208 protein-coding genes, 1 tRNA gene and 6 pseudogenes (2 of these 215 running past the window's edge) are annotated in these 230686 nt (G+C 59.1%); 98 read left to right on the forward strand and 117 right to left on the reverse strand.

Annotated elements, in window-relative coordinates:
• A protein-coding gene (locus ACNYC6_RS12045) for an integrase domain-containing protein (protein ID WP_419712473.1) crosses the window boundary here: on the forward strand, positions 1–240 show its end. 741 nt of this gene lie to the left of the window's left edge; only the last 240 of its 981 coding nucleotides appear in the window; its start codon lies off the left edge, out of view; the stop codon is at positions 238–240.
• Positions 237–512 (forward strand): hypothetical protein, encoded by a 276-nt coding sequence (locus ACNYC6_RS12050; RefSeq protein ID WP_419712474.1) that lies wholly within the window; start codon positions 237–239, stop codon positions 510–512. Before ACNYC6_RS12045 ends, ACNYC6_RS12050 begins: the two co-directional genes overlap by 4 nt.
• A 285-nt stretch (positions 513–797) precedes the next feature.
• Here the strand turns inward: ACNYC6_RS12050 and ACNYC6_RS12055 are convergent, their stop codons facing one another.
• A complete protein-coding gene (locus tag ACNYC6_RS12055) occupies positions 798–1844 on the reverse strand; it encodes an ATP-dependent nuclease (protein WP_419712475.1) in 1047 nt (348 codons plus the stop codon).
• Between the two features lie 38 nt (positions 1845–1882).
• On the opposite strand from ACNYC6_RS12055, the gene ACNYC6_RS12060 reads away from it, so the two are divergent.
• On the forward strand, positions 1883–2980 hold the full coding sequence (locus ACNYC6_RS12060; protein ID WP_419709546.1) for an IS630 family transposase: 1098 nt from the start codon (positions 1883–1885) through the stop codon (positions 2978–2980).
• On the opposite strand, the gene ACNYC6_RS12065 is transcribed toward ACNYC6_RS12060, so the two are convergent.
• Both ACNYC6_RS12065 and ACNYC6_RS12070 read right to left on the reverse strand, forming a co-directional pair.
• Positions 2958–3737, reverse strand: coding sequence for an AAA family ATPase (locus ACNYC6_RS12065; protein ID WP_419712476.1), 780 nt, complete (start codon positions 3735–3737; stop codon positions 2958–2960). The two genes, ACNYC6_RS12060 and ACNYC6_RS12065, sit on opposite strands and share 23 nt — an antisense overlap.
• 883 nt (positions 3738–4620) lie before the next feature.
• On the reverse strand, positions 4621–5115 hold the full coding sequence (locus tag ACNYC6_RS12070) for a hypothetical protein (protein WP_419712477.1): 495 nt from the start codon (positions 5113–5115) through the stop codon (positions 4621–4623).
• A gap of 294 nt (positions 5116–5409) precedes the next feature.
• Here ACNYC6_RS12070 and ACNYC6_RS12075 point away from each other — a divergent pair, with 294 nt between their 5' ends.
• Positions 5410–6840 (forward strand): IS1182 family transposase, encoded by a 1431-nt coding sequence (locus ACNYC6_RS12075; protein ID WP_419712478.1) that lies wholly within the window; start codon positions 5410–5412, stop codon positions 6838–6840.
• Between the two features lie 425 nt (positions 6841–7265).
• Here the strand turns inward: ACNYC6_RS12075 and ACNYC6_RS12080 are convergent, their stop codons facing one another.
• The 4 genes from ACNYC6_RS12080 to ACNYC6_RS12095 form a co-directional block, all read right to left on the reverse strand.
• Positions 7266–8264, reverse strand: a complete 999-nt coding sequence (locus tag ACNYC6_RS12080) for an NADP-dependent oxidoreductase (RefSeq protein ID WP_419712955.1) — start codon at positions 8262–8264, stop codon at positions 7266–7268.
• Between the two features lie 46 nt (positions 8265–8310).
• Positions 8311–9180 (reverse strand): alpha/beta fold hydrolase, encoded by an 870-nt coding sequence (locus ACNYC6_RS12085; protein WP_419712479.1) that lies wholly within the window; start codon positions 9178–9180, stop codon positions 8311–8313.
• Between the two features lie 82 nt (positions 9181–9262).
• Positions 9263–10051 carry an SDR family NAD(P)-dependent oxidoreductase gene (locus ACNYC6_RS12090; RefSeq protein WP_419712480.1) on the reverse strand — a complete coding sequence of 263 codons (789 nt, stop codon included), beginning with the start codon at positions 10049–10051 and terminating at the stop codon, positions 9263–9265.
• A 39-nt stretch (positions 10052–10090) separates the two neighbouring features.
• Positions 10091–11191, reverse strand: a complete 1101-nt coding sequence (locus ACNYC6_RS12095; RefSeq protein WP_419712481.1) for an alkene reductase — start codon at positions 11189–11191, stop codon at positions 10091–10093.
• Between the two features lie 149 nt (positions 11192–11340).
• On the opposite strand from ACNYC6_RS12095, the gene ACNYC6_RS12100 reads away from it, so the two are divergent.
• Positions 11341–11928: a TetR/AcrR family transcriptional regulator gene (locus ACNYC6_RS12100; RefSeq protein ID WP_419712956.1), complete on the forward strand. Its 588-nt coding sequence runs from the start codon at positions 11341–11343 to the stop codon at positions 11926–11928.
• 499 nt (positions 11929–12427) lie between these two features.
• On the opposite strand, the gene ACNYC6_RS12105 is transcribed toward ACNYC6_RS12100, so the two are convergent.
• From ACNYC6_RS12105 to ACNYC6_RS12120, 4 genes are all read right to left on the reverse strand, one after another.
• Positions 12428–13138, reverse strand: coding sequence for an SDR family NAD(P)-dependent oxidoreductase (locus ACNYC6_RS12105; RefSeq protein WP_419712482.1), 711 nt, complete (start codon positions 13136–13138; stop codon positions 12428–12430).
• A gap of 45 nt (positions 13139–13183) precedes the next feature.
• Entirely contained in the window at positions 13184–13840 is a 657-nt protein-coding gene (locus tag ACNYC6_RS12110; protein ID WP_419712483.1) for a DsbA family oxidoreductase, read from the reverse strand.
• Entirely contained in the window at positions 13837–14055 is a 219-nt protein-coding gene (locus ACNYC6_RS12115; RefSeq protein ID WP_056852134.1) for a tautomerase family protein, read from the reverse strand. The genes ACNYC6_RS12110 and ACNYC6_RS12115 overlap by 4 nt, the downstream gene beginning before the upstream one ends.
• A gap of 477 nt (positions 14056–14532) precedes the next feature.
• Positions 14533–15819, reverse strand: coding sequence for an OprD family porin (locus ACNYC6_RS12120; protein WP_419712484.1), 1287 nt, complete (start codon positions 15817–15819; stop codon positions 14533–14535).
• Positions 15820–16106: 287 nt separating this feature from the next.
• Between ACNYC6_RS12120 and ACNYC6_RS12125 the strand changes: the two are divergent.
• Positions 16107–16449, forward strand: a pseudogene (locus ACNYC6_RS12125) (TonB-dependent siderophore receptor); the annotation flags it as partial.
• Positions 16450–16525: 76 nt separating this feature from the next.
• Here the strand turns inward: ACNYC6_RS12125 and ACNYC6_RS12130 are convergent.
• The 4 genes from ACNYC6_RS12130 to ACNYC6_RS12145 all read right to left on the reverse strand — a co-directional run bounded on the left by ACNYC6_RS12130 (position 16526) and on the right by ACNYC6_RS12145 (position 22090).
• Positions 16526–16738, reverse strand: a complete 213-nt coding sequence (locus tag ACNYC6_RS12130) for a hypothetical protein (RefSeq protein WP_419712485.1) — start codon at positions 16736–16738, stop codon at positions 16526–16528.
• Positions 16739–16983: 245 nt separating this feature from the next.
• Entirely contained in the window at positions 16984–18090 is a 1107-nt protein-coding gene (aguA, locus tag ACNYC6_RS12135) for an agmatine deiminase (protein ID WP_419712486.1), read from the reverse strand.
• 5 nt (positions 18091–18095) lie between these two features.
• Entirely contained in the window at positions 18096–18974 is an 879-nt protein-coding gene (gene aguB / locus ACNYC6_RS12140) for an N-carbamoylputrescine amidase (RefSeq protein ID WP_419712487.1), read from the reverse strand.
• Positions 18975–19177: 203 nt separating this feature from the next.
• Positions 19178–22090 (reverse strand): aminotransferase, encoded by a 2913-nt coding sequence (locus ACNYC6_RS12145; RefSeq protein WP_419712488.1) that lies wholly within the window; start codon positions 22088–22090, stop codon positions 19178–19180.
• Positions 22091–22265: 175 nt separating this feature from the next.
• Here ACNYC6_RS12145 and ACNYC6_RS12150 point away from each other — a divergent pair, with 175 nt between their 5' ends.
• From ACNYC6_RS12150 to ACNYC6_RS12160, 3 genes are read left to right on the forward strand one after another with little or no spacing between them, the layout of a single operon-like run.
• Positions 22266–24074 carry a sensor histidine kinase gene (locus ACNYC6_RS12150; RefSeq protein WP_419712489.1) on the forward strand — a complete coding sequence of 603 codons (1809 nt, stop codon included), beginning with the start codon at positions 22266–22268 and terminating at the stop codon, positions 24072–24074.
• A complete protein-coding gene (locus ACNYC6_RS12155; RefSeq protein WP_419712490.1) occupies positions 24071–25465 on the forward strand; it encodes a sigma-54-dependent transcriptional regulator in 1395 nt (464 codons plus the stop codon). Before ACNYC6_RS12150 ends, ACNYC6_RS12155 begins: the two co-directional genes overlap by 4 nt.
• 40 nt (positions 25466–25505) lie before the next feature.
• The gene (locus tag ACNYC6_RS12160; protein WP_419712491.1) at positions 25506–25961 is read left to right on the forward strand and encodes a YiiD C-terminal domain-containing protein; all 456 of its coding nucleotides are present in this window, start codon (positions 25506–25508) and stop codon (positions 25959–25961) included.
• Between the two features lie 117 nt (positions 25962–26078).
• Here ACNYC6_RS12160 and cysQ read toward each other — a convergent pair whose 3' ends face one another.
• Both cysQ and nudE read right to left on the reverse strand, forming a co-directional pair.
• Entirely contained in the window at positions 26079–26906 is an 828-nt protein-coding gene (gene cysQ / locus ACNYC6_RS12165; protein ID WP_419712492.1) for a 3'(2'),5'-bisphosphate nucleotidase CysQ, read from the reverse strand.
• A complete protein-coding gene (gene nudE / locus ACNYC6_RS12170; RefSeq protein WP_077044227.1) occupies positions 26903–27469 on the reverse strand; it encodes an ADP compounds hydrolase NudE in 567 nt (188 codons plus the stop codon). Before nudE ends, cysQ begins: the two co-directional genes overlap by 4 nt.
• A 90-nt stretch (positions 27470–27559) precedes the next feature.
• Here nudE and yrfG point away from each other — a divergent pair, with 90 nt between their 5' ends.
• Positions 27560–28222: a GMP/IMP nucleotidase gene (gene yrfG, locus ACNYC6_RS12175; RefSeq protein WP_419712493.1), complete on the forward strand. Its 663-nt coding sequence runs from the start codon at positions 27560–27562 to the stop codon at positions 28220–28222.
• 43 nt (positions 28223–28265) lie between these two features.
• Here yrfG and lysM read toward each other — a convergent pair whose 3' ends face one another.
• On the reverse strand, positions 28266–28706 hold the full coding sequence (lysM, locus tag ACNYC6_RS12180) for a peptidoglycan-binding protein LysM (RefSeq protein ID WP_419712494.1): 441 nt from the start codon (positions 28704–28706) through the stop codon (positions 28266–28268).
• Between the two features lie 128 nt (positions 28707–28834).
• On the opposite strand from lysM, the gene ACNYC6_RS12185 reads away from it, so the two are divergent.
• The 4 genes from ACNYC6_RS12185 (at position 28835) to ACNYC6_RS12200 (ending at position 33834) form a co-directional block, all read left to right on the forward strand.
• Positions 28835–29722: a LysR family transcriptional regulator gene (locus ACNYC6_RS12185; protein WP_419712495.1), complete on the forward strand. Its 888-nt coding sequence runs from the start codon at positions 28835–28837 to the stop codon at positions 29720–29722.
• Between the two features lie 92 nt (positions 29723–29814).
• Positions 29815–30654 carry a formate dehydrogenase accessory sulfurtransferase FdhD gene (gene fdhD, locus ACNYC6_RS12190; RefSeq protein WP_419712496.1) on the forward strand — a complete coding sequence of 280 codons (840 nt, stop codon included), beginning with the start codon at positions 29815–29817 and terminating at the stop codon, positions 30652–30654.
• The gene (locus tag ACNYC6_RS12195) at positions 30651–32999 is read left to right on the forward strand and encodes an FdhF/YdeP family oxidoreductase (RefSeq protein WP_419712497.1); all 2349 of its coding nucleotides are present in this window, start codon (positions 30651–30653) and stop codon (positions 32997–32999) included. The genes fdhD and ACNYC6_RS12195 overlap by 4 nt, the downstream gene beginning before the upstream one ends.
• Positions 33000–33357: 358 nt before the next feature.
• The gene (locus tag ACNYC6_RS12200; RefSeq protein WP_419712498.1) at positions 33358–33834 is read left to right on the forward strand and encodes a glycine zipper domain-containing protein; all 477 of its coding nucleotides are present in this window, start codon (positions 33358–33360) and stop codon (positions 33832–33834) included.
• 65 nt (positions 33835–33899) lie between these two features.
• Here ACNYC6_RS12200 and ACNYC6_RS12205 read toward each other — a convergent pair whose 3' ends face one another.
• The 3 genes from ACNYC6_RS12205 to ACNYC6_RS12215 form a co-directional block, all read right to left on the reverse strand.
• Positions 33900–34319, reverse strand: a complete 420-nt coding sequence (locus ACNYC6_RS12205) for an acyl-CoA thioesterase (protein WP_419712499.1) — start codon at positions 34317–34319, stop codon at positions 33900–33902.
• Positions 34320–34353: 34 nt separating this feature from the next.
• On the reverse strand, positions 34354–35580 hold the full coding sequence (locus ACNYC6_RS12210) for a 3-hydroxyacyl-CoA dehydrogenase NAD-binding domain-containing protein (RefSeq protein WP_419712500.1): 1227 nt from the start codon (positions 35578–35580) through the stop codon (positions 34354–34356).
• Positions 35581–35726: 146 nt separating this feature from the next.
• Complete coding sequence (locus tag ACNYC6_RS12215) at positions 35727–37661, reverse strand: RecQ family ATP-dependent DNA helicase (protein ID WP_419712501.1); 1935 nt, start codon at positions 37659–37661, stop codon at positions 35727–35729.
• 409 nt (positions 37662–38070) lie between these two features.
• On the opposite strand from ACNYC6_RS12215, the gene ACNYC6_RS12220 reads away from it, so the two are divergent.
• From ACNYC6_RS12220 to ACNYC6_RS12245, 6 genes are all read left to right on the forward strand, one after another.
• The gene (locus ACNYC6_RS12220; RefSeq protein WP_419712502.1) at positions 38071–38361 is read left to right on the forward strand and encodes a hypothetical protein; all 291 of its coding nucleotides are present in this window, start codon (positions 38071–38073) and stop codon (positions 38359–38361) included.
• Between the two features lie 403 nt (positions 38362–38764).
• Complete coding sequence (locus ACNYC6_RS12225; protein WP_419712503.1) at positions 38765–39061, forward strand: hypothetical protein; 297 nt, start codon at positions 38765–38767, stop codon at positions 39059–39061.
• 205 nt (positions 39062–39266) lie between these two features.
• On the forward strand, positions 39267–39761 hold the full coding sequence (locus tag ACNYC6_RS12230) for a helix-turn-helix domain-containing protein (protein WP_419712504.1): 495 nt from the start codon (positions 39267–39269) through the stop codon (positions 39759–39761).
• A complete protein-coding gene (locus ACNYC6_RS12235; RefSeq protein WP_419712505.1) occupies positions 39758–41035 on the forward strand; it encodes a type II toxin-antitoxin system HipA family toxin in 1278 nt (425 codons plus the stop codon). Before ACNYC6_RS12230 ends, ACNYC6_RS12235 begins: the two co-directional genes overlap by 4 nt.
• Positions 41032–41385, forward strand: coding sequence for a DUF1493 family protein (locus ACNYC6_RS12240; RefSeq protein WP_419712506.1), 354 nt, complete (start codon positions 41032–41034; stop codon positions 41383–41385). The genes ACNYC6_RS12235 and ACNYC6_RS12240 overlap by 4 nt, the downstream gene beginning before the upstream one ends.
• Before the next feature lie 43 nt (positions 41386–41428).
• A complete protein-coding gene (locus ACNYC6_RS12245; RefSeq protein WP_419712957.1) occupies positions 41429–42283 on the forward strand; it encodes an EamA family transporter in 855 nt (284 codons plus the stop codon).
• Positions 42284–42343: 60 nt separating this feature from the next.
• Here the strand turns inward: ACNYC6_RS12245 and ACNYC6_RS12250 are convergent, their stop codons facing one another.
• The 3 genes from ACNYC6_RS12250 to ACNYC6_RS12260 all read right to left on the reverse strand — a co-directional run bounded on the left by ACNYC6_RS12250 (position 42344) and on the right by ACNYC6_RS12260 (position 45539).
• On the reverse strand, positions 42344–43885 hold the full coding sequence (locus ACNYC6_RS12250) for a phosphoenolpyruvate carboxykinase (protein ID WP_419712507.1): 1542 nt from the start codon (positions 43883–43885) through the stop codon (positions 42344–42346).
• Between the two features lie 180 nt (positions 43886–44065).
• Complete coding sequence (hslO, locus tag ACNYC6_RS12255) at positions 44066–44968, reverse strand: Hsp33 family molecular chaperone HslO (protein ID WP_419712508.1); 903 nt, start codon at positions 44966–44968, stop codon at positions 44066–44068.
• A gap of 166 nt (positions 44969–45134) precedes the next feature.
• On the reverse strand, positions 45135–45539 hold the full coding sequence (locus tag ACNYC6_RS12260) for an RNA-binding S4 domain-containing protein (protein WP_274075090.1): 405 nt from the start codon (positions 45537–45539) through the stop codon (positions 45135–45137).
• Between the two features lie 276 nt (positions 45540–45815).
• On the opposite strand from ACNYC6_RS12260, the gene ACNYC6_RS12265 reads away from it, so the two are divergent.
• Both ACNYC6_RS12265 and rimK read left to right on the forward strand, forming a co-directional pair.
• On the forward strand, positions 45816–46235 hold the full coding sequence (locus ACNYC6_RS12265) for an ATP-dependent zinc protease (RefSeq protein WP_419712958.1): 420 nt from the start codon (positions 45816–45818) through the stop codon (positions 46233–46235).
• Positions 46232–47137, forward strand: a complete 906-nt coding sequence (rimK, locus tag ACNYC6_RS12270) for a 30S ribosomal protein S6--L-glutamate ligase (protein ID WP_007972871.1) — start codon at positions 46232–46234, stop codon at positions 47135–47137. The genes ACNYC6_RS12265 and rimK overlap by 4 nt, the downstream gene beginning before the upstream one ends.
• A gap of 121 nt (positions 47138–47258) precedes the next feature.
• On the opposite strand, the gene ACNYC6_RS12275 is transcribed toward rimK, so the two are convergent.
• Together ACNYC6_RS12275 and ompR are read right to left on the reverse strand one after the other, a co-directional pair.
• The gene (locus tag ACNYC6_RS12275; protein WP_419712509.1) at positions 47259–48572 is read right to left on the reverse strand and encodes an ATP-binding protein; all 1314 of its coding nucleotides are present in this window, start codon (positions 48570–48572) and stop codon (positions 47259–47261) included.
• Between the two features lie 115 nt (positions 48573–48687).
• The gene (ompR, locus tag ACNYC6_RS12280) at positions 48688–49428 is read right to left on the reverse strand and encodes a two-component system response regulator OmpR (protein WP_020795794.1); all 741 of its coding nucleotides are present in this window, start codon (positions 49426–49428) and stop codon (positions 48688–48690) included.
• A 361-nt stretch (positions 49429–49789) separates the two neighbouring features.
• Here ompR and ACNYC6_RS12285 point away from each other — a divergent pair, with 361 nt between their 5' ends.
• From ACNYC6_RS12285 to tauD, 7 genes are all read left to right on the forward strand, one after another.
• Complete coding sequence (locus ACNYC6_RS12285) at positions 49790–52114, forward strand: Tex family protein (protein ID WP_419712510.1); 2325 nt, start codon at positions 49790–49792, stop codon at positions 52112–52114.
• Positions 52114–52497 carry a PaaI family thioesterase gene (locus tag ACNYC6_RS12290; RefSeq protein WP_419712511.1) on the forward strand — a complete coding sequence of 128 codons (384 nt, stop codon included), beginning with the start codon at positions 52114–52116 and terminating at the stop codon, positions 52495–52497. Before ACNYC6_RS12285 ends, ACNYC6_RS12290 begins: the two co-directional genes overlap by 1 nt.
• Positions 52498–52688: 191 nt before the next feature.
• Complete coding sequence (gene gshA / locus ACNYC6_RS12295) at positions 52689–54272, forward strand: glutamate--cysteine ligase (protein WP_419712512.1); 1584 nt, start codon at positions 52689–52691, stop codon at positions 54270–54272.
• Positions 54273–54505: 233 nt separating this feature from the next.
• Complete coding sequence (gene tauA, locus ACNYC6_RS12300) at positions 54506–55483, forward strand: taurine ABC transporter substrate-binding protein (RefSeq protein ID WP_419712513.1); 978 nt, start codon at positions 54506–54508, stop codon at positions 55481–55483.
• 15 nt (positions 55484–55498) lie between these two features.
• A complete protein-coding gene (gene tauB, locus ACNYC6_RS12305) occupies positions 55499–56293 on the forward strand; it encodes a taurine ABC transporter ATP-binding subunit (protein WP_419712514.1) in 795 nt (264 codons plus the stop codon).
• Positions 56290–57123: a taurine ABC transporter permease TauC gene (tauC, locus tag ACNYC6_RS12310; protein WP_419712515.1), complete on the forward strand. Its 834-nt coding sequence runs from the start codon at positions 56290–56292 to the stop codon at positions 57121–57123. The genes tauB and tauC overlap by 4 nt, the downstream gene beginning before the upstream one ends.
• A gap of 60 nt (positions 57124–57183) precedes the next feature.
• Positions 57184–58026, forward strand: coding sequence for a taurine dioxygenase (gene tauD, locus ACNYC6_RS12315; protein ID WP_419712516.1), 843 nt, complete (start codon positions 57184–57186; stop codon positions 58024–58026).
• 132 nt (positions 58027–58158) lie between these two features.
• On the opposite strand, the gene mgrA is transcribed toward tauD, so the two are convergent.
• Both mgrA and ACNYC6_RS12325 read right to left on the reverse strand, forming a co-directional pair.
• Complete coding sequence (gene mgrA / locus ACNYC6_RS12320) at positions 58159–59196, reverse strand: L-glyceraldehyde 3-phosphate reductase (RefSeq protein ID WP_419712517.1); 1038 nt, start codon at positions 59194–59196, stop codon at positions 58159–58161.
• A 171-nt stretch (positions 59197–59367) separates the two neighbouring features.
• Positions 59368–60258 (reverse strand): LysR family transcriptional regulator, encoded by an 891-nt coding sequence (locus ACNYC6_RS12325; protein ID WP_419712518.1) that lies wholly within the window; start codon positions 60256–60258, stop codon positions 59368–59370.
• A 112-nt stretch (positions 60259–60370) separates the two neighbouring features.
• On the opposite strand from ACNYC6_RS12325, the gene ACNYC6_RS12330 reads away from it, so the two are divergent.
• Positions 60371–61111, forward strand: a complete 741-nt coding sequence (locus tag ACNYC6_RS12330) for an SDR family oxidoreductase (RefSeq protein WP_419712519.1) — start codon at positions 60371–60373, stop codon at positions 61109–61111.
• A gap of 125 nt (positions 61112–61236) precedes the next feature.
• Positions 61237–61497, forward strand: a complete 261-nt coding sequence (locus ACNYC6_RS12335; RefSeq protein WP_419712520.1) for a hypothetical protein — start codon at positions 61237–61239, stop codon at positions 61495–61497.
• Positions 61498–61506: 9 nt separating this feature from the next.
• On the opposite strand, the gene betT is transcribed toward ACNYC6_RS12335, so the two are convergent.
• Together betT and epsC are read right to left on the reverse strand one after the other, a co-directional pair.
• On the reverse strand, positions 61507–63462 hold the full coding sequence (betT, locus tag ACNYC6_RS12340; RefSeq protein ID WP_419712959.1) for a choline transporter BetT: 1956 nt from the start codon (positions 63460–63462) through the stop codon (positions 61507–61509).
• A 389-nt stretch (positions 63463–63851) separates the two neighbouring features.
• Positions 63852–64778, reverse strand: coding sequence for a serine O-acetyltransferase EpsC (gene epsC / locus ACNYC6_RS12345; RefSeq protein ID WP_338584158.1), 927 nt, complete (start codon positions 64776–64778; stop codon positions 63852–63854).
• Between the two features lie 190 nt (positions 64779–64968).
• Here epsC and ACNYC6_RS12350 point away from each other — a divergent pair, with 190 nt between their 5' ends.
• The 13 genes from ACNYC6_RS12350 (at position 64969) to ACNYC6_RS12410 (ending at position 77810) form a co-directional block, all read left to right on the forward strand.
• Positions 64969–65961, forward strand: a complete 993-nt coding sequence (locus ACNYC6_RS12350; protein WP_419712521.1) for a D-cysteine desulfhydrase — start codon at positions 64969–64971, stop codon at positions 65959–65961.
• A 273-nt stretch (positions 65962–66234) separates the two neighbouring features.
• Positions 66235–67035, forward strand: a complete 801-nt coding sequence (tcyJ, locus tag ACNYC6_RS12355) for a cystine ABC transporter substrate-binding protein (RefSeq protein WP_419712522.1) — start codon at positions 66235–66237, stop codon at positions 67033–67035.
• The gene (tcyL, locus tag ACNYC6_RS12360) at positions 67035–67700 is read left to right on the forward strand and encodes a cystine ABC transporter permease (RefSeq protein WP_419712523.1); all 666 of its coding nucleotides are present in this window, start codon (positions 67035–67037) and stop codon (positions 67698–67700) included. Before tcyJ ends, tcyL begins: the two co-directional genes overlap by 1 nt.
• Before the next feature lie 4 nt (positions 67701–67704).
• Positions 67705–68460, forward strand: coding sequence for an L-cystine ABC transporter ATP-binding protein TcyN (tcyN, locus tag ACNYC6_RS12365; protein WP_419712524.1), 756 nt, complete (start codon positions 67705–67707; stop codon positions 68458–68460).
• Between the two features lie 480 nt (positions 68461–68940).
• A complete protein-coding gene (locus tag ACNYC6_RS12370; RefSeq protein WP_419712525.1) occupies positions 68941–69705 on the forward strand; it encodes a hypothetical protein in 765 nt (254 codons plus the stop codon).
• A 253-nt stretch (positions 69706–69958) separates the two neighbouring features.
• The gene (locus tag ACNYC6_RS12375) at positions 69959–71200 is read left to right on the forward strand and encodes an SfnB family sulfur acquisition oxidoreductase (protein ID WP_419712526.1); all 1242 of its coding nucleotides are present in this window, start codon (positions 69959–69961) and stop codon (positions 71198–71200) included.
• Between the two features lie 23 nt (positions 71201–71223).
• On the forward strand, positions 71224–72417 hold the full coding sequence (locus ACNYC6_RS12380; RefSeq protein WP_419712527.1) for an SfnB family sulfur acquisition oxidoreductase: 1194 nt from the start codon (positions 71224–71226) through the stop codon (positions 72415–72417).
• Positions 72417–73775: an LLM class flavin-dependent oxidoreductase gene (locus ACNYC6_RS12385; protein WP_419712528.1), complete on the forward strand. Its 1359-nt coding sequence runs from the start codon at positions 72417–72419 to the stop codon at positions 73773–73775. The genes ACNYC6_RS12380 and ACNYC6_RS12385 overlap by 1 nt, the downstream gene beginning before the upstream one ends.
• A 120-nt stretch (positions 73776–73895) precedes the next feature.
• Complete coding sequence (locus ACNYC6_RS12390; protein WP_419712529.1) at positions 73896–74705, forward strand: MetQ/NlpA family ABC transporter substrate-binding protein; 810 nt, start codon at positions 73896–73898, stop codon at positions 74703–74705.
• A 2-nt stretch (positions 74706–74707) separates the two neighbouring features.
• Positions 74708–75829, forward strand: a complete 1122-nt coding sequence (locus ACNYC6_RS12395; protein ID WP_419712530.1) for a methionine ABC transporter ATP-binding protein — start codon at positions 74708–74710, stop codon at positions 75827–75829.
• On the forward strand, positions 75819–76463 hold the full coding sequence (locus ACNYC6_RS12400) for a methionine ABC transporter permease (protein WP_338584147.1): 645 nt from the start codon (positions 75819–75821) through the stop codon (positions 76461–76463). The genes ACNYC6_RS12395 and ACNYC6_RS12400 overlap by 11 nt, the downstream gene beginning before the upstream one ends.
• Positions 76464–76860: 397 nt before the next feature.
• On the forward strand, positions 76861–77184 hold the full coding sequence (locus ACNYC6_RS12405; protein ID WP_419712531.1) for a hypothetical protein: 324 nt from the start codon (positions 76861–76863) through the stop codon (positions 77182–77184).
• Positions 77181–77810, forward strand: coding sequence for a class I SAM-dependent methyltransferase (locus ACNYC6_RS12410; protein ID WP_419712532.1), 630 nt, complete (start codon positions 77181–77183; stop codon positions 77808–77810). The genes ACNYC6_RS12405 and ACNYC6_RS12410 overlap by 4 nt, the downstream gene beginning before the upstream one ends.
• A gap of 96 nt (positions 77811–77906) precedes the next feature.
• On the opposite strand, the gene ACNYC6_RS12415 is transcribed toward ACNYC6_RS12410, so the two are convergent.
• The 8 genes from ACNYC6_RS12415 to ACNYC6_RS12450 all read right to left on the reverse strand — a co-directional run bounded on the left by ACNYC6_RS12415 (position 77907) and on the right by ACNYC6_RS12450 (position 88885).
• The gene (locus ACNYC6_RS12415; protein WP_419712533.1) at positions 77907–80957 is read right to left on the reverse strand and encodes an efflux RND transporter permease subunit; all 3051 of its coding nucleotides are present in this window, start codon (positions 80955–80957) and stop codon (positions 77907–77909) included.
• Positions 80954–82018 carry an efflux RND transporter periplasmic adaptor subunit gene (locus tag ACNYC6_RS12420; RefSeq protein ID WP_419712534.1) on the reverse strand — a complete coding sequence of 355 codons (1065 nt, stop codon included), beginning with the start codon at positions 82016–82018 and terminating at the stop codon, positions 80954–80956. The genes ACNYC6_RS12415 and ACNYC6_RS12420 overlap by 4 nt, the downstream gene beginning before the upstream one ends.
• A complete protein-coding gene (locus ACNYC6_RS12425; RefSeq protein WP_419712535.1) occupies positions 82015–83118 on the reverse strand; it encodes an efflux RND transporter periplasmic adaptor subunit in 1104 nt (367 codons plus the stop codon). Before ACNYC6_RS12425 ends, ACNYC6_RS12420 begins: the two co-directional genes overlap by 4 nt.
• A gap of 175 nt (positions 83119–83293) precedes the next feature.
• Complete coding sequence (locus ACNYC6_RS12430) at positions 83294–84424, reverse strand: RHS repeat-associated core domain-containing protein (RefSeq protein ID WP_419712536.1); 1131 nt, start codon at positions 84422–84424, stop codon at positions 83294–83296.
• A gap of 502 nt (positions 84425–84926) precedes the next feature.
• Positions 84927–85709 (reverse strand): MetQ/NlpA family ABC transporter substrate-binding protein, encoded by a 783-nt coding sequence (locus tag ACNYC6_RS12435; RefSeq protein WP_419712537.1) that lies wholly within the window; start codon positions 85707–85709, stop codon positions 84927–84929.
• Between the two features lie 161 nt (positions 85710–85870).
• Positions 85871–86803, reverse strand: a complete 933-nt coding sequence (locus tag ACNYC6_RS12440; RefSeq protein ID WP_419712538.1) for a sigma 54-interacting transcriptional regulator — start codon at positions 86801–86803, stop codon at positions 85871–85873.
• A gap of 58 nt (positions 86804–86861) precedes the next feature.
• Positions 86862–87443, reverse strand: coding sequence for an alpha/beta hydrolase (locus ACNYC6_RS12445; RefSeq protein ID WP_419712539.1), 582 nt, complete (start codon positions 87441–87443; stop codon positions 86862–86864).
• Between the two features lie 368 nt (positions 87444–87811).
• Entirely contained in the window at positions 87812–88885 is a 1074-nt protein-coding gene (locus ACNYC6_RS12450) for a fatty acid desaturase (RefSeq protein ID WP_419712540.1), read from the reverse strand.
• 100 nt (positions 88886–88985) lie between these two features.
• Here ACNYC6_RS12450 and ACNYC6_RS12455 point away from each other — a divergent pair, with 100 nt between their 5' ends.
• Positions 88986–89990, forward strand: a complete 1005-nt coding sequence (locus ACNYC6_RS12455; protein ID WP_419712541.1) for an AraC family transcriptional regulator — start codon at positions 88986–88988, stop codon at positions 89988–89990.
• 75 nt (positions 89991–90065) lie between these two features.
• Here the strand turns inward: ACNYC6_RS12455 and ACNYC6_RS12460 are convergent, their stop codons facing one another.
• Positions 90066–90752, reverse strand: coding sequence for a Crp/Fnr family transcriptional regulator (locus tag ACNYC6_RS12460; protein WP_419712542.1), 687 nt, complete (start codon positions 90750–90752; stop codon positions 90066–90068).
• Positions 90753–90836: 84 nt separating this feature from the next.
• Between ACNYC6_RS12460 and ACNYC6_RS12465 the strand changes: the two genes are divergently transcribed.
• Positions 90837–91358 carry a DUF962 domain-containing protein gene (locus ACNYC6_RS12465; protein WP_419712543.1) on the forward strand — a complete coding sequence of 174 codons (522 nt, stop codon included), beginning with the start codon at positions 90837–90839 and terminating at the stop codon, positions 91356–91358.
• A 228-nt stretch (positions 91359–91586) separates the two neighbouring features.
• Positions 91587–92534 carry an IS110 family transposase gene (locus tag ACNYC6_RS12470; RefSeq protein ID WP_419708264.1) on the forward strand — a complete coding sequence of 316 codons (948 nt, stop codon included), beginning with the start codon at positions 91587–91589 and terminating at the stop codon, positions 92532–92534.
• 104 nt (positions 92535–92638) lie between these two features.
• Here ACNYC6_RS12470 and ACNYC6_RS12475 read toward each other — a convergent pair whose 3' ends face one another.
• The 6 genes and pseudogenes from ACNYC6_RS12475 to dibA form a co-directional block, all read right to left on the reverse strand.
• Entirely contained in the window at positions 92639–93628 is a 990-nt protein-coding gene (locus ACNYC6_RS12475) for a sulfate/molybdate ABC transporter ATP-binding protein (protein ID WP_419712544.1), read from the reverse strand.
• A 3-nt stretch (positions 93629–93631) separates the two neighbouring features.
• The gene (cysW, locus tag ACNYC6_RS12480; protein WP_027922271.1) at positions 93632–94504 is read right to left on the reverse strand and encodes a sulfate ABC transporter permease subunit CysW; all 873 of its coding nucleotides are present in this window, start codon (positions 94502–94504) and stop codon (positions 93632–93634) included.
• 12 nt (positions 94505–94516) lie between these two features.
• Positions 94517–95335, reverse strand: coding sequence for a sulfate ABC transporter permease subunit CysT (cysT, locus tag ACNYC6_RS12485; protein ID WP_075948581.1), 819 nt, complete (start codon positions 95333–95335; stop codon positions 94517–94519).
• A gap of 69 nt (positions 95336–95404) precedes the next feature.
• Positions 95405–96418 carry a sulfate ABC transporter substrate-binding protein gene (locus tag ACNYC6_RS12490; RefSeq protein ID WP_419712545.1) on the reverse strand — a complete coding sequence of 338 codons (1014 nt, stop codon included), beginning with the start codon at positions 96416–96418 and terminating at the stop codon, positions 95405–95407.
• 79 nt (positions 96419–96497) lie between these two features.
• On the reverse strand, positions 96498–96680 hold the full coding sequence (gene oscA / locus ACNYC6_RS12495; protein ID WP_022643503.1) for a sulfur starvation response protein OscA: 183 nt from the start codon (positions 96678–96680) through the stop codon (positions 96498–96500).
• A gap of 218 nt (positions 96681–96898) precedes the next feature.
• A pseudogene (gene dibA / locus ACNYC6_RS12500) lies at positions 96899–98824 on the reverse strand (phosphodiesterase DibA).
• A 147-nt stretch (positions 98825–98971) separates the two neighbouring features.
• On the opposite strand from dibA, the gene desA reads away from it, so the two are divergent.
• Together desA and ACNYC6_RS12510 are read left to right on the forward strand one after the other, a co-directional pair.
• Positions 98972–100156 carry a delta-9 fatty acid desaturase DesA gene (gene desA / locus ACNYC6_RS12505; RefSeq protein WP_419712546.1) on the forward strand — a complete coding sequence of 395 codons (1185 nt, stop codon included), beginning with the start codon at positions 98972–98974 and terminating at the stop codon, positions 100154–100156.
• Between the two features lie 148 nt (positions 100157–100304).
• On the forward strand, positions 100305–101294 hold the full coding sequence (locus tag ACNYC6_RS12510; RefSeq protein ID WP_419712547.1) for a GGDEF domain-containing protein: 990 nt from the start codon (positions 100305–100307) through the stop codon (positions 101292–101294).
• Positions 101295–101327: 33 nt separating this feature from the next.
• Here ACNYC6_RS12510 and ACNYC6_RS12515 read toward each other — a convergent pair whose 3' ends face one another.
• The 3 genes from ACNYC6_RS12515 to gabD all read right to left on the reverse strand — a co-directional run bounded on the left by ACNYC6_RS12515 (position 101328) and on the right by gabD (position 105584).
• On the reverse strand, positions 101328–102542 hold the full coding sequence (locus ACNYC6_RS12515) for an HDOD domain-containing protein (protein ID WP_419712548.1): 1215 nt from the start codon (positions 102540–102542) through the stop codon (positions 101328–101330).
• Positions 102543–102678: 136 nt separating this feature from the next.
• The gene (gabT, locus tag ACNYC6_RS12520) at positions 102679–103956 is read right to left on the reverse strand and encodes a 4-aminobutyrate--2-oxoglutarate transaminase (protein WP_419712549.1); all 1278 of its coding nucleotides are present in this window, start codon (positions 103954–103956) and stop codon (positions 102679–102681) included.
• A gap of 185 nt (positions 103957–104141) precedes the next feature.
• Positions 104142–105584 (reverse strand): NADP-dependent succinate-semialdehyde dehydrogenase, encoded by a 1443-nt coding sequence (gabD, locus tag ACNYC6_RS12525; RefSeq protein ID WP_419712550.1) that lies wholly within the window; start codon positions 105582–105584, stop codon positions 104142–104144.
• Positions 105585–105933: 349 nt separating this feature from the next.
• Here gabD and ACNYC6_RS12530 point away from each other — a divergent pair.
• The 4 genes and pseudogenes from ACNYC6_RS12530 (at position 105934) to ACNYC6_RS12545 (ending at position 107708) form a co-directional block, all read left to right on the forward strand.
• Positions 105934–106010 (forward strand) — tRNA-Arg (locus tag ACNYC6_RS12530).
• Between the two features lie 110 nt (positions 106011–106120).
• Positions 106121–106480, forward strand: a pseudogene (locus tag ACNYC6_RS12535) (helix-turn-helix domain-containing protein); the annotation flags it as partial.
• A 69-nt stretch (positions 106481–106549) separates the two neighbouring features.
• A pseudogene (locus ACNYC6_RS12540) lies at positions 106550–106678 on the forward strand (YgjP-like metallopeptidase domain-containing protein); the annotation flags it as partial.
• A 178-nt stretch (positions 106679–106856) separates the two neighbouring features.
• On the forward strand, positions 106857–107708 hold the full coding sequence (locus ACNYC6_RS12545; protein WP_419712551.1) for a hypothetical protein: 852 nt from the start codon (positions 106857–106859) through the stop codon (positions 107706–107708).
• A 35-nt stretch (positions 107709–107743) separates the two neighbouring features.
• Here the strand turns inward: ACNYC6_RS12545 and ACNYC6_RS12550 are convergent, their stop codons facing one another.
• From ACNYC6_RS12550 to ACNYC6_RS12585, 8 genes are all read right to left on the reverse strand, one after another.
• A complete protein-coding gene (locus tag ACNYC6_RS12550) occupies positions 107744–108004 on the reverse strand; it encodes a hypothetical protein (protein ID WP_419712960.1) in 261 nt (86 codons plus the stop codon).
• A 20-nt stretch (positions 108005–108024) separates the two neighbouring features.
• Positions 108025–108627, reverse strand: coding sequence for a hypothetical protein (locus ACNYC6_RS12555; protein WP_419712552.1), 603 nt, complete (start codon positions 108625–108627; stop codon positions 108025–108027).
• Complete coding sequence (locus ACNYC6_RS12560; RefSeq protein WP_338584117.1) at positions 108624–109190, reverse strand: RNA polymerase sigma factor; 567 nt, start codon at positions 109188–109190, stop codon at positions 108624–108626. Before ACNYC6_RS12560 ends, ACNYC6_RS12555 begins: the two co-directional genes overlap by 4 nt.
• 1 nt (position 109191) lies before the next feature.
• The gene (locus ACNYC6_RS12565) at positions 109192–110904 is read right to left on the reverse strand and encodes a vWA domain-containing protein (protein WP_419712553.1); all 1713 of its coding nucleotides are present in this window, start codon (positions 110902–110904) and stop codon (positions 109192–109194) included.
• 87 nt (positions 110905–110991) lie between these two features.
• A complete protein-coding gene (locus tag ACNYC6_RS12570; RefSeq protein ID WP_419712554.1) occupies positions 110992–111555 on the reverse strand; it encodes a YbhB/YbcL family Raf kinase inhibitor-like protein in 564 nt (187 codons plus the stop codon).
• 145 nt (positions 111556–111700) lie between these two features.
• Complete coding sequence (locus tag ACNYC6_RS12575) at positions 111701–113206, reverse strand: YdgA family protein (protein WP_419712555.1); 1506 nt, start codon at positions 113204–113206, stop codon at positions 111701–111703.
• Between the two features lie 255 nt (positions 113207–113461).
• Positions 113462–115438 (reverse strand): methyl-accepting chemotaxis protein, encoded by a 1977-nt coding sequence (locus ACNYC6_RS12580; protein WP_419712556.1) that lies wholly within the window; start codon positions 115436–115438, stop codon positions 113462–113464.
• A 185-nt stretch (positions 115439–115623) separates the two neighbouring features.
• Positions 115624–116544, reverse strand: a complete 921-nt coding sequence (locus tag ACNYC6_RS12585; protein WP_419712557.1) for a LysR substrate-binding domain-containing protein — start codon at positions 116542–116544, stop codon at positions 115624–115626.
• Positions 116545–116702: 158 nt separating this feature from the next.
• Between ACNYC6_RS12585 and ACNYC6_RS12590 the strand changes: the two genes are divergently transcribed.
• On the forward strand, positions 116703–118100 hold the full coding sequence (locus ACNYC6_RS12590; RefSeq protein WP_419712558.1) for a NorM family multidrug efflux MATE transporter: 1398 nt from the start codon (positions 116703–116705) through the stop codon (positions 118098–118100).
• A 37-nt stretch (positions 118101–118137) separates the two neighbouring features.
• Here the strand turns inward: ACNYC6_RS12590 and ACNYC6_RS12595 are convergent, their stop codons facing one another.
• A complete protein-coding gene (locus ACNYC6_RS12595) occupies positions 118138–119808 on the reverse strand; it encodes a putative bifunctional diguanylate cyclase/phosphodiesterase (RefSeq protein ID WP_419712559.1) in 1671 nt (556 codons plus the stop codon).
• A 264-nt stretch (positions 119809–120072) separates the two neighbouring features.
• Between ACNYC6_RS12595 and rep the strand changes: the two genes are divergently transcribed.
• Together rep and ACNYC6_RS12605 are read left to right on the forward strand one after the other, a co-directional pair.
• Positions 120073–122082 (forward strand): DNA helicase Rep, encoded by a 2010-nt coding sequence (gene rep / locus ACNYC6_RS12600; RefSeq protein ID WP_419712560.1) that lies wholly within the window; start codon positions 120073–120075, stop codon positions 122080–122082.
• A 57-nt stretch (positions 122083–122139) separates the two neighbouring features.
• The gene (locus ACNYC6_RS12605) at positions 122140–122712 is read left to right on the forward strand and encodes a xanthine phosphoribosyltransferase (RefSeq protein WP_077044775.1); all 573 of its coding nucleotides are present in this window, start codon (positions 122140–122142) and stop codon (positions 122710–122712) included.
• A 65-nt stretch (positions 122713–122777) separates the two neighbouring features.
• Here the strand turns inward: ACNYC6_RS12605 and ACNYC6_RS12610 are convergent, their stop codons facing one another.
• The 7 genes from ACNYC6_RS12610 to dadA all read right to left on the reverse strand — a co-directional run bounded on the left by ACNYC6_RS12610 (position 122778) and on the right by dadA (position 130508).
• Positions 122778–124697: an acetyl-CoA hydrolase/transferase C-terminal domain-containing protein gene (locus ACNYC6_RS12610; protein ID WP_419712561.1), complete on the reverse strand. Its 1920-nt coding sequence runs from the start codon at positions 124695–124697 to the stop codon at positions 122778–122780.
• Positions 124698–124902: 205 nt separating this feature from the next.
• A complete protein-coding gene (locus ACNYC6_RS12615; protein WP_419708291.1) occupies positions 124903–126321 on the reverse strand; it encodes an IS1182 family transposase in 1419 nt (472 codons plus the stop codon).
• A gap of 113 nt (positions 126322–126434) precedes the next feature.
• Positions 126435–126848, reverse strand: coding sequence for a c-type cytochrome (locus ACNYC6_RS12620; RefSeq protein WP_416129588.1), 414 nt, complete (start codon positions 126846–126848; stop codon positions 126435–126437).
• A gap of 182 nt (positions 126849–127030) precedes the next feature.
• Positions 127031–127579 (reverse strand): cupin domain-containing protein, encoded by a 549-nt coding sequence (locus ACNYC6_RS12625; protein WP_007947433.1) that lies wholly within the window; start codon positions 127577–127579, stop codon positions 127031–127033.
• Between the two features lie 128 nt (positions 127580–127707).
• Complete coding sequence (gene alr, locus ACNYC6_RS12630) at positions 127708–128781, reverse strand: alanine racemase (protein WP_419712562.1); 1074 nt, start codon at positions 128779–128781, stop codon at positions 127708–127710.
• A gap of 97 nt (positions 128782–128878) precedes the next feature.
• Positions 128879–129232, reverse strand: coding sequence for a RidA family protein (locus ACNYC6_RS12635; RefSeq protein WP_419712563.1), 354 nt, complete (start codon positions 129230–129232; stop codon positions 128879–128881).
• On the reverse strand, positions 129204–130508 hold the full coding sequence (gene dadA / locus ACNYC6_RS12640; protein ID WP_419712564.1) for a D-amino acid dehydrogenase: 1305 nt from the start codon (positions 130506–130508) through the stop codon (positions 129204–129206). Before dadA ends, ACNYC6_RS12635 begins: the two co-directional genes overlap by 29 nt.
• A gap of 157 nt (positions 130509–130665) precedes the next feature.
• Between dadA and ACNYC6_RS12645 the strand changes: the two genes are divergently transcribed.
• Positions 130666–131154 carry an Lrp/AsnC ligand binding domain-containing protein gene (locus tag ACNYC6_RS12645; protein ID WP_095194410.1) on the forward strand — a complete coding sequence of 163 codons (489 nt, stop codon included), beginning with the start codon at positions 130666–130668 and terminating at the stop codon, positions 131152–131154.
• Positions 131155–131281: 127 nt separating this feature from the next.
• On the opposite strand, the gene ACNYC6_RS12650 is transcribed toward ACNYC6_RS12645, so the two are convergent.
• Positions 131282–131635, reverse strand: a complete 354-nt coding sequence (locus ACNYC6_RS12650) for a YkgJ family cysteine cluster protein (RefSeq protein ID WP_419712565.1) — start codon at positions 131633–131635, stop codon at positions 131282–131284.
• Positions 131636–131782: 147 nt separating this feature from the next.
• On the opposite strand from ACNYC6_RS12650, the gene ACNYC6_RS12655 reads away from it, so the two are divergent.
• Positions 131783–133075: an NAD(P)/FAD-dependent oxidoreductase gene (locus ACNYC6_RS12655; RefSeq protein WP_419712566.1), complete on the forward strand. Its 1293-nt coding sequence runs from the start codon at positions 131783–131785 to the stop codon at positions 133073–133075.
• Between the two features lie 125 nt (positions 133076–133200).
• On the opposite strand, the gene ACNYC6_RS12660 is transcribed toward ACNYC6_RS12655, so the two are convergent.
• Positions 133201–133446 carry a DUF1127 domain-containing protein gene (locus tag ACNYC6_RS12660; protein ID WP_419712567.1) on the reverse strand — a complete coding sequence of 82 codons (246 nt, stop codon included), beginning with the start codon at positions 133444–133446 and terminating at the stop codon, positions 133201–133203.
• A 179-nt stretch (positions 133447–133625) separates the two neighbouring features.
• On the opposite strand from ACNYC6_RS12660, the gene ACNYC6_RS12665 reads away from it, so the two are divergent.
• Together ACNYC6_RS12665 and ACNYC6_RS12670 are read left to right on the forward strand one after the other, a co-directional pair.
• On the forward strand, positions 133626–135059 hold the full coding sequence (locus ACNYC6_RS12665; RefSeq protein WP_419712568.1) for a PLP-dependent aminotransferase family protein: 1434 nt from the start codon (positions 133626–133628) through the stop codon (positions 135057–135059).
• A gap of 60 nt (positions 135060–135119) precedes the next feature.
• On the forward strand, positions 135120–136688 hold the full coding sequence (locus tag ACNYC6_RS12670; protein WP_419712569.1) for a phospholipase D family protein: 1569 nt from the start codon (positions 135120–135122) through the stop codon (positions 136686–136688).
• On the opposite strand, the gene ACNYC6_RS12675 is transcribed toward ACNYC6_RS12670, so the two are convergent.
• Positions 136685–137830, reverse strand: a complete 1146-nt coding sequence (locus ACNYC6_RS12675; protein WP_419712570.1) for an MFS transporter — start codon at positions 137828–137830, stop codon at positions 136685–136687. The two genes, ACNYC6_RS12670 and ACNYC6_RS12675, sit on opposite strands and share 4 nt — an antisense overlap.
• A 183-nt stretch (positions 137831–138013) precedes the next feature.
• Positions 138014–139507 (reverse strand): aldehyde dehydrogenase, encoded by a 1494-nt coding sequence (locus tag ACNYC6_RS12680; protein WP_419712571.1) that lies wholly within the window; start codon positions 139505–139507, stop codon positions 138014–138016.
• Between the two features lie 234 nt (positions 139508–139741).
• On the opposite strand from ACNYC6_RS12680, the gene ACNYC6_RS12685 reads away from it, so the two are divergent.
• The 3 genes from ACNYC6_RS12685 to ACNYC6_RS12695 all read left to right on the forward strand — a co-directional run bounded on the left by ACNYC6_RS12685 (position 139742) and on the right by ACNYC6_RS12695 (position 140811).
• Positions 139742–140104 carry a cupin domain-containing protein gene (locus tag ACNYC6_RS12685; RefSeq protein WP_419712572.1) on the forward strand — a complete coding sequence of 121 codons (363 nt, stop codon included), beginning with the start codon at positions 139742–139744 and terminating at the stop codon, positions 140102–140104.
• A gap of 169 nt (positions 140105–140273) precedes the next feature.
• Positions 140274–140492, forward strand: coding sequence for a peptidase inhibitor (locus ACNYC6_RS12690; RefSeq protein WP_419712573.1), 219 nt, complete (start codon positions 140274–140276; stop codon positions 140490–140492).
• A 97-nt stretch (positions 140493–140589) separates the two neighbouring features.
• Entirely contained in the window at positions 140590–140811 is a 222-nt protein-coding gene (locus ACNYC6_RS12695) for a hypothetical protein (protein ID WP_419712574.1), read from the forward strand.
• Positions 140812–140895: 84 nt separating this feature from the next.
• On the opposite strand, the gene rpmG is transcribed toward ACNYC6_RS12695, so the two are convergent.
• Positions 140896–141051 (reverse strand): 50S ribosomal protein L33, encoded by a 156-nt coding sequence (gene rpmG / locus ACNYC6_RS12700; protein ID WP_007894709.1) that lies wholly within the window; start codon positions 141049–141051, stop codon positions 140896–140898.
• An 11-nt stretch (positions 141052–141062) separates the two neighbouring features.
• The gene (gene rpmB / locus ACNYC6_RS12705; RefSeq protein WP_034147715.1) at positions 141063–141296 is read right to left on the reverse strand and encodes a 50S ribosomal protein L28; all 234 of its coding nucleotides are present in this window, start codon (positions 141294–141296) and stop codon (positions 141063–141065) included.
• 445 nt (positions 141297–141741) lie between these two features.
• Between rpmB and ACNYC6_RS12710 the strand changes: the two genes are divergently transcribed.
• On the forward strand, positions 141742–143328 hold the full coding sequence (locus ACNYC6_RS12710) for an ABC transporter substrate-binding protein (RefSeq protein ID WP_419712575.1): 1587 nt from the start codon (positions 141742–141744) through the stop codon (positions 143326–143328).
• 138 nt (positions 143329–143466) lie between these two features.
• On the opposite strand, the gene radC is transcribed toward ACNYC6_RS12710, so the two are convergent.
• Positions 143467–144141, reverse strand: coding sequence for a RadC family protein (radC, locus tag ACNYC6_RS12715; protein WP_419712576.1), 675 nt, complete (start codon positions 144139–144141; stop codon positions 143467–143469).
• A 135-nt stretch (positions 144142–144276) separates the two neighbouring features.
• Between radC and coaBC the strand changes: the two genes are divergently transcribed.
• From coaBC to ACNYC6_RS12750, 7 genes and pseudogenes are all read left to right on the forward strand, one after another.
• A complete protein-coding gene (gene coaBC / locus ACNYC6_RS12720) occupies positions 144277–145485 on the forward strand; it encodes a bifunctional phosphopantothenoylcysteine decarboxylase/phosphopantothenate--cysteine ligase CoaBC (protein ID WP_419712577.1) in 1209 nt (402 codons plus the stop codon).
• Positions 145486–145490: 5 nt separating this feature from the next.
• On the forward strand, positions 145491–145946 hold the full coding sequence (gene dut, locus ACNYC6_RS12725) for a dUTP diphosphatase (RefSeq protein WP_338583876.1): 456 nt from the start codon (positions 145491–145493) through the stop codon (positions 145944–145946).
• Between the two features lie 240 nt (positions 145947–146186).
• A pseudogene (locus ACNYC6_RS12730) lies at positions 146187–147590 on the forward strand (phosphomannomutase/phosphoglucomutase); the annotation flags it as partial.
• Positions 147591–147629: 39 nt separating this feature from the next.
• On the forward strand, positions 147630–148535 hold the full coding sequence (argB, locus tag ACNYC6_RS12735) for an acetylglutamate kinase (RefSeq protein ID WP_053163877.1): 906 nt from the start codon (positions 147630–147632) through the stop codon (positions 148533–148535).
• 190 nt (positions 148536–148725) lie between these two features.
• Positions 148726–148938 carry a hypothetical protein gene (locus ACNYC6_RS12740; protein WP_419712578.1) on the forward strand — a complete coding sequence of 71 codons (213 nt, stop codon included), beginning with the start codon at positions 148726–148728 and terminating at the stop codon, positions 148936–148938.
• Positions 148939–148955: 17 nt separating this feature from the next.
• Complete coding sequence (locus ACNYC6_RS12745) at positions 148956–149528, forward strand: hypothetical protein (protein WP_419712579.1); 573 nt, start codon at positions 148956–148958, stop codon at positions 149526–149528.
• Complete coding sequence (locus ACNYC6_RS12750; RefSeq protein ID WP_419712580.1) at positions 149515–149898, forward strand: hypothetical protein; 384 nt, start codon at positions 149515–149517, stop codon at positions 149896–149898. The genes ACNYC6_RS12745 and ACNYC6_RS12750 overlap by 14 nt, the downstream gene beginning before the upstream one ends.
• A 52-nt stretch (positions 149899–149950) precedes the next feature.
• On the opposite strand, the gene pyrE is transcribed toward ACNYC6_RS12750, so the two are convergent.
• Positions 149951–150595, reverse strand: a complete 645-nt coding sequence (pyrE, locus tag ACNYC6_RS12755; RefSeq protein WP_034147724.1) for an orotate phosphoribosyltransferase — start codon at positions 150593–150595, stop codon at positions 149951–149953.
• An 83-nt stretch (positions 150596–150678) separates the two neighbouring features.
• Between pyrE and ACNYC6_RS12760 the strand changes: the two genes are divergently transcribed.
• Entirely contained in the window at positions 150679–151458 is a 780-nt protein-coding gene (locus tag ACNYC6_RS12760) for an exodeoxyribonuclease III (protein WP_008062840.1), read from the forward strand.
• Between the two features lie 76 nt (positions 151459–151534).
• On the opposite strand, the gene gltS is transcribed toward ACNYC6_RS12760, so the two are convergent.
• From gltS to rph, 3 genes are all read right to left on the reverse strand, one after another.
• Positions 151535–152743 (reverse strand): sodium/glutamate symporter, encoded by a 1209-nt coding sequence (gltS, locus tag ACNYC6_RS12765; RefSeq protein ID WP_419712581.1) that lies wholly within the window; start codon positions 152741–152743, stop codon positions 151535–151537.
• 324 nt (positions 152744–153067) lie between these two features.
• A complete protein-coding gene (locus ACNYC6_RS12770) occupies positions 153068–153436 on the reverse strand; it encodes a DUF4870 domain-containing protein (protein WP_419712582.1) in 369 nt (122 codons plus the stop codon).
• A 28-nt stretch (positions 153437–153464) separates the two neighbouring features.
• Positions 153465–154187 carry a ribonuclease PH gene (gene rph, locus ACNYC6_RS12775; RefSeq protein WP_419712583.1) on the reverse strand — a complete coding sequence of 241 codons (723 nt, stop codon included), beginning with the start codon at positions 154185–154187 and terminating at the stop codon, positions 153465–153467.
• A gap of 267 nt (positions 154188–154454) precedes the next feature.
• Here rph and ACNYC6_RS12780 point away from each other — a divergent pair, with 267 nt between their 5' ends.
• The 6 genes from ACNYC6_RS12780 (at position 154455) to ACNYC6_RS12805 (ending at position 159758) form a co-directional block, all read left to right on the forward strand.
• Positions 154455–155318, forward strand: a complete 864-nt coding sequence (locus ACNYC6_RS12780; RefSeq protein ID WP_419712584.1) for a YicC/YloC family endoribonuclease — start codon at positions 154455–154457, stop codon at positions 155316–155318.
• A 12-nt stretch (positions 155319–155330) separates the two neighbouring features.
• Positions 155331–155951 carry a guanylate kinase gene (gene gmk / locus ACNYC6_RS12785; protein ID WP_419712585.1) on the forward strand — a complete coding sequence of 207 codons (621 nt, stop codon included), beginning with the start codon at positions 155331–155333 and terminating at the stop codon, positions 155949–155951.
• 167 nt (positions 155952–156118) lie between these two features.
• Positions 156119–156382, forward strand: a complete 264-nt coding sequence (gene rpoZ, locus ACNYC6_RS12790; RefSeq protein WP_007921129.1) for a DNA-directed RNA polymerase subunit omega — start codon at positions 156119–156121, stop codon at positions 156380–156382.
• A 57-nt stretch (positions 156383–156439) separates the two neighbouring features.
• Positions 156440–158545 carry a bifunctional GTP diphosphokinase/guanosine-3',5'-bis pyrophosphate 3'-pyrophosphohydrolase gene (spoT, locus tag ACNYC6_RS12795; RefSeq protein WP_416129484.1) on the forward strand — a complete coding sequence of 702 codons (2106 nt, stop codon included), beginning with the start codon at positions 156440–156442 and terminating at the stop codon, positions 158543–158545.
• Positions 158546–158569: 24 nt separating this feature from the next.
• The gene (locus ACNYC6_RS12800) at positions 158570–158950 is read left to right on the forward strand and encodes a RidA family protein (RefSeq protein WP_003229509.1); all 381 of its coding nucleotides are present in this window, start codon (positions 158570–158572) and stop codon (positions 158948–158950) included.
• Positions 158951–159017: 67 nt separating this feature from the next.
• The gene (locus ACNYC6_RS12805) at positions 159018–159758 is read left to right on the forward strand and encodes a hypothetical protein (protein WP_419712586.1); all 741 of its coding nucleotides are present in this window, start codon (positions 159018–159020) and stop codon (positions 159756–159758) included.
• A 65-nt stretch (positions 159759–159823) separates the two neighbouring features.
• On the opposite strand, the gene ACNYC6_RS12810 is transcribed toward ACNYC6_RS12805, so the two are convergent.
• Complete coding sequence (locus ACNYC6_RS12810; RefSeq protein WP_419712587.1) at positions 159824–160681, reverse strand: SDR family oxidoreductase; 858 nt, start codon at positions 160679–160681, stop codon at positions 159824–159826.
• A 189-nt stretch (positions 160682–160870) separates the two neighbouring features.
• Here ACNYC6_RS12810 and exbB point away from each other — a divergent pair, with 189 nt between their 5' ends.
• From exbB to ACNYC6_RS12840, 6 genes are all read left to right on the forward strand, one after another.
• A complete protein-coding gene (gene exbB, locus ACNYC6_RS12815; protein WP_419712588.1) occupies positions 160871–161842 on the forward strand; it encodes a tonB-system energizer ExbB in 972 nt (323 codons plus the stop codon).
• 6 nt (positions 161843–161848) lie between these two features.
• Positions 161849–162277, forward strand: a complete 429-nt coding sequence (exbD, locus tag ACNYC6_RS12820; RefSeq protein ID WP_085716199.1) for a TonB system transport protein ExbD — start codon at positions 161849–161851, stop codon at positions 162275–162277.
• Positions 162274–163023: a TonB family protein gene (locus ACNYC6_RS12825; protein WP_419712589.1), complete on the forward strand. Its 750-nt coding sequence runs from the start codon at positions 162274–162276 to the stop codon at positions 163021–163023. The genes exbD and ACNYC6_RS12825 overlap by 4 nt, the downstream gene beginning before the upstream one ends.
• Positions 163024–163182: 159 nt before the next feature.
• On the forward strand, positions 163183–164112 hold the full coding sequence (locus ACNYC6_RS12830) for a hydrogen peroxide-inducible genes activator (RefSeq protein WP_338583894.1): 930 nt from the start codon (positions 163183–163185) through the stop codon (positions 164110–164112).
• Positions 164113–164121: 9 nt separating this feature from the next.
• Complete coding sequence (gene recG / locus ACNYC6_RS12835) at positions 164122–166197, forward strand: ATP-dependent DNA helicase RecG (protein WP_419712590.1); 2076 nt, start codon at positions 164122–164124, stop codon at positions 166195–166197.
• Between the two features lie 79 nt (positions 166198–166276).
• A complete protein-coding gene (locus tag ACNYC6_RS12840) occupies positions 166277–167677 on the forward strand; it encodes an aminoacyl-tRNA deacylase and HDOD domain-containing protein (protein ID WP_419712591.1) in 1401 nt (466 codons plus the stop codon).
• 63 nt (positions 167678–167740) lie between these two features.
• Here ACNYC6_RS12840 and ACNYC6_RS12845 read toward each other — a convergent pair whose 3' ends face one another.
• The 18 genes from ACNYC6_RS12845 to tssA all read right to left on the reverse strand — a co-directional run bounded on the left by ACNYC6_RS12845 (position 167741) and on the right by tssA (position 189719).
• Entirely contained in the window at positions 167741–168688 is a 948-nt protein-coding gene (locus tag ACNYC6_RS12845; RefSeq protein ID WP_419708264.1) for an IS110 family transposase, read from the reverse strand.
• Positions 168689–168938: 250 nt separating this feature from the next.
• Positions 168939–169322: a helicase gene (locus ACNYC6_RS12850; RefSeq protein WP_419712592.1), complete on the reverse strand. Its 384-nt coding sequence runs from the start codon at positions 169320–169322 to the stop codon at positions 168939–168941.
• 136 nt (positions 169323–169458) lie between these two features.
• Positions 169459–170469, reverse strand: coding sequence for a serine/threonine-protein kinase (locus ACNYC6_RS12855; protein WP_419712593.1), 1011 nt, complete (start codon positions 170467–170469; stop codon positions 169459–169461).
• Positions 170466–171194 carry a PP2C family protein-serine/threonine phosphatase gene (locus ACNYC6_RS12860; RefSeq protein ID WP_419712594.1) on the reverse strand — a complete coding sequence of 243 codons (729 nt, stop codon included), beginning with the start codon at positions 171192–171194 and terminating at the stop codon, positions 170466–170468. The genes ACNYC6_RS12855 and ACNYC6_RS12860 overlap by 4 nt, the downstream gene beginning before the upstream one ends.
• The gene (gene tssM, locus ACNYC6_RS12865) at positions 171194–174628 is read right to left on the reverse strand and encodes a type VI secretion system membrane subunit TssM (protein ID WP_419712595.1); all 3435 of its coding nucleotides are present in this window, start codon (positions 174626–174628) and stop codon (positions 171194–171196) included. The genes ACNYC6_RS12860 and tssM overlap by 1 nt, the downstream gene beginning before the upstream one ends.
• A complete protein-coding gene (gene icmH, locus ACNYC6_RS12870; protein ID WP_419712596.1) occupies positions 174628–175512 on the reverse strand; it encodes a type IVB secretion system protein IcmH/DotU in 885 nt (294 codons plus the stop codon). The genes tssM and icmH overlap by 1 nt, the downstream gene beginning before the upstream one ends.
• 5 nt (positions 175513–175517) lie before the next feature.
• Complete coding sequence (tssK, locus tag ACNYC6_RS12875; RefSeq protein WP_419712597.1) at positions 175518–176849, reverse strand: type VI secretion system baseplate subunit TssK; 1332 nt, start codon at positions 176847–176849, stop codon at positions 175518–175520.
• Between the two features lie 2 nt (positions 176850–176851).
• Positions 176852–177349: a type VI secretion system lipoprotein TssJ gene (gene tssJ, locus ACNYC6_RS12880; protein WP_419712598.1), complete on the reverse strand. Its 498-nt coding sequence runs from the start codon at positions 177347–177349 to the stop codon at positions 176852–176854.
• A complete protein-coding gene (gene tagH, locus ACNYC6_RS12885) occupies positions 177346–178536 on the reverse strand; it encodes a type VI secretion system-associated FHA domain protein TagH (RefSeq protein ID WP_419712599.1) in 1191 nt (396 codons plus the stop codon). Before tagH ends, tssJ begins: the two co-directional genes overlap by 4 nt.
• A 17-nt stretch (positions 178537–178553) precedes the next feature.
• A complete protein-coding gene (locus tag ACNYC6_RS12890) occupies positions 178554–178694 on the reverse strand; it encodes a type VI secretion protein (protein ID WP_419712600.1) in 141 nt (46 codons plus the stop codon).
• A gap of 86 nt (positions 178695–178780) precedes the next feature.
• Positions 178781–180298 carry a sigma-54 interaction domain-containing protein gene (locus tag ACNYC6_RS12895; RefSeq protein WP_419712601.1) on the reverse strand — a complete coding sequence of 506 codons (1518 nt, stop codon included), beginning with the start codon at positions 180296–180298 and terminating at the stop codon, positions 178781–178783.
• A gap of 10 nt (positions 180299–180308) precedes the next feature.
• On the reverse strand, positions 180309–182915 hold the full coding sequence (gene tssH, locus ACNYC6_RS12900) for a type VI secretion system ATPase TssH (RefSeq protein ID WP_419712602.1): 2607 nt from the start codon (positions 182913–182915) through the stop codon (positions 180309–180311).
• 3 nt (positions 182916–182918) lie between these two features.
• Positions 182919–183935, reverse strand: coding sequence for a type VI secretion system baseplate subunit TssG (tssG, locus tag ACNYC6_RS12905; RefSeq protein ID WP_419712603.1), 1017 nt, complete (start codon positions 183933–183935; stop codon positions 182919–182921).
• The gene (gene tssF, locus ACNYC6_RS12910) at positions 183899–185686 is read right to left on the reverse strand and encodes a type VI secretion system baseplate subunit TssF (RefSeq protein WP_419712604.1); all 1788 of its coding nucleotides are present in this window, start codon (positions 185684–185686) and stop codon (positions 183899–183901) included. Before tssF ends, tssG begins: the two co-directional genes overlap by 37 nt.
• Before the next feature lie 15 nt (positions 185687–185701).
• The gene (tssE, locus tag ACNYC6_RS12915; RefSeq protein ID WP_419712605.1) at positions 185702–186112 is read right to left on the reverse strand and encodes a type VI secretion system baseplate subunit TssE; all 411 of its coding nucleotides are present in this window, start codon (positions 186110–186112) and stop codon (positions 185702–185704) included.
• 13 nt (positions 186113–186125) lie between these two features.
• On the reverse strand, positions 186126–187601 hold the full coding sequence (tssC, locus tag ACNYC6_RS12920) for a type VI secretion system contractile sheath large subunit (RefSeq protein ID WP_419712606.1): 1476 nt from the start codon (positions 187599–187601) through the stop codon (positions 186126–186128).
• A gap of 25 nt (positions 187602–187626) precedes the next feature.
• Positions 187627–188130, reverse strand: coding sequence for a type VI secretion system contractile sheath small subunit (gene tssB, locus ACNYC6_RS12925; RefSeq protein ID WP_419712607.1), 504 nt, complete (start codon positions 188128–188130; stop codon positions 187627–187629).
• Positions 188131–188162: 32 nt separating this feature from the next.
• Complete coding sequence (gene tssA / locus ACNYC6_RS12930) at positions 188163–189719, reverse strand: type VI secretion system protein TssA (RefSeq protein ID WP_419712608.1); 1557 nt, start codon at positions 189717–189719, stop codon at positions 188163–188165.
• 408 nt (positions 189720–190127) lie between these two features.
• On the opposite strand from tssA, the pseudogene ACNYC6_RS12935 reads away from it, so the two are divergent.
• Positions 190128–190334 (forward strand): annotated as a pseudogene (locus ACNYC6_RS12935) (type VI secretion system tip protein VgrG); the annotation flags it as partial.
• A gap of 345 nt (positions 190335–190679) precedes the next feature.
• Here the strand turns inward: ACNYC6_RS12935 and ACNYC6_RS12940 are convergent.
• From ACNYC6_RS12940 to ACNYC6_RS12970, 7 genes are all read right to left on the reverse strand, one after another.
• A complete protein-coding gene (locus ACNYC6_RS12940; RefSeq protein WP_419712609.1) occupies positions 190680–191597 on the reverse strand; it encodes a response regulator in 918 nt (305 codons plus the stop codon).
• A gap of 168 nt (positions 191598–191765) precedes the next feature.
• A complete protein-coding gene (gene phoU / locus ACNYC6_RS12945; RefSeq protein ID WP_008150055.1) occupies positions 191766–192527 on the reverse strand; it encodes a phosphate signaling complex protein PhoU in 762 nt (253 codons plus the stop codon).
• A 71-nt stretch (positions 192528–192598) separates the two neighbouring features.
• Positions 192599–193432, reverse strand: a complete 834-nt coding sequence (gene pstB, locus ACNYC6_RS12950) for a phosphate ABC transporter ATP-binding protein PstB (RefSeq protein ID WP_338584028.1) — start codon at positions 193430–193432, stop codon at positions 192599–192601.
• Between the two features lie 87 nt (positions 193433–193519).
• Positions 193520–195190 (reverse strand): phosphate ABC transporter permease PstA, encoded by a 1671-nt coding sequence (gene pstA / locus ACNYC6_RS12955; RefSeq protein WP_419712610.1) that lies wholly within the window; start codon positions 195188–195190, stop codon positions 193520–193522.
• Positions 195191–195205: 15 nt separating this feature from the next.
• Complete coding sequence (locus ACNYC6_RS12960) at positions 195206–197239, reverse strand: ABC transporter permease subunit (protein WP_419712961.1); 2034 nt, start codon at positions 197237–197239, stop codon at positions 195206–195208.
• Positions 197240–197651: 412 nt separating this feature from the next.
• Positions 197652–198653, reverse strand: coding sequence for a phosphate ABC transporter substrate-binding protein PstS (locus tag ACNYC6_RS12965; protein ID WP_419712611.1), 1002 nt, complete (start codon positions 198651–198653; stop codon positions 197652–197654).
• 233 nt (positions 198654–198886) lie between these two features.
• Positions 198887–200185 carry an MFS transporter gene (locus ACNYC6_RS12970; RefSeq protein ID WP_419712612.1) on the reverse strand — a complete coding sequence of 433 codons (1299 nt, stop codon included), beginning with the start codon at positions 200183–200185 and terminating at the stop codon, positions 198887–198889.
• A gap of 363 nt (positions 200186–200548) precedes the next feature.
• Between ACNYC6_RS12970 and ACNYC6_RS12975 the strand changes: the two genes are divergently transcribed.
• Positions 200549–200953, forward strand: a complete 405-nt coding sequence (locus tag ACNYC6_RS12975) for an acyl-CoA thioesterase (RefSeq protein ID WP_007896491.1) — start codon at positions 200549–200551, stop codon at positions 200951–200953.
• 72 nt (positions 200954–201025) lie between these two features.
• Entirely contained in the window at positions 201026–201925 is a 900-nt protein-coding gene (locus ACNYC6_RS12980) for a D-hexose-6-phosphate mutarotase (protein WP_419712613.1), read from the forward strand.
• Positions 201926–202009: 84 nt separating this feature from the next.
• On the opposite strand, the gene ACNYC6_RS12985 is transcribed toward ACNYC6_RS12980, so the two are convergent.
• The 5 genes from ACNYC6_RS12985 to ACNYC6_RS13005 form a co-directional block, all read right to left on the reverse strand.
• Entirely contained in the window at positions 202010–202546 is a 537-nt protein-coding gene (locus ACNYC6_RS12985) for a DUF3299 domain-containing protein (protein ID WP_419712614.1), read from the reverse strand.
• An 82-nt stretch (positions 202547–202628) separates the two neighbouring features.
• Positions 202629–202874 carry a GlsB/YeaQ/YmgE family stress response membrane protein gene (locus ACNYC6_RS12990; RefSeq protein ID WP_008030708.1) on the reverse strand — a complete coding sequence of 82 codons (246 nt, stop codon included), beginning with the start codon at positions 202872–202874 and terminating at the stop codon, positions 202629–202631.
• A 112-nt stretch (positions 202875–202986) separates the two neighbouring features.
• On the reverse strand, positions 202987–204069 hold the full coding sequence (locus tag ACNYC6_RS12995) for a 5-(carboxyamino)imidazole ribonucleotide synthase (protein ID WP_419712615.1): 1083 nt from the start codon (positions 204067–204069) through the stop codon (positions 202987–202989).
• An 11-nt stretch (positions 204070–204080) separates the two neighbouring features.
• Positions 204081–204572, reverse strand: coding sequence for a 5-(carboxyamino)imidazole ribonucleotide mutase (purE, locus tag ACNYC6_RS13000; RefSeq protein WP_007971731.1), 492 nt, complete (start codon positions 204570–204572; stop codon positions 204081–204083).
• Between the two features lie 234 nt (positions 204573–204806).
• The gene (locus ACNYC6_RS13005; protein WP_419712616.1) at positions 204807–205715 is read right to left on the reverse strand and encodes a LysR substrate-binding domain-containing protein; all 909 of its coding nucleotides are present in this window, start codon (positions 205713–205715) and stop codon (positions 204807–204809) included.
• Between the two features lie 180 nt (positions 205716–205895).
• Here ACNYC6_RS13005 and aspA point away from each other — a divergent pair, with 180 nt between their 5' ends.
• The gene (gene aspA / locus ACNYC6_RS13010; protein WP_020797941.1) at positions 205896–207320 is read left to right on the forward strand and encodes an aspartate ammonia-lyase; all 1425 of its coding nucleotides are present in this window, start codon (positions 205896–205898) and stop codon (positions 207318–207320) included.
• Between the two features lie 171 nt (positions 207321–207491).
• Here the strand turns inward: aspA and ltrA are convergent, their stop codons facing one another.
• The 4 genes from ltrA to ACNYC6_RS13030 all read right to left on the reverse strand — a co-directional run bounded on the left by ltrA (position 207492) and on the right by ACNYC6_RS13030 (position 211904).
• The gene (gene ltrA, locus ACNYC6_RS13015; protein ID WP_419709160.1) at positions 207492–208913 is read right to left on the reverse strand and encodes a group II intron reverse transcriptase/maturase; all 1422 of its coding nucleotides are present in this window, start codon (positions 208911–208913) and stop codon (positions 207492–207494) included.
• Positions 208914–209388: 475 nt separating this feature from the next.
• Positions 209389–210162, reverse strand: a complete 774-nt coding sequence (locus ACNYC6_RS13020; RefSeq protein WP_419712617.1) for a MetQ/NlpA family ABC transporter substrate-binding protein — start codon at positions 210160–210162, stop codon at positions 209389–209391.
• Positions 210163–210222: 60 nt separating this feature from the next.
• On the reverse strand, positions 210223–210897 hold the full coding sequence (locus tag ACNYC6_RS13025) for a methionine ABC transporter permease (RefSeq protein WP_419712618.1): 675 nt from the start codon (positions 210895–210897) through the stop codon (positions 210223–210225).
• Complete coding sequence (locus tag ACNYC6_RS13030) at positions 210897–211904, reverse strand: methionine ABC transporter ATP-binding protein (protein WP_419712619.1); 1008 nt, start codon at positions 211902–211904, stop codon at positions 210897–210899. Before ACNYC6_RS13030 ends, ACNYC6_RS13025 begins: the two co-directional genes overlap by 1 nt.
• Positions 211905–212113: 209 nt before the next feature.
• Between ACNYC6_RS13030 and katE the strand changes: the two genes are divergently transcribed.
• Positions 212114–214252, forward strand: a complete 2139-nt coding sequence (katE, locus tag ACNYC6_RS13035) for a catalase HPII (RefSeq protein WP_419712620.1) — start codon at positions 212114–212116, stop codon at positions 214250–214252.
• A gap of 84 nt (positions 214253–214336) precedes the next feature.
• Here katE and ACNYC6_RS13040 read toward each other — a convergent pair whose 3' ends face one another.
• Genes ACNYC6_RS13040 through zur form a run of 4 tightly spaced genes read right to left on the reverse strand, consistent with a single transcriptional unit; the run spans position 214337 to position 217139 of the window.
• Entirely contained in the window at positions 214337–215053 is a 717-nt protein-coding gene (locus ACNYC6_RS13040; protein WP_419712621.1) for a PA5502 family lipoprotein, read from the reverse strand.
• 37 nt (positions 215054–215090) lie between these two features.
• Positions 215091–215879 (reverse strand): zinc ABC transporter permease subunit ZnuB, encoded by a 789-nt coding sequence (gene znuB / locus ACNYC6_RS13045; protein WP_090327107.1) that lies wholly within the window; start codon positions 215877–215879, stop codon positions 215091–215093.
• Positions 215872–216657: a zinc ABC transporter ATP-binding protein ZnuC gene (gene znuC, locus ACNYC6_RS13050; protein WP_008064713.1), complete on the reverse strand. Its 786-nt coding sequence runs from the start codon at positions 216655–216657 to the stop codon at positions 215872–215874. Before znuC ends, znuB begins: the two co-directional genes overlap by 8 nt.
• Positions 216657–217139, reverse strand: a complete 483-nt coding sequence (zur, locus tag ACNYC6_RS13055) for a zinc uptake transcriptional repressor Zur (RefSeq protein WP_419712622.1) — start codon at positions 217137–217139, stop codon at positions 216657–216659. The genes znuC and zur overlap by 1 nt, the downstream gene beginning before the upstream one ends.
• A 66-nt stretch (positions 217140–217205) precedes the next feature.
• Here zur and ACNYC6_RS13060 point away from each other — a divergent pair, with 66 nt between their 5' ends.
• A complete protein-coding gene (locus ACNYC6_RS13060) occupies positions 217206–218126 on the forward strand; it encodes a zinc ABC transporter substrate-binding protein (protein ID WP_419712623.1) in 921 nt (306 codons plus the stop codon).
• A gap of 80 nt (positions 218127–218206) precedes the next feature.
• Here the strand turns inward: ACNYC6_RS13060 and ACNYC6_RS13065 are convergent, their stop codons facing one another.
• The gene (locus ACNYC6_RS13065) at positions 218207–219160 is read right to left on the reverse strand and encodes a homoserine kinase (protein ID WP_419712624.1); all 954 of its coding nucleotides are present in this window, start codon (positions 219158–219160) and stop codon (positions 218207–218209) included.
• A gap of 57 nt (positions 219161–219217) precedes the next feature.
• Positions 219218–219508 (reverse strand): DUF2782 domain-containing protein, encoded by a 291-nt coding sequence (locus tag ACNYC6_RS13070; RefSeq protein ID WP_419712625.1) that lies wholly within the window; start codon positions 219506–219508, stop codon positions 219218–219220.
• Positions 219509–219582: 74 nt separating this feature from the next.
• Here ACNYC6_RS13070 and polA point away from each other — a divergent pair, with 74 nt between their 5' ends.
• The gene (gene polA, locus ACNYC6_RS13075; RefSeq protein ID WP_419712626.1) at positions 219583–222387 is read left to right on the forward strand and encodes a DNA polymerase I; all 2805 of its coding nucleotides are present in this window, start codon (positions 219583–219585) and stop codon (positions 222385–222387) included.
• A gap of 317 nt (positions 222388–222704) precedes the next feature.
• On the opposite strand, the gene yihA is transcribed toward polA, so the two are convergent.
• Positions 222705–223349 carry a ribosome biogenesis GTP-binding protein YihA/YsxC gene (gene yihA, locus ACNYC6_RS13080; RefSeq protein ID WP_419712627.1) on the reverse strand — a complete coding sequence of 215 codons (645 nt, stop codon included), beginning with the start codon at positions 223347–223349 and terminating at the stop codon, positions 222705–222707.
• A 191-nt stretch (positions 223350–223540) separates the two neighbouring features.
• On the opposite strand from yihA, the gene ACNYC6_RS13085 reads away from it, so the two are divergent.
• The 7 genes from ACNYC6_RS13085 to ACNYC6_RS13115 all read left to right on the forward strand — a co-directional run.
• Positions 223541–223831 (forward strand): c-type cytochrome, encoded by a 291-nt coding sequence (locus ACNYC6_RS13085; RefSeq protein ID WP_338584009.1) that lies wholly within the window; start codon positions 223541–223543, stop codon positions 223829–223831.
• A 46-nt stretch (positions 223832–223877) separates the two neighbouring features.
• Complete coding sequence (locus tag ACNYC6_RS13090; protein ID WP_419712628.1) at positions 223878–224507, forward strand: c-type cytochrome; 630 nt, start codon at positions 223878–223880, stop codon at positions 224505–224507.
• Between the two features lie 200 nt (positions 224508–224707).
• Complete coding sequence (locus tag ACNYC6_RS13095; RefSeq protein WP_416128738.1) at positions 224708–225349, forward strand: thiol:disulfide interchange protein DsbA/DsbL; 642 nt, start codon at positions 224708–224710, stop codon at positions 225347–225349.
• Between the two features lie 14 nt (positions 225350–225363).
• Positions 225364–226242 carry an endonuclease/exonuclease/phosphatase family protein gene (locus ACNYC6_RS13100; protein ID WP_419712629.1) on the forward strand — a complete coding sequence of 293 codons (879 nt, stop codon included), beginning with the start codon at positions 225364–225366 and terminating at the stop codon, positions 226240–226242.
• Complete coding sequence (locus ACNYC6_RS13105; protein WP_419712630.1) at positions 226239–228287, forward strand: diguanylate cyclase; 2049 nt, start codon at positions 226239–226241, stop codon at positions 228285–228287. Before ACNYC6_RS13100 ends, ACNYC6_RS13105 begins: the two co-directional genes overlap by 4 nt.
• Positions 228288–228389: 102 nt before the next feature.
• Complete coding sequence (locus ACNYC6_RS13110; RefSeq protein WP_419712631.1) at positions 228390–229169, forward strand: N-acetylmuramoyl-L-alanine amidase; 780 nt, start codon at positions 228390–228392, stop codon at positions 229167–229169.
• Positions 229170–229246: 77 nt separating this feature from the next.
• Positions 229247–230686 carry the 5' portion of an EAL domain-containing protein gene (locus ACNYC6_RS13115; RefSeq protein WP_419712632.1) on the forward strand. It continues 174 nt past the right edge of the window, so the window shows 1440 of its 1614 coding nt (coding positions 1–1440); its start codon is at positions 229247–229249; its stop codon lies off the right edge, out of view.

The following is a 230686-nucleotide window of genomic DNA, read 5'->3' on the forward strand; positions in this document are numbered from 1 at the left end:
ACCGTCCGCCCCGCACGGGACATCATCCATAAGCACGACCTCAAAGGCTTCCACGAATTACGGGCAGCCTATGCGTGCGAACGCTATGAACAAATCACCCACCATCCCGCCCCCATCAACGGTGGCCATTGCTATCAACTCGACCGACGCCTAGATCAGGATGCCCGAGTACAAATCAGCTATGAGCTGGGGCACGGCCGTATCGTCGTGGTGGCCGCTTACATTGGCGGTCAAGCATGAGCACGGCATTCGATATGAATCTGTTCCTGGCGGGCGTCCTGACCGGGTCGCATACCACGCGCCAACGCCACCTGCGTCAGGCAAAGGCTATCCAATCAGTAATCGCTGAGCGCTGGCAACGCGACAATCCATGGACTTGGCAGAGAAAACACCTTGCGTGGTTTTTGAATCACCACCTAAACCAGCACACGGAATCGACGCGCTATTACTATTTGCTGACCATGCAATTACTCACTCATCGCTTAGGAAAACCCTGGCAGTTCAACCGCTAAACGAAGGTCAGAAAACGGCCGATTCTGTTGAAAAAGTCGGTTTACCCAAAACGCTCGAATATTGATGGGTAAAAACACCTCTTTTGCACGCTGCTACGTGAAATCCGAGTCCTGAACCTTCTGCCTAAAACTCAGATTTCAATCTCAGGCGCGTATTTTTCTGCCGTGGAATTCGAAGCCGACTTTTTCAACAGAATCGGCCAAAAGCAGTCATCGAGTGTCTTGCAAGAAAAAGGTGCATGCCAAATTCTCAAAAAAACATGGGCTGAGTTTTCGCTTCGAGCGTTAGCTTTTGCGAAACGCATCCAAGTTGATAATTAACTCTCGCAAATCATCTGGAACTTCATCTTCCTTAAACTCATCTATGATCTGAACATCAGTCATATTAACATTGTAATCAGTTTGTATGGCGTCCCTCAGCAGTCGCAATGTGGTTTTTCCAGGCACCACCTGCATTCGTGAATTTATATCTGCCCACATTTTTTCAAAAGTTTCGATTGCTGCCCTACTGATGGTGCTTGTATCCTCCTTCCTCCCTTGATAATAACCAAGCCGCCTTCCTATGTATTGAGATTGAGCATCAATTTTTAAACCCGCAGTAATCTCTTCAAGATAATCAACGACTCCCTTATCTAGGACAACTGCTTCCCCAGCCCTTCGACTTCTTGAGTGCACTCTCTTCTCCAGCACTCGCTGGAGCACTGGTATTACAAGAAGATAATTCTCCATTTCCTTTCGGCCGTGAATGTGTGCAGCAGTTAACTCCGACCTCAACCCACATAAAATAGATTCGATCTCTTCTTGGCAGTAGTAATCTCGATCGTAGACGGCGAAGAGTTTCATGGTTGCATCGATAGTATTCTTAATCCCCCAGGCGAAAGCTTTTATTTTCTCCCAAGAAGAAAAACCGCCCGATTCGAAAGCTGTTAAATCATTACCCGATGCAAGATCACTAAATCCAAGATTTTTTGCAAATCGACGAATCGTTTTGTAATCACTCATGCCCTCTACAAACAATATTTTTTTTGTTCTAGCAAGATGGCTTAAAGTGATATTTTGCGCTGATCCAAGCTCTTCTACTGCTAACTGAACGCCTTCAATATCTCTGAGGCGTCTGGCAAGCTTCGAGCCTTTGCTGACCAATAGGATTTCCGATGGGTCTGCTTCACCCATAATTTCAACAGAGTGAGTAGCCAGTAACACGTCAGAATCCAAAGCTCTAAGAATGCTAAGTAGCTGACGCTGGATATCTGGATGAAGGTAAATCTCAGGCTCATCAATTACGACGATGCTAGTGTGCTGTTCGCGAAATAAATTTCTCCATGCTTGCACTACACTTCAGGTGCCATTCCTACCTTGGAGAGTTCCTGGTGAGCGCTCTGGACATTACGCTTAGCCCTGAAGAATTTGCCGAACTGAGCCGCCGCGTACGTTCCGCCACCATCAGTCAGCGCGATGGCCGTCGAGCCCGCGTCATCTTGCTGGCAGCGCAAGGATCAATGCGAGAAGAAATTGTACGATTGACAGGTTTCTCTCGCCCTACGGTCACCGACTGGTGCCAGCGTTTTCAGGCGCTCAGATTGGAAGGCCTGCTCGACAAGCCTGGCCGAGGACGCAAATCCCCTCTGCCTGCCGACACGATCCGCCGCGTGCTCGAACAGGTCACTCAACCTCGTATCGGCGAGCCCCGCTGGAGCTGCCGAAGCATGGCCCGTGCCGCCGGCATATCAGCGACCACCGTGCATAAACTGTGGGCGGCCAATGACTTAAAGCCTCATCTGACACGTACCTTCAAACTGTCGAACGACCCGCAGTTCGAGGAGAAATTCTGGGATGTCATCGGCCTGTACCTGGCCCCGCCAGACAAGGCGTTGGTGCTCTGCTGCGACGAGAAAAGTCAGGTGCAAGCCTTGGAACGCACACAGCCTGGGCTGCCTCTGGGGATCGGTCATATCCAAACAAAATCCCATGATTACACTCGCCACGGCACGGTCACGCTGTTCGCAGCGCTGGATTATCTCCAAGGCAAACTGATCAGTAGCATCGAGCGCCAGCACCGCCATCAGGAGTGGTTGGCTTTCCTCAAGAAAATCGACAAGGAAACCCCCAAGCACCTCCAGCTGCATCTGATCGTGGATAACTATGCGACACACAAGCACGCCAAGGTGAAGGCTTGGCTAGCGAAACATCCGCGCTTCCATGTGCATTTCACGCCGACCTCCAGCTCGTGGATGAACATGGTCGAGCGGTTTTTCAGGGACATTACCGTGTTCTTGCGCGACGGCAGCTTCGGCTCCGTACGTGAGTTGGAAAGCTCGATTACCACCTTCCTGGCATTACGGAACGCACGACCGACCCGGTACGTTTGGAACGCGAAAGGCGAGGAAATTTTGAGCAAGATCCGGCGGGCACGTGAAGCGATGGAGACGCAGATGGAAGGGCAAGTTATTTCGAAAACAGCACACTAGCTTCATCCGCCCTAGAAAGGTGGGTAAGCAATTGACACCAAATTTGAAACCCAAAACCCGCCCAGTAAACCTCTCGATCAATCCTTTCCTCAGCAACGAACATACGCAATTTCTTGTTGCCGACATCTAGTTCTGGCTTGCTCATGGCCATACTTGGCCAAGTTGCAGTTATCATCGTAGAAAATTTGTCCCAGTCCTCTTTAAAATAGTACCAATAATTACGAAAGTGCCTGCATGCTCTGTGCGTATTCAAGGCGTTCTTAACCGTATCCTCTGAAACGTAGGCCTCTTCATGCTCTAGCGGACCAAGCACGGGAACGATTTGAATGACTATAGGAAAAGCACTTTTAAATCTCAATGTCGTCGTGACAAGAGGTCCTTCGCTTTCCCAATGCAATATGCAACCACCATCGCTAGGAAAAAATAAAAACAACTTATTTTTATTGGTTAATCTAAACTCAATCCTACTATCTTCACCGTTATAATTTGTCGCCACATTTTCTAAGGATACGCTTATCTGTTGTTCTGGAATACGATGACCGAGACCAAATTTCCCGTCAGGCAATGGAACTCGTTCAGCTTTGAGACGCCTAGCTCTTCGTAGAGCAACATCCAATATTCTGAAGGCACTAATAACGGTGGATTTTCCAGCATTATTCGCCCCAACTAAAATATTGGTCTCAGCTAAACTTACGGAATAATCACTAAGAGCCTTAAAATTTTTAAATTTAACGGAGCTAATCCTTACTTCCGACAATTTCTTCTCCTATTAGGCCCAATCATGGCACTGTTTTGCGTCGTTTCTCGACGCTACCGATTCGCCATCATTCTGTCTAGTGACAACGCCTCGTGCTTAATGTTGATGTCAGAAAGCGCGTAACCGCCGACATCCTCCATCGCAGAGGGCAACCCACTTTTTGCAAAGCTTAAATGGACTCCTATGGCGATGCCTGCGCCATTACAGGTTGCAACCTACCCGCTGTGCTCGAGGCCGCACACGTCACACGCAGGCACTAACGATCATGACCCCATTTGGCCGGTTTTGCCGCTGGTCACAGGCAACTATGGGTCGTCTGCTACCTGTCGCCACGGCAGCTTTTGGCGGATTCCTACCTATTCTCGACGGAGGGGATGATCAACAACGTTCGAATTCGGGAGGTTTACCATTCCGTATGCGGCTCTGAATTACTTGCAGTCCGACAAAGTGCTGACATCTAAAAAATCCCGAGTTCGATTCCACCGAACGCCATAACTAGCTGATTTATTTATAGTTACTTGTTGGGGTACGCCGAATTTTCCAACGAACTCCAGATGTCCGAAAAACCTAGCCCCGCCGAAACATACCGTTCGTCTGGTGCCGCACCACATAGATCAACAACTTAGGCTCACCGAAAGGTGGGCCTTTTTTGTTTTCTGGGTTTAGTTCCTGATTTGGTCACAGCTTTGGTCACAGCTTTGGTCACAGCTTCTCAGTTTATTGTAGCTGACGGGAGCCGTGGATTCGAAAGGCCATCGGTGGTTGCACGCGGGTTATGCAGCGACTCCAACAGCATCTGAACACAGGCAAATCAAATGGGTGGGGCGGAGGAATTGCCTGGAAGAGCCTTTCAGACAGGGCTAAAGGGCTTTGCTTCAGGTATTTAAACCTCAGGCTTGAGGCCACTTTTCTTAGCAAAGAAAACCACCAGCACTTCGATGATCTTCGCCTCAATGGCATTGAAGATCACTTCTTGCCCCTTGCTGGCCAGCTTCAACTTGTGGCGAAGACGAAGGATAACGCCGGTTAGAGCAACACCAGCCAAGCCAGCCAAGCCGACTCCAACCGGGTACATAATCGGAGTTGCAGAAATGATGCCTGCAGACATCAACCAACCAGTGATGCCAGTAGCGCCTACAGTGGTACCGAAATAGCCGGCGCTACCGATGATCGCTGTCGCTATGCCAGAAGCAGACAAGGCGCCAACGCCCAAAAGAGCTCCCGATCCGAGCAGCAACGACGAGATAGCGGCGGAGCTCAGATAGGTACCACCAACGTATCCGCCCGCGCTGGAGACGATTAGGCCACCAGCCGCATGGGGCACAAGGGAGCCGCCTGCTGCCAGGGCGGAGATGATCGGAATTAATGGTAAAGCCATACTTCGAAGCCTCTACTCTGGTACCCAATTATCACCGAATGATAGCAAGAGGATGGCCCTTGCAATTTATTACAGAGCTTCACCGCGCAGTTGGTGTCGACAACCGCCACTTCGTAAGAGCCAGCAATTGGGCGTAAGCACTCATTACGAAACGTCTGCTCAAGACCGCTTTCTGCCCAGCGCGATAGGCAGAAATCGGCCAATTGCTGCCGCCCGCAAATGGCCCAGAGTGTGTAAAAACGCCCGGACAAACCCTTGCTATGATTTCTGAGAATCTCATCGCAGGGGGAACCCATGAAACGGTTTATCCAGGGTGAACACCGAGGTCAAAGTACCTTACTTCCCGAAAGCCTCGACGACTACGTCAGCGAAACCAATCCGGTGCGCGTGGTCGATGTCTTCGTCGATGAACTCGACCTAGCCAAACTGGGTTTCGATAGCGTCATTCCAGCCGAAACCGGCAGACCTGCTTATCACCCTGCGATCCTGCTGAAGATCTATATCTACGGCTACCTAAACCGTATTCAATCGAGTCGACGTCTTGAGCGAGAAGCTCAGCGTAACGTCGAGTTGATGTGGTTAACCGGGCGCCTGATGCCCGACTTCAAGACCATCGCCAACTTCCGAAAAGACAACAGCAAATCCATTCGCGGTGTCTGCCGCCAGTTCGTTTTGCTCTGCCAGCAGTTGGGGTTGTTTAGCGAAAACCTGATTGCCATCGACGGCAGTAAATTCAAGGCGGTGAACAACCGCGACCGCAACTTCACCAGCGCCAAACTGAAGCGGCGCATGGAAGAAATCGAGGCGAGCATCAGCCGTTATTTGGCCGCGCTCGATGCGGCTGATCGACAGATCCCTAGCGCCTCCAAGCCAGACACGGTGAGCTTGGAAGATAAAATCGCCAAGCTCAAAGCACAGATGAAAGAGCTTCAGGGGATTGAGTCTCAGCTCAACGAATCGCCAGATAAACAAGTTTCGCTGACCGACCCGGATGCCCGTTCGATGATGACGCGCGGCAGCGGGATCGTTGGCTACAACGTGCAGACGGCTGTCGATACGCAGCACCATTTAATCGTTGCTCACGAGGTCACCAACAGAGGTTCTGACCGTGACCAACTCAGTTCAATGGCGAAGCAGGCTCGTGAAGCCATCGGCGTAGAAACGCTGTCGGTAGTTGCCGACCGAGGCTACTTCAAAGGCGAAGAAATCCTGGCCTGTCACGACGCAAGCATCACCGCCTACGTGCCGAAGCCGATGACTTCAAGCGCCAAAGCTGATGGCCGATTCAACAAAGATGCCTTCGTGTATAACGCGACGAAAAACGAATACACCTGCCCGGCGGGAGAGGCACTGATCTGGCGATTCTCCAGCGTTGAGAAAGGCTTGTATATGCACTGCTACTGGAGTTCAAAGTGCCAGAGTTGCACGCTGAAAACCCAGTGCACGCCAAGCACAAATCGTCGAGTAAGGCGTTGGGAACATGAAGCTGTGCTGGAGGAAATGCAGCGTCGGTTGAACCAAGCACCAGAGATGATGAAGGTTCGAAAACGGACAGTTGAGCATCCCTTCGGGACGCTCAAGCAATGGATGGGGGCAACGCACTTCCTGACTCGAAAACTGAACGGGGTGAGTGCGGAGATGAGCTTGAATGTGCTCGCCTATAACTTGAAGCGGGTTATGAAAATCATCGGTACAGAAGGCTTGCTGAAGGCGATGGCGGCGTAAAAGCCGCAGCTTTTACTGCTGCAAGTGGTGCCAAAGCGCTTCATAAACGCTCTGACGCGCTATCGGCGCCGATCTTGGCAAATGTTCGGGAAATCGCCTCGCCCAAGAGCGCTGGGCTTAGGCATCCAACATACTGAAAGTGTTTTTACACACTCTGGGCCGCTTTCGGCCAGAACCATTCACCCGATACTTTCCCATCTCAGATAGCGCACTGGCGTTAGCGATATTCGGAGCTAGCCATACCTGTCTACTGCTCAAGCATTAAACTGCGCCATAGGATCACTGTTGGTGCAACAGGTGAGAGGTCTGTTTGCTGCAGTACCTGTTTTGGCAACTCAATTGCAGTCAACTCGCTCAGGCCGGATGAGGAGTCTGGTGTGCTAAAAGTTGCTCGGGCACTTCGGTAGTCATCGATGGGCGGGTAGTCATTTGATCGTAACCACGACCTTGCCTTTGGCTCGTCCCTGTTCGACGTATTTCAGCGCCTCTGCCGTTGATTCAAAGGGAAACGTTCGATCAATCACCGGATTGATGATACCCGCCTCAACCAGCGCGCTGATTTGGTGCAGTTGGGCGCCGTTGGCGCGCATGAACACGAACGTGTACCTAATGCCCTGCTTACGTGTCTTGCGCCGAATGCCGAGGCTCAGCAGACGCATTACCTGCCGCAATGGCCAGGATAATCCTTGCTCCTGTGCGAATAGCGCAGTGGGCGGCCCTGAGATGGAAATCAGCTGACCGCCGGGCTTGAGGACCTTGAGTGACTTTTTCAGGACATCGGTGCCAAGGCTGTTCAACACCACGTCGTAGCCGTGCAAGACATCTTCGAAATTCTGCTTTTTGTAGTCGATGACCACGTCAGCCCCCAGCGCCTTGACCCATTCGACATTCGCGGTGCTGGTGGTTGTGGCGACAAAGGCACCCAGGTATTTGGCAAGCTGGATGGCAACGTTGCCGACGCCGCCGGAGCCAGCATGAATCAACACCTTCTGGCCCGGTTGCAGGCGGGCGGTGTCGACCAGCACTTGCCAGGCCGTCAGTGCCACCAAGGGCAGGGACGCGGCTTGCGCCATGCTGGTATTGGCCGGTTTCAGGGCGATCGCGTTCTCGTCCACGGCAATCCTTTCGGCGAACGTGCCGATCCGTGCTTCCGGCGGGCGAGCGTAAACCTCGTCACCCGGTTTGAAGCGTGTCACTTTAGAGCCGACCGTCACCACGACGCCCGCCAGGTCGTTGCCCAGAATCAGCGGAAACGAGTAGGGCAGGATCAGCTTGAATTCGCCTGTGCTGATCTTCGAGTCCAGCGCGTTGACACTGCTGGCATGGACCTCGATCAAGACGTCGCGGCCCCCCACTTCAGGGGCTGGCGCTTCGCCGAGGCGTCCGGGTTGCTTGCCGTAGCGATCAATCAGAAAGGCTTTCATCGAGGTGCGGCTCTTGTCGGTTGTAGGGAGGGTAGCCGGGGCGTGGTCAGGCATCGAGGAACGCCTGCGCCTTGGCGACAAAATCAACGTGGTGCTGGAAAATCCCGCCGTGTCCGGCATCCTGATAAATCACCAGTTCTGCGTTGGGGATTCGCTTGGCCAGTTCAAACGAATTGACGCTGAGCACCATGATGTCGGTGTCGCCGTTGACGACCAGCGTCGGTGACTGCAAGCGCCCAAGGTCTTGCGGCGGCTGTTTGCCCCACGCGGTGATCGCTTTCAACTGGCGCAGGAAAGCGCGGGGCGTCGGGCCTTGGTCGCGATTGTTTTTGCGAGTTTGCAGGCGCTGCAAATACTGCGAGGCAGATCGACGCCCGTTGGCCGTAGACGTGAAGAACAGATAGAACTTCGGATCGCGCAGGGTCAGCAGGCCTTTGAGGATCAATGGCCACGTCACCGCGCCAACCTTGTCGATATCGCTGCCGCCGGCAGGCCCGGTGCCGGTCAGAATCAACCGCCGCACCAGTTCAGGCGCCTTCAGAGCGATGTCCTGAGCGACGAAACCGCCGAGGGAGAAGCCGAGCACATCAACGGTGTCCAGCCCCAGCGCGCGGATCAACTGGATGGCATCGTCAGCCATCTCGCCGACGGTCAGTGGCGCGGTTCCACCCGAGCCGCCGATGCCGCGATAGTCGGTGGTGATGACGCGTCGGGTTTGCGCCAGGCCATCGATGATCGCGGGGTCGAAGTTGTCCAGCACCGCCCCCCAATGGTTGAACAGTACGAGGGGTACACCGGCAGTGGGGCCGATATTGCGGTAGGCGAATGGAATACCGTTTACGGTAATCGACTGGTTCGCCGCGTGGATGAACGACGTCGGCGAACCCGAAGGCGGATTTGTTTGTGCTGAATTCATGACTACTCCGGATTGCAGGACGGATTCGGTTCAGCGCCTTGCGCCTGCAGCGAATCCGCCGCACATGCTCGCTATCTGAAAATCACTCTGGAGTCTGGTAACGCTGAGCAACCGCAGACTGACGGATTTGGCCGATCAGACCCAGACGTGCGCCCTGCAGGACATCCCAGCGCTCCGCCTCGTGCAGCGGCGGAATGGTCACGGGTTCGCGACGATCGAAGCCCACGAGAGCGGCATCCACCAGATCGCCCACTTCCATGATTTCGCTCAGGGTGTTGATGTCGACGCCGGAGCGATCCCAGATTTCTGTGCGCGTGGCCGCCGGCAGCACGGCCTGCACGTAGACGCCCTGAGGCGACAACTCCAGGCTCAAACCTTGGGACAGGAACAGCACAAAGGCCTTGGTCGCGCCGTAGACCGTCATGCCGAATTCCGGCGCGAGGCCTACCACCGAACCGATGTTGATGATCGCACCGTCACCGGTCTTGACCAGACGTGGAGCGACGGCGCTGGCCAGCCGCACCAGCGCGGTGGTGTTGAGGGCGACAAGTTGCGCCACTTTGTCGGTGCTTTGCTCGACGAAATGGCCGGACAGCGCGGCACCGGCGTTATTGACGAGGATGCCGATGCGGGCGTCGTCGCGCAGACGGTTTTCAACGACGGTCAGATCGCCGGATTGAGTCAGGTCTGCCGGGATCACATCGACGGCGACTTCATGTTCACCGCGCAAGCCTGCGGCCAGTGCGTCCAGGCGCGCCTGATCGCGAGCGACCAGCACCAGATCGTGGCCGCGTTGCGCAAAGCGTTCGGCGTAGACGGCGCCAATGCCGGTGGAGGCGCCAGTGATCAGAACAGTAGGGCGAGTGCTCATGGGGTATCTCTCTTTGAGGAGGTGAGAAACAGAACGCGCTTAGCTTGCGCTGACGCTCGATTCAGCCAGTGTCGGGTAGTCGATGTAGCCTGCCGCGCCGCCGCCATAGAGGGTGGCAGGATTGAACGCGGACAACGGCGCGCCACGTTTCAGGCGTTCCACCAGATCCGGATTGCCAATGAACGGGCGACCGAAGGCGATCAGGTCGGCCTGGTCTTCAGCGAGCCGCGAGGTGGCCAGATCGAGGTCATAGCCGTTGTTGGCGATGTAGGTGTTTTTGAAGCGCTGGCGCAGGGCGGCGAAATTGAAGGGCGCCACGTCACGCGGACCGCCGGTAGCGCCTTCGACCACATGTAGGTAAACCACGCCACGGGCGTCGAGTTGTTCGACGAGGTAATCGAATTGCGCCTGCGGATCACTGCTGGATACGCCATTGGCCGGCGACACCGGCGACAGGCGAACACCGGTGCGGTCTGCACCGATTTCACTGACTACAGCCGCCGTCACTTCGAGCAACAGACGCGCGCGATTTTCAATCGAGCCGCCGTAAGCATCGGTGCGCAGATTGGTGTTGTCCTTGAGGAATTGATCGAGCAGGTAGCCGTTGGCACCGTGAATTTCCACGCCATCGAAGCCAGCGGCGATCGCGTTGGCCGCCGCCTGGCGGAAGTCGTTGACGATGCCCGGCAGTTCACTGATGTCCAGTGCGCGCGGCTCAGATACGTCTTCGAAGTGGTTGTTGACGAACACTTTAGTGGCGGCGCGCAGCGCAGAAGGGGCCACCGGGGCGGCGCCGTTTTCTTGCAGGTCGACGTGCGAGACGCGGCCGACATGCCACAGTTGCAGGAAGATTATTCCGCCCTTGGCATGCACAGCGTCGGTCACGCCGCGCCAGCCGTCGATCTGTGCCGGTGTATAGATCCCCGGGGTGTCCTGATAACCCTGGCCCTGTCGGGAGATTTGCGTGGCTTCGCTGATCAGCAAACCGGCGCTGGCGCGCTGGCTGTAATAGGTCGCCGCGAATTCGCTGGGGACGAAACCTTGACCGGCGCGGTTGCGTGTCAGCGGCGCGAGAACGACGCGGTTCGACAGAGTGAGATTGCCCAGCGTGCAAGGGGAGAACAGGGTTTGCTCGGTCATCTGATGTTTCTTCCGTGGCCGTTGATGAAGGTCGATGGGGCGAGCAATTAGGATGATGATCGAAATCTAAACTGTCAACGGTTTTGATTATGGACAACATCTATGTATTATCGGGCGCAGGATTTCCCCGGAAACACGAGGTATTGCACGTGAGAGTGACCAAGGCCCAGGCGCAGGCCAATCGAGAGCACATCGTTGAAACGGCCTCAGAGCTGTTCCGTGAGCGCGGCTTTGACGGCGTCGGCGTGGCCGATCTCATGGCTGCCGCCGGTTTTACCCATGGCGGTTTCTACAAACACTTCGGGTCGAAGGCCGACCTAATGGCCGAAGCCTCGGCGTGCAGTCTGGCCAAATCGCTGACCGGCGCTCAGGCACTGGATGTCCCGGGCTTCATCAAGGTCTACGTGAACAGAGAGCATCGCGACGGACGTGGTGACGGTTGCACCATGGCCGCGTTGGGCGGCGACGCGGCGCGCCAGTCAGATGAGGTGAAAGCGACATTTGCCCAAGGCATTGAGCACACCCTGCAAACCCTGGGCGAGAAGTACCCGACAGGGCCGGAGGCCGAGGCGGGTGAGGGGCGCAAGAAGATGATCGACCTGCTGTCGCGGGCCGTCGGCGCTATTATCCTGTCGCGTGCCTGCCCGGATGATTGCGCACTTGCTGATGAAATTCTTGAGGTGTGCCGGGCAGAAATGGTTGCTTCATTGCCGGTCGATGACGTGAAAACGGTGTAGAGACGCATTCATTGAAAGCCCAGATTCCGTAGAATTGCGATGTTGATTCTCGGAGCATATGGGCATTTTGACCAAAACCATGGGGCGCGAATGACGGCTTTTGGCCGTTCTCTGCCCGTCGCGAGAGGCAGAAAGCGGCCGTCTGTTGCCTGTTGCCATGGCAGCTTTTCGCGGATTCCTGCCTATTCTCTACGGAAGGGATGATCGACAACGTTTGAATTCAGGAGGTGTACCATTCGTATGCGGCTCTGAATTACTTGCAGACTGACAACGTGCTGACCTCTAAAAAATCCCGAGCTTGATTCCACCGAACGCCATAACTAGCTGATTTATTTATAGTTACTAGTTGGGGTACGCCGAATTTTCCAGCGAACTCCAGACGCCCGAAAAACCTAGTCTCGCCGAAACATACCGTTCGTCTGGTGCCGCACCATACAAAACAAAGCCCTCGTAGCAATACGAGGGCTTTGTTGTTTCTGCCGTTTAAAAAAACCGGCTCTTAGTGACCCGCGCTTTGCCCACCATCGACGTGCAGGATTTCGCCAGTGACGAACTTGGCGTTGTCCAGGTACACGACCGCTTGTGCGATGTCTTCAATCTCGCCCATGCGCCCGACCGGGTGCAGTGCGCCGAGTGCGGCGTGGGTTTCTTCGCCGTGCATCGGGGTTTTGATGATGCCCGGGCTCACCGCGTTTACACGGATGCCGCGCTTGGCGTACTCGATGGCCAGGGAGCGGGTTGCCGCGTTCAGGCCACCTTTGGTCAGCGAGGCCAGTACCGACGGTACGCCGTCGATCGCGTGGTCCACCAGGCTGGTGGTGATGTTGACGATGTGGCCGCTGCCGTGTTTTTCCATCTCGTTGATGGCCAGTTGAGTGATGTAGAAGAAGCCGTTGAGGTTCACCGACAACACGTTGGCGTAGTCTTCGGCGGTGTACGCGGTGAACGGTTTGGCGATGAAGATGCCGGCATTGTTGACCAGGGTGTCGATACGGCCGAAACGGGCAATCGCTTCACGGATGACGCGCTGGGCGGTTTCCGGTTCGCCGATGTCGCCGGCCACGGTGAGGATGTCCGGATCGGTGGACGGTTTGATCGAACGCGACGTGGCGACGATCTGGTAACCGAGTTCACGGAAGGCCTTGACCATGCCATCGCCGAGACCTTGGGATGCGCCAGTGATGACAACGACTTTTTTCGAATTGCTCATGATGAAATCCTCAGACAATAAAAAGTGGGGTAGAACATTTGTGAGTCAGGCTTCGGCGGAGGCCTGGGCCATTTGTCGCAACATCTGTTCGTAGTACTCGATCGATTGCGAACCGGACACCAGGTGACGGCCGTTCAGCACCATGGCCGGGACAGAGTTAATGCCGTGCTGCCGGTAAAACGCCTCAAGTTCACGTACCTCGTCGGCAAACGCGCCCGACGCCAACACCTCGCGTGCACGGTCCTCGTCCAACCCGGCTTCTCCTGCCAGCCGCACCAGCGTCTGCTGATCACTCGGGTTCTGGCCTTCGCTGAAGTAAGCGCGAAGCAGGATCTTCTTCAGCGCCACCTGACGCCCTTCCTCCAATGCCCAAAGCAACAAACGGTGAGCGTCGAAGGTGTTGTAGAAGTGGGTGCGCTTCTCCAGGTCGAACTTGAAGCCGATGGCATTGCCGCGTTCGATCTGCATCGCTTTGCCATTGGCGACGTCCTGGGCGGTACGTCCGTATTTGCGCATCAAGTGCTCGACGGCTTTCTCGCCTTCGGCCGGCATGCTCGGGTTCAGCTCGAAAGGCTTGTAGGTCAGCTCAACCGAAACCTCACCGGCCACGTTCTCGATCGCCCGTTCCAGCGCCGCTGCTCCCAGTGCGCACCAAGGGCACACCACATCGGAGACGAAATCGATGGTCACCGACGGCGTCATGACTGCCCCTCTTCCGCCAGTTGCTTGCGGTATTGGGTGGTGGTGATCCCGGCGTAGCCCCAGTTATCGGTGTCGACTTCCTCGATCACGATGTGGGTCAGGTCAGGGCGTTTGTTGAGCACGCGCTCCAGTGTTTCAGTGATCTCGGCAATCACCTGAGCTTTCTGCTCAGTGGTAACGCCATCGCGGGTGATGCGCACGCTTACGAAAGGCATGAGGGAAACTCCAGTGACCTTCCCGTCGGGATGATGGGAGAGGCGTTGGAGCTCAATGTATGGCGTTAGCTGGAGGGGATAAAGGTGGGGGCGGGAACTACATTCGTTACGTGGTGTAATGAGTTATTCAGCGACTTGAGCCGGCACAAAAAATCAGGCGGGTCTTCTTCCTGCCTCGGATACTTCCGACAATCTTGCAGGGCATCGTCTTTCAAAAAATCCTGTAGCGATTTCTTTCAGGCGTAAAAAAACCCCGAACCAGTCGTAATCTTGTTCACTTAACCGATAGAGCAAACAACCGAAAACCTGTGGCGAGGGAGCTTGCTCCCGCTGGACTGCGCAGCAGTCCCATTTTCAGGGCCGCTTCGCGCCCCAACGGGAGCAAGCTCCCTCGCCACAGATTCAGTGTTCGTCCTTAAGTGAACAGCATTGCGAACCAGTCGGGGTTTCAATCGAGCTGGATAACTCAACCCATCATCAGAAAATATTGATCGGGTAATCCACGAACACACGCACTTCGTTGCCGCTGACGTTGTACTCGCTCGACTTCTGCGACACGCGCAGGATCGAGCTGCGCAGTTTCACGCTCAGGTCTTTGGCCGGGCCGCTTTGTACGACGTACTTGAACTGGTTGAAAATTTCGCGCTCGGTGCCGCCTTCGCTGGTGGAAGTGGTGATGTTGTCACCGCGTACGTAGGCGAAGTTGTAGCTCAGGCCTGGTACACCGAAGGTGCTGAAGTCCAGGCCGTAGCCCAGTTGCCAGCTGCGTTCGTCTTCAGCGTTGAAGTCGGACCAGTAGGAGTTGGCCAGGTAGATGGTGTTGCCACCGTCGCCAACGCGGTTCTGGTCTTTCTGGTAGCCGCCGTAGGCGTAGCCCAGGTTGCTGTCGCCGGTGCTGCGCTGGTGCGCGAGCGTGAACGAGTGCGGACCAGTGGCGTAGATGGCTGCCAGGCTCCAGATTTTGTTGTCGTCGCCGGTAGCGCCGACATCGCTGACGTAGGAGTCGTCCAGCTTGGTACGGTAGCCGTTGAAGTCCAGGGTCAGGGACTGATCCTTGGCCAGCGGGAACACGTAGTTGGCGTTCACGTATTGCTTCTTCAGCACATCTTCGACGTCGGAGGCGTACAGGGAAGCCTTGAACTGTTCGGTGAACTGGTAGCTACCGCCCAATACGTTGATCGACTTCAAGCCACCACTGTCACGGCCTTCAGCGCTTTTACGCGATTCTGCAGTGAAGCGACCGGCATTCAGCTCCAGACCCTTGATCTCCTTGGAGGTGATCAGAGTACCGGTGTAGCTTTCCGGCAGCAGACGCGAGTTGTCGTAGCTCAATACCGGCAAGGCCGGCATTTGGTCACCGTAGGTCAGTGTGGTGCTGGACAGGCGGAATTTGACCGCCGCGCCGCCCTTGGACAGGTCGTCCGCTGCGTTGCCGCTGTCGCCTTGTTTGAAGAAGTCGATACCGCCGGCGCCGCTTTTGCCTTTGCCGCCGTCCAGACGCAGTGCGTACAGACCGAAGGCATCCACACCCACACCGATGGTGCCTTGGGTGAAACCAGACGAGAACGTACCGATGGCCGCTTGGCCCCACTCGGCTTTGTCGTCGTTGCCGTCTTTGTAATCACGGTTCATGTAGGCATTGCGCAGCAGCACTTTGAGGCTGCTGTCTTCAACAAATCCCTTGGATTCGGCCTGGTCATTAGCCATGGCCTGTGTAGCGCTCAAAATCCCCAGAGCGATCAGGCTGATTCGCTTGTTCAACATGTTGTTTTCCTTATTACGGGTTGAAACGCGCTGTGTCGAACGGCTGAAACGGCACTATCGCGCTCTTTTTTCGTTCCACAATCAAAAAGGCCCGCACACGAGTTCTCGTGGCGGGCCTTTTTCTTATTTTTTGGACATGGCGGTTTGCCACAGGCGTTGGGCCGAATCGTAGCTGCGGTGCTCACCCTGTGTCAATTTCATGAATCGTCTAGAAATAGGCGAAAATCATCTAAGAATCTGCTTTACGTAGCAGAAAATTCAACCTGGCTGCGTTTTAACAGGCAATTTCAGTGCAGCTATTCCCACTGGAACTCTACCACCGTCGCACCGACGATCCGAACAACCCGACCATTTCCTTACTCACCGGGCCTGCAATGCTCCCGCAACCGCAGCCTGTTCCTGACCTGGAAAGCGGAAATGGGCTGGTATGCCGACAACCTCAACACCACCGTGCTTCCGGGTTATGGCCGCTGGGACGCGCTGGCTGGCTTGCGCCAGAAGGATTGGGACTTGCGCGCGGAGCTGAACAACATCAGCGACAAGACGTATGACTCGTCGGCCACCAGTGCGGCGCAAATTCAACCGGGTGCTCCGCGTAGCGTGGTGGTGACCGGGACCTACAGTTTCTAGATACAAGATCTAAAGCCAAAAAAAAGCGCTGCCCTCCCGGCAGCGCTTTTTCTTGATCAATCCGTTGTTTTTCTTCTTATCCTTCCATCACATCCCACAACGCATCCAGTTCTGCTTCGCTGAATAATCCAGCGGGGTAGCGCTCGATCATTGTCCGGCGCGGATCAGTTTCACTGATCGGACGCGTTCCATTGGACTTGAACCAGTGCGCCAGAATCTGGAGCGATTCGCTGTTTACCGCCAGGGGATGCATTGCCGGCTCGCTCACTACATTCACTTCGGCGTTCATTTCAGCGCTCTCTCCCGGTTTGTGAGCGGCTAACTTATCCAAGGTTTATGACAGAACAACTAAGTTCTCCCCCTCCCCGTTTTGCACCCTGAGCGATACAAGAGCTATGCCAATGTGTCCGAATTGTCGACCTGCGGGTACGAAAAAGCCCGCAGTCCTTGAGGGCTGCGGGCTTCGTACGAGGCAGTGCGCGAAAACGTTTGCCTGATCGATTTCACAATCAACTCAAGCTGTTACAACTGCACTCACTCTTTGTGCGGCGCCGGCTGTTGTTGGGTAAGGCAGTGGATATTACCGCCCCCCAGTAACAGTTCACGGCCAGGCACCATGACCACTTCGTGCTGCGGGAACAGGTTCTGCAAAATCTCTTTTGCCGGACCGTCCAGCGGGTCGTCGAAGCTCGGGGCAATGATGCCGCCATTGACGATCAGGAAGTTCACGTAGGACCCGGCCAGGCGTACCGACGGATTGCGCTCCTGAGTGCCGTCCACCGGATCGACACCGGCGCACTCTTCATCGGTCGCATACAGCGGCCCCGGAATCGGCATTTTGTGCACCGTGAAGGGGCGCCCCTTGGCGTCCGTGCTGCTTTGCAGCACTTTCATGGCCGCCTGGCAGCGCGGGTAGTTCGGGTCCTGCGGATCATCGGTCCACGCCAGCAGCACTTCACCCGGACGCACATAGCAGCAGAAATTATCCACATGGCCATCGGTTTCGTCGTTGAACAAACCGTCCGGCAGCCAGATGATTTTATCCACAGCCAGATTCGCGCTGAGCACCGCTTCGATGTCTGCACGGTTCAGGTGCGGATTGCGATTGCGGTTGAGCAGGCATTCTTCGGTGGTGATCAACGTGCCTTCGCCGTCGACGTGGATCGAGCCGCCTTCGAGCACGAAGCCCTCGGTGCGGTAGCGCGAACTGCGCTCAATCTCGAGGATCTTGCCACCGACCTGCGAATCACGGTTCCACGGCGAGTACAGGCCACCGTCGAATCCACCCCAGGCGTTGAAGTCCCAGTTCACGCCACGGACTTCGCCGCCGTTATTGATGACAAACGTCGGGCCGGTATCGCGGACCCAGGCGTCGTCGCTGGACATCTCGACAACGCGGATATTCGGCACGTCGAGGCGGGCGCGGGCGTTTTCGTACTGGCCGGCGGATACCGCCACGGTGACCGGTTCGAAACGGGCGATGGCCTTGGCCACCGCCACGTGCGCGGCTTGCGCCGGTTTGCCACCCAGGCGCCAGTTGTCCGGGCGCTCGGGCCAGATCATCCAGGTCTGGGTTTGCGGTGCCCACTCGGCCGGCATGTAAAAGCCGTCTGCGCGAGGGGTGCTGTTCAAAGTGGTCATGGCAGTCAGGACTCCAGGGATCCGTCGAGGGTTTTGAGAGCACCATACAGGTTCGGACGACGGTCGCGGAAGGAGCCCCAGGCGCTGCGTGTGTGTTCGAGGTTGTCGAGGTCGAAGCTGTGGACCAGCACACCCTCTTCGGTCTCGTTGAGTTCCTGCACTTTCTCGCCGAACTGGTTGGCGATAAACGACGAACCGTAGAAGGTAATGTCGTAGCCGTCCTGCTCTTCGTTGCCGATGCGGTTGCTGGCGATCAGCGGCATCAGGTTGGCGCCGGCATGGCCCTGTTGCACGCGCTGCCAGTGATCGCGGGACGAAATGGTCTTGTCGTGCGGCTCGCTGCCGATGGCGGTCGGGTAGAACAGGATTTCCGCGCCTTGCAACGCCATGCTGCGCGCGGCCTCAGGAAACCACTGGTCCCAGCAGATGCCCACGCCGATTTTCGCGTAACGGGTGTTCCACACCTTGAAACCGGTATCGCCTGGGTTGAAGTAGTACTTTTCGTGGTAACCAGGGCCGTCCGGGATGTGGCTTTTACGATAAATCCCGAGGTTGCTGCCGTCGGCATCGATGATCGCGATGCTGTTGAAACGCGCACGGCCCGCCAGCTCGTAGAAGCTGATCGGCAGCACCACTTGCAGTTCTTTGGCCACTTTCTGGAAGTGCTTGATGGCGACGTTGTCTTCAACCGTCGTGGCCAGTTGCAGGTAATCCGGGTTCGGCTTCTGGCAGAAGTACGGCGCCTCGAACAGTTCCTGGATCAGGATGATCTGCGCGCCTTTGGCGGCAGCTTCACGGACCAGTCTTTCGGCAACTTCGATGTTGCCTTCCAGGTCCCAGGAACAGGCCATCTGAGTGGCGGCGACGGTAACGATACGGCTCATGGATCATCTCCGGGCAAGTGCTTGACGGTCGGGCATGGGTATCCACGCCTTGGCAATGGCGACTTTATAGCCGATAAAAATCGGCTTTAGAAGTGACAAATGTGCATTCCGTCTAATTTTACGCACTTAAACCCGATAACAATCGAGTTAAAACCCCGAAAACTGCAGGAGCGAGCCTGCTCGCTTCTGCAGGGGTTCTGTGTTTACAGGCCTTCGGCGAGTACCTTCGAGAGCATGTCGACAAAGAAATCCACGCTCTGGCGCGACGTCACCATCGGCGGCTTGATCTTCAGCACGTTCAGGTAATCACCGGTCGGTTGCATGAAAATCCCCAGCTCACGCAAGCGATCGCACAGCGCGGTGGTTTCCTCGGTCGCCGGCTCCAGCGTCTCGCGGTTGCGGATCAACTCAACGCCCAGATAGAAGCCCGAACCATGCACCGCGCCCACTAGCGGATGAATATCGATCAGCGCTTCAAGGCGCTCCTTGAAATACCCGCCAACAACCTGGGCGTTCTCCCAGAGTTTTTCTTCTTCCATCACATCCAGCACCGCCATGCCGACCTGGCAACTCACCGGACTGCCGCCGGCCGATGAGAAGAAATACCCTTCGGCCTCCAGCGCTTCGGCGATTTCCCGGCGGGTGATCACCGCGCCAAGCGGCTGGCCGTTGCCCATGCCTTTGGCCATGGTGATGATGTCCGGCACCACGCCCTGCTCTTCAAAGCCCCAGAAGAAATGGCCCATGCGCCCGTAGCCGACCTGCACTTCGTCGGCGATGCACACACCGCCCTGAGCGCGGACCATGGCATAGACCTGCTTCAAGTAACCCGGTGGCAACGAGATGCCACCGGCATTGCCATACACCGGTTCGCAGATGAAACCGGCCAATTGACGCTTCTGTTCAGCGATTTTCGCCAGGTTGTGCTCGACGCTACGCACGTAGTCCGGCGCGCTGTCCGGGCCACGGAATTCCCCGCGATAGGTGTTCGGCGCAATAACCGGATGCACCCAGTCCGGACGGCTGCTCAGTGCCTTGGGGTTGTCCGCAATAGAGGTTGATACCGCGTCAGCGCCTACCGTCCAGCCGTGATAGGCCTCCAGCACGCTGAGCATGTCGCGCCCGCCGCTGTAGGCCCATGCCAGACGGATCGCCAAGTCATTGGCCTCGCTGCCACTGTTGACCAGGAACACGCGGTCCATGGAATCCGGCGCCAGCTTCAGCAAGCGCTCGGAAAACTCGGCGACCGCTGCATAGTTGAACCGCGAGTTGGTGTTGAGCAGCGACCACTGGCGACTGGCGACCGCAGCCATGCGCGGATGCCCGTGCCCCAGCACCGCAACGTTGTTGAGCATGTCGAGATAGGAACGGCCCTGCATGTCGATCAGGTGGTTGCGCCAGCCGCGCTCGATGCGCGGCGGGTCGACGTAATAGTGTTTTTGCGTGCGGGCGAAACTGGCATCGCGACGAGCCAGCAAGGTCTGCGAGTCGAGCTCTGCCTCAGCATCGCAGGCCAGCCCCAGCAAGGCGGCGGGCGACGGGCACAGCGCTTGCCAGGCTGCGGCGCGCGACGGCGTACAGAACAGCGGTGCATCGATCGCCGAACCACGGCACAACTGCACGATCAACGGCCCGCTGACCGAGCCCAACACTTGGCCTTTGACCAACGCCGCGCCGCTGTGCAGCGATGGCGTCAGGCCCCACAATCGCACGCTCAATTGCGGGCCATCCAGTTGCAGCACACCCTGCAACGGTTGATGAACAACACCGGCAAACGGCGCCTCGACTGCCGTGCCATGGGGCACGCGCAACTCGACATGTAGCGCACAGGTGTCCGGTTCGTTGGCGCTGTCCGACCGGGTACGGGACAACCGATATTGCCCGTAACGACTGGCCGCCAGTTCATGGACGGCGGCAGCTTCATTGAGCAGGCGCTGATCGACCCCTTCCTGTTCCCAGTTCCCTGCCTCGAAATGCGGGCTGAGGACGCCCAGATCGATCAAGGCAAATTCGCGTCCCACCAGGCTCGGCAACAGCGGCGCAAAACCTTCGCTGACAATACCCGGCAGGTTCTGGCCAACCGCGGTCAGGATCGCCGCTTCCATCAGCGCCAGCGGCACCGAAGTCGCGACGCGGAAAATCTCCCACTCGTGGGTCAGGTTGTCGCGGCTGTAGGCGTTGCCCGGATCAATGCTCACCTGCTGCTCGCCGCTGAGCACCAGCACCGCCGCACGGGCGACGATCAGCGGCCACAGCGCCTGCAACTCTTCATGAGTCAGCGGATTGACCGCGTGATACGCCTGCACCGCCGGCAAGATGCAGAACGGATCGCCCTCACCGTGATGCAACAGCGCCGCGCACGTCACCGACAAGTCAGTGATACGCCAGGTGCGCACCAGATCGCCGAAATCGATGACACCCTGCAATTGCCAATGTCGTTGCGCATCACGCTGCCACACCACGTTGTCATCGGTGATGTCCATGTGGATGGCTTGCACCGGCAGTTTGTCGACCAAGGGCTGCAAGCGGCGATCAGCGATTTCGGCCGCGTCGGCGATCAGTTTGCGCTGGGCGTCATCCTGGATGACCGGCAACAAATGCGCGATCAGTGCCTGGGCATGACGCGCGTCCCACTGCAGGGTGCGCACCAGCCCCGGATGATCGAATCCCGCGAGCGCCAGATCCATCTCGCCGCACAAGCGACCGAAACCGGCCACCACCGTGGGGTTGAAATAATCGAGATGGGTCAGCGACTGGCCCTCGATGTAGTCCAGCAGGCGCACATGCACCGCCTGGCCGCCGACATCCAGAGACAGCAGGTCGGCGCCGTTTTTCGCCGGGATCACTCGCGGCACGTGCACCTCGGGATGCTCGCCCAAATGCTTGAGCCCGGCATGCTGGGCTTGCAGCTCCAGCGCCGAATAATCGCCCCGGCAGATCTTCAGGACGAAACGCCCCTGGTCACTGTCGACGCGGTAGTTAAGATCCTGCTGGCTGCCGAGTGCCTGCAATCTGCCGCTCAGTCCGTAATGCTCCTGCAACAGCTCTAGCGCTTGCTCCGCAGTCACTTGCGGGCTGGGCAAACTGGCGCGATGAATCAACGTGGCGAGCGGCATACAACAACCTCTGAAATTTTATTAGGCGCCTATATCGCCACTGCTTGGGGCGATACGCAACCCCTTCCCTCACTGTCACGCCCAGCGGTGACGTGCAGGATGCCGCGCACTCTTCAAGGACACCGATGCCTGCGCCTAGGCATAATGCGTCCATACCCACAGGCGCTCGATGCTTATGACTCCGACCCTCCCCCGCAGACCCCGCTGGCGCAGCCTGGCCCTGCTCGCGCTGTGCCTGGCGCCGTTGCTGTGGCCGCTGGAGCATCTGGCCGAGCGTTACTACCGCAGCGAACTGGCCGGGCAGAACCGCCAGACGCTCGACCTCTATGTCGCCAACCTGTTGGGAACGCTGCACCGCTATGAAGTGCTGCCGCAGATCCTGGGTGAGCTGCCGGCCTTGCGCGCCGTACTCGGTGCCCCCGACGACAGCGTCAGCCAGGGCAATGCCAACCGCCTGCTGAAAAACATCAGCGCCCAGACCGGCGCCGAAGTCATGTACCTGATGGACACCACCGGCAAGACGCTGGCGGCTTCCAATTGGGACAAACACGACAGTTTCGTCGGGCGCAATTTCTCGTTCCGCCCGTACTTCAGCGAAGCCATGGCCGGGCGACTCGGGCGCTTCTTCGGGCTGGGCACCACGTCGGCCAAACGCGGTTACTTCTTCGCCGCAGCGGTGCGCAATGGCGAGAAAATCACCGGCGTGCTGGTGATTAAGGTCGACCTCGACCACACCGAAAGCCTCTGGGGCAAAACCCCGGAACAACTGTTGCTGACCGATCACAACGGCGTGGTCATCCTCACTTCACGCCCGGAATGGCGCTTCCGCTCGACCCGCCCGCTGAGCGAGGACGAGCGCAAAGCCATCAGCGCGATTCAACCTTATCCGACCCGCGATCCGAAGCCATTGAAACTCAACCCCAATGCCTGGCTGACCCAGACCCAGGCGATCGCGGAAACCGGCTGGAACGTCAGCATTCTCGCCCCGCGCACCTTGATCGACCGCCCGGTGCGCACGGTGGTCGCCATCGGTGGTGCGATGCTGTTGGTGTTGATGCTGTTGCTCGGCCTGATGATGCAGCGCCGCCGGCATTATCTGGATCGGATCGCCTTCGAAGGCAAGGCCCGACGCGAACTGGAAGGCCGGGTCGCCGAGCGCACCAGCGATCTGGAAGGCCTCAACCGTCGACTGAAACAGGAAGTGCTGGAACGCGAACAGGCCCAGCAAGAACTGGTGCGCGCCCAGGATGACCTGGTGCAGGCCGGCAAGCTCTCGGCGTTGGGGACGATGTCGGCGAGCATCAGCCACGAACTCAATCAACCGCTGGCCGCGATCCGCAGCTACGCGGAAAACGCCGAAGTGTTGCTCGACCACCAACGCACCGACGATGCCCGCGGCAACCTCAAGTTGATCAGCGAACTGACCGGGCGCATGGCCTCGATCATTGCGCACCTGCGGGCCTTCGCCCGTCGCGATCGCCACGCGCCGGAAAGCGTCGCCCTGCAACCGGCGCTGGACGATGCGCTGGCGTTGCTGGCCAAGCGTCGGCGCAGCATGGAGGTCGAATTGATCCGCGATCTGCCGGCAGCGGCGTTGTGGGTTGAAGCCGGCGAAACCCGTTTGCGTCAGGTGCTCGGCAACCTGCTGGCCAACGCCCTCGATGCCCTCACGGAAAAAGGTCCGCCACGCAAGCTCTGGCTGAGTGCCGAAACCACCGCCGACGGCGTCAACCTGTACATTCGCGACAACGGCCCCGGCTTTTGCATGGAAGCCCTTGGCCGCGCCAGCGAGCCCTTCTATACCACCAAGACCCGCACCCAGGGCCTTGGCTTGGGGCTGGCGATCTGCGAAACCCTGATGCGCGCCTTCGGTGGTGAACTGTCGTTCGCCAACCACAAGGAAGGCGGCGCGCTGATTACCCTGAAGCTACGCGCAGGCGCGCCGGGTGTGAGCCTGCAACCGTCCGAGGACCGAAGTGCATGACCATCGACAACCGCATTCAGGTCGTGTTGATCGACGACGATCCCCACCTGCGCCAAGCCTTGAGCCAGACGCTGGATCTGGCGGGCTTGAAAATTCTGCCGCTGGCCGAGGCCAAGGGTTTGGCCGGACAACTGGAACGTGACTGGCCGGGCGTGGTGGTCAGCGACATCCGCATGCCGGGCATGGATGGCCTCGAACTACTGACCGAACTCCACGCCCAGGACCCGGAGTTGCCGGTGCTGCTGATCACGGGTCACGGCGACGTGCCGCTGGCGGTGCAAGCCATGCGCGCCGGGGCCTATGACTTTCTCGAAAAACCCTTCGCCAGCGATGCCTTGCTCGACAGCGTGCGCCGCGCCCTGGCCTTGCGCCGCTTGGTGCTGGATAACCGCAGCCTGCGTTTGGCGCTCAGCGATCGCAATGAGCTGAGCACGCGTCTGGTCGGGCAATCGCCGTCGATGCTGCGCCTGCGCGAGCAGATCGGCGCATTGGCGGCGACCAAGGCCGACGTGCTGATCCTCGGCGAAACCGGTGCCGGCAAGGAAGTCGTAGCCCGCGCGCTGCATGATTTATCGAGTCGGCGTAACGGACCGTTCGTGGCGATCAACGCCGGGGCGCTGGCCGAGTCGGTGGTCGAGAGTGAGCTGTTCGGTCATGAGCCGGGGGCTTTCACCGGTGCGCAGAAGCGCCGCATCGGCAAGTTCGAGTTCGCCAACGGCGGCACGTTGTTCCTCGATGAAATCGAGAGCATGAGCCTGGATGTGCAGGTGAAATTGCTACGCCTGCTGCAAGAGCGCGTGGTGGAACGTCTGGGTGGAAATCAGCTGATCCCGCTGGATATCCGCATCATCGCCGCCACCAAGGAAGACCTGCGGCAGTCCGCCGATCAGGGCCGCTTCCGCGCCGACTTGTATTACCGCCTGAACGTCGCGCCGCTGCGCATTCCACCGCTGCGCGAGCGTGGCGAAGACGCGCTGGTGCTGTTCCAGCATTTTGCCGATGAGGCCAGTGCCCGACACAGTTTGCCGCCCCATGAATTACAGCCGGGGCAACGCGCACTGCTGTTGCGCCACACCTGGCCGGGCAACGTACGCGAACTGCAAAACGCAGCGGAACGTTTCGCCCTCGGCCTGGAACTGGCGCTGGACAACAATGAGCCACAAGGCGCCGCGGGCACCGTGGTGGAATTGGTCAGCGGCGGCTTGAGCGAACAAGTGGAAAACTTCGAGAAAACCCTGATCGCCGCCGAACTGGCGCGTTCGCACAGCTCGGTACGCAGCGTCGCCGAAGCCCTGGGCATTCCGCGCAAGACCTTGCACGACAAACTGCGTAAACACGGCCTGAGCTTCGCCGACAGCGGCGCGTCCAGCCAAAGCGACGACCTCGATTGAGCCGCCGTCAGATCATCCACTTCGAACAAGAGACCGCCGAATGAGCCGCGACAGTCGTCAACTGGAATCCGTCCTCCACCACGACATCCCCCTCACCCGGGACATGGGCCTCAAGGTGCTCGACTGGCACGACCAGCAACTGCGCCTGTACTTGCCGCTGGACGCCAACGTCAACCACAAGAGCACCATGTTCGGCGGCAGCCTGTATTGCGGCGCGGTACTGGCCGGCTGGGGCTGGTTGCATTTGCGCCTGAAAGAAGAAGGCATCACCGACGGGCACATTGTGATTCAGGAAGGGCAGATCAGTTACCCGTTGCCGGTGACGGGCGATGCCAACGCCATTTGCCAGGCGCCGGACCCGGTGATCTGGAAGAAATTCCTGACCACGTTCCAGCGCTATAGCCGAGCGCGGTTGACGCTGCATACGCGGGTCGTCAATGAAGGCCGTGATGAGGATGCGGTGAGGTTTACCGGGCAATATGTCTTGCACCGGTAAACCCCATCGCGAGCAGGCTCGCACACATTGGAGCGCTGTCGTACACAACATCTACAGGCAACAGAGATCAACTGTGGGAGCTGGCCTGCTGGCGATCGGCTGCGTAGCAGCCGCCATTTAGGAGCGAGCCAACTCCAACAGTTTCTCGCGCCACGCCGCCTTCGCCGGCAACGCCAAAAAGAACTCATTCAACAGCGATTCCCGCGCCGGATAACAGAACGGCGCACCGCTCAAGTCCAGCACCTCACCACCCGCGCCTTCCAGTACGCCTTGTGCCGCTGCTGTGTCCCACTGCGAAGTCGGCGCCAGACGTGGATAGCAATCCGCCGCGCCTTCCGCCAACAAGCAAAACTTCAGCGAACTGCCGATATTGGCCAATTGCAGTTCGCCCAGGCTCGCACTCAACCCGGCCAGCAAGCGCTCTTGTTCCGGGCTCGAATGACGGCGACTGGCAACCACGGTGAACGATTGACCGGGCGCCAGAACATCACGCACCTGAATCGCCACCGGCGTCCCGCCTTTTTCGCCACGCCACGCACCGAGCCCGGCGCCACCGACGTAGAAGCGGCCGTTGGTCGGCATCGACACCACACCGAATACCACTTGGCCGTTTTCGATCAGGGCAATATTGACGGTGAACTCTTCGCTGCCGCTGATGAACTCCTTGGTGCCGTCCAGCGGATCGACCAGCCACCAACGCTGCCATCCGGCACGCACGGTTTGGGGGATATTGGCGTCTTCCTCGGACAGCACCGGAATGCTCGGGTCCAGCGCCGTCAGCCCGGCCAGAATCAGGTGGTGAGCGGCAAGGTCTGCGGCAGTGACAGGTGAGTCATCAGCCTTGGCCGTCACGGCCGTACCGGTGCGCCAGAACGGCAGGATCGCTTCACCCGCCTTCAATGCCAGTTCAACCACGGGCGCCATCAACGGATGAGGGAAATTCATGGCAGAAACACCCCACGCTGGGTCAACAGATCACGGGCCAGATACAGCGCCGCCAAGGCACGGCCCTCAGTGAATTGCGGGTTTTGCGCCAACGCCGACAACTCGCGCAGGTTGACTTTGCCCAGGCCCATCGGCTCGGGTTCATCACCCTCCAGGCGTTCTTCGTAGAGATCGGTGGCCAGCACCACCTGAATTTTCTGGCTCATGTAACCGGGCGACAACGACAGCTCGGTCAGATGCTCCAATTGCCGCGCGCCAAAACCGGCCTCTTCCTTGAGCTCGCGCTCGGCCGCCGCCAACACGTCTTCGCCCGGCTCGATCAGGCCTTTGGGCAATGACAGTTCGTACTCATCCGTGCCGCCGCAATACTCCTCGACCAACACCGCGTGATCGGCATCGAGCATCGCCACGACCATCACCGCGCCATAACCTGCGCCCTTGCCGACCAAGCGTTCATAGGTACGTTCCACGCCGTTGGAAAAGCGCAGTTTCAACTCCTCGACGCAGAATAAACGGCTGGTGGCGACGATCTCGCGGGCGAGGATGGTGGGTTTCTGGCGCATGAGCGGCTCCTTGGCGTGAACGCGTTACTATACCCGGCCTATCCTGATTGTTTACCTCGGATATCTTTTTTACCGCTGGAGAAGTTTTTTATGTCACTGCTGCCCTGGCGCGACATCGACACCGTTCTGCTGGACATGGATGGCACGCTGCTGGACCTGCACTTCGACAACCATTTCTGGCTGGAACATCTGCCCCAGCGCTACGCCGAATTGCACGGGGTCAGCCGGGCGATGGCCGAGATGGAGCTGCATCCATTGTTCGAGCGCAACGCCGGCCAGTTGCAGTGGTACTGCCTGGATTTCTGGAGTGCCGAGCTGAAACTGTCGGTGCGCGACCTGAAACTGGAAACCGCGCACCTGATTGCCCTGCGCCCGGATGCCGATACCTTTCTGGCGGCGATCCAGCAGGCCGGCAAGCGCGTGGTGCTGATCACCAACGCTCACAGGGATGCGCTGTCACTGAAACTGGAAAAAATCGAATTGGCGCCGTATTTCGAGCGTTTGATCAGCTCTCACGATTACGGTTTCCCCAAGGAAAATCCGCAGTTCTGGGACGCGTTACAGGCCGATATCGGCTTCGATCCTGCGCGTAGCCTGTTCATCGACGACACCTTACCGATTTTGCGCAGTGCGCGGGATTTTGGTGTGGCGCATTTATTGGCGGTGCGTGAACCCGACAGCCGCAAAGGGCCGAAGGACACGGCCGAGTTTGCGGCTGTCGGGGATTATCGGGATTTGATTGCAGGGCTCTGATCTCCTGTAGGAGCAGCCTTCGGCAGCTCCTACAGGCCTCGCATTACTCGGGAATCCGCAATGTCTGCCCCGGATAGATCTTGTCCGGATGCGACAGCATTGGCTTGTTGGCCTCAAAGATCTTGTTGTACTGGTTGGCGCTGCCATACACCGCCAACGATATGGCGCTGAGTGTGTCGCCCTTCTTCACGACCACGAAACGCGCGGCCGCGGCTACTGGCCCGGTCACGGTGATCTGATCATCCACGCTGCCGACACCGGCAATGTTGCCCACGGCCAGCAGGATTTTCTCTTTCTCTTCCTGGCTCGCCACTTCGCCAGTCACGGTGACTTTGTCGCCATCAACCGTTGCCTGCACATTCGGATTTCCCAAGCCGACCTTGCTGATGTGTTCTTTCAACTGATCACTGGCATTGGCGTTGCCCGGTGTCAGCAAATCCAGCAGTTTTTCGCCTGCCTCTTTTACAAAGCTCAAAAGACTCATGGTGCGTTCTCCTTGGGTTTGAGGTTCCAGACGCAAAAGCCTAGACCACCACCGTCACTTGCGAATCCAACCCGACCAATGACCCCGCTTGCGATAGAATCCGCTCATTCCCGAACCCTGGAGCGACGATGGACATCAAGCAGCTGAAATTCCTCATCGCGCTCGACGAAACCCGGCACTTCGGCCAGGCCGCCGCGCGCTGCCATATCACCCAGCCGACGCTGTCCATGCGCCTGCGCAGCCTCGAAGAAGAACTCGACTTGCCACTGGTTAATCGCGGCCAGCGCTTCGAGGGTTTCACCGCACCTGGCGAGCGGGTGCTGGCGTGGGCACGTACCGTGCTCGCCGCCTATGACGGCTTGTACGCCGAGGCCGCGGCCTGTCGCGGCAATCTGGTCGGGACCTTGCGTCTAGGTGTGGTGCCACTGTCGAGCTTTGATCCGTTGCCACTGCTGCAACGCCTGCACGCCGAACACCCGAGCCTGCGCTTCGAACTGTCGGCGCTGAGTTCCGAGCAGATCCTCGAACAACTGGCGAACAATCGCCTGGATCTTGGGGTTTCCTATCTGGAACGGCTGGACGGCGAACACTTCGACTCACTCACCTTCAGCGAAACCCGCATGGGCCTGCTCTACGATCAGCGCTTCTTCACCTTTGGCGAGGCGCCGTTGAGTTGGGAATCGTTGATCGAGCTACCGCTGGGCATGCTCACCAGCGGCATGCACTTTCGCCAGTCCATCGACCACAACTTCCACAGCCGCGGCCTCACACCACAACCGTTGTTGCAGACCGATGCCGTGCATCAACTGTTACAAGCTGTGCACGGCGGCCTGTGCTGCGCCCTGATGCCGTTGGACGGTGGGCTCGAAGGCCTGACCGAGCACTTGCGCCTGCAACCGATTGAAAACGCCCAGACGCTCGGCCGGCTGGGGTTGATCATGCGTCGCAGCGCGCCGCGGTCTGCGTTGGCGGAAGCCTGTTTCGCGATCTATCAACAATCGCTGATGGGCGCTTGATCGACGGCATCTATCGGCAGATCAGTAATAGCGATTAGACGCGACAAGTTGCCGCGCCTAGTCTTAAAGCTGATCAAACCGTCGGTGATGCCATGAAAGCCAAGCGCCCAGCCTGCGCGGCGCCTGCCGTCGAAACGCCCGCGCCCGCCGCCAGCCAGACGTACAGCTACAGCAACCTTGAACACTCTGAATCGGACAGCACCGCGCTGGCCGAGGAAGTGGCGTTGGCGATTGCCTATAACGGCATCAGCCAGGCCGTCATGCTGGTCACGCCGACAGACCTCGAAGACTTCATCGTCGGTTTCAGCCTGGGCAGCGGCATCATCGAAGACGCCACTGACATCTATGACCTGCAACTCAGCGGCTCGGGGTCGGCGCAATACGCACAAGTGACCATCGCCAATCGCGCGTTCTGGAACCTCAAGCTGCAACGTCGACAACTGGCCGGCACCAGCGGTTGCGGGCTCTGCGGCGTGGAAGCGGTCGAGCAGGCCTTGCCGGACCTCAACGTGTTGCCCGGCGCCCCACTGCCACCGGCCGAATGGCTCGACGGCCTGCGCCAACGCATCGGTGCGTTCCAGCCCCTGGGCCAGCATAGCGGCGCGGTGCATGCCGCCGTGTTCATGAATGACCAGGGTGAGCTGTTGCTCGGTCGTGAAGACATTGGCCGGCACAACGCCCTCGATAAATTGATCGGCGCAATGGTCCGCCAGAACATTTCAACCGCAGGCGGACTGGCAATCGTCACCAGCCGCTGCAGTCTCGAATTGATCCAGAAAGTTTTGCGCGCCGGCATCCAGACACTGGTCAGCCTGTCGTCGCCCACGGGCCTTGCCGTGCAATGGGCCCGTCGCCACAACCTCAACCTCATCCATCTGCCACAGAAGAATGCGCCGCGGGTCTATAGCCCGGCTTTGGAGAATCAAGCGTGAGTCAACACCGTCAAGCCGACCAGACACCCGTTCCTCGCTACAAACCCTACAAAGGTCCGGCCGGCGGTTGGGGCGCACTGATCAGCGTCGCCCAAGCCTGGTTGACCAGCGACAACGCGCTGAAAAACCTGCGCATGATGCTCAAGACCAACAAGAACGGCGGCTTCGATTGCCCCGGTTGCGCCTGGGGCGATTCCAATGAAGCCGGCATGGTGGCATTCTGCGAGAACGGCGCCAAAGCGGTGAACTGGGAAGCGACCAAACGCCGCGTCGATGGCAAATTCTTCGCCAAACACAGCGTCACCTCGCTGCTGGAGCAGAGTGACTACTGGCTCGAATACCAGGGCCGCCTGACCGAGCCGTTGAGCTACAACGCCGAAACCGATCGCTATCAACCGATCAGTTGGGATGACGCGTTTGCGCTGATCGCCAAACACTTGAAAGGCTTGTCGAGCCCGGACCAGGCCGAGTTCTATACCTCGGGGCGCGCCAGCAACGAGGCGGCTTTTCTCTATCAACTGTTCGTACGCGCCTATGGCACCAACAACTTCCCCGACTGCTCGAACATGTGCCACGAGGCCAGCGGTGTCGCGTTGTCGCAAAGTGTTGGTGTCGGCAAAGGCACGGTGACCTTCGATGACTTCGAACACGCCGATTCGATTTTCGTCTGGGGCCAGAACCCCGGCACCAACCACCCACGGATGCTCGAACCACTGCGTGAAGCGGTGAAGCGCGGCGCACAGGTGGTGTGCATCAACCCGTTGAAAGAGCGCGGCCTGGAACGTTTCCAGCATCCGCAACACCCGATCGAAATGCTCACCAACAGCGACAAGCCGACCAACACTGCGTATTTCCGTCCGGCACTGGGTGGCGACATGGCAGTGATGCGCGGCATGGCGAAATTCCTGCTGCAATGGGAACGCGATGCGCAAAAGGCCGGCTCACCGGCGGTGTTCGATCACGCGTTCCTCAATGAACACAGTGTGAACGTGCTGGATTACCTGGCCGTCATCGACGACACCTCGTGGGAGCAGATCGTCGAGCAATCCGGCCTGTCCCTTGTTGAAATCGAGCAAGCGGCGCGCATGTACCTCAAGGGCAAGAACGTCATCATGTGCTGGGCGATGGGCATCACCCAGCACCGGCATTCGGTGGCGACCATCCAGGAAATCGCCAACCTGATGCTGCTGCGCGGCAACATCGGTCGGCCGGGTGCGGGCCTGTGCCCGGTGCGTGGCCACAGTAACGTGCAGGGCGACCGGACCATGGGCATCAACGAACGTCCGCCAGTGGCGTTCCTCGACTCGTTGGAACGCCGCTTCCAGTTCAAGGTGCCCCGTGAAAACGGTCACAACGTGGTCGAGGCGATCCACGCCATGGCCGAAGGTCGGGCGAAAGTGTTCATCGCCCTGGGCGGCAACTTCGCCCAAGCCACCCCCGACAGCCCACGCACCTTCAAGGCGCTGAGCAATTGCGACCTGACCGTGCAGATCAGCACCAAGCTCAACCGCAGCCACCTGGCCCACGGTAAAGACGCGTTGATCCTGCCGTGCCTGGGCCGGACCGATATCGACCGGCAAGCCGAAGGTCCACAAGCGGTCACGGTTGAAGATTCGTTCAGTATGGTCCACGCCTCTAACGGCCAATTGGAACCGCTGTCGAAACAGATGCGTTCGGAGCCGGCGATTCTGGCCGGCATCGCGGCCGCCACGCTGGGCAACCATCCAGTGGACTGGAACTCGCTGGTGGCGGATTACAGACGCATCCGCGAGCTGATCGCCGACACCATCCCCAACTTCAAAGACTTCAACGAGAAGATCAAGAACCCGGGTGGTTTCTATCTGGGCAACAGTGCCGGTGCGCGCAAGTGGAACACCGCTTCGGGCCGGGCCAATTTCAAGCCGAATATGCTGCCCAAGGATCTGGTGCACGAACGCACCCGTGCCACTGGCAAACTGCCGGACCTGATCATGCAATCGATGCGTTCCCACGATCAGTACAACACCACGATCTATGGTCTCAACGATCGTTATCGCGGAGTGAAGGGGCAGCGTGATGTGCTGTTCGTCAATGAAGCCGACATCATTCGCCTGGGCTTCAAGCCGGGGCAGAAGGCCGACATCGTTTCGCTCTGGGATGATGGCGTTGAACGTCGGGTGAAGGGGTTCACGCTGCTGGCGTTCGATATCCCGGCCGGGCAAGCGGCGGCGTACTACCCGGAAGTGAACCCGCTGGTGCCGCTGGAAAGCACCGGGGATGGCAGCCATACGCCGACGTCGAAGTTCGTGGCGATCCGATTGGAAGCAGCGAGTGAGACGGGGTTGATCATGGCCCGGTCGGCGTAATGCGTCGTTAGTTCTGGCCCTATCGCGAGCAAGCTCGCTCCCACAGGTTTTTCTGTTGGCCACAATATCTGCGGTCGACGAAAATCCACTGTAGGAGCGAGCTTGTTCGCGATGGCGCCGGACGGTTCGACACATATTTCAGTACTGTCAAAAAATTTCCAGACGCCCACAAAAAAGGCCGTTTTCTAACGAAAACGGCCTTTGTGAAGTAGTAAAAGACCGGCGAAAAAACGTTAAGTTCCGCCCAAAAAACAGCAACTTATAGAAATGTGCTCAAGTCGTGTTACTCGTCGGATTTCGATTGTCACACCCATGACACAGCCTCAGGATCGCGCCGTCATCCCCTTGAGGTTCCTCCATGAAGTTCTCCTCGATTCTCTTGTTGTCCCTTGGCCTGGTCAGTGGCCTTGCCTCTGCTGGCGGCACCACCGAAGCAGGTGTGGGCGGCGCGTTGGGCGGGGTTTTGGGCTCAGTCGTTGGCCAGTCTATTGGCGGTAATACAGGTTCCACCATTGGCGCAGCCCTGGGCGGCGCGGGTGGTAGCGCAGTCGGCGCAGACAAACGCAGCCGTGGCGAAGCCGCCATTGGTGGTGCGTTGGGCGCGGCAGGCGGTAACGTGGTTGGCCGCAGCATGGGCGGCACCACCGGCAGCCTGATCGGCTCCGCAGCAGGCGGCGGCGCCGGTGGCGCGCTGGGTAACTATATGGGCAACAAGAGCGATGACGACGACGATGATCGTCGTGGCGGTCGTCGCTACCGTGACGATCATCGCTATGATCGCGGCCACCACTACGGCCATCGCAAGCATCACAAGTACTACCGTCACCGTCGCTGAGACCGAAACGGTTTCGCTGACAGGTAAAAAATCGCAGCCCGAGGGCTGCGATTTTTTTGTCTGCTCTACACCACCAGACACTCCAGGGCCCCGCGCAAGCCCGGAGGAATTGCCACCGGCTGATTCGAAGCGCGGTCGACGAACACATGCACGAAACGCCCTGCTGCGCACGCCTCCTCCTCCCCTTGCTTGAAGACCGCCAACTCATACTGCACCGAACTATTGCCCAGTTTTCCGACCCGCAAACCGATTTCGATCCGGTCCGGGAATGCGATGGAAGCGAAGTAATCGCACGCCGAACTCACCACGAAACCCACCACCTCACCGTCATGGATATCGAGACCGCCCACTTCGATCAGATAGGTGTTCACCGCTGTGTCGAAGAAGCTGTAATAGGTGACGTTGTTGACGTGACCATAGGCATCGTTGTCGTGCCAGCGTGTGGTGATGGGTTGGAAGTGTGGGTAGTCGGTGCGTTGGGGCATCAATGGGCTCCTTTCATGAATATTCGAGTGGAGTTTACTTGTCAGCGAATCCCTTACCCGCCGCTGCCAACTCGCCAATCAGCCGCGCCGGCTGCCAGTGATCGCCCTGGCGAGCCTCCAGCGCCAGCAAGCGCTGATGAATGTCCGCCAAACCCTGTTGATCCGCCCAGGCCATTGGCCCGCCCTTGTCCGCCGGGAAACCGTAACCGTTGAGGTACACCAGATCGATGTCGTGCGCCGATCCGGCGATGCCTTCCTGCAGGATCTTTGCGCCTTCGTTGACCAGTGCCAGCAGGCAGCGCTCCAGAATCTCCTCCGAGCTGATCTCTCGACGATGGAAACCCAGCCCTTCGCTGACTTCCAGCACCAGTGCATCGACCAGAGGATCGTGTTCAGCCTGACGACTGCCCGGCTCGTAGTGGTAAAAACCGTTGCCGCTCTTCTGACCGAAACGGCCGAGCTCGCACAGTCGGTTATCCACCTGAACCTCAGGCGCATCCTGCCCCACACCCGACAGTTGTCGGGCGCGCCATTGCAGGTCCACGCCCACCACGTCGAACATGCGAAATGGCCCCATGGCGAAACCGAAACCTTGCAGCGCCGCATCCACCTGATAGGGGTAAGCGCCTTCCAGCAGCATCTTGCGCGCCTCCAGCACATAGGTATTGAGCATGCGGTTGCCGATGAATCCATCGCAATTGCCCGCCACCACACTGACCTTGCCCATGCGTTTGCCCAGCGCCAGCGCAGCTTCAAGCACCGCTGGAGCCGTCTGGGCACCACGAACGATTTCCAGCAGCTTCATGATGTGCGCCGGGCTGAAAAAGTGCAGGCCCAGGACCTGTTGCGGACGGCGCGTAACAGCGGCGATGGCGTCGATGTCCAGCGCCGAAGTGTTGCTGGCCAGAATGGCTTCGGGTTTGAGCAGGCCATCCAGTTCGCGGAAGATCGACTGCTTGAGTTCGAGGTTTTCGTAAACGGCTTCGATCACCAGGTCGACATCGCGGATGGCCGCGTAATTGGCGGCCGCCGTGACTCGGGCGATACGGGCGTCGGCCTCGGCCTGATCGATGCGTTCCTGGCGCACGCTGTGAGCATAGGTGTCCGCTACGGTAACCAGCGCCTGCTCCAGCATCTGCGGATTGTTATCGACCCATTGCACCGCGACCCCGGCGTTGGCCAGGCACATGACAATGCCACGGCCCATGGTGCCCGCGCCGATCACGGCTGCGCGCTGAATGTTGAACGGTGTCTGGCTCATATCTTGTTCTCTTGTTGGCGATCCAAAGACAGCCCTCACCATAGTCAGCCAGCGCGTTTTTTTGAAATTTATTCCTGTGATGAGCGACATTCAGCGGATGGATGCGACCCCACAAACGCAGCAAAAAAAAACTTGTGGGGCTCGGTTCACTCAGGCAAATGCGCAGCTGCCCACTCCCGCACCTCGGCATACGGATAATCCTCCAGCACCGCAAACCCTGGAACCGTCCGAGCCTTGAGCCTGGTGAACATCGGCACACTGATCCCACACAGAAACCGCGTTACCCGCTCGGCCGAGGGCGCGCTGCCCGTGTGTTGCTCGTGCCTGTGGATAAACCCGCTACACAACGCCTCGAAGTTTTTATCCACAAGCGCAGGCAATACAGGTGGTTCGGGCAGCCGCGCTACTTGTCCGTGACACACCGAACAATGTCCGCATGGCTGAGGGGCGTTGCTGTCGCCGAAATACTCCGCCAGGCGATAACCCAGGCAGCGGTCGGTGGCAAACAGATCCAGCATCGCGTGAATTCGCGCAATTTCGGTTTGTTCGTGCTGAATGAAACCGGCGTGAAGTTCCCGGCTGAGTGCCTGGGCGTCAAAGTCTGTTTGCAACAGGCTGTAGACCTCGGTCATCAGCTTGCTTTCGAGCTCGACCCAGCCCTTCTCCTGGAAATAATCCAGCGCCTTGACCACCCGATTTCGCTCGGCCTGATGTTGCTCGTACAGCGCGTCGAAATTCACCGTGGCCCAGCTCCGTGCCCGCTTGGAGGTCTGGATGATCGCCGCCACGAAATCCTTGCGTTCGCCTTCGAAACGGGCCAGCAATACCTCGGGTTCCTCCAGGTATTTGAAACGGTACTCGGCGTAATAGGCATAGCGTGGGGCGATGATTCCACGCAGCTCCAACTGCACCAGCAAGGTCTTGAGCGGGAGCTGGCGAATGTTGCTGTTATCCGCCAAGGGGCCCAATAGAAACTCCCACTCACCCTGTGGCGCGCAAGCCTGCAACTCGTCGAGTACATGGCGGATACCGTCGAGCTCAGGCGTGTCGCCGTACACAAAATTTTCCAGCACGTTGAGGCTGTCGCGGTTGGCCAGTACCAGGCAATCGGATGGCTGACCGTCACGCCCGGCGCGACCGATTTCCTGGCTGTAGTTTTCAATGGATTTGGGCAGGTCCAAATGCACCACATTGCGGATGTCACTCTTGTCGATACCCATGCCGAACGCGATGGTGGCGACAATGCAATTGGACTGCCCGCCCATGAAGCGCTTCTGAATGCCATCGCGTTGATCGTGGGGCAAACCCGCGTGATAAGCCTCGGCCTGAATGCCATTGCGTTGCAGGTGATCGGCGATGTGTTCGGCAGTTTTTTGCAGGGTGACGTAGACGATGCTGGGCTGGCCGGGTCGCTCGCTCATCCATTCGACCAGGCGCCGGCGTTTGTCCTGCCCGCGCACGGGCTCTACCCATAGATTGAGGTTGGACCGGTAGAAACCGGTAGTCACCACGTCATCGGGAGCGATGGCGAATTTCGCCTGCATATCGGCAATGACCTTGGGCGTCGCGGTCGCCGTCAGCAGCAAGACTTGCGGGATGTTGAACTGGCGTTGGTAGTCCGGAAGCTTGAGGTAGTCCGGGCGGAAGTTGTGGCCCCATTCCGAGATGCAGTGCGCCTCGTCCACCACCAGCAGCGAGATCGGCACCTGCTGCAGGAAGTTGCGGAACCGCTCGTTCTTCAGGCGCTCCACCGAGATCATCAAGATCTTCAGTTCACCGGACTTGGCGCGGGCCATCACGTCGCTGGCGTCATCGCGGCTCTGGGCCGAATCGATGCTGCCCGCTGCAATGCCATGGCGTTGCAGAAACGCCAATTGATCCTGCATCAACGCCAGCAACGGCGAGACCACCAGCGTCAGATGCGGCAGCAACACGGCCGATAATTGATAGCACAGGGATTTGCCGGAACCGGTCGGGAAAATCGCCGCTGCCGAACGCCCCGCCAACACGGCGCTGACGGTTTTTTCCTGACCGGGTCGAAACTGTGGATAACCGAAAACCTGTTCCAGGGTGTTGTGCATAAGCTGTCACTCCGTTGACCGCTGCGATGGGCAAAGCCTAGCCGGCGAATGCAGCGAGTCGAGAAAAGGTCGGGGCCAAAAACGATACGGGATGATACAGCGGATGGCTGGCGGAGATTACAAGGCTCGCGCAATGTAGCGACTGCCATATTGGTATCGCTAGCAGCTAGCCTGCTAGCGATGGGGCCAGCACATCCACCGCAAAAACCGAAATGCCCTACAGACATCTGAGGCGCTGACAACCAGGATGTAGTCCCCTTCCTCAAAACCCGACAAAAACCCTACAAAACCTGTCGACCGCAGCCGTCTTGTCGCACAACACAACGCCCTTCTATAGTCTGCGGCGCGGCTGAAATCAGTGTCTCGGCCTGCCGGGCACACTTGCCGATTTCACACAGGACTTCCCTCGATGAACAGCTCCGACCCACTGACCAACCGCTACCGCCCACTCAAATCCAGCTACAGCGAAACCCCGGTGCTGGTCATCGACACCGAGGCCGACCCCTTGGAAATCCTCGACGCCGCCCGCCAACGCATCCGCGCCGCCAGCGACCTGCTCGAAACCCTTTATTGCCTGTGCTTCAAACAGGCCGACACCCACGACATTCCCCACATCGTCAGCGCCCTGTACCTGCTGACCCAGGACGGCAACGACCTGCTGGACATTGCCCGACAGCGCCTGCCAAAACTCACCGTCTAAAGACCACCAAAATCCCCTGTAGGAGCGAGCCTGCTCGCGATGAACGATAACGCGGTGCAATGTGGATAAGTCCGTCGGCAACGCCCTATCAAAGCTTCGGCAACGTCCTACAAAAGAAGACACCTTGTCGACTATCGCTGCCTGGCAACGAACATTTACTGTCCCTGCATCGCTGCAAATTCAGCGATCAGGTTTGGTCACCTGAAAACAACACACACATGTGTGCCATCATTCGCGCTGCGGACATCTATGTCCTCGCAGTACATTGTTATGGCGGCTGTGTGTGGGACGCCCTCGGGCGAGCCGATTTGTTGTTTTCGGTTGACCAAGCCTGCGCACAGTCCGCCTCCTATCGTTTGGTCACGGTGCTGGCGGTCACTTAACAACAAACCGAGTACCTCTGATGCCAACTCTTAATCCGTTTCCAAATCGCTACCGCCCACTTCAAACCAACCTCACCGACACCAACCCCCTGATCATCGACACAGAAGCCAACCCCCAAGACATCCTCGAATCCGCTCTCCAGCGCATTCGCGCGTCCAGCGACCTGCTCCGAACCCTGCACTGCCAAACCTTCCTCGAAGGCGACATAGAAGACATCCCGCACATCACCCACGCGCTCTACCTCCTGACACAGGACGGCTGCGACCTGCTCAAAGTCGCCCAGCAACGCATGCTCACCTGGAAAGCGCCAGCCTGACGCTATTCAGCCAACGCGCTAAAGTGAAATTATTCCGGCTGTCTCAATGTAAAACAGCCGGAATAATGGCAGTTAGCATGCATTTCTTTGAGAAATCAGGGCCACTGAAATGGCGTACTCTCCAATATTCGTGTTGAAGGCTGCCCCCTCATTTAAGTGCTATTATTCTGGCAGTTATAGCACCTTAATGAAGGAATATTGGCATATGGCCAAGAAGACAGCTCCACTCTTGCCCGCCGCTTCCAGGCTCCTTTCTGAGTTCGGCGAGCGCCTGAAACTCGCTCGCCTACGCCGCAAGCTCACAGCTAAACAAGTCGCTGAACGGGCGGGCATGTCGCTGATGACATTGCGCTCTCTGGAGTCTGGTGGATCAGGAGTGACCATCGGCGCATACCTGTCTGTGATGCAGGTTCTTGGGCTGGAAAAAGACTTGAGCAAACTCGCGGAAATCGATGAAGTAGGCCGGCAACTGCAGGATGCCCAACTCAAACCCAAGGCCACTTCCACAACAGACTCGAACCGACGAGCTCGCAGAATCAGCGAAGTGAAAAAAACCACTCCAATGCCTGAAAAAGACACTGGAGTGACTGAAAGTACTGCCCACACGACTGATCTGTCCGCTGACTACCCTTTCAACACACACTCACTTTCCAATCTGTTGACCAAGAAAAAAACCAAGTCCACGACAGGTGAGAAATGACCCGAATTGCGGTGTATGCCGACTGGGAATCCTTGAATGGTCCCAGGCGCCTCGGCTTTTTGCATGCCCGAAAAGCTCGCGCCACGGAGGTCTTCGAGTTTGAGTACGACACGGCCGCGCTGGCAGATCCTGAGTTGAACTTCACACCGCTGGACCCTCGAATCGGGCTTTATGAAGGTCGCCAGTTCCCTGGACAACATCAAAACCGCTTTGGCGTGTTCGCTGACTCAAGCCCGGATCGCTGGGGGCAGTTACTGATGAAGCGGCGACTGGAACGCGATGTTCGCGACGGTTTGGCAGCCAAGGGCAGCAAGCTCTACGAATCGGATTTCCTGCTAGGTGTTCATGACCTCTATCGGGTCGGTGCGATTCGCTACAAGCTCAATGACCAAAGCCATTTTCTCGATGGTCGCGAGGGTTTGGCCGCCCCACCTTTCATTGAGTTGCGGGCGCTGGAACAAGCAAGCCGAGCGCTGGAAAATGATCCGGACAACACCTCACTCGACGGTCGCGAATGGCTGAGCATGCTGATCGCACCTGGAGGTTCACTGGGTGGTGCCCGTCCCAAGGCCAGCGTTGCAGATGAACATGGTCACTTATGGATAGCCAAGTTCCCCAGCACCCGCGATGACTATGACATTGGCGCCTGGGAACTGGTGGTGAATGCCTTGGCCAATCATTGTGGCCTGCGAGTCGCAACCGGTATCGCCCGACGCAACGCCAGTGATCAGCATTGCTTCATGGTCAAGCGCTTCGATCGAACGAACCGGGGTGGCCGACTGCACTTTGCCTCGGCCATGACCATGACGGATCGCGTTGATGGTGACGATGCCTCAGTGGGTGCGAGCTACCTTGAGCTGGCCGAAGTACTGATGGAACACGGCTCAGAAACCAATGCTGACCTTCGTGAGTTGTGGTCTCGGATTGTGTTCAACATCCTGGTCTCCAATAGCGATGACCACCTGCGTAACCACGGCTTCATCCTTGATCCCGGCCGGGGATGGCGATTGTCTGTCGCCTATGACATGAACCCGGTGGCCCACGCTGACGGTTTGAAGCTAAACATCACCGATACCGACAATGCACTGGATCTGGAGCTTGCCCGGGAAGTGGCAGGGTATTTCCGGGTCAATCGTGCGGATGCAGAAAGCATCATCGACAGCTTCAAAGAAGTTGTCAGCCAATGGTCCACGCTAGCAGGGGCATTGGGTCTATCAAAACGCGAGCAGGACAATATGGCGCCTGCATTCCGATTAGCGGAGCCTATGCAATGAACCTCGCCCCCAACCTCCCCGACGACCCAACCCTCCACCAGCTCATCCAGCTCCTGCACGAAGAACTCGGCCTTCCCGAGCGCAAAGCCATCAGCCTAAAAACCTCGATCAATTTCGACCTCGGCTGCAACGGCGCCGATGCACAACACCTGATCGAAACGCTGGAAGAGCACTTCACCATCGACTTCGTGGATTTCGACAGTTATCGCTATTTCCAGCCCGACGGCTGTGATGTATTTCTCAAGCGCAAAGCCAAGGGGCGCGGCGACAAGGAACCATTGACCATCGGCATGCTCTACCGAGCTATCAAGGCTCAACGCTGGGACACTGATGAGCTGGAACGCCCGTAACGTTCCCGGCGCATCACGATAAGGACATTGCGTGGACGTACTGATGGGCTTGCTGGCCGCCGTGTTGTGGGGCGGGACGGATTTTCTGGTGGGTTTGAATGCCCGTGCGGTGGGCGTCAAACGCGCCGTGTATTTCGGTCAGGTGCTGGGCTTTGCCATCATGAGCCTGCTGCTGATCGCCTTCCCCATGTTCATTCTGCGGTCGATGGCTGCACCGCTTGATGTCTGGCTGATCGGCGTCGCTGCCGCTGTGCTGACCGTGTCCGGCGCGCTGGCGCTGTCCAAGTCCTTCGCCCTCGGCAAAGCCTCCATTGTGGCGCCGTTGGTGACCTCCTATGGCGTGGTAACCACATTGTTGTCCTGGGCCGGCGGCGAGCAGATCAGCCTGCTCCAGTTACTGTGTATCGCGCTGTGTGTGATTGGCGTGGTTCTCTCCAGCACTCATTCCGATCCGAAGATGCCACACACCACGCAAGCGAGCAGCTCCATCGCTTTTGCACTGCTGGCGGCGGTGTTCTACGGCACCAGTTTCTGGCTGCAAGGTCGTTTTGTACTGCCGATACTCGGGCCGATAACGATGCTCTGGCTCGCGTATCTGGTGGGCCTGATCGTGCTGGTGGCGATCGTGCTCAGGATCGACGACGGTCTGAAAATCCCGCCGCTGAAAAACTGCCTGACATTGACCGGCGCCAGCCTGATGAACCTTGGTGGGTTTTCATCGTTTGCTTGGGGTGCCGCGGCAGGTTCAGTTTCGGTGGTGACGGTAATCAGCACGTTGTCAGGCGGGATTGCGGCGATTCTGGGGTATGTATTTTTCAAGGAACGGCTGGGGAAGGTGCAGGTAGTGGGGGTTGTACTGGTGTTGGTCGGGGCGTTTGTCTTGCACCTTAAAACCTGAACCGACATGCACAAAAAAGCCGCCTCGAAGGGCGGCTTTTTCATTGCATCAAACCAACACTTACAACTTAGGACCCGCAGCCTTGATCGCGTCGCTCACTTCGAACTTCTTGAAGTTCTCGATGAACAGGCCGGCCAGTGCTTTGGCGGCTTCGTCGTAGGCAGATTTGTCAGCCCAGGTGTTGCGTGGGTTCAGCAGGCCAGTTTCAACGCCCGGTACGGCCAGTGGCACGTCGAGGTTGATGGTGTCCAGGTGCTCGGTCTCGGTACCGATCAGGGCGCCGCTCTGGATCGCTGCGATCACCGCACGGGTGGTCGGAATGTTGAAGCGCTTGCCGATGCCGTAGCCACCGCCGGTCCAGCCGGTGTTGACCAGGTAAACCTTGGAGCCGAAACCACGGATGCGCTTGATCAGCAGTTCAGCGTATTCGCCAGCCGGACGCGGGAAGAACGGTGCGCCGAAGCAGGTGGAGAAGGTCGACTTGATGCCGCTGCCCGAACCCATTTCGGTCGAGCCCACCAGAGCGGTGTAGCCGGACAGGAAGTGGTAGGCCGCTTGTTCTTCGTTGAGGATCGACACTGGCGGCAGCACGCCGGTCAGGTCGCAAGTCAGGAAGATCACAGCGTTCGGCTCGCCACCCAGGTTCTTCTCGGAACGCTTGGCAACGTGCTCCAGCGGGTACGCGGCGCGGCTGTTCTGGGTCAGGCTGACATCAGCGTAGTCGGCGTGCTTGGCATCGTCGATGACGACGTTTTCCAGGACTGCACCGTGCTTGATGGCTTTCCAGATAACCGGTTCGTTCTTCTCGGACAGGTCGATGCACTTGGCATAGCAACCGCCTTCGATGTTGAACACCACGCCTTCGCCCCAGCCGTGTTCGTCGTCACCGATCAGGTAACGGCTTTCGTCGGCCGACAGGGTGGTTTTACCAGTGCCGGACAGACCGAAGAACAGGGTCACGTCGCCTTCTTCGCCGATGTTGGCAGCGCAGTGCATAGGTAGCACGTCAGCGGCCGGCAGCAGGAAGTTCTGCACCGAGAACATGGCTTTCTTCATTTCACCGGCGTAACGCATGCCGGCGATCAGCACTTTTTTCTGTGCGAAGTTGAGGATCACGCAACCGTCGGAGTTGGTGCCGTCACGCTCAGGCACGCATTCGAAGTTGGCAACGTTGAGCACTTGCCACTCATCACGGCCAGCCGGGTTGTACTGGGCCGGGTTGATGAACAGGCAACGACCGAACAGGTTCTGCCAGGCAGTCTGGGTGGTCATTTTTACGGCCAGGTAGTGCTCGGAAGCCGCACCTACATGCACGTGGGAAACGAAATGCTCTTGCGCGTTGTTGAACGCCTCAACGCGGTCCCACAGGGCATCGAACTTGTCGGCCGGGAACTTGCGGTTGATCGGGCCCCAGGCGATGGCGCCTGTGGTGCTCGGCTCATCAACGATGAAACGATCGACTGGCGAACGGCCGGTACGGTGACCGGTACGAACAACCAGTGCGCCGGTATCGGCAAGCTCGCCTTCACCGCGGTTGAGGGCTTCTTTAACCAGATCATCAACACTCAGATCGGTGTACACGGCGTTATTGGCTTGCGTCATGAGGTTCCCCGTCGGCCAGTGGCCGAGTGCTCCAAACGTTTTTGTAGTAGAAAGTCGTGCACTACTACCGCGAAAAAAGTGGGCCGGATTATGCCAGAAAAGCCCAAAAAGAGTAGGCCCCTCCTGTCGTAACGGCGTTATTCCGGCGCTAACCAGTGAATTTACCTGCGCTGAACCGTTTTAGTGACGGGTATCTGACGGCGTCTCGACACCCGCTCCGGCGAACAATTGAGTGACATCGGCGGCGTCGAACAGGTACTGCTGATTGCAGAACTGGCAGTCGATTTCGATTTTTCCACCGTGTTCAACTACCAGGTTTTGCGCGTCTTCCATACCCAGACTGACCAGCGCATTAGCCGAACGTTCGCGCGAGCAGCTGCAACGGAAACGCAGTTTTTGCACGTCGAACAGGCGCACTTGCTCTTCGTGGTAGAGACGATGCAGCACGGTTTCGTTGTCCAGGCCCAGCAACTCATCGGCGGTCAACGTACCGCTCAGCGCGGTGAGGTGCTGCCAGCTGGCGGCGCGTTCTTCTTCGTCTTTCAGGCGGTCTGCGGGCAGTTGCTGCAGCAGCATGCCGCGGGCACGACGGCCATCGGCGCAGAGCTTGATGCGCGTACCGATCTGCTGGGACATGACGAAGTAGTTGGTGAAACAGTCGGACAGGGTTTCGCCGTCCAGATCCACAACGCCCTGGTAGCGCTGACCTTGTTTCGGGTCGATGGTCAGGGTCAGCGAACCGTCCGGCATCAGGTCGGCCAGGGTGGCGTCAGGGGCGATGCGGTCGGCTTCGTAACGGGCCAGGCCACGGATGTCGCGCTCGCTGGAGCATTCGATCATCAGCAACGGGATCGGGCCTTCCGAGCGAGCCTGAAGGATCAGCAACCCGTCGAACTTCAAGGTGCCGACCAGCAACGCGGCAGCCGCCATCAGTTCGCCGAGCAGTTGTGCGACCGGTTCCGGATAGGCGTGCTTGGCCAGGACTTCGGCGTAGCTGAGCTCCAGCGAAACCATCTCGCCACGGGTGTCGCTGTCATCGAAGATGAAGCGTTGGGTGAAGTCGTTATCCGGTAGGTCGGTCATAAGTCTGGGTATCTGAAGTGGTGACTAGGTATGGCTTACAGGCCGGCGGCAGTGTGCTGCTTTACGACGAACGGCACATGCACGGCTGGCCAATTACCTCATATGGCTACGAACAGGCGCAATTACAAGTCTTTGCCCGGTTGATGCGATCGGCGGGCCGGTCCAATCATTCGTTGCTGCTGCCACGAAACTTGAACAGATCGCGCCGCTGTTTCTTGCTCGGTTTGCCATCGGTGCTCACGCCCAAGGCACCTGCTTTACGCTCTGCGGCGGCATTTTCGCGCTTGGCAATGCTGGCTTCGGTTTCAGCGTAAAGCGTCTGCGCCTCCGGCGCGCCACGGCGCACGATCGACAGCGCCTGGACCACCACCGTACGCTCCTCGAAACCGGTGCGAATCACGAATTCATCGCCGATGCGTGGCTCTTTGCCAGGCTTGCAGCGCTCGCCCCGGCAATGCACCTTGCCGCTTTCAATCGCCGCTTTGGCCAAGGCACGGGTCTTGTAAAAGCGTGCCGCCCACAACCATTTATCGAGGCGGACTTTGTCGTCCTCTTCGTTTTTTTGTGCCATGGGATTTCCTCATTCTGAAATATTGGTGAACTGTACTACCGTTCTGTCGTACCAAGAATTTCTCCGTCCCGGACTACAATGCTGACATTCCATAACCTCCCCCGCGAGACTGGAAATCCGGGCCGTAGATATCTGTCGCCTTTTAACCATTATTCTGCGTGAATACCGCGAATTCGGCCGCCTGCGGCCACCGCGGTTTCTACCGGTTGAGCAATTTTGAAGACATTTGACCATTTGACCGTTGTCGGTCTGCGCGAGTGGGTGGCGCTTCCGGATCTGGGAGTCGCCGGCCTTCGGGCAAAAATCGACACCGGTGCCAGCACCTCCAGCCTGCATGCCACTGACATCGAGACGTTCGAGCGCGATGGCGAGCAATGGGTGCGCTTCACCGCACACCTGGGCACGGTGGTGCAGTTGCGTCACCGCCGATGCGAAGCGCCGCTGGTGACACGCAAAACCATTAAAAGCTCAAACGGTCACGCGCAGGTGCGATACGTGATCAGCACCACCCTGGCCCTCGGTGATCGGGTCTGGCGGGTCGAGTTCACGCTCGCCTGCCGCAAGTCCATGCGTTATCGCCTGCTACTCGGTTCCAAAGCTTTGATCGACGGCCAGTTGGTGGTCAATCCAGGCATTAAATATGTACAAGACAAGCCGGTGTTCCCGGTATCTACCTTCTCCACAGGTGTTGCATGAAGATCGCTGTGCTGTCGCGGAACCCGCGTCTGTATTCCACCCGTCGCCTGGTTGAAGCCGGTACCGAACGCGGCCACGAAATGGTGGTGGTCGATACCTTGCGCGCCTACATGAACATCGCCAGCCACAAGCCGCAGATCCACTATCGCGGCAAGCCGCTGGAAGGTTTCGACGCCGTGATTCCGCGGATCGGTGCATCGGTCACGTTTTATGGCTGCGCAGTATTGCGCCAGTTCGAAATGATGGGGGTTTTCCCCCTCAACGAATCGGTGGCCATCGCCCGCTCGCGGGACAAACTGCGTTCGCTGCAATTGCTCTCACGTCGCGGAATCGGTTTGCCGGTGACGGGGTTTGCCCACTCACCGGACGACATTCCCGACCTGATCGAAATGGTCAACGGCGCCCCGCTGGTGATCAAGGTGCTGGAAGGTACCCAGGGCATCGGTGTGGTGTTGTGCGAAACCGCCACGGCGGCAGAGTCGGTGATTGAGGCGTTCATGGGTCTCAAGCAGAACATCATGGTCCAGGAGTACATCAAGGAAGCCGGCGGCGCTGACATTCGCTGTTTCGTGGTGGGCGACAAGGTGATTGCGGCGATGAAGCGCCAGGCCAAACCCGGCGAGTTCCGCTCTAACCTGCATCGCGGCGGCAGCGCCAGCCTGATCAAGATCACGCCGGAAGAGCGCATGACCGCATTGCGTGCGGCGAAAGTCATGGGTTTGGCGGTGGCGGGTGTGGATATCCTGCGTTCGAATCACGGGCCGCTGGTGATGGAAGTGAACTCATCGCCGGGGCTTGAGGGGATTGAGACCACCACTGGCAAGAATGTGGCAGGGATCATCATTGAGCATCTTGAGAAGAATGGTGGGCCGAATATGACGCGGACCAAAGGCAAAGGCTGAGACACAACCACCGTGGCGAGGGAAGCTTGCTCCCGCTCGGCTGCGTAGCAGTCGCAAAACGGGAGTCCTTCGGACTCCCGCGGGAACAAGCTCCCTCGCCACACAGCGTTGTGTATGACTCTTAAACCGCATCCCGCGGCAGCATCAGCCCCAACGGCAATCGCACCCGCGCTTCCAGCCCACCACCGGTACGGTTGCGCAGCTCAACATTGCCGCCATGCATGGAAGCAATCCGCTTCACGATCGCCAGCCCCAACCCGGTGCCCTTCCCGCCCCGGGCTCGATCACCACGGGTGAACGGGTTGAAGATTGCTTCAAGTTCCGACGGATCGATCCCTGCGCCACGGTCCATGACGCTAAGCACCACGTACGGCGCAGCGGTGTCACCGGAGACATACGCCGCCACTTCCACGCCACTGCCAGCATGATGCAGCGCGTTGCCGATCAGGTTGTTCAGCAATCGCTTCATCGACACCCGACGCAACGGAAACGGCTGGATAGGCTCCAGGCGCAGGCGCACTTTCTCTTCGTTCTGGTTGTACGGCGCGGCGACTTCGCGGACCAGATCGCTCAGGTCGACCTCTTCCACCGACTCATCGCGACCGTCGCGAATAAACGCCAGGAACTGGTCGAGAATCGCATCCATGTCTTCGATGTCGCGGACCATGTCGTCCGTCAGGTCGTTGCGATCGCCCATCAATTCCAGTGACAGCCGCAAACGGGTCAGTGGTGTACGCAGGTCATGGGACACCCCGGCGAGCATCAGCTCACGCTCGCGACCGGCCTGTTCGACGTCCTCGGCCATTTGGTTGAAGGCGCGATAAACCTCGGTCATTTCACTGGGCGTATCGCTGATCGGCAGGCGCACGCTGCGACCCTGACCGAGTTGCCGTGCGGCGTACACCAGGCGTTTCAAGGGTTGGTTGAGCTGGCTGACGAAAATCCACGCCGAGGCAGTAGAGAGCAAACCAATGGCGAGGAACCAGCCGAGTACGTTCCAGATTTTCTGCCCGCGCAGCGGATGCGGATAAAGCGGCACTTTCAGCCAACCGTCGCCCAGGCTAGGTGCCCGAACCCACAATGCCGGTGGCGAATGCATACGCAATCGGACTTCGGTGTCGTCACCCAACTCGTCCTGCATCTGCCGCTGATAGATTTCGCTGTACGGCCAGTGCTGTTCGCCTTCAGGCACACCCGCACCGACCACACGGATCAGGGTCGCGGCTTCAGCGATCTTGTCACGGTTGTTTTCGTCGGCGGCCCAATAGGCACGCAGCGTCAGGGCGACGCCGTGGCTGTACTGACGGTCCACCAGCACATCCTCGTTCATCAACAGATAAACCAGGGTCAGCGCCTTGGAGAACAGGACGACGATCAACACCAGCCAAAGGGTGCGGGAGAAGAAACTCTGGGGGAACCAAACCGGGGTTTTCATGGGTAACCGTTACACACTTGCAGGAGCGAGCGATGCTCGCATATTGCGGATCGCGAGTCTGCGGGCAAGGCCATCTGACCTGACACCCGCTCGACCCGCTCCTACAAATCACCGATCACTTGGTGGCGGCGCCATCCGGCACGAACACGTAGCCCACGCCCCAGACAGTCTGGATGTAGCGCGGTTTGGACGGATCGGGTTCGATCATCCGGCGCAGACGGGAAATCTGCACATCGATGGAGCGCTCCAGGGCATCCCACTCGCGGCCACGGGCCAGGTTCATCAACTTGTCGCGGGTCAGTGGCTGACGGGCGTTCATCACCAGGGCCTTGAGGACCGCGAACTCACCGGTGGTGAGCATGTGCACCTCTTCGCCGCGCTTGAGTTCGCGGGTGGCCAGGGACAACTCGTAGTCACCGAAGGTCACGCTTTCGTCTTCGCTGCCCGGCGCGCCCGGCACTGGAGCCGACTGACGACGCAGAACCGCTTTGACGCGGGCCATCAGCTCATCCGGGTTGAACGGCTTGGCCAGGTAATCGTCGGCGCCCAGTTCCAGGCCCTTGATCCGGCTCAGCTCATCGCCCTTGGCGGTCAGCATGATGATTGGAATCTGATTGTTCGCGCCACGCAGGCGGCGGCAGGCGGTCAGGCCGTCTTCGCCAGGCAGCATCAGGTCGAGGACGACCAGGTTGAACACTTCGCGCGCCAGCAGGCGATCCATTTGCTCGGTGTTCGGTACGGCGCGGGCGCGATAGCCCTTGCTGACGAAAAAACGCTCCAGCAGGCTGCTAAGGCCCGGATCGTCGTCAACAATAAGAATTTTTTCGCCTTCAGCAATGTTTGCAGTGCTGCTCATTAGATGCTCCTTTGATCTCGGCGCGCATTATGGCGTAGCTGCCGTTATACGCACCGTGTGCATTGTTAGCAGATTTTTCCTTTACCGCCAGAAAACCGGCCATTGACGCCGCAGCCTGCGATGCCCCCGAATGGCTGAACGCTGGTTATAATGCGCGGCCATTTGTGTCAGGCAACATCAGACAGGTACTACGGACAGACGCGATTTATTTTTATGGCGTCAGCAGTAATTGTTCGATTTCACGGGTCAACGCAATGCCTGTTGCCCCAGGCAGCGGCGCTGGCCAGGCCGCTCAACCAGACTCGCCAAGGCCCTAACTCTGCGCCTGCGAGCCTGCTTTCACAATTTGTCAGGTGGTTTTATGGACAGCATCAACAGCCGCATCGCCGAGGAACTCGGCGTACGCCCACAACAGGTCGAAGCGGCCGTCGCGCTACTCGATGAAGGCTCTACCGTTCCCTTCATCGCCCGTTACCGGAAAGAAGTGACCGGCAGCCTCGATGACACCCAGTTGCGTCATCTGGAAGAGCGTCTGCGCTACCTGCGAGAACTCGACGAACGGCGCATCAGCATCCTTGCCAGCATCCAGGAGCAAGGCAAGCTGACGCCGCAACTGGAACGCGACATCAAACTCGCCGACACCAAGACCCGCCTCGAAGACTTGTACCTGCCGTACAAGCAGAAGCGCCGCACCAAGGGCCAGATCGCCCTGGAAGCCGGCCTCGGCGAGTTGGCCGACGGCCTGTTCAACGACCCGACCCTGAGCCCGGAAACCGAAGCCGCCCGCTTCATCGACGCGGAAAAAGGCGTGGCCGATGTGAAGGCTGCCCTCGAAGGCGCCAAGTACATCCTGATGGAACGCTTCGCCGAAGACGCGGGCCTGCTGGACAAGCTGCGCAACTACCTCAAGCAGGAAGCCACCCTCAGTGCCCGCGTGATCGCCGGCAAGGAAGAGGAAGGTGCCAAGTTCCGCGACTATTTCGAACACGACGAACCGCTGAAAAGCATGCCATCGCACCGCGCACTGGCGATTTTCCGTGGCCGTAACGAAGGCATTCTCAGCTCCGCGCTGAAAGTCGGCGATGAGCTGCCGGGCACCATGCACCCGTGCGAAGGCATGATCGGCCAGCAATTCGGCATCCAGAACCAGAACCGCGCCGCCGACAAATGGCTGGGCGAGGTGGTGCGCTGGACCTGGAAGGTCAAGCTCTACACCCACCTGGAAACCGACCTGCTGGGCGAGTTGCGCGATGGCGCGGAGACCGAAGCGATCAACGTCTTCGCCCACAACCTGCACGACCTGCTGCTGTCGGCCCCGGCCGGCCCGCGCGCCACCCTGGGCCTCGACCCGGGCCTGCGCACCGGTTGCAAGGTGGCCGTGGTCGATTCCACCGGCAAGCTGCTGGATCACGCCACGGTTTACCCGCACGTGCCGCACAACAAGTGGGACCAGACCCTCGCGATTCTTGCCGCGCTGTGCGCCAAGCACGCGGTGGACCTGATCGCCATCGGCAACGGCACCGCCAGCCGTGAGACCGATAAGCTCGCCGCAGAACTGATCAAAAAATACCCAGCCATGAAGATGACCAAGGTCATGGTTTCCGAGGCTGGCGCATCGGTTTACTCGGCGTCGGAACTGGCTTCCAAGGAATTCCCGGATCTGGACGTATCGATCCGTGGCGCCGTGTCGATTGCCCGTCGCCTGCAAGATCCGCTGGCCGAACTGGTGAAGATCGATCCGAAATCCATCGGTGTCGGCCAGTACCAGCACGACGTGTCGCAGCTGAAACTGGCGCGCGGCCTGGATGCGGTCGTCGAGGACTGCGTGAACGCCGTCGGTGTGGACGTGAATACCGCTTCCGTGGCGCTGCTGGCGCGGATCTCCGGCCTCAACGCAACGCTGGCGCAGAACATCGTCAGCCACCGCGACGAACACGGCGCGTTCAAAACCCGCGCTGCGCTGAAGAAAGTCGCACGCCTGGGCGAAAAAACTTTCGAACAGGCCGCTGGCTTCTTGCGTGTAATGAACGGCGAAAACCCGCTGGATTCATCGGCGGTTCACCCGGAAGCCTATCCGCTGGTGCAGCGCATCGCCGCTGAAACCGACCGTGACATCCGCTCGCTGATCGGCGACGCCTCGTTCCTCAAGCGCCTCGATCCGAAGAAGTACACCGACGAAACCTTCGGTCTGCCAACCGTGACCGACATCCTGCAAGAGCTGGAAAAGCCTGGCCGCGACCCGCGCCCCGAGTTCAAGACCGCCGAGTTCCAGGAAGGCGTCGAAGACCTCAAGGACCTGCAACTGGGCATGATCCTCGAAGGCGTCGTGACCAACGTGACCAACTTCGGCGCGTTCGTCGACATCGGCGTGCATCAGGACGGTTTGGTGCACATCTCTGCGCTTTCGGAGAAATTCATCAAGGATCCACGCGAAGCGGTCAAGGCCGGTGACGTGGTGAAGGTGAAGGTCATGGAAGTCGACATCCCGCGCAAACGCGTGGGCCTGTCGATGCGCATGAGCGACACGCCGGGCGAGAAAATCGACGGTGCTCGCGGTGCACGTCCGGGGTCGGCGCCACGCCAGTCCCAGAACACCGCACCGCGCAAGGAAACCACGGCGGCGGCCCCGGCCAACAACGCCATGGCTTCGCTGTTCGCCAATGCCAAGCAGTTGAAGAAGCGTTGATGGACGTCCCTGCCGGGTACACCGAAAGCGCGTTTTTCAAGTTGTTGGGCTGCCGCCTGCACAGCCTGGAAACCGGGGTGGCGCAAGTCGCCCTGGTGCTGGAGCCGGAGCTGCGCAATCGCGCGGGAAAACTGCACGGCGGGGCGATGTTCAGTCTGGTGGACATTGCCATGGGGCTGGCCTGTTCCAGCGCCCACGGCTTTGACCAGCACAGCGCGACCATCGAGTGCAAGATCAACTACATCCGCGCCGTCGCCGACGGCGAGGTGATGTGCACGGCGCGGGTGATCCACCCGGGCCGCCGCACACTGGTGGTTGAGGCCGACGTGGTGCAAGGCGACAAATTGGTCGCAAAAGCGCAAGGCACGTTCGCTGTCCTGTAGCTAGTCGTCATCGATTTGAGTTAATTTCGGCGCAATGAACCCTGTAGGAGCTGCCGCTGGCTGCTCCTACAGGTTATTTGTGCGGCTGACCGGCTAGAAAAACCAGGCGAAAACGCCAGTTTCAACTTCACCCTTGTAGACCGTCTTGCCCACCCCCATATTGGGGCGACTGACGCGTGAAGGAATCCAACTTGAGCGAACTTCTCAACCGCCGCCTGGCTCTGCTCGGCGAGCGCGCTAACCTCTCTCTGCTCGAACAGTGCCTTCACGGCATCGAACGTGAATGCCTGCGCGTGACCGGCGAAGGTCGCCTGGCGCAAACGCCGCACCCGGAAGAATTGGGTTCCGCGCTGACCAATGAACAGATCACCACCGACTATTCCGAGTCGCTGCTGGAGTTCATCACCCCGGCCCTGCCCGACCCTGCCGATACGCTGGCGAGCCTGGACAGCATTCACCGCTTTGCCTACAGCAAACTCGGCAACGAGTACCTGTGGAGTCCGTCGATGCCGTGCCCGCTGCCGGCCGAGGAAGACATCCCGATCGCCTATTACGGCACCTCCAATATCGGGCAGCTCAAGTATGTCTACCGCAAGGGCCTGGCCCTGCGTTACGGCAAGACCATGCAGTGCATTGCCGGCATCCACTACAACTTTTCCCTGCCGGAAAAGCTCTGGCCGCTGTTGAAGGAGGCCGAAGGTTTTGTCGGCAGCGACCGCGATTTTCAGTCGTCTTCCTACATCGCACTGATCCGTAACTTCCGCCGCTACAGCTGGCTGCTGATGTACCTGTTCGGCGCATCGCCAGCGCTGGACGCCGGTTTCCTGCGCGGCCGTTCGCACCAGTTGGAACAACTGGATCCGGACACCCTTTACCTGCCATACGCCACCAGCCTGCGCATGAGCGATCTGGGTTACCAGAGCAACGCCCAGGCCGGCCTGACGCCGTGCTACAACGATTTGATCAGCTACACCGACAGTCTGCGCAAAGCGGTGGCCACGCCGTACGCGCCGTACGTCGAAGTCGGCACGCACAAGGACGGTGAGTGGGTTCAGCTCAACACCAACATCCTGCAGATCGAAAACGAGTACTACTCCAACATCCGCCCGAAACGCGTGACCTATTCCGGCGAACGGCCGATCCAGGCGTTGATGGCCCGCGGCATCCAGTACGTGGAAGTCCGCTGCCTGGACATCAATCCGTTTCTGCCGATGGGCATCGATATCACCGAATCGCGCTTCCTCGACGCTTTCCTGCTGTATTGCGCCCTGAACGACAGCCCGCTGCTGACCAACACCAGCTGCGGCAATGCGACCTCGAACTTCCTCAGTGTGGTCAAGGAAGGTCGCCGTCCGGGTCTGCAACTGCAACGCGACGGACAACCGGTCGACCTGAAGGAATGGGCCGGTCAGTTGCTGGAAAACATCGCGCCACTGGCCGCGCTGCTGGATCAGAGCCATGGCGGCGATGCCCACAGCAAGGCGCTGGACGTACAAATGGCCAAGGTCCAGGACCCGTCCCTGACGCCATCGGCCCAGGTGCTGGCGGCGATGGCTGAGCACAAGGAGAGTTTTGCCCAGTTCTCCCTGCGCCAAAGCCAGGCCCATGCCGAGTTTTTCCGCAGCGAGCCGTTGCCGGCTGAGGAACAAGCCAGGTTTGAAGAACGGGCGCGTTCGTCGCTGGCGGAACAGGCTGAGCTGGAACAGAACGAAGTCGGCGATTTCGATGTGTTTGTCGGGTCGTATCAGGCGAGCATTCTGGCGATCAGTAACTGATTGCAGCCCTGTGGCGAGGGAGCGTGCTCCCGTTCGGTTGCCCAGCAGCCGCAAATGGAGTCCTTCGGCCTCCAGCGGGAGCGAGCTCCCTCGCCACAAAAGCGATCTGCATCTACCCTCGCTTAGAATTTTCCGCTCATAAGCTCATTCGAAAAAGTTATTTATTTTCGAATTCTTAGATCATTTAGTCTCCTTTCACGCCGACTCTCGGTCGCCTGACAAGGAGCTTCCCGATGAAACTGACTTTCCCTCTTCGCCTGCTGGCTGCCGCTTCTCTGGCTGCGGCGAGTGTGTTTGCCCAGGCGGCCGACGTTACTGTCGCTTACCAGACCACCGTTGACCCGGCGAAAGTCGCCCAGGCCGACGGCGCTTACGAAAAAGCCACCCAGGCCGACATCAGCTGGCGCAAATTCGATAACGGTGCGGACATCATCGCCGCCATCGCGTCCGGCGACGTGCAGATCGGCTACCTCGGTTCCAGCCCCCTGACGGCTGCCATCACTCGCAAAGTGCCGGTGGAAACGTTTTTGATTGCCACCCAGATCGGTGCCGCTGAAGCATTGGTGGCGCGTGACGGTTCCGGGATCAAGACTCCGCAGGACCTGATCGGCAAGAAAATCGCCGTGCCGTTTGTATCCACCGGCCACTACAGCCTGCTCGCCGCGCTGAAGCACTGGAACATCGATCCCTCGAAAGTCACCGTGCTCAACCTCGCACCGCCAGCAATCATTGCTGCCTGGAAACGCGGCGATATCGATGCCACCTATGTGTGGGACCCCGCGTTGGGTGTCGCCAAGGAAAACGGCAAAGTGCTGATTACTTCCGGTGAGCTGGCCAAGTTCGGCGCGCCAACCTTCGATGCCTGGATCGTGCGCAAAGACTTCGCCGAGAAGCATCCGGAGATCGTCACCGCATTCGCCAAAGTGACCCTGGACGCCTACGCCGATTACCGCAAAGACCCGAACGCCTGGCTCGCCAATCAAAGCAATGTCGACAAACTGGTGAAACTCTCCGGCGCCAAGGCCAGCGATATTCCGCTGCTGCTGCAAGGCAACGTCTACCCGCTGGCGGCTGACCAGGTCACCACCCTCGGCGCGCCGACCACCAAAGCCATCACCGACACCGCCGCGTTCCTCAAGGAACAGGGCAAGGTTGAAGCCGTATTACCGGACTACGCGCCATACGTCAGCGCCAAGTTCATCACCAACTGATCGGGAGTCAACGCAATGGCTTTGCTACAGCTGGAGCGCATCAGCGCACAGTACCCTGGCAGCCCGGAACCGGTGCTGGCGGATATTTCATTGAGTCTGGGGCCCCAGCAGTTGCTGGTCGCCCTCGGCCCGTCCGGCAGTGGCAAGACATCGCTGTTGAACCTGATTGCCGGTTTCGTCGAACCCAGCGCCGGGCGCATCACCCTCGATGGCGTGCCGGTCAAAGGCCCGAGCGCTGAACGTGGCGTGGTGTTCCAGGACGACGCCTTGCTGCCCTGGCAAGATGTGCTGGCCAACGTTGGTTTTGGCTTGGAACTGGCCGGCGTCGCGCGGGAGAAACGTGAACTGCGCGCTAAGGAAATGCTTTCACTGGTTGATCTTTCAGGTTTTGAAAGCCGCCGCATCTGGCAACTCTCCGGTGGTCAGAAGCAGCGTGTTGGCCTGGCCCGCGCCCTCGCCGCCGACCCTCGCGTGCTGCTGATGGACGAACCCTTCGGTGCCCTCGACGCCTTCACTCGCGAACAGATGCAGGAACTGCTGTTGCAAGTGTGGCGGCGTACCGCGAAACCGGTGTTTCTGATTACTCACGACATTGAAGAAGCGGTGTTTCTTGCCACTGACCTGATTTTGTTGGCGCCCAATCCCGGGCAAATCGTCGAACGCCTGAGCCTGGACTTCGGTCAGCGTTACGCCAACGGTGAATCGGCGCGCTCGATCAAGTCTGATCCGCGTTTTATCGAAACCCGCGAACACGTACTCGCCAAAGTGTTCTCCCAACGCAGCGCCGCCCAGCGCCAGGAGCACGCATGAGCAGCTACGAAATTCCCGCGGCCACAGTGAAAACAAACACGACGGCCATTCCAGTCCGCCGCAGTTTGAGCACGCGCTGGATCAGCCTGCTGACCCTGGTCGCATTGGTTGTCATCTGGTGGGCCGTGACGGCGACCGGTTTGATCGAACCGCTGTTCCTGCCGCAACCATCGGCCGTGCTGCAGAAAGGCTGGCTGCTGGCGACCAGCGGCTATATGGATTCAACCCTGTGGCAGCACTTGGGCGCGAGCCTCAGCCGCATCGGTCTTGGCCTCGGTTTCGCGGTGCTGACCGCCGTTCCGGTGGGCATCGCCATCGGCCATAACCGCATCGCTCGCGGCATTCTCGATCCGCTGATCGAGTTTTATCGTCCAATTCCGCCACTGGCCTATCTGCCACTGATCGTGATCTGGTGCGGCATTGGCGAGTTATCGAAAGTGTTGCTGATCTACCTGGCGATTTTCGCCCCGATTGCCATCGCCACCGCCACCGGTGTGCGCACAGTCGACCCGGCCAAATTGCGCGCAGCACAGTCGTTGGGTGCAACGCGGGCGCAGTTGATTCGCCATGTGATTTTGCCGAGTGCGCTGCCGGATATCTTGACTGGCGTGCGCATTGGTTTGGGTGTGGGTTGGTCGACGCTGGTCGCCGCTGAACTGATTGCCGCCACCAGTGGCCTGGGTTTCATGGTGCAGTCGGCCGCGCAGTTCCTGGTCACCGATGTGGTGGTGCTGGGGATTCTGGTGATCGCGCTGATTGCCTTCGCCATGGAGATGGGCCTGCGCAAACTGCAGCGCAAACTGGTGCCGTGGCACGGCCAGGCTCACTAGTACATTTTGATCGCACTGACTACGCCGACACCTCGGCGCCCCGGATTGAAGAGAACCACCATGAGCCACCTGACCATCGTCCCCCTCAGCTTCGCCCTCGGCGCACAGATCAGTGGCGTCGACATCAGCCAGCCACTGAACCTGGAGCATCGCGACGCCATCGAACAAGCGTTGCTCAAGCATCAGGTGCTGTTCTTCCGCGACCAGCCAATCACACCACAGCAACAGGCGCGCTTCGCGGCCAATTTCGGCGATCTGCACATTCACCCGATCTACCCGAATGTGCCGGAACAACCGGAAGTGCTGATCCTCGACACCGCCGTCACCGACGTGCGCGACAATGCGATCTGGCACACCGACGTGACCTTCCTGCCGACCCCGGCCATGGGCGCGGTGCTCAGCGCCAAGCTGTTGCCGGAGTTTGGTGGCGACACGCTGTGGGCCAGCGGCATCGCCGCGTATGAGGCGCTGTCGGCGCCGATGAAAACTTTGCTCGAAGGGCTGACCGCCACTCACGATTTCACTCGTTCGTTTCCGCTGGAACGCTACGGCAACACACCTGAAGCGCTGGCCCAATGGGAAGAAACACGCCGCAAGAACCCACCGCTGTCACACCCGGTGATTCGCACCCATCCAGTGAGCGGGCGCCGCTCACTGTTCGTCAACGAAGGCTTCACCTCGAAGATCAACGAACTGTCGGAAACCGAGAGCGAGGCGATTCTGAAGTTCCTGTTCGCCCACGCCACACGGCCGGAATTCACCATCCGCTGGCGCTGGCAGAAAGACGACATCGCGTTCTGGGACAACCGCGTGACCCAGCATTACGCGGTGGACGATTACCGCCCCGCGCGGCGAGTGATGCAGCGGGCGACGGTGTTGGGGGATGTGCCTTTTTTTCGCTGATCTTTTGTTGCCCATTCTGGCCCCATCGCCAGCAGGCTAGCGCCCACAGGAGGAATGCATTCCAATGTGGGCGCTAGCTAGCCTGCTAGCGGTAGTCATGTAAAAGACGCCGAGTAATACAGCGTCAAACACTTACTCCGCCGTCGAAGGTTTCTCCCAAAGATTGATCCCACCCTCCTGGGCAAACCGGTCAATCTCCGCCAGTTCCTCTGCACTGAAGCTCAGGTTCTTCAACGCCCCGACGTTCTCGATGATTTGCTCTGGCCGGCTCGCACCGATCAGCGCCGAGGTCACCCGCGGGTCACGCAGCGTCCAGGCCAACGCCAGTTGCGCCAGGCTCTGACCGCGACGCTTGGCGATTTCATTGAGCGCACGCACGTGAGCAATGTTGGCATCCGACAAGTGCGACGCCTGCAACGAACCACCGCCCGGACGGTTGACCCGCGCATCCGCCGGCACACCGTTGAGGTATTTGTCGGTCAGCAACCCTTGGGCCAGCGGCGTAAACGCAATCACGCCGGTGCCCAGCTCATCGGTGGTGTCCAACAGGTCTTTTTCCACCCAGCGATTGAGCAGGTTGTAGGCCGGCTGGTGAATCAACAGCGGTACTTTCCATTCCTTGAGCAGCGCGGCGATTTCACGGGTTTTCACCCCGGAATAAGACGAGATGCCGATGTACAACGCCTTGCCCTGCTGCACTGCCGTGGCCAGTGCACTGGCGGTTTCTTCCAGTGGCGTGTCCGGGTCGAAGCGGTGCGAGTAGAAAATATCGACATAGTCCACACCCAGGCGTTGCAGGCTCTGGTCGAGACTGGCCAGCACGTACTTGCGCGAACCACCGCCCTGCCCGTAAGGACCGCGCCACATGTCCCAACCAGCCTTGCTGGAGATGATCAGCTCATCGCGGTACGGCTTGAAGTCTTCCCGCAGCAAACGGCCGAAATTGATCTCGGCACTGCCGTACGGTGGGCCATAGTTGTTGGCCAGGTCGAAATGGTTGATGCCCAGGTCGAACGCCGTGCGCAACAACGCGCGCTGGGTATCGATCGGCGTGCTGTCGCCGAAGTTATGCCACAGGCCCAGGGACAATGCCGGCAGCACCAGACCGCTGCGACCTACGCGGCGGTAAGGGATGGAGTCATAGCGGTTTTCGGCAGCGGTGTAAGTCATCGAATCCTCTCTTGTCTGTCTTGAATCTGGTCTCGACTGCTTCGCCAGTCGTCCAGCATACGCGCAGACAAAAACCAGGAAACCCCGGATTCGACTAATTGCTGAAACGTTTCATATTTCTTTTGCCTAACCTTATTCCGACATTTCGCGCAGGCCGCGATCTTTTGATTTTCATCTGGCTCCCGCAAACACCTCCTCCAACCAATCCACAAACACCCGGACCCGTGGCGACATGTGTCGGTTGTGCGGGTAGAGCACCGAAACCGGCATCGGTGGCGGTGGGGTTTCAGTGAGGATTTCCTTGATCAGTCCCTGGGCGATTTGCGTTTCCATGCGGTAGTGCGGGCACTGGATCAGGCCGAGACCGGCAATCGCCGAGGCGGCGTAGATTTCAGCGCCGAACACTGAAATGGCACCGTCGATTGCCACTTCCATGAGCTCACCGTTCACCATGAATTCGAATGGGAACAATTTGGCGGTGGTGCGCGAAATGTAATTCACCGCGCGATGGTTTTTCAGGTCGTCGAGTTTTTTTGGCTCGCCGTATTTGCGCAGGTACGCGGGACTGGCGCAGGTGATCTGGCGCAGGTTGGCGACACGTTTGCCGACCAGTGTGGAGTCGCTCAACGTACCGGCGCGCAATACGCAATCGATGCCTTCGGTGATGAGGTCGACCTGGCGATCGGCCTCACTGATGGACAACTCAATGTCCGGGTAGCGAGCCATGAATTGCGGCAGGGCCGGGATCACGAAATGCCGGGCCAGGGTGCCGTGCATATCCACCCGCAAGCGGCCCTTCGGTGCCACGCTGCGAAACGCCAGTTCGGCCTCTTCCAGTTCTGCCAGTAATTGCACGCAACGCTGGTAATACGCTTCGCCATCCAGCGTAGGCCGCACTCGGCGCGTGCTGCGTTCCAGCAGGCGGGTGCCGAGCCAGGCTTCGAACTGATTGAGCGTGTGGGTCAGCGTGGCCCGTGGCAGGTTCAGATCATCCGCGGCCTGGGTAAAGCTCGCCCGCTCGTAGATACGCACGAACACTTTCATCGCTTTGACTTGATCCACGGCGGGCACCTGATTGTTGGCGATTCTTGAACAGTCAAGGCAACTCTGGTGCATTTATCGGCCTGAGTAAACATGTGAAATTGGCTTCACACCCCATCACAGGTACTGCGAAATGACTCACCAGACTTCGAAAGTTGCCCTCGTCACCGGCGCCTCACGTGGCATTGGCGCGGACATCGCCAGACAACTCGCCAGCGAAGGTTTCGCCGTCGCCATCAACTACGTCAGTAGCGCCAGCGAAGCGTCGAAACGGGTGGTGGAACTGCGTCAGGCCGGCCATCAAGCCATAGCGATCAAGGCCGATGTGGCCAATGCCGAGGACGTGCGGCGGATGTTCGACGAGGCTGAGACCCAGCTCGGCAAAGTCGATGTGCTGGTGAACAACGCCGGCATTCTCAAGGTGTTGCCGCTGGCGCAGCACAGCGACGAGTTGTTCGAGCAGACCTTCAACATCCACGCCCGTGGCACTTTCAACACCCTGCGCGAAGCGGCCACGCGCCTGAACGACGGTGGCCGGATCATCAATTTCTCCAGCAGCACGGTTGGCCTGAATCTGCCGGGTTATGCGGTGTACATTGCCAGCAAAGCGGCGGTGGAATCGCTGACCCAGGTGTTCGCCAAAGAGATGCGTGGGCGCAACATCACGGTCAATGCAGTGGCTCCCGGGCCGGTGGCGACCGAGCTGTTTTTGCACGGCAAGAGTGAGGAGCAGATTCAGAATTTCGCGAAGATGCCGCCGCTGGAACGCCTGGGTCAGCCAGAGGATATTGCTCGCGTCGTATCCTTTTTGGCCGGGCCTGATTCGGCTTGGGTCAATGGGCAGGTTTTGCGGGTGAATGGCGGGCTGGTTTAACCGGGTTCACACTGAGACCACAGCGCCGCTATCGCGAGCAAGCTCGCGCCCACAAGAATCGCGGTGATCCTTGCTTCGCGATAGCGCCCTGAAAAGCCCTGCATAACTGAAGGGAGGCATACACCATGCACACGACGATCATTATCACCTTCGGCCTGATCCTCCTCGCCCTGATGCTCTACATCGGCGAGAAAATCGGCTTCAGCCGCCAGATCCTGGCCTACAGCTTTATCGTGCTGTGGCTGGCGCTGACGTTGATCAACGGCGCGGTCGGCATCGTGCATGCCGACCAGCCATTGGGAACGGAGCTGGTGGTGGGCAGCGCCGTGTTCGGTATCCCGGTAGCAGCACTGGTGTTGTTCATGGTGATGACCACCGAAGCGTGAAGCTCCGGATCAGCGCACCAGATGCAAGAACTGCATGTGCCGTTCGTACTGATCGAGGATGTCGTTGATGATCTGCTCCTTGGTGTAGCCCACCAGATCGTAGTTCTGGCTGCCCTCGCTCAAATGCACTTCGGCGCGGTAGTAACGACGGTTGTTGAGCTCCTTGGAGCCCATGCCGCCCCGGGCAAACGACGGGGTAAAGTAGCCACGCATTTGCACCTGGTAGATAAACGGGTGCTCATCGCCGTGACCGATTTCCAGGCTGACGCTGTCGTTGACCGGTTCCGGATGGGTAATGACGCTCAGCCCCTTCTCGATGAACACCGCCGAGACCTCTTCGATCGCCGGACGCACCGTCGTATCGAGGAAGCGATACACCTCGTCCCGCGACGGGAAATGCACCGCCTGACTCAAGCGCTGACGCCAGCCACCGCGCCGTGAGCCGGACACCGGTGCCAACGAATGCAGTTGCGCAATCTGCTTTTGCGACTCCAGATAAAACGCCTTGTGCAAGCCCCACATCATCAACAGCAAAATCAACGAGAACGGCAGCGATGTCAGGACCACCGCCGACTTCAACGCATCGATGCTGCCGGAGAACAGCAACGCACTGGTCACCAGCGCGGTCATCGCACCCCAGAACACCCGCAGCCATTTCGGCCCGTCTTCATCCGGGTTGCCACCCTTGGCGGACAGGGTCGACAAGACTACGGTGCCGGAGTCAGCGGAGGTGACGAAGAACACAAAGCTGATGAACACCGTGACCGCGATGACGGCTTTGCTCCACGGGTAAGTTTCCAGCAGCAGGTACAAGGTCATCGACGGGTTGTCGATGGCCGACATACCCAGCGCGCTCATCCCGTGATTGAGCACCTGGTCGATAGCGCTGTTGCCGAAGATCGACATCCACGCGAGGGTAAAACCCAGGGGAATCAACAGCACGCCGAAGACGAATTCGCGAATGGTCCGGCCACGGGAAATCCGCGCGATGAACAGCCCCACGAACGGCGACCATGCGATCCACCAGGCCCAATAGAACACTGTCCAGCCGCCCAGCCAGTCGCTCGGCTTGTCGTAGGCGTAAAGGTCAAAACTCTTCATCGGCAGAGCGCCGAGGTAATCGCCGAGATTCTGGATCAGGGTATTGAGCAGATGCTGCGTCGGTCCTGCAAACAACACAAACAGCAGCAGCGCGCACGCCAGCAGCATGTTGATGTCGGACATCACCCGCACGCCCTTGTCGACGCCGGATACCGCGACGATGATCGCCGCGCCCATCATCAGCGTGATCAGGCCGACCTGAATCCATTGGGTGTGGGCAATGCCGAACAGGTAATCCAGGCCCGAGTTGAGGTGCAGCACGCCAAAGCCCATGTCGGCACCGAGGCCGAACACCGTGGCAATGATGCCGAAGCCATCCACGGCGTAACCGATGGGGCCGTTGATGCGCTTGCCGATCAGCGGATACAGCGCCGAGCGCAGGGCCAGCGGCAAGTTGTGTCGATACGCGAAGTAAGCGAGCGCCATGCCGACGAAGGCGAACACGCCCCAGCCATGCAAGCCCCAGTGCAGAAACAGAATCTGCATCGCCTGGCGCGCTGCATCCGCGGTGCCCGCCTCGCCTTGTGGCGGTTGGAGCATGTGGGTCAGCGGTTCCGATACGCAGAAAAAGAACAACGTGATGCTGATCCCGGCGGCGAACAGCATGCCGGCCCACGACAGATAACTGAATTCGGGCTCGTCGTGGTCGGCACCGAGTTTGATCTTGCCGTAGCCCGATAACGCGGTGACCACCACGAAGACCAGATACAGGGTCATCGCCAGCAGGTAGTACCAGCCGACCGTGTTGGCCGCCCAGTTTTGTGCGGCCAGCAACCAGGCACCGGCCTGCTCGGGCATGGCGATGACCACGACACCAAACAACAGAATGAAACTCGCCGCGAAGTAAAACACCGGCGGATTCATGCGGACCAGGCCGCTTGGAGGAAGGGACGATGCACTCATGAACGGTGCACCACGCAGGGGTAAATCGTGGCTGTAGACATCGGACTCAGCAAAGGCAAGCCTCCTGTTGTGAGCGGGCAGCGAACCACCGGTTTAACTTGAATGAACGTTCAAGTTAAACATGGATAGGGGGCTAAGGACTAATCGCAGGGCTGGGCGGTCGTGCGTGTACGCTAGCTCAAGGAGGGAAAATAACGCGGATTTAGCTACTCGATTCGGCTTGAAATCCAATCGCGAGCAGGCTCGCACACAGTGGATCGGGTGGACACAAATGCTGTGAACGCCAGAAAACCCTGTGGAAGCGAGCCTGCTCGCGATGACGGTAGATCAGTCAGCGGAGGAATGCGGCCTTATTTCTGCGCCCCATCATCGAGCTGCAAATTCGCCTGGGTCAGGTTACTGCCCGCCGGTACGCTACGGGTCAGCCAGACATTACCGCCAATGGTCGAGCCCTTGCCAATGGTGATCCGCCCCAGAATCGTCGCGCCGGCGTAAATCACCACGTCATCCTCGACAATCGGATGTCGCGGCTGGCCCTTCTGCAACTGGCCGTCTTCGTCCGCCGGGAAACGCTTGGCGCCCAACGTCACGGCCTGGTATATCCGCACGCGCTCACCGATGATCGCGGTCTCGCCTATGACCACACCGGTCCCGTGATCGATGAAGAAACTGCGACCGATCTGCGCGCCCGGGTGGATGTCGATACCGGTGGCCGAGTGAGCGATTTCCGCACTGATCCGCGCCAGCAACGGCAGCCCGGCGCGATACAAATGATGGGCCAGACGATGGTGAATCACCGCCAGAATCCCCGGGTAGCACAGCAGCACCTCATCGACACTGCGCGCCGCCGGGTCACCGTGGTAGGCCGCCAACACGTCGGTGTCCAGCAGACTGCGCAGGCCCGGCAAGGCAAGGGCAAAATCCTGAATGATCTGGATGGTCTTGGCTTCGACCTCCGTCTCGGCCTCGGCGCCATGGCGCGCGGCATAACGCAATTCGAGTCGCGCCTGCGCCAGCAACGCATTCAGCGCGACATCAAGGGTGTGACCGACGTAGAAATCTTCACTTTCCTCGCGCAGATCCACCGGCCCCAAACGCATCGGGAACAGCGCACCGCACAAGGCTTCGAGAATGTCCGCCATGGCCGCCCGGGACGGCAACTCGCGACCGCCCTGCTCGGTGCTGGCGCGGCCGTTTTGTGCACGCCACTGGTCACGTGCCGTGCGCAGCTGACTGACGATGGTCTGCAATTGCCAATGGCTGGAACGCTCACTCACGGTAAAAACTCCTCACGGGCGGCCGGACGGTCTGGCCGCGTCAACGGCGATTACTTTACGGCAAGGGTCGCGGCGCAAATTAAGAACCAATTGTGCTGTGTTAAGCACCATCAGCTATAAGCGATTGGCGGTTGCCCCGAGAAAAAGGCGTGCCTATAGTCCCGACATCATTCACCGCCCGTACGGACCCATGATCAAACAACAGCTTGCCCGCTTTAACCGCCTCGACCTGCTCGGTCAGCCCACCGCCCTGGAAAAACTCGAACGCCTGTCGACCTGGCTGGGCCGCGATGTGTACGTCAAGCGCGATGACCTGACGCCACTGGCAATGGGCGGCAACAAACTGCGCAAGCTCGAATACCTGGCGGCCGATGCCCTGGCCCAGGGTGCGGACACCTTAATTACCGCTGGCGCGTTGCAATCCAACCATGTACGCCAGACTGCCGCCATTGCCGCCAAGCTGGGCCTTGGCTGCGTAGCATTGCTGGAAAACCCGCTGGGCACCGATGACGTCAATTACGTCGGCAACGGCAATCGGCTGTTGCTGGAGCTGTTCGATACCAAGGTCGAATTGGTGGAAAACCTCGACAACGCCGACGAACAATTGCAGGCATTGGCCGCTCGCCTGCGCAATAACGGCAAGAAACCGTATCTGGTGCCGATCGGTGGCTCCAATGCATTGGGCGCCTTGGGTTACGTACGGGCCGGTCTGGAACTGGCTGAACAGATCAAGGACACCGGCCTGAATTTCGCCGCTGTCGTCCTGGCCTCGGGCAGCGCCGGGACCCACAGCGGTCTGGCATTGGCGTTGAGCGAAGCGTTGCCGGATTTGCCGGTGATCGGCGTGACGGTTTCGCGCAGCGATGAAGATCAGCGGCCGAAGGTACAGGGCCTGGCCGAACGCACTGCCAAGTTGTTGGGTGTGAAGCTGCCGGACAGCTTCAAAGTCGAGTTATGGGACGAGTATTTCGCGCCGCGTTATGGCGAGCCGAATGCCGGGACGCTGGCGGCGGTGAAACTGCTGGCGAGTCAGGAAGGCCTGCTGCTTGACCCGGTTTACACCGGCAAGGCCATGGCGGGGTTGCTGGACGGTATTGGTCGGCAGCGTTTCGATGACGGCCCGATCATCTTCCTTCACACCGGTGGGGCGCCGGCGTTGTTTGCCTATAAGGATTTTCTGTAAAGATCAAAAGATCGCAGCCTGCGCGAGTTTGCCAAAACTTGTAGGAACTGCCGCAGGCTGCGATCTTTTCAAGGCCCATCAGTTATTCGTTTTACGCATATAAAAAATAGAATTTATTATTTTCTAATCTAACAACGCCATCATATAGTCACGCCGCAGGCGAATTTGCAGCGAGACGCATACGCTGCTTTAGGGCAGGATATCGCAGTCGTCCAATTCCCGAATTTGCCAACTTTCTAAAGCGTCTTCCATAAGAAAACACAGGGGCTTGTCATGAATTTCTCCGCACTACGTCGTAATCTGCTGGTGGGATCGCTGGGCCTGGCACTGAGCGCCGGCCTGATCGGCAACGCCGTTGCCGGTGAGCAGCTGCAAAAAATCAAAGACGCTGGCGTGATAAACGTCGGCCTTGAAGGCACCTACCCACCGTTCAGCTTCGTTGACGCCGACGGCAAACTGACCGGCTTCGAAGTCGAATTCTCCGAAGCGCTGGCCAAAGAGCTGGGCGTGAAGGTCAAACTGCAACCGACCAAATGGGACGGCATCCTCGCGGCGCTGGAATCCAAGCGTCTGGACGCGGTGATCAACCAGGTGACCATCTCCGAAGAGCGCAAGAAGAAGTATGACTTCTCCGAGCCGTACACCGTTTCCGGGATCCAGGCGCTGGTGCTGACCAAGAAGGCCGCCGAGCTGAACATCAAGTCCGCTGCCGATCTGGGCGGCAAGAAAGTCGGCGTGGGCCTGGGCACCAACTACGAGCAGTGGGTGAAAGCCAATGTGCCGACCGCTGACGTGCGCACCTACGAAGACGATCCGACCAAGTTCCAGGACCTGCGTGTCGGCCGTATCGACGCCATCCTGATCGACCGCCTGGCCGCTTTGGAATACGCCAAGAAAGCCAAGGACACCACCGCCGCCGGTGAAGCGTTCTCCCGTCAGGAAGCCGGTATTGCCCTGCGCAAAGGCGAACCTGAACTGTTGGCTGCGGTGAACAAGGCGATCGACAAACTGCGCGCCGACGGCACCCTGAAAAAACTCTCGGAAAAATACTTCAACGCTGACGTCACTCAATAATGGAAGAAGCTTTTCAACTCGCGCTGGACTCCGCGCCCTTCCTGCTGAAGGGCGCGTACTACACGGTCATCTTGAGCCTCGGCGGGATGTTCTTCGGCCTCTTGCTGGGCTTCGGCCTGGCACTGATGCGCCTGTCGCGCTTCAAGCTGGTGAGCTGGATCGCCCGCATCTACGTGTCGTTCTTTCGCGGCACGCCGTTGCTGGTGCAACTGTTCGTGATCTATTACGGCTTGCCGCAATTGGGTGTCGAACTTGATCCGCTGCCGGCGGCCCTGATCGGCTTCTCGCTGAACATGGCTGCCTATGCCTGTGAAATCCTGCGCGCCGCGATCGGCTCGATCGAACGCGGTCAGTGGGAAGCCGCTGCCAGTATCGGCATGACCCGCGCGCAGACCCTGCGCCGGGCCATCCTGCCGCAAGCGATGCGCACGGCATTGCCGCCGCTGGGCAACAGCTTCATCTCGCTGGTCAAGGACACTGCGCTGGCAGCCACCATCCAGGTGCCGGAGCTGTTCCGTCAGGCTCAGCTGATCACCGCCCGTACCTTCGAAATTTTCACCATGTATCTTGCCGCCGCGCTGATCTACTGGGTTCTGGCCACGGTGCTTTCGCACCTGCAGAACAAGCTGGAAGAGCGGGTCAATCGGCACGACCAGGAGTCCTGACCCCATGATTGTCGTGGAAAAACTGACAAAGCAGTTCAAGGGTCAAGTCGTGCTCAACGGCATCGATCTGCAAGTGAAGGAAGGTGAGGTCGTGGCGATCATCGGGCCGAGCGGCTCGGGCAAGACCACGTTCCTGCGTTGCCTGAATTTCCTGGAAGAACCCACCAGCGGCCGGATCAAGGTCGGCGAAATCGAGATCGATACCAGTCGTCCGTTGAATCAGCAGCAGGGCTTGGTGCGCAACCTGCGCCAGCACGTGGGCTTCGTGTTCCAGAACTTCAACCTGTTCCCCCATCGCACCGCCCTGGAAAACGTTATCGAAGGCCCGATCATCGTCAAGAAGATCCCGCACGCCGACGCCGTCGCCCTGGGTAAAAAACTGTTGGCCAAGGTTGGCCTGGCGGGCAAGGAAGACGCTTACCCGCGCCGTCTCTCGGGCGGCCAGCAACAACGCGTGGCGATTGCCCGCGCGTTGGCAATGGAACCGGAAGTGATCCTGTTCGACGAACCGACCTCGGCGCTTGACCCAGAGCTTGTGGGCGAAGTGCTGGCGACAATCCGCGGTCTGGCCGAAGAGAATCGCACCATGGTCATCGTGACCCACGAAATGGCTTTCGCTCGTGACGTGGCCAATCGTGTGGTGTTCTTCGACAAGGGTGTGATTGTCGAACAAGGCGAATCGAAGGCACTGTTTGCCAACCCGAAAGAAGAACGCACGAAACAGTTCCTCAGCAAGTTCCTCAACAACTCGCACAATTAAATCACTCTTCGCAAACTTGTTAACTTCCACGGACGGAAGTTAAATTTCTCTGCACCAACCACCATTCACGCACAACAAAAACGCAAGAACAATAGACCCCTTCTTGTCAGCGCGTGCGATACATATTTATATCCCGCAACATACCTGCGCTGATAACACATCATCAGCGGATCTGACACCCGCGCCTGCCCACACTGACCTACAAGCCATAAAAGCCCCGTATTCATGGGTATTTTCGCTACGACGATAGCGTTTATTAACTTCATCGCGTAGGAACTTTCTGAATAACACCTCATTCCCCGACCAACTAATAAACTCTATTGACACTTATTCCAGCGCACTCTTATCTAGTCTCCAACCGGCGTCATTCATCACGCTCACTCATTCTTTAAACCTAAAGTAATGAATTGTTTTGCCGTTCGCATTTCACGTTTTTATTTTTCAGAAACGGACTTCGCTGCAAAACTTCAAGGAGACTCCATGAAAAGCACTTCGAACCCATGCGCACTCGCGGCCCCGACCGTGGCGCAATCCCACAAGACTGGCATCAACATCACCTCGGCTGCGCACCTGCTGATCGACGTGCCGCCCTACCCGGCGATGGACAAAGGCGATCTGATCGAACTGTTCTGGGACAACTGCTACGTTGCCTCCCGGGTGCTGACCCGCGATGAGGTCGGCCGATCCGTTCAGTTGCGGGTCCCGGAGAGCTTCATCACCAATGGCTCCTCGCGCATTCACTACCGGATCATGCAGATCGGCCAAGGGCCGGCGGTATCGGCTGCCAGGCGCGTGCAGATCAAACTCGATTGCCCCGGGGGTCAGCCATCCGCCTTGTGCGGAGACGAAAACCAGGGCCTGGCGCCGGTGGGCATTCCCGAAACGATTCGTCGTCAGGGCCTGAATCAGAACCAGATCAAACGCGGCGTGCCGCTGACCATCGAGCCGTATTTGAACATGGCGGCCGACGACGAAATCACCCTGCGTTGGGGCGATGTGCGTATGGACCTGCCACGGCTCAAGGCGAGTGATGTGGGCCAGCCGATTCAGGTCTGGGTGCCACCGGCGATCATTGTCGAAGCCGGCGAAGACCTGCGTCTGGAAGTGACTTACTGCATCCTCGATCGCGTGGGCAACAACTCGCGATGGGCACCGGCACGTACGCTGAAAATTGGTTGTGCCAATCCTTATCTCAAGGTACCGAAGAAAGAACACCTCCAGGCCGCTGAACCCCGCAAACGCTGAACTGCGGGTAGCCGCTGGCGAAGCCTGCGTTCGGCTGCTACAGGGCTATGAGGCAACTTCTATGTATATTCCTAAAAGTTAGTTCATAAGTTATTTATAAACGCTTAGGGTATATACACCGGACCACCGGACCTTCTTGTTTTCGTTCGTCGCACAGCGGCGTTTCCATAAGATGTGAGGTAGGTATGGTCCGGAACACAATCACCCCAGTGCAGATCGCCAGGGCATTGCGTGCAGCCAAGGAGCGGCACTGATGTCCAGTCTGGCAGATGCAATCGTCCAGAGTGATCTGGACATCGCCCCATTGTTGTTGCCCGCAGTAGTGCTGCGCAACGACGCTCAAGCGATCAAGGCCGCCCATGAGCTGGCGCAAACCGCCCGCCTGCAAGCGGCCAAACGCGACCAGCAGCGCAAGCTGCCGTGGTCGGAAATCGAACAGTTCACCCGCAGTGGCCTGGGCAGCATTGGCATCCCGCGCGAATACGGCGGCCCACAGGTTTCGTTCGTCACCCTGGCCGAAGTGTTCGCGATCATTTCCGCGGCAGACCCGGCCCTCGGGCAGATCCCGCAGAACCAGTTCGGTATCCTGAATCTGGTGCTGGGCAGCGCCACTGAGGCGCAGAAAAAACAGCTGTTCAAAAGCGTGCTCGACGGCTGGCGCATCGGCAATGCCGGGCCGGAACGCGGCACCAAAAACACCCTGGAGCTCAAGGCGCGCATCACCGCCGACGGCGATGGTTTTGTCCTCAGCGGGCAGAAATTTTATTCCACCGGCGCGCTGTTTGCGCACTGGGTCGCAGTCAAGGCGCTCAATGACGACGGCAAGCAAGTGCTGGCCTTCGTGCGTCGCGGCACGCCGGGGTTGCGGATCGTCGATGACTGGTCCGGCTTCGGTCAGCGCACTACCGCCAGCGGCACGATTTTGCTCAACAACGTGCGGGTCGACGCCGAACTGGTGGTGGATAACTGGAAGATCAACGATAAGCCCAATACCCAGGGCGCCGTCTCGCAACTGATTCAGGCTGCCATCGACGCCGGGATCGCCCGGGGCGCCATCGATGATGCCATCGAGTTCGTGAAAACCCGAGCGCGACCATGGATCGACGCCAATGTCGAACGGGCCAGCGATGACCTATACGTGATCGCCGATATCGGCAAACTGAAAATCGAACTGCACGCCGCCGAAGCCCTGCTGCGCAAGGCCGGGCAGGTACTCGATCAGGTCAGCACCGCGCCGCTCACCGCTGAGTCCGCCGCCCGCGCTTCGATTGCCGTGGCCGAAGCCAAAGTGCTGACCACCGAGATTTCGCTGCTGGCCAGCGAAAAGCTCTTCGAACTGGCCGGCAGCCGCGCCACCCTCGCCGAATTCAACCTCGACCGCCACTGGCGCAACGCCCGCGTGCACACCCTGCATGACCCGGTGCGCTGGAAATACCACGCGGTCGGTGCCTATCACCTCAACGGCACCTTACCGGCTCGCCATTCCTGGATTTAACGACCAGACCTCTGGAGAAACACATGACAAGTTCTCACCACGTCGCGGTCTTAACCAGCGATGAGCAAGCCCTGATTGTCGCCAGCGACCTGGCCGAAGATTTCAAGCGCGACAGCGCCCTGCGCGACCGTGAACGTCGACTGCCATACCCGGAGCTGGAAGTGTTTTCCCGCTCTGGCCTATGGGGCATCAGTGTGCCGAAAGAATACGGGGGTGCCGGCGTTTCCAACGTCACGCTGGCCAAGGTCATCGCGCTGATCAGTCAGGCTGACGGTTCGCTCGGACAGATCCCGCAGAACCATTTCTATGCGCTGGAGGTACTGCGCGTGAACGGCCGCGCCGAGCAGAAGAAACGCCTGTACGCCGAAGTGTTGGCTGGTCAGCGTTTCGGCAATGCACTCGCCGAACTCGGCACCAAAACCGCCCACGACCGCGTCACCCGCCTCACACGCGACGGCAACGGCTATCGCATCAACGGTCGCAAGTTCTACGCCACGGGCGCGATTTATGCCCAGCGCATCCCGACTTCGGTGATTGATGAAAACGGCGTGCAGCAATTGGCATTCGTACCGCGCACCAGCAAAGGCCTGACCGTGATCGACGACTGGAGCGGCTTCGGCCAGCGCACCACCGGCAGCGGTTCGGTGGCGTTCGAAGATGTGTATGTCGCCGCCGAAGACGTGATCCCGTTCCAGAGTGCATTCGAGCGCCCTACCCCAGTCGGCCCACTGGCGCAGATTCTCCACGCCGCCATCGACACCGGCATCGCCCGCGCCGCCTATGAAGATGCGTTGCACTTTGTGCGCACCAAGACCCGGCCGTGGATCGACGCGACCCATGAGAGAGCCATTGAAGACCCGTTGACCCTCAAGAGCTTCGGCCACTTGAGCATCCGCCTGCACGCCGCCGAAGCGCTGCTGGAGCGCGCCGGTGAACTCCTCGACAAGGCCCAGTCCGACACCCATGCCGAGACCGTCGCCGCCGCCTCGATTGCCGTCGCCGAGGCTCGCGCAATCAGCACTGAAATCTCCCTCGCGGCCGGCAGCACCCTGTTCGAACTGGCCGGCAGCCAGGCGACCCTGATCGAGCATGGCCTCGATCGCCACTGGCGCAACGCCCGCGTGCACACCTTGCACGACCCGGTGCGCTGGAAGTATCACGCGGTCGGCAATTACTACCTCAACGATGAAAATCCTCCGCTGCGGGGGACTATTTGATGACCGCTGCGAAAAAGAAAATCCTGCTCAACGCGTTCAACATGAACTGCATCGGGCACATCAACCATGGCCTGTGGACGCACCCGCGCGACACGTCGACCCAGTACAAGACCATCGAGTACTGGACCGAACTGGCGCAATTGCTCGAACGCGGCCTGTTCGACGCTGTGTTCATCGCCGACATCGTCGGTGTTTACGACGTCTATCAGAACTCGGTGGACGTACCGCTCAAAGAGTCGATCCAGCTGCCGGTCAACGACCCACTGTTGCTGGTTTCGGCCATGGTAGCGGTGACCAAAAACCTCGGCTTCGGCCTCACCGCCAACCTCACCTACGAGCCGCCGTACCTGTTCGCCCGGCGCATGTCGACGCTGGATCATCTGAGCCGTGGCCGGGTGGGCTGGAACATCGTCACCGGCTACCTCGACAGCGCCGCCAAAGCCATGGGCCTGAGCGAACAAGTCGAGCATGACCGCCGTTACGACCAGGCCGACGAGTACCTGGAAGTGCTCTACAAACTCTGGGAAGGCAGCTGGGAAAACGGCGCGGTGCTGAACGATCCGCAGCAGCGGATCTACGCGCAACCGGAGAAAGTGCACAAGGTCGAGCACAAGGGCGAGTTCTATCAGGTCGCGGGATATCACCTGTGTGAGCCGTCGCCACAACGTACGCCGGTGCTGTTCCAGGCGGGCAGTTCGGATCGCGGCTTGCTGTTCGCCGGACGGCATGCCGAGTGTGTGTTCATCAGCGGCCAGACCAAGGCATCGACCAAGGTGCAGGTGGACAAGGTCCGCGCCAGCGCCGTCGACGCCGGACGCAATCCCGAGGACATCAAGGTGTTCATGGGCCTGAACGTGATCGTCGACGCCACCGAAGAGCTGGCGTGGGCCAAGCACGCCGAGTACCTGAGCTACGCCAGCGCCGAGGCCGGCGTGGCGCATTTCTCCGCGTCCACCGGGATCGATTTTTCCGAGTACGCCATCGACGAACCGATCCAGTACGTGAAGAGCAACGCGATCCAGTCCGCCACTAAAAACCTGCAAAACAACGACTGGACGCGACGCAAATTACTGGAGCAACACGCCCTCGGCGGACGCTACATCACGGTGGTCGGCTCGCCCGCACAAGTGGCCGATGAGCTGGAATCGTGGATCACCGAAACCGGTCTTGACGGCTTCAACCTGACACGGATCGTCACGCCGGAAAGCTATGTGGATTTCATCGATCTGGTGATTCCGGAGCTACAACGGCGCGGGTCGTACAAGACCGCTTATGACGACGGCAGCCTGCGGGAAAAGCTGTTTGGCGAAGGGGCGCATTTGCCTGAGCAACATGCCGGCTCGACGTTTCGCCGCTAAAAGCATCGCTAGCAGGCGAGCTCCCACATTTGGAATGCATGCCCACTGCGGGAGCCAGCCTGCCGGCGATGAGCCCCGACCAAACACCACAAAATTCATGCACCGACTGGAATCTTCATCATGACCAAGAACTACCTCTCTCACCCAGTCAAAGCACTGGCCCTGGCCCTCGGCCTCTTCAGCTCGGTGACCTTCGCCGCCGACGCGCCACTGAAAATCGGCACCACCGCCGCCTTCGCCATTCCGCTGGAAGCGGCGGTCGAAGAAGCCGGCAAACAAGGCCTGAAAGTCGAGCTGGTGGAATTCAGCGACTGGATCGCGCCGAACGTCAGTCTCGCTTCCGGTGACATCGACGTGAACTACTTCCAGCACATCCCGTTCCTGGAAAACGCCAAGGCTGCCGCCGGTTTTGACCTGGTGCCATTCGCGCCGGGGATCATCAACAACGTCGGCCTCTACTCGAAAAAGTACAAAAGCTTCGATGAGCTGCCAGAAGGCGCCAGCGTGGCCATCGCCAACGATCCAATCAACAGCGGACGCGGCTTGCAGTTGCTGGCCAAGGCCGGTTTGATCACGCTCAAGCCAGGCGTCGGCTACAAGGCCACCGAAGAAGACATCATCGCCAACCCGAAGAAAATCAAGATCCTCCAGGTTGAAGCGGTGCAACTGGTGCGCGCCTATGAGGACGCCGATCTGGTCCAGGGCTACCCGGCCTACATTCGTCTGGCGAAGACGTTCGATGCCGGTTCCGCGCTGCTGTTCGACGGTCTCGATCACAAGGAATACGTGATCCAGTTCGTGATCCAGCCAAAGAGCAAAACCGACCCGCGCCTGATCAAATTCGTCGACATCTACCAACATTCGCCGGCCGTTCGTGCAGCGTTGGATAAAGCTCATGGCAAGCTCTATCAAGCCGGTTGGGAGAGCTGAGCATGACCGCCGCCACTCAACTGCGACTGGAGATTCCGGCACCTCAAAACGCCGAACAAACCGAGCTGCGTCCGGAGCTCAATCGTGCCCATGTGCGCTTCGTCGGCCTGGGCAAAACCTACGAAGGTAAACAAGGCCCGGTGGCCGCTTTGCACGGCATCGACCTGGCGATCCAGCGCGGAGAAGTGTTTGGCATCATCGGCCGTAGCGGTGCCGGCAAGTCGTCGCTGATCCGCACCATCAATCGCCTCGAACAACCGTCCTCGGGTCGGGTGCTGATCGATCAGGTGGACATCGGCGAGTTCGACGAGGACCGCCTGGTCGCGCTGCGTCGACGCATCGGCATGATCTTCCAGCACTTCAACCTGATGTCGGCCAAGACTGTTTGGCAGAACGTCGAGTTGCCGCTGAAAGTCGCCGGCGTGCCCAAGGACAAACGCGAGCAGAAAGTCCGCGAGCTGCTGGAACTGGTGGGCCTGCAAGCCAAGCACAAGGCCTATCCGGCGCAGTTGTCCGGTGGCCAGAAACAGCGCGTCGGCATCGCCCGCGCACTGGTGCACGACCCGGCGATCCTGCTCTGCGACGAAGCCACTTCAGCGCTGGACCCGGAGACCACGCAATCAATCCTCGGCCTGCTGCGCGAGATCAATCAGCGCCTGGGTTTGACCATCATTTTGATCACCCACGAAATGGCGGTGATCCGTGAAATCTGCGATCGCGTGGTTGTCCTGGAACATGGACGCATCGTTGAGCAAGGCCCGGTGTGGGAAGTGTTCGGCAACCCGCAACACGAGGTCAGCAAGACCTTGCTCGCGCCGTTGCAGCATGCGCTGCCGCCAGAGCTGCAAAGCCGCTTGCAACCTCAACCGCAGTCCTCTGACGACGCGCTGATATTGCGCCTGCAATTTACGGGTGGGGCTCATGACGAGCCCGATATCGCCGCGCTGTTCACTGCGCTCGGTGGCCGTGTCCGGTTGTTGCAGGGTGGCGTGGAACGCATTCAGGGCCACGCCCTCGGGCAGCTGCTGCTGGCAGTGAGCGGCTCCTCGCTCGGCGCCGAGCAATTGCGTCAGCGCGCCAGCCATTGGGCGCAACAGGTGGAGGTGTTGGGCTATGTGGTTTGATCGCTTGCTACAGGGTTTTATCGATACGTTTCTGATGGTCGGCGTGTCGTCGCTGATCGCACTGTTGGCGGGAATACCGATGGCGGTGATCCTGGTCACCAGCTCAAAGGGCGGCATCTACGAAGCCCCGGCGCTGAACCGCGCACTGGGCGCGTTTGTGAACCTGTTCCGCTCGATTCCGTTCCTGATTCTGATGGTGGCGTTGATTCCGTTCACCCGGCTGATCGTCGGCACCACGTACGGCGTTTGGGCGGCTGTGGTGCCGCTGACCATCGCGGCTACGCCGTTCTTTGCGCGCATTGCCGAAGTCAGTTTGCGCGAAGTCGATCACGGCTTGATCGAGGCGGCGCAAGCCATGGGCTGCCGACGCCAGCACATCGTCTGGCATGTGCTGTTGCCGGAAGCGCTGCCGGGGATTGTTGGCGGATTCACGATTACCTTGGTGACGATGATCAACTCGTCAGCCATGGCCGGGGCGATTGGCGCCGGTGGCTTGGGGGACATTGCTTACCGGTATGGGTATCAGCGCTTTGACAGCCAGATCATGTTGACGGTGATTGTGTTGCTGGTGGCGTTGGTGGCGGTGATTCAGTTGGGTGGGGATCGGTTGGCGCGAGGGCTGAACAAGCGGTGAAGAGCTGAAGGCCACCCTCACCACAGGTCGTCGCGTGCGTCCAGAGGGAAGTTTTCGTACAGGAAAATCAGCTGTTCCGGAGGTCCGTTCCCTTTCTTTTGAAGGACATTTCCTAGATCATTTCGCTCGCTTGCGCCTGCCGAATTCCGTGGCTAGTCTCGGTCCGTCACTGCTCATCAGTGATCGGGTTTAGTCGCCCGGATATCGTCGGGCGCACAGCGTCACCTTTTTTCAGGTGTTTTTTATTGCCTGAATTCTATGGTGGCTGTGCACAGGGCACCCTCGGGTGCGCCGGTATTGCCTGACGGCCGGTCGACTAACCTGTGTGCAGCCGCCCCCCCCTATTCGTTTAGTCGCGAAATCGGTTGGCTCCAACTAATAGTCAGGAGTTCTACCAATGGAAAAGTCCGTACCCGATCCACCGAACGAAAATCCCACCAACGAAACCGTCACCGACGATTTGTTCAGGGATCGCTCCGCGCTCTACCGAGCCATTGATTTCCACCTCACCGGAAAACAACCCTCACCACCCGATGAGCTGCGCTTCTACAACGTCAGCAAGGACGTGAGTTTCGAAGACACCCAGCTCTATGTCGCCGATCTGCTGCGCTGCGCCTCAGTCTCGGCGTATCAGTGTGGCGACCATCTCAAGGGTGCCGACAGCCCCAAACCCGATGGCGTATATTCGGCAAATCCCAATTGCCTGCGCAGCCAACCATGAAACAAACCCCCGACGACCTCCAGCAGATCACCGCCACCACCCTGGGCCATTACAATTCGGTGGCCGAGAGCTTTCGTGAGGGAACACGTGATCACGATGTCAGCCAGAACATCGATGCGTTGCTGCGGCATATTCAGGGCGAGACGCCGTTCGATATTCTCGATTTCGGTTGCGGTCCCGGTCGCGATTTACAGACCTTCACGCGCATGGGCCACAAGGCCGTCGGCCTGGACGGTTCGGAAAATCTTGCGCAGATGGCCCGAGAAGACAGTGGTTGCGAGGTCTGGCAGCAGGACTTCCTGAAGCTCGACCTGCCGGCCGATCGATTCGACGGGATCTTTGCCAACGCAGTGTTGTTTCATGTTCCGCGCCAGGAATTACCGCGGGTGTTGAAGCAGTTGTGGGGGGCTCTTAAACCGGGTGGTGTGCTGTTCAGCTCCAATCCCCGTGGCGAGAATCAGGAAGGCTGGAACGGGCCGCGTTATGGGGCGTATCACGACCTTCAGGCGTGGCAGCAATTGCTGACTGAAGCGGGGTTTGTGGAGCTGGAGCATTATTATCGGCCGGCGGGGCTGCCACGGGAGCAGCAGCCTTGGTTGGCGAGTGTCTGGCGTAAGCCGGCGTAGCCATCGAGGACGCCATCGCCAGCAGGCTGGCTCCCACAGTTGATCGCATGCACCTGTGGGAGCCAGCCTGCTGGCGATGAGCGCGCAGCGCTCGCCTTACTGCACCTCTTTCTTCGGCTCGCGAATCTTGTACCAGGCCACATACAGCGCCGGTAAAAACAGCAGCGTCAGCAAGGTTGCGACGACGATCCCGCCGATCATCGCGTAGGCCATCGGCCCCCAGAACACTTCCCGTGCAATCGGGATCATCCCCAGGCTCGCCGCCGCAGCGGTCAGCAGGATCGGCCGTCGTCGGTGTTCGGTGGCTTGCACCACCGCATCCCACGGCGCATAGCCCTTCTGCTCGTACTCATCGATCTGGGTCACCAGGATTACCGAGTTGCGGATGATGATGCCGATCAACGCCAGTATCCCGAGGATCGCCACGAAGCCCATCGGCGTGCCGGTCGGCACCAGCGCGATCACCACACCGATCAGCCCCAGCGGCGCGACGCTGGCCACCAGGAACATCTTCTGGACGCTGTGCAACTGAATCATCAAGAAGGTCGCCATCAGGAACACCATCAACGGCACAACCTTGTTAATCGGCCCCTGGGCCTTGCTGCTCTCCTCCACCGTACCGCCGGTGGCGACCTTGTAGCCTACCGGCAATTTGGCGGCGAAAGCGTCAATGGACGGTTTGAGGACTGTCACCAGGTCCGTCGGCTGAATGTCATCGCGTATCGCCGCCTTGATGGTGATGGTCGGCTGGCGATCGCGACGCCACACCAGCGGCTGCTCCAGCTCGTAGCGCACCGTGGCGAACGCCAGCAGCGGAATCGACGTGCCGCTTGGCGTGACGATCTGCAGGTTCTGCAGGGTTTCCGGCGTCCCACGTTCGGAGTCCACCGCACGACCGACCACGTTGATCAGGTAAATGTCGTCGTCCACCTGAGTCACCGCCGTGCCGCTGACGATACTGTTCATCACGTTGGCCACGTCTTCGGACGACAAGCCGAGCTGCCGCGCCTTGTCCTGGGCAATGTCGATACGCAGCACTTTGCCCGGCTCGTTCCAGTCGTAGATGATCTCGCCGATGTGCTGATTTTTGTCCAGCTCAGTGGCCAGTTCAATGGCATGTTTGCGCACCTGATCGATGTCTTTGCCACTGACCCGATACTGGATCGGACGCCCGACCGGCGGCCCCATTTCCAGGGCCTGGACGTAGCCGCCAATGCCCACGAACTCGTTGCGCAAGCGTTCACGAATCTTCTGCATCATGGCTTCACGGGTCTTGCCTTTACTGACGATCACCAACTGCGCGTAGAACGGGTTTTGCAGTTGCTGGTCCAGCGGCAGGTAGAAACGGATCGCACCCTGGCCGATGTAGGTACTCCAGCGCACGATATCCGGATCATCCTTGAGGGACGCTTCGAGCAGATCGACTGCCCGCCGTGTTTCAGCGATGGAGGCGTTCTGCGGCAGGTTCAGGTCGACCAGGATTTCCGGCCGGTCCGAGGACGGGAAAAACTGGTTCTGCACAAAGCGCATGCCGACCACCGACAACCCGAACAACAGCACGGTGATGCCGATGGCCCACCAACGATTGCGCATGCACCACAGCAACCCGCCATTGAACGCTTTGCCGAGGCGCCCGGGCTCGCCTTCGTGGGGTTTCACGTTGGTGCTCAGAATGTGCACGCCGATCACCGGCGCAAACAATACCGCCACCACCCACGACACCAGCATCGCACAGGCAATCACCGCAAACAGCGTGTAGGTGTACTCACCCGCCGAGCTGCCGTTCAGGCCAATCGGTACGAAACCCGCCACCGTCACCAGCGTACCGGTGAGCATCGGGAACGCGGTGGAGGTATAGGCAAAGGTCGCGGCCTGTTCCTTGGTCTCGCCCATTTCCAGGCGCGTGACCATCATTTCCACGGTGATCATCGCATCGTCCACCAGCAGGCCGAGGGCAATGATCAGCGCGCCGAGGGAGATCCGCTGCATGGTGATGCCGCTGTACTCCATGAACACAAACACCATCGCCAGCACCAGCGGAATCGAGCACGCCACCACCAGTCCGGCCCGCATGCCAAGGCTGATGAAGCTGACCACCAGCACGATCACCACCGCTTCGAACAGCGCACTGGTAAAACCGCCGACGGCTTCTTCCACCACAACGGCCTGGTCGGAGACGTTGTGCACGCCGACACCCACCGGCAAGTCCGCGATCAGCTGGTTGATGCGCTCATGCAGCGCCTTGCCGAACGCCTGGACGTTACCGCCCTTCTGCATGGCGATCGCCAGGCCGATGGCCGGTTGACCGTTGAAGCGGAATTCCGGCGATGCCGGATCGACGTAGCCGCGGCTGATTTCAGCGATGTCGGCCAGACGGTAGAAACGGTCGTTGAGCTTGAGGTTGACCTCGGCCAGGTCTTTCTCGGACGTGAACTGCCCCGAGGTGCGTACCGAAATCCGCTCCGGCCCGGCCTCGATAACCCCCGCCGGGGTCACGGCGTTCTGCGTTTGCAGGCTCTGCACTACCTGGAGCTGATCGATGCCCAGCGCTGCGAGCTTGCGTGTGGAGATGTTCAGGTACAGCACTTCGTCCTGCTGGCCGACCATCTCGATCTTGCCCAACCCCGGCACACCGCGAATTTCCATGCGGGCCTGTTCCACGTAGTCGCGCAACTGACGCATCGTCAGGCCATCGGCGGTGAACGCATAGATCGAACCGAAGACGTCACCGAACTCGTCGTTGAAACCCGGCCCCTGCATGCCTTGGGGGAATTGGCCACGGATATCGTTGATCTTTTTGCGCACCTGATACCAGATTTCCGGGATATCGGCGGCCTTGGTGGTGTCGCGCAGGAACACGTAGACCGTCGATTCGCCGGGACGCGTGTAGCTTTTCACGTAATCGAGAGAATCAAGCTCTTCGAGTTTTTTCTCGATGCGGTCGGTGATCTGCTTGAGGGTCTCCTCCTGCGTCGCACCCGGCCATTTGCTCTGGATCACCATGGTCTTGATGGTGAACGAAGGGTCTTCTTCGCGCCCCAGGTTGATGTACGAGAACACACCCATCAGCAACGAGACGAACATCAGATACCAGATGAACGACTGATGCTTGAGGGCCCATTCCGAGAGATTGAAAGGCCCTTTCATTGACTGTCCTCGTCGAATTTCACGGGTTGTCCTGGCTTGAGACTGTTCACGCCGGCAGTGACTACCCGCTCGCCGTTCCTAACGCCGCCATCCAGTACCACGGTGTTGGCTGTGCGGCTGGTCACGCTGACGTTGCGAGGCGAGACGGTTTTTTTCTGTGCATCAATGACCCAGATCCGTGGCTTGCCATCGACCTCCTGCAACGCGGTGACAGGCAATTCGATGCGCGGTTTGACCGCCGATCTCAGCGTGACGCTGATGGCCGTGCCCAGGCGAAAACCTTCTGGCGTTTCGGCCAGGGTCAGGCGGGCGCGACGAGTGCGGGTGGCGCTTTCTGCCTGGGGTTCGATTTCGCGGATGATCGCGGTGGTGTTGGTGTTCGGGTCCAGTTGCCCGGCGACCAGGAACACGGTGTCGCTGGGCAGCTGGTCGACCAGGGTATCGGGCAGGTCGATCACCGCTTCCTTGATATCCGGTTGTGCCAGGGTCACCACTTGCTGCCCGGCCGTCACCACTTGCCCGGCCTCGGCGCTCCACGCCGTGACCACCGCTTTATGGTCGGCGCGCAATTCGGTGTAGCCCAGTTGGTCCTTGCTCTGCTCGACCGCGGCGCGGGCCTGATCAAGGGAAGCCTGGGTGGTTTTCAGGTCGGTGTTGGCCGAATCAAGCTGGGCCTGCGAGCCTACCCCGCGATCAAACAACGCTTGCTGCCGGCGGGCGGTGGCCTGCGCATTGATGAGTTGTGCTTGGATTTTTGCCAGGTCGCCCTCGGCCGAACGCAGTTGGTTCTGCTGGTCGGATGGATCGAGCGTGGCGAGCAGCGTACCCTTCTCGACCTCGGCCCCGACGTTGACATTACGACTGGCGATTCGTCCGCCCACACGGAACCCGGTATTGCTCTCGTAGCGCGCCTGGATACTGCCGGCGAAACGCCCCAGTTCCTCTTCGTTCAAGGCCTGAATCTTGATCGACAGCACCGGCCGTATCGGCTCCGGCGGTGGCTCGCTTTTGGAACAGGCGCTCAGCACCAGCCCAATGGACAACGCCCATAAAGGCTTCACGGCTTGGCCTCCCAACTCAGATCCTTGTAAGTATTTTCGGCGATTTCGACGACCATGCCCGGGTGCAGCAGTTGCCCGCCGGCGACAATGACTTTCTCCCCGCCCTTCAGTCCGTCTTTGATGATGACCTTGCCCGTCAGATAGCGGCCGACCGTGACCGAATGCAACTGGGCCTGACCCTTGTCGTCGACAATCCAGACGGCAGGTTCGCTGATGTTTTTGGTCAGGGCCGACCACGGCAACTCGATGACCGACTTACCCGATCCCTTGGCCGAGGCGCTCACCACCGAGCCCAGTTGCATGCCGTCGGGAAGGCTGTTGAGGCCGACCTTGACCTGTACGGTGCCTGACTCTGCCGACACTGACGGGGTGACTTCACGCACAGTACCGGTGGTTTTGATGGCCGGGTTGTCGAGCAGACTGACGACAATGGTTTGATCCTTCGGCTTCTCGCCCAACAGTGATTCATAGACGTTGAACACCGCATCGCGGTCGCCATCGCGGGCCAGGCTGAAGACTGGCATCGTCGCCTGCACCACTTGGCCGACTTCCGCCTGGCGGTCGGTAATAATCCCCGGCGCATCGGCGATCAGAGCCGTGTAGCTCAACTGATCCTTGGCATTGGCCAATTGCGCCTGGGCAGCGTTCAGCGCGCTCTGGCTGCTGCGCAAGGCAGCCTGGGCCGAGTCATACTCGCTCTGGCTGGTGTAGCCCTTGGGCAGGAGTTTTTGCTGGCGCACGAACGCCGCGGCGTTCTGTTTGACCAGCGCTTGCTGGGCGACCACTTGCGCCTGGGCCGAATCGACATTGGTCTGCAAATCCTTGGGATCGAGGCGAGCCAATACCTGCTTGGCAGTCACCCGGTCACCCACATCGACCGAGCGCTGGATGATCTTGCCGCCGACGCGGAAAGACAACTCGGTCTGTACCCGCGCCTGGATATCCCCGGTGAGCGTCACCGTAGCCGCGTAATCCGCCGGTTTGACGACTTGTATGAATACCCGTGGCAGGTATTCGGGAATGGGTTTTTTCTCTTCGCACGCGGTCAGCAACGTGATGACGCTCAAGGCCATTGCCACTTTCAATCCGGGAACCGCCATGCAAACTCCTTGGCCTATTCTGGTGTTTCAGAGACAACACGACTCTGAGCTTAGAACAGGGTTTGGCCTGCGCCACTGGGTTCGATATTTCCTTGAAAAGAACTGCCTCAGGTCAAAACACCACAACGTCACAAAGCTCCCTGCGAGCGGGTGTGGTATTCGCCAGGAAGAGGTCCTACAAATCCGTAGACTCTCGGATATTCTTGCGCCTGGCCGTCAGATGCCGCCGCCGATAAATTAGAGTACCGTCATGTTTACGTTTGTATGCCTGACCACTGAAAAATGAGGTACCGGCTCCGGGATTCAGTGAAGGCGCTGATGGCTCAAAAAATCCTGGCGACAATGGTGGCGCAGATGGCGCGACATCCATCGGCGCCATGGATGGACTTGGCGATCTTGGGCTGACGGTATTCGCTCTGCCTTTGTTCTCAACAAATTGTTTTAAAGCGGGAATCGTCTTGGTATCCCGTGCAGCCCAAAAACTCCCCATCCGTGCCGAAAGCGTCATGGCACCCAGCCCGAGCGTGATAAAACCAAAGACAGCGGCAGCCTCGGTGTCCTTGTTGATGGCCGCCACCGCTGCGCCTATCCCCGTTAAGGCTGCAAGCACGGTTGTGACTCCCGCGGTGGTCGAACCTAGGGCTCCCACCGTGTACTTGAGTGGCAACTGACCCGCTGCACCCCACTGCAAGGCATCCTTTGCCAACTGGTAGGGAATTGAAGGAGAGAGAACGATACGTGAGTTCCCCAGGCTGAATAGGCTTGTGATTAGCCGGGTAACACGCCCTGTCGGATCACTGAAATTCACCGGATCCCCCAAGCAATACGCATAAGGATTCAACCCACCCCGACCAAACGGGCTCAAGCTGTCCGGGCTGTTGAAGCGCATCAATACCGGGTTGAACGCCCGATGCCCATTGCCCAGCAAGTAATGCCCAGTAACGGGATCAATCACTTCGCCGTTAAAGCCCATAAGACTGCCGAGTCCGTTCTCGCGCCGGTGATGACCGTAGGGTGCAAAGGCTTGTGGCACAGGTCGATCAGCTTGATTGATCTGCAACACAGAACGTTGCTGATCCGTCGCCAGCAAGGAACTCTGCGAGTCAGCGCCCTCACGTCTTACTTGCGCCAGCAGTTGTGTGCTGCTCAGGAACACACTGTGGCTGGCCTGACCGTCCAGCTTGGTCACCAGATGCTCGCGGCAATAGAACCGCTGCGTTGTTTCCTCGCCAGCGGGCATACATCCGACAATTCGGTCCAGGGCATCATAGCGATAGCGGCACAACTCTGCTTTAAGCGAACTCATCAGGAAAACCTCCGATTGATGCGTTCAGCTTGCACCCATACAAGAGCGCAATCACCTAGCAGAACTACTAGTACTCGGTGCAAATCTGTCTCGCCAGTTTGCCGAGGCCGTGTAAGACGACTATTTTCCTTTACCCCGTAGGAAGGATCTTTTTTTCGAATTGCCCCTCCAAGGACGGACCGCTTTTGGCCAGACTCCCGGCCGACCACTCACAAGGAAGAGAAAAATGGCAGACGTGAAAGTGCCCCCGCCGATGAATCCGCAGGACATCGTCAAGTTGCTGGTGGCGTTGCGCAGGGCGTTGAAGGCCAGGGTGGCGTGAACCGACCGACCCACTGTGGGCGAGCCCGCTCGCGATGGCGGCGTACCAGCAAATATCAATGTCGACTGACACTCCCACATCGCGAGCAGGCTCGCTCCCACATGAAATGCGCGCACAAAAAAACGCCGACGCTGTATCAGCCGTCGGCGTTGGAAACCTTGAAGGGGTTTACCTCGCGAATCAGAACGCCGGCAGTACCGCGCCGCTGTACTTCTTCTCGATGAACGCTTTGACTTCCGGGCTGGTCAGGGCTTTGGCCAGTTTCTGGATGGCATCGCTGTTCTTGTTGTCCGGACGAGCCACCAGGTAGTTCACGTAAGGCGAATCAGCACCTTCAATGATCAGCGCGTCTTTGGCCGGGTTGAGGCCCGCTTCCAGTGCGTAGTTGGTGTTGATCATGTCCAGGTCGACCTGATCCAGCACACGCGGCAGCATGGCGGACTCAAGTTCCTTGAACTTGAAGTTGTGCGGGTTCTTGGCGATGTCTTTCGGGGTCGAGACGGCGTTTTTCGGGTCTTTCAACTCGATCAGGCCAGCCTTCTGCAGCAGGATCAGGGCACGGCCGCTGTTGCTGCCTTCGTTCGGGATAGCGATGGTCGCGCCGTCTTTCAGCTCAGCCAGGCTTTTGACTTTCTTCGAGTAGCCACCGAACGGTTCGACGTGAACGCCGATCACGGTTTCCAGGTGAGTGCCTTTGCCTTCGTTGAAGCTGTTCAGGTACGGCAGGGTCTGGAAGTAGTTGGCGTCCAGACGCTTCTGATCAACCTGTACGTTCGGCTGTACATAGTCGGTGAAAACCTTGATTTCCAGGTCCACACCTTCTTTGGCGAGGGTTGGCTTGATCAGCTCAAGGATTTCAGCGTGTGGGACCGGGGTTGCGGCAACCACCAATTTTTCGCCTGCCTGGGCCAGACCCGTGGTCAGGGCAGCCGCCAGTGCGGTGAACAACAGAACCTTTTTCATGCAGTGTCCTTATCGAAAATCACAGTCGCTTGTGGCGACGGCTATCAGTACGAGTGCCAGTGAAGTGCTATCGCTGGCGTGAAGCGGACAATACCGGGATTTTTTATTCCCGAACAATAACCTTTATTCAGCTTCATATTCCATTTTGTTCATACAGCGACCTAGAGCGTCTGCGTCAGGCTTTCCAGCAAGCGCTTGAGTGCCGCACGCTCGTCGACTGTGCCATTTTTGCTCATATAAACAATGCCTTGCTCAATTTCTTCCAACGAAACCGGTGCCTCTTGCAGGTTCAAATGCTCGGGCAAAATCTCCTCGCCGGTGCTCACCAACAGCGCAAAGTGAATGACGTTTTCCAGCTCACGGGTGTTGCCCGGCCAACGGTGTCGCTCCAGCGCTTGTTGCGCGGCTTCGCTGATCAGCGGCACCGGCAGATCCAGGCGCTGGCTGTAGATGCCGAGAAAGTATTCGGCGAGCGACAGGATATCGCCCACCCGCTCGCGCAGTGCCGGCAGTTCGAGCTGGCCTTCGCTGAGGTATCGATAGAGCCGCTCATGGAATTTGCCGGCGGCGACGGCCTGCGCCAGATCAATGCTGGTGGCCGCGACCAGACGCACATCCACCGGGCTCGGCTGATGGGCGCCGACGCGGGTCACTTCGTGGTTCTCCAACGCGGCGAGCAGTTTGATCTGGATCGGCAACGGCAAATCGCCGATCTCGTCCAGGTACAACGTGCCGCCGTTGGCCGAACCGAACCACCCGGCACGACTGCTCGCCGAGCCGCTATGGCTGCCCGCGGCATAACCGAACAACTCCGCATCGGCGTAAGTCGGGCTGATGGCTCCGCAATTGACCGAGACGAACAGCCCGCCGCGGTCACTGGCACGATGGATGTGCCGCGCCAGCAGTTCCTTGCCGGTGCCGGTTTCACCGCGAATCAACACTGAAATCGAACGCGGCGCCAGTTGCTCCAGCTCCTGGCGCAATTGCCGGGAGCGCGGATCGACGAACACCAACGCCTTGGCGCGGATGCTCAGGGGACTTTTTTCGGCGTCGGGAAACGTCAGCAATGGCTGACCGAAGGTTTCAAAACTCATGGCAGACTCCCGCCCAAAACCGCCGGGAGACGGGGGCGATTCTAAAAAAATAAAAGGTTCAAGCGCGGCGCAGGGCGTTATGTTCCATGCGGTTTTGCAGGCGATATAGGTAGGCAAATCCTTGCTCCCAACGCTGGTGGCCGGACTTCACGTTGATGTGCCCCGCACCTGCCAGGATCCCCGCTTCCGCGCCCCACTGACGCGCCAGCTCAAGAGCTCGTGGTGCGCTGACCGCACTGTCGTTGTCGGAGCTGACCACCTGACTCGGAAACGGCAGCAGATCCGTCGGAATCGGCGCGAAGTTGCGCAGGGCCGGCGCGCAGGCCGGGCGCTCGACGTCTGCCGGGGCCACCAGCAAAGCGCCGCGTACCTGACGCAAAAACTGCACCGGCGCGGTCGCCGCCCAATGGGCGACGGTAATGCAACCGAGGCTGTGGGCAATCAGGATCACCGGCGTGCTGTCGGCGGCAATCGCCTCGGCCAGCGCCGCGACCCAGTCCTCACGACGCGGCGTCAGCCAGTCGGCCTGCTCCACCCGTGCGCTGTTCGGCAGGCTGGTCTGCCAGTGGCTTTGCCAATGATCTTCTGGCGATCCTTGCCAGCCCGGCACAATCAGGTAGCGAATTGATTCGTTGCGCATGGGGGAGCTCTCCTGCCGCGTGTCTGTTCCCGGTCGAGTATAGGGAGGAGAGTTATATTCGTTAAGGAATAAGAAGCTATTTATTAAGACTAATATCGAATATATGGTTTTTTCAGGACATAAAAAAGGGGCCGCACCCTGCCAAGGAGACGGCCCCGGAAACTCAAAATCTGTCAGCGCTGATCAACAACTCTGGGAGCCGATCATTAGCTAAATCACTTATCCAATAAAGGAATATTTAATTTCTTTATTAGACCAAAATCACATATAACGATTAGCCGTCGACATCCCTGCTCGCATCACAAGCTAACGTCTCTTTGGGTCAAATTGATGACGATCGACTGAGCTTGAGTTTCCGGATGCATTGCTTAGACCTGTGCGGCACGTACCTGCTGCGGTTCGGCCGCTTCCTTGTGCTCAAACCGGTTGGCCCGGCCGAACGTGCCGATATCATTGAACCGCACGCCCATCTCGCGCATCACCTTGTGCCCCACCGGCACAGTCAATTGACGGATGTAGAACGGCTCCTTCACCACAAAGTGATGGATGCCGTGGCTACTGCCAAAATTGAAGCAGAACGCCTGTAACGGCCACAGCCACCACGCGTTCAGCACCTGGCACTGCTGCATCACGTTGCCCGGTTCCACGTCACCGTAGTAGTGCATGTTCGAGCTGATGAAGTGCAGGCAGAACGTGCGCAACACGTTCGGGCCGATGATCACCACCGCAGCGATATTGATCACCTGCATCACCGACAGGGTGGTCGCCGACCACTCGATTGGCGCGCCCAGCAAGTAGGCGATGCCATTCGCCGCATGAAAGCCGAGAAACACGTACCACGCGCCCCAATGCATCAGCGCCAGCGGCGCATAGACCTTCAAGGTGCGTTTAATGATGCTGAATTTGTGCGCCCAGGTTTTCGCCCGAAGCATGCGAATGAACGCCGACATGATGTTGTCGCCAATCATCAAAAACCGTGCAAAACCCCAAGGCTCGCCATTGGTGATCGCCCGTTCTTCCATGTCGGTCTCCGTACCGGAAACCTTGTGGTGGTTGAGGTGCAGGTGACGGCGAATCCACGGGTTGATCGTACTTGGCCGCGCCAGCCACACCAGGCCCATCATCAGGTTGTGCGGCACCCGCAGCTTGCGAAAGTACATGCTGTGAATCAGGTCGTGTTCCAGCTCGTGGGTCAGCGAGGCGAAAAACGCGTTGAGCAAAAGACACACCCACCACGCCATATGCCCGGTCATGTAGAGCGCCGCCGAACCGATCATGCCGGCCAATGCGAAGGCCAGAATGCCCGCGCCCATGGCGTCCTGATGCTTGAGAATCGGGTAACGCTCGCGCAACTCGACCCCTCTGGCCAGCACCACTTCGCGAATATGTGCTGATCGCTGGGCTGCATTCAGTCGCTGGGGACTTGCAGAAGTACGGTCCATGCTTCCATCCTCTGGTTATTGATGTTCGCATCCTGCCTGCTGCAACCGTGCACAGCGGTAGCCGTGAACGCCAACCTGTTGACCGGAAGCGCCAATCAGCATGACTGAACCGACCTCGCTCGCCAGCTGGACCCGCGCCTTGCGCAAGCAACTCGATGCCCTGGGCTTCGACAGCACCGCGCTGTGCCGGCAAGCCGGGCTCGACCCGCAACTGATGGACGACCCGAACGCGCGTTACCCGTTGTCCAGCACCACGCGCCTGTGGGAACTCGCGGTGCAGGTCAGCGGTGATCCGGCGATTGGCTTGCGGGTTTCTCGCTTCGTCAGTCCCACGACGTTTCATGCGCTCGGTTATGCGCTGGTTGCCAGCGGCAGTCTGCGCGAAGTGTTCGAGCGCATCGTGCGCTATCACCAGGTGGTCAGTGATGCGCTGGAACTGGAACTGACCCGCGCGGAAGACCGCTACCGCTTCCACTTGAAAATCCCGCCGGGCAATCCCGCTCCCGCTTACGAAGCCATCGATGCCTTCACCGCGATTTACGTGCGCACCTGCCGCAATCGCCTGGGCCGCGACTACGCCCCGCTGGCGGTGTACCTGCGTCGACCGGAACCGGCCGATCCGCATCAGTGGCACAAGGTGTTTCGCGCTCCGGTGTACTTCGCCAATGACGAGGACCGGATCGAGTTCGCCCTGGCTGATTTCGACAGCCACCTGGACGACGCCAACCCGGAACTGGCCGAGCACAACGAAACCGTGCTCAAGCGCACCCTGGCGCAGCTCAGGCCGATGACCTGGGAGCGCAAGGTTCGCGACGCCATCGAAGAACAATTGCCGGAAGGCGAGCCCAGCGCCGAACACATCGCCAAGGCCCTGCACCTGAGCCTGCGTAGCCTGCAACGGCACCTGGCGGACGAAGGCTGTCGGTTCGATACGCTGCTCAACGAAAGCCGCGAGAACCTGGCGCTATTGCACCTGCGCGATCCGCAGTGCTCGTTGAGCGAGATCAGTTATCTACTGGGGTTCGCCGATACCAGCAGCTTCAGCCGCGCGTTCAAGCGCTGGACCGGAATGACGCCGGGGCAGTTTCGGGATGGGTTGCGGTGATAGATCCTGAAAACAGGCTGCCTGGGCTGGCCTGATCGTGAGCAGGCTCGCTCCTGCATTGGCCAGCGTTAACAGTTAGATCGTAGCCAATGCCCGCAACCGCTCGGCATCCAGAATCTCGATCTCTGCATACCCCAGTTTCAAAATTCCCTGCCCCTGCAAATCCTTGAGAATCTGATTGGTGGTCTGGCGCGACAGCGACAGCATCGACGCCAATTGCTCCTGCGGCAATGGCAGGACGCGGCGTGGTTCGTCGAGTTCGCCATAACCTTCGGCGATCATCAGCAAGCGATGAGCCAACCGTGTCGAGGCCGGCATCAGGCTCAGTTGTTCGAGATTGATGAAAGTCATGCGCAGCTTCTGGCTCATCAACAACGCCAGTTGCCGCCAATGGATCGGCTGCTCATCGAGCAACGTCAGCAAAGCGTTTTGCGGTATGTGCAGCAAGGTGCATAGACCGGCGCCGACCGCATCGTGGGTGCGCGGCAGGCCATCGAACAGGCCGATTTCGCCGAACCAGTGCGGTGGTTCCACCAGGCCCAGCAACGCCTCTTTGCCTTGCTCGCTCACGGCACCGACGCGCACAGCGCCTTCCAGCACGGCATACAGGCCACACGGTGGATCACCCCGCTTGAACAAGCCCTGCCCCGGCGACAGGCGCCGCACCCTGGCGGCGGACAGCAGACTATCCTGTAGGGAAACAGGCAAATGGCTGAACCACTGACCACGCATCAGGCGTGGACGCCAAACCTGCATATCCATGAAAACTCCTAGAGATTGTCGCCTGGCTGACAGAGCGTGAAATGGCCCCGAGGCATGATCCGTCACCCTACAGGAGGAATAACAATGAAAAAAAGCCTCGTTGACCATCTCAGTCAATACGCCGCGTACCACCGTGACCCGCGCAACATCGCCACCCATTTCATCGGCATTCCGCTGATCGTGGTTGCCGTCGCCGTGCTGTTGTCTCGTCCGCAGTGGGCCGGGGGCTGGCTTTCACCGGCGGTGCTGGTGTCGTTGGCCAGCGCATGGTTTTACCTGCGTCTGGAATTGCGCCTCGGGGTGTTGATGACGGTGCTGTTGGGGCTGAGTGTCTGGGCGGGTCAGGTGCTGGCGCAGCAAAGCACGCTGGTCTGGTTGAGCAGCGGCGTGGCGATGTTTGTGATCGGTTGGGCAATCCAGTTTGTCGGGCATCACTACGAAGGGCGCAAACCGGCGTTCGTCGATGACGTGACGGGACTGATTGTGGGGCCGTTGTTTGTGGTGGCTGAGCTGGCGTTCTTGCTGGGGATGCGGCATGAACTCAAAGAGCAGATCGAGGCGCGGGCGGGGGGTGTTCGTTTGCGTCAGAAAAACGCTGCGGCGTAGGACGCCATCGCGAGCAGGCTCGCTTGTATGCTAGGACTTGAAGGGAGGAGGAGGGACAAGGCTCGATTCTGACTGTTAGCGCAGTACAGATCCGTGGGAGATTTCGCCCCTCCTCCTTTCACCCAAGCGCCGATAAAGAATGCATCTGGCTAGACCGACGATAGGAACAAGCCTGCGCCTCTGGGTGAGCCCTTCAAGTGCTCAAAACCATATCTCGGGGGATGTTTAATGGCAATGCCGGTTTCTGCTATCAAGCCAATCGTGGGCGTGGATGTCGCCAAGAGTGAGTTGATGATCTATCAGGCCGAACTGGATCTGCTTGAGACGCTTCCCAATAACAAGCCAGCCATCAAGAAATGGCTGAAAGCCTTGCTGGCACCGGTCGATATCGCTATTGAGTCGACCAATATCTATCACCTGGAGTTCGCCGACCTGGCCCATGAGGCCGGTTGCACCATTTACATGGTCGGTGGCTATGAACTGAGCCATTACCGCAAAGGTGTGAAAGTTCGCGCCAAAACTGACGCGCTGGATGCAAAGTTACTCGCTCGCTATCTGAAGAACGAGTATGAAGAGCTTCATCCATGGATTCCGCCATCGCCGTTGTACCGCTGCCTCTTGAGCCTTTTCCGCCGGCGCGCGGCGCTGGTTCAGGCGCGGGTTGGCTTGGTGCAGAGCTGGACAAATGAACCGCTGCTCAAAGCCGCTTTTGCCGAGCAAGTGGCCTCCATGCAGAGGCTTGAAGGGCTGGTCGAGAAAATGATCAACGACCGCCTGAAAGAAGCCGGCTTGCTTGCCCAGTTGAAGCGTTGCATGAAAGTCGAAGGTATCGGCTTTCTGACTGGTGCCCGCTTGATCGCGGCTTTTCAGCGAGGCGATTTCAGAAATGCAGATGCCTTCATCGCGTTTTTGGGGATGGATTTGCGGGTATCGCAGTCAGGACAAAAAGACGGTCGCCGCAGCCTGACCAAGCGCGGCGATCCGGAGGCGCGTCGGCTTTTGCACAACGCTGCCATGTCGGCCAGCCGCACAGCCGCCTGGAAAGGTTTTTACCAAGAACAAAGAGCTAAAGGGTTCAGTACTACGCAGGCACTGGTGATCTTGGCCCGTAAACTTGCCCGGATCGTATTTGCACTGCTGAAAGGGCAAGGTGAATACCAACCGAAAGCAGGTTGAAGGCTTCCCCTCAACCATAGAATCTCCCACAGGGGATGTGTGAAGGACACAAATCACTGTAGGAACGAGCTTGCTCCGGGCGACGATCCGACGAAGCTTGTGCTTTAGATGTTGGCGACTTTCTGCCAGACCTTCGGCTTGAAGAACAGCGTCTCGCCCTTGGCCAAACCAATCAGGCTATCGTGATCCTTCACCACTTCGGCTTCGATCAAATCGGTCTGGCCTTCAACCTTCAGCGTCACCCGCGTCGTCGCGCCCAGCGGACGAATATCGCGTACTTGCGCCGCGTGGTGATCGTCCAGTTCATGGCGCGACAACGACACCTCGTGCGGACGGAACAGCACGTGGTTGTCCTCGCCCAGATGCAGTCGGTTGGAGTCACCGAGGAAGTGATAAACGAAATCGCTGGCCGGGTTTTCGTAGACGTCACCCGGTGAACCGATCTGCTCGATCACACCCTTGTTCATCACCACGATACGGTCGGCGACTTCCATCGCTTCTTCCTGGTCGTGGGTCACGAATACCGAAGTCAGGTTGATGTCTTCGTGCAGGCGTGCCAACCAGCGGCGCAGCTCTTTACGGACCTTGGCGTCCAGGGCGCCGAAGGGTTCGTCGAGCAGCAGCACTTTCGGCTCAACCGCCAAGGCGCGGGCCAATGCGATCCGCTGACGCTGACCACCGGAGAGTTGTTCCGGGTAGCGATCCGACAACCAATCCAGCTGCACCATGTTCAGCAGTTCGTGGACTTTCTCTGCGATCCGGCCTTCGCTCGGGCGCTGGTTTTTCGGCTTCATGCGCAGGCCGAACGCGACGTTGTCGAACACCGTCATGTGGCGGAACAACGCGTAATGCTGGAACACGAACCCGACGTTGCGATCACGCACGTCGTGGCCGGAAACGTCTTCACCGTGGAACACGATGTTGCCCTGATCCGGGGTTTCCAGACCGGCGATGATCCGCAGCAGCGTGGTCTTGCCGCAGCCCGACGGGCCAAGCAGCGCCACGAGTTCGCCGCTCTGGATGTCCAGGCTGATGTTGTCCAGCGCCTTGAACGCATTGAAATTCTTGCTGACGTTACGCACTTCGATCGACATGAATTATTCCTCCGCGGCGCTGGCGCGCAGGCGGTTAATACGGTTTTCGCTCCACTGCTTAAGCAGCAGGATGAAGAGCGCCATGATCAGCAACAGGCTCGCTACCGCGAACGCGGCCACGTGGTTGTATTCGTTGTAGAGGATCTCGACGTGCAGCGGCAGCGTGTTGGTCACCCCGCGAATGTGCCCGGACACCACCGACACCGCACCGAACTCACCCATCGCCCGCGCGGTACACAGCACCACGCCGTAGATCAGGCCCCATTTGATGTTGGGTACGGTGACGTGCCAGAACATCTGCCAGCCATTGGCGCCGAGCAGGCGCGCAGCCTCTTCTTCCTGGGTGCCTTGTTCCTGCATCAGCGGGATCAGCTCGCGGGCCACAAACGGCACGGTGACGAAAATCGTCGCCAACACGATGCCCGGCAGGGCGAAGACGATCTGGATGTCGTGATCCTGCAACCACGGCCCGAACAGGCCCTGGGCGCCGAACATCAGTACATAGACCAGACCGGCGATCACCGGCGATACCGAGAACGGCAAGTCGATCAGCGTCACCAGCATGCTCTTGCCGCGGAACGAGTACTTGCTCACGCACCACGCGGCGCTGACGCCGAACACCAGGTTCAGCGGCACCGAAATCAGCACGGCGATGACCGTGAGTTTCAGCGCCGACAGTGCGTCGGGTTCGAAGATCGCGGTGAAAAACGCACCGAGGCCGAGCTTCAAGCCTTGGGACACCACAATGAACAGCGGCAGCAACAGGAACAGCGCAAAAATCAGCCAGCCAAGGCCGATCAGAATTCGTCGCGAAGTCGCACTGCCACGGCGGGCAGCGTTGGCCGAAGAGGCGGCAGCAATTGACGATTGGGACATGGATGCGCCTCCTTATGGGGTTTCAATGCGGCGCTGCAGCAAGTTGATCAGCAGCAGCAAAATGAAAGAAACCACCAACATCAGTACACCAATGGAGGTAGCGCCGGTGTAATCGTACTGGTCGAGCTTGACCATGATCAGCAACGGCAGGATCTCGGTTTTCATCGGCATGTTGCCGGCGATGAAAATCACTGAACCGTACTCGCCGACCCCGCGGGCAAAGGCCAAAGCAAAACCGGTCAACCAGGCCGGCAACAGCGCCGGCACCAGGATATGGCGGAAAACCTGGAATGGTTTCGCACCGAGGCACGCCGCCGCTTCTTCCACTTCACGAGGAATATCGGCCAATACTGGCTGTACGGTACGTACTACGAATGGAAGTGTCACAAAAGTCAGGGCAAGGGTGATGCCCAGAGGGGTGTAGGCAATCTTGAAACCCAGGTCCGCTGCAAACTGACCCACCAGCCCGTTGGGGGCGTACAACGCGGTCAGCGCAATACCGGCCACCGCCGTGGGCAATGCGAACGGCAGGTCAATCATTGCGTCGATGATTTTGCGTCCAGGGAAGGTATAGCGCACCAGCACCCAGGCCAGCAGCGTGCCGATGATGCCGTTGATGATCGCGGCATAGAGCGCGGTGCCAAAGCTCAGCTTTAACGCCGCCAGCACCCGCGGTGCCGAGATGATTGCCCAGAACTGATCCCAGGTGAGTTGAGCGGCATGCACGAACATCGCCGCCAGTGGTATGAGCACAATCAGGCTGAGGTACACCAAGGTGTAGCCCAGCGTCAGCCCGAAGCCGGGTATGACGGGGGAGATACGACGCGACATAAAAGTCCTTGGTTGAGAACGCACAAAGCCCCGAAAGTAAATCCAGGGCTCGTTGGTGGCTATTTAAGATTACTGTGCCTGGTAGATCTGGTCGAATACGCCGCCGTCATTGAAGAATTTCGGCTGAGCGGTTTTCCAGCCGCCGAAATCCTTGTCGATGGTCACCAGTTCCAGTTTCGGGAACTGCTGGGCGTACTTGGAGGCCACGTCCGTGTCCCGTGGACGATAGAAGTTTTTCGCCGCAATTTCCTGGCCGGCCGGGCTGTACAGGTGCTTGAGGTACGCTTCGGCGATCTGCTCGTTACCCTTTTTCTCGGCGTTTTTGTCGACTACAGCTACCGGAGGCTCGGCAAGGATCGACAGCGAAGGCACGACGATCTCGAACTTGTCGGCACCACCGTCTTCTTTCAGCGCCAGGAAGGCTTCGTTTTCCCAGGCCAGCAACACGTCACCCTGACCGTTGTTGACGAAGGTAATGGTCGAACCGCGAGCACCGGTGTCCAGCACAGGCACGTGCTTGAACAGGGTTTGCACGTATGCCTTGGCCTTGGCTTCGTCACCACCGTTGGCTTTCAGGCCATAGGCCCAGGCCGCAAGGAAGTTCCAGCGGGCACCGCCGGAGGTTTTCGGGTTCGGCGTGATCACCGAGACGTCATTCTTGACCAGATCGCCCCAGTCCTTGATGCCTTTCGGGTTGCCTTTGCGTACCAGGAATACGATGGTCGAGGTGTATGGCGTGCTCGCTTCCGGCAGGCGTTTTTGCCAGTCCGCCGGCAGGGTCTTGCCGAGCTTGGCAATTTCGTCGATGTCACCGGCCAGGGCCAGGGTCACCACGTCGGCACGCAGACCGTCGATCACCGCCCGGCCCTGCTTGCCCGAACCACCGTGGGACTGCTGGATTTTCACGGTGTCGCCGGCATGATCCTTCTGCCAGAACTTGACGAACTCGGCGTTGTAATCCTGGTACAGCTCACGAGTCGGGTCGTACGACACGTTCAGCAACTCGTAATCCTTGGCAACCGCGGAACCAGCAAAAAGGGCACTGGCCAGGGCGGCCAAAGCGAAATGACGAATCGACGACATGGTGAAAGCTCCTGGAATTCTTGGTGTGTTGGCTTTTCTTATGGAGTGTTGGAATCGGGTTGCCGGATGACGCTCAGCTTCAGCTCGGTTTGTTGCCCGGCTGCTGCAAACGGAATTTTTCCTTGCGCTCGATCTGAACCACCTGGGCGTTATGCACAGTGATTTCCACGGCGCCAAAACGCAGATCGCGCAGGGCGCTCTGGATTTCACGTAGGATGGTTGCTTCGTCTTGACCGTCGACACTACGCAGGGATGCGCTCATGGTGCTGCTCCTTCAACTGAGAGGTTGCCTCGCAGTGTCGGCACTGCTTGCGGCGTGGAACCAATAGTAGAGAGGCTCTGATATTCTTAAAAAGACTATTTAAGAATGTTTATATAACCAAAAGACATTATTTGGCGGGACAAGGGTTTGCGGGGGTATATGTCTTTGAGAAACACATAAAACCCTGTGGGAGTGAGCTCGCGCCTACAGGTTTTGTGTTAGTTGATTAATGGCGCATGAGCCCAATCCAGCTGCCCAACCGGTACCGGCCGCCCAAACCAATAGCCCTGCCCCAGATGGCAGCCGTGTTCGAGCAAGAACGCCGCCTGTTCGACCTGCTCGATTCCTTCCGCATGCACCTGCATGCCCATGCTCTGCGCCAGGGCGATGATCACCCGTGCAATAGCGGCGTCATCCTCGTCCCCAGGCAAACCGGCGACAAACCCTTGATCGATCTTGAGCTTCTGCACCGGCAAGCGCTTGAGCCGCAACAGCGACGAGTAACCCGTGCCGAAGTCGTCGATAGCCAGCCGTACACCCAATTCGCGCAGGCGATGCATTTGCTCCAGCGCAACTTCCGGGTCCTCCATCACCGCGCTCTCGGTGACCTCCAGCTCAAGACAGTCCGGGGTCAGACCAGTCTCACGCAGCACCTGCGCCACTTGCTGGTACAACTCACGGCGAGCGAATAGCCGCGAGGAAACGTTCACCGCGACAAACGACAACACCACCCCGGTCTGCTGCCATTGGCACATTTGCCGGCACGCCTGCCGCATCACCCAGACGTCGATTTCGGCGATGAGTCCCGTTCGCTCCGCCACGGGGATGAATTCGGCCGGAGACACCAGGCCTCGCAGCGGATGCTCCCAACGCACCAGCGCTTCGACACCGATCAACCGGCAGGTCTGAAGGTCGTGAACCGGCTGGTAATAGACTCGCAACTCTTGCTGATCCAGGGCGCGCCGCAACTCGAAGGCAATCTCGACCCGCTGCTGTGCGTGGGCAGTCAACTCCTCGGTGTAGAGCGCATAACCATTGCGGCCGGCACTCTTGGCCTTGAACAGCGCGGAATCAGCATTGCGCAACAACTGTTCGGCGCTCAACGCATCGCCGGGGAACAGGCTGATGCCGATGCTGGTGTTGATGAACAGCTGATGCCCGTCGATCGGGAACGGCTCCTTGAGACTGTCGATGATGCGCTGGGCCAGCGCTGCGGCCTGACCCAATTGCGGGCAGCTCTCGGCCAGCACCGCGAACTCATCGCCGCCCAGTCGCGCCAGGGTGATGCCTGATCCGAATATCGCCTTCAAGCGCTCCGCTACCGCTTTGAGCAACTGGTCGCCGATGGTGTGCCCGAGGCTGTCGTTGATCATCTTGAAATGATCCAGGTCGATCATCAGCAACGCGCAACCGCGCTTGTGGAGTTGCGCCGACGCCAGAGCCTGTTCGGTGCGATCAGTGAACAGCAGGCGATTGGGCAAGCCCGTCAGCGGATCGTGATGCGCCAAGTGCACCAGTTCTTGTTCGGAGTTTTTGATCGCACTGATATCGGAAAACACCGCGACGTAATGGCTGAGCAGCCCCGAATCGTCGGGATGATGCGGATGATGCGGATGGTCTGCCATTGCGGATAGATTTCACCGCTTTTGCGGCGGTTCCAGATTTCCCCGCTCCACTCGCCTACGCTGTCGAGCGTCGAAAACATCACCTGATAGAAGTCCGCCGAGTGACGGCCGGACTTGAACAGGCTGGGGCGCTGACCCAGCACTTCCTCGCGTTGATAACCGGTGATCTGCATGAAGGCCGGATTGACGTGAACGATCAAGCCTTCGCGATCAGTGACCAGCACGCCTTGACGGGTGCAATCAAACACCGCAGCTGCCTGTCGCAAACGTTCACGATCTTCGCTACGTTCGCGTAGCCTGGCGCCTTCCCAGACAACGCAGCAAGCGCGTCCGGGCAATGAAGATCAGCCCGGCGCTGAACATGACCCAGGCATAACCGTTGATCAGTTGCCATCGTGATAGCTCGACTGAGCTATCGAAGAAACTGTTCAATAAATAGTCACTGACCTGCAGCCAGACCACCGAAAGCAACAGGTAAAGCAGCGCTGCGCGCACGGCATCGCGATAGCTGGCAGACATGAGACTGTCCATGTCCCTACAAAAATGCCGGGATTATAGGTGAAAGACACATCCAGCCACTCTTATCTGAAAGGGCGACTGGTTTTCTCTGTGGGCTTGGTGATAATGCAACGGCTGTTTTTTTCTTTATCGAGGGCCCTATAGCCTATGTGGTACGAAGGTTTTCTCGGCTTGTCGCCCTGGTCACTGGTGGCAGTCACCCTGCTGATGACCCACGTGACGATTGTCGGCGTCACGGTCTATCTGCACCGTTACTCAGCCCATCGCTCGCTTGAGTTGAATGCTGGCCTGAAACATTTCTTTCGCTTCTGGCTGTGGCTGACCACGGCGCAGAACACCCGCGAGTGGACCGCCATCCACCGCAAGCACCACGCCAAGTGCGAAACCGAAGATGACCCGCACAGCCCGGTCGTCAAGGGCTTGTCCACCGTTCTGCGCAAAGGTGCCGAGCTGTACCGCGCCGAAGCGGAAAACCCCGAGACCCTGCGCATCTACGGCAAGAACTGCCCCGAAGACTGGATCGAACGCAATCTCTACACCCGCTTTCCGCTGCTGGGCGTGGCGCTCATGGGCGTCATCGACCTGCTGCTGTTCGGCACCATCGGCATCACCATCTGGGCCATCCAGATGATGTGGATTCCGGTGTGGGCCGCCGGCGTGGTCAATGGCCTGGGCCATGCCGTCGGCTACCGCAACTTCGAGTGCCGCGATGCGGCAACCAATCTGGTGCCCTGGGGCATCCTGATCGGTGGCGAAGAACTGCATAACAACCATCACACCTACCCTAACTCGGCAAAACTGTCGGTGAAGAAGTGGGAATTCGACATGGGCTGGGCCTGGATCAAGGTCTTCAGCTTCCTGCGCCTGGCCAAGGTCCAGCGCGTTGCGCCGATCGCCCACCGCGTCGAAGGCAAGGGCAGCCTGGACATGGACACCGCCATGGCGATCCTCAACAACCGCTTCCAGATCATGGCCCAATACCGCAAATTGGTGATCGGCCCGCTGGTCAAGCAAGAACTGGCAAAGGTCGATCACTCGGTCCGCCACCAGTTCCACCGCGCCAAGCGCCTGCTCTCCCGGGAAACCAGCCTGCTGGACGAAAAGCATCACGTACGCATCCAGACCATGCTCGAACACAGCCAGGCGCTGAAGGTAATTTACGAGAAACGCCTCGCCTTGCAGCAGATCTGGGTCAAGACCAGCTCGAATGGTCACGACATGCTCGCCGCCATCAAGGACTGGGTGCACGAAGCCGAAGCCAGCGGGATTCAATCCCTGCGCGACTTTGCCGATCAGTTGAAAACCTACTCCCTGCGCCCTACCGCGGCCTGATGCCGTTGATCGGTGCGCCCTTTTCCGGGGCGCACCTTTCGGAACTTCGCCTCAAATCCCCCCTCTCAAAGACACTTCGCCATCCAGGCGTGCTTCGTTGTGGCCGCTTCGAACTTAAGGCGGTGCATGCCCTTTGAGATTTGTACCGATGGTCAATGACAACCTGAAAGACCGCTCTCCAACGCAGTGGCCCAAGGCCGCGCAAACCCTGATGGCACTGATGCGTGCCCAAGGTGAAGTGGCGCGCCTGAGCGAACGCGAACAGCTGTTCAGCACCCTGCTGGTGAGCGTCAACGCGGTGCTTTGGGCCTTCAACTGGGAAACCCGTCAGGTGCTGTACGTCAGCCCCGCCTATGAACGAATTTTCGGCCTGTCCGCCGACCTGCTGCTGTCCGACTACAACCATTGGCGCGACAGCGTTTACCCCGACGATCTGGAATACGCCGAGCGCAGCCTGGCGGAGGTGCTGGTCAAAGACGCCGTTGAAGACCGCGAATACCGCATCATCGACGCCGAAGGCAAGGTGCGCTGGCTCAGCGACAAATGCTTCATCAACCGCCAGGCCGAGCCGGGGCAACCGGTGATCATCGTCGGCCTCGCCGAAGACATTACCGAAAAAAAGCACATGGAAACCGAGCTGCAACGCCTGGCCACCACCGATGCCCTGACCCAGAGCAGCAATCGCCACCACTTCTTCGATGGCGCGCACCAGGAATTCGGACTGGCACGGCAAAAAGGCACGCCACTGTCGTTCCTGATGCTGGACATCGATGACTTCAAAGTGGTCAACGACACCTACGGCCACCAGGAAGGCGACAACGTGCTGCAACACATCGCCGACAGGGGCCGCGCGGCGCTGCGCCGTGGCGATCTGTTCGGGCGCATTGGCGGCGAGGAGTTCGCTGCGGTATTCCCCGGCTGCACGCCGGAGATGGCCCTGCAAGTGGCCGAGCGCCTGCAACGGGAGATCCAGCGCCTGAGTTTCAGCCACGACGGCCAGTCCTTCGGCATCACCGTCAGCCAGGGGCTGACCAGCCTCACTGCCGAGGATAATAACGTGGAAAGCCTGTTTGCCCGGGCGGACGCGGCGATGTATCAGGCCAAGCGCGAGGGCAAAAACCGGATTATCGTGGGCTGACAGGTCTGCTCCCACAAGGGTCTAGCGTGAAATTTACTTCTTGCGCATCCGCATCAACTCCGGCAACCCGATCTTGAGCAGCCGTGCCGTCCGGCTCTTGGCCAGTTCTTCGATCCCGTCATGCTCAGTCAGACGCGCTAGTTGCGCCGCCATGTTCATCACCAGCGCCTCTCGGGAGTAAACCCCGCCACCGAGCTGGTAGACCGCTGCAATCAACTGTCGCAGCTCCAGCGGCAGACGCCAGCGCGTACGCAGCGCCGAACCGTATGCCGCGCCGAACTCGGCGAGCGCTTCGCCCACCGCTTCCTGCTCGTCCAACTCGCCACCGGCCTGCTTCCATTCCTGCAAGCAACGCAGCAACGCCAAATCCCCGAGGCGATGCAACATGCCAGCGCAATAGCAGCGCGCCTGATCCAGATCCAGCAGGCGCGCCAGCGTCCGGGCGTATTCCGCCGTGTGCAGCGACAACTCCCAATAACGCTCGGCGTAGTCCGCCAGGTAGGGGTCGCTGAGTTTGGCGCTACGCTTGAGGGCCAGGCCCAGAATCAGGTTCATGCTTTGCCCGGTGCCCAAACGGTGCAGCGCCTGGGCCAGGGTTTGTACCGTGGCGCCATGGTGCTGGGCTGCGCTGTTGGCCGCGGCGATCAGCACAGCGGTGATTTGCGGGTCAGTGCGGATCTCGTCTTCCAGTTTTGTCAGATCGAGGCCGTTGGGATTGAGGCTGCGCTTGACCGCCGACTGCACGTCCGTCATCAGCGGCGCACCCTCCGCCAGTGCACGACGGCGCTCCAGATACACCGACAAGGTCATGCCCGGCGCCAGCGACGGCACCTCACACGAGACTTCCTCACCGGCGTTGAGCAGCAAATCCTGCAAGCGATGGGTCAGGCTTTCCATGTTCAGCGGTTTGGTCAGGTACGCGGCAGGCGCCAGTGGCAGGGCTTCACGCACACTGGCGCTATCATTGCGGCTGCTCATCAGAATGAAGGGCAGCGGTGGATGGCGTTTGCGCTGACGGACACTGCGCAACACATTCAGGCCGTCGACACCGGGCAACTCCCAGTCGACGATCACCAGGTCATAGGGGTTGGCCGCCAGCAGCTCCAGCGCTTGTTGGCCGTCGGCGCACAGATCCAGCCGCGCATCGCAACGTACATTCAACAAGACCTCCTTGAGCAGGTCACGGGACCACGGATCAGCCTCGGCGATCAGCACTCTTGGAACAGCGGGTAAATTGACGACTGTCATACGGCTCTCCCTGGCAATGCCTGAACCTTAGCGAACGATGGCCTTTCGATACAGCGCTAATACGCCGGTTATATTTCGGTTGGCATAAAAAAACCCGCCGAAGCGGGTTTTTTGTCGATCAGGTCACACTAAGTGATCACAGCTCGGAGAAGCACTCTTCGATGATCGCCAGACCTTTGTCCAGTTGCTCGTCCGGCGAGGTCAGCGGTACCAGGACGCGCAGAACGTTGCCGTAGGTGCCGCAGGACAGCAGGATCAGGCCTTTGTCGCGAGCCTTGGCCACAACGGCCGCCACGGCTGCAGCGTTCGGCTTGTGGCTGTCGCCGTTTTCGAACAGCTCAACAGCGATCATCGCGCCCAGGGCACGGACTTCGCCGATCACCGGGTACTTGGCCTGGATAGCCTTCAGGCCGGTTACCAGACGCTCGCCAACAGCCTTGCAGCGGTCCAGCAGGTGCTCTTCTTCGAACACTTCCATCACGGCCAGGGCCGCGGCGCAAGCGATCGGGCTACCGGCGTAGGTGCCGCCCAAGCCGCCTGGAGCGATGGCGTCCATGTATTCGGCCTTGCCGCACACACCGGCCAGCGGGAAGCCGCCAGCGATGGATTTGGCGAAGGTGGTCAGGTCGGCAGCAACGCCCATCTGTTCCATGGCGAAGAAGGTGCCGGTACGGCCAGCGCCAGTCTGTACTTCGTCAGCGATCAGCAGGATGCCGTGCTGGTCGCACAGGGCACGCAGACGCTTCATGAACTCTTTAGGCGCGACGTAGAAACCACCTTCGCCCTGAACCGGCTCAATGATGATTGCAGCGATGTCACGTGGCTCGGCATCGTTCTTGAAGATGCGCTCGATGCTGGCGATCGAATCGTCGATGCTCACACCGTGCAGCTCGTTCGGGTACAGGGCGCGGAACACGCCGCCTGGCATCAGGCCCATGCCGGCCGAGTAAGGTACGACTTTACCGGTCAGGCCCAGGGTCATCATGGTGCGACCGTGGTAAGCGCCGGTGAAGGCGATCACGCCGGCACGGCCAGTGGCGGCACGGGCGATTTTCACGGCGTTTTCTACGGCTTCGGAACCGGTGGTCACCAGCAGGGTTTTCTTGGCGAAATCACCTGGGACCTTGGCGTTGATTTTTTCGCACACTTCTACGTACGGCTCGTAGGCCAGAACCTGGAAGCAAGTGTGGGTCAGCTTGTTCAGCTGCTCGGTCACGGCGGCGATGATTTTCGGGTGCACGTGGCCGGTGTTCAGTACGGCGATGCCGCCGGCGAAGTCGATGAACTCGCGACCTTCAACGTCGGTCACGGTGGCGTTCTTCGCGGACTCGGCAAAAATCGGGTGAATCTGGCCAACACCACGTGGAACTGCATGGGTACGGCGGGCCATCAAATCAGCGTTAGTCTTGCTCATACATTCCTCATTCGCCGCTCATCGGTCGGCGTGGTTCAAGGATTAAGCGGCGGGGAGTCAACGGCGGCAGCATGCGATGATCGACTGCCACGGCGTTCCCGGCCACAGAGAAAATTCCGGTTTGAAGCGGCGCAAAGGGACAGCGCTCTCGTGCCCTTTGCGCTTGAAGCAATGCCTCGCCGAGCTTAGATGCCCAGGCAGAGGTATTTGATTTCCAGGTAATCTTCGATGCCGTACTTGGAGCCTTCACGGCCCAGTCCCGAAGCCTTGATGCCGCCGAACGGCGCGACTTCGTTGGAGATCAGGCCGGTGTTGACGCCGACCATACCGTATTCCAGGGCTTCCGCCACACGGAACACACGGCCCAAGTCGCGAGCATAGAAGTACGAGGCCAGACCGAACTCGGTGTCGTTGGACATCGCGATCACTTCGGCTTCGTCTTTGAAGCGGAACAGCGGCGCCAATGGACCGAAGGTTTCTTCCTTGGCCACTGCAGCGTTCTTCGGCACGTTGGTCAGGATGGTCGGTTCGAAGAAGTTGCCTTCCATCGATTTGCCGCCGGCCAGTACGGTAGCGCCTTTGGAAACGGCGTCAGCGATGTGTTCTTGCACCTTGGCGACAGCTTTTTCGTCGATCAGCGGGCCAGTGGTGGTGCCGTCTTCCAGACCGTTACCGATCTTGAGTTTGGCCACAGCCACTTTCAGCTTCTCGGCGAACGCGTCGTAGACCGAATCCTGAATGTACAGGCGGTTGGCGCAGACGCAGGTCTGGCCGTTGTTGCGGTATTTGGAAATGATCGCGCCTTCGACGGCCTTATCCAGGTCCGCGTCGTCGAACACGATGAACGGCGCGTTGCCGCCCAGTTCCAGGGACACTTTCTTGATGTCCTTGGCGCATTCCGACATCAGTTGACGACCGATTTCGGTCGAACCGGTGAAGGACAGCTTGCGCACGATCGGGTTGCTGGTCAGTTCGCTGCCGATGTCGCCGGCGCTGCCGGAAACCACGCTGAACACACCAGCAGGAATGCCGGCACGCTGGGCCAGTTCGGCCAGGGCGAACGCGGAGAACGGCGTTTGCGAAGCAGGCTTGAGCACCATGGTGCAACCGGCGGCCAGGGCCGGGCCAGCTTTACGGGTGATCATTGCAGCCGGGAAGTTCCACGGGGTGATTGCAGCGGTCACGCCGATTGGCTGCTTGATCACGATCAGGCGCTTGTCTGGCTGGTGGCCCGGAATCACGTCACCGTAGATGCGCTTGGCTTCTTCGGCGAACCACTCGATGAAGGAAGCGGCGTAAACGATTTCGCCCTTGGCTTCGGCCAGTGGCTTGCCCTGTTCCATCGTCATCAAGCGAGCCAGGTCGTCCTGGTTCTCGATCATCAGTTCAAACCAGCGACGCAGTTTGCCCGCACGTTCTTTGGCGGTCAGTGCACGCCAGGCCGGCAGCGCTTTATCAGCGGCTTCGATTGCACGGCGGGTTTCGGCAGCGCCCATTTTCGGCACGGTGCCCAGAATTTCGCCCGTTGCCGGGTTGTTGACCTTGATCGTCTGACCATTGTCCGCATCAACCCAAGCGCCATCGATGAAGGCTTGTTGGCGGAACAACTGGGTGTCTTTAAGCTGCATGTCGGCTTTCCTTAACAGCACCGCGTACGCGCGGAGCAAATTATGATTGTAGAAAGGCGCCTCTGTAGGCTGCCGTCAGGGAAATCATTCACCGGGCTGAAGCACATAAATAGCGCACTGATTGAACTCGTGCGGTTCAGCACCCAGACAAGAGCGTTTGAAATCTCAAACGAATCCTAGGATCAAAGGGGGTAAAGGACAATAGGGCGTTCGAAAAAAAGAACGAAAACGTCTTTTTTGCTGCATTTTTCTGATCAACGTAGCAAACGCAGGTTACGCTTTGGAAAAACGCAGGCGATTCAGCAGCATGGACGCCCGCAATGCATATGAGTATCATGGCGCCCGCATTGCACCAGTAGCTCAGCTGGATAGAGTACTGCCCTCCGAAGGCAGGGGTCGTGGGTTCGAATCCCGCCTGGTGCACCATACTAGTAGAAACGAGAAAGCCCCGGATCGTAAGGTCTGGGGCTTTTTTGTTAGGCGTGTCCCGTCCTGAATAAGGTTTACACCTTCTGACTTATCTTCAGGAGGAATCAATGGATACGGGAAAAAGGCGCAGCCAGCGTGATTACACGCTGGCTTTTAAATTGTCGGTGGTCGATCAGGTCGAAAAGGGCGAGTTGAGTTATAAAGAGGCTCAACGGCGCTATGGCATCCAGGGCCGGTCAACGGTGTTGGTGTGGTTACGCAAGCATGGTCGGCAGGATTGGAGCCATGGCGCGTCTATTCGAGTGCTGAGGAAGAGCTCCATGGCCGAGCCCACGGTACCGCTGACACCTGAGCAGCGGATCAAAGAGCTTGAAGAACAACTTGAGCTGAGCAATCAAAAGGCTCAGTTTTTCGAGGCTGTCGTAAACGTCTTGAAGAACGACTACGGTGTATCCATCGTAAAAAAGCGACCCGGCAAAACGCCACGCGAATGCATTGACTACGTCATCCTTCACGAGCTCTGTCACATCGCTATGTACAATCACAGTGAGCGTTTTTATAGGCTGCTGGCGCAGGTGATGCCGCATTGGGAAAAGGTCAAAGCGCGGCTGGATGGAATGGCTTCTCTCGTTCTGAGCGATCTACCGAAAAGGGAAGAAACCTAGTAGTCGAAAACAGTTCGCTTATTTTCCTCAGCCTGTAAGCCACTTTTTTGGGTCGACGGGCTGGTTGGCTTGAAAGCTAAATATTAGAGCTCAAAAAATTCTGATACATCTCTGATCTTTCCTTACGCGCTAAAGACCGTTCCTATACGCCCTTCAAAAAATGAACGGGACACCTTGAATGCTGCTAGATCCGCACCTAAAAAAACCTTATGTACCAAGACTTTCATACCTTGTTGGTTTCTTCGAGGTGTATGACAGAGAGGAAACCTTGGGTGAGGAGTTGTGCAAGTATGATCCCAACAACCCTACTGACCGCGACTTACTTATTAGACGGTACTGTTTGAAACGAAATTCTTGGGAAAATTTTCGTCACCGGCAAGCACAGTTTGATTTGCTTGAGGAGGCATTAACCGATCCGGACTTTGACTTCGCTTCGATCTGGGAAGATGAAGAAGATGAAAATGAACTCTGGACTTGGCCATGCAATTGGCCAGAGATCGCTGATCCTCGGACGTTATTCCAGGCTATTCGGGATGTAGCCACCGAACTTTGGCATGAAGATTTACAACGCTTTAGTCTCCCTACTTTGCGCATGTGCAGGGAAATACCCAAGCGAGACCTTGGCTCCAGAGATTGGCTGTTCAGTGTCGACAACGCTGATGCATGGAAGTCGGTTTTCAAAATGGCCGCTACTCCAACTGGTCTGATGTCCAAAGGGCCTATCTGCCTTGGTGATGGGCTGACAGTAAGTGCCGAAGGTTATTTTGATAGCCTGACATTTCGCCCACCCCACTGGCCACCCAGCGACGCCTTCAGTTACTGCGAATTTGATGTCTCCATCACAGGCATTAGTGACATGGAAATAAGTGGTCACCGATTTGACGGACCACTCAGAACTATCGTGACGCGCCTTGAAAAGGGGTGCTACGTACGTATGGAGATAGGCTTTGATTGTCTAATCGAGTGCGTGGCTCTCCATGTGAACATAAGCAATGTGATCGGGAGCCATCGAGTCCAGAAATATGGCTAGCGCTAGCACAGAAAAACCGCCAAAGCGGTTTTTCCTCATTCCGTAGTCCAGTCGAACTCGTCGTATTCATCGTCGTCCTCGAACATCTCCTCTTCAGGGACTTCGTCTTCAGCGACATCCTCCTCCGGCTGATTAAGCAGAAAATCCTTACGACTCTCGGTAATCGCTCGCCGCAGTTCCTCGCCCTTTTGTGGGCAGTTGAGCATTTGGGCGATGCGGTCGATTTTTTTTGTCACGGCATCCTCCAACGCATCGACTATGGCCTGATAGTGCGCGCTTTCGGGCCTTGATGCCAAATTGTCGAGCACTGTGCCGATCAGTTTTCCTGCAAATCCTTGAGTCGGGCGGTGAGGTTTTCGTCGGGAAAGCGTTTGTGCAGGTCGGCCAGTAGTTTATCGGCCGCTTGCTTGTGCCCGGTCTTTTGCAGGCGGAGTACTTCCCGTAGCTGTTCATCCAGGGACTTCACCGGCGCAGCAGCGCGCTTGCTGGCTTTGGCTTCTTCGGCCACTTCAGCATTGAAGGATTCACTTTGTGCGGGTGCAGCGAAATCCGCCATTGGGGCTGCAGGTGCCGGGGCGGCCAGTGAGCGGGCAGCCGCCGCTGGCGTTTCGGCGAACTCTTTTTTGGCTTGTGGCGCGGAGGCTTTGGGGGCGAAATCGTAGCTCTGCGACGGCTCCGGAGAACGCTGCACCAGCGCCAACATCAAGGCCAAGCCGACGAGGCTGGCGAATGCCACTTGACAACGAGGTTTCTGGCAGGCTTGCACCCAGCGTTGCCAAAGGCTCGGTTGGCGCACCGGAACTTCACGATGTGCGGCGGCCAAGATGAATGAATCCAGATGGGCCGACGGCTCACCTGTCGCATGTTCACGAAAATGTTTCACCATTTCGTCTTCGGGCGTAGGACGAGCGTCAGTCATGTCAGTACCTCCTCGGCCAGCAGCCGACGCAGTTTTTGCTGGGCGTAACGCAAGCGGCTCTTGACGGTTTCCAGCGGGGTTTCGGTGAGGGTGGCGATTTGTGGCAGGTCGAGTTCGCCGTGGGCCCGCAATAGAAACACTTCACGCTGGTCGGCGGGCAGGTTTTGCAGGGCGGTTTCGAGACGTTGACTGTCGCGACTCAGGCTCAGCAGTTGCTCGGGATCAGCCGCATTGTCGATCACCGCGTGGGCCTGTTCGTCATAGCTGTCGTGCAAGGGATTGTGGATTCCGTGTTTACGCCAATGATCGATCAGGCGATTGCGAGCAATCTGGTAGAGCCAGGTACGAAAATTCGCCCGACCCTGTGGCTGACTGGTGCTGCGGATCAGGCTCAACCAGGTGTCCTGATAAACCTCTTCCGCCAGCTCGGCTTTGCCGCTGAGGCCGAGCAGGAAGCGGTAAAGCCCCTGGCGATGACGGGCGTACAAAATCTCGAACGCCGGCCCGTCCCCCGAACGATAGCGCGCCAGCAGTGATTCATCGCTCGCTTCAGCGGCTGACATATCAGTTGTAGCCTCCCTTGAGCGGCTGACTATTGGATGCTGTGGTGGTGCGCAGACTCTGCGCCAGCTCCACCAATTGCACGAACTCGCTGCGTAAGCCGTAGCGATCCTCGCCCCGTGCGCCACGGGCCAGCGCTTCGGTGTCTTTGAGGCTGAATTCGCCGGTATAACGCCCATCCTTGAGCTGCTGGGAAAACGCCGCCACCGCTGCCGCAAAGCGCAGATCATCGCTGGGTTTACCCATCGGAGCGTTGACGATCGGACGCTCGATCAAGCGACTATTCCCACCTTCCGGTAACTGGTACCGCACGCGCAGCATTGCCAATTCGCCGTTCTTGTCGGAAACAGCAACGCCAGGTTTGCCGTAGCGCAACGGCTCCAACCAACCCTTCTCCCCCGTCGGGACAATTTCGTACAACGCCGTCACCGTATGTCCTGCACCGATTTCGCCGGCATCGACTTTGTCGTTGCTGAAATCCTCACGTTTCAACGCGCGATTTTCGTAGCCGAGCAAGCGATACTCACTGACCTGCGCCGGATTGAACTCCACCTGCAGCTTGACGTTTTTTGCCACCACGGCGAGGGTCGAGCCGAGCTGATCCACCAACACCTTGCGCGCCTCGCGCAGGTTATCGATGTAGGCGTAGTTGCCATCGCCGGCATCGGCCAGTTGTTCCATCAAGTGTTCATTGTAGTTATCCACACCGAACCCCAGGGTGGTCAGGGACACGCCAGACTTGCGTTTATCCACAGCCATTTGCTTGAGGCTGTCGAAGTCGCTGATGCCGACATTGAAGTCACCGTCGGTGGCGAGCAGGACACGGTTGATGCCGTTGGGGATAAACGCCTGTTGCGCCTGTTGATAAGCCAGTTCGATGCCGGATGCCCCGGCGGTGGAGCCGCCAGCGGTCAACTGGTCGATGGCTGTACGAATCTTCGCTTTTTCCCGTCCGGAAGTCGGCTCCAGCACCACCCGCGAGTCGCCGGCGTAGACCACCAATGACACCCGATCCTGCTCACGCAATTGATCGACCAGCAATTTCAGCGTGCTTTTCACCAGCGGCAGGCCTTCGCGGCGATCCATCGAGCCGGACACGTCCACCAGGAACACCAGGTTCGCCGGGGCCAGTTCCGCGACTGCACGGTCCGACGCCTTGATACCGATGCGCAGCAAGCGGGTATGCGGATTCCACGGCGATGCGGCCAGTTCAGTGGTCACGCCAAAGGGCGAGCCATCCGTCGGCAAGGCGTAGTCATAAGGGAAGTAATTGACCATCTCCTCCAGCCGCACCGCCCCTTCCGGCGGCAGGCGACCTTGGTTGAGCAAGCGGCGGACGTTGGCGTAGGCACCGGTGTCAACGTCCGCGCTGAAGGTCGAGACCGGCGTTTGGGCAACACTGTGGATCGGGTTATCCGCCAGCGCTTGATACTGCTCTCGCTGTTCATCGCGATAGCCCTGTGGATAAGCCTCGCTGGCAGGCATCGGCGTCAAACTGGCGACGGGGGCCGCACGCACGCTGCGCTTGGTCATCGATGCATCGGCCGCGATCCTCTCATGCTGCACCAGCGCTTCGGTTTTCAACTCAGGCTGGGCCGCTGGCGGCACCGCTGCAGACTCGGGTTTCGACGAAGCACCGCAACCGGCAATGGCCAACAGCAACCCGGCGGTAAAACCCTGGGCGGCCGGGCGGAGGAAATGCAGAGGGAGGGACATGGGGGCTGACCTCAGGAGGAAATTGATCCATTCATCCTCTGAGACGGGCAGCCCTTTCGATTCGGGTTAAGTCGCGCTCAATATTTTTCAGCGGTGATAACGCCGCACCACACTGCTGTTTTTCAGCACATGGCCTTTGATTTTTTCCAGAAATTGCGCACGGGTCAGGCCGGCCGGCAAGGCGTCCGGGGCAAGGTCCAGAGCGTAGAGCTGGATGATGTAGTGATGCGCGCTGTCGCCAACGGGCGGGCAAGGGCCGACGTAACCGGTGGTGCCTTTGCTATTGGTGCCGCCCACGCCTTCTAGCGCGGATTTGGCGCCGACACCGGAAGCAATCTGATGGGTGCCGGCCTTGATGCCGTAATGCACCCAGTGATCGACGCCCTGGCCTTTCTGGCCATCCGGGTCGTGCATGACGATGGCGTAGCTGAGCGTGCCGGCGGGGCCGGCGTTCCAGGCCAATGCCGGTGAAACGTTGTGCCCGCCGCAGCCCGGCGCATCGCTGGCAGCCGCCGAGGTGAACAAGCGGTCATCCGATACACCCGGGATGTTCAGGGTGAAACGTTCCTGGGCAGCGTGTGCCGGAAGTTGCACGCAAAAGGCGACGGCTACGGCCGCTAGCCAAGGTTTCAGTGAGGTCAATCGGGTCATTGCGCAGCACCTTGTGCGTGTTGGGCCGTCGTCGGCGTGCAAACTATAGCCGGACCGTTCACGCGGTGGCAGTGGCAATTGGATGAACCTCGCGTCAAGCGCCAGACTCTCCAGAGAAACGCCTGTCTGGAGAGCGATCAGGGGCTTATTGAACCGGGTCAGCGCCACCGAATTTGCTCATCAGGAAGCCGGCAAACTCTTCGACGGTCATTTTCTGGCCGTTGAAATCCACCTGATTGTTGGCGTAATGCAGTTTGGTCACGATGTTCTTGCCGTCCAGTTTTGCCAACTGGCTACCAACGGCCATGCTGCTGAACATGTCGGCCGTGGCGGTGGCTTGATCGGCGATGAGTTTGGCGTCGGTCTGACCGTCGATCTGCGATTGTACGGTGAGCACGTCGACGATCATCGGCTTGGACACTTGCAGATTGAAGTCCAGCAGTGCGATCAGTTGTCTGGCCAATTGGTCGGCCGGCAGATCGATCGTTTGTGGCTTGGTCAGGTCAAGTACCAGGTTGGCGCGGCTCTCGCCGTTGGACGTATTGAACGAAAGATTCTCCAGTGCCACCTGCGGACCTGCCGCAAGCAATTGCTCCAGATTGGTTTTGAGCTGCGCTTCTTCTGCTTCAGTCAGGTTCAATTCCGGCGCCGGCAAACCAGCCTCGGCAGCCTCGGCGGCGGCCTGCTCGTAGGGTTGCAGTTTGGCCTGGTAAACCTGCATCAAAGCCATCGTGGCCGGAATGTCGAGATTCTTCAGGCTCAGGGCCATTTGCGCAGAACCCACCGTCTTGCCGTTCAGGGACACTTCACCGATTTTGTAATCGGCACGCCCGGAAGCGCTGGTGCCCGATTCCGCGGTCTGGTTCTTCATTTCGAAGTTCTTGAAGCCCAGCACCGACTGTTTCGGGCCGAAGGTGGTTTTGCTGTTGCTCAGCTCGACGGTGTTGTCGCCGGTGTAATAGCCGTAGGTGCTTTTGGTCAGGTTACTGGCCAGCGTCAGGCCGCTCAACTCGACCTGCACCGGTGCCTGGTCTTCCGAAACGGTGGTCAGCTTCAGGCTGTCCATGTAGCCATCGGCCTTGACCTTTTGCGCCTGGGCACTGGCCGCAACGTCAAGCTTCAGGCCGGAAAATTTCAGGCTGGACTTGTCGTCCAGGGCCGTTTCCAGAGGCAGCAACTCAAGCGTGCCGTTGGTGGAGTTGTCGTAGCCGATGTTGACCACGCCGGTAAGCGGCGAAGCGCCCTTGGCGGCGGCGAACCATTTCCCGGTGAGCGGGGTTTTTTCCAGTTCGTAATGACTGGTGGCCATGACCGGCAACCACTTCAACGACAGCAGGCGCGAAAAAGGCAGCGGACCGTGTTCCAGATGGTCGACGAACAGCAGTTCGACCGGTGCCTCGCCAAACATTTCACCTTCGCCCTTGAGGCGATAGTGCGCTGTGCTGCTGAATACGTGACGTTCCAGCGACACCAGTTCCAGCGTGGCCGTGCCTTTGTGACCGACCAGCGCAGCCTGCAATTGCTGGTTGGCGTCGGCGAGGGAAGTGTTCAATACGCTTTCGATTTTGGTGCCGGTGTACCAGGCACCGCCGACGCTGATGGCCCCGATGGCGACCACAATTCCCAGAAGCACGCCTGCTGATTTATTCATGTATGACCCGTTCAATGTCCGTTGTTGAAGGTGTGGTCGTCTTCCCTGAACCCAGACGGGTTGCGGTCACGACAGCGCTTGAAGTGGGTTGCAGATTAGCATCAGGCGCCCGGGGTGGCCCATTCATTAAAGGTTAAAGAGTGTCTGTGAAGTTGTGTCGTATATGGAAGATCGCAGCCTTCGGCAGCTCCTACCGGAATATGCGTAATCCTGTAGGAGCTACAGCCTGCTCGCGATGGCTATGTCAAAGGTACTTCAACGAAACCGATCCACCTCGGAACGCAAATCCGCCGCCAGTTTTTCCAGCTCTTTGGCGGTGACGGCCAGGTTGGACACCACTTCACGCTGCTCGCTGTTCGCCAGCGCAATGCTTTGCAGGTTGCTGCTGAGCAAGGTCGCGGTGCTGCTCTGTTCCTGGGTGGCAGTGGTGATGGCGGCGAATTGCTGACCGGCCGAACGGCTTTGTTCGTCGATCCGTGCCAGTGCCGATGCCACGTTGGCGTTGCGCGACAAGCCTTCTTGCATCAGCACATTGCCCTGTTCCATGGTGCTGATGGCGTTGCCGGTTTCCTGCTGGATGCTCTGGATCATTCCGGAGATTTCGTCCGTAGCCTGGCGAGTCCGTGAGGCCAGGTTACGCACTTCGTCGGCCACCACTGCGAATCCCCGACCCTGCTCACCGGCACGGGCGGCTTCGATCGCGGCGTTCAGCGCCAGCAGGTTGGTCTGTTCGGCAATCGAGGTAATCACACCGACGATGCCGCCAATTTCCTGGGAGCGCTGGCCGAGGGTATTGATCACTGTCGCGGTGCTGTTCAATGCACCGGCGATTTGCTCCAGCGACGAGGATGCTTCGTCCATCGAGGTACGACCGATCTGCGTTTGCTGTGCGTTTTCCTGGGCCAGACGCTGGGTGTTGCCCATGTTGTCAGCGATGTTCAGGGACGTGGCGCTGAACTCTTCCACGGCACCGGCCATGCTGGTGATTTCGCCGGATTGCTGCTCCATCCCTTCGTAAGCGCCGCCGGACAAGCCGGACAAGGCCTGGGCGCGGCTGTTGACCTCCATTGACGCGTTGCGGATGTGCTCGACCATGGTGGACAGCGCCTGGCTCATCTGGTTGAAAGCACGCGCCAGTTGGCCGATTTCGTCGTTGCTCGATACGCTCAGGCGCACGCTCAAATCACCGGCGCCCAAGGCTTCGGCCTGACGCACCAGATCACTCAGCGGCGCGAGTTTGCTGCGCAACAGCCAGACCGCCGAGCCCACCGCCAGCAACATCGCCAACAGACTGCCGATGGCCAACTGGATGCCGACGCTCCAGGTCACGGCGCTGATTTCGGTCTTCGGCATGCTCGCTACCACCGACCACGGCCCGTCTTCGAACGGCACGGCGATGCTGTAGAAGTCTTCGGATTTGTCGCTCCAGAACTCGCCCTTACCCGGGGTTTTCGCCAGGGCATTGATGGCCGGGACGGCCTGGTCCAGCGCCTCTACGCCAGCAATCGGGACCAGCCATTTGTTCTGCTCGTCCAGCAGCGCCAGGGAGCCGGTCTGGCCGATGCGAAAGCGCTTGAGGTTTTCGAACTGAGCCTTCTGCGCGTCGGTGTAGTCGAAACCGACGTACAACACCGCAATGACCTTGCCGCTGCTGTCGCGCACCGGGGTGTACTGCGACATGTAGAAGCGTTCAAACAACAGGGAGCGACCCACGAAGCTCTGCCCCGCCATCAAACGGGCGTAAGCCGGGTTCGCGTGGTCGAGCACCGTACCGATGGCGCGGTTGCCGTCTTGTTTGGTGACGTTTGTGCTGACTCGAATGAAGTCTTCACCGCTGCGCACGAACACCGTGGCCACGCCCGCGGTCATCTGCTTGAACTCGTCCACTTCCTTGAAGTTGTTGTTGAGCACCACGTTGCCCAGGTGCAGGCCCGGCGTCTGCGTGCCTGCCACGACCACTGGCTCGTCCGGATGCACGCTCAGCCCACTGGTGAAGCGCGTCTCGAACAACCCCGCCAGGCGCTGGGTACTTTCACGCAACGTGCTGTGAAAGGTACTCAACTGATCGGCCAGCAATCGGGCTTCGCTGGCCAGATGCTCTTCGCGGGTAGCGAGGTTGGCCGAGTCCAGCGAGCGCAGGGCGAACAAGGTACTGCCGGTAATGACGATCGCCAGAATCACAGCGAGCGCAAGACCAAGCTGTGAAGCGATCCGGGCACGGGGTTGAGACATGACAGCTCCTGGCCGAGCGACCGGATCATCCTGATCGCGACGCATGCTCAGCAAAATTTCTAATAATGGGGGTAGCGTCGAACCTGCACGAAGGTCCCACGTGAAGATTTTCGGCGGCGAACGGTAATACTTGAGCAGCAAGGCAGGATATAGCTGAAGGCCACTATTGCAGCGGCTTCATCGTTTCAGCTCAAGTGCACGACATCCGGCAATTCCATCGCCCGGACTTCACCTTGCAGGAAGTCGCTGAGCCGACGCATGCGCTCGCCGCCGGGGCGGGTTTTCGGCCACACCAGGTAATACTTTTCGCCGCTGGCGACGGCGGTCGGCCACGGCAGGCTCAAGCGTCCTTGCGCCACATCTTCCGCCACCATCAGCAGATCCCCCATGGACACGCCATAGCCCCGCGCTGCAGCGATCATGCCCAGTTCCAGCGTATCGAACACCTGCCCGCCCTTGAGCGACACCTGATCGGCCAGGCCCATGCGCTCCAGCCAATTGCGCCAGTCGCGCCGATCCGGCGTCGGGTGCAGCAGCTCGGTGTTGGCCAGGCGCGTGACGCCCCACGGCTGATCGCCCCGCAGGTTGGGCGCGCCCACTGGAATCAATTCCTCGGGAAACAGGTAACTCGCCTCCCAGTCCGGCGGGAAATGACCATTGCTCAGCAGCACCGCACAGTCGAACGGCTCGTCATTGAAGTCCACCGAGTCGACATCCATCCAGGCACTGGTCAATTGCACTTCGTTGCCCGGCTGCAAATGGCGGAAGCGGCTGAGGCGCGCCAGCAACCAGCGCATGGTCAGGGTCGAGGGAGCTTTCATGCGCAGGATGTCGTCTTCGGCGCGCAAGGTATTGCAGGCACGCTCCAGGGCGGTGAAGCCCTCGCGAATGCCCGGTAACAGCAAGCGCGCTGATTCAGTTAGCTGCAAGTTGCGGCCGCTGCGGTGAAACAAGCGGCAGGCAAAATGCTCCTCGAGCGTACGAATATGCCGACTGACCGCACTTTGCGTAATCGACAGCTCTTCAGCGGCGCGGGTGAACGAACTGTGTCGCGCCGCCGCTTCGAATGCGCGCAGGGCATATAAGGGAGGAAGACGACGTGACATCAGGAAAGCTCCTACAGCGGGATTGAGCCACCCTAGCAGAAACTCTCCAGCATGAGTTTGAATCATGCCACCCATCCTTTTTATCCCTTTGTGCAAACGCATCAGAGCGCCGAAAATCGGTGCTCTCCTGTACTCTTTGAAAATCGAGCGTGATGACCATGCAGCATCCAGCACGTATTGAACTCTGGGCCATCCTGCGGCTGTCGGGGCCGTTGATTGCCTCGCAGTTGGCGCACATGCTGATGGTCCTCACCGACACCTTGATGATGGCGCGCCTGAGTCCCGAGGCGCTGGCCGGTGGCGGGCTTGGCGCGGCGACCTATTCGTTCGTGTCGATTTTCTGCATTGGCGTGATCGCGGCGGTCGGTACCCTGGTGGCGATCCGTCAGGGCGCCGGCGATATACTTGGCGCGGCCCGGCTGACACAGGCCGGGGTGTGGCTGGCGTGGTTGATGGCGTTGGGCGGCGGGCTATTGCTGTGGAACCTCAAACCGGTGCTGCTGTTGTTCGGCCAGACGCAAAGCAACGTCCAGGCCGCCGGGCAATTCCTGATCTTCCTGCCCTTCGCCCTGCCCGGCTACCTGAGCTTCATGGCCTTGCGCGGGTTCACCAGCGCCATTGGCCGTGCAACGCCGGTGATGGTCATCAGCCTGGGCGGCACGGTGGCCAACTTCCTGCTCAATTACGCGTTGATCACCGGCATGTTCGGCCTGCCGAAACTCGGCTTGATGGGCATCGGCCTGGTCACCGCGATCGTCGCCAACCTCATGGCGCTGGCGCTGGCGTGGCACATTCGCCGGCACCCGGCTTATGACGCCTATCCGCTGCGTGCGGGGTTGCTGCGGCTCAACCGGCAGTACTTGAAAGAACTGTGGCGCCTGGGCCTGCCGATTGGCGGCACCTACGCGGTGGAAGTCGGGCTGTTTGCCTTCGCGGCGCTGTGCATGGGCACCATGGGCAGTACGCAACTGGCGGCGCACCAGATCGCCTTGCAGATCGTCTCGGTGGCGTTCATGGTCCCGGCGGGCATTTCCTACGCGATCACCATGCGCATCGGCCAGCATTACGGCGCTGGGCAACTGCTGGATGCGCGACTGGCGGGACGGGTCGGCATCGCCTTCGGTGCGGCGGCGATGTTGTGCTTCGCGATGGTGTTCTGGTTGCTGCCGAATCAATTGATCGGCCTGTTCCTTGATCACAACGATCCGGCATTCCGCGAGGTCATCAACCTGGCCGTGAGCTTGCTGGCGGTGGCGGCATGGTTCGAGCTGTTCGATGGTACGCAAACCATCGCCATGGGCTGCATTCGCGGACTCAAGGACGCCAAGACCACGTTCCTGGTTGGCTTGGCCTGCTATTGGCTGATCGGCGCACCGGCCGCGTGGTGGATGGCGTTCCATCTGAACTGGGGGCCGACGGGTGTCTGGTGGGGGTTGGCGCTGGGGTTAGCGTGCTCGGCGGTGAGCCTGACGTTGGCGTTTGAGTGGAAGATGAAGCGGATGATTCGGCGAGAGCCTTCGGCACGAGGCAGTTTTCGGGTGATTCAACCGGATTAGGATCAAAAGATCGCAGCCTGCGACAAGCTGCGATCTTTTAAATGGCCTCGACGATGCTCTGCTCGCCGGAACCAAACATCAGGTAATCCACCAGCTCCGCCAGCGGCAGCGGTTTGCTGATCAGGTAACCCTGCACCTGATCGCAATTGAATCCGCGCAACAAGTCCATCTGCTCCGACGTTTCCACGCCTTCAGCGACGACCTCAAGGTTGAGGTTGTGCGCCAGGTTGATCATCGCATGGACCAGTTTGCGGTTCTCTTCGCGTTGCTCCATGCCGCCGACAAAACTCTTGTCGATCTTCAGCAAGGTGATCGGCAGGCTGTTGAGGTGCACGAACGACGAGAACCCGGTACCGAAATCATCAAGGGAGAAGCGCACACCCAGACGCCCGAGGGCATCCATGGTCTGCTTGACCAGATCGCTGCGGCGCATGACCGCGGTTTCGGTCAGTTCAAATTCCAGCCACTGCGCCTCGACGCCGCGTTCGGCAATCAACCGGCTCAGGGTCGACAGCAACTGGCTGTCCTGGAACTGGCGGAACGACAGGTTGATCGCCATGTGCAGCGGCGGCAAACCGAGTTCCAGCAACGCCTGCATGTCACGCAAGGCCCGGGAAATCACCCAGTAACCCAGCGGCACGATCAAACCGCTTTGCTCGGCCAGCGGCACGAATTCGCTCGGCGGCAGCAAGCCACGCTCGGCATGGCGCCAGCGCACCAAGGCTTCGAGGCCGACGATCTGCCCGTCTTCGAGGTTCAAGCGTGGCTGGTAATGCAGTTCCAGTTCATCACGGCGCAACGCCCGGCGCAGCTCGGTTTCGAGGTCGGCGATGCTGCGGGCATTGCGGTTGATGCGTTCATTGAAGATGTGAAAAGTGCAGCCCTGGGTGCTCTTGGCCTGCTGCATGGCGATGTGCGCGTGCCACATCAGCGGGTCGGCGCCAGCCTGGGCACGGGCGTGGGCGATGCCCAGGCTGGAGCCGATCAGCAGGCTCTCGCCGTCGATCCAATAGGGCTCGGCCAGCGCTTCGGTGATGCGTTCGGCCATCCATTCGGCGCGCTGCGGGGCGCGACGGGTGTCGATGAGCAAGGCGAACTCGTCGCTGCCCAGCCGTGCCAGTTGATCACCGGCCTCCAGCTGGCTCTTGAGCCGCGCGACCACTTGCAGGATCAGGCGGTCACCGGCCTGGTGACCGAGCGCATCGTTGGCATAACGGAAATTGTCGAGGTCGAGATGACCGAGGGCCAGGCCGCGTCCGTCGTGTTCCGCCAGTCGTGCCGTCAACAGAGTCTGGAAACCTTGGCGGTTGGCGATGCCCGTGAGCGGATCTTGCTCGGCCAGGCGTTGCAGGGTGGTCTCCAGGACGCCGCGCTCCCGCACATGACGCAGGCAACGGCGCAGCATGCCCGAGTCGAGATGATCGCGGACCAGCCAGTCGCTTACACCATCGGGCGGGGTCAGGGGCTCATGTTCAAGCAGCAACACCGTCGGCAGACAGCAACGGCCCGGTGCCGGCTGAAGGGCCGGGATCGTCAACAACACCGCACTGCGGTTGTCATCGAACAGACTGCTGACCGACTCCCAACTCGGCGCGCTGATGAGCACGGCCGAGCTCCCCATCGGAGCCAGACACTCGCGCAACAACGCTGCCCACGCTGGCTCTTCGGCCAGTAGCAGCAAACGCAAGGGTTCGACAGGCGTAGACAAGCTAGCTCCCTAGATTCTGCAAAGATGTAGGCGATGGGCATTATGCCGTGCTGATAACCAATGACCAATGACATCAGTTATCAAACGAGGCCTTTGTTTCCGGAATTACGAACATTAGACGCAAGCACGTTGCGCATCCTGCGTGAAAGTAACAAAACCGGCAATTAGAGATCGCGTTGTACGTCACAAGTCGGAGAGAGCAGCACAAATTGCTGAGCCTGTTAAAATGCCGGCCCATTTCGTGACTGACTCCTGAATTTACCTATGTCCCGACTCAATCCCCGGCAGCAAGAAGCCGTGAGCTACGTCGGCGGCCCTCTTTTGGTGCTCGCCGGTGCAGGCTCCGGCAAGACCAGCGTGATCACGCGCAAGATTGCGCACCTGATCCAGAACTGCGGCATCCGCGCCCAGTACATCGTCGCCATGACCTTCACCAACAAGGCCGCGCGCGAGATGAAGGAACGGGTTGGCACCCTGCTGCGCGCCGGTGAAGGTCGTGGCCTGACGGTCTGTACCTTCCACAACCTCGGTCTGAACATCATTCGCAAGGAACACGTGCGGCTGGGCTACAAACCGGGCTTCTCGATCTTTGATGAGACCGACGTCAAGGCCCTGATGACCGACATCATGCAGAAGGAATACGCGGGCGAAGACGGCGTCGACGAGATCAAGAACATGATCGGCGCCTGGAAAAACGACCTGATCCTGCCGGCCCAGGCCCTGGAAAACGCGCGCAACCCCAAGGAACAGACCGCGGCCATCGTCTACACCCACTACCAGCGCACGCTCAAGGCGTTCAATGCGGTGGATTTCGACGACCTGATTCTGCTGCCGGTGAAGTTGTTCGAAGAACACGCCGACATCCTGGAAAAGTGGCAGAACAAGGTGCGCTACCTGCTGGTGGACGAATACCAGGACACCAACGCCAGCCAATACCTGCTGGTAAAAATGCTCATCGGCAAGCGCAACCAGTTCACCGTAGTGGGCGACGACGACCAGTCGATCTACGCCTGGCGCGGCGCCCGGCCGGAAAACCTGATGCTGCTCAAGGACGACTACCCGTCCTTGAAAGTGGTAATGCTGGAGCAGAACTACCGCTCCACCAGCCGCATCCTGCGTTGCGCCAACGTGCTGATCTCGAACAACCCGCACGAATTCGAAAAGCAGCTGTGGAGTGAAATGGGCCACGGCGACGAGATCCGCGTGATCCGCTGCCGCAACGAAGACGCCGAAGCCGAGCGCGTGGCCATGGAAATCCTCAGCCTGCACCTGCGCACCGACCGCCCGTACAGCGATTTCGCGATCCTCTATCGCGGTAACTACCAGGCCAAGCTGATCGAGCTGAAACTGCAGCACCACCAGGTGCCGTATCGCCTGTCCGGCGGCAACAGCTTCTTCGGCCGTCAGGAAGTGAAAGACCTGATGGCCTACTTCCGCCTGATCGTGAACCCGGACGACGACAACGCCTTCCTGCGGGTGATCAACGTGCCGCGCCGTGAAATCGGTTCGACCACGCTGGAAAAGCTCGGCAACTATGCGACCGAGCGCAAGATCTCGATGTACGCCGCCACCGACGAAATCGGCCTCGGCGAGCACCTCGACAGCCGCTTCACCGATCGCCTGTCACGCTTCAAGCGCTTCATGGACCGGGTGCGCGAGCAGTGCGCCGGCGAAGACCCGATCTCGGCGCTGCGCAGCATGGTCATGGACATCGACTACGAGAACTGGCTGCGCACCAACAGCTCCAGCGACAAGGCCGCCGATTACCGCATGGGTAACGTCTGGTTCCTGATCGAGGCGTTGAAAAACACCCTTGAGAAAGACGAAGAAGGCGAGATGACCGTCGAGGACGCCATCGGCAAACTCGTCCTGCGCGACATGCTGGAGCGTCAACAGGAAGAGGAAGACGGCGCCGAAGGCGTGCAGATGATGACCTTGCACGCCTCCAAGGGCCTGGAATTTCCCTACGTGTTCATCATGGGCATGGAAGAGGAAATCCTCCCGCACCGCTCCAGCATCGAAGCCGACACCATCGAAGAAGAACGTCGCCTGGCCTACGTGGGCATTACCCGCGCGCGCCAGACCCTGGCCTTCACCTTTGCCGCCAAGCGCAAGCAGTACGGCGAAATCATCGATTGCGCGCCGAGCCGCTTCCTCGATGAGCTGCCACCGGACGATCTGGCCTGGGAAGGCAACGACGACACCCCAACTGAAGTCAAAGCCGTACGCGGAAACAACGCATTGGCGGATATACGCGCGATGTTAAAGCGCTAGAATTGACCACTTTTTTAAAACCTTAGGGCGCACAAGGCGCCAACAGAGGACAGCTTCATGGAAGCCCTGCACCAGAAAATCCGCGAACAAGGCATCGTGCTTTCCGATCAGGTCCTGAAGGTCGACGCCTTCCTGAACCACCAGATCGACCCGGCCCTGATGAAGCTGATCGGCGACGAATTCGCCACGCTGTTCAAGGATTCGGGCATCACCAAGATCGTCACCATCGAAGCTTCGGGCATCGCCCCGGCGATCATGACCGGTCTGAACCTCGGCGTGCCGGTGATTTTCGCCCGCAAGCACCAGTCCCTGACCCTGACTGAAAACCTGCTGTCGGCGACTGTCTACTCGTTCACCAAGCAGACCGAAAGCACCGTGGCGATCTCCCCGCGTCACCTGACCAGCAGCGACCGCGTGTTGATCATTGATGACTTCCTGGCCAACGGTAAGGCGTCCCAGGCGCTGATTTCGATCATCAAACAGGCTGGCGCTACCGTTGCCGGTCTGGGCATCGTGATCGAGAAGTCGTTCCAGGGCGGTCGTGCGGAACTGGATGCGCAGGGTTATCGCGTTGAATCGCTGGCACGCGTCAAGTCGCTGAAGGATGGCGTTGTAACCTTCATCGAATAACCCGCAGCACCGCATTACCCCTGTGGGAGCCAGCCTGCTGGCTCCCACAGGGGTAATGCGCGTTATTACGCGGTGGCTTTCAGGCCGGTGAGCAGCAACCGCTGATACAGGTCTTCATTCAGCCCTTGCGGGTTGCTCAGTTGCATGCGCTCCAGATGCTCCGCAAATGCTGCTGCCTCAGGTGCATCCAGCGCAGCCTTGCCCAATTCCAGCACTTCACTCAGCTTGAACTTGCTCTTGAGCCAGTTCAGCGCCCGCAACACCTCCCGCTCCACCTCAGTGAAATCACAGCCCAGCGGATACTCCGCAAACATCTGCGCATGCCGCGCCTGAATCCCCTGCAATCGCTCAGGTCGGTTATCGGCAAAACGCGGATCGAGGCGGAAATCCTTCGGCAACTTGCCAACCTTCTGCGCCTGCTCGATCAGCCCCGGCTGAAAACGGGAGTCACTGATATTGAGCAACGCTTCAATCACGGCCGCATCCGTCTTGCCGCGCAGATCGGCGATCCCGTATTCGGTGACCACGATGTCGCGCAGGTGCCGGGGAATGGTGCAGTGGCCGTACTCCCAGACGATGTTCGAACTGACGTCGCCGCCGGACTCGCGCCAGCTGCGCAGCAGCAACACCGAGCGCGCACCTTGCAGCGCATGCCCCTGAACCACGAAGTTGTACTGCCCGCCTACGCCGCTGAGCACGCGACCGTCTTCCAGCTGATCCGCCACGGCGGCGCCCATCAGGGTCACGGTGAACGCGGTGTTGATGAACCGCGCATCGAGGCGCTGCAAACGCTTGAGTTCTTCCTGGCCGTACAGCTCGTTGATGTAGCTGATGCGCGTCATGTTGAATTCGAGGCGCTTGTTTTGCGGCAACTCACGCAAGCGCTCATAGAAACTGCGCGGCCCGAGAAAGAAACCACCGTGCACCGAGATGCCGTCGGTTTGCGCCGCTTCGTCGAGGGTGCCGGCATTCGCCTGCTGCTGGGTCGGCACGTCCGGGTACACCTTGCGTCGCACGATGCCTGCGTCGGCCAGCACCAGCAGGCCGTTGACGAACATTTCGCTGCAACCGTAAAGGCCTTTGGCGAACGGGTCGAGGCCGCCTTCGCGTTCGATCAGCTGCGCCCATTGGCTCAGGTTCACATCCGCCAGCAAGGTCTTGTAACCGTCGTTGTCAGCCTGGCGCGCCAGCAACGCTGCCGTCAGCGCATCGCCCATCGAACCGATGCCGATCTGCAAGGTGCCGCCATCGCGCACCAGCGTACTGGCGTGCAGACCAATGAAATGGTCCTGGAAACCCACCGGCATGTTCGGCGTGGAGAACAACGTGGTGCGGTCCTTTTTGTCGATCAGCAGGTCAAACGTATCGATGCCGACTTCCGCATCACCGGGCATGTAGGGCAAATCGTCGTGCGCCTGGCCGACCATCAGGATCGTCTCCCCGGCCGACCGGCGCCTGGCAATCATCGGCAACAGGTCGAGGGTGATGTCCGGGTTGCAGCTGAGGCTCAAGCGATCGGGATGATCGGCGTGGCTGGCCACAAGTTGCGCCACCAGGTTCAAGCCGGCGGCGTTGATGTCCCGGGCCGCGTGGCTGTAGTTGCTGCTGACGTAATCCTGCTGGGCCGACGCACTGTTGAGCAGGCTGCCGGGCTGCATGAAGAACTGCTGGATGTGGATGTTGCCCGGCAGGTTGTCGCGGCGAAGGTCGGCCAGGAAATCAAGCTCCGGATAATCGCCGAAGACCCGCTCAATGAAGGGCTCAAGGAAGCGTTTCTGCAAGCCGTAGCCCAATGGAGGGCGACCGAGGCACAACGCGGTATAGATCGTCAGCCGCCGCTCGGGCAACTGCGCGATGCGCTGATACAGCGCGTTGACGAAATGGTTGGGTTTGCCCAGGCCCAGAGGCAGCCCCATATGAATATGCGTCGGCAACCGCGCCAATACATCATCGACCGCCTGTTCGATAGAACACAGCTGAACCATCCGATCCTCCCTTGCATTCCATGGTTTGGGGTTGGACCGAGCTTGCCGGGTCTTTGCTGCAATGAACAGACCCGGGCAAAAAACGCAGGCACAAAAAAGCCGCTTGAACAGACTGTGTGAAAACGCACTGAAGGCCAGCCCAACAAACGCCCCGACTTGTTCGGGGCGTTTGTTTTTGTGTGAGCAACAGACGAAAAAAGGCCTTTCAGCCCATTAGCGCGATTAACTGGCGGGCTCCGAGCACGCTAATCGCTCGCTTGAGGTTATAAGCGTTCACCGCCAAGGCCATTTCTGCTTTTGCTCCCTCCAACTGGCGCAGCAGGAACCGACCATTCCCAAACAGCCATTGCTTGAGGTTGCCGAAAGGATGCTCGACGATGGATCTTCGGCTGGCCATCATCTGCGGATGGGCCAGAATTCGCTGCTCCATTCGCTCAAAAGCTTCCTCGTGGGCATGGCGTGAGACATAGCGGCGTTGGGCGCCAGTGCATTGGGATTTGAGCGGGCAGGCAGCGCAGTCGCTGACATCGGCCTGATAGATCCGATCCCCCTTGTTGCGCTGCTTGAGCGTCAGCCAGTTGCCCGCCGGGCACTGATAACGGTCGTGTTCGTCTTCATAGGTAAAATCTTTGCGCTCAAAGAGCGCCTCGCCGCCAGGATTGACCGAACGATTGGGTGGTACATAGACCGTAATGGCAGCCTCCTCGCAGGCCTGAAACTGCTGGCCGTTTGAATAGCCGGCATCGGCCGTCACGCTGAGGGCCTCTTGTTCCAGGTGTTCTTTGGCGGCCTTGGCCATTGGCTCAAGCTGTTTTCGGTCGTCGCCGTCCTGGGTCACTTCGTGATGCAGAATCAGGCAATGTGCGGCGTCCACGGCGGTTTGTACGTTGTAGGCCACCCGCGGGCCCTTGGCGGTGCGCATCATGCGGGCATCACTTTCGTGGGTGTTGAACTGCTCAAGTCCCATCGAGCTCATCAGCGCCTGGCAGCTCTGATTGTTCTGCTGGCGAACTTCAAGCTGCGCCAGGGCTGTTTTGATTGCGCTGCGATCAATCGTCTCTGTGGTTTCGGCCTGGTCGGCTTCATCCAGCTCGGCCAGATACTGAGCAATGCGCTTATCCAGCTTCTCTTCCTGACGTTTGAGCTGTTTCAAATTCATATGACGCCGCGAGGACGCCACTGCCTGAAATTTGCTGCCATCGATGGCCACCAATTCACCGGCGATCAGGCCGGCAGTGCGGCAAAACCGGACGAAGGCACGGCACGTCGCCACAAAAGCGAGTTTGTTGTTTTTACGAAAGTCGGCGATGGTCTTGAAGTCGGGTTTTAGCCGGTTGATCAGCCACATCACTTCGATGTTGCGCTGGCACTCGGCTTCGAGACGCCGCGATGAGCGAATCCGCTGAAAATAGCCGTAGAGATAGAGTTTTAGCTGATCGGCAGGGTCATAAGAGGGGCGGCCGGTGCCTTTGGGCAGCGCCTTATCGAAGCCCAACTGCAACAGATCCAGCTTGGCGACGTAGAGGTCGATGACTCGAACGAGGTGATCCTCGGGGATCAGTTCTTCCAGCGAAACCGGGAACAGGCTGGTCTGGCTGCGGGATTCGCCTTGGATGTAGGCCATAACGAAAAATGCTCCGTATCTTTCGATACGGAGCATTTTCTTTGAGCGCTGCGCAGATTGCTAGGTTTTCACACAGTCTGCGAAAGCGGCTTTTTCGCGAAGAAGGCGGCGGGTTACAGGCCGGACATCTCTTTGATGGCGCCCTTCAGCTCGTCGTCGGAGCAGTCGGCACAGGTGCCTTTTGGTGGCATCGAATTGATACCGGTAATGGCTTTGGCCAGAATGCCGTCGAGGCCGCCCTGGTGGTCGGCGCGTTCTTTCCAGGCTGCCTTGTCGCCGATTTTCGGCGCGCCCAACAGGCCGGTGCCGTGGCAAGCGTTGCAATGTTTGGCAATAACATCTTTAGGCGCCTTGGCCCCGCCACCGCCGCCGGAAGCTGCGGCAACTTCCATGCCCTTGCATTCTTGACCCGTTACACAAACCTGGCCGACTGGCTCAAGGCGTTTGGCAATTTCGTCGTTCGTCGCAGCTTGAGCGCTGACAGCCCAAAGGGCCAATACGGTTGCTGGTACGGCCAGCATTTTCATAATTAGGTTCACGCGTTCACCCTCAATGGTGGCTAGTCACGCCTGCGGCCACGGTTCGCAGGCGGGCGCAAGTATAGCGGTAAGCCCGCGACACTGAAACAACCCCAAAGTCGAAGGGGTCTTGTTGCGCAACGGTCAAACGGCTCGGGTACCTCGGCCATGCTGGCAGGGCGCCTCTTTTCTTAGAAATTAGCAGGTGTCGCTGCGCTGATTAGTCGCGCCGGCGCATCGAACGGATTACGGAAACGATGCGGCTTGGTACTTTCAAAGTAGTAGCTATCGCCAGCTTCGAGCACAAAAGTTTCCAGCCCGACCACCAGTTCAAGTCGACCTTCCACCAGAATTCCGGTTTCCTCGCCCTCATGGGTGAGCATCTCGTCACCGGTATCGGCGCCTGGCGGGTAGATTTCATTGAGGAACGCGATAGCCCGGCTCGGGTGCGCCCGGCCGACCAGTTTCATGGTCACTGCACCATCGGAAATATCGATCAGCTCGTTGGCCTTGTAGACGATCTGAGTCGGTTTTTCCTGCAGGATCTCTTCGGAAAAGAACTCGACCATGGACATGGGAATCCCGCCCAACACTTTCCTCAGCGAACTGATCGAGGGGCTGACGCTGTTCTTCTCGATCATCGAAATGGTGCTGTTGGTGACGCCCGCGCGTTTGGCGAGTTCACGCTGGGAAAGGCCTTTGAGCTTGCGGATCGATTGCAGTCGTTCACCGACGTCCAATGCTTGCGCCTCCAGGGTTCAGGTTTGTTGGAATATTGAGCGTTATCATGGCGACAGCGTTCAGTATTTACAACACTTTGACCTGAATCCCGTTCGGTGAAGCGACTTCCGGTTCGCACCGTCGAGTGTCAGCTCCCGGAATAGAGCACTGGCACCCGGCGCAGGTTGCAGAAAATCTGGTAAGGAATCGTACCCGCCGCAATGGCCACGTCGCTGGCCAGGATGTTTTTGCCCCACAACTCGACGGCCGAGCCCAGGCCGGCCTGCGGAATGTCAGTCAGATCGACGCAAAGCATGTCCATCGACACCCGGCCGATCAATTGGCTGCGTTGTCCGGCCACCAGCACCGGCGTGCCGGTCGGCGCCAGACGCGGATAGCCATCGGCGTACCCCATGGCCACCACGCCCACGCGCATCGGTTTGGCGGTGATGAATTTCGCGCCGTAGCCGATCGGCTCGCCGGCCGGCAATTCACGTACGCTGATCACTTTCGATTCGAGGGTCATCACCGGTTGCAGGCGCGCGGCCACGGCGTTGGCTTCTTCAAACGGCGTGGCGCCGTAGAGCATGATGCCCGGACGCACCCAGTCACTCGGGATCTGCGGCCAACCCAGCACTGCCGGGGAATTGCGCAGGCTGACTTCGGCGGACAAACCCTGCCGCGCCGCCTCGAACACCGCGACCTGCTCGGCGCTGGCCTGGCTGTTCAATTCATCGGCCCGGGCGAAGTGGCTCATCAGCACGATCTTCGCCACTTTGCCGCTGGCCAGCAGCCGTTGATAAGCGGTCTGATAATCCTTCGGATGCAGCCCCACGCGGTGCATGCCCGAATCAAGCTTGAGCCAGACCGTGATCGGTTTTCTCAGCGCTGCTTTCTCGATCACTTCGAGTTGCCACAGCGAATGCACCACGCACCAGAAATCATGCTCGACGATCAGCGACAGCTCGTCGGCTTCGAAAAACCCTTCCAGCAACAACACCGGCGCACGAATACCGGCGGCGCGCAGCTCCAAAGCCTCTTCGATACAGGCCACGGCAAAGCCGTCCGCTTCAGCTTCCAGCGCTTGGGCGCAACGCACCGCGCCATGGCCGTAGGCATCGGCCTTGATGACCGCAAGGGCTTTGGCCCCCGTGACTTCACGGGCGACTTGGTAGTTGTGACGCAGGGCTTGAAGGTCGATCAGGGCACGGGCAGGACGCATGGCGGCAGACTTCTGGTCGGTCGTTGAGGAGAAAAACCGGCGCTGGCTGACGGCGTGGAACCGCCAACAGCGCCGGAAGAGGGATCTTTACTACGGTTTACGGCAGCGCGGCGACGATGGAAATCTCGACCAGGATGCTCGGCTTGGCCATCTTCGCTTCGACGGTGGCGCGGGCCGGGGCAGCGCCCTTTGGCAGCCACTGGTCCCAAACCGAGTTCATCCCGGCGAAGTGCGCTTCGATGTCGTTCAGGTAAATCGTTGCCGACAGCAGATGCTGCTTGTCAGTCCCGGCCAGATCGAGCAAACGCTCGATATTGGCCAGTACATCGCGGGTCTGTTGTTCGACCCCGGCGTTAAAGTCGTCACCGACCTGTCCGGCCAGATACACCGTGCCGTTGTGGGTGACGATCTGACTCATGCGCTCATTGGTGAGCTGGCGCTGGACTGACATGTTTTGCGGACTCCTGTCGTTTGTTGCCATAGCGGGAAATATCGAGGCCTTCGGCGCTGATCTGCGGTTTTCTCTTCGCCATCAGGTCAGCCAGCAAGCGACCGGAGCCACAGGCCATGGTCCAGCCGAGCGTGCCGTGACCGGTGTTCAGGAACAGATTCTTGAACGGAGTGGCGCCAACGATCGGCGTACCGTCCGGGGTGGTCGGACGCAGGCCGGTCCAGAAATCGGCCTGGGCAAGATTGCCGCCCTGAGGATAAAGGTCGTTGACGATCATCTCCAGGGTTTCGCGCCGACGCGGGTTGAGCGACAGGTCAAAACCGGCGATCTCCGCCATGCCGCCGACGCGGATGCGGTTGTCGAAACGGGTGATCGCAACCTTGTAAGTCTCGTCGAGAATGGTCGACGTCGGGGCCATCGCCGGGTTGGTGATCGGCACGGTCAGCGAGTAACCCTTGAGCGGGTACACCGGCGCCTTGATCCCCAGCGGCTTGAGCAATTGCGGCGAGTAGCTGCCGAGTGCCAATACGTAGCGGTCGGCGGTTTCCAGCTTGCCGTCGATCCACACGCCGTTGATGCGATCACCGGCGAAGTCGAGGCGCTGAATGTCCTGGCCGAAACGGAACTCCACACCGAGATTCGTACACATTTCTGCGAGCTTGGTGGTGAACATCTGGCAGTCGCCAGTCTGGTCGTTCGGCAGGCGCAGGGCACCGGCAAGAATGTCGGTGACGCTGGCCAGGGCCGGCTCGACGCGGGCAATGCCTTCGCGGTCGAGCAGTTCGAACGGCACGCCGGACTCTTTCAGCACGGCGATGTCTTTCGCGGCGCCATCCAGCTGAGCCTGGGTGCGGAACAGTTGGGTCGTACCGAGGCTGCGGCCTTCGTAGGCAATGCCGGTTTCGGCACGCAGCTCGTCGAGGCAGTCACGGCTGTACTCGGACAGACGGACCATGCGCTCCTTGTTCACCGCGTAACGGCTGGCGGTGCAGTTGCGCAGCATCTGCGCCATCCACAGGTATTGATCGATGTCGGCGGTGGCCTTGATCGCCAGCGGCGCGTGGCGCTGCAGCAGCCACTTGATGGCTTTGAGCGGCACGCCCGGCGCGGCCCACGGCGAGGCATAACCCGGCGACACCTGGCCGGCGTTGGCGAAACTGGTCTCCATGGCAGCAGCTGGCTGCCGGTCGACCACCACCACTTCAAACCCGGCACGCGCCAGATAGTAAGCACTGGTGGTACCGATGACGCCGCTACCCAAGACCATAACGCGCATTTTCATATCCCTCATCGCGGCGAACCGCTGACGTTTGTTGTTCAGAGCTTCAGATGTGCGCAGTTTAAAAAAGAATGACCAGTGATTTTCACTATATAAGCGCCTATATTTGGCGACAATTCTCGGCAAAAACCCTTTTCACGGAGGCGCATCCCCTATGCGTACCAACACTCAAACCAAACGTGAGCTGGACAAGATCGACCGCAGCATCCTGCGGATCCTGCAAGCGGACGGGCGCATCTCTTTCACCGAGCTTGGGGAAAAAGTCGGGCTCTCGACCACGCCTTGCACCGAGCGGGTCCGGCGTCTGGAGCGCGAAGGGATCATCATGGGCTACAACGCGCGGCTCAACCCGCAGCACCTCAAGGGTAGTCTGCTGGTGTTCGTCGAGATCAGCCTCGACTACAAATCCGGCGATACCTTCGAAGAGTTCCGCCGTGCAGTGCTGAAACTGCCCCATGTGCTGGAGTGCCACCTGGTGTCAGGGGATTTCGACTATCTCGTGAAGGCGCGGATTTCCGAGATGGCCTCGTACCGCAAGTTGCTGGGTGACATCCTGCTCAAGCTGCCGCATGTGCGCGAATCCAAGAGCTATATCGTGATGGAAGAGGTGAAAGAGAGCTTGAGCCTGCCGATTCCGGACTGACATTTGTGGTGCTGCTATCGCCAGCAGGCTGGCTCCCACAGGTTCGGTGGTGAACACAAATCTGTGGTTCACCTGCATTCCCTGTGGGAGCTAGCTGCTAGCGATGCGGAAAACTCGGTTCGAGGATCTAAACCAGCACCTGCCGGTTGGAAGCCATGTATTCAAAAATCTGCTTCTCGACTCTTGGATGAATCAACTCCACCGGCCCGCGCCCATTCGGGCATGGCAGAGTCTTGGTGGTGCCGAACAACCGGCAAATCAGCGGTCGCTCGTCATACACGGTGCAGCCGTTCGGGCCGAGATGCACACAGTTGAGTTCGTCCATGGCCGCCTCTTGCTCGGCCCGCGTCTTGCGCGGCAGGCGCGACATCTCTTGCGGCGAGGTGGTCACCGGACCGCAGCAGTCATGGCAGCCGGGCACGCACTCGAACGAGGGAATCTGCTGGCGCAGCGTGCGGATTTTCTGACTGTTGCAGCTCATCGAAGCGGAGACCGAAAGCGGAATAGAGCGTAATTGTGAGGCAAAAGCCGCGATCCAGACAGCGGCAACCGACCAATGTTGCCCGTGCGCGAAGGTCCGGCTTATGCTCCGTCAAATTTTCTAAACACAAGAATCAGGATGACGCGCATGAACGCCCGTGCCCAGCACACTGCCTCCTATTACGCTGACAGCAGCCTGCCGCAGCCGGATTATCCGGTGCTCACAGGGGAGTTGGTGGCCGATGTGTGCGTGGTCGGTGGCGGTTTCTCGGGGTTGAGCACGGCGCTTGAACTCGCCGAGCGCGGCCTCAGCGTGGTGCTGCTCGAAGCCCACAAGATAGGTTGGGGCGCCAGCGGACGCAACGGCGGGCAGTTGATTCGCGGCGTTGGCCACGGCCTCGATCAGTTCGCCAACGTGGTCGGCGCGGACGGCGTGCACCAAATGAAACTCATGGGCCTTGAAGCGGTGGAAATCGTCCGCCAGCGGGTCGAGCGTTTTCAGATTCCCTGCGACCTGACCTGGGGCTACTGCGACCTGGCCAACAAGCCCCGAGACCTTGAAGGTTTTGCCGAAGATGCCGAAGAACTGCGCGGCCTCGGTTATCGCTATGAAACCCGACTGCTGCAAGCCGATGAGATGCACACCGTCGTCGGTTCCAAGCGCTACGTCGGCGGTTTGATCGACATGGGCTCCGGGCACCTGCATCCGCTGAACCTGGCACTGGGCGAAGCGGCTGCCGCGCAACAATTGGGCGTGAAACTGTTCGAACAGTCCGCCGTCACGCGCATCGATTACGGCCCCGAAGTGAAGGTGCATACGGCCCAAGGCTCGGTCCGTGCGAAGACGCTGGTACTGGGCTGCAATGCCTACCTCAACCACCTCAATCCCGAGCTGAGCGGCAAAGTGCTGCCCGCCGGCAGCTACATCATCGCCACCGAACCTTTAAGTGAAGAATTGGCGCACTCTCTTCTGCCGCAAAACATGGCGGTGTGCGACCAACGGGTGGCGCTGGATTACTACCGACTCTCGGCTGACCGTCGCTTGCTGTTTGGTGGTGCCTGCCATTACTCCGGACGCGACCCGAAAGACATCGCGGCCTACATGCGCCCGAAGATGCTGGAGGTCTTTCCACAACTGGGCGACGTGAGGATCGACTATCAATGGGGCGGCATGATCGGCATTGGCGCCAACCGCCTGCCGCAGATCGGTCGGCTCAAGGATCAGCCGAACGTGTATTACGCCCAGGCCTACTCCGGGCACGGGGTGAATGCCACACACCTGGCGGGCAAGTTGCTGGCCGAGGCCATCAGCGGTCAGCACAGCGGTGGTTTCGATTTGTTTGCCAAGGTGCCGCACATTACTTTCCCGGGCGGAAAGCATCTGCGTTCGCCGTTGTTGGCGTTGGGGATGCTTTGGCATCGGTTTAAAGAGTTGGTCTGAGGGATTACCTGCGCCTGTTATGCCGTCATCGCGAGCAGGCTCGCACACAGGGAATTTGCGTCGATCACAAATCCAAGGTGGTGCGAGCCTGCTCGCGATTGAGTTCATACAGAGCACCGAAAGACTCAGATCCGCCAGAAAGGCTTGAGCCCCTCCTCCCGCGCCTGCTCCCGCGTCAGCCCGATATCCTTGAGCTGGTCAGGTGTCAGGGCCAGCAACGCCTTGCGCGTGTGCAGGCGTTGCCAGAACAGATCCCAGCGACTCAGGCGGGACGGCGCGTTGCGCATGAGCGCATGGCGTGCATTGTCCTTTTGCCCTGCCTCCAGTTCCTGACTGTGTAACGTCAGCCGCACATCGCTCAAACCGTTCATTTTGAATGCTCCTGTTTACTTGGGTAGCCAGAGATTCCATGATGCGCAAACAAAGAAAAGCATTACAGATTCAAAGAACCTGTATTATTTCCATACAGATTTGCCGTTTTTAGCTCTGAATCGTGAATTTTTGCCTGATCTGTACTGGTTAACCGAATCACTCCATACGAGACTGCGCCATGACCCTTTACGTCAACCTCGCCGAATTGCTCGGCACGCGTATCGAACAGGGCTTCTATCGCCCCGGTGACCGGCTGCCGTCGGTGCGGGCGCTGAGCGTCGAGCATGGGGTCAGCCTGAGCACGGTGCAGCAGGCCTATCGGGTGCTGGAAGACAGCGGGCTGGCCATGCCAAGGCCCAAGTCCGGGTACTTCGTTCCAGTCAGTCGCGAACTGCCGGAGCTGCCGGCGGTTGGCCGCCCGGCGCAACGGCCTGTGGATATCTCACAATGGGATCAGGTGCTGGAGTTGATTCGCGCCGTGCCACGCAAGGATGTGGTGCAACTGGGTCGCGGCATGCCCGACATCACCAGCCCGACCATGAAACCACTGCTGCGCGACCTTGCCCGGATCAGCCGTCGGCAAGACATGCCCGGCCTGTATTACGACAACATCCACGGCAACCTCGAACTGCGCGAGCAAATCGCCCGCCTGATGCTCGATTCCGGCTGTCAGTTGGGCCCCGGCGATCTGGTGGTGACCACCGGGTGTCACGAAGCGCTGTCCACCAGCATCCGCGCCATCTGCGAGCCGGGCGACATCGTGGCCGTGGATTCGCCAAGCTTTCACGGCGCCATGCAGACCCTCAAGGGGCTGGGCATGAAGGCGCTGGAAATCCCCACCGACCCGCTCACCGGAATCAGTCTCGAAGCACTGGAGTTGGCTCTGGAACAATGGCCGATCAGGGCCATACAGTTGACGCCCAATTGCAACAATCCGCTGGGCTACATCATGCCGGAGTCACGCAAACGCTCGTTGTTGACGCTCGCACAGCGTTTCGACGTGGCGATCATCGAGGACGATGTGTATGGCGAACTGGCCTACACCTATCCGCGCCCGCGCACGATCAAGTCCTTCGACGAGGACGGTCGCGTCCTGCTGTGCAGTTCGTTTTCCAAGACGCTGGCGCCAGGCCTGCGCATCGGCTGGGTCGCGCCGGGGCGATATCTGGAACGGGTGCTGCACATGAAATACATCAGCACCGGTTCCACCGCACCGCAACCGCAGATCGCCATCGCCGAATTCCTCAAGGGCGGTCACTTCGAACCGCATTTGCGGCGGATGCGCACGCAATACCAGCGTAATCGCGATGCGATGATCGATTGGGTCACCCGCTATTTCCCCGCCGGCACCCGCGCCAGCCGTCCGCAAGGCAGCTTCATGCTGTGGGTCGAACTGCCAGAAGGCTTCGACACCCTGAAACTGAATCGTGCCTTGCACGATCAGGGCGTACAGATTGCCGTCGGCAGCATCTTTTCCGCCTCGGGCAAGTACCGCAACTGCCTGCGCATGAACTACGCTGCCAAACCGACGGCACAAATTGAAGAAGCCGTGCGCAAGGTCGGCGCCTCCGCCATCAAACTGCTGGCGGAAACCGACGGGCTGACCGACTGACTTTTCTGCGGATACCAACGTCCATATGCCAACAATCGCCGCCAAACGGAACGATCCCACGTGAGAGTCAGACAGCCGCTGCTTGCTCTTGTGTTACTTGCTTCGTTCCTCGGCGGCTGCGCCAGCCTCGATGTGCAACGCGAACCCAGCCAGGCGTTACCGGCGAGCGCCTCGGCATTCGGTCGTTCGGTCCAGGCACAGGCCGCGCCTTATGAAGGCAAATCGGGTTTCCGCCTGTTGTCCGACAGCACCGAGGCCTTCACCGCCCGCGCCGAGCTGATTCGCAACGCCCAGGCCAGCCTCGACTTGCAGTACTACATCGTGCACGAAGGCATCAGCACGCGAATGCTCGTGGAAGAAATCCTCAAGGCCGCCGACCGTGGCGTGCGCGTACGCATTCTGCTCGACGACACCACCAGCGACGGCCTGGACCGCACCATCGCCACCCTCGCGGCGCATCCACAGATTCAGATTCGCGTGTTCAACCCTCTGAACCTGGGCCGCAGCACCGGCGTCACGCGGACCATGGGCCGCTTGTTCAACCTGTCGCAGCAACACCGGCGCATGCACAACAAGTTGTGGCTGGCGGACAACAGCATGGCCATCGTTGGCGGGCGCAATCTGGGGGATGAGTACTTCGATGCCGAGGCCAACATGAACTTCACCGACATCGACATGCTCGGTGTCGGCCCGGTCGCCGAGCAGCTGGGACACAGTTTCGACCAGTACTGGAATAGCGCTCTGAGCAAACCGATCGATACGTTTGTATCCAGCAAACCGACTGCCCAGGACCTGCAAAACACCCGAACCCGACTGGAAGAATCCCTGGAGGAATCGCGCAAACAGAATCACGCGCTCTATCAGCAACTGATGGCGTTCAAAACCGAGCCGCGTCTGGATATCTGGCGCAAAGAGCTGATCTGGGCCTGGAACCAGGCATTGTGGGACGCGCCGAGCAAAGTGCTGGCCAAGGGCGAACCCAATCCGCAGCTGTTGCTGACCACCCAATTGGCGCCGGAGCTTGAGGGTGTCAGCAAAGAACTGGTGATGATCTCCGCCTACTTCGTGCCCGGCCAGCCGGGGCTGGTGTACCTGACGGGGCGCGCCGATGCCGGGGTGTCGGTACGGCTGTTGACCAACTCACTGGAGGCCACTGACGTACCGGCAGTGCATGGCGGCTACGCGCCGTATCGCAAGGCGTTGCTGGCGCACGGCGTGCAGCTCTTCGAGTTGCGCCGCCAGCCTGGCGATAAAAGTGGTAGCGGCCCTCGGCTGTTTTCCACCAAGTCCTATGGCGACTCCGATTCCAGCCTGCACAGTAAGGCGATCATCTTCGACCAGCAGAAATCCTTCATCGGTTCATTCAACTTCGACCCGCGCTCGGTGCTATGGAACACCGAAGTCGGGGTGCTGGTGGACAGCCCTGAGCTCGCGGCTCGCGTGCGCGAACTGGCGTTGCAGGGCATGGCGCCGACCCTCAGTTATCAGGCGAAACTGGAGAATGACCAAGTGGTATGGGTGACCGAAGACGACGGCAAAATGCACACACTGACCCAAGAGCCGGGCAGTTGGTGGCGACGCTTTAACGCCTGGCTGAGCAATACGGTTGGCCTGGAGCGGATGCTCTAGGCCGGTTCGGCCACCGCACCGAACGCCCCCTGCCGCGATACCAGAATCACCAGGCCAAACGCCCCCGCCGCCATCAACAACGGCAACGCATGCCCGCTGATCCATTGGCTGCCGGCACCGGCGATCAACGGCCCGAGCAGACAGCCGACGCCCCACAACTGCGCGATGTGCGCGTTGGCACGAACCAGCGCATCGTCGCGATAACGCTCGCCAATCAGGATCAATGACAAGGTAAACAAACCACCGGCACTGGCGCCGAACAACACCCACAACGGCCAGATCAGCAGCGTGTCGATCAGCATCGGAATCGCCAGGCTCGACACCAGCAGGATCACCGCGCAGCCAGTGAACAAAGAACGCCGCGACACGCGATCCGCCAGCGCGCCAATCGGCAATTGCAGCAAGGCATCGCCGACCACCACCGTGCTGACCATCGCCAAGGCGATTTCCGTGGTGAAGCCCTGACGCAGGCAATACACCGGCAACAGCGTCAGGATCATCGCCTCGAACGCCGCAAACAACGATACCGCCCAGGCGATCGCCGGCAGGCCACGGCAGAAGGTCAACAGATCGCCGAAGGTCACACTGCAGGCCTCACTGCTGGGCGCACCGCTGCGCCCCAGCAACAGAAATGGTGCCGCCACCAGCAAACCGACTCCGACCCAGAATCCGTAATCGTGATCGGTGCCCAGAACACCCAACAGGATCGGCCCGGCCAACTGACTCAACGCATAACTGCTGCCGTACAGCGCCACCAACCGACCGCGCCACTCTTCAACAACCAGTTGGTTGATCCAGCTTTCGCCGAGGATGAAAACCAGGGTCAGGATCACACCGATCATCAAGCGCAGCACCAGCCAGATCGGATAGCTCGGCAACAGCGCCAGCAAACCGATAGACACGGCACCGGCCCACAGGCACAGACGCATCAAATTGGCCGTGCCCAGGCGCGCCGCCAGATGGCTGGAAATCTTTGCGCCCAGCAACACGCCAATGGCCGGCATCGCCGCCATGACGCCGATGGCAAACGAGCCATAGCCCCAACCTTCCAGACGAAACGACACCAGCGGCATGCTGACCCCCAGGGCCAGGCCAACACTCAAGACAGACGCCAACACGGCGAAATACGTCGCCCAACGCATGTTCCACGCTCCTGTGGATATATTTTTCAGACTGCACAAAACACTGTGGGAGCGAGCCTGCTCGCGATAGCGGTTTCACATTCAACATTGAAGTCGACTGTTACACCGCTATCGCGAGCAGGCTCGCTCCCACAGGGGATCAGCGTCGTTTGGGAGCCTGATTTGACAGGCTCCCTCACCGACTTACAACTTGATCCAGGTCGCCTTCAGCTCGGTGTACTTGTCGAACGCGTGCAGCGACTTGTCGCGACCGTTGCCGGACTGCTTGAAGCCACCGAACGGTGCCGTCATGTCGCCGCCATCGTACTGGTTGACCCATACGCTACCGGCACGCAATGCGCGGGCAGTGAGGTGGGCCTTGGAGATGTCGGCAGTCCAGACTGCAGCGGCCAGGCCGTAAGGCGTGTCGTTGGCGATCGCGACAGCTTCTTCAGCGCTATCGAAGGTGATGACCGACAACACTGGCCCGAAGATTTCTTCCTGGGCGATTTTCATCGCGTTGCTCACACCGTCGAAAATCGTCGGCTCAACATAGGTGCCGCCCGTTTCCTGCAGAATGCGCTTGCCACCGGCCACCAGTTTGGCGCCGTCGGTGTGGCCCGACTCGATGTAAGACAGCACGGTGTTCATCTGCTGAGTGTCCACCAGCGCACCGACGTTGGTCGCCGGGTCCAGCGGGTTGCCCGGCTTCCAGGTTTTCAGCGCCTCGATCACCAGCGGCAGGAATTTGTCCTTGATCGAACGCTCCACCAACAGGCGCGAACCGGCGGTGCAGACTTCGCCCTGGTTGAACGCGATCGCGCCGGCAGCCGCTTCGGCAGCCTCTTGCAGGTTCGGCGCATCGGCGAACACGATGTTCGGGCTCTTGCCGCCGGCTTCGAGCCAGACACGCTTCATGTTCGACTCGCCGGAGTAGATCAACAATTGCTTGGCGATCTTGGTCGAACCGGTGAACACCAGGGTGTCGACGTCGTTATGCAGGGCCAGGGCCTTGCCGACGGTGTGGCCGTAACCTGGCAGCACGTTCAGTACACCTTTCGGAATACCGGCTTCAACGGCCAGCGCCGCGATGCGGATGGCGGTCAGCGGAGATTTCTCCGACGGCTTGAGGATCACCGAGTTACCGGTGGACAGCGCCGGGCCGAGTTTCCAGCACGCCATCATCAGCGGGAAGTTCCACGGCACGATGGCGCCCACCACGCCGACCGGTTCGCGGGTCACCAGACCCAGCTGATCGTGCGGAGTGGCGGCGACTTCGTCGTAGATCTTGTCGATGGCTTCGCCGCTCCAGCTTAGGGCTTGCGCCGCGCCGGGAACGTCGATGTACAGGGAATCGCTGATCGGCTTGCCCATGTCCAGGGTTTCAAGCAGGGCCAGCTCTTCGGCGTGCTGCTTGAGCAGGCCGGCGAAACGGATCATGGTGGATTTGCGTTTGGTCGGCGCCAGGCGCGACCAGACGCCGGAATTGAAGGTGGCGCGAGCGTTTTCCACAGCGCGCTGGGCATCGGCGGCGTCACAGCTGGCAATCTTGCCCAGCAGACGGCCATCGACCGGGCTGATGCACTCGAAGGTCTCGGCGGAGACAGCGTCGGTGTATTCGCCGTTGATGTAGGCGCGGCCTTCGATCTTCAGATCGCGAGCACGTTGCTCCCAGTCGGCACGAGTCAGGGTGGTCATGCGAGTGTCCTCCTCTTATTGAATACGACACCCGCGATCTTCGCGGGCGCTGTCAGGAATTCTGCCCAGCCAGCCTGCTTTCGGCCCAAGGCAACCGTCACCCTAAACCAGCGGCAGGTGAAGTTTCAATATATTTGACATATCGCCGGCAAACGGCCTTGCGATGTTCAATTTAATAAACATAGACTTTGGGCTGACCAACCACTCGCGCCGTCAATACGGGAGATAAAAACAATGAGCATCCAGAACGTCGTCGACTTCAGCCAGGCCACCACCACCGCCGAGCGCTACCGCCCGGACCCGGCCAAAGTGCTCAAGGGCGACCCGGAGCAAGCTGTCTACAACCACTACAACAGCCCGTGCGGCCAGTTGAACGCAGGTGTGTGGGAAGGCGCCGTCGGCCAGTGGACGGTGAATTTCACCGAGCATGAATATTGCGAGATCGTGCAGGGCGTTTCCGTGCTGCGTGACAGCGATGGCAACAGCAAGACCCTGCGCGCGGGCGATCGCTTCGTGATCCCGGCCGGCTTCAAAGGCACCTGGGAAGTGCTGGAACCGTGCCGCAAGATCTATGTGGCGTTTGAGCAAAAGGCATAAGCCGCCCATCGAAACAGGCGCTCATATTCTGCCGCTGGCCAATTCAAGCGGCACCGGATAAGACTACTTACAGGCGCTACGCAGTTCATTGCCAGGATGGTTTGCACAGGACGTGCAGCCATCAGGCGAGGTGAGCGACCTGACCCTATAAATTTGCAAGGAGGCAAACATGCCCGTCTTACCCGATCAATGCGATCTCGCCATCGCCCAATACACCCTCGGCCAGAAATGTACGCCACAGCTGCTTGAAGAAGTACGTGCCCTGGCCAATGGGGCTCCTGTGCGCGCCACCGGCCCGACGTACCCTTCGAGCTGGGACCTGCGCCCAAATCGCATCAACCTGCTAACCAATGCCGATCGGATCATTGTCAGCATCCACTGCGGCTGACAAGAATCGACCACTCTCTGGTCGGACTGAACGAAAATTTTCTGGCGCTTCGAAGGACGAAGCGCCCCCGATAGATCACCCACCGCAAGGAAGCATCATGCCTAACGCCACCACCTACACCGACGAGCAGGTACTTGACCTGATCGGCGCCATTGTCGGCTTGCCCTACTCTGAAGAACTGCGTCAACAAGTCGAAGACACGACTGGCCGCCCTACTCGCCCTTGGGGCAACTATGTGGCGACCTACGACTCCCGCGCAGAACGCGTCAACCTGAACGTCAATGAAAAGGACATCATCATTTCCATTTACTTCGGCTGATCCTTTCGCCTTGACCTGAGGCGCAAAAACAAAAAAGGCCCGTATCTCGCGATACGGGCCTTTTTCGTAAGAGGGAAAAATCAATTACTTGATTTTGCCTTCTTTGTAGATCACGTGCTTGCGAACAACCGGATCAAATTTCTTGATCTCGATTTTGTCCGGAGTAGTGCGCTTGTTCTTGTCGGTAGTGTAGAAGTGACCAGTACCGGCGCTCGAAATCAAACGAATCAATTCACGCATGATTAGCTCCCTTAGATCTTGCCAGCTTTGCGGATTTCGGCCAGCACGGCAGTGATGCCACGCTTGTCGATGATACGCATGCCTTTGGCAGATACGCGCAGACGCACGAAACGTTTCTCTTCTTCAACCCAGAAGCGGTGATGCTGCAGGTTCGGCAGGAAACGACGACGGGTTTTGTTGTTTGCGTGGGAAATGTTATTCCCGGTTACCGGACCCTTACCGGTAACTTGACATACTCTAGACATGCCTCAGCCCTCTAAAACCACATGCCCAACCCGGCATGGGTTGGCCGCTTAATCTCTCAGTCATTTGGCGCCAGGCGCCGCGTTTCTTTAGAGGTCTTACCGGCTACACCTACAGTGAAGGAACCGGGCCCCTAGAAAAGAGCGCTGCTTTATACCAGAAAGACTGAAGAGCAACAACATTCGCTGCGCCTTGAATGGATAAAAACCCCACTTTTCGCGCGTCAGGCGCTTTGGATAAAGGCTGTCATCGATTCCGACCGCTCGTCGCAGAGAAACGCTCGACACGCCAATCCAAGGGTTTTCCAATCGAGGCACACTCAAATCAGTCGCCTATAGTCCCCTCAAATAGAAAAAGGGGATAGTCATTTGCAAAGGAGCCCACTAGGGTAAGCCTTTTCCAGACTGCACTTGCAGATGGGCCTTCGATCTGTAAAGGAATCCGACCATGCGCCTCGCTGCCCTACCGCTGTTGCTTGCCCCTCTGTTGCTGAGCCCACTGGCCCAGGCCGCCGCCCTGAGCGTCTGCACCGAGGCCAGCCCCGAAGGGTTCGATGTGGTGCAATACAACTCGCTGACCACCACCAACGCCTCGGCAGACGTGCTGATGAACCGCCTAGTGGACTTCGACACCGCCAGCGGCAAAGTCGTCGCCAGCCTCGCCGACAGCTGGGAAGTCAGCCCCGATGGCCTGGTCTACCTCTTCAAATTGCACCCGCAGGTGAAGTTTCACCGCACCGAGTATTTCAATCCGACCCGCGAACTGACCGCCGAAGACGTGAAATTCAGCTTCGACCGAATGCTCGACCCGGCCAACCCGTGGCACAAAGTCGCGCAAAGTGGCTTCCCGCATGCGCAGTCGATGCAACTGCCCGCCCTGATAAAGAAGATCGACGCCCTCGACCCGCTGACGGTGCGCTTCACCCTTGACCACCCGGATTCGACGTTCCTGCCAACCCTGAGCATGGGCTTCGCCTCGATCTATTCGGCCGAATATGCCGACAAGCTGCTCAAGGCCGGCACGCCGGAAAAACTCAACAACCAGCCAATCGGCACCGGTCCGTTCGTCTTCACCCGATTCCAGAAAGACGCTTCGATCCGCTACAAGGCCAATCCGGACTACTTCCGAGGCAAGCCCGGGGTCGATCCGCTGATCTTCGCCATCACTCCGGATGCCAATGTTCGCTTGCAGAAATTGCGCCGCAATGAGTGCCAGATCGCCCTGTCGCCCAAGCCGCTAGACGTACAGGCTGCGCTGAAAGAACCGACCTTGAAAGTCGAAAAGACTGACGCCTTCATGACCGCGTTCGTCGCCCTCAATAGTCAGCACCCACCGCTGGACAAGCCAGAAGTGCGCCAGGCGATCAACCTCGCCTTCGACAAGGCCAATTACGTCAAAGCCGTGTTCGAAGACACCGCCGAACCCGCCAGCGGCCCGTACCCGCCCAACACCTGGAGCTACGCCAAAGGCTTGCCGGGCTATCCCCATGACGTTGAGAAAGCCAAGGCGTTGATGGCCAAGGCCGGACTCAAGGACGGTTTCCAGACCACCCTCTGGACCCGCCCGTCGGGCAGCTTGCTGAACCCCAACCCAAGCCTCGGCGCCCAACTGCTTCAGGCCGATCTCGCCGAGATCGGCATCCAGGCCGAAATTCGGGTCATCGAATGGGGCGAGCTGATCCGCCGCGCCAAGGCGGGTGAGCACGACATCCTGTTCATGGGTTGGGCCGGCGACAACGGTGACCCGGACAACTTCCTCACGCCGCAGTTTTCCTGCGCCGCGGTCAAATCCGGCACCAATTTCGCCCGCTACTGCAACCAGGACCTGGACAAGCTGATCAGCGCCGGCAAGACCACCGGCGAGCAAGGTGTGCGCACCAAGCTCTACGAACAGGCACAGGCGCAGATCCAGCAGCAGGCGCTGTGGTTGCCGCTGGCGCATCCAACGGCTTTCGCCCTGACACGCAAGGATGTCGAGGGGTATTCGGTAAGCCCGTTCGGCCGACAGGACTACTCCAAGGTCAACATCAAATAACTCACGAGCGCTGTGGAGTGCTTTCCTGTGGCGAGGGAGCTTGCTCCCGCTGGGCTGCGCAGCGGCCCTTAAGATCTTGTGAGCGCTGCGCACTCAAGCGGGAGCAAGCTCCCTCGCCACAGAAGCCCGTGCCCAGATCTACATCCACCCATACTCTGCCATCGACAACGGATCACCGTCCCCGATGATGAAATGGTCGAGCACCCGCACGTCGATCAACTCCAACGCCTCTTGCAGTCGCTTGGTCAATTTCCGATCGGCCTGACTGGGGTCAGAGTTGCCCGACGGGTGGTTGTGGCACAGGATAATCGCCGCCGCGTTATGCGCCAGAGCGCGCTTGACCACTTGCCGCGGGTAGACGCTGGTGCAGTCGATGGAGCCGCGAAACAGCGACTCAAACGCCAGCGCCCTGTGCCTGGAGTCCAGGAACAGGCAACCGAACACTTCGTGGGGTTCGTGACGCAGCATTGACTTCAGATAATCACGGACCGCGACCGGGTTCTCCAAAACCGACTTGTGCCGCAGCCGTTCAGCCAGATGCCGCCGCCCCATCTCCAGCACGGCCTGCAGTTGTGCAAACTTCGCGGGGCCGAGCCCCAATTCACCGCTGAAAGTCCGTAGATCGGCCTCAAGCAGACTGCGCAGACTGCCAAATCGACTCATCAGATGCCGCGCCAGGTCCACAGCACTTTTTCCGGCCACTCCGGTTCGTAGAAAGATTGCCAGCAACTCGGCATCGGAAAGACTCGCCGAACCCTGCTCAAGAAGCTTCTCCCGCGGCCGTTCCGCCGCCGGCCAATCACGAATACTCATAGCACCTCCCTGTCTGTGGGCGCCGCTGTTCCGTAGCGGTCGCTGTGATATCGTAGCCCATCTTTTTTGCGGGCGAATTCACTCCTGGGGAGGGGGTTTCGCCACGCAGTCATCAACGAAATGAAAGGCAGACCTATGCAGCGGCTGTATCGGAAACGCATTGTTCTGGGCGTCGGCGGCGGCATCGCTGCCTACAAGAGCGCCGACCTGGTTCGCCGCCTGATGGACCAGGGCGCGGAAGTGCGCGTGGTCATGACCCGTGGCGGTGCCGAGTTCATCACCCCGCTGACCATGCAGGCTTTGTCCGGGCACCCTGTGCACCTGGACTTGCTGGACCCGGCAGCCGAAGCCGCCATGGGCCACATCGAACTGGCCAAATGGGCCGATCTGGTCTTGATCGCCCCGGCCACTGCGGACCTGATCGCGCGTCTGGCCCAAGGCATTGCCGATGATTTGCTGACCACATTGGTGCTGGCCACCGATGCGGTGGTCGCCGTTGCCCCGGCGATGAACCAGGCCATGTGGCGCGACCCGGCCACCCAGGCCAACCTGCAAACCCTTGAAAGCCGCGACCTGAAAGTCTTCGGCCCGGCCTCCGGCAGCCAGGCCTGCGGCGACGTCGGCCTGGGGCGCATGCTCGAAGCCACCGAGCTCGCGCAACTCGCGGCGGACTGTTTCCAGCGTCAGGCGCTGACCGGCAAACACGTGGTGATTACCGCAGGCCCGACCCAGGAAAACATCGACCCGGTGCGCTACATCACCAACCACAGCTCCGGCAAAATGGGCTTCGCCCTGGCCGAAGCCGCGGTAGAGGCCGGCGCCCGCGTCACCCTGATCAGCGGCCCGGTGCACCTGCCGACCCCCGATCGCGTCACGCGCATCGATGTAGTCAGCGCCCGCGACATGCTCGCCGCGTGTGAAGCGTCTATTCCATGCGACATCTTCATCGCCTCGGCTGCGGTCGCGGATTACCGTCCGGAAGTCGTTGCCCCGCAAAAACTCAAGAAAGACCCTACAAGCGGCGACGGCTTCGTCCTGCAAATGGTGCGTAACCCGGACATCCTGGCCACCATCGCGACCCGTCCCGACCGACCGTTCAGTGTCGGTTTCGCCGCCGAAACCGAACACTTGCTCGACTACGCTGCCCGCAAGTTGAAAGACAAGAACCTCGATTTGATCGTCGCCAACGACGTTGCCAACCCGAGCATTGGCTTCAACAGCGAAGAAAACGCCTGCAGCGTGATCGATCGCGAGCTTCACGCCACACTTTTCGCCCAGACCAGCAAGAGCAAGATTGCTCGCCAGCTGATCACTTTTATCGCCGAACGTCTGAACCAGGTTTAATTTACATGCACGCTTTGCAAGCCAAGATCCTCGACCCACGCATCGGTACCGAATTCCCGCTACCGCAATACGCCACACCGGGCTCCGCCGGCCTCGACCTGCGCGCCATGCTAGAAAAAGACACCGTGATCAAACCGGGTGAAACCGTACTGATCCCTACCGGCCTGTCGGTTTACATCGGTGACCCGAATCTCGCTGCACTGATCCTGCCGCGCTCCGGCATGGGCCATAAGCACGGTATCGTTCTGGGCAACCTGGTCGGGCTGATCGACTCCGACTACCAGGGCCCGTTGATGGTTTCTTGCTGGAACCGCGGCCAGACCGAATTCACCATGCCGGTGGGCGAGCGTCTGGCGCAGCTGGTGTTGGTGCCGGTGGTGCAGGCTCATTTCGAAATGGTTGAAGAGTTTGTTGAAACCGAGCGTGGCACTGGCGGTTTTGGCCATACAGGCACGCGTTGATTCGAAAAAGATCAATTTGTGGCGAGGGAGCTTGCTCCCTCGCCACAAATTGTGCGCTGCTCACTGAAAGGTTTAACCGCCTGAAAACAAGGTATTGGCCGGCCCAATACCCGCTAATCGCGCTGTCATGGCCCTTTCGCACCACGAACTCTCTGTGGAAAACGCCGTCATACCCTTCAGTTTGAACGTGTCGCCAAATATTTCGGCGACCTGTCCAGCCACTTTCAAGATGGAGCATTTCCACAGATGAGCACCCCCGCCCGCCTCGCCCCCAAGTTCCCCGACAGCATTTTCCGCGCCTACGACATTCGCGGCACCGTCCCGGAATTTCTGAACGCCGAGACGGCTTACTGGCTCGGTCGCGCCATCGGTGCCCAAACCCTGGCCCAGAATGAGCCGAACATTTCCGTTGGCCGTGACGGTCGCCTGTCCGGCCCGGAGCTGGTGGAGCAATTGATCCAGGGCCTGGCCGACAGCGGCTGCCACGTCAGCGATGTCGGCCTGGTGCCGACCCCGGCGCTGTATTACGCCGCCAATGTATTGGCCGGCAAATCCGGCGTGATGCTGACCGGTAGCCACAACCCGTCGAACTACAACGGCTTCAAGATCGTCATCGCCGGTGACACCTTGGCCAACGAACAGATCCAGGCCCTGCACGACCGCCTCAAGACCAACAACCTGAGCAGCGGCAAAGGCAGCATCACCAAGGTCGAGATTCTTGACCGCTACACCACCGAAATCGTCCAGGACATCAAACTGGCCCGACGCCTGAAAGTGGTCGTGGATTGCGGCAACGGCGCGGCCGGCGTGATCGCCCCGCAACTGATCGAAGCGCTGAACTGCGAAGTCATCCCGCTGTTTTGCGAAGTCGACGGCAACTTCCCGAACCATCATCCGGACCCGGGCAAGCCTGAAAACCTCGTCGACCTGATCGCCAAGGTCAAGGAAACCAACGCCGACATCGGCCTGGCCTTCGATGGCGACGGCGACCGCGTTGGCGTGGTGACCAACACCGGCAGCATCGTCTACCCGGACCGCCTGCTGATGTTGTTCGCCCGCGACGTAGTGGCGCGTAACCCTGGCGCGGAGATCATCTTCGACGTTAAATGCACCCGCCGCCTGACACCGCTGATCAAGGAATATGGCGGCCGGTCGTTAATGTGGAAGACCGGTCACTCGTTGATCAAAAAGAAAATGAAACAAACCGGCGCCCTGTTGGCCGGCGAAATGAGCGGGCACATCTTCTTCAAGGAGCGCTGGTTCGGTTTCGACGACGGCATCTACAGCGCCGCGCGGTTGCTGGAGATCCTCAGCAAGGAAAAATCCTCGGCCGAAGAGCTGTTCGCAACCTTCCCGAACGATATTTCTACGCCGGAAATCAATATCCATGTGACCGAAGAGAGCAAATTCAGCATCATTGATGCATTGCATGACGCGCAGTGGGGCGCAGGCGCCGACCTGACCACCATTGACGGCGTGCGAGTCGACTATGCCAAAGGCTGGGGCCTGGTGCGCGCGTCCAACACCACACCGGTGCTGGTGCTGCGCTTCGAGGCCGATGACGAGGCTGAATTGCAGCGCATCAAGGACGTTTTCCACGCCCAGTTGAAGCGTGTTGCACCTGATCTCCTTCTACCGTTTTGATTTATTGAAGCGCCTTCTTTTGAAGTGCCGGAGCCCTGAATGACCCTCGAACGCGAAGCCGCCGCCAACACCGCCAAGGTCCTGTCCGAAGCGCTGCCTTACATTCGCCGCTATGTCGGCAAGACGCTGGTGATCAAATACGGCGGCAACGCGATGGAAAGCGAGGAGCTGAAAACCGGCTTCGCCCGCGACATCGTGCTGATGAAGGCCGTGGGCATCAACCCGGTGGTCGTTCACGGCGGCGGCCCGCAAATCGGTGACCTGCTCAAGCGTCTGTCGATCGAGAGCCATTTCGTCGACGGCATGCGCGTCACCGACGCCGCCACCATGGACGTGGTGGAAATGGTCCTTGGTGGCCAGGTCAACAAGGACATCGTCAACCTGATCAACCGTCATGGCGGCAGCGCTATTGGCCTGACCGGTAAGGACGCCGAGCTGATTCGTGCGAAGAAGCTCACTGTCACCCGCCAGACGCCGGAGATGACCACCCCGGAAATCATCGACATCGGCCACGTCGGCGAAGTAGTCGGCATTAATACCGACCTGCTGAACCTGCTGGTCAAAGGTGATTTCATCCCGGTGATCGCGCCAATCGGCGTCGGCGCCAACGGTGAGTCGTACAACATCAACGCTGACCTGGTGGCCGGTAAAGTCGCCGAAGCGTTGAAAGCCGAAAAGCTGATGCTGCTGACCAACATCGCTGGCCTGATGGACAAGTCGGGGACGGTCCTGACCGGCCTGACGACCCAGCAGGTCGACGACCTGATCGCCGACGGCACCATCTACGGCGGCATGCTGCCGAAAATCCGCTGCGCACTGGAAGCGGTTCAGGGCGGCGTGGGCAGCTCGCTGATCATCGATGGTCGCGTACCGAATGCGATCCTGCTGGAAATCTTCACCGATACCGGCGTGGGCACCCTGATCAGTAATCGCAAGCGTCACTGATTCATACACCTTAAAAGATCGCAGCCTTCGGCGGCACCTACGGATGTACGAGAATCCTGTAGGAGCTGACGAAGTCTGCGATCTTTTTTATGCGCGCAGGAATCGTCCGACTTAAGTAAGCGAAACGTCCGACATCCAGAAAGTATCAATCTGCATAGGATCTTCCCTGAATCCACAGGAGATCTTCCCCATGCAAAAAGACCACGTTCCCTACGGCAGTGATGTTTCAGCAGGCACCTATGAGTGCGCAGACTGCGGACGCGAATACACCAACCAATCAAAGACTTCGCTGCCACCATGCCCTGACTTCAAACCAGGCACACATGTGCTCAATGGCTGGAAGATCCTGACCGGCCAAGGCGACGCCGAGGCTGATCCGTACCCAAACGAGTCTTCCAAGTGACCCGGGGAGACTGAACCATGCAGATCTCGTTCACGATCGATGCCCAGGCCTTTGACCTCGAGCAAAAGGAGCCGGTCAAAAAGACGTTGCGGATTTCCGACGCCGAAATTGCCCATGCCCTGCAGCGAATAGCCAAGGCGAGCCTGACCGAATACCTGAAAATGCTGGTCGAAGGCGGGATGCCCAGCAGGGCCGATGAGGCCAAGCAGGATCGTTTGCTGTATCTGATTCAAAACTACTTCGGGCAAACGTTGCCGACCGAGTCGCAGATATCGACAATTTTCCAGCTGACCCAGAGCCAGAGCAAAACCCTGCTGAAAAACACGGTTTCACGGTTTCGCAATCAATTGGACGAGATCCTGCTGTACAGCATGCGAGCCGTGATCGAGTCTGCGGAGCACGCTCAGTCCGTGTATCTGGTGGTGATCAGTTCGGACGTGATCCGCGATGAACTGAACATGCTGATCACACAGAATGAGCCAACGTTCAAACCAATAGTCAAACGCAAAGGCAGTGCCGGACAATTCGAAATCAGCGAAGATTCCCACGCGCTGCTCTGCCGGACACTGGGCCTGAATGCCGTTCAGTGACATCGTCGCGGTCAGTGGCCTGCTGCTGACCCTGACCACGTTCATGTTCAATCTGGCCTGGCCCAGACTGAACGAAGCGCTGGAACTGGACGAAAAACAGTCAGGCCCGTTGGCGAGAAAACGCAGCCAGAGGAAAGTACTGAGCGTTTTGATGGGCTGCGCGGCGCCGCTGACTTGCGCCTTCATCGCGCTGTTTTACGTCAACCTGCCCGCCGCTGTGCGAATCATGAGCAACAGCACGCTGGACCTGTGGAGTTTCGACGTAGATCGCACGTTGTATGTGATGGTCGTCTGCGCGCTACTGGTGTTTGCAGCGCTCAACGTTTGGCTGACCATTCGATTGATCGTCAAATGGCGCCACCTGCGTTAAGCACCGCCCAAAGAAAAGGCCGTGTAAACAGGGCCTTACTTATTGGACTAAATCAGACGCCGAACTGCGCCCGATAGGCCTCAACCGCCGGCAAATGCTGCTTGAGCTGTGGATCATCAGCCAGGAATTCCAGCACCTGGTTCAACGACACGATGCTGATGACCGGAATACCGAAGTCACGCTCCACTTCCTGGATCGCTGACAACTCGCCATTGCCACGCTCCTGACGGTTCAGGGCAATCAATACGCCTGCGGCTTTGGCGCCGTCCTGGGAAGCGATGATCTGCATCACTTCGCGGATGGCGGTGCCGGCGGTGATTACGTCGTCGATGATCAACACTTCGCCGGTCAACGGTGCGCCGACCAGGCTGCCGCCTTCGCCGTGGGCCTTGGCTTCCTTGCGGTTGAAGCACCATGGCAGGTCACGGTTGTGATGTTCGGCCAACGCCACGGCAGTGGTCGCCGCCAATGGGATGCCTTTGTAGGCAGGGCCAAACAGCACGTCAAAAGAAATGCCGCTTTCGGCAATGGCTGCGGCGTAGAAACGACCCAGCTGCGCCAAGGCCGAACCCGAGTTGAACAGGCCGGCATTGAAGAAGTAAGGACTGGTACGCCCGGACTTCAGGGTGAACTCACCGAAGCGCAGAACGCCGCGATCGATGGCAAAACGAATGAAATCGCGCTGATACGCTTGCATGAAAAAAAACCCCAAATACCACGGATTTAGCTAATTAGCTTGACGCCGTGTATCATACACGCACGCGATTTTTGGGGCCATTTATGCGGATCATCAGTGTGAACGTCAATGGTATTCAGGCTGCAGTCGAGCGAGGTTTGCTCAGTTGGCTGCAGGCACAGAATGCCGACGTCATCTGCCTGCAGGACACCCGTGCCTCCGCCTTTGAACTGGACGATCCAGCCTTCCAACTGGATGGATACTTCCTTTATGCCTGCGACGCCGAAGTTCCCGCCCAAGGTGGTGTGGCTTTGTACTCGCGGTTGCAACCGAAGGCTGTCATCAGCGGTCTCGGTTTCGAGACGGCGGACCGCTACGGGCGCTACCTGCAAGCCGATTTCGACAAAGTCAGTATTGCAACCTTGTTGCTTCCGTCCGGCATGAACGGCGATGAAGACTTGAACCAGAAATTCAAGCTCATGGACGACTTCGCCAAGTACCTGGACAAGCAGCGGCGCAAACGCCGCGAGTACATTTATTGTGGCTCGCTGTACGTGGCGCAACAGAAGCTGGATATCAAGAACTGGCGCGACAGCCAGCAATCTCCGGGCTTCCTGGCGCCAGAACGCGCCTGGATGGACGAGATTGTCGGCAACATGGGTTATGTCGATGCCTTGCGCGAAGTCAGCCGTGAAGGCGACCAGTACAGCTGGTGGCCGGACAACGAACAGGCCGAAATGCTAAACCTCGGCTGGCGTTTCGACTACCAGATCCTGACGCCGGGCCTGCGCCGCTTTGTACGTAGCGCGCGCCTGCCACGTCAGCCACGGTTCTCGCAGCATGCGCCACTGATCGTGGACTACGACTGGACGTTGACGATCTAAACGTTGTCGCATACAAAAAATGCCCGTATCGCGAGATACGGGCATTTTTTATGAGCTGAAATCAGTGATCCGAACGTCAGGCCGCGCCAAAGAATGGCAGCGCAAGGTACAACTTGATCACGATGACATTAATGATGTCGATGAAGAACGCGCCCACCATCGGCACGACCAGGAATGCTATCTGCGAAGGACCGTAACGTTGCGTCACGGCTTGCATGTTAGCGATTGCCGTTGGAGTGGCACCCAACCCAAAGCCGCAATGCCCTGCCGCCAGTACCGCCGCATCATAATTGCTGCCCATCACTCTAAACGTCACGAATATCGCAAACAGCGCCATGACCAGGGTTTGCGCCGCCAGAATGATGAAAAACGGCAATGCCAGTGCAGCCAGATCCCACAACTTGAGTGACATCAGCGCAATTGCCAGGAACAGCGACAAGCTGACATTCCCCAGTACAGAAACTTCCCGCTCAAACACCTGATACAAGCCAAGTGCTGAAAGGCTGTTTCGCAAAAGAACGCCCACGAACAATACGCAAACGAACGTCGGCAACTCAAATGCGGTTTCGCGCAGCGCGCCATTCATGAGGTTACCCACCATCAAGCTGACGGCGATCAACGCGAGTGACTCGATAAACGAAAATGGCGTGATCGAACGCTCTTTATTCGGCTGTTCAAAACCCTTTGGCAGCCGTGGCGTATCTTGATTAGAACAGCCGGGAACTTGTGTGCGTTTGATAAGCATCCGTGCGACCGGCCCACCAATCAAACCGCCCAGCACCAGACCAAACGTTGCAGAGGCCATTGCGAGCTCAGAGGCGGAGGCCAGGCCGTACTTCTCACTGAACGTCGCACCCCAGGCAGCACCGGTTCCGTGACCACCCGCCAACGTCACCGAGCCTGTCAGCAGCCCCATCAGAGGGTCGAGACCCAAAGCCGTTGCGAGCCCGATGCCCATGGCATTCTGAACCACCAACAACCCGGTGACTGCTAACAGAAACACACCCACTACGCGTCCGCCCTTCTTCAGGCTGGCGAAATCTGCACTCAATCCAATAGTGGCGAAAAACGCCAGCATCAAGGGAGTTTGCAGTGAGGTGTCAAATCGCACTTCAATATTAAATAATCGAAAAACCAAAAGAACCAAGGCAACCATCAGGCCACCGGCTACAGGTTCAGGGATATTGTAAGCGCGTAAAAAACCGACACGCGTGACAAGCCCGCGTCCCAGTAAGAGTACTAAGGACGCGGCGACGAGTGTTCCATAAAAATCGAGCTGAAACATTGGGATATTCTTGGATTATTCATTCAGGGGCGAACTGTTTACCTGGGCACGCCTCTTGAACAGGCTGATTGCTCTCAACGCTGATTGCTTTAGTTTCAGTATCCGTCAATGGTCTGAATATATCGAAATATTTCTAATGAATATTACTTGGGCAAACTTTAACAACCGCCAAGCCTCATTGCCAAGGATATGGGAAAAGTTATAGCCATGTAGTTGTGACTAGAAGTGTGGGGAAGTAAGCGCATATGTCTGTTGAAATTATTTGATAATAAAAAAACGCCCCGACAAGTCGGGGCGTTTTTTAATAAACAGCTGCAAGGCTGCTTACTTAATCAGCCGCCAGGTGAACGGATACCGATAAGGGAGCCCTTCATTGGCCTTCACGCCGGCAATGATCGTCAGCACCAGCGCGCCAATGGCGATCAGGCCAAACAGGAAGAACCCGATAATCACCACCATCAGCAGGAAGCAAATGGCGGAGGCAATGGCGACGGTGATCTGAAAGTTCAGCGCCTCCTTGCCTTGTGCGTCAATGAACGGGTCCATCTCGCGCTTCATTTGCCACAGGATCAACGGGCCGATCAGCGTACCGAACGGAATCCAGATCCCCAGCAAGGCGGACAAGTGACAAAACATCGCCCACTGCCGAACTTCTTTGCTCGGGGTGGGAAGCAGCTCTTGTTCATCACTCATCACGTTCTCCTTGTGAAAAACAGGCCGATCAGTCAGCCAGTGCAGCCTTTTGCAGGTCGAAGATTTCGCTCATGCCTTTCTTGGCCAGTTCCAGCATGGCGTTCAGCTCTTCCGGCTGGAATGGCGCGCCTTCGGCAGTGCCCTGGACTTCGATGAAACCGCCAGTGCTGGTCATCACCACGTTCAGGTCGGTCTCGGCTGCCGAGTCTTCCAGGTAGTCGAGGTCGAGTACCGGCTCGCCCTGATACATGCCGACCGACACCGCACCGATCATTTGCTTGAGCGGGTCGCCGCCTTTCAGGCCGCCGCGCTTTTTGATCACTTTCAAGGCGTCGACCAGTGCAACCATGGCACCGGTGATGGATGCAGTACGGGTGCCGCCATCAGCCTGGATCACGTCGCAGTCGACGTACAGGGTCACGTCGCCCAGCTTGGACATGTCCAGCGCAGCGCGCAGGGAACGGCCAATCAGACGCTGGATTTCCAGGGTGCGGCCGCCTTGCTTGCCGCGGCTCGCTTCACGCTGGTTACGCTCGCCGGTGGCACGCGGCAGCATGCCGTACTCGGCGGTCAGCCAGCCCTGGCCCTGGCCCTTGAGGAAACGCGGTACGCCGTTTTCAACGCTGACGGTGCAGATGACTTTGGTATCACCGAACTCGACCAGTACAGATCCCTCGGCGTGTTTGGTGTAGTTGCGGGTAATGCGGATCGAGCGGAGCTGATCGGCAGCGCGACCACTTGGACGTTTCATAAGGGATACCTGTACGGGGACGGAAAACTGCGGAGCATTATAGAGCTGCCAGCCACGACTGGGCACTTCTAAAAAAATCCTCTGACGAGCGAAGTCTCTGAACAGCCCGTACCCGACGACCTGCAGTCGTTTGTCACACCGTGTGTTTGGGCGCATCCGCGCCACTGCGCTACAATCCTGCGCCTTTGCTGCCAGTCGGCTTTAATTCATTGATAGCAGATTGCCGGAACGTCAGTTCCGCGCCGATCCGCATTGCGAGGTACCTCCATGGTGCACAGCATGACCGCCTTCGCCCGCGTCGAGAAAGCCGGCATCCAGGGCACCCTGAGCTGGGAACTGCGCTCGGTCAACAGCCGCTACCTGGAACCCCACCTGCGCCTGCCGGACTCCTTTCGCGACCTCGAAGGCGCCGTCCGTGAAGCCCTGCGCCAGGGCGTGTCGCGGGGCAAGCTCGAGTGCACCCTGCGCTTCACCGAAGAAAACGCCGGCAAAGCGCTGCAAGTGGATCAGGACCGCGCCGCACAACTGGTTGCCGCCGCAGAGACCATCGCCAGCCTGATCAAGAATCCAGCCGCACTGAACCCGCTCGAAGTCCTGGCCTGGCCCGGCGTGCTGGTAGGTGATGCCACCGACCCGCAAGCCTTGAACGCCGAAGCACTGGCGTTGTTCAACGAAGGCCTGAAAGAACTCAAGGCCGGCCGCGAACGCGAAGGCGCGGAGCTGGCACGGCTGATCAACGATCGCCTGACGTCCATTGAAGAAGACGTGGTGACCCTGCGCGAGCTGGTTCCACAGATGCTTGCCACCCAGCGCCAGAAGGTCCTCGACCGTTTCGCCGACATGAAGGCCGAGATGGACCCGCAGCGACTGGAGCAGGAAATGGTCATGCTCGCGCAAAAAAGCGACGTCGCCGAAGAACTGGATCGCCTGAGCACTCACATCATCGAAGTTCGTCGGGTACTCAAATCCGGCGGCGCTGCCGGGCGACGCCTGGACTTCCTGATGCAGGAACTCAATCGCGAAGCCAACACACTGGGCTCCAAAGCCTTCGACCCGCGCAGCACCCAGGCGGCGGTCAACCTCAAGGTGTTGATCGAGCAGATGCGCGAACAAGTGCAGAATATTGAGTAAGGCAACCCTGACATGACCCACAGCACCGGTACCCTCTACATCATCTCCGCCCCATCGGGCGCGGGCAAAAGCAGCCTGGTCAAGGCCCTGACCGACGCCAACCCGGAGATCCGAGTCTCGGTCTCGCACACCACCCGCGCCATGCGCCCGGGCGAAGTGGACGGCGTGAACTACAACTTCGTCTCGCGCGAACAGTTCGTGAAGATGATCGAACACGGGGATTTCCTCGAGCGTGCCGAAGTCTTCGGCAATCTCTACGGCACTTCGCAAAGCCACTTGCAGCAGACACTGGATGAAGGTCACGACCTGATTCTGGAGATCGACTGGCAGGGCGCCGAGCAAGTACGCAAGCTGATGCCGCAGGCCCGTTCGATCTTCATTCTGCCGCCGTCACTTGAAGCCCTGCACCAGCGCCTGACCAATCGTGGCCAGGACAGCGACGAGATCATCGACGGTCGGATGCGCGAAGCCGTTAGCGAAATGAGCCACTACGTCGACTACGACTACCTGATCATCAACGACGATTTCGCCCATGCCTTGCACGATTTGAAGGCGATTTTCCGTGCCAATCAGCTGCAACAAAAACGTCAGCAGCAACGCCACGGCAAATTATTGGCTGAATTGCTCGGCTGATCCGCTCTTCCCAAAACAGCTGCAAGGGCTTTACATTGGCACTTGCAGCGTGTTGAAGGGCTTGATCAAAAAATCAGCGCTTCCCTAATCGCTGGTGATTTTTTAAACTGTTGAGTCCGCTCGCCCATCCGGGCAGCGCGCATATTGCATTTGCTACGAGGAAGACCATGGCCCGCGTAACCGTTGAAGACTGCCTAGAACACGTGGATAACCGCTTTGAGCTGGTCATGCTCTCTACCAAGCGTGCCCGTCAACTGGCCACCGGCGGCAAAGAACCGAAAGTAGCATGGGAAAACGACAAGCCTACCGTTGTCGCCCTGCGCGAAATCGCTGAAGGCCTGATCGACTACGCAGCTATTGCCGAAGCCGAAATCGTTGAAGATGAACCGCTTTTTGCTGCATTTGAGGACGAGTCCAACGAGGCCGTCTAAGCCTATGCCTGGTCGACGTAGCACGGCGCGGGATCACAGCTTACGGCAGGAGACATCATGCCGAGCATAGACGCCCTCGCCGATCGCTTATCGACCTACCTCGGCAATGACCAGGTCAACCTGGTCCGCCGAGCGTATTTCTACGCCGAACAAGCACACGACGGCCAACGCCGCCGTAGCGGTGAGGCGTACGTCACGCATCCTCTTGCCGTGGCCAATATTCTTGCCGACATGCATATGGACCATCAGAGCCTGATGGCAGCCATGCTGCATGACGTGATCGAAGACACCGGTATTGCCAAAGAGGCGCTGCAAGCGCAGTTCGGCGAAACCGTGGCCGAACTGGTCGACGGGGTCAGCAAACTGACCCAGATGAACTTCGAGACCAAGGCCGAAGCCCAGGCCGAAAACTTCCAGAAAATGGCCATGGCCATGGCTCGGGACATTCGCGTGATCCTGGTCAAACTGGCCGACCGCCTGCACAACATGCGTACGCTGGAAGTGCTGTCCGGCGAGAAACGCCGGCGCATCGCCAAGGAAACCCTGGAAATCTATGCGCCCATCGCCAACCGGCTGGGCATGCACGCCATCCGCATAGAATTCGAAGACCTCGGCTTCAAGGCCATGCACCCGATGCGTTCCGCGCGGATCTACCAGGCCGTCAAACGCGCCCGGGGCAACCGCAAGGAAATCGTCAACAAGATCGAAGAATCCCTCAGTCACTGCCTGGCCATCGATGGCATTCAGGGCGAGGTCAGCGGTCGCCAGAAACATCTCTATGGCATCTACAAGAAAATGCGCGGCAAGCGTCGGGCCTTCAACGAGATCATGGACGTCTATGCGTTCCGGATCATCGTCGACAAGGTCGATACCTGCTACCGCGTGCTAGGTGCTGTGCATAATTTGTACAAACCGTTGCCGGGGCGCTTCAAGGATTACATCGCGATCCCCAAGGCCAACGGCTATCAGTCGCTGCACACCACACTGTTCGGCATGCACGGCGTCCCGATCGAGATCCAGATCCGCACCCGCGAAATGGAAGAGATGGCCAACAACGGCATCGCTGCCCATTGGCTGTACAAATCCAGCGGCGACGAGCAGCCAAAAGGGACTCACGCCCGGGCCCGCCAGTGGGTCAAAGGCGTGCTGGAAATGCAGCAACGCGCCGGCAACTCGCTGGAATTCATCGAAAGCGTGAAGATCGACCTGTTCCCGGATGAGGTCTACGTGTTCACGCCCAAAGGCCGGATCATGGAGCTGCCGAAGGGCTCCACGGCGGTCGACTTCGCTTACGCGGTACACACCGACGTAGGCAACAGCTGCATTGCCTGTCGGATCAATCGTCGCCTCGCGCCGCTGTCCGAACCGCTGCAAAGCGGCTCCACGGTCGAGATCGTCAGCGCCCCCGGCGCGCGGCCGAACCCGGCGTGGCTCAACTTCGTGGTCACCGGCAAGGCGCGTACGCACATCCGCCATGCGCTGAAGCTGCAACGCCGCTCCGAATCCATCAGCCTCGGCGAACGCCTGCTGAACAAAGTTCTCAACGGTTTCGACAGCGCGCTGGAGAAGATCCCGGCCGAACGCGTCAAGGCGATGCTCGTCGAGTACCGCCTCGAACTGATCGAAGACTTGCTCGAAGACATCGGCCTGGGCAATCGCATGGCCTACGTGGTGGCTCGCCGACTGCTCGGCGAAGGCGAACAGTTGCCGAGCCCTGAAGGCCCGCTGGCGATTCGCGGCACCGAAGGCCTGGTGCTCAGCTATGCCAAGTGTTGCACGCCGATCCCGGGCGACCCGATTGTTGGCCACCTGTCTGCGGGCAAAGGCATGGTCGTGCACCTGGACAACTGCCGCAACATCAGCGAAATCCGCCACAACCCGGAAAAATGCATCCAGCTCTCGTGGGCCAAGGATGTCACCGGCGAATTCAACGTTGAGCTGCGCGTCGAGCTGGAACACCAGCGCGGCCTGATCGCCCTGCTGGCCAGCAGCGTCAACGCGGCCGACGGCAATATCGAGAAAATCAGCATGGACGAACGCGATGGTCGTATCAGCGTGGTCCAACTGGTGGTCAGCGTGCACGACCGTGTGCACCTGGCCCGCGTGATCAAGAAACTGCGCGCCCTGACCGGGGTGATCCGCATCACCCGCATGCGCGCCTAAGCCCCCCATTTCAAGGAGTCCTACATGACCAAGACTGTTATCACCAGCGACAAGGCCCCGGCCGCCATCGGTACTTACTCCCAGGCGATCAAGGCTGGCAACACCGTTTACATGTCGGGTCAGATTCCTCTGGACCCAAAAACCATGGAACTGGTCGAAGGCTTCGAAGCCCAGACCGTCCAGGTCTTCGAGAACCTCAAAGCCGTGGCTGAAGCCGCCGGCGGTTCGTTCAAGGACATCGTCAAATTGAACATCTTCCTCACCGACCTGAGCCACTTCGCCAAGGTCAACGAGATTATGGGCAAGTACTTCGACCAGCCTTACCCAGCCCGCGCCGCCATCGGCGTAGCGGCCCTGCCAAAGGGTTCGCAGGTTGAAATGGATGCCATCCTGGTCATCGAGTAATGTGTCCGGCGCAGCCGCGCGCTGCGCCGACTGCTCTGCAGCAAAGTAAGTTTGAAAGGATTCCACCATGCGCAAAGCGCTTGCTCTCTCGCTGCTCGCCCTGTTTTTGGGCGGTTGTGCCAGCAACCCTGCCGACCGTGATATCAGCGGCACCTGGATCAATCAGGTAGCAATCGACGCCGCATCCAAAGGCGCTCCCCTGCGTGAAGCGCTTCAGGCCTATGGTCCGAACCTGGAATGGGACGTCAACACCAAGGCCAGTCAGGCCCGCTACACCAATGGTTTTGAAAATGTCGACGGCAAGCTGCTGGGCGATGAGTCCGGCGCCTGGAAAGTCGACTTTTATGGCAGTTCCGGCAGTGAACTGAAGCGCGACGGTAAACAATTGAGCCAGGCCGCGACCGAAAACGAACCGGCCCAAGTCTTCGACCGCGCTTTGATTCCCGTGCCGGATGGCGCACCGATTGGCGCCAGCTTCGAACGCGCACTGTATTCGGCGTACATGGGCGGCAGCTGGAAAGTCGTCAGCGGCCCCGGTGAAGGCAGTAACGTGCAGTTCCAGGCCGATGGCCAGGTGACCGGCCTGCCGGGTGCTGATCGCTATGCGCTGTGCCTGGCCGGCGACTGTGCATCGATGAGTGGCGGCAACGACAACATGTGGCTGCAACTCAACGGGCAAGGAAACCCCTGGATCTTTGCGCGCAAAGGCAAAGAGCTGGAAATCTTCCAGGCCGTAAACACCGCTCAGGCGGATGAAATGCCGCAGTTCACCCCGGGTGATCGCAAGTGGTTGCTGGAAAAGCAGTAAGCAACGCATAACCCATGCAGGAGCGAGCAGGCTCGCTCCTGCAGTTGCTTCAGGGGGACTGTAATTCAGCAGCGCCCTTCAATAATCGCGGCATAACCCTCGCGAAAACTCGGATACTTCGGCGTCCAGCCCAACGCTTTCGCCCGTGCATTACTGCAACGCTTGCTGCCCGTGCGACGCACGCTGGCGTCATCGGCCCATTCAGTCACGCCCAGATACTCGCGCAACCAGCCCACCACATCCGCCAACGCTGCCGGCGCGTCATCGACACCGATGTAGACATCATCCAGCTTCACCCCGCGTCGATCCGTCTCAAGCAGGCACGCCATCAACCCGGCGGCGTCATCGGCATGAATCCGGTTGGCGTATAGCGGTGGATCGACCGCCACGCGATAACCCCGGCGGACCTGAGTCAGCAGCCATTCACGACCCGGACCGTAAATGCCGGTCAATCGCACGATGCTGGCGGGGATACCGCTTTTCAGAGCGATCTGTTCGGCTTCGAGCATCACTTGCCCGGAGTAACCCGCCGCTACGGCAGACGATGTCTCGTCGACCCACTCGCCCTCCTGCTGGCCATAAACGCTGCTGCTGGACACGAACAGCAGGCGATTGGGCACCTGGCCGTAGTCGTCCAGCCACTCCAGCACATGCTGCAAGCCTTGAATATAAGCGGCGCGGTAACCGGCTTCATCGTGATCAGTGGCAGCCGCGCAATACACCAGGTAATCCACCGCACCGACCGGCCAGGTCTCTGGGCAGTCTTTATTGAACAAGTCGCCGGCAACGCCGATCACGCCCTCGGGCAGGCGCGAGACGTCACGCCGCAGGCCATGAACTTCCCACCCCGCCGTCAACAATTGCGTGGCCAGACGGCTGCCAACATCACCGCAACCGGCGATCAAAACAGAAGGCGCGGACATCAGAAAACTCCCCTTGGAAACAGACAGACTAGCGCTGGCAATGGACGAGCGGCTAGCAATGCAGGAAAAAAAGATACTCTATTACTTCTGTTAACAAGAATTACTTGCAATAATACGCACCACTTTTGTTCTCGGCCTTTCGAGGCCTGGAAGAACATCACCCGTTTTTTTCTCTCAGGTCCGGCCAGCATGACACGCAATCAATTCCCCGCTTCGCCAACCAAACGACCTCGCGCCTGGAGCGCGGTGGCCGCCCTGCTGCTCAGCTTGATGCTGGCGCCTGTCGCCGCTTTCGCTGATGCGCAAGCGCCAGCCACTCCGGCCGCTGCCGCTGCACCCGCCGACCACGCCGCCCCGGCCGTGGCGCCTGCCGCGACCGATCCGGCCCACGCAGCACCTGCTGACGTAGCCACCGGCGAAGACGTTCCTGAAGTCCTCGAAGCCGACAACACCCTGGGCATGGCCCATGACCTGTCGCCGTGGGGCATGTACCAGAACGCCGATATCATCGTGAAAATCGTGATGATCGGCCTGGCCATCGCTTCGATCATCACCTGGACCATCTGGATCGCCAAAGGCTTCGAGCTGATGGGCGCCAAGCGTCGTCTGCGTACCGAAATCGTCCACCTGAAGAAAGCCGCCACGCTTAAAGAAGCCAGCGCATCGGCAACCAAGCCAGGCACCTTGGCCAACCTGTTGGTCCATGATGCCTTGGAAGAAATGCATTTGTCGGCCAGCGCCCGCGAAAAAGAAGGCATCAAGGAACGCGTGGCTTTCCGTCTTGAGCGCCTGGTAGCAGCTTGCGGTCGCAACATGAGCAGCGGCACCGGCGTACTCGCCACCATCGGTTCCACCGCGCCGTTCGTCGGCCTATTCGGCACCGTGTGGGGCATCATGAACAGCTTCATCGGCATCGCCAAGACCCAGACCACCAACCTCGCCGTCGTGGCCCCCGGCATTGCCGAAGCCCTGCTGGCGACAGCATTGGGCCTGGTCGCAGCGATTCCTGCGGTAGTGATCTACAACGTGTTCGCCCGTTCCATCACCGGTTACAAGGCGCAGGTAGCCGACGCGTCGGCAGAAGTCCTGCTGCTGGTCAGCCGCGACCTCGATCACCAGCCTGAGCGCAGCTCGCAACCGCACATGGTGAAAGTGGGGTAATCGGCCATGGGCCTGCATTTGAAAGAAGGGGCAGACGACGATCTGTCCGAGAACCACGAAATCAACGTCACGCCGTTCATCGACGTGATGCTGGTGCTCTTGATCATCTTCATGGTGGCAGCCCCGCTGGCCACCGTGGACATCAAGGTCGACCTGCCCGCGTCCACCGCCAAACCGGCGCCACGGCCAGAGAAACCAGTGTTCCTGAGCGTCAAGGCTGACCAACGCCTGTTCCTGGGCGAAGACGAAGTGAAGGCCGAAGCACTCGGCGCCACACTCGACGCCAGGACCCAGGGCAAGAAAGACACGACGATCTTCTTCCAGGCCGATAAAGGCGTGGATTACGGCGACCTGATGAACGTGATGGACAACCTGCGCTCGGCCGGTTACCTGAAGGTCGGCCTGGTCGGTCTCGAGTCGGCAGTCAAGAAATGATCACGACGCGCCATAAGCTGACGCGTTACAGCGGTAGCCTGGCCGTGGTGCTGGGCGTTCACGCACTGGCCATCGCGCTGGCCCTGAACTGGACCGCCCGCCCACCCATCGAATTGCCACCCCAGGCAATGATGGTCGAGCTGGCGCCGGTTCCGGCCCCGCCACCGCCTGCACCGCCGAAGGTCATAACGCCGCCACAGCCACCGGCACCGGTGGAAGAACTGCCGATACCGAAGCTCGCCGAAGCACCGAAGGCCGAGATCGCGGTGCCCAAACCGGTCAAGCCCAAGCCGAAGCCTCAACCGCCCAAACCTGTGGAGAAAAAACCGGAGCCGCCGAAGGAAAAGCCGTCCGAGGCAAAACCGAGTGAAGCGCCACCGACTCCGTCACAAACCGAGAAATCCGCTCAGCCTGTACCGGGCCCATCGGCTGCTCAGGTGGCGGCCAAGGCCAGTTGGCAAGGCACCCTGCTCGCGCATTTGGCCAAGTATAAAAAGTACCCGGCCAGCGCGCAGGCGCGGGGCAAGCAAGGCACGAACCGTCTGCGTTTCGTAGTGGATGCCGAAGGCAACGTGCTGTCGTACGAACTGGTCGGCGCGTCCGGCACTGCCGATCTGGATCGGGCCACGCTCGATATGATCCGCCGCGCCCAGCCGTTGCCAAAACCACCGGCCGACATGCTGAACAACGGCTCCATCGAAATCGTTGCACCGTTTGTTTATTCGCTGGAAAACCGCCGGCGCTGATACAAACCGCAACACCGCAAAGGCACCGAAAGGTGCCTTTTGCTTATCTACCCGCGGCAAACACGCATTGCCCGGTGTCACTCGACATACACAGTCTGATAACGTGCGTCTATCGATTGCAGCCGGTATGCTTGGCGCGCAACTTCATGGACGCTTGCTATGACTCTCACAGAATTACGCTACATCGTTACCCTCGCCCAAGAGCAGCATTTCGGCCACGCGGCCGAGCGTTGCCACGTCAGCCAGCCGACCCTGTCGGTGGGCGTGAAAAAGCTTGAAGACGAACTCGGTGTGCTGATTTTCGAGCGCAGCAAAAGCGCCGTGCGCCTGACCCCGGTGGGTGAAGGCATTGTGGCCCAGGCACAAAAAGTCCTGGAACAGGCCCAAGGCATTCGCGAACTGGCACAGGCTGGCAAAAACCAGCTGACCGCACCGCTGAAAGTCGGCGCGATCTACACCGTCGGCCCCTACCTGTTCCCGCACCTGATTCCGCAACTGCACCGGGTCGCCCCGCAGATGCCGTTGTACATCGAAGAAAACTTCACCCACGTGCTGCGCGACAAACTGCGCAACGGCGAACTCGACGCGATCATCATCGCTCTGCCGTTCAGCGAAGCCGACGTCCTGACCTTGCAGCTCTACGACGAGCCGTTCTACGTCCTGATGCCGGCCCAGCACCCGTGGACGCAAAAAGAATCCATCGACGCCAGCCTTCTCAACGACAAGAGCCTGCTGCTGCTCGGCGAAGGCCACTGCTTCCGCGATCAAGTGCTTGAAGCCTGCCCGACGCTGACCAAAGGCAACGACGGCGCCAAGCACACCACGGTCGAATCCAGCTCGCTGGAAACCATTCGGCACATGGTCGCATCCGGCCTGGGCATTTCGATCCTGCCGCTGTCGGCGGTCGACAGCCATCACTACGCCCCTGGCGTGATCGAAGTCCGGCCATTGTCGGCGCCGGTGCCGTATCGCACCGTGGCCATCGCCTGGCGTGCGAGTTTCCCGCGTCCGAAGGCCATTGAAATTCTCGCTGATTCCATTCGCCTGTGCTCGGTGGCCAAGCCGTCCGCGCAGGTGGTGGCGGGCTAAGCAAGCGTCATGACCGAGTTGTCGCTAGTGCCGGTGACGGCACTCAAGGGTGTCGGCGAAGCCATGGCCGAGAAACTGGCCAAGGTCGGTCTGGAAAACCTCCAGGACGTACTGTTTCACCTGCCCCTGCGTTATCAGGACCGCACGCGCGTCGTACCGATCGGTGCGCTGCGCCCAGGGCAGGACGCCGTGATCGAAGGCACTGTCAGCGGCGCCGACGTGGTCATGGGCCGTCGCCGCAGTTTGGTCGTACGCCTGCAGGACGGCACCGGCGGGCTCAGTCTGCGCTTCTACCATTTCAGCAACGCGCAGAAAGAAGGCCTCAAGCGCGGCACGCGAGTTCGCTGCTACGGCGAAGCGCGGCCCGGCGCTTCGGGGCTGGAAATCTACCACCCGGAATACCGCGCCATCACCGGCGACGAACCGCCGCCGGTGGATGAAACCCTGACGCCGGTGTACCCGCTCACCGAAGGCCTGACGCAACAGCGCTTGCGCCAACTGTGCATGCAAACCCTGACTTTGCTCGGCCCGAGCAGCCTGCCTGACTGGCTGCCAAACGAACTGGCCCGCGACTACCAACTCGCACCTTTGGCCGATGCAATCCGCTACCTGCACAACCCGCCCGCCGATGCCGACGTCGACGAACTCGCCCTCGGTCATCACTGGGCCCAGCATCGCCTGGCCTTCGAAGAACTGCTGACCCATCAACTGTCGCAACAACGCCTGCGCGAAAGCATGCGTTCGCTGCGCGCGCCAGCCATGCCCAAAGCCACGCAACTGCCGGCCAAGTACCTGGCCAATCTCGGCTTCAACCCGACTGGTGCCCAGCAACGGGTCGGCAATGAAATCGCCTACGACCTCAGTCAGCGCGAGCCCATGTTGCGGCTGATTCAGGGCGATGTCGGCGCGGGTAAAACCGTGGTCGCCGCCCTCGCCGCGCTCCAGGCCCTGGAGGCCGGATATCAGGTTGCCTTGATGGCGCCCACCGAGATTCTCGCCGAGCAGCACTTCATCACCTTCAAGCGCTGGCTCGAACCGCTGGGCATTGAAGTCGCGTGGCTGGCCGGCAAGCTCAAGGGCAAAAACCGCGTGGCCGCGCTGGAACAAATCGCCAGCGGCACGCCGATGGTGGTCGGCACTCACGCGCTGTTCCAGGACGAAGTGCAATTCAAGAACCTGGCGCTGGTGATCATCGACGAACAACACCGCTTCGGCGTACAGCAGCGTTTGGCACTGCGGCAAAAAGGCGTCGGCGGACGGATGTGTCCGCACCAATTGATCATGACTGCCACGCCGATCCCGCGCACGCTGGCCATGAGCGCCTACGCCGATCTCGACACCTCGATCCTCGACGAATTGCCGCCCGGCCGAACCCCGGTCAACACCGTGCTGATCACCGACACCCGGCGCGTCGAAGTCATCGAACGGGTGCGTGGCGCCTGTGCCGAAGGGCGTCAGGCGTATTGGGTGTGCACGCTGATTGAAGAGTCGGAAGAACTGACCTGCCAGGCAGCGGAAACCACCTTTGAGGACCTCACCGCCGCCCTCGGCGAGTTGAAGGTGGGGCTGATCCATGGCCGCATGAAGCCCGTCGAAAAAGCGGCGGTGATGGCCGAGTTCAAGGCCGGCAACCTGCAACTGCTGGTCGCCACCACGGTGATTGAAGTTGGCGTGGACGTGCCCAACGCCAGCCTGATGATCATCGAAAACCCCGAACGCCTGGGCCTGGCGCAACTGCATCAGTTGCGCGGCCGAGTCGGCCGGGGCAGCGCGGCCAGCCATTGCGTGCTGCTCTACCACCCGCCGCTGTCGCAGATCGGCCGTCAGCGCCTGGGCATCATGCGCGAAACCAACGACGGCTTTGTCATCGCAGAAAAAGACCTCGAACTGCGCGGTCCCGGTGAAATGCTCGGCACGCGGCAGACCGGTCTGCTTCAATTCAAGGTCGCCGACCTGATGCGCGACGCCGACTTGCTACCCGCCGTGCGTGACGCCGCTCAAGCTTTGCTGGAGCGTTGGCCGGACCACGTCAGCCCGTTACTCGACCGCTGGCTGCGTCACGGGCAGCAATACGGCCAAGTGTGAGCACCGTCGCAGTTTCTGAACCATCGGCTTGAGCAAGCTGGTTATACTCCTGCAATTGTTTTAGAACGGATACAGAACCATGACCGAAGCTGCCCTCGCACCCGCCTCCCCGCACGCTCCGTCGGTTATTCGGCTGCTGCTGGGCAAACTGGGCATCGCCTACGAAGAGGTCCTGGATCATCACGGCTTGAACCCGGCGCGCAAAGTCCAGGCCGTACTGCTCGATGACGCCGTGGGCTCGCTCATGGTGCTATTCCCGCAGAGCCAGCTGCTCGACCTCAACCGCCTCACTGAACTTACTGGCCGCCGCCTCACCGCCGTGCCCACCGAGCGCCTGGAAAAGATGCTCGGCAAGCACAACCTGAGCCTGTTGCCCGGCTTGCCGTCGCTGACCAGTTCGCCGTGCCTGTATGAAGAAAGCCTGCTGCGCGAGCCTAAAGTGCTGGTCAACTCAGGCGAACCGGGCGTGCTGCTGGAAATCACCAGCGAAGCCTTCAAGTCCATGCTGAACAAGGCCAGCGCTGCCAACTTCGGTGAAAACCTGAGCAGCATCCGCCCGAACCTCGACCGCCCCGACGATGACCGCGAGGAAATCACCCAGGCCGTTCAAGCGTTCACCGCGCGGCGCATCCAGCAACGCCTGGAAGCGACCATCGAAATTCCGCCGCTGGCCGAAACCGCACAAAAGATCATCAAGCTGCGCGTGGACCCCAACGCCACCATCGACGACATCACCGGCGTGGTCGAAACCGACCCGGCGCTGGCCGCGCAAGTGGTGAGCTGGGCGGCATCGCCGTACTACGCTTCGCCGGGCAAGATCCGTTCGGTGGAAGACGCCATCGTGCGGGTGCTGGGCTTCGACCTGGTGATCAACCTGGCGCTGGGCCTGGCCCTGGGCAAAACCCTGAGTCTGCCCAAGGACCACCCACAACACAGCACCCCGTACTGGCAGCAATCGATCTACACCGCTGCCGTCATCGAAGGCCTGACCCGCGCCATGCCGCGCACTCAGCGCCCGGAAGCCGGCCTGACGTATCTCGCCGGCCTGCTGCACAATTTCGGCTACCTGCTGCTGGCGCACGTATTCCCGCCGCACTTCTCGCTGATCTGCCGTCACCTGGAGGTCAACCCGCACCTGTGCCACAGCTACATCGAGCAACACCTGCTGGGCATCAGCCGCGAACAGATCGGCTCGTGGCTGATGCGCTACTGGGACATGCCCGATGAACTGGCCACCGCTTTGCGCTTCCAGCACGACCCGGCCTACGACGGCCCTTACGCCGAGTACCCGAACCTGGTGTGCCTGACGGTGCGCCTGCTACGCAGCCGTGGCATCGGCTCCGGCCCCGACGAAGACATCCCCGACGCCCTGCTCGAACGCCTGGGCCTGACCCGCGACAAAGCCAACGACGTGGTCAGCAAAGTCCTCGAAGCCGAAGTGCTGCTGCGCGAACTCGCCTCGCAATTCTCCCAGGCATAAAAAAACCCGCTCCCACTGGATCACTTCAATCCTGTGGGAGATTCTATGGTTGAGGGGAAGCCTTCAACCTGCTTTCGGTTGGTATTCACCTTGCCCTTTCAGCAGTGCAAATACGATCCGGGCAAGTTTACGGGCCAAGATCACCAGTGCCTGCGTAGTACTGAACCCTTTAGCTCTTTGTTCTTGGTAAAAACCTTTCCAGGCGGCTGTGCGGCTGGCCGACATGGCAGCGTTGTGCAAAAGCCGACGCGCCTCCGGATCGCCGCGCTTGGTCAGGCTGCGGCGACCGTCTTTTTGTCCTGACTGCGATACCCGCAAATCCATCCCCAAAAACGCGATGAAGGCATCTGCATTTCTGAAATCGCCTCGCTGAAAAGCCGCGATCAAGCGGGCACCAGTCAGAAAGCCGATACCTTCGACTTTCATGCAACGCTTCAACTGGGCAAGCAAGCCGGCTTCTTTCAGGCGGTCGTTGATCATTTTCTCGACCAGCCCTTCAAGCCTCTGCATGGAGGCCACTTGCTCGGCAAAAGCGGCTTTGAGCAGCGGTTCATTTGTCCAGCTCTGCACCAAGCCAACCCGCGCCTGAACCAGCGCCGCGCGCCGGCGGAAAAGGCTCAAGAGGCAGCGGTACAACGGCGATGGCGGAATCCATGGATGAAGCTCTTCATACTCGTTCTTCAGATAGCGAGCGAGTAACTTTGCATCCAGCGCGTCAGTTTTGGCGCGAACTTTCACACCTTTGCGGTAATGGCTCAGTTCATAGCCACCGACCATGTAAATGGTGCAACCGGCCTCATGGGCCAGGTCGGCGAACTCCAGGTGATAGATATTGGTCGACTCAATAGCGATATCGACCGGTGCCAGCAAGGCTTTCAGCCATTTCTTGATGGCTGGCTTGTTATTGGGAAGCGTCTCAAGCAGATCCAGTTCGGCCTGATAGATCATCAACTCACTCTTGGCGACATCCACGCCCACGATTGGCTTGATAGCAGAAACCGGCATTGCCATTAAACATCCCCCGAGATATGGTTTTGAGCACTTGAAGGGCTCACCCAGAGGCGCAGGCTTGTTCCTATCGTCGGTCTAGCCAGATGCATTCTTTATCGGCGCTTGGGTGAAAGGAGGAGGGGCGAAATCTCCCACGGATCTGTACTGCGCTAACAGTCAGAATCGAGCCTTGTCCCTCCTCCTCCCTTCAAGTCCTAGCATACAAGCGAGCTTGCTCGCGATGAATCCACCACGGTCTATCTGAACATCCTCAAGCCTTGGACTTGGCCTTCTTCGGCTTCAAATACTTGGTCAACCCCTGGAACCAGATCACCAACGCCGGGTTGCCCTTGATCTGAATCGACTTGTCCTGAATCCCGGTCATGAACGCCAACTGCTTGTTCTTCGCCTGCATCGTGGCAAAGCCGTACGCGGCATCTTTAAACGCAATGGCAAACGCAGGCTCGGCAATCACCCCGGCCTTGCTGGTGATGCGCTGATCCTTTACGCGGAAATGCCGCGCCACTTTCCCGTCCAGGGTTTGCAGCTGAAACACCAACTCCTTGTCCCCCAACTGCTGCTGGAACGCAGGATTGGTCCGGCTGGCCTTGCCCATCAACAAACCCAGCATCCACAGCAGAAAACGAAATTTCATGCGCAAGCCTCAAGAAAAAAATGAACGGCTGGCGCAGTGTAGCGACTTCAAATGAGAACGCCACTATCGAGTGGCGTTAGAAGAAGATAAGCCTTATGTCTTGCATGATGACTGCCAAGTCACACCTTTTATTGTCCTACAGTTTTCTTCCTGCAAGGGCAGACCAGTACCGCAACCAGGTCGGTTGCCAACTGAAGGCGTCACCCAGCTCTCGGACTGTAATGGTGCGTTGCGAAGCATCGAAACTCAGCGCCGTTCGTAGCGCAGGCCAGCAGTGTTTCGGCAGCGACCGCGGGGCAAGCAGTTCTCGGTCCAGACGTTCATCACGCGCACGGGTTGAAGGCAAGCGATTGAACGGATGTTTGCCTCCCGCCAATTCATACAGCACGCAAGCCACGGCGTAGAGGTCCGTACTGGTGGACAGCGGCTGGCCTTCGAGTAGTTCCGGGGCAGCGTAACCTGGCGTCCAGGCATTGAAACGACGGCGACTCAACTGTGGGAGACCCGACATGACACCTTCCATCGATCGACCCAGACCAAAATCAAACAGCCGCATACCGTCTTCGCTGACCATCACATTGCTCGGCTTCAAGTCGCCGTGCAGCACGCCACGGCTGTGGGCATGGGCCAATGCGTCGAGCAATGGAAGCGCAATGTCCCGCAATTCAGGCCACGATAAACCCAGAGGCCGGTCACACAGCAGCCTGTCCAGGGTCTGGCCGCGCATCAGTTCCATGGTGAAGAATGCTCGTCGGCAACAGGTGTCCACTTCGAAGTTGTGCAAACGCAGCACGTTCGGATGATGCAAGAGCCGAGTCAGGGCGAACTCGCTGTAGAGCAAAGCGCTGGCATCCGGGCAGTCAGCAAGCTCTTCACCGAGCATTTTCAGTGCGAGATAAGGCTCAGGGTCACCGAACTGCTCGTGAAGAAGATCCCGTGCGCGGTACACAACGCCCATGCCACCAGCGCCGAGCAACCGCTCGATGCGGTAACGCCCCACCAGTACGTCCGGCAACTCTACGGTGGGAGCCTGAGACACCAAAACATCACGAGGCACGGGCACGGCCTTGGCGAAGGCAAAATAGGTCAGGTCGGCGATGTCTTCTTCGCTGACCGATAGATTGTCGAGCGGCACCGGCTCACTCATTTTCGTATCACGACAGCCGTCAGGTTGTCCCGCGCAGGACCGCATAAGGCTCCTTCGAACAAACGCGCAAGCGCCAACGCCGGTGCATTCCAACTCAAGGCGCTACCCAGCGCGTTGCTGCTCAGGCTTTGATACAAACCATCGCTGCACAGCAAAAATGTGTCGCCCGGATATACCGCCAACTCCAGTATTTCCAGTGCGAGCTCATCACTGGCCCCCACTGCCCGGGTCAAGGCGCCGGCATGCGGTTGAGTACGGGCTTGCCCGGCGCACATCTGTTGTTGATCAATCAGTTGCTGCATCAGCGAATGATCCTTGGTCAGCTGGTACAAGCGTTGCCCGCGCCATAAGTAACATCGACTGTCACCAGCCCAGACGCAGACCGCGCGACTGTCATCCACCAGCAGCGCTACCACGGTACTGCCGATGACGTTGTCCTGGTGTCCGGCAATGACTGTCAACTCCTGAACCATGCGCCGGTTGAGCCAATGCAGGCACTGACTCACGCCTTTGAGTCGCTCGTCGAAGGTTTTTTCAATCGGCAACTCCGCCAGGCTGGCAACGATCATCTGACTGGCGATGTCACCTCCCTGATGCCCCCCCATACCATCGGCCACCACCCACAATCCCTGCTGTGGACAATCAAGAAAAGCATCTTCATTGCGCGCCCTGACCTTGCCGATGTCAGTGCGCGCAGCGCTACGCCAGGGCCCAACCATCGACATCAGAGCTGTACCGGCATGCGGAAAGTACGCAGTACACCCATATCGAACGGGTTCGGCGTGCGCTGACTCGTCAACAGGTAATTGGCGCGCAGGCCACCCAGGTCGGCTTTGAGCACGAGTACATCGCGGCCGATCAGGTACTCGGTCTGCATGAAGTCCAACAGACGGAACAGTGACCAGGGTCCGCTGTTCTTCTCGATACCGATCGGGCGGTCAGTCATCCTGTCGAGGACCAGGCTGGTGCGGCCGTCTTCGGCGTCAGTCGGCCACTTGAAGGAGGCCGCTACGATCGGGCCGTGGCGATACTCCAGGGTCCTGTCACCAAAGCGGAACTCGGAACGGCTCGCCGCCGAGTCGAGGGTGTACGGTTCCAGCTTGAACTGCACGTGCGGCTCAGCGGGGCTTTCGCTGAAGAAGCTCTGACGGATTACCTGTACCGAAGCCATCTGCTCGAGGTACACCCGAGACACGGGCAGACTTTGGCCATCAATACTGCGCAAGCGATAGCTGCCTGGACCGCCACTGACAAACGGACGCATATAGTTGTCGAAGAAGCGATCAACAACACCCTGGACCTTGAAGAACTCGCGGAAATCGCTGAGTGCCACGTCGCTGGCGCTGTGTGCGCTGAAGGGATAGCGCTTGTTGATCGCTTTTCCGTAGAAGCTGTACAGCTCACTCTGATAACGCTGGTTCAGATACTGATAGGCATCGCTGAGTACCAGGCGCCAGGCGTCTTCGGCCAGAACGTTGAACCAGACTCCAACCGGTCGCGGCAAACGACCTGACGCCATGCGCAGATGACTCAGCGCATCACGCTGGCTGGCCATGCGGGCCTTGGCCAGCTCATACGCCGCCTGATCGGGTGCGGTGGCCCGCGTCAGGCTTGACAGCTGCAGTTGCAGTTCATTGAGGGCTTGCAGCACCGGAGTCAGGTCAGCGCTTGGCCCGTTGCTTTCATCCAGTAAGCGGTGCAGCGGTTCGAAACGACGTTGCAGGGCTTTCCTTGCGGTGTCCGGCAGATTGTTCGTCAGCGCAGCCGAGCCCTTTGTAACTGCAGCAACGGCGAGTATTCCCGTATTTCCACCCTGCTCTGCGGACGTTTTCGCGGCGGCTACTCCGTCATCCAGGCTATCGGCTACCGTCGGAAAGCGAGTGTTCTCACGCACTTGCACCAGCAGTTGCAACACGGGTGAATTGGCAGAAGTCAGACCCGCCAGTTGCTCTGCGCCTTCAGCGGCGTGATTGATTGGCAGCAGCGTAACCCGACCGATCGCCTCGCCCCATGCATTGGCGTAGTCACGGAAATACAGTTGCTCCAGTTCGACCATCAAGCGACGCAAATCCATGGCGCTGATGTTGGAGCCCTCGCCCAATACCCAGTTGTCACGCAGGATGTCGGTGACAAGTACTGTGCCCCGCACCGAGAAATACTGTTGATAACCTTGCTGCGTATAAAAACCGGGGATCACGTAATCGGTACCGACCAACAGCGCACCCTGCGACCCCAGGTGCTGACTCAAACGATATTCCGGGAGAACACGAGCCTGCTCGCGGAGCATCCGGTAAACCACATTAGCCAGTGATTCGTTGCGCAAGACCTGACGTGCCTGGGCCACCAGTGAGTCATTGAGCGGGTAGCTGAATGGCAGTGCCAGCAAACGTTCGACATGGGCGTTCAGGCTGTTTTGTACCGTCGTGTTACCCGCATATCGCAGGGACAAGTCGCTGGCAATCCACTCCTTCAGCCATGCCGCGTCCCGACGATCCTCAAGGCTCAGCATCAAGTACGCACGCAGGCCGTTGAGCAGGCGTTCGCGATCCTTCAGATTGGCGCGGATCTGCCCTTCCAGCAGCGTTGCGATACGCGGCAACAGGTGCGCCTCGAGCTCACGCTCGTAGCTGTTCCTGATCAACGGATTGGCTGCCTCACCTTGATATAAGCCGCCGCGCTCGTGGAACGAGACAGCTCCCTTTTCAGGGAAGAGCCGGGTTGTCGCGTAGCTGGTGTCCAGGGGCTTGAGCGCAGTCAGTAAAACATCTTGCACGGTCAAGGCTGCGCGCTGCTCAGACCAGGTTTGTGCCATGGCGCGCAGGTTATCCAGTCGCTCGTGATTGGCGGAGAAACTACCGGTCCACCAAACCCCGAACAGGCTCACCGCAGCCAGCGCCCCCACGTACATCGCACGCTGCCCCCAATAAATTCGGCTGTGCTCGCGTTTGTCCAGTTCGACAAGACCGGCCTCGGGAAAAATGACCCGGCTGAACAAATGTTGGATAAACCGCGATTGCCCGTTGTGCAGAGTCGAGTCAGGGGCGCTGGTGAAGTAGAAACCGCGTAGTAGGCTCGTGCGCGGGTGATGACCACTGCTGAATATCGCTTCGACAAGCTGACACAACCCTTCGCCAACCAAACCAAGTTGGTGCGGGAAGTCGAGAATGCGACCTCGGCACAGAGGGTCGCGCTCCTGATGCATGCGCATGATCACCTGACTGTTGAGGCGCTGCAGCAATGCTTCGAGTTCGACGCGTACCGCGGTTGCGTCAGTCGTACGCAATTCATTGCTCAGGCTGGCGCCCAATACTTGGTGCCGCTCCTCGCGGGTCAGATGGTCAAAGAATTCGTCGAAGCCTGGCAGTTCGTCCGTTCTGCTTATTACCAGGTATACAGGCAGGTCAACGCGCAGCGTTTGCCGCATCTCTTGCAGACGCGATTGCACCTGTTTCGCCAGCGCTTCCTGATTACGGCTGAGCAGGGATTGCACCGGGAGGGTCACCAACACGCCATTGAGCGGACGGTTGCGACGTCGCGTATGCAGCAAACCGAGCAACGTGGTCCAGGCGCTGGCGTCGACATTGCTATCAGACTGCGTCAGGTAGCGGCCGGTTGTATTGAGCAGCACGCCCTGTTCCGTGAAATACCAATCGCAATAGCGTGTATGGAGCGGTTCACGGGGCCGTTTTTGATCAAACGTGTTGAGTGGAAACGCCAGGCCAGAGTGTTCCAGCAAACGGGTCTTGCCACTGCCCTGGGGACCAATCACCAAATACCACGGCAACTCCCGGCGCCCTCGATAGAGGCCCGACGTCTTGAGGGTGCTAAGGGCGCTCTTGAATCGTTTCTTCAGCTCCTTGCGCTCTGCATCGATCTGTTGGTTTCGATGCAGACGAGCCTGGCCTACCCCGGAATCTTCCAGCGTCTGCTTGCTCACGCCGGCGAGCCAACTGACGAAGACCATGGTCAGCCCCCAGATCAGGAACAAGACGCTGATGCTCATCAGACGCGAGGTCGGGCTTTTCCAGAACTTGTAATCGTCCACCGCCAGCAGCGGCCCGATACACCACACCAACAACGCAACCAACAATACCGAGAACAGGCTCCAGACCCAGGTCTTTTTCAGGAAGGCACCGGTTTGTTTGAAGAAGATTTTCATCACCCGTGCCCCTTGGACTGCTGCGACTGCACTGCGGACTCAAACGGCTGGAATGGCTGTAAGACCGCAGCGCGTTGCTCCGCCAGTACCCAGGCGAATCCCGAATACATCGCCCCCAGACACACCGCCGTTATCAACGCCACCATCCACCACGGCACGATGCTCACCAGACCCGGTCGAGGTCCTTCGCCCAGACCTTCCCAGCGCGGTGAGAGCTCACGCGGGACATCTGAGCGTAACTGGCGAATCTGCCGATAAAGGGCATCACGAAGGTTTTCGACTTCCAGAAGGCCACGCGGCTGAATTCGGTACTTACCCTCGAACCCAAGCGCCAGGCACAGGTACATCAACTCCAGCATCGGCAGGTGCTTGCCCGGGTTTTTCGACAGACGATCAAGAAGTCGGAAAAACTTTTCACCGCCAGACGTCTCATTATGAAATTTGCTCAAAAGGCTCATTTGCGACCACTCGCTTTCCTTGCCCCACGCAGTAGTCACCACCGCCTCATCAAGCACAGTGCACAGCACATAACGTGCAGCCGACGCCTGGCTGCTTTCGACACCTTTGTACTGGGCATCTTCGGCGAAGTGTTCCACCGCAGTACTCAATCGCTCGTTAAGGGTTGCCAAGTCTTCACCAGTGTCGTTCTGTTTCAGCCTTACCACTTCCGAGAGTAGACCGGACGCCGCCGCTACCAACGGGTTGAGGCTAACGTTGAAGATGTCTGCCGGCCGCTGGCTGGCGGAATAAACCATGCGCTCTTCAAGTTGTTCGAAACGCGGCGGCGCGTCGGAGTCAGTGAGTTTTCCCTGCGCAGGGCCATTTCCAAGACGGTCGAGCAATACGGTTTTGTCGTCCTGCAGATATTCCATGTCCTTGGTCATGTCACTCAGTTCCTGATTGCCCAGAATTTCAGTTCGAGCTCGGCAAATTCACCGGACACGTGGAACGCGAAGCCACCGGAGCCTTCGAGTTGTGCCCGGTCCTCAGGACTAAGGTCGAGGATGAAATAGGTTTTGTTGGCGTGGAATGCGATCTGTCGCGGGGCCACCGGGAGCGGCCTGACTTTGATGCCGGGCAGATGCAGATTCACCAGTTGACGGATGCTCTCCACGGGGCCGACCTTGAGATGTGCCGGCAAACGATGGCGCAATTCTTCGCTGTCGCATTGAGCGCTGGCAGCCAGCACAAACGAGGCTGAGCTGAGCAATTTATGATCGTGCAAGGGTGAGACCATTATTCCGTATTGGCGCGCCTGCATCGCCAGTTCGACGGCATGCTGCTCAAGCACCATCGACAATACTTCGCGAACCGCTTCCATGAGCTTGCGAAAGCTTGCGCCCTGGTCACTGTGTTCGTAGCGACTGTCCAGACTCGGGCGCTTGCTGTCACTGGAGAAAGTCGCCAGCTCTCCCAACAGGGTCAGCAGCGAGCAGTACAAACCCTGCGGGTGAACCTGCTCGACATTGAGGTAGTGACGCAGCAGCGGCTCAGTACGATTGATCAGCTGCAGCATCATGAAATCGCCCACTTCCGCGCCGCCCACTTTGCCATTGGAGCGAATGCGCTCAGCGATAGCGTCGCCCCGATGGCCAAGCATGCTGATGACTTCTTTCAGGCAAGAAAGCAGGTAGCTGGACGCATGCACTTGCAAGTACGTCGGAACGAAATCCGGATTGAGGCTGATTACCCCGTCAGGTGTGGAGTCGAGAACCTCGCAGATTTTCAACTTCACACAGGCCTGATCGTTGTGCTGTTGGCCAAGCAGTAAGCGGAAGTCTGGACGGGCGCAGCTGACCTCGCTGACGCCACTGTCGCCTGCGTTGGAATCGGCAACTTCCGCGCTATAGGAAACGTACCGTGCCAGCACGTCGGACTGCTCCAAACGACGAGACTCGATGTGGTTTCCGGTCACCAGCGGCAATGCCAGATAGATCGACGTATTGCCCGCGTTCGCCGGTACGTCCAGCGCCAGCGGACTCGTACTGCCATCCACTTCGAAGAGGCTGCCGTCCGGCAAGATTCCCGAGGCACGGTTGAGTACCAGTTTGCCCATATTGAGGAACTGCAAATCGACTTCCAGACTCAGAAAGCCCCAGGTGTAACTGCCCAATAACTGAGTACGGGCCTTCAACTGATGGTCGTGATAGCGATCGTTGTGCTGGAAGTGCTGCGGGCGCAGCAACATGCCTTCCTGCCAAATGACTTTATGGGTGTACATGTTCAGTCACCTGCCTTGGCGAAGGTTTCATGGCTGCTGCGGATACCGGCCTGATCAAGCGTCAGGTCAGTGTTGGTAATCCCCACTGAAGTGAGTGCAATGGTGTAGCGCCATCGGGTTTCAGGCAGGTCGCGGTAAGCGGCGAGGATGCCGACGTAACGGCTCCCCTCCTGCACGCTGAGATTGAGCGCTACGGTTTCACCGGGACGCAGCTGCAGTTCCTCACTGGTCACAAGGTCCGGCGCCAAGGATTTACCGGCACGGTCGTAGAGGCTGAAGAAATCCGCGTTCTCGAACGCAACCGGATGCTTGAGCTCCAGCAGCCGCACGACAATCGGCGACGGACGACCATGAATATCCGGATTCAGTTGATCGCCGGCGGTCAATCGCAGATTGAGTTTGGTCACACTGGAGTACGGCGATAACGCCGAGCAGCCACTCAGAAAAACCAGCATCACGAGAGTGACCAGCGGCCTGATTGAAACAGTCATGCGCATCATCCCTGGCGGTCTGTGTGGAGAGTGGAGATCAGGCGAATCTGCTCTTCGTAAGCTTGAGCGAAGTCCCTTGTCAGCAGGCGTTCGCTCCAGTCATCGTCCTGAAGCAAGGCTTGGTGATAACGACCGTAGGCTCTCCAGCGACTGCCGGAGGAGGTAAACAAGGACCTATTGTCTCGCTCGAAACGCAGCGTCAGTTGCTGCGGCGAGCAGTGATCCAGGGCCCCTCGAACCGCCGCGCGACTGCCGGCCAGCATGGCCACCTGATGTGCCTGCAAATCACGAAATGCGCGGGCGAGCGCTTGCTCTGCCGGTAACTGACCGGGTTTGTTGAGCAGCAACATGCCCAACGCCTCACCTGCATCAACGCCTGACTTGAGCGGATTTGCGTGCAGGTCTTGTACGGTTGTCTGAGCCAGTCGCAACTCGTTTTTCAGCTCGCTTCGGGTGCGCAGACTTTGCTGCAAACCGCCGACACATCGTGTGAGCAAATGCGCGGCCCTGAGCGCCAGTGCCTCGCGGGCGGCAGGATCGAGACCATTGAGATCAACCCCCAGCGCGGTTCCCAAATACGCCCAGAAATCTTCTCGTTGATGGTTGGCATTCCTGGGGCTGACAGGTTCGGGGTCTGCCGGAGCTTGAACAAGCTGCGGCACCGTCAGGTTTTCCATGTCGATGCGCGCATAGTCGGCACGTTGCGTCGGTGCTTGTAGCAGCCCGTCGAAGTCGCTCAGCTCATCAAGTTCGCAGTCAGCGTGCTCCTGCCGATCAATGGCTCTCAACGGGTCGAGATCAAGGAACACATCGTCAGGTATCAAGTTGCCTGTTTTGCGGGGGCGAAAGGTCTCGGTGTCGACCGGTCTGGAGCCATGGCTCAGTCGTGCACGAATCTCGAATTCGCCCAGCACATAGATGCTGCCGGTTTCGATCCGTAGCGCTTCACCCTTGACGAGAAGGGAACCACTGGCGCAGTCCTGGATACCATTGTTGCTGATATCGGTGAGGAAAAACGCCCCTTCGTGGTAGCTGATCATCGCGTGACGGCTGGAGAGGTGGCGCTTGCGATCGGGAATGATCCAGTCGCAGTCCTCGCCTCGACCGATCACACCACCGGACTGCGTAAAGACTTTCTGGCACACCTCTGTAGGCACGAACTGCTTGCCGCTCAGCATTTCGAAAACCAGTTCCATGTTAAAGCTCCTTGCGGTTACTTGCCGCGATTGACCGCCTGCGGGTCACCCAAAGGGCGATAGGTGTTGTCGTTGAATTTGTAATTACCGCCACAGCCGACAACGCCGCATAGAACGACGAGTGCCAGCAAAGCGGCCTGCCAGTAACGAACAGGCATGCGAAGGACTCCGAAGAACAAAGAGATGAGGAGGAAATTGAGCAAGTGAGAAAGGCAGAGGGTGCCGATCATGTATGGCCAGGTAGTCAACCATCGAGATCACCCGGGTTAATGTTCAAACGCCCGAAGCGGTACAGTAGTGTGCGGCGTGGCAGCCCGAGCTCGCGGGCGGAAAGTGTCTGGTTGCCATTGTTTTTACGCAGGCAATCGATCACCAGACTGCGTTCAACCTGTACCAGGCGTTCGCGCAAGTGCAGGCTGCTATCTTGCGTAATGGCATCCAGCGGCAGGGAAAAATGCCCGGTCTGTAATTCGCCGCCTTCGCACAGCAATACCGCACGTTCGACGAGACCTTTGAGCTCACGCACGTTGCCGGGAAAAGCATAGGCCGCCAAACTCCCAAGGGCCGCCTCAGACCAACGCACGTGATCCCGCTGCAAGCATTCGCAGGCTTTGTCAGCGAAGTATCGGGCCAAATCGAGGATGTCACCCCCTCGTTGGCGCAGTGCTGGCAGCTCGATCGGAAATTGCGCGAGACGGTAGTACAAGTCCTCACGAAACTTGCCTTGCCGGACCAGCAACGCCAAATCACGATGGGTCGCTGCGATGATGCGCACGTCGATCTTGTGGGTCTCGTTGCAACCCAACGGGCGGATTTCACCTTCCTGCAAAACCCGCAGCAACTTGGCTTGCAGGGACATCGGCATATCGCCGATCTCATCCAGCAACAGTGTGCCGCCGTTAGCCGCATCGAACAGCCCGGCGCGGTCGCGATCAGCACCGGTGAAGGCACCCTTGCGATAGCCAAACAATTCACTTTCCAGAAGGCTTTCAGCGAATGCTGCACAGTTTTGCACGATGAACGGCCGGGAACGCCTCGAGCCACCATCGTGAATCGCTCGCGCGGCCACTTCCTTGCCGGTGCCTGTTTCGCCACGCAATAGCACGGTATAGGGGCTATGCAGGACTTTACTGATCAGCGAATAGGTTCGGCGCATGGCGGGACTATTGCCGAGCATTCCATAGCCGCTGGCATTCAGGGCGCTGACCGGCGCCGGTCGCGCATTGCCATTAGACCGACCTAGCCGTTGCAACAGTTGCAGTTGACCCAGTACGAACGAGCCCAACGACCCCAGGGAATCGGCGAAGCCTTTCATATCGATATACCGGCGACTGGCACAAAGCACCAAACCTTCGACGGCCTTTCGCTGGCTCACCAGCGGCACACACAGCAGCGATTGCCACGGTGAAGCCTGAGGCGGCAAAAAACCGGTTTCGTACAGGCTGCCACTCATTGAGTCCAGGCAAACTACGCGGTTGTGATGCAGGGCGAATTGCAGCAGTTGCTCACCGTTGTAATCCGCCGGTAAATCCGCCACGTCCCGAGGTTGCAGAACGCCATTCAGGTATTCGACACTCAGTTCAAGGCCGCCGTGGGTTGCCTCAAGCAAATACAATTGCGTCAGCTCGCAACCACTGAGTTGCGCGACCCCGCGCAGGAAGTCACCCACCAACGCAGCGCCGTCCGCCGCCTGAGACAAACGGGTGAACTGCCCCAGCAATGCTTCGGCATACACCAGCGGTTGTGGCAGGTAAGTAAACATCACTCCCATCTCAAGCGAACTCGCAGATGACGCTGACATCCGCGTCCACCGTCGCATGAACACGCGTGAAGTGCTCTCCGGTAGCCATCGCTTCCAGCAATCGGTCAGTCACTGGAGGTAACACATGCTGGTCCAGCAACTGGTCAATCAGACGGGCACCGCTGTCGCTTTGAACGCAGCGTTCAGCCAAGTGGGCGACAAGTTGCTGGCAATAACTGAAATCCAGTTGACGACGGTGCAGACGTTCTCTCAAACGGTCGAGCTTGACTTCGATCAGCTCGCGTAACACCGACCCACTGACCGGGTAATAAGGCACGATACGCATGCGCGCCAGTAGCGCGGGCTTGAAATGCTGGCTCAGGATCGGGCGGATAGATGCTTCGAGCGTCTGCACCGTTGGCCGCGCATGACTTTCATACAGCGTACTGATCTGCTCGCTACCGAGGTTAGAGGTCATGAGGATGAGCGTGTTGCGGAAATCGATCTGGCGCCCTTCCCCGTCGTTGGCAATGCCTTTATCGAAGATTTGGTAGAACAGGTTGAGTACGTCCGGGTCAGCTTTTTCAACTTCATCAAGCAACACGACGGAGTACGGCTTTTGACGCACGGCTTCGGTTAGCATGCCGCCTTCCCCGTAACCGACATAACCGGGTGGCGCACCTATCAGGCGCGAGACGGTATGCTTTTCCTGAAACTCCGACATGTTGATCGTGGTGATGAAACGATCACCTCCGTATAGCAAATCCGCGAGCGCCAGCGCGGTTTCGGTCTTGCCGACGCCACTCGGGCCGACCAGCAGAAATACCCCCACCGGCGCATCAGGCTTGTTGAGGCCAGCGGCAGCCGCGCGCATTGATCTATCCAGTGCCTGGATGGCTTGTTCCTGGCCGCGAATACGATTACGCAGGTCGGTGGCAAAACTGGCGATTCTGGTGTTGTGCTCACGGGCCAGTTGCGCCAACGGCACACCGGTCCAGGCGCTGATCACTTCGGCTACCAAACGCGGGCATACTTCAAAACTCACCAGACGATGTCTGGCTTGGGCAACGGTCAAAGCGCCGCGGGTTTCGCTGAGCGCGATTTCCAGAACGTCGATGCTCCGGGCCTGCTCTGCAGATGCCGCTGTCTCAGTGACGGCAGCTTCTCGCGCCGTGGCCAATTGCTGACGCAGCTCCAGCAGTCGCTCGGCCAGATCCTTTTGCTGGCTCCACAGGAGCTCCAGCTCGGCATCTTCATCTTCAATCTGGGCAAGACGCTCTTGAAGAGCCGATAACGCTTGGTGATCAATCGGCAATCCGGCCTCGGCATCCCGTCGCAGAGCCTGATGCTGCCGTTCCCCTTCGGCCCGCTCGCCACGCAAATGCTCCAGACATTGCGGGGCAGCAGACAGACTGATTCGGACACGGGCGCATGCAGTGTCGAGGACATCAACCGCCTTGTCCGGCAACTGACGTCCTGTCAAATACCGCGCAGACAATTCAGCCGCCGCCACCACAGCGTCATCGCGCAGGTAAATACCGTGGCTCTTCTCATACACTGCCGCCAGTCCACGAAGGATCGTCACCGCTTCGCTGATGGTTGGCTCATGCAATTGCACGGATTGGAAACGTCGGGCCAGCGCCGGGTCTTTCTCGAAATATTTCTTGTACTCCGTCCAGGTAGTGGCTGCGATAGTGCGCAACTCGCCACGGGCCAGGGCCGGTTTAAGCAAGTTGGCCGCATCGGTGCCGCCGGTATTGCCTCCCGCGCCGATCAGCGTATGGGCTTCGTCAATGAACAGAATCACCGGACTCGGCGAGGCGTTGATTTCGTCGATCACCCCCTTGAGCCGCCGCTCGAACTCACCTTTGACGCTGGCACCGGCCTGCAGTAATCCCATGTCCAGGGACAACAGCTCGACCCCTTGCAACACCGGCGGTACTTCACCGGCAACGATCCGCAAGGCCAGGCCTTCGACCAAGGCCGTTTTTCCGACACCCGCTTCGCCGACCACGATAGGATTGTTTTTGCGGCGACGGGCGAGGATGTCGATCATCTGACGAATCGCGGTGTCGCGGCACAACACCGGGTCCAGTTTGCCGTCACGGGCTTGCTGAGTCAGGTTGTGAGTGAAGCGCTCCAGCAACGACTCACCGGAAGGGACGGACTTGCTATTGGCCGGCTGTTCGATCCGGGACAACGCGAATTCCTTGAGTCGCTCAATGTTCAGCCTGGCCAGCAACAACTGGTAGCGGCTGCCGGCGTAGCGCATCGGATTGCGAAGCAGCGAGAGGATCAACGCTGCCTGCCCAACCTCGCTCTGCCCCAATTCGAGGTTCGCTACCAGCAAGGCGTCCTGCAGCCATTGCACCAGTTCCGGGGCGAATACCGGATTGCGCGAGGCGCTGTGCTCGACTCGCAATCGCAACGCGGCCGTCAGCTCACCTGCCTCTATTTCTGCGTCCTGCAGGGCACGGCAGAGCAAACCTCGCGGACGCTCCAGCAACGCCAGCAGCAAATCCTCAACGAGGATCTTGCTGCCGCCCCGCGCGACGCAGCGTTCAGCAGAACTTTCCAGATCACGACGACTGTCGGCGTCCAGCGCCTGGATAAGTTGTTGCAGGTCCACGTTGATCATTGCTCACATCCTTAATGAATTTTTGCTGTTCAGGGTCACCACGCCATCGGCGTGTTCTCGGCCCAGCCAGCTGGTCCAGCCCAGAAGACAGGCGTTCTGTCTACCGATGCGCAACTCGTGGACTTCTTCCTGGCGCAGAACCAGACGAATGTCGTAATCGAGCGGATCGCGAAGGGTGAATCGCACCAACGCACACAACGGCTGATAGCCGAACCCGATCGGCAGGAATTCATGGAAACGGTGCCAGTCGAGCTCGCGTACATGAATCCGGAATTTTCCGCTGCGATCGCGAACGTGTTCGCCCAGCACGAGGTCTTCGCCGAGATTGCTGTTGGCGCGCCCAAGTCGATTGCGTTGCTCGTCGAGAATCTCGACACGACGCTCGATGCATTGCTCGATGGTCAGTTCGGCATGCTTGAAGTAGTAACGTAGAACGGCCTCGATCAATGCTGCTGAATGTGCCCGCAGACTGAGCAGACCGAGGTACGGCAGCAGGCGCTTCCAGTTCAGCTCCCGGGCCTTGCGAATTTCTTCGCCACCAAGTCCGATCAGGGCAAACAGCTGCGAAGAAAATGAATCAAGAGCACCACTCTGGAACCCTGCGTGATACCGGTACTTGCACCAGATCGGCCACATCAGCCGCTGTAACCGGTGATGAAAGAGATCGAGAAAGTTACGGGTCAGATTGCCTTCTTCGCCGTTATTCAATGCCTGTTCGGCATAGAACGCCGGCAGCGGTGAACCGGAACCCACCAGGCTCATCAGGTTAAAACGTAACCGCGCACGCACCTGACCGTGCTCCTCGAAGAACTCCACGCGATCCACGTCACAACCGGGAAAACCCAGGCTTGGATTGGCCTGGAACTCCAGCTGATCGTATAGATCGTCTTCACTCAGGCTCGGATGTATCTCGCGCAGACGCTCAACCACCAGTCGCACGGCCTGGAACAGCGAATACTCACGAATTGCCCGGCTCAGCCCACTCAAAGCAGGGGCTGAAGACCCATGCGGGGTGCCCATTGATACACCTCTCCTTGTGTGCTGATGACCCGCAACTCGTGATACGAATTGAGGCTGGCGTAAAGCGCGAAAAACTCGTTGAGTACCGAAGCAAACACGAACAGATCGCCTTCGCCGATATACCCCTGTGGATCGATGGTCAGCTCGGTACGCAATCCACGTACTGGTAGTCCACGATGCAATCTGTCGACGTGCTGGTGCTTGATCGACTTCAAGCCGCCGAGCAGTCTTTTGCTGATGTTTTCAGCGTGCTGGTCGTAATAGCGCGGCAAGTCGTAGGTTTCGAGAATCAGCTTCAACGCATTGACGTCAGCCAGGGACAGGTAGTTGAGCGACATGTTGCTGATCAGCTTCCAGAGAAAGTCTTTATTGATCGGCGGCGCAAAGCATGAAGTGACTGAAGTGATGTTGCGGAAACTAAGGAACTCCGGCGTCTGCTCGCAAGACTGGGTGATGTCACCGAGCTTCAACTTGCGCGGCAGGTTCTGGTTGGTACACATCAGCTCGATCGAGAGCGTTTCCTGGACGTCGGAGTGTCGAATGCCGAAGCTCAGATAGGTATCGAGGCCATCGTGCAACAAGGAGGAGCGCTGGCGGACGCTGTAATGCGGACGGCTGGCCGGGACATCGAAACTGGGATCGTGTTCAAAGGATTCGAACGGCACATATTCCCGATTTCCCAGGCCACTCGGCCTCCATCCGGTGACTTTTTCTACCGAAAACACACCACAGTTTTCCAAGTCGTACCCGGCTGGCAAGAGCAAGTGTTCATCCTGCTTTCCATCGAGACGCACAGGCAGCGCATCGTGCGTGAACAGGTTCACGATCGGCGTGCAGTGAAGTTTTATGTTATCCAGGGTCGGGCGCAGTCGCTGCAATTCGCTCTTGCGAATATCAAAGCGCAATTCCAGTCCGCGCACTTGCTTGATGCAGTCCTCAGACAGGCTCTTGAGCAGGTCGAGGCCGTTGATATCGACGAACAGGAACTTGTCCTGAAAAGCGAAATACTCCTGCAGGTAGCGATAACCACGGAAGGTATTCAGCGGGTACGGCACCAGCGCCTCTTCTTCGGCAAACCCCACCGATTGCACGCGGTCACCCGGTAACCTGAGTGCCATCGGCATGTCGTTCACGCCAGCGATTGGGTTGCCGGCGTCGTCCAGCGGAATCAGTTCGATGCCTTGCAGATGACGCAGCAAGCTCAAGTACAGCATCTGGCTGATGTAGCGTTCGCCCGTAAAGTGCAGACGCAAACGATTCAAAGCCAGCTCACCAAGATGGCCGTCAGCGTTCATCTCCAGCCGCAGACTCAACAGCGATCCATCGCCCTTGACCGAATAATTCATCCCGACAAGGTCCAGCGCTGACACCTCGGTCAAGTAGCACGTGCGGAAACGGCAACGCACGCCTTCGATCGGTACACTCTCCACCGGTGTATCAAGGTCAACCACAAATGCCGGTTCCGCGCGCGTCAGCGGAGCGAATTGCAAAATGCTGAACGCCGGTAGCGGTCGCATATAGTTGGGCCACAGCAATTGCATCAACGAATGACTCAGCTCCGGCAATTCGTCGTCGAGCTTCTGTCGCAGACGTCCGGTCAAAAACGCAAAGCCTTCAAGCAACCGCTCCACGTCGGGATCGCGCCCGGCCTGCCCCAGGTAGGGGGCCAATGCCGGGCTGCGCTCAGCGAATCGACGACCTGACTGGCGGAGCGCGGTGAGCTCACTTTGGTAGTAGTGGTTAAAGGACATAGGTAATTCCGCTTGTCATTGGCTGACCTTGACTTGACCGCTGCCATGCAGGCACGCCGCAAAGCTGACCTGACGCTTGATACCGTCGATTTCCAGCAGACCTTCGATGCTGAAGGACAGCCGCAGTTGATCGTCGTTACGCGGACCGGAAGAGACACGTACGTTGCTAAGGCGCGGCTCGTAAGCCTCGATGAAACGTTCGATGGCCAAGCGAGCTTGATTCAAGGATTCGTGAAGACTCAGGCGCATATCGTTGAGATCGGGTAATCCATAATCGGGCAGTGTCTGCACACTGCCCGCACGGGTGCTGAGCATCTTGGCCAGGTGGGCAGCCACAGACGCCGTAGCGGAGTTTTCGCGACTCCAGCCAACACGTTTTTGCGTGTCGCCATTCAGGCGTTCGAAGAGGCTGCCGTATCCGCTCATGAGTCAGTTCCGATTACTCTTTGTCCAGTTTGCCAACCAGGGAGAGGGTGAAATCAGCTCCCATGTACTTGAAGTGCGGGCGCACATTGAGACTGACGCGGTACCAGCCTGGCTCGCCGTCGACATCGCTGACGATGACCTGCGCAGCGCGCAATGGCCGACGACCGCGGACTTCGGCGCTCGGGTTTTCCTGATCCGCTACGTACTGGCGAATCCACTTGTTGAGTTCCAGTTCGAGGTCGGTACGTTCTTTCCACGACCCCAATTGCTCTCGTTGAAGAACTTTCAAATAGTGGGCCAGTCGATTGACGATCATCATGTAAGGCAACTGAGTGCCGAGTTTGTAATTCAGCTCGGCAACCTTGCCTTCCGCGCTGATGCCGAAGTGCTTTGGCTTCTGCACGGAACTGGCGGAAAAGAATGCTGCGTTGTCGCTACCCTTGCGCATCGTCAGGGCTATGAATCCCTCCTCGGCCAGTTCGTATTCACGACGGTCGGATACCAGCACTTCGGTCGGGATCTTGGTTTCGATTTCGCCCATGCTTTCGAAGTGGTGCAATGGCAGATCTTCCACTGCGCCGCCGCTCTGCGGACCGATGATGTTCGGGCACCAGCGGAACTTGGCGAAGCTGTCGGTCAGTCGGGTGCCGAACGCGTAAGCCGTATTTCCCCATAAATAGTGTTCGTGGCTATTGGCGACGGTTTCTTTGTAAGCGAACGATTTCACCGGGTTTTCTTCCGGGTCATAGGGATTGCGCAGCAGGAAGCGCGGTACCGTCAGCCCAAAGTAACGCGCGTCTTCCGACTGACGGAAACTCTGCCATTTGGCAAATTGCGGGCCTTCGAAGTGATCTTTCAGATCCTTCAGATTCGGCAGATCGTTGAAGCTCTCCAGCCCGAAGAACGTCGGACCCGCCGCGGCGATGAAAGGCGCATGGGACATGCAGGCAACGCTGGAAACGTACTGCATCAGTTTCACGTCCGGCGAGCTCGGAGACATGAAGTAGTTGGCGATGATTGCCCCTACCGGTTGCCCACCGAACTGACCGTATTCTGCGGTGTAGATGTGCTTGTAAAGACCAGCCTGCATCACTTCAGGCGAATCTTCGAAGTCGTCCAGCAAGTCTTCCTTGGATACGTTGAGGATTTCTATCTTGATGTTTTCGCGAAAGTCAGTGCGATCCACCAACAACTGCAGACCACGCCACGAGGATTCCAGCGCCTGAAAGGCCGGGTGGTGGAGGATTTCATCCATTTGCCGGCTGAGTTTGCTGTCGATCTCGGCAATCATCCGGTCGACCATGGCCTTTTTTACCGGTTCTCCATTGTTCGTCGGCTTGAGCAGTTCTTCGATAAACGCCGATACACCGCGTTTGGCAATGTCATAGGCTTCGTCGGCCGGATTCAGGCGGGTTTCGGCAATGATGCTGTCGAGAATGCTGAATTCGCTGCGCTGGTCATTCTGTTGCGGTGCTGTGTTCGTACTCATGTGGCTTCCTTGACTGATGGATGACTCAGGCTTGCTCGACGCTGGAATTCAGTCCCAACTCGCCTAACACGCGATTGCGGGATTCGTCGTCTGCCAGAACACCCTCAATGGCTTTGCGAAATGCAGGCGTGTTGCCGAGTGGCCCCTTTAGGGCTATCAGCGCGTTGCGCAACTCCATCAGTTTTTTCAGTTCAGGCACTTGATCGACCAGGCTGGCCGGATTGAAATCCTTCATCGAGCCGACGCGCAGATCCACGGCCAGCTCTTCGCAGGTAGTTTCATCCTGAAGCCGATTCGGTACGCTCAAGGTCACCTGCAGGTCTTGCTTGGCCAGCACTTCGTCAAAGGTCATCTTGTCGATGCTGATCGGCTTGCGATCTTCAACCTTGCGTTCGTCTTTACGATGGGTGTAATCACCGATTGCAAGTATTTTCAGTGGCAGTTCGATCTCTTCCTGCGCACCACCGGTGGCAGGCTTGAAAGTCACATTGATGCGTTCCTTCGGGGCTACCGAGCCTTCTTTGGCCATGGCAATTCTCCTTGCGGTTGTGGCCCGTAGGCCTATTCGAGTACCACTTCAAGATCGAGGTGGCACAGCCGGCGATAAATCTCGTCCTTGCATTCGCGCACCGCATGGTTCTGCGGCAATAACTCACAGCAGCCATGCAGCAGGCGCAGCACTTCCAACGCGAGTTCGGGCTCCCAGGCGTGCAAGCCTGAGCCCTGTAGCGTTTGGTCTAGAGTTTCGAGTTGGGTCTTGGCCAGTTCGTACTTCTTGGCCAGAAAGCACAGCCGGGCGAGGGTGAATTGCCAGAAGAACCGGGCACGGCCACCTTGGGCGGTGTGCAAGCCTTGTTTGAGAATCTGCACCGCAGCCTTGAGCCCATCCTTGCGCAGGATCGGTTGGGCGTCGTCCAGGGCCTGCTCCCAGGCTGGTTGGGTTGTCGGGTCTTCTACAGGGTGTGCTGTGCAGGGACTTTGCAGATGCGGCATGACGTGAGCATTGACCCATGCGCGAGTGGCCGGATCGGCGAAAGGAACGCCATCATGGAAACGCAATTCGAGGATGCCGGGCAGACGTTGAATCAGTAACGCTAGATGGATCTCCACTTCGCGCATGGCCAATTCTGCATTCAGGCCCTGAAGACATTCCCAAACCATTCGCTGTCCATCAAACCAGAATGGCGCCTTTGACAGGCTCGGCTCCAACTCCACAAGCAAATCGGCGTGCCGGGCCAGATCGTAATGCTCCTGAAAGAACCTGAGCCGGTCGGCAGGTAGCCCGCGCAGTGCCGTGATCCGTTCGCAATTGCGATCGGGTAGCGTGTCGACAGGCAGCCAGAGCAGCGTACGATTCAGACGCAATGCACGCAGGTCAGTGGCCTTTTGCTTAAGCCACCAGACGCACAGTGGCCGCGCGCTGTCCTGCTGAGCACGCAAGGCTTTATGGGCTTCTTTTTCGTTATTGATGGGCGCGCAAGGATTGAACAAATGCGTGGCAGCCTGTTTGACCTGAGCCACTGCAGCCTCCACCACACCGGCGGACGGCTGATGCTCGACTGCCCGATGCACCAGGTTTTGCAGACGACGGGAAAGCGGTAGCAGCAAAGGCGCATCGTCACCGAGGTGTGACGTGAAAATGGCATCAAGCCCTTCCAGATGCTCCACCAAACAGCGGAACAATGGCAGTTGCTCCTTGATCGCGACGTTCTCGTTCAGTACCTGTTCAAGGCGCTGCGTAAGCCAACTAATCGCGGCAGCACGGGTACGGGGTTTGCTCGGGTAAACATCGGCCCAACGACTTTTGCACAGGCGGTGCAGCAAACCGAGTCCAGCCACCAGCCCCTGAAAGGATTCGCACTGATACAAGGCCCACGTCAGCCAAACGCTGACCCGCAAATCCTTGGATTGGGTTCGCAGCAATCTTTCGCAGTTTTCGCGGACTTTGAGCCAGTCGATTTGACTGCTTTCGTGTATGGACTGGAGTTTGCCCAGTTCACGCTCCAGCGCTTCATATTCAATCGAAAAGCGAACATCCCCGCCCACGAAACTCTCTTCGGAAACGGAGACTTCAGCAAGTTCAAGGTAATGAGCGGAAAGTTTGCCTGAGTAAGACATCCATGGCCTTTTTTTGAAAATGACGGTCATTCGTCAATGGGAATTGCACTGGAGCCAGCCTTTGGAGCTGAATCGGCGCAAAGCATGACAAAAATAGAAAGTGAAAAATGTAGGACGCTTCTGAAAATGCAATCAGATGAGAAAGTTAGTTAGAAACCTCTCGTATTTTGTTGCACTTTTAGTATGAGTAATGTCCGACACTGACTCATGAAAAAAGATGCAACATTATGAAATTGAGGGAATTTCTGACTTAAGCAAAAGAACCTTCCTACGCAATTCATTTCAATGAACTGATAGCGCTCTTCTACAATTAACGCAGACACAAGACTTGCAAGGTTCGTGTCTGAAGTTTTGTTTTAACCACCAGTAGCTCAAGGGCGAGCCAATGAAAAGCAAAAGGATGAGCATATGTTTGCACCGCTCAACACAGCCCATTTCACCCTTCAAATTCCAACCGTTCGAAACGATCTCAAAGTGCTGGCATTTGAAGGCATTGAAACCATCAGCTCTTTGTATTCAATCGAAATAAATCAGGTCAGCGAATGCCCTGATATTGATCTGGAGGGCCTGCTCGGGCAGCCGGCGTTTCTCCAGTTCGGTCCCAACGAAAAAGGTCAACTGTCGTTGGTGTAGTTGCGCATCATGCGTGAGCTGGCGGTTAAGCATGATGTTCCCTTCAAGGCCTTGCGTCTCGCCATCGACCTCTCCCATTACTGAGAGGAAAAGCGAAATAGGCAAAAGGGATTTGTGACGCAGAGGTGTTGCAAGGCATGGCAGAAAACGCAAACCTTGCCCAGCAACCTATATCAGAACCAAGATCAATCAAGCCATGTGTACGCTAGATCGGATACACGGAGTCAGTAGAGAAAACTCTTCGCGAGCTGACTCGTTCCAACAGGGAAATGCATTCCAATGTAGGAGCGAGCCTGCTCGCGATAGCGGACTTTCAGGCGTAGCGTATCAAGCCCCAGGAACAAAGTGCTTCTGCGCAGTACCACGGGCAATCAGGCGGGAGATGTAGTCGAGTTTTTGCGCGTCCTGATCGACGAAGCGGAAGGTCAGTTGCAGCCATTCGCTGTCGGGTTTCTGTTCGTGGGCGACGATCGCGTGCAGGTAGCCGTTGAGGCGGGCGGTTTCAGCGTTGTCACCCTGCTCCAGGTCGAGCACGGCGCTGTCGAGGACTTGCGGCAGGGTGTCGGCGCGCTTGACCACCAGCAGCGCTTCCTTGAGGCTCAGGGCCTTGATCACGCATTGCTGGATGCCGTTCGGCAGGCGCAGTTGGCCCTGCCCACGTCCACCTCCGACTGCAGCAGAGGCAGCGGCCACCGGTGCTTTAACCGGTGGGCTATTAAGCAAACCCCGGGACGGTGCAGCGGCAGGCGCAGCAGGCGTAGCCGCAACCACGGCAGGCTTGCCGCCGGTCAAAGCGCTCAGGGAATCGTTACCGAAGGCCGGGCTGGTTTTGGTCGCCGCGACGTTGATCAAAGCGTCGAGCTTGCCGACCTTGTGCAGCGCCTGCTTGACCTTGGTGAGCAGTTGTTCGTTGGTGAACGGCTTGCTGACGTAACCGGAGACACCGGCCTGGATCGCCTGTACGACGTTCTCTTTGTCGCCACGGCTGGTCACCATCACGAACGGCATGCCTTTGAGGTTGTCTTGCTCGCGGCACCAAGTCAGCAGTTCCAGCCCGGACATCTCCGGCATTTCCCAGTCGCACAGAACCAGGTCGAACGCTTCCTTCACCAACATGGCCTGAGCCTTTTTGCCATTGACGGCATCTTCGATCCGCATGCCCGGGAAATAGTTACGCAGGCACTTCTTCACCAGGTCACGAATGAACGAAGCATCGTCCACGACCAACACACTGACCTTACTCATCCATAACCCCTTTAAAAAATCCCGGCAAGCATACCGCTTTGCTGATGGCACATTGCCAAAAACCTTCAGTCACGCCGGACTTTTCGTTCGCGGGGTGCTGCTTTACGAATTCGTGGAGCGCAAATAAAAACGCCCGGCCAAAAGGCCGGGCGCTTTACTTGGGCAATCTTACTTATCGTCAGCTTTGCCCGGAACATTAGCGGTTTCGCCGCTTGTTCCTTCAACTTCTTCTTTCATGCGCTTGAGGCCCAGGTGACGCACGTCGGTGCCGCGCACCAGGTAAATCACCAGTTCCGAGATATTGCGCGCGTGGTCGCCGATGCGCTCCAGCGAACGCAACACCCAGATAATGCTCAAGACCCGCGAGATAGAGCGTGGGTCTTCCATCATGTAGGTCGCCAGCTCACGCAGGGCAGTCTTGTATTCGCGGTCGATGATCTTGTCGTACTGCGCCACTGACAGCGCCAGGTCGGCGTCGAAGCGGGCAAACGCGTCCAGCGCATCGCGAACCATGTTGCGCACCTGGTCGCCGATGTGGCGAACCTCGACGTAACCGCGCGGCGCTTCGCCTTCTTCGCACAACTGGATAGCGCGACGGGCGATCTTGGTCGCTTCGTCACCGATGCGCTCCAGATCGATCACCGACTTGGAGATGCTGATGATCAGGCGCAAGTCGGACGCTGCCGGCTGACGACGGGCCAGAATGCGCAGGCATTCTTCGTCGATGTTGCGTTCCATCTGGTTGATCTGGTCGTCGATCTCGCGCACCTGCTGGGCCAGGCCGGAATCGGCCTCGATCAGCGCGGTCACCGCGTCGTTGACCTGTTTCTCGACCAGCCCGCCCATAGCCAGGAGGTGGCTGCGCACTTCCTCAAGCTCGGCGTTGAACTGCGCGGAAATGTGGTGGGTAAGGCCTTCTTTACTAATCATGTTGGCGTCCTTGGAGCGTCCGGTAAGGTGCGGTGGGCCGCAGCGTCAGTTCAGTGAACAACCACAGCTTCCTAGCCGTAGCGACCGGTGATGTAGTCTTCGGTCTGCTTCTTCGCCGGATTGGTGAACAGGGTATCGGTGTCGCCGAATTCCACCAGTTTGCCCATGTACATGAACGCCGTGTAGTCGGAAACCCGCGCGGCCTGTTGCATGTTGTGGGTCACGATGACGATGGTGAATTTCGATTTCAGTTCGTAGATCAGCTCTTCGACTTTCAGCGTGGAGATCGGGTCGAGTGCCGAGCACGGTTCGTCGAGCAGCAGCACTTCAGGTTCCACGGCAATGGTGCGCGCGATCACCAGACGTTGCTGCTGACCACCGGACAGGCCCAGTGCCGACTCGTGCAGACGGTCTTTGACTTCGTCCCACAACGCCGCGCCTTTGAGCGCCCACTCCACGGCTTCGTCGAGTACACGCTTCTTGTTGATGCCCTGGATGCGCAGGCCGTAGACCACGTTCTCGTAGATGGTTTTCGGGAACGGGTTCGGCTTCTGGAACACCATGCCGACGCGACGACGCAGTTCGGCCACGTCTTCACCCTTGCGGTAGATGTTGTTGCCGTACAGGTTGATCTCGCCTTCGACGCGGCAGCCATCGACCAGGTCGTTCATGCGGTTGAAGGTCCGCAGCAGCGTGGACTTGCCGCAGCCGGACGGGCCGATGAAGGCGGTCACGCGCTGTTTCGGAATGTTCATGCTGACGTCGTACAGCGCTTGCTTGTCGCCGTAGAACAGGCTCAGGCCCGGCACTTCGATGGCCACGGTTTCCTGCTCAAGGCTCAGGCTCTGTTTGTCGCGGCCCAGGGCTGACATGTTGATGCCGTGGGTATGTGTTTCGTGCTGCATGGGAGGCTCCCTGTGCTAACAAATTCGGTTCGTTTTTTGTGGGAGCCCGCCTGCTGGCTCCCACATAGAAATCATTGCTTCTGCTAATTAGCTATCCAGCGCCTTGTACTTCTCGCGCAGGTGGTTACGGATGTACACCGCCGACAGGTTCAACGTCGCGATCACCAGCACCAGCAGCAACGCCGTGGCGTACACCAGCGGTCGTGCGGCCTCAACGTTCGGGCTCTGGAAGCCGACGTCATAAATGTGGAAGCCCAAGTGCATGATCTTCTGGTCCAGGTGCAGGTACGGATAGTTGCCATCCACCGGCAGCGACGGCGCCAGTTTCACCACACCCACCAGCATCAGCGGCGCCACTTCACCGGCGGCACGGGCCACCGCGAGGATCATGCCGGTCATCATCGCCGGGCTGGCCATTGGCAACACGATTTTCCACAAGGTTTCAGCCTTGGTCGCGCCGAGGGCCAACGAGCCTTCACGCACGGTGCGAGGAATCCGCGCCAGACCTTCTTCCGTGGCCACGATCACCACCGGCACCGCCAGCAATGCCAGGGTCAACGAAGCCCACAGCAGACCCGGCGTGCCGAAGGTCGGAGCCGGCAGCGCTTCCGGGAAGAACAAGCGGTCGAGCGAGCCGCCCAACACGTAAACGAAGAAGCCCAGACCGAACACGCCGTACACGATGGCCGGGACACCTGCCAGGTTGTTCACCGCAATGCGAATCACACGGGTCAGGGTGTTCTGCTTGGCGTATTCACGCAGGTACACCGCCGCCAACACGCCGAACGGGGTCACGATCATCGCCATGATCAACGTCATCATCACGGTGCCGAAGATCGCCGGGAAAATCCCGCCTTCGGTGTTCGCCTCACGCGGGTCGTCGCTCAGGAATTCCCAGACCTTGCTGAAGTAGAAACCGATCTTGGTGAAGGTGCCCATCGCGTTTGGCTGGTAGGCGTGAACCACTTTGCCCAGGCCGATTTCGATCTCTTTACCGTTGGCATCACGAGCAGTCAAAGCGTCGCGGTTGAACTGTGCGTGCAAATCACTCAGACGTGCTTCGACATCCTGGTAGCGAGCGTTGAGTTCAGCGCGCTCGGATTCCATGTCCGCTTGCGCGGCAGCATCGAGCTTGCCTTCCAGTTCCAGCTTGCGACTGTGCAGACGGATGCGTTCGAGACCGGCGTTGATCGCACCGATGTCGACCTTTTCCAGGGTCTTGAGCTGAGCGGCCAACTGGTTCACGCGGTCGATTCGCGCTTGCAGCTCGGGCCATGCAGCCTCGCCTTCGGCGATGACCTTGCCGTCCTGTTTGACGTTGACCAGGTAACCGTAGAAGTTGCCCCACTCGCGACGCTCGATAGCCATCAGTTCGACGGGCGTCTTCTGGTTGGTCAGCCACTCGCCGACGATCCAGGTGAAGTCGTTGCCGTTCAAGTCACGGTTGCCGACCTTGATCAGCTCGCGGGTCATGAATTCCGGGCCCTGGTCAGGCACCGGCAAACCGGCGCTTTTCAGGCGGGCACGCGGCACTTCTTCTTTCTGTACGATTTCGCCGATCACCAGGTGATTGGCCTGGCCCGGCACGTCGTAGCTGGCGTGCACCAGATCCGCCGGCCAGAAGTGACCCAGGCCACGCACGGCAATCACCGCCAGCAGGCCAATGGTCATGATGACCGCGATGGACACCGCGCCACCGCTGATCCAGACGCCGGGGGCGCCGCTCTTGAACCATCCTTTCAGGGAGTTCTGTTTCACAGACTTCTACCTTTCTTAAAGCGACGAGTATTTCTTGCGCAGACGCTGACGAATCAGTTCCGCGAGGGTGTTCATGACGAAGGTGAACAACAGCAACACCAGCGCCGAGAGGAACAGCACGCGGTAGTGGCTGCCGCCGACTTCCGACTCCGGCATTTCCACCGCGACGTTGGCGGCCAGGGTGCGCAGGCCTTCGAACAGGTTCATTTCCATGACCGGGGTGTTACCGGTGGCCATCAACACGATCATGGTTTCACCGACCGCACGGCCCATGCCGATCATCAGCGCCGAGAAGATGCCCGGGCTGGCCGTCAGGATCACCACGCGAGTCATGGTCTGCCACGGCGTGGCGCCGAGGGCCAGGGAGCCGAGGGTCAGGCCGCGAGGCACGCTGAACACGGCGTCTTCGGCGATCGAGTAGATGTTCGGGATCACCGCGAAGCCCATGGCCAGACCGACCACCAGTGCGTTGCGCTGGTCGTAGGTGATGCCCAGGTCGTGGGAGATCCACATGCGCATGTCACCGCCGAAGAACCAGTTCTCCATGAACGGGCTCATGTACAGCGAGAGCCAGCCCACGAACAGGATCACTGGAATCAGCAGCGCACTTTCCCAACCGTCCGGCACTCTCAGGCGGATCGATTCAGGCAGGCGACTGAAGGCGAAACCCGCCACCAGAATGCCGATCGGCAGCAACATCAACAGGCTGAAGATGCCCGGCAAATGCCCTTCCACATACGGTGCGAGGAACAGACCGGCGAAGAAACCGAGGATCACCGTCGGCATCGCTTCCATCAACTCGATCACCGGCTTGACCTTGCGGCGCATGCCCGGGGCCATGAAGTACGCGGTGTAGATCGCAGCGGCAACGGCCAGAGGCGCAGCCAGCAGCATGGCGTAGAACGCAGCTTTCAACGTACCGAAGGTCAGCGGCGACAGGCTGAGCTTGGGTTCGAAGTCCGTGTTGGCAGCGGTCGATTGCCAGACGTATTTAGGTTCGTCGTAGTTTTCGTACCAGACTTTGCTCCACAACGCGCTCCACGACACTTCCGGGTGCGGGTTGTCGAGCAGCAACGGTTGCAGCTTGCCACCGGCTTCCACGATCACACGGTTAGCCCGTGGCGACAGACCGAACAGGCCCTGGCCGTCGACAACCGGGTCGACCAGCAAAGTGCGGTGCGCGGTACTGTGGAACACGCCGAGCTTGCCGGAGGCGTCCAGTGCAATGAAGCCCTTGCGGCGTTCTTCGGCGGTGATTTCAACGATAGGCGTGGTGCCCATCTGGAACGTACGGATCTGCTTCAGGCGCTGTTCGCCATCCGGGTCGCGGGCCATGAACCACTGGGCCAGGCCACCTTTGGAGTCACCCAGGATCAGCGAGATACCGCCAACCAGTTGAGTACTGGCAGTGATTTCAGCCTCGCCGTTTTCCAGCAGTTTGTAGCGACCGTTGAGGCTCTTGTCGCGCAGGCTGAAGACGTCGGCCTGGGCACGACCGTTAATCACGTACAACCACTGCTGACGCGGGTCAACGAAGATGTTCTTCACCGGCTCGGTCATTTGCGGCAGATCAATGCGCTTCTGCTCGTTGGTGATTTCGCCGGTCATCATGTTTTCTTCGCTGGTCAGCGACAGAACATTGAGTTGCGAACCGGTGGAACCGACCAGCATCAGGGTCGTGTCGGTGGCGTTGAGGCTGACGTGTTCCAACGCACCGCCGGATTCGTTGAGCGCAATCGGGGATTCGCCGTACGGATATTCGATGGCTGGCGAGATGGTTTTCTTGCCGTCCGGGTAGCTGACTTTATACGTGTGGCGGAACACCAGTGCCTGACCGTTGGACAAGCCCACGGCTACCAGTGGATGACCTGGCTGGTCTTCACCGATGGAGGTTACGGTAGTACCGGCCGGAACAGGCAGATCGACGCGCTTGAGTTCAGCGCCACTGTCGATATCGAAGAACAATGCCTGACCCTTGTCGGAAACCCGCATCGCCACCTGGTTCTGCTCTTCGAGCGAGATCATCAGTGGCTTGCCGGCGTCCTGCATCCAGGCTGGGGTGATCGCATCTTTCGCAGTCAGGCTGGCACCCTGGAACAGGGGTGCAACGACGTAAGCGAGGAAGAAGAAGATCAGTGTGATGGCTGCCAGTACCGCCAGGCCGCCGATGAGGACGTACCAGCGAGTGAAGCGATCCTTGAGCGCGCGAATGCGGCGCTTGCGTTGCAACTCAGGCGTATTGAAATCAATTCGCTTGGGGGGATTAGTAGTCATGTTGGAATTGGCCAGATCATTCATTCGCACACCCTAGCGATCCTGTATGACAGAAAGATGACAGTGCAGTGACGCAACAAATCCGCCGCTGGCGGTAACCAGCAGTGGATAGGGAATTTGGGGGGTGTAGGGGCGGCTCCTGCCTGCCCCCACGTGAGTCCGGGGTTAAACCCCCCGACTCAATTTGTTACTTTTTTGCGACTTCAGCGCCGCCTTCTTGCAGACCCAGGTCAGCCAGTGCTTTTGCAGCAACCTTGGCTGGCAACGGGATGTAACCGTCTTTCACTACAACTTCCTGGCCCTGTTTCGACAGAACCAGTTTCACGAACTCGGCTTCCAGCGGGGCCAGAGGCTTGTTCGGGGCTTTGTTGACGTAAACGTAGAGGAAACGCGACAGCGGATACTTGCCGTTCAGGGCGTTTTCTTCGGTGTCTTCGATGAAGTCCTGGCTGCCTTTCTTGGCCAGGGCCACAGTCTTCACGCTAGCAGTCTTGTAGCCGATGCCCGAGTAACCGATGCCGTTCAGCGAGGAGCTGATCGACTGCACGACCGAAGCCGAACCTGGTTGTTCGTTCACGTTTGGCTTGTAGTCGCCTTTGCACAGGGCTTCTTCTTTGAAGTAGCCATAGGTGCCGGATACCGAGTTACGACCGAACAGTTGAACTGGCTTGTTGGCCAGGTCGCCGGTCACGCCCAGGTCACCCCAGGTTTTCACGTCGGCTTTAGCGCCGCACAGACGAGTGGACGAGAAGATCGCGTCGACTTGTTCCATGGTCAGGTGCTGGATCGGGTTGTCTTTGTGTACGAATACAGCCAGGGCGTCTACTGCAACCGGGATAGCGGTTGGCTTGTAGCCGTACTTCTGCTCGAAGGCAGCCAGTTCGGTGTCCTTCATCTTGCGGCTCATCGGGCCCAGGTTGGAGGTGCCTTCAGTCAGCGCAGGTGGCGCAGTGGCAGAGCCAGCGGCCTGAATCTGGATGTTTACGTTCGGGTATTCTTTTTTGTAGTTCTCAGCCCAGAGGGTCATGAGGTTGGCCAGAGTGTCGGAACCAACGCTGGACAGGTTGCCCGACACACCAGTGGTCTTGGTGTAGCTCGGGATAGCAGGGTCAACAGCGGCAACCGCGTTGGCAGTCGCAACGCCAGCAGCGACAAAAGTCATTGCCGCCATCAAACGCTTCAGTTTCATGCCTTACTCCTAGCAGATAGGGTGTGTTAAGTCGGGGCCAAGTATCAGCAGGCCGTGTGAACACTCTATGGCTGAAATATGACAATTGGATGAAAGGCCAGTATTCGGGTTTTTACTGGATGATTCGCGGCGCCCTCAATCGTCAGCAGGCTGGCCCCCACATTGAAATGCATTCCAGTGTGGGAGCCAGCCTGCTGGCGATTGGGCCGGTACAGACGATAAAAAAGTCGAAATCAGCGCCCCTTCTTCCAGAGATACGCCCCCACCACAATTCCGACCCCACACAGTACCGCCACATAATAGGCAGGCCCCATCGGGCTCTCTTTGAGCAACAGGCTGACGATCATCGGCGTCAAACCACCGAAAATCGCGTAGGCGACGTTGTAGGAGAACGACAGACCGCTGAAGCGCACCACCGGCGGGAATGCCTTGACCATCACGTACGGCACCGCGCCGATGGAGCCGACCAGCAGACCGGTCAGCGCGTACAGCGGGAACAGCCAGTCGGGATGATCGGCCAGGCTGTGATAGAAGGTCCAGGAACTGACCAGCAATGCAGCACAGCCAATCACGAAGACGCGTCCCGCACCGAAACGATCGGCCAGTGCGCCGGCGACGATGCAACCCACGCTCAGGAACACGATCGCCACGCTGTTCGCTTGCAGCGACGTGGTTGGCGAGAAGTGATAGACCGTCTGCAACACAGTCGGGGTCATCAGGATCAGCACCACGATGGCGGCGGACAGCAACCAGGTCAGCAGCATCGAAATGGCAATCGCACCACGATGGTCACGCAGCACCGCACGCAGCGGCACTTCTTCGGCCAGGGCCTTGCGCTGTTGCAGCTCGGCGAACACCGGGGTTTCGTGTAGCCAGCGGCGCAGGTACACCGAGAACAAGCCGAACACGCCACCCAGCAGGAACGGGATCCGCCAGGCGTAATCCGCCACTTCCACCGGGGTGTAAATGCTGTTGATCGCCGTGGCGACCAGAGAACCCAGCAGGATGCCCGCCGTCAGGCCACTGGTCAGGGTACCGCAGGCATAGCCGATATGGCGTTGCGGCACGTGTTCGGAAACGAAGACCCAGGCGCCGGGCACTTCACCGCCAATCGCCGCGCCCTGGATGACGCGCATCAGCAGCAACAGGATCGGCGCCCACATGCCGATCTGCGCGTAGGTCGGCAGCAGGCCCATGATCAGGGTCGGCACCGCCATCATGAAAATGCTCAGGGTGAACATCTTCTTGCGCCCCAGCAGGTCGCCGAAGTGCGCCATTACAATGCCACCCAGCGGCCGTGCCAGGTAGCCAGCGGCGAAGATGCCGAAGGTCTGCATCAAACGCAGCCACTCGGGCATGTCCGCCGGGAAGAACAGCTTGCCCACCACCGTGGCAAAGAACACGAAGATGATGAAGTCGTAGAACTCCAGCGCGCCGCCCAGGGCCGACAGCGATAGCGTCTTGTAGTCGTTGCGGGTCAGCGGACGCGTGGATGGGGAAGGCTGCGCGATACTTGAGGGCGCTGTGGTCATGACAAAGGCTTCTCTTATAGTCAGGTCTGCCGCCCCGACAACGCAGGCAAGGGCTCGGGCAGGTCCGGCACGATAGCAAATTGTTCGAAAAAGCACATAGAGGCGCGTAATTGACAGTCAAAATGAGAACCGGACGGTCGTCTCGGAGTCTACCGACCGATATACTCGCAACTGTGCGACGGCTTGCAAGGGTTGCTGTGCGAAAACGCCTGTCAGGTTCATAGGCGATTTCGCAGAGTTTCCCTTTAGACGCCTTATGGAAAACGTGACGAACGTAGTATGTTCGGTGCTGAATCGTTTTTCCTGAAGACGGCTACCACCAGCAGCACCAACGAAGAGTCACGGGTCAGAGGCACCCCCGGCATGATAGAGCTCGAACAAGAAGATCCGATTCCGCAAGGCGACCTGGCCCTGCAAATCACCGCGCTTCCGCGCGAAACCAACGGCTTTGGCGATATTTTCGGCGGCTGGCTGGTGGCGCAGATGGATTTGGCCGGCACCGCGATGGCCAGCAAGGTTGCCGGTGGCCGCGTAGCCACCGTTGCGATCGACCGCATGGCGTTTCTGGTGCCGGTGGCCGTGGGCGCTCAGCTCTCCTTCTATACCCAGGCACTGGAAATCGGCCGCAGCTCGATCCAGATGATGGTCGAAGTCTGGAGCGACGATCCGCTGTCCAGCGAATGGCGCAAAGTCACCGAAGCGGTATTCGTGTTCGTGGCCATCGACGGCAGCGGCCGCACCCGCTCGGTTCCGCCCAGAGCGCGTTAAAACCGGGAAGCATTAAACCCGCCGACCGATTCACGGTCCATTGCAGTCCTGTAACTGATCGAGAGCTGTCCCATGAACACGCCGAACGTTGAAGCCGTGAAACTGGATGAACTGAACTGCTGGCGCCTCCGCCACGGTCAGGCCGAATTACTGGTGGCCCAGCAAGGCGCGCACATCCTCAGTTATCAACTGGCCGGCCAACCGCCGCTGATCTGGCTCAACGATGAGGCGGTGTTCAAGACCCGCAAGAGCATCCGTGCCGGCGTGCCGGTGTGCTGGCCGTGGTTCGGCAACTTCGAACGCAACCCGCAGAGTGTGAAGGCGATGCGCGTCAGTCAGGAGCCGGCACCCGCGCACGGCCTGGTGCGGGCAATGGACTGGGAACTGGGCGGCATTGAAACTGAGGGCGAAAGCCTGAAGGTCGAATTTCTCCTGCCCTACCCCGAAGGTGGTCTGCCAGGCTGGCCGCATCAGGTGGACTTGAAGTTGAGCATTCGTCTGGATGAGCAACTGCACATCAGCCTGACCAGCCACAACGTTGGCACCGAGACGGTGACCATCAGCCAGGCGCTGCACAGCTATTTCGCCGTCAGCGATGTGCGCAACGTGCATGTCGAAGGCGTGAATGGCTTGAACTACATCGAAACGCTGGAAGACTGGAAAACCAAGAAACAATCCGGTGATCTGCGTTTTTCCGGCGAGACTGACCGCATTTATCTCGACGCCCCGCCGCTGCTGAGCATCGTCGACCCGGGCTGGGAACGACGCATCGAGTTGACCAGTACCGGTTCGCGCACCGCTGTGATCTGGAACCCATGGATCGACCGCGCCGCCGCGTTCAGTGACATGGCGAACGATGGCTGGCAGCGCATGCTATGCATCGAGACGGCGAATGTGATGGGTGATGTGGTGAGCCTGGCAGCGGGCGCCAGTCATACTTTGGGCGTGAGCGTCGGTAGCAAACCGCTTTAAGATCAAAAGATCGCAGCCTTCGACAGCGCCTACACTGATCCCTGTAGGCGCTGTCGAAGGCTGCGATCTTTTTTTGTTTGCCGATTACAAATCCGACTCTTTCACCACCCGGACTTTCGCCGCATCCAGCGCATACGCCGCATCCGCCAGGTCATTGCTGACCTTCTCGACCTTCAGCGTGCCGGTGACCCACAGCGGCGTGTAGATATCATTGAGCTTCAAACCCTTCGGATAGCGCACCAGCACCAATTGATTGGGCGGCGGTGGCGGCACGTGGATGCACGCGCCCGGATACGGCACGAGGAAAAACAATGTGCTGTTGCCCTTGGCGTCGGACTCCAGCGGCACCGGATATCCACCGATACGGATGTTCTTGTCGTTCATCGACGCCACGGTCTTGGTCGAATACATCACCGCCGGCAAGCCCTTGCTCTGCTTCATGCCACCCTTTTCGGTAAAGGTGCCATTGGCTTCGGGGGAGTCGTGGTCGATTTCGGGCATGGCCTCGAGGGCTTTCTGGTCCGATTTGGGCATCAGTTCGAGCCAATCGGTTTCCGGCAGTTCGCCAGCGTGGACAAGGCCCGAACCGAGAAATAAAAGAGTAAGCAAAAGACGGCGCATGAAAATGCTCGGCAAGGAAAGGAAAACGCCGAGCATTCTAGTCCTCCCGGGCTGCGCAGCCGAGAGGACTTTGTCGCTTGAATCAGTTCTTTTTGATCAGGCCGTAGATCACCAGCAAAACCACGGCACCGACCAGTGCACCGATGAAACCGGCGCCTTGGCCGGCCTGGTAAATGCCCAGGGCCTGGCCGCCATAAGTGGCCGCCAGCGAACCGCCGATACCGAGCAGGATGGTCATGATCCAGCCCATGCTGTCATCACCCGGTTTCAGGAACCGCGCGAGCAGGCCGACGATCAAGCCGATGAAGATGGTTCCGATGATTCCCATGGCATTTCCCTCTGATTTGGTTGGATAGGCGAAAGCCTAGTCAGACTTTCGCATCCTGCCATGAGAGAACGGCGACACCGCAATGGTTCCGCCGCTGCCACATGAAACTGTTTTACTCGGCGATGAGCGCTTCGACCTTGAGGATCTGCGCGGCCAGCGTTTCGCGATCTGCACAACGCAGGTTGGCGTGACCGACCTTGCGGCCGACTTTGAACGCCTTGCCGTAGTGATGCAGGTGGCAATCGGCGATCGCGATGACCTTGTCGGTATCCGGCACTTTACCGATGAAGTTGAGCATCGCGCTCTCGCCAACCTTGGCCGTCGAACCCAGCGGCAGACCGGCAACGGCCCGCAGGTGGTTTTCGAACTGGCTGCACTCGGCGCCTTCGGTGGTCCAGTGCCCGGAGTTGTGCACACGCGGGGCGATTTCGTTGGCCTTCAGGCCACCGTCGACCTCAAAGAATTCGAACGCCATCACGCCGACATAATCCAGCTGCTTGAGCACACGGCTGGAGTAGTCTTCGGCCAAGGCTTGCAGTGGGTGATCGGTGCTGGCCACGGACAGCTTGAGGATGCCGCTGTCGTGGGTGTTGTGCACCAGCGGGTAGAACCTGGTTTCGCCATCGCGGGCACGTACGGCGATCAGCGAGACTTCACCGGTGAACGGCACGAAGCCTTCCAGCAGGCACGCCACGCTGCCCAGTTCGGCGAACGTGCCGACCACGTCTTCAGGTTTGCGCAGGACTTTCTGACCCTTGCCGTCGTAACCCAAGGTACGGGTTTTCAGCACGGCCGGCAGACCGATGGAAGCCACGGCGGCGTCCAGGTCAGCCTGAGACTGAATGTCGGCGAACGCCGGGGTCGGAATCCCCAGGTCCTTGAACATGCTCTTTTCGAACCAGCGATCGCGGGCGATGCGCAGGGCCTCGGCGCTCGGATAGACCGGCACGAATTGCGACAGGAACGCCACGGTTTCGGCGGGTACGCTTTCGAACTCGAAGGTCACCAGATCGACTTCATCGGCCAACTGACGCAAGTGGTCCTGATCGCCGTAATCGGCGCGCAGGTGTTCGCCCAATGCAGCCGCACACGCGTCCGGCGCCGGGTCGAGGAAAGCGAAGTTCATGCCCAGCGGAGTGCCCGCCAGCGCCAACATGCGACCCAACTGGCCGCCACCGATTACACCGATCTTCATCGTCAACAACCTCAGGCGATGCGTGGGTCTGGATTTTCCAGGACGCTGTCTGTCTGCTCAGCACGGAAGGTTTTCAGCACCGCGTGGAACTGCGGGTGCTTGGCGCCCAGGATACTCGCCGACAGCAGCGCGGCGTTGATCGCGCCGGCCTTGCCGATGGCCAGGGTGGCGACCGGAATGCCCGCCGGCATCTGCACGATGGAGAGCAGCGAATCGACGCCCGAGAGCATGGCCGATTGCACCGGCACGCCCAGTACCGGCAGGTGGGTCTTGGCCGCACACATGCCTGGCAAGTGGGCTGCGCCGCCAGCACCGGCAATGATCACCTCGATGCCACGCGCTTCCGCTTCTTCAGCGTACTGGAACAGCAGGTCCGGGGTACGGTGGGCAGAGACCACTTTCACCTCGTAAGGGATGCCGAGCTTTTCCAGCATATCGGCGGTGTGGCTAAGGGTGGACCAATCGGACTTGGAGCCCATGATCACGCCAACCAATGCACTCATCGTCGTGCCTCTTCTCTCTGGGCGCCCGCAGGCGCATCAAAAAACAACAAGCCACGCAGAATGCGTGGCTTGATTGTACGAATTATGGCCAGTCGTAACCGGCCGAAGGCCGCGCAGTATACCTCAATGAAGCAGATAAACAGCCCCCGAAACGACCATCTGTCAAATGAGCCAAAGGCCCGGTTTTATTGACTTGAAGGTCAGTACCAGAACAACACAAATCCCGTGCAGGACTCAGGTGTTTTGTGCGGCGCCACCTTCAAGCTTGCGCCACAACAACCGCACATTAGCCTTGCGCACCAGCGCACAGCGATACAGGCGAATCTCCAGCGGCACATGCCATTGCGGCCCGCCGCACACCACCAGCTCACCGCGAGTCAGTTCAGCGCGCACACTGAGCTGCGGCACCCAGGCAATCCCCAGCCCCTCCAGCGCCATGCTTTTCAGGCTGTCGGCCATGGCCGTTTCGTACACCGTGGTAAACCGCAGTGCCCGCTGGCGCAGCAAGCCATTCACCGAACGCCCGAGAAACGCACCAGCGCTGTAGGCCAGCAGTGGCACGCTGGCCTCGCCCTCAAGATCGAACAACGGCTTGCCGTCGGCATCCGCCGCACACACCGGCAACATTTCGGTATGCCCCAAGTGCAGCGAGGGGAAAATCTCCGGGTCCATCTGCATCGCCGCGTCCGGGTCATAGAATGCGAGCATCAAGTCACAACCACCTTCACGAAGCGCATGCACCGCGTCACCGACGTTGGTCGCCACCAGCCGCGTGGCAATGTTCAAACCTTCGTTGCGCAACTGCGCGATCCAGCGCGGGAAAAAACCCAGCGCCAACGAGTGAGCAGCCGCAACCTGCATCACTTCGCCCTGCCCGCCCTCCAGATGATGCAGATGGCGCAACACTTCACCGAGCTGTTCGACAACGGTGCGCGCGGTGACCAGAAACAGTTGCCCCGCCGCCGTCAGTTCGATTGGCGTGCGCGAGCGATTGACCAGCGTCAGCCCCAACGCCGCTTCGAGGCTGCGGATTCGCCGGCTGAACGCCGGCTGCGTTACGAAGCGTCTTTCCGCTGCCTGGGAGAAGCTGCGGGTGGCGGCCAGGGCACTAAAGTCCTCCAGCCATTTGCTTTCCAGATTCATCACGTCCTCCCGGACACGCACCAAATTAGGTCGCACGCTCGCCGTCAACTCGGCGTCACACGGGCATTATGCCGAATATGCATAGGCCAGTGTTTAACAGCATTGGCCCAAAAATCTCCACAAGCCTAGCATTTGCAGTGTTCCGGCACAGACCGGGTCCATATCGAGATGATTTCTATCATGTCCTCCGCTGCATCATTCCGCACAGAAAAAGACCTGCTTGGCGTACTCGAAGTACCGGCTCAAGCGTATTACGGCATCCAGACCCTGCGAGCGGTGAATAACTTCCGTCTCTCCGGCGTTCCGATTTCGCATTACCCGAAGCTGGTAGTCGGCCTGGCGATGGTTAAACAAGCCGCCGCTGACGCCAACCGCGAACTGGGTCACCTGAGCGAAGCCAAGCATGCTGCCATCAGCGAAGCCTGTGCACGACTGATCCGCGGCGACTTCCACGAAGAATTCGTGGTGGACATGATTCAAGGTGGCGCTGGTACCTCCACCAACATGAACGCCAACGAAGTGATCGCCAACATTGCACTCGAAGCGATGGGTCACCAGAAAGGCGAATATCAGTACCTGCACCCGAACAACGACGTGAACATGGCGCAGTCGACCAACGATGCCTACCCGACGGCGATCCGCCTGGGTCTGCTGCTGGGTCACGACGCACTGCTGGCCAGCCTCGACAGCCTGATCCAGTCGTTCGCTGCCAAAGGTGAAGAATTCAGCCACGTCCTGAAAATGGGCCGTACCCAACTGCAAGACGCCGTGCCGATGACCCTCGGCCAGGAATTCCGTGCTTTCGCCACCACCCTGGGCGAAGACCTGGCACGTCTGAAGACGCTGGCTCCTGAGTTGCTGACCGAAGTGAACCTGGGCGGCACCGCGATCGGCACCGGCATCAACGCCGACCCGCGTTACCAGCACCTGGCCGTTCAACGCCTGGCGACCATCAGCGGTCACCCGCTGGTACCGGCAGCCGACTTGATCGAAGCCACCTCCGACATGGGCGCCTTCGTGCTGTTCTCCGGCATGCTCAAGCGCACCGCGGTGAAGCTGTCGAAGATCTGCAACGACCTGCGCCTGCTGTCCAGCGGCCCACGCACCGGCATCAACGAGATCAACCTCCCGGCACGTCAGCCAGGTAGCTCGATCATGCCAGGCAAGGTCAACCCGGTTATCCCGGAAGCCGTAAACCAGGTGGCGTTCCAGATCATCGGCAACGACCTGGCCCTGACCATCGCGGCCGAAGGCGGCCAACTGCAACTGAACGTGATGGAGCCGCTGATCGCCTTCAAGATCTTCGACTCGATCCGTCTGCTGCAACGCGCCATGGACATGCTGCGCGAGCACTGCATCACCGGTATCACCGCCAACGAAGAACGTTGCCGTGAACTGGTCGAGCACTCGATCGGTCTGGTCACCGCACTGAACCCGTACATCGGCTACGAAAACGCCACCCGCATCGCCCGCATCGCCCTCGAAAGCGGCCGCGGCGTGCTGGAACTGGTGCGCGAAGAAGGTCTGCTCGACGACGCCATGCTCGCCGACATCCTGCGCCCGGAAAACATGATCGCTCCACGCCTGGTTCCGCTTAAAGCCTGAACCGACGCATCACGTGTAGCACCGCTCACCAGGTCGAGGGACTAGACACCTCTCACCTTTTGAGGGCTTGGAGATCACTCTCCAGGCCCTTTTTTTTGAGATCGAGTAGGAGGCGGATTTACATCCGCCGTCCTCTCACACCACCGTACATACGGTTCCGTATACGGCGGTTCAGGCTATGCGACTAAGCCGATTGATCGTATCCAGTATTGAGACTAGGCCCAGCGCATCCCATTGTTTCTTGGGCAGTGCCCGATTCATATGGGATGCTCCAGAGTTCCACCAAGGGCCTCGGCCATTGAAGGCCGAGTGACAGGCCCGGGCTTCGTTGAGTCCTGCACGCATCAAGTTGCGAGCCCTCGTAGAAGGCAGCTTCCAGTGGCGCCACACGACACAACGAAGTTTTCGGCGTACCCATCCATCTAGATTTTCAAGGGAGCCTTTGCTTTGACTGAGTCTGAAGTAACCGGCCCAGCCACGCAGTACAGGGTTTAGTTGCTCGATGACATCCGACAACTTTCGACCCCGCGCTCCACGCAGCAGATCTCTGAGTCGGTCGCGTAAGCGACCCAGACTCATCGTCGCCACTCTTAACCTCGGCTGGCGATGCAAGCTCATCCCATAGCCCAAGCAATCACAGACCCAAGGCCGTGCCACGCGGCTCTTTTCCCGGTTCAGCGTCAATTTAAGGCGCTGATTCAGGAAGCGCTCGACGCCGGCCATCACTCGTTCGCCGGCACGGCGACTGCGCACATAGATGTTCGCATCATCGGCATAACGCACAAAGCGATGCCCCCGCCGTTCCAGCTCGCGGTCGAGTTCGTTGAGCAGGATGTTCGACAGCAACGGCGAGAGCGGCCCGCCTTGCGGCGCCCCTTCCTGTCGTCGGCTGACGAGTCCACCCGACATCGCTCCCGCTTCGAGATAGCGACGGATCAGCGTGAGCACACGTTTGTCTTCGATTTGGCGCTCGATGCAGACCATCAAGACATCGTGGTTGATCCGATCAAAGAATTTCTCCAGATCGAGTTCCACGCACCAGCGGTGACCTGCCGCCACGTGGGTACGGGCGGTTTCGATGGCTTGGTGAGCGCTTCTGCCCGGACGGAAGCCGTAGCTGTAATCCGAGAACAGGGGGTCGAAGATCGGCGTGAGCTGTTGCAGCAGGGCCTGTTGGATAAGGCGATCCACGACGCAGGGAATGCCCAGCTGCCGTGTTCCGCCTTTGGGTTTGGGGATGTCAACGGCGCGCACACCTTGCGGGTGATACTCGCCGACCAGCAACCGAGCCTTGAGAGTCGGCCAATACTGCTTCACGTAGCCCGCCAATTCGGCGACCGTCATGCCGTCGGCACCCGGTGCACCCTTGTTGCTGACTACGCGTTGATACCCACGCTTGAGGTTAGCCGGTGCAAGCACCCGCTCCATCAGCGTGTCCGGCTCCGCGTTCGTCCACGCCACAGACGCCGCTGATACCTGTGCGCTGTCAGCCGTCATCCGCGGATTCTGTCCGGAACTCGGGGTAACAGTCTTCTCTGGGAGAAATTTCTGCATTTCGGTATTCAACGAGACTCTGACGCCTACTGGCGGCATAACCTGTTCGGCCCTTGGTGACGGGGTTATTCGCCACTTACTACGGCTTCGGCTGACTTCTGCACGTTCATCCCGCCGCCTCTCGACGCTCGGTAGCACAGTGGCAAACGTACAGATCTCCCAGGGTAATTCGCGCGACCTTCCTGCTTATGCCTGTCGGATCTACGTCACAGCGTTCCGTGCAAGTATTGGGCTTTGGCAATTTTGGCTACCTTACCCCGCTGCACCGCCTAATCCGCTTCCTGTTCGTCAGGCCAGCATTTTGCCTCGGGCTTCCTTCAGATTCGCAGTCGCCCGCGACACCCTTGCCTCTGGCTAACACTTCCCCTTGCCGGGTGTGTAGAGGACTTTCACCTCCAAGTCACCGGCATGACCACCACAGCCAAGCTGGTTGCGCTTCGCGCAACGCGCCATGCCTGGCGCACCAAAAAGAAGGGGCGCATTGAATGCGCCCCTTTTGCATTGCATCCGCCAATCAGAACGCCGGCACGACCGCACCTTTGTACTTCTCGAGAATGAAGGCTTTCACTTCCGGGCTGTGCAGCGCAGCAACCAGCTTCTTCATCGCTTCGCTGTCCTTGTCATCAGGACGCGCCACCAGAATGTTCACGTAAGGCGAATCGCTGCCTTCGATGACCAGCGCATCCTTGGCCGGATCGAGCTTGGCTTCCAGCGCGTAGTTGGTGTTGATCAGCGCCAGGTCGACCTGGGTCAGCACACGCGGGATGGTCGCGGCTTCCAGCTCACGGAACTTCAGGTTTTTCGGGTTCTCGGTGATGTCCTTGACGGTCGACAGGATGTTGTTCGCATCCGCCAACTTGATCACGCCAGCCTTGGCCAGCAGCAACAACGCACGGCCGCCGTTGGTGGCGTCGTTCGGGATAACCACGGTGGCGGTGCTTGGCAGCTCTTCCAGGGTTTTGTACTTGCTGGAGTAAGCGCCCAGCGGCTCCAGGTGCACGCCAGCCACGGAAACCAGGTTGGTGCCCTTGGCCTTGTTGAACTCATCGAGGTACGGCTGGTGCTGGAAGAAGTTGGCGTCCAGGCGTTTTTCCGCGACTTGCACGTTCGGCTGGATGTAGTCAGTGAAGACTTTGACCTTTAGGTCGACGCCTTCTTTGGCCAGCGCCGGTTTTACGAACTCGAGGATTTCCGCGTGCGGAACCGGGGTCGCCGCGACAGTCAGGGTGTCGGCAGCGTGAGCGGAAAAGGCTGCAACGGCAGCGAACGCGACGAGTAGTTTCTTCATTCAGCTAACTCCATGTGAGGCGCCCGTTTGGCGCCTGCCAGCGAATGGCCGGCTCAGGTCTTACTTACGGGAAAAGTGGACGACCAGTTTGTCGCCGACGGTTTGCAGTATTTGAACCAGTATCAGCAGCAACACCACGGTGACCACCATCACGTCGGTCTGGAAGCGTTGGTAGCCGAAACGGATCGCCAGGTCACCCAAGCCACCCGCGCCGACCACACCGGCCATCGCCGTGTAGGACACCAGTGTAATCGCTGTCACCGTAATCGCTGCGTAGATGCCCGGACGGGCTTCGGGCAGCAAGGCGTTGGTGATGATCTGCCGCGTGGTCGCGCCCATGGCCTGGGTCGCTTCGATGATGCCGCGATCCACTTCACGCAGGGCGGTTTCCACCAGTCGAGCGAAGAACGGCGTGGCACCCACTACCAACGGCGGGATCGCGCCAGCGACGCCCAGGGACGTGCCCGTGATCAACACCGTGAACGGAATCATCACGATCAACAGAATAATGAACGGCAGCGAACGCAGGATGTTCACCACCAGCGACAACAGTGCGTAGACGCCTTTGGCTTCCAGCAATTGCCGCGGGCTGCAGAGGAACAGCAACACGCCCAACGGCAGGCCGAGGAGTACGGTGAACAACAGCGAACCGCCGAGCATCAGCAGGGTGTCGCCAGTGGCCAGCCAGATTTCGAACCAGTCGATATTGGCGAAGAAACTTGTCAGGGCTTCCATTAACGCAGCACCTCCATGTGGACGTCGGCTGCGCTGAAGCGGGCAAAGGCCGCTTCCATGTCACCACCGGTCACGGCCAGGGTCAGTTGCCCATAAGGAATGTCTTTGATGCGATCGATACGACCGGCGAGGATGCTGTAGTCCACGCCCGTTTCGCGAGCGACGGTACCCAGCAGCGGCGCGTAGGTCGCTTCACCCTGGAAGGTCAGACGCACGATGCGACCCGGCACGTGAGCGAAATCGTCGCGCTGCTCGCTTTCGTCGATCTGCTCGTCTTCCTGGACGAAGCGCTTGGTGGTCGGGTGTTTTGGATGCAGGAACACGTCTGCCACCGGACCTTGCTCGACGATCACGCCAGCGTCCATCACCCCTACTTGATCGCAGACCCGACGGATCACGTCCATTTCATGGGTAATCAAAACGATGGTCAGTTTCAGCTCGCGGTTGATCTCGGCCAGCAATTGCAGGACCGACGCCGTGGTCTGCGGGTCCAGCGCGCTGGTGGCTTCGTCGCACAGCAGGATTTTTGGCTTGGTCGCCAGGGCGCGGGCGATGCCCACTCGCTGCTTCTGGCCACCGGACAATTGCGCCGGGTATTTCCTGGCGTGATCGGACAAGCCAACCCGCGCCAGTAATTCGGCCACGCGCTGATCGATTTCGCTACGCGACAACTCACCGGCCAGCGTCAGTGGCATGGCGACGTTGTCGGCCACGGTCTTGGACGCCAGCAAGTTGAAGTGCTGGAAAATCATCCCGACCTGCTGACGGAAACGGCGCAAACCGTTGGCGTCGAGCGCCGTGACTTCTTCGCCGTCGACCATGATTTTGCCGCCGCTGGAGTTTTCCAGGCGATTGATCAGACGCAGCAGGGTACTTTTTCCCGCACCGGAATGGCCGATCAGGCCAAAGACCTGACCGTTTTCAATCGTCAGATTGGTCGGGTGCAGGGCGGGGATATCCCTACCGGCGACGCGGTAGGTTTTATGGACGTTTTGAAACTCGATCACGTAGCGAACCTTGTGGGGCGCGTTGAAAAAGGATCAGCGGTTAGCCGGGCGCGCATTTTAGCCTGTCCGTATAGCAGTTCTTAGCATTTATTTCGCAATCGACCAGTGATTTGGCAATAACGCGATCAAAGGTCAGATAAAAGGAACGGCTAAAAACGTCACCAGTCACTACTTAGGCACCCCGAAAAATGCCTGAGGAGAGATGCCTGATGAGCACCAAGAAGCCTGCCGCCACCAAAAGCGCACTGGCCGGGACCGACACCCTGGACCGCGGCAACACCAACGCCAAGCTCGACAGCCTGGAAAAATTCCGCTCCGACGCCACCGGCCAGGCCTTGCGCACCAATCAAGGCGTGAAGGTGGCGGACAATCAGAACACCTTGAAGGCCGGGGCTCGCGGGCCGTCGCTGCTCGAAGACTTCATCATGCGTGAAAAGATCACGCACTTTGACCATGAGCGCATTCCCGAGCGCATCGTCCACGCACGGGGTGTCGGTGCCCATGGCTACTTCCAGTGCTACGAGAACCACAGCGTGCTGACCAAGGCAGGTTTCCTACAAGACCCGAGCCAGAAGACACCCGTATTCGTTCGCTTTTCCACAGTGCAAGGCCCACGCGGGTCAGGCGATACCGTGCGGGACGTCAGAGGTTTCGCAGTTAAGTTCTTCACTGAGGAAGGCAACTACGACCTTGTGGGTAATAACATGCCGGTGTTCTTCATTCAGGACGCCATCAAGTTTCCGGACTTCGTACATGCGGTCAAACCCGAGCCGCACAACGAAATGCCTACTGGGGGTTCGGCCCACGACACCTTCTGGGACTTTGTTTCACTGCAACCGGAATCGGCGCACATGGTCATCTGGGCGATGTCTGACCGGGCGATTCCGAAAAGCCTGCGCAGCATGCAAGGCTTCGGTGTGCACACCTTTCGCATGATCAATGCCGAGGGCAAGTCTCGCTTCGTGAAATTCCATTGGCGTCCCACCGCCGGGACCTGCTCGCTGGTGTGGGACGAGGCGCAAAAACTCGCGGGAAAAGACACCGACTACCACCGTCGCGACCTGTGGGAAGCCATAGAGATGGGCGACTATCCGGAATGGGAGCTGGGCGTTCAGGTGATTGAGGAAGAAAACGAACACGCCTTCGATTTCGACATCCTCGACCCCACCAAACTCATCCCCGAAGAACTCGTACCGATTACGCCGTTGGGCAAAATGGTGCTCAACCGTAACCCGGACAACTTCTTTGCCGAGACCGAGCAGGTCGCGTTCTGCCCCGGGCATGTGGTGCCCGGCATCGATTTTTCTAACGACCCGTTGCTGCAAGGTCGGTTGTTTTCCTACACCGACACGCAAATCAGCCGACTCGGCGGACCGAATTTTCACGAGATCCCGATCAACCGCCCCATTTCTCCGTTCCATAGCGGTCAGCGCGATGCGCTGCATCGCACCGTCATCGACAAGGGGCGTGCTTCCTACGAGCCGAATTCGATCGATGGCGGCTGGCCGAAAGAAACCCCGCCCGCTGCGCAGGACGGCGGCTTCGAGAGTTATCCCGAACGCATCGACGCCAACAAGATCCGTCAGCGCAGCGAATCGTTCAGCGACCATTTTTCCCAGGCACGGCTGTTTTTCCACAGCATGAGCAAGCACGAGCAGGAACACATCATTTCCGCCTACAGCTTCGAACTGGGCAAGGTCGAACGTGAGTTCATTCGTGAAAGGCAGGTTAATGAAATCCTCGCCAACATCGATCTGGAACTGGCCAAGCGGGTGGCGCAGAACCTGGGATTGACTGCACCGAAGGCCGGAACGGTCGAGGTGCCGAAAACCGCACTGGAGCGCTCGCCGGCCTTGAGCCAGGCCAACTTGCTGCCCGCGGATATCAAGACCCGCAAAGTGGCGATCCTGGCAGCCAATGGCGTGGATGGCGCAGCGATTGTAGCGCTGAAGAAAGCGCTGGAAGCGGAAGGCGCTCACGCCAAACTGCTGGGGCCAACCTCGGCGCCGGTGAAAACCGCTGACGGCAAGATGTTGCCCGTGGATGCGTCCATGGAGGGCTTACCGTCCGTGGCGTTCGACGCGGTGTTCGTGCCCGGTGGCGTGGCATCGACCAAGTCGCTGAGCACTGATGGCGTGGCGCTGCATTATTTGCTGGAGGCCTACAAGCACTTGAAGGCGATTGCACTGCATGGCGAAGCGAAGCAGATGCTGGATGTGTTGAAGCTGGAGGCTGATGCGGGATTGATCGTTGGCGCAGATGCCAAGCTGTTCAAGGCGTTTTTTGCGGCGATCGGGCAGCATCGGGTGTGGGAGAGGGAGGCGAAGGCCAAGGCTGTTCCGGCCTGAAAAAACAAAAGATCGCAGCCTGCGGCAGCGCCTACAAGGTAATCACCCATTTCTGTAGGCGCTGCCGCAGGCTGCGATCTTTTTTCAGGGCTTGCGGGGGCTCAAGACCATCTGCGCCGGAACGCTGCGCAGAATCTGCCGCTGCAGGTTCAAGTCAAACTGCGGATCAAGCTTCTTCACCCGCTTGGTCAGCAAATTAGCCAGCCAAGGATAGTCATCCGTACGCGGCGCCTGAATGCTTACATCACACTGGTAATTCACCACATCGGCGGCGATGGCATCAAGTTGGCGACGCAACTTGCCCATATCATTGATATTCAGCGCAACCGTGGTGCTTTCAGCCGTCGGGTCAATGACTTTGGCTTTGGGCATCGCTTCAGCGGCTTTAAGCGCGGCTTCGGCTTTTTCCAGTTCAGCCTTGCGAGCTTCAGCGATAGGACCGTTGACGCCACCGGTCAGCGCCGGCGCCTTGGGCATCAGGGCGCGAGCACGGGCCAGGGCAGTCGCGGCAGCATTCACATCACCTTTTTGCAGCACGATCTGGCTACGCAGCAAGTAGGCTTCGGCCAGTTGCCGCTGGTATTGCTCAAGGGATTGATCGTTGGGCGACTCGGCCTGCAATGCGGCCAATTGACCTTCGGCGGTGGCCAGCTCGCTGCTGGCCAGGCTTTGCTCAAGTTGTGCAATGGCCGTGGCTCGCCCATCCGGGGCCTCGGTGGCCGCCGGTGGCGTGCTTTGGCAAGCGCCCAGCAGCAAAGAAAATGCGACAAGGAGCAGATAACGGGAGGCGAACGACTTCATTCCTGCGACTCTCTATTTGCGCAAAAAACGAGCAAGTCTACACCCCTCGACGGGGCAGAACAAAACTCAGCAAAAACAGTGCGGCCGCCGCCACAACAATCGACGGTCCGGCCGGAGTGTCCTTGAACCAGGACAGCGCCAGCCCGCCACACACGGCGAGTATGCCCAGCAGGCTCGCGCCCAGTGCCATCTGTTCCGGTGAGCGGGCGTGACGTTGTGCCGCAGCCGCCGGGATAATCAGCAACGAAGTAATCAGCAAAACACCGACGATTTTCATCGCCACGGCAATCACCACGGCGATCAACAACATTAACGCCATGCGCAGTCCCGCCACGGGCAAACCTTCGACCCTGGCCAACTCTTCATGCACCGTGATCGCCAGCAAGGGCCGCCACAGCGCAACCAGCAAGGCCAATACAGCCGCGCTGCCGCCGAGAATCCAGGCCAGATCGGTCGGACTGATCGCCAGCAAGTCGCCAAACAGATAGGCCATCAGGTCGATCCGCACTTCGTGCATGAAGCTTAGTACTACCAAACCCAGTGAGAGGGTGCTCGGTGCGAGAATTCCCAAAAGCGTGTCGGACGCCAGCGGCTGACGCTGCTGCAAGGTCACCAGCAACACCGCCAACAGCAAGCAGCCTACGGTGACCGCGACGGTCGGGCTGACATCCAGCAGGAAGCCCAATGCCACACCCAGCAACGCCGCGTGGGATAGGGTGTCGCCGAAATAAGCCATGCGACGCCAGACCACGAAAGACCCCAACGGACCCGCGACGACTGCCAGGGCCAGACCTGCAAGCAGGGCGTAGAGCAGAAAATCAGCCATGCTTGCAGCTATCTCCGTGAACATGGTTATGGCCCGACGCGGGCGCCTTGACCACCGAGCCATGCAAATCGTGGGCGTGGTCGTGATGGTGGTGATAAATCGCCAGACTCTGTGCGTTTTTTCCGAACAGCTCGACGAAGGCCGGATCACCGCTGACCTGTTCAGGGTGGCCAGAACAGCAGACGTGACGATTGAGGCAAACCACCTGGTCGGTGGTGCTCATCACCAGATGCAAATCGTGGGAGACCATCAACACCCCGCAACCGTGACGGTCACGCAGGCGGGTGATCAGACTGTAAAGCTCGGCTTGGCCGGCCACGTCGACGCCTTGTACCGGTTCGTCGAGCACCAGCAATTCCGGTTCGCGCAACAAAGCGCGCGCCAGCAGTACACGCTGCATTTCACCGCCGGAGACACTTTGCACCGGGCTGTCGATCACCTGCTCGGCGCCGACTTCCTTGAGCGCAGCCAATGCCATCGCACGGTCCACGCCCGGCACCAGACGCAAAAAGCGCAGCACCGAGAGCGGCAGGGTTGGATCGACATGAAGTTTTTGCGGCATGTAGCCGACCCGCAATTTCGGCTTGCGCCAGACGCTGCCGCTGTCCGGTTTCAACAGGCCGAGCACGGCGCGCACCAGCGTGGTCTTCCCCGCACCATTGGGGCCGATCAGGGTGACGATCTGCCCCGGCTCGACGCTCAGCTCGATGTTATCCAGCACCGGTTGCCCGGCAAACGTAACGGCAACCTGCTCGAGGCGGATCAGCGCGTTGCTCATCAAGCCCCCTGGCAACCCGAGCAGAGACCGACCACTTCGACGGTCTGGCCTTCGACGACAAACCCGACATCCCCGGCGCTTGCGATGATCGCGTCGCTGATGGATTTCTGTTCGAGCTCAATGGCCGCGTGGCATTCACGGCAAATCAGGAACTGGCCCTGGTGGGCGTGTTCCGGGTGATTGCAGCCGATGAAGGCGTTGAGCGAGGAGATGCGGTGCACCAGGCCATTTTCCAGCAGGAAATCCAGCGCTCGATACACGGTTGGCGGCGCGGCGCGACGGCCGTCCTGCTCGCTGAGCACCGCGAGGATGTCGTAGGCGCCCAGCGGCTTGTGGCTCTGCCACACCAGTTCCAGCACCCGCCGCCGCAACGCGGTCAGGCGCAGACCTTGACGTGCGCACAGGGCATCGGCCTCAGACAGAGCGCTGTGCACGCAATGAGAGTGGTCGTGGGGACGGCTGGCAATCGGTGTTTTAGGCATGAGCGGCGACGAGTTTTGTGAGAGACGTTATTATGTTACCCGTTCTCGCCTCTTCGAGTGGTCATCGTGTCCCGACTTTTTTCTATCTTTGTCGCATTTATCGCAAGTTTTCTGCTGATCAGTCCGGCGCAAGCCGAGGTCAAGGTCCTCACCAGCATCAAGCCGCTGCAACTGATCGCTGCTGCAGTGCAGGACGGCGTGGCGATTCCGGAAGTCCTGCTGCCGCCCGGCGCCTCGCCGCATAACTATGCCTTGCGTCCTTCCGACGTACGGAAGGTGCAGTCGGTGGATTTGCTGTACTGGATCGGCCCGGACATGGAAAGCTTCCTGCCACGCGTGCTGAACGGTCGTACACTGCCAAGCGTCGCCGTGCAGGATCTTCCTGGTCTGAAACTGCGCCACTTCGCCGAAGATAACCACTCTCACGCCGAAGAAGCCGACGAACATGATCACGATCATCGACCAGGCAGCCTGGATGCGCATTTGTGGTTGTCGCCGATCAACGCCCGAGTCATCGCTACGAAAATGGCCGCTGACCTCAGTGCGGCCGATCCTGCCAATGCCCCGCGCTATCAAAGCAACCTCAAGGCGTTCGATGAGCGTCTGGATGCTCTTGATCTGCGCTTGAAAAAACGTCTGGCCGGTGTTGAAGGCAAACCCTACTTCGTGTTCCACGAGGCGTTCGACTACTTCGAAGATGCTTACGGCCTCAAGCACGCCGGCGTGTTCAGCGTCGCTGCCGAAGTACAACCCGGTGCCCAGCACGTCGCGGCGATGCGTGCGCGGTTACAGGAAGTGGGCAAGACCTGCGTGTTCAGCGAACCGCCGTTGCGTCCGCGTCTGGCGGAAACCCTGGTGGCGGGCCTGCCGGTGAAACTGGCGGAACTGGATGCGCTGGGCGGGTACACGCCGGCGACTGCTCTGGGATATGAGCAAGTGCTGGAGAAGTTGGGGAATGATTTGGCGGGGTGTCTGGAGTCGCTGTAACCCTGTAAAAAAGATCGCAGCCTGCGGCCGCTCCTGCATTGATCGGTGCAGGAGCGGTCGCAGACTGCGATCTTTTGTTTTTAAAGGGCGAAAGGCAACGGTGTGCTGACCGCCTGCCGCTGCGCCAAGCGCAACTGGAACTCCATCGGATCGTGAATCAGCACGTCCTGCCCCGCGAACGATTCCGCCGCGATCAACCGCGACAACCAGAACCGCAAACACGCCACCCGCAGCATGGTAGGCCACAACTCGGCTTCGGCGGCGGTGAACGGGCGCAACGCGGCATAAGCACCCAGCAACGCCCGCGCTCGCGGCCCGTCGATCAAGCCTTGCTCATCGGAGCACCAGTCGTTCAAGGCAATCGCCACGTCGTACAGCATCGGCCCGGAACAGGCGTTGTAGAAGTCGATCAACCCGGTCAGGTGCGTGCCTTCGAACATCGCGTTATCGCGGAACAGGTCGGCGTGGATATTGGCGCGAGGCAGCGCGAGGATTTTCTCTTTCTGCCGGGTGATTTCTTCCAGTGCCTTTTGCAGCAGATCTTTCTGTTCCGGATTCAGGTGCGACAGAAACTGCGTGCCCTCCTCCAGCATCCAGTCCAGGCCGCGATCAGTCTTGCGCTTGATCATGTTTTGCGCCTGGGTCGCCAAATGCAGATGACCGAGCAATTCGCCCACCTGGGCACAATGCTGCGCGTTGGCGTGCTTGATGTGCTTGCCGGACAGGCGCGGTTGCAGCAGCGCAGGCTTGCCGGCCAGCTCGCGCAACGCGACGCCGTCGGTGGTGCGGATGGCGTAAGGCACCGGCAGATCAGCTTCGTGCAGCACGTCGAGCAGTTCGATGAAGAACGGCATCTCCTGAACCGGGCCGCGCTCGACCAAGGTCAGGACAAATTCGCCCTGCTCCAGGCTGATAAAGAAATTGGTGTTTTCGCTACCGGCGGCAATCCCCTGGAAATCAAGCAGGCGGCCGAGGCCATAAGGGGCGAGAAAAGCTTCCAGCTCGGGCCGAGCCAGGGGGGTGAACACAGACATGTTTAAGCTGCCAGTACGGGCGCCGCTCGTGGGCCAGCGCCAATTGAAATTAAGAAACTACTTCCACTCAAAGATCTTCCACGACGGAATCAGCATATCGGGCTGATCCGAGCGGATGAAGTTACCGTCCGATCCATCGGCGCGCACTAGAAAGTACGGTTTTCCGCCCTTCGGCGTTACCTGAATCGCATACAGGAAGCCATTCTGGCGGTATTCCTTGATCGTGTTATCGCCTTCGGTGCGGATGGTTACATCCGGTTCCGGTGACGGCGCATCATCCGCCGCGATCGCGGCCATGGGCGCGATTGCAATCAAACTGACCAGCAGGAAGCGATTTAGTGTGCGCATGATAACCTTGTCCCTTTGTCGTCAACGGTCCCGCTATTCTAGCGCCGGACCCGCCGAAAAGGTTGATCCTGCTCATGAGCCAAGCCCCCCTCGTCCTGGTGGACGGTTCGTCTTACCTGTACCGCGCCTTTCACGCGCTGCCACCGCTGACCACGTCCAAAGGCCTGCCGACCGGTGCGGTCAAGGGCGTGTTGAACATGCTCAAGAGCCTGCGCAAGCAGTATCCGAACAGTCCGTTCGCCGTGGTGTTCGACGCCAAGGGCGGGACGTTTCGCGATGACATGTACGCCGAATACAAGGCCAACCGTCCGAGCATGCCCGATGACATGCGCGTGCAGATCGAGCCGCTGCACCAGAGCGTGATCGCCCTGGGCTTCCCGCTGCTGTGCGTCGAAGGCGTCGAAGCCGACGACGTGATTGGCACTCTGGCCCGCAGCAGCGCCGCCGCTGACCGCCCGGTGATCATCTCCACCGGCGACAAGGACATGGCGCAACTGGTCGACGGCCACATTACCTTGGTCAACACCATGACCGGTAGCAGCATGGACGTGGAGGGCGTGAAGGAGAAATTCGGCGTCGCTCCCGAGCAGATCATCGATTATCTGGCGCTCATGGGCGATTCGTCCGACAACATTCCGGGCGTTCCGGGTATCGGCCCAAAGACCGCTTCCGGCTTGCTGGTGGGCGTGAACGGTGGCCTGACCGAGCTCTACGCGCAGCTCGACATCGTCCCGACCCTGCCGATTCGCGGCGCCAAGACCCTTCCGGCCAAGCTCGAAGAGCACAAGGAGATGGCATTCCTCTCCTATCAACTGGCAACGATCAAGGTCGACGTGCCGCTGGATATCGGCCTCGATGACCTGCAAATGGGCGCGGAAGACCCGGCCAAACTCTACGAGCTATACACCCTGCTGGAGTTCAAGAGCTGGCTGAACGACCTTGATCGCGACGCCAAACGCCTTGAGTTGAGCAGTGCCGCAGAGCCTGCGCCGGCCGCCGATCTGTTCAGCGCCTCCGAGGTTGAAGCAGCAGCCGCCCCCGCTGAGGCCGCGTATGAAACCATCCTCGATCAAGCGCGCTTCGACGTCTGGCTGGAAAAACTGAACAACGCCAAGCTGTTTGCCTTCGACACCGAAACCACCGGCATCGACGCGCAACAGGCACAACTGGTCGGTCTGTCGTTCGCCGTGCAGGCCCACGAAGCGGCCTACATCCCGTTGACCCATTCCTACATCGGCGTGCCTGAGCAACTGGATCGCGACACCGTATTGCGCGCGCTCAAGCCGATTCTGGAAGACCCGAACAAACTGAAGGTCGGCCAGCACGCCAAGTTCGACATGAACATCCTGGCCAACTGCGCCATCGGCGGCGATCAAGCCAATGGCATCACCGTACGCGGCATTGCCTTCGACACCATGCTCGAGTCCTACGTGCTCAATTCCACGGCGACTCGCCACGACATGGACAGCCTGGCGCAAAAGTATCTGGACCACACCACAGTGAGTTTCCAGGACATCGCCGGCAAAGGCGCGAAACAGCTGACGTTCGACCAGATTGCCCTTGAGCAGGCCGGCCCTTACGCCGCCGAGGACGCGGACATCACTTTGCGTCTGCATCAGGCGCTGTTCGAAAAACTCACGGCCATCCCGAGCCTCGCCAGTGTCCTGACCGACATCGAGATCCCGTTGGTGCCGGTGCTGGCGCGCATCGAACGCCAAGGCGCGTTCGTCGACGCGGCGCTGCTGGGCGTGCAGAGCATCGAGCTGGGCGACAAGATGGTTGCGCTGGAGCGCGAAGCCTTCGAGATCGCCGGTGAAGAGTTCAACTTGGGTTCGCCGAAGCAACTCGGTGTGATCCTCTACGAAAAACTCGGCCTTCCGGTACTGAAGAAAACCGCCAAGGGCCAGCCGTCCACCGCTGAAGAAGTGTTGGCCAAACTGGCCGAGGATGACTATCGGTTGCCCAAGGTGCTGATGGAATACCGTTCCATGAGCAAGCTGAAAAGCACCTACACCGACCGCTTGCCGGAGCAGATCAACCCACGCACCGGACGTATTCACACCTCGTATCATCAGGCGGTTGCGTCCACCGGGCGTCTGTCTTCCAGTGATCCAAACCTGCAGAACATCCCGGTGCGCACCGCCGAAGGGCGTCGCATCCGCCAGGCTTTCGTGGCCCCGACCGGCTACAAATTGCTGGCGGCGGACTATTCGCAGATCGAGTTGCGGATCATGGCGCACCTGTCCAAGGATGAAGGCCTGATGAACGCCTTCCGCCAGAATCTGGACGTACACACAGCCACTGCCGCCGAGGTTTTCAAGGTGGAACTGGCCGACGTCACCTCCGACCAGCGCCGCAGCGCCAAGGCGATCAACTTCGGCCTGATCTACGGCATGGGTGCGCAGAAACTCGGCAAAGACATTGGTGTCGATACCAAGACAGCCAAGGCGTATATCGATACTTACTTCACCCGTTACCCTGGCGTTCGCCAATACATGGAGCGCACCCGTACGCAGGCGGCGGAGCAAGGTTATGTAGAGACATTCTTCGGTCGACGCCTGTACCTGCCGGAGATCAACTCCAACAAGCCACAGGAACGCGCCGCCGCTGAACGCACGGCCATCAACGCACCGATGCAAGGCACTGCGGCAGACATCATCAAGAAAGCCATGGTGGCCGTGGATGAGTGGCTGGCGACATCAGGCCTCGACGCCAAAGTCATCCTGCAGGTGCACGATGAATTGGTTCTTGAGGTGCGTGAGGACCTGCTCGACCAGGTCAGCGACGAAATTCGCGCGCACATGAGCGGTGCGGCGACACTGGACGTACCGCTGTTGGTCGAAGTCGGTATTGGGAATAACTGGGACGAGGCGCACTGAGCGCCAGAAAAGGGGCGTCCTGCTGCGGCCCAGTGCCGCGGCAGAAGGGCAAACTCGGCTTAGTTCGCAAAGCTATCAGGGTTATTCCAAAGCATTTAAAAAAAAAATGAACTAATCCCGAGAAATACCACTCAGAGTTACTGAATGGCTGGTGAAGCCCTTCGATGCTCCTATGTTGTGTTAAGTGTTGGCAGATATCTGGACCCCGCCCTAGCGGTCTAGAACTTGAACCCCGGAACTTCCCCCTCCCCATTGAAGTCCGGGGTTTTTTTTGTCGGAAAAAAACTGCCTGAGGCCCCCCAGACAGTTTTCAATCCTTACTCAGCCTCTGCCTCGGAACCTTTGTCCGCCAATTCCATCCAGCGCGCCAAAACAGTATAGGCGTCTTCCAGCCCCATGCGTTTTGGGGCCGAAAACAACTGGATAGTCACCAGATCGCCCCAGCCCTTACGGATTTCCGACTGCACCTTGAGCAAGGTGTTCTTGGCGGCGCCATAGGTCAGCTTGTCGGCTTTGGTCAGCAGAATGTGCATCGGCATGCCGGCGGCAACGGCCCAGTCGAGCATCAGCAGGTCGAAATCGGTCATTGGATGACGGATGTCCATCATCAGAATCAGACCTTTCAAACTCTCACGCCCCCCCAGATACGCCTCCAGGTGACGCTGCCAGTGTTGCTTGAGCGGGATCGGAACTTTTGCATAACCGTAGCCCGGCAGGTCGACCAGACGGCGTTCATCGTCTAGCTTGAAGAAATTCAACAGCTGTGTGCGACCCGGAGTTTTCGAGGTGCGCGCCAGGCTGGCGTGAGTCAGGGTGTTAAGTGCACTGGACTTGCCCGCGTTGGAACGCCCGGCGAAGGCCACTTCAAAACCTTCGTCGTCCGGACATTGGTCGACTTTGGCGGCGCTGAGCATGAAGGTGGACTGTTGGCACAGACCGAGGATGGGATTCTTGAGTTGCATGGGATTTCCGATGTGGGCGGCGCCGGGAATGGGCGCGGCAAGCGGTGTCGCTTCCGTTTCACTGACGCCAGTATATAATGCCGCAGATTTTGTGTGCGCTTTGTCCCAGCGTAGGATGAAGTTCACGAGAGCGACAGACCTTGATTGCGCATTAGAACGCAGCACGCTCTCAACCCTGAAAAGGTCGTTTTATGACGAAATGGCTGCTAGCTGCCGGTGTCTTGATGCCGCTTTACAGCGCTCAGGCTACACAGGATCCGGAAGCTGTGTACAACCGTGTTTGTGGTGCCTGTCATTCCGGCCAACTACCCATGGCGCCCAAAAGAGGCGATCAGGAAGCTTGGACGCCGAGGTTGGCGAAAGGTATGGAGACGCTGGTGCAACACGTGACCCAGGGTTTCAAGGCGATGCCGCCGCGTGGTTTGTGCATGGACTGCAGTGCCGAGGATTACCAAGCCATCATCCAGTGGATGAGCGAGTAAACCCGGTCCATAACTCTTTAACCCTTAGCCGTAGTTGGATTAGCTGATGAAGAAATTGATCGTGAGTCTGCTGTTGACCGTGGGAATCTCCGGCATTGCCCATGCTGCAGGTGAGCCAGTGAAACCGGGCGACGCCGCCGCAGGCCAGGCCAAAGCCGCCGTCTGTGGCGCCTGCCACGGCCCGGATGGCAACAGCATGGCGCCAAACTTTCCAAAACTGGCAGGTCAGGGTGAACGCTACCTGACCAAGCAACTGCACGACATCAAGTCGGGCAAGCGCACCGTTCTGGAAATGACCGGCCTGCTGACCAACCTGAGCGATCAGGACCTGGCGGATATCGCCGCCTACTTCGCCAGCCAGAAAGGCAGCGTCGGCGCCGCCGATCCGAAAGTCGTGGCGCGCGGTGAAGCCCTGTTCCGTGGGGGTGATTTGGCCAAGGGTCTCCCATCCTGCACCGGCTGCCACTCGCCAAACGGCGCAGGTAACGCCGCCGCTGGCTTCCCGCATCTCGGTGGCCAACACGCTCAATACGTCGCCAAGCAACTGACCGACTTTCGCAAGGAAGAAGGTGGCCGTAACAACGACGGCGATACAAAACCAATGCAAAGCATTGCCAAAAAGCTGAGCGACGAAGACATCGCCGCAGTGTCCAGTTACATTCAGGGCCTGCACTAAGACCGGCGAATCGGGCGTTGCGCAAGGCATTCATCTCTTGCAACGTTAACGCTCGATTAATCCGTCACAGCAAGTATAAAAAGGGTGGCTTTGGCCGCCCTTTTTTGTGGCCGCTGCCGTTACACTACAGAACTCAGGCCCGCTATGACCTGTCTGAAATCAGGTCGCGCGAGGCGATAAAATTTGTCCAGGAGTGAAGCATGCGTAATCTGATCATCAGCGCCGTTTTTGCCGCTGCCAGCCTGTTCGGCATGACTGCCCAGGCTGCCGAAGCCCCAGCCGCCCCTTACGTCGAACTGAGCAACCCGGTTCCGGTTGCCGTGCCTGGCAAGATCGAAGTGGTTGAGCTGTTCTGGTACGGCTGCCCGCATTGCTATGCATTCGAACCGGTGATCAATCCTTGGGTCGAGAAGCTGCCTTCCGACGTGAACTTCGTTCGTATCCCTGCCATGTTCGGCGGCCCGTGGAACGCTCACGGCCAGATGTTCCTGACCCTCGAAGCCATGGGCGTCGAGCACAAGGTTCACGCTGCGGTGTTCGAAGCGATCCAGAAAGAACACAAGAAGCTGACCGACAAGAATGACATGGCGGACTTCCTGGCCACCCAGGGTGTCGACAAGGACAAGTTCCTGGCCACTTTTGACTCTTTCGCCATCAAGGGTCAGATCAACAAGGCCACTGAACTGGCCAAGAAATATGAAATCACCGGTGTTCCAACCCTGATCGTGAATGGCAAGTACCGCTTCGATGTGGGCTCTGCCGGCGGCGCCGAACAAGCCCTGCAACTGGCCGACAAACTGATCGACAAAGAGCGAGCGGCTAACAAGGCTGCCGCCAACTAAGGACCGCCTCCGCCATGCGCCGCTGGGGTACTGAACGCGTCGTTGGCCTGCATGATCCGCGGGTCAACGAGCATCACCTGGAATCCACGGGCCTGCCCGCAGACAGCCGTTTGCGCTTGCTCAGCTTCAATATTCAGGTCGGCATCAGTACCGAGCGCTATCGGCATTACCTGACCCGGGGCTGGCAGCATCTGCTGCCGCATACCGGACGCGCCGACAACCTGCAAAAGATCGGCAATCTGCTCGGCGACTTCGATCTGGTCGCCTTGCAGGAGGCTGATGGCGGCAGCCTGCGTTCAGGCTACGTCAATCAAGTCGAACACCTGGCCCAACTCGGCGCCTTCCCGTACTGGTATCAACAACTCAATCGCAATCTCGGTCGCCTTGGCCAGCACAGCAATGGCGTGCTCAGCCGCCTGCGCCCGTGGGCGATTGAGGACCATCCGCTGCCGGGGCCGAAGGGTCGCGGGGCCATTCTGGTGCGTTTCGGCGAAGGTCCCGAAGCGCTGGTCGTGGTCATGATGCACCTGGCGCTTGGCGCCCGTGTCCGCAGCCTGCAATTGGCCTACATTCGCGAGCTCATCGGCGGATACAAACACCAGGTGCTGATGGGCGACATGAACACCCACGCCAGCGACCTGCTGCAAAACTCGCCATTGCGTGACCTCGGCCTGCTCGCCCCGCAACTGGAAGCGACGTTCCCCAGCTGGCGCCCGCAGCGCTGCCTGGACCATATTCTGCTGAGCCCGACCCTGACCCTGGAAAAGGTCGAGGTGCTGGCCCAACCCATTTCCGATCACCTGCCGGTTGCGGTAGAGATTCGTCTGCCGGGTTCGCTCACGGCCGATGCATTGCCCGCGTTGAGTCCTGCCCTTCGCGGAACCCCTGAATGAGCGACGAAGCACAGCGCTGGAAAGAGAAGTACCTCAAAAGCATCGAACAACAGGAAAAGCTCGAACGTCGTTGGGACGCACGCCTCGACTTGCTGCGTCGTGGACTGGTGCGCAGCACCCTGGCGGCAGAAGGCACCGATCGCGCCGTTGATCAATGCATGAAGGAAATGCGTGAGGTCGTGCGCACCGACGACATGGACGCCGGCTTGGCCGCCCTGCTCCCGCGCCTGGAAAAAGCCGTGCTCGACTCCGAGCAGCGTCGGGAAACCCGGGTCAACCAGACCAGTGCCGCATTGAACGCGCTGGTCACCCAGCTGCAAACATTACCGCTGCCCCGGGAAGTCAGCCGTCCCCTCAAGAACTTCGCCAAACAACTGGATAGCCGCGTCAGCCAGGCTCGCGAGATTCCGTTGCTGCTCAGTGAACTGAGCGGCTTGCAAGGCAAAGCCTTGAACCAGTTGGAGACGCCGACAGAGCCCGGTCGACCAGGCCTGTTGCAGCGATTGTTCGGTCACCGTGAGGCCGATGAGGCTGCTGCACAACTAACCCCGGTCTCCGAACAAGCCTCTTTCACAGCACCAGCCGAAACCGTTCCGACGCCGACTGCCGCAGCATCGCCAACAATCACCGAATCTGCGCCAGTCGCCGAAAAGGCGCCTGCCGAAGCTCCCGGCCCGACCATCGTGGCCACCGGGCCAACAGCCATCGAGGCATCCGCCGAGACGCCAGAGTCACCTGCCGTTACGGCGCTTGTTCCGCCAGTTCTGGAACCGCAACAAGATCCTGCCCCCCACTGCGAAACGGAAGCGGATCAAGCTGACGAGCCGACAATACCCACCGAGACACCCGCCCCCCTGGTCGAGCAGGCAATCAATCCTGACGAACTGACGCCGGCTGAACTTCCCGAAACCGTGCCTCAGCCGTCGGCGTTGCCCGCTGTCGATTCAGAGCAACTTGAGCACGACATCCTGTATGCGCTGCCGGACTCCCCCGAGCCGTCCTACAGCTCAGTGGCCAAGCACATCGAAGACACGTTGCTGGGCCTCCTCGACGATCTGACGCTGCCCGAGCGTCATCGCCCGCAAGCCGAATCGATGCGCGATCGCCTGAAAAACGGCCTGAACTGGTACGAACTGCTGCCGATCCTCGACGATTTTGCCACCTTGATGCTGGCCATTTCCGACAGCGGCCAACACGAATTCGAAGCTTACTTGCAGCGGCTCAACGAGCGTCTCGAATCGTTCCAGAGCAACCTGCAGGCCGCCAGCGCCGGCCATGCCGATAGTCGCTCCGCCGCAGAGGCCATGGACACGCAAATCCGCGAACAGGTCGACGGCCTGCAAACCAGCATGCATGAAGCAGCTGACCTGGAAGACCTCAAGCACGTCCTGGAAAACCACCTAGAAGGCCTGCTCGGCACGATGGACCAACACCGCAAACAGCGCGACGAGCGTGAGCACGAAGTGGCGGCCCGCCTGCAAAGCCTGGCCGAACGGGTAGCCCACATGGAACAGGAGGCCCTGGGTTTTCGCGAGCATCTTGAAGAGCAGCGGCAGAAAGCCTTGATCGACCCGTTGACCGGCCTGCCCAACCGCGCCGCCTGGAGCGAACGGCTGGAACACGAAATCAGCCAATGGCAGCAACACGGCAACACGCTGATGCTGGCCATGCTCGACCTCGATCATTTCAAACGCATCAACGACAACTATGGTCATCTGGCCGGTGACAAGGTGCTGAAAATCATTGCCAGCGTGCTGCGCAAGCGCCTGCGCGGGACGGATTTCATTGCCCGGTTTGGCGGTGAAGAGTTTGTCCTGTTGCTGCCGTCCACGGTGCCCGCGGCCGGCATGAAACTGCTGGAACACCTGCGAGCGTCGATTGAAGCCTGCCCGTTTCACTTCAAGGGTGAACGGGTGACCATCACCATTTCCATGGGCCTGACAGCGTTCAAACCCGGCGAACATAGCGATCAGGTACTGAAAAGAGCCGATCAGGCGTTATATCGCGCGAAGAATGCTGGCCGTAACCGGGTCGAACTGGGCTGAGGGACAATTGTTCCATTTTATTTAAAACCTCGCGATTGCCCTCCGCACGCAAGGCAGTACGTTACACTGTTGCATTACTGTCTTGCGCGTATTGCTCCTGCCATGAAATTTTTAGCTCTCATCGTGTCGCTCATGCTCCTGGCCGGTTGTGCCAGTGGCCCGCGCTATGACACCCGTCACCCTTCCGCCAATCACGACAGCCGTATCCAGTTCGTGGTGGTGCATTACACCTCCGCCTCGCTGGAGCGTTCGCTGCAGCTACTGACCCATGGCGAAGTCAGCAGCCATTACCTGGTCGGCGACGACAAGAAGGCGACCATCTACAAATTGATGGATGAAAACCTGCGGTCCTGGCACGCCGGAGAGAGCCAATGGCAGGGCCGGACCTGGCTGAATTCCAGCTCCATCGGCATCGAAATCGTTAACCCGGGCTTCAAGGACACCCCGACCGGTCGTCTCTGGTATCCCTATAGCGAAGCCCAAGTGCAGTCCCTGATCGTCCTGCTCAAGGACATCAGCAAGCGTTACAACATCAGCCCGCGCAGCATCATTGGTCATAGCGATATCGCGCCACTGCGCAAGCTTGACCCGGGCCCGCTGTTCCCGTGGAAACGCCTGGCGGTGGAAGGCATCGGCGTCTGGCCGAACGAGCAGGCTGTGGCACGCCAGCAGGCACAGTTCAATGCACAACTGCCGAGCATCAGTTGGTATCAGGCCCAGCTTGCCCGCTTCGGTTATGAGACGCCGCAAACCGGCGAACTGGACGTCGCCACACGCCACGTCATCGCAGCTTTTCAGATGCATTTCCGCCCGTCCCGCTTCGATGGCACACCGGATGCGCAAACGGCGGCGCTGTTGCAGGTGTTGAACCAGACAAAATAACGACGACCGCCCGACGGTCAGCGCGTTTTCTCCATCAGCAGCTATAACTCATTGGTAATTCTTAGGATATTTACCCAATGCCTGCTGCTAGAGAGACATTCCGTAGTTGGTTCTATCGCCCATGGTTTTTGGCGATACTGGCGGCTGTCCTGAGCGCAACCTTGCTACTCTCCGGCAGCCTGTTCATTGCACTGCACCAGGTCGAGCAAAACGAAAGCAAGGAAATGAATGCCCAAGGCGAACGTTTTCTCGCCCGCCTGGAGCAGATGTTCGGACAATTGCGCGAAAGCCTCGACGACCTCGAAGCCCAGCCGCTGCGTGGGTGCGATGATGAAATGATCGCGGCGCTACAAGCGGTCAGCTTCAATTACCGTTTCGTCTATGAAGCGGCCTACATGGATGCCTCGCGGATCTGCTCCAATCGTCCGCGTCAGGAGGGGTTGTCTTTGATACGTCCCCCGGACATCAAGGGCCCCACCTACAACTACTGGCTGAACACCACCACTGAACCCGATGAAAACCGCGCCGCGCTGATGCTCGGGCGCGGCAATTTCCGTGTAGCGACGTCGCGCGGGCATTTGACCGATATGGTCGACCTGTCACCGGGAAGCAGTCTTTTAGTCGTGCTCGACCACGGCACTCGGGCGATTCCGGTCCTGGGTGTGTCGCAGTCATGGCCACCGAACGAACAATGGCCGCCGAAGAGCCGCGATGCGCTGCAAGTCACCCGCACACGTTTGATTTATCGCATGCCTACCGACAACCCTCTATATCAACTGGTGCTGATCAGCCCGCGCGGCGGCACCCATATTCCGCTGATGTGGTGGTGGTTGTTGCCGGTGTGTCTGGGGCTGGCCTTGTGTGTGGGTTTTCTGGTGTTCCTGCTGGTGCGTCAGCGCCAGTCTCTGGACGCCGAACTGACCGGCGCCATACGCCGTGGCGAGTTGCAGGTGCTGTATCAACCGATTTTCGACCTCGACAGCCGCAACTGCGTGGGCGCCGAGGCCTTGCTGCGCTGGCGAAGGCCGGACGGCACCCTGACCAGTCCCGACCTGTTCATTCCGATGGCGGAGAACACCGGACAGATCCGCCAGATGACCGATTTCGTCCTGCAACGTTTGTTGGAGCAGCTCGGGCAATTACTGCGCGCTAACCCGCAGCTGTACATTTCGGTCAACTTGGCGGCGTGCGATGTGATGGTGCCGCGGATCGGCCAGGTCATGGCCCGGCTGCTGACTTTGCACCGGGTCGCCGCCAAACAAATTGCCTTTGAAGTCACTGAACGCGGGCTGATCGATGTGGTGGTTGCCCGGGAAAACCTGCAAGCCCTGCGCGATGTCGGGCACCAAGTGCTGATCGATGACTTTGGCACCGGCTATTGCAGCCTCGCGTACCTGCAAACCTTGCCGGTAGATTGCCTGAAGATCGACAAGGCCTTCATCGATGCGCTGGGCCATGACGCGGCCAGCAGCGGCGTGGCCCCGCACATCATCCACATGGCGCACTCGCTGCACTTG

The organism is Pseudomonas sp. NFX224 (genome assembly GCF_048565165.1).
Classification (GTDB): domain Bacteria; phylum Pseudomonadota; class Gammaproteobacteria; order Pseudomonadales; family Pseudomonadaceae; genus Aquipseudomonas.

Bases quoted from the DNA above. Each gene is read 5' to 3' on its own strand.
- ACNYC6_RS12145 (WP_419712488.1), bottom strand. From the start codon at position 22,090: ATGCCGCTCGCCACGTTGATTCATCGCGCCAGTTTGCCCAGCCCGCAA.
- aguB (WP_419712487.1), bottom strand. From the start codon at position 18,974: ATGAGCCGTATCGTTACCGTCGCCGCCACTCAGATGGCCTGTTCCTGG.
- exbB (WP_419712588.1), top strand. From the start codon at position 160,871: ATGACACGCAATCAATTCCCCGCTTCGCCAACCAAACGACCTCGCGCC.
- alr (WP_419712562.1), bottom strand. From the start codon at position 128,781: ATGCGTCCTGCCCGTGCCCTGATCGACCTTCAAGCCCTGCGTCACAAC.
- nudE (WP_077044227.1), bottom strand. From the start codon at position 27,469: ATGCGCCAGAAACCCACCATCCTCGCCCGCGAGATCGTCGCCACCAGC.
- tcyN (WP_419712524.1), top strand. From the start codon at position 67,705: ATGATTGTCGTGGAAAAACTGACAAAGCAGTTCAAGGGTCAAGTCGTG.
- tssG (WP_419712603.1), bottom strand. From the start codon at position 183,935: ATGGGCACCCCGCATGGGTCTTCAGCCCCTGCTTTGAGTGGGCTGAGC.
- cysT (WP_075948581.1), bottom strand. From the start codon at position 95,335: ATGTCGCGTCGTATCTCCCCCGTCATACCCGGCTTCGGGCTGACGCTG.
- cysW (WP_027922271.1), bottom strand. From the start codon at position 94,504: ATGTCCCAATCGTCAATTGCTGCCGCCTCTTCGGCCAACGCTGCCCGC.
- pyrE (WP_034147724.1), bottom strand. From the start codon at position 150,595: ATGCAAGCGTATCAGCGCGATTTCATTCGTTTTGCCATCGATCGCGGC.
- ACNYC6_RS12555 (WP_419712552.1), bottom strand. From the start codon at position 108,627: ATGACTGACGCTCGTCCTACGCCCGAAGACGAAATGGTGAAACATTTT.
- ACNYC6_RS13025 (WP_419712618.1), bottom strand. From the start codon at position 210,897: ATGGAAGCCCTGACAAGTTTCTTCGCCAATATCGACTGGTTCGAAATC.
- ACNYC6_RS12635 (WP_419712563.1), bottom strand. From the start codon at position 129,232: ATGTCAGTCCAGCGCCAGCTCACCAATGAGCGCATGAGTCAGATCGTC.
- ACNYC6_RS12770 (WP_419712582.1), bottom strand. From the start codon at position 153,436: ATGAGTGATGAACAAGAGCTGCTTCCCACCCCGAGCAAAGAAGTTCGG.
- ACNYC6_RS12430 (WP_419712536.1), bottom strand. From the start codon at position 84,424: ATGAGTTCGCTTAAAGCAGAGTTGTGCCGCTATCGCTATGATGCCCTG.
- ACNYC6_RS12250 (WP_419712507.1), bottom strand. From the start codon at position 43,885: ATGACGCAAGCCAATAACGCCGTGTACACCGATCTGAGTGTTGATGAT.
- ACNYC6_RS12570 (WP_419712554.1), bottom strand. From the start codon at position 111,555: ATGACCCGATTGACCTCACTGAAACCTTGGCTAGCGGCCGTAGCCGTC.
- ACNYC6_RS12285 (WP_419712510.1), top strand. From the start codon at position 49,790: ATGGACAGCATCAACAGCCGCATCGCCGAGGAACTCGGCGTACGCCCA.
- ACNYC6_RS12225 (WP_419712503.1), top strand. From the start codon at position 38,765: ATGCCAACTCTTAATCCGTTTCCAAATCGCTACCGCCCACTTCAAACC.
- argB (WP_053163877.1), top strand. From the start codon at position 147,630: ATGACCCTCGAACGCGAAGCCGCCGCCAACACCGCCAAGGTCCTGTCC.
- tssF (WP_419712604.1), bottom strand. From the start codon at position 185,686: ATGTCCTTTAACCACTACTACCAAAGTGAGCTCACCGCGCTCCGCCAG.
- ACNYC6_RS12940 (WP_419712609.1), bottom strand. From the start codon at position 191,597: ATGAGTAAGGTCAGTGTGTTGGTCGTGGACGATGCTTCGTTCATTCGT.
- ACNYC6_RS12405 (WP_419712531.1), top strand. From the start codon at position 76,861: ATGGAAAAGTCCGTACCCGATCCACCGAACGAAAATCCCACCAACGAA.
- ACNYC6_RS12890 (WP_419712600.1), bottom strand. From the start codon at position 178,694: ATGCCTGTTCGTTACTGGCAGGCCGCTTTGCTGGCACTCGTCGTTCTA.
- ACNYC6_RS12470 (WP_419708264.1), top strand. From the start codon at position 91,587: ATGGCAATGCCGGTTTCTGCTATCAAGCCAATCGTGGGCGTGGATGTC.
- ACNYC6_RS12710 (WP_419712575.1), top strand. From the start codon at position 141,742: ATGCGCCTCGCTGCCCTACCGCTGTTGCTTGCCCCTCTGTTGCTGAGC.
- phoU (WP_008150055.1), bottom strand. From the start codon at position 192,527: ATGATTAGTAAAGAAGGCCTTACCCACCACATTTCCGCGCAGTTCAAC.
- ACNYC6_RS13070 (WP_419712625.1), bottom strand. From the start codon at position 219,508: ATGCGCACACTAAATCGCTTCCTGCTGGTCAGTTTGATTGCAATCGCG.
- gmk (WP_419712585.1), top strand. From the start codon at position 155,331: ATGACCCACAGCACCGGTACCCTCTACATCATCTCCGCCCCATCGGGC.
- ACNYC6_RS12850 (WP_419712592.1), bottom strand. From the start codon at position 169,322: ATGAAATTTCGTTTTCTGCTGTGGATGCTGGGTTTGTTGATGGGCAAG.
- spoT (WP_416129484.1), top strand. From the start codon at position 156,440: ATGCCGAGCATAGACGCCCTCGCCGATCGCTTATCGACCTACCTCGGC.
- tssK (WP_419712597.1), bottom strand. From the start codon at position 176,849: ATGTACACCCATAAAGTCATTTGGCAGGAAGGCATGTTGCTGCGCCCG.
- ACNYC6_RS12515 (WP_419712548.1), bottom strand. From the start codon at position 102,542: ATGACAGTCGTCAATTTACCCGCTGTTCCAAGAGTGCTGATCGCCGAG.
- hslO (WP_419712508.1), bottom strand. From the start codon at position 44,968: ATGACCGACCTACCGGATAACGACTTCACCCAACGCTTCATCTTCGAT.
- ACNYC6_RS12985 (WP_419712614.1), bottom strand. From the start codon at position 202,546: ATGCGCCGTCTTTTGCTTACTCTTTTATTTCTCGGTTCGGGCCTTGTC.
- ACNYC6_RS12750 (WP_419712580.1), top strand. From the start codon at position 149,515: ATGCCGTTCAGTGACATCGTCGCGGTCAGTGGCCTGCTGCTGACCCTG.
- ACNYC6_RS12335 (WP_419712520.1), top strand. From the start codon at position 61,237: ATGCACACGACGATCATTATCACCTTCGGCCTGATCCTCCTCGCCCTG.
- rpmB (WP_034147715.1), bottom strand. From the start codon at position 141,296: ATGTCTAGAGTATGTCAAGTTACCGGTAAGGGTCCGGTAACCGGGAAT.
- ACNYC6_RS12425 (WP_419712535.1), bottom strand. From the start codon at position 83,118: ATGGCGGTTCCCGGATTGAAAGTGGCAATGGCCTTGAGCGTCATCACG.
- ACNYC6_RS12415 (WP_419712533.1), bottom strand. From the start codon at position 80,957: ATGAAAGGGCCTTTCAATCTCTCGGAATGGGCCCTCAAGCATCAGTCG.
- ACNYC6_RS12275 (WP_419712509.1), bottom strand. From the start codon at position 48,572: ATGAAAACCCCGGTTTGGTTCCCCCAGAGTTTCTTCTCCCGCACCCTT.
- katE (WP_419712620.1), top strand. From the start codon at position 212,114: ATGAGCACCAAGAAGCCTGCCGCCACCAAAAGCGCACTGGCCGGGACC.
- cysQ (WP_419712492.1), bottom strand. From the start codon at position 26,906: ATGAATTTCCCTCATCCGTTGATGGCGCCCGTGGTTGAACTGGCATTG.
- ACNYC6_RS12895 (WP_419712601.1), bottom strand. From the start codon at position 180,298: ATGTTTACTTACCTGCCACAACCGCTGGTGTATGCCGAAGCATTGCTG.
- ACNYC6_RS12070 (WP_419712477.1), bottom strand. From the start codon at position 5,115: ATGGCTTTACCATTAATTCCGATCATCTCCGCCCTGGCAGCAGGCGGC.
- ACNYC6_RS12845 (WP_419708264.1), bottom strand. From the start codon at position 168,688: ATGGCAATGCCGGTTTCTGCTATCAAGCCAATCGTGGGCGTGGATGTC.
- dadA (WP_419712564.1), bottom strand. From the start codon at position 130,508: ATGCGCGTTATGGTCTTGGGTAGCGGCGTCATCGGTACCACCAGTGCT.
- ACNYC6_RS12455 (WP_419712541.1), top strand. From the start codon at position 88,986: ATGACTGAACCGACCTCGCTCGCCAGCTGGACCCGCGCCTTGCGCAAG.
- ACNYC6_RS12805 (WP_419712586.1), top strand. From the start codon at position 159,018: ATGCGCAAAGCGCTTGCTCTCTCGCTGCTCGCCCTGTTTTTGGGCGGT.
- ACNYC6_RS12695 (WP_419712574.1), top strand. From the start codon at position 140,590: ATGCCTAACGCCACCACCTACACCGACGAGCAGGTACTTGACCTGATC.
- ACNYC6_RS12980 (WP_419712613.1), top strand. From the start codon at position 201,026: ATGAACACGCCGAACGTTGAAGCCGTGAAACTGGATGAACTGAACTGC.
- ACNYC6_RS12450 (WP_419712540.1), bottom strand. From the start codon at position 88,885: ATGGACCGTACTTCTGCAAGTCCCCAGCGACTGAATGCAGCCCAGCGA.
- ACNYC6_RS12385 (WP_419712528.1), top strand. From the start codon at position 72,417: ATGACCGCTGCGAAAAAGAAAATCCTGCTCAACGCGTTCAACATGAAC.
- ACNYC6_RS13100 (WP_419712629.1), top strand. From the start codon at position 225,364: ATGCGCCGCTGGGGTACTGAACGCGTCGTTGGCCTGCATGATCCGCGG.
- ACNYC6_RS12965 (WP_419712611.1), bottom strand. From the start codon at position 198,653: ATGAAACTGAAGCGTTTGATGGCGGCAATGACTTTTGTCGCTGCTGGC.
- ACNYC6_RS13020 (WP_419712617.1), bottom strand. From the start codon at position 210,162: ATGAAGAAACTACTCGTCGCGTTCGCTGCCGTTGCAGCCTTTTCCGCT.
- ACNYC6_RS12160 (WP_419712491.1), top strand. From the start codon at position 25,506: ATGAGCCGCGACAGTCGTCAACTGGAATCCGTCCTCCACCACGACATC.
- ACNYC6_RS12685 (WP_419712572.1), top strand. From the start codon at position 139,742: ATGAGCATCCAGAACGTCGTCGACTTCAGCCAGGCCACCACCACCGCC.
- tagH (WP_419712599.1), bottom strand. From the start codon at position 178,536: ATGGAACTGGTTTTCGAAATGCTGAGCGGCAAGCAGTTCGTGCCTACA.
- ACNYC6_RS12810 (WP_419712587.1), bottom strand. From the start codon at position 160,681: ATGTCCGCGCCTTCTGTTTTGATCGCCGGTTGCGGTGATGTTGGCAGC.
- ACNYC6_RS12475 (WP_419712544.1), bottom strand. From the start codon at position 93,628: ATGTCGATCGAAGTGCGTAACGTCAGCAAGAATTTCAATGCGTTCAAG.
- ACNYC6_RS12690 (WP_419712573.1), top strand. From the start codon at position 140,274: ATGCCCGTCTTACCCGATCAATGCGATCTCGCCATCGCCCAATACACC.
- ACNYC6_RS12780 (WP_419712584.1), top strand. From the start codon at position 154,455: ATGGTGCACAGCATGACCGCCTTCGCCCGCGTCGAGAAAGCCGGCATC.
- tcyL (WP_419712523.1), top strand. From the start codon at position 67,035: ATGGAAGAAGCTTTTCAACTCGCGCTGGACTCCGCGCCCTTCCTGCTG.
- ACNYC6_RS12185 (WP_419712495.1), top strand. From the start codon at position 28,835: ATGGACATCAAGCAGCTGAAATTCCTCATCGCGCTCGACGAAACCCGG.
- ACNYC6_RS12210 (WP_419712500.1), bottom strand. From the start codon at position 35,580: ATGAGCCAGACACCGTTCAACATTCAGCGCGCAGCCGTGATCGGCGCG.
- ACNYC6_RS12745 (WP_419712579.1), top strand. From the start codon at position 148,956: ATGCAGATCTCGTTCACGATCGATGCCCAGGCCTTTGACCTCGAGCAA.
- ACNYC6_RS12245 (WP_419712957.1), top strand. From the start codon at position 41,429: ATGGGCTTGCTGGCCGCCGTGTTGTGGGGCGGGACGGATTTTCTGGTG.
- ACNYC6_RS12860 (WP_419712594.1), bottom strand. From the start codon at position 171,194: ATGTCGATGGTTGGGCCCTGGCGTAGCGCTGCGCGCACTGACATCGGC.
- ACNYC6_RS12235 (WP_419712505.1), top strand. From the start codon at position 39,758: ATGACCCGAATTGCGGTGTATGCCGACTGGGAATCCTTGAATGGTCCC.
- ACNYC6_RS12800 (WP_003229509.1), top strand. From the start codon at position 158,570: ATGACCAAGACTGTTATCACCAGCGACAAGGCCCCGGCCGCCATCGGT.
- ACNYC6_RS12675 (WP_419712570.1), bottom strand. From the start codon at position 137,830: ATGCGTTGGGCGACGTATTTCGCCGTGTTGGCGTCTGTCTTGAGTGTT.
- ACNYC6_RS12445 (WP_419712539.1), bottom strand. From the start codon at position 87,443: ATGCGCAACGAATCAATTCGCTACCTGATTGTGCCGGGCTGGCAAGGA.
- ACNYC6_RS12760 (WP_008062840.1), top strand. From the start codon at position 150,679: ATGCGGATCATCAGTGTGAACGTCAATGGTATTCAGGCTGCAGTCGAG.
- pstB (WP_338584028.1), bottom strand. From the start codon at position 193,432: ATGCAGCACGAAACACATACCCACGGCATCAACATGTCAGCCCTGGGC.
- ACNYC6_RS13065 (WP_419712624.1), bottom strand. From the start codon at position 219,160: ATGTCTGTGTTCACCCCCCTGGCTCGGCCCGAGCTGGAAGCTTTTCTC.
- ACNYC6_RS12050 (WP_419712474.1), top strand. From the start codon at position 237: ATGAGCACGGCATTCGATATGAATCTGTTCCTGGCGGGCGTCCTGACC.
- ACNYC6_RS12375 (WP_419712526.1), top strand. From the start codon at position 69,959: ATGTCCAGTCTGGCAGATGCAATCGTCCAGAGTGATCTGGACATCGCC.
- ACNYC6_RS12970 (WP_419712612.1), bottom strand. From the start codon at position 200,185: ATGACCACAGCGCCCTCAAGTATCGCGCAGCCTTCCCCATCCACGCGT.
- tauB (WP_419712514.1), top strand. From the start codon at position 55,499: ATGGCTTTGCTACAGCTGGAGCGCATCAGCGCACAGTACCCTGGCAGC.
- tssH (WP_419712602.1), bottom strand. From the start codon at position 182,915: ATGATCAACGTGGACCTGCAACAACTTATCCAGGCGCTGGACGCCGAC.
- ACNYC6_RS12740 (WP_419712578.1), top strand. From the start codon at position 148,726: ATGCAAAAAGACCACGTTCCCTACGGCAGTGATGTTTCAGCAGGCACC.
- tcyJ (WP_419712522.1), top strand. From the start codon at position 66,235: ATGAATTTCTCCGCACTACGTCGTAATCTGCTGGTGGGATCGCTGGGC.
- ACNYC6_RS12960 (WP_419712961.1), bottom strand. From the start codon at position 197,239: ATGCAGGACGCCGGCAAGCCACTGATGATCTCGCTCGAAGAGCAGAAC.
- lysM (WP_419712494.1), bottom strand. From the start codon at position 28,706: ATGAGTCTTTTGAGCTTTGTAAAAGAGGCAGGCGAAAAACTGCTGGAT.
- ACNYC6_RS13095 (WP_416128738.1), top strand. From the start codon at position 224,708: ATGCGTAATCTGATCATCAGCGCCGTTTTTGCCGCTGCCAGCCTGTTC.
- ACNYC6_RS12605 (WP_077044775.1), top strand. From the start codon at position 122,140: ATGGAAGCCCTGCACCAGAAAATCCGCGAACAAGGCATCGTGCTTTCC.
- ACNYC6_RS12130 (WP_419712485.1), bottom strand. From the start codon at position 16,738: ATGAACGCCGAAGTGAATGTAGTGAGCGAGCCGGCAATGCATCCCCTG.
- ACNYC6_RS13005 (WP_419712616.1), bottom strand. From the start codon at position 205,715: ATGAATCTGGAAAGCAAATGGCTGGAGGACTTTAGTGCCCTGGCCGCC.
- ACNYC6_RS13090 (WP_419712628.1), top strand. From the start codon at position 223,878: ATGAAGAAATTGATCGTGAGTCTGCTGTTGACCGTGGGAATCTCCGGC.
- ACNYC6_RS12590 (WP_419712558.1), top strand. From the start codon at position 116,703: ATGCAGCATCCAGCACGTATTGAACTCTGGGCCATCCTGCGGCTGTCG.
- ACNYC6_RS12650 (WP_419712565.1), bottom strand. From the start codon at position 131,635: ATGAGCTGCAACAGTCAGAAAATCCGCACGCTGCGCCAGCAGATTCCC.
- ACNYC6_RS12680 (WP_419712571.1), bottom strand. From the start codon at position 139,507: ATGACCACCCTGACTCGTGCCGACTGGGAGCAACGTGCTCGCGATCTG.
- ACNYC6_RS12580 (WP_419712556.1), bottom strand. From the start codon at position 115,438: ATGTCTCAACCCCGTGCCCGGATCGCTTCACAGCTTGGTCTTGCGCTC.
- ACNYC6_RS12350 (WP_419712521.1), top strand. From the start codon at position 64,969: ATGATCAAACAACAGCTTGCCCGCTTTAACCGCCTCGACCTGCTCGGT.
- ACNYC6_RS12510 (WP_419712547.1), top strand. From the start codon at position 100,305: ATGGTCAATGACAACCTGAAAGACCGCTCTCCAACGCAGTGGCCCAAG.
- ACNYC6_RS12395 (WP_419712530.1), top strand. From the start codon at position 74,708: ATGACCGCCGCCACTCAACTGCGACTGGAGATTCCGGCACCTCAAAAC.
- yrfG (WP_419712493.1), top strand. From the start codon at position 27,560: ATGTCACTGCTGCCCTGGCGCGACATCGACACCGTTCTGCTGGACATG.
- ACNYC6_RS13110 (WP_419712631.1), top strand. From the start codon at position 228,390: ATGAAATTTTTAGCTCTCATCGTGTCGCTCATGCTCCTGGCCGGTTGT.
- zur (WP_419712622.1), bottom strand. From the start codon at position 217,139: ATGCCTAAAACACCGATTGCCAGCCGTCCCCACGACCACTCTCATTGC.
- ACNYC6_RS12565 (WP_419712553.1), bottom strand. From the start codon at position 110,904: ATGTCCCTCCCTCTGCATTTCCTCCGCCCGGCCGCCCAGGGTTTTACC.
- ACNYC6_RS12435 (WP_419712537.1), bottom strand. From the start codon at position 85,709: ATGAAAAAGGTTCTGTTGTTCACCGCACTGGCGGCTGCCCTGACCACG.
- ltrA (WP_419709160.1), bottom strand. From the start codon at position 208,913: ATGCCGCCAGTAGGCGTCAGAGTCTCGTTGAATACCGAAATGCAGAAA.
- ACNYC6_RS12825 (WP_419712589.1), top strand. From the start codon at position 162,274: ATGATCACGACGCGCCATAAGCTGACGCGTTACAGCGGTAGCCTGGCC.
- gabT (WP_419712549.1), bottom strand. From the start codon at position 103,956: ATGAGCAAGACTAACGCTGATTTGATGGCCCGCCGTACCCATGCAGTT.
- ACNYC6_RS12990 (WP_008030708.1), bottom strand. From the start codon at position 202,874: ATGGGAATCATCGGAACCATCTTCATCGGCTTGATCGTCGGCCTGCTC.
- tssB (WP_419712607.1), bottom strand. From the start codon at position 188,130: ATGGCCAAAGAAGGCTCGGTAGCCCCGAAGGAACGCATCAATGTGACT.
- tssJ (WP_419712598.1), bottom strand. From the start codon at position 177,349: ATGATGCGCATGACTGTTTCAATCAGGCCGCTGGTCACTCTCGTGATG.
- ACNYC6_RS12410 (WP_419712532.1), top strand. From the start codon at position 77,181: ATGAAACAAACCCCCGACGACCTCCAGCAGATCACCGCCACCACCCTG.
- tauC (WP_419712515.1), top strand. From the start codon at position 56,290: ATGAGCAGCTACGAAATTCCCGCGGCCACAGTGAAAACAAACACGACG.
- icmH (WP_419712596.1), bottom strand. From the start codon at position 175,512: ATGACCAAGGACATGGAATATCTGCAGGACGACAAAACCGTATTGCTC.
- rpoZ (WP_007921129.1), top strand. From the start codon at position 156,119: ATGGCCCGCGTAACCGTTGAAGACTGCCTAGAACACGTGGATAACCGC.
- ACNYC6_RS12465 (WP_419712543.1), top strand. From the start codon at position 90,837: ATGAAAAAAAGCCTCGTTGACCATCTCAGTCAATACGCCGCGTACCAC.
- ACNYC6_RS12490 (WP_419712545.1), bottom strand. From the start codon at position 96,418: ATGTCGTCGATTCGTCATTTCGCTTTGGCCGCCCTGGCCAGTGCCCTT.
- tauA (WP_419712513.1), top strand. From the start codon at position 54,506: ATGAAACTGACTTTCCCTCTTCGCCTGCTGGCTGCCGCTTCTCTGGCT.
- tssA (WP_419712608.1), bottom strand. From the start codon at position 189,719: ATGTCTTACTCAGGCAAACTTTCCGCTCATTACCTTGAACTTGCTGAA.
- rph (WP_419712583.1), bottom strand. From the start codon at position 154,187: ATGAAACGTCCAAGTGGTCGCGCTGCCGATCAGCTCCGCTCGATCCGC.
- ACNYC6_RS12855 (WP_419712593.1), bottom strand. From the start codon at position 170,469: ATGAGTGAGCCGGTGCCGCTCGACAATCTATCGGTCAGCGAAGAAGAC.
- ACNYC6_RS12080 (WP_419712955.1), bottom strand. From the start codon at position 8,264: ATGAAAGCCTTTCTGATTGATCGCTACGGCAAGCAACCCGGACGCCTC.
- ACNYC6_RS12610 (WP_419712561.1), bottom strand. From the start codon at position 124,697: ATGGTTCAGCTGTGTTCTATCGAACAGGCGGTCGATGATGTATTGGCG.
- ACNYC6_RS12115 (WP_056852134.1), bottom strand. From the start codon at position 14,055: ATGCCTTTCGTAAGCGTGCGCATCACCCGCGATGGCGTTACCACTGAG.
- ACNYC6_RS12090 (WP_419712480.1), bottom strand. From the start codon at position 10,051: ATGAGCACTCGCCCTACTGTTCTGATCACTGGCGCCTCCACCGGCATT.
- ACNYC6_RS12560 (WP_338584117.1), bottom strand. From the start codon at position 109,190: ATGTCAGCCGCTGAAGCGAGCGATGAATCACTGCTGGCGCGCTATCGT.
- ACNYC6_RS12545 (WP_419712551.1), top strand. From the start codon at position 106,857: ATGCTGCTAGATCCGCACCTAAAAAAACCTTATGTACCAAGACTTTCA.
- ACNYC6_RS12370 (WP_419712525.1), top strand. From the start codon at position 68,941: ATGAAAAGCACTTCGAACCCATGCGCACTCGCGGCCCCGACCGTGGCG.
- ACNYC6_RS12215 (WP_419712501.1), bottom strand. From the start codon at position 37,661: ATGCACAACACCCTGGAACAGGTTTTCGGTTATCCACAGTTTCGACCC.
- tssE (WP_419712605.1), bottom strand. From the start codon at position 186,112: ATGAGCGGATACGGCAGCCTCTTCGAACGCCTGAATGGCGACACGCAA.
- ACNYC6_RS12380 (WP_419712527.1), top strand. From the start codon at position 71,224: ATGACAAGTTCTCACCACGTCGCGGTCTTAACCAGCGATGAGCAAGCC.
- mgrA (WP_419712517.1), bottom strand. From the start codon at position 59,196: ATGACTTACACCGCTGCCGAAAACCGCTATGACTCCATCCCTTACCGC.
- ACNYC6_RS12620 (WP_416129588.1), bottom strand. From the start codon at position 126,848: ATGAAAATGCTGGCCGTACCAGCAACCGTATTGGCCCTTTGGGCTGTC.
- znuC (WP_008064713.1), bottom strand. From the start codon at position 216,657: ATGAGCAACGCGCTGATCCGCCTCGAGCAGGTTGCCGTTACGTTTGCC.
- ACNYC6_RS12075 (WP_419712478.1), top strand. From the start codon at position 5,410: ATGAAACGGTTTATCCAGGGTGAACACCGAGGTCAAAGTACCTTACTT.
- gltS (WP_419712581.1), bottom strand. From the start codon at position 152,743: ATGTTTCAGCTCGATTTTTATGGAACACTCGTCGCCGCGTCCTTAGTA.
- ACNYC6_RS12150 (WP_419712489.1), top strand. From the start codon at position 22,266: ATGACTCCGACCCTCCCCCGCAGACCCCGCTGGCGCAGCCTGGCCCTG.
- ACNYC6_RS12220 (WP_419712502.1), top strand. From the start codon at position 38,071: ATGAACAGCTCCGACCCACTGACCAACCGCTACCGCCCACTCAAATCC.
- ACNYC6_RS12655 (WP_419712566.1), top strand. From the start codon at position 131,783: ATGAACGCCCGTGCCCAGCACACTGCCTCCTATTACGCTGACAGCAGC.
- ACNYC6_RS12290 (WP_419712511.1), top strand. From the start codon at position 52,114: ATGGACGTCCCTGCCGGGTACACCGAAAGCGCGTTTTTCAAGTTGTTG.
- ACNYC6_RS12830 (WP_338583894.1), top strand. From the start codon at position 163,183: ATGACTCTCACAGAATTACGCTACATCGTTACCCTCGCCCAAGAGCAG.
- dut (WP_338583876.1), top strand. From the start codon at position 145,491: ATGCACGCTTTGCAAGCCAAGATCCTCGACCCACGCATCGGTACCGAA.
- tauD (WP_419712516.1), top strand. From the start codon at position 57,184: ATGAGCCACCTGACCATCGTCCCCCTCAGCTTCGCCCTCGGCGCACAG.
- ACNYC6_RS12095 (WP_419712481.1), bottom strand. From the start codon at position 11,191: ATGACCGAGCAAACCCTGTTCTCCCCTTGCACGCTGGGCAATCTCACT.
- ACNYC6_RS12645 (WP_095194410.1), top strand. From the start codon at position 130,666: ATGCGTACCAACACTCAAACCAAACGTGAGCTGGACAAGATCGACCGC.
- ACNYC6_RS12240 (WP_419712506.1), top strand. From the start codon at position 41,032: ATGAACCTCGCCCCCAACCTCCCCGACGACCCAACCCTCCACCAGCTC.
- ompR (WP_020795794.1), bottom strand. From the start codon at position 49,428: ATGAGCAGCACTGCAAACATTGCTGAAGGCGAAAAAATTCTTATTGTT.
- rimK (WP_007972871.1), top strand. From the start codon at position 46,232: ATGAAGATCGCTGTGCTGTCGCGGAACCCGCGTCTGTATTCCACCCGT.
- recG (WP_419712590.1), top strand. From the start codon at position 164,122: ATGACCGAGTTGTCGCTAGTGCCGGTGACGGCACTCAAGGGTGTCGGC.
- ACNYC6_RS13085 (WP_338584009.1), top strand. From the start codon at position 223,541: ATGACGAAATGGCTGCTAGCTGCCGGTGTCTTGATGCCGCTTTACAGC.
- ACNYC6_RS12575 (WP_419712555.1), bottom strand. From the start codon at position 113,206: ATGAATAAATCAGCAGGCGTGCTTCTGGGAATTGTGGTCGCCATCGGG.
- ACNYC6_RS12120 (WP_419712484.1), bottom strand. From the start codon at position 15,819: ATGTTGAACAAGCGAATCAGCCTGATCGCTCTGGGGATTTTGAGCGCT.
- ACNYC6_RS12155 (WP_419712490.1), top strand. From the start codon at position 24,071: ATGACCATCGACAACCGCATTCAGGTCGTGTTGATCGACGACGATCCC.
- ACNYC6_RS12665 (WP_419712568.1), top strand. From the start codon at position 133,626: ATGACCCTTTACGTCAACCTCGCCGAATTGCTCGGCACGCGTATCGAA.
- ACNYC6_RS12995 (WP_419712615.1), bottom strand. From the start codon at position 204,069: ATGAAGATCGGTGTAATCGGTGGCGGCCAGTTGGGTCGCATGTTGGCG.
- tssM (WP_419712595.1), bottom strand. From the start codon at position 174,628: ATGAAAATCTTCTTCAAACAAACCGGTGCCTTCCTGAAAAAGACCTGG.
- znuB (WP_090327107.1), bottom strand. From the start codon at position 215,879: ATGGCTGATTTTCTGCTCTACGCCCTGCTTGCAGGTCTGGCCCTGGCA.
- purE (WP_007971731.1), bottom strand. From the start codon at position 204,572: ATGAGTGCATTGGTTGGCGTGATCATGGGCTCCAAGTCCGATTGGTCC.
- ACNYC6_RS12975 (WP_007896491.1), top strand. From the start codon at position 200,549: ATGATAGAGCTCGAACAAGAAGATCCGATTCCGCAAGGCGACCTGGCC.
- ACNYC6_RS13040 (WP_419712621.1), bottom strand. From the start codon at position 215,053: ATGAAGTCGTTCGCCTCCCGTTATCTGCTCCTTGTCGCATTTTCTTTG.
- ACNYC6_RS12105 (WP_419712482.1), bottom strand. From the start codon at position 13,138: ATGAGCAATTCGAAAAAAGTCGTTGTCATCACTGGCGCATCCCAAGGT.
- ACNYC6_RS12585 (WP_419712557.1), bottom strand. From the start codon at position 116,544: ATGTCACGTCGTCTTCCTCCCTTATATGCCCTGCGCGCATTCGAAGCG.
- ACNYC6_RS12460 (WP_419712542.1), bottom strand. From the start codon at position 90,752: ATGGATATGCAGGTTTGGCGTCCACGCCTGATGCGTGGTCAGTGGTTC.
- ACNYC6_RS12230 (WP_419712504.1), top strand. From the start codon at position 39,267: ATGGCCAAGAAGACAGCTCCACTCTTGCCCGCCGCTTCCAGGCTCCTT.
- ACNYC6_RS12390 (WP_419712529.1), top strand. From the start codon at position 73,896: ATGACCAAGAACTACCTCTCTCACCCAGTCAAAGCACTGGCCCTGGCC.
- ACNYC6_RS12400 (WP_338584147.1), top strand. From the start codon at position 75,819: ATGTGGTTTGATCGCTTGCTACAGGGTTTTATCGATACGTTTCTGATG.
- ACNYC6_RS12840 (WP_419712591.1), top strand. From the start codon at position 166,277: ATGACCGAAGCTGCCCTCGCACCCGCCTCCCCGCACGCTCCGTCGGTT.
- ACNYC6_RS12660 (WP_419712567.1), bottom strand. From the start codon at position 133,446: ATGAACGGTTTGAGCGATGTGCGGCTGACGTTACACAGTCAGGAACTG.
- radC (WP_419712576.1), bottom strand. From the start codon at position 144,141: ATGAGTATTCGTGATTGGCCGGCGGCGGAACGGCCGCGGGAGAAGCTT.
- gabD (WP_419712550.1), bottom strand. From the start codon at position 105,584: ATGCAGCTTAAAGACACCCAGTTGTTCCGCCAACAAGCCTTCATCGAT.
- ACNYC6_RS12440 (WP_419712538.1), bottom strand. From the start codon at position 86,803: ATGAGTTTTGAAACCTTCGGTCAGCCATTGCTGACGTTTCCCGACGCC.
- tssC (WP_419712606.1), bottom strand. From the start codon at position 187,601: ATGAGTACGAACACAGCACCGCAACAGAATGACCAGCGCAGCGAATTC.
- ACNYC6_RS12200 (WP_419712498.1), top strand. From the start codon at position 33,358: ATGAAGTTCTCCTCGATTCTCTTGTTGTCCCTTGGCCTGGTCAGTGGC.
- aguA (WP_419712486.1), bottom strand. From the start codon at position 18,090: ATGACCACTTTGAACAGCACCCCTCGCGCAGACGGCTTTTACATGCCG.
- polA (WP_419712626.1), top strand. From the start codon at position 219,583: ATGAGCCAAGCCCCCCTCGTCCTGGTGGACGGTTCGTCTTACCTGTAC.
- coaBC (WP_419712577.1), top strand. From the start codon at position 144,277: ATGCAGCGGCTGTATCGGAAACGCATTGTTCTGGGCGTCGGCGGCGGC.
- desA (WP_419712546.1), top strand. From the start codon at position 98,972: ATGTGGTACGAAGGTTTTCTCGGCTTGTCGCCCTGGTCACTGGTGGCA.
- exbD (WP_085716199.1), top strand. From the start codon at position 161,849: ATGGGCCTGCATTTGAAAGAAGGGGCAGACGACGATCTGTCCGAGAAC.
- ACNYC6_RS12110 (WP_419712483.1), bottom strand. From the start codon at position 13,840: ATGACGCCGTCGGTGACCATCGATTTCGTCTCCGATGTGGTGTGCCCT.
- betT (WP_419712959.1), bottom strand. From the start codon at position 63,462: ATGAATCCGCCGGTGTTTTACTTCGCGGCGAGTTTCATTCTGTTGTTT.
- aspA (WP_020797941.1), top strand. From the start codon at position 205,896: ATGTCCTCCGCTGCATCATTCCGCACAGAAAAAGACCTGCTTGGCGTA.
- rep (WP_419712560.1), top strand. From the start codon at position 120,073: ATGTCCCGACTCAATCCCCGGCAGCAAGAAGCCGTGAGCTACGTCGGC.
- ACNYC6_RS12615 (WP_419708291.1), bottom strand. From the start codon at position 126,321: ATGGCCTACATCCAAGGCGAATCCCGCAGCCAGACCAGCCTGTTCCCG.
- fdhD (WP_419712496.1), top strand. From the start codon at position 29,815: ATGAAAGCCAAGCGCCCAGCCTGCGCGGCGCCTGCCGTCGAAACGCCC.
- ACNYC6_RS12205 (WP_419712499.1), bottom strand. From the start codon at position 34,319: ATGCCCCAACGCACCGACTACCCACACTTCCAACCCATCACCACACGC.
- oscA (WP_022643503.1), bottom strand. From the start codon at position 96,680: ATGAGCGCATCCCTGCGTAGTGTCGACGGTCAAGACGAAGCAACCATC.
- rpmG (WP_007894709.1), bottom strand. From the start codon at position 141,051: ATGCGTGAATTGATTCGTTTGATTTCGAGCGCCGGTACTGGTCACTTC.
- yihA (WP_419712627.1), bottom strand. From the start codon at position 223,349: ATGCAACTCAAGAATCCCATCCTCGGTCTGTGCCAACAGTCCACCTTC.
- ACNYC6_RS12260 (WP_274075090.1), bottom strand. From the start codon at position 45,539: ATGGCACAAAAAAACGAAGAGGACGACAAAGTCCGCCTCGATAAATGG.
- ACNYC6_RS12330 (WP_419712519.1), top strand. From the start codon at position 60,371: ATGACTCACCAGACTTCGAAAGTTGCCCTCGTCACCGGCGCCTCACGT.
- ACNYC6_RS13105 (WP_419712630.1), top strand. From the start codon at position 226,239: ATGAGCGACGAAGCACAGCGCTGGAAAGAGAAGTACCTCAAAAGCATC.
- ACNYC6_RS12085 (WP_419712479.1), bottom strand. From the start codon at position 9,180: ATGAATTCAGCACAAACAAATCCGCCTTCGGGTTCGCCGACGTCGTTC.